Annotated in this window: 203 protein-coding genes, 1 tRNA gene, 2 pseudogenes and 1 riboswitch (2 of these 207 only partly in view); of the genes and pseudogenes, 82 read left to right on the top strand and 124 right to left on the bottom strand. The window is 66.6% G+C overall.

Features of this window, described 5'->3' with window-relative positions:
• From BBJ41_RS32120 to BBJ41_RS32100, 5 genes are all read left to right on the top strand, one after another.
• Positions 1-517, top strand: partial view of a LysR family transcriptional regulator gene (locus BBJ41_RS32120; RefSeq protein ID WP_069750162.1) — the 3' portion only. 341 nt of this gene lie to the left of the window's left edge; the window shows 517 of its 858 coding nt (coding positions 342-858); its start codon lies beyond the left edge, outside the window; it ends in the stop codon at positions 515-517.
• Between the two features lie 41 nt (positions 518-558).
• Positions 559-1,482: a DMT family transporter gene (locus tag BBJ41_RS32115; protein ID WP_069750161.1), complete on the top strand. Its 924-nt coding sequence runs from the start codon at positions 559-561 to the stop codon at positions 1,480-1,482.
• Between the two features lie 67 nt (positions 1,483-1,549).
• Positions 1,550-2,329, top strand: coding sequence for a sensor histidine kinase (locus tag BBJ41_RS32110; protein WP_069750160.1), 780 nt, complete (start codon positions 1,550-1,552; stop codon positions 2,327-2,329).
• Positions 2,330-2,405: 76 nt separating this feature from the next.
• Positions 2,406-3,749, top strand: a complete 1,344-nt coding sequence (locus BBJ41_RS32105; protein ID WP_069750159.1) for a hemolysin family protein — start codon at positions 2,406-2,408, stop codon at positions 3,747-3,749.
• A 28-nt stretch (positions 3,750-3,777) separates the two neighbouring features.
• Entirely contained in the window at positions 3,778-4,362 is a 585-nt protein-coding gene (locus tag BBJ41_RS32100; protein ID WP_069750158.1) for a thiamine phosphate synthase, read from the top strand.
• Between the two features lie 79 nt (positions 4,363-4,441).
• On the opposite strand, the gene BBJ41_RS32095 is transcribed toward BBJ41_RS32100, so the two are convergent.
• Positions 4,442-6,094 carry a DUF3459 domain-containing protein gene (locus BBJ41_RS32095; RefSeq protein ID WP_069750476.1) on the bottom strand — a complete coding sequence of 551 codons (1,653 nt, stop codon included), beginning with the start codon at positions 6,092-6,094 and terminating at the stop codon, positions 4,442-4,444.
• Positions 6,095-6,394: 300 nt separating this feature from the next.
• Between BBJ41_RS32095 and BBJ41_RS32090 the strand changes: the two genes are divergently transcribed.
• Both BBJ41_RS32090 and BBJ41_RS32085 read left to right on the top strand, forming a co-directional pair.
• On the top strand, positions 6,395-7,102 hold the full coding sequence (locus BBJ41_RS32090; protein WP_069750157.1) for a class I SAM-dependent methyltransferase: 708 nt from the start codon (positions 6,395-6,397) through the stop codon (positions 7,100-7,102).
• Between the two features lie 86 nt (positions 7,103-7,188).
• On the top strand, positions 7,189-7,854 hold the full coding sequence (locus tag BBJ41_RS32085; protein ID WP_069750156.1) for a glutathione S-transferase: 666 nt from the start codon (positions 7,189-7,191) through the stop codon (positions 7,852-7,854).
• A 6-nt stretch (positions 7,855-7,860) separates the two neighbouring features.
• Here BBJ41_RS32085 and BBJ41_RS32080 read toward each other — a convergent pair whose 3' ends face one another.
• A complete protein-coding gene (locus BBJ41_RS32080) occupies positions 7,861-8,514 on the bottom strand; it encodes a DUF1345 domain-containing protein (protein WP_069750155.1) in 654 nt (217 codons plus the stop codon).
• Between the two features lie 137 nt (positions 8,515-8,651).
• Here BBJ41_RS32080 and BBJ41_RS32075 point away from each other — a divergent pair, with 137 nt between their 5' ends.
• Positions 8,652-9,383, top strand: coding sequence for a metallophosphoesterase (locus BBJ41_RS32075; protein ID WP_069750154.1), 732 nt, complete (start codon positions 8,652-8,654; stop codon positions 9,381-9,383).
• 64 nt (positions 9,384-9,447) lie between these two features.
• On the opposite strand, the gene BBJ41_RS32070 is transcribed toward BBJ41_RS32075, so the two are convergent.
• Both BBJ41_RS32070 and BBJ41_RS32065 read right to left on the bottom strand, forming a co-directional pair.
• Positions 9,448-10,143, bottom strand: coding sequence for an RES family NAD+ phosphorylase (locus BBJ41_RS32070; RefSeq protein WP_156814916.1), 696 nt, complete (start codon positions 10,141-10,143; stop codon positions 9,448-9,450).
• Positions 10,144-10,145: 2 nt separating this feature from the next.
• The gene (locus BBJ41_RS32065; protein WP_069750152.1) at positions 10,146-10,565 is read right to left on the bottom strand and encodes an MbcA/ParS/Xre antitoxin family protein; all 420 of its coding nucleotides are present in this window, start codon (positions 10,563-10,565) and stop codon (positions 10,146-10,148) included.
• Between the two features lie 233 nt (positions 10,566-10,798).
• On the opposite strand from BBJ41_RS32065, the gene BBJ41_RS32060 reads away from it, so the two are divergent.
• Both BBJ41_RS32060 and BBJ41_RS32055 read left to right on the top strand, forming a co-directional pair.
• Entirely contained in the window at positions 10,799-11,581 is a 783-nt protein-coding gene (locus BBJ41_RS32060) for an ABC transporter substrate-binding protein (protein WP_069750151.1), read from the top strand.
• A gap of 1,115 nt (positions 11,582-12,696) precedes the next feature.
• A complete protein-coding gene (locus BBJ41_RS32055; RefSeq protein WP_069750150.1) occupies positions 12,697-13,083 on the top strand; it encodes a GtrA family protein in 387 nt (128 codons plus the stop codon).
• A 25-nt stretch (positions 13,084-13,108) separates the two neighbouring features.
• On the opposite strand, the gene BBJ41_RS32050 is transcribed toward BBJ41_RS32055, so the two are convergent.
• Positions 13,109-14,590 (bottom strand): sigma-54 dependent transcriptional regulator, encoded by a 1,482-nt coding sequence (locus BBJ41_RS32050; RefSeq protein WP_069750149.1) that lies wholly within the window; start codon positions 14,588-14,590, stop codon positions 13,109-13,111.
• A gap of 450 nt (positions 14,591-15,040) precedes the next feature.
• Positions 15,041-15,958: a metal-dependent hydrolase gene (locus tag BBJ41_RS32045; protein ID WP_069750475.1), complete on the bottom strand. Its 918-nt coding sequence runs from the start codon at positions 15,956-15,958 to the stop codon at positions 15,041-15,043.
• 581 nt (positions 15,959-16,539) lie between these two features.
• Between BBJ41_RS32045 and BBJ41_RS32040 the strand changes: the two genes are divergently transcribed.
• From BBJ41_RS32040 to BBJ41_RS32030, 3 genes are all read left to right on the top strand, one after another.
• Entirely contained in the window at positions 16,540-16,881 is a 342-nt protein-coding gene (locus tag BBJ41_RS32040) for an FKBP-type peptidyl-prolyl cis-trans isomerase (RefSeq protein ID WP_006479474.1), read from the top strand.
• A gap of 26 nt (positions 16,882-16,907) precedes the next feature.
• Entirely contained in the window at positions 16,908-17,681 is a 774-nt protein-coding gene (locus BBJ41_RS32035; RefSeq protein ID WP_069750148.1) for a helix-turn-helix transcriptional regulator, read from the top strand.
• A 216-nt stretch (positions 17,682-17,897) separates the two neighbouring features.
• A complete protein-coding gene (locus tag BBJ41_RS32030) occupies positions 17,898-19,337 on the top strand; it encodes an MFS transporter (protein ID WP_069750147.1) in 1,440 nt (479 codons plus the stop codon).
• Between the two features lie 10 nt (positions 19,338-19,347).
• Here BBJ41_RS32030 and BBJ41_RS32025 read toward each other — a convergent pair whose 3' ends face one another.
• Both BBJ41_RS32025 and BBJ41_RS32020 read right to left on the bottom strand, forming a co-directional pair.
• Positions 19,348-20,283, bottom strand: a complete 936-nt coding sequence (locus BBJ41_RS32025) for a hypothetical protein (RefSeq protein ID WP_069750146.1) — start codon at positions 20,281-20,283, stop codon at positions 19,348-19,350.
• Between the two features lie 68 nt (positions 20,284-20,351).
• Complete coding sequence (locus BBJ41_RS32020; protein WP_156814915.1) at positions 20,352-20,822, bottom strand: winged helix-turn-helix transcriptional regulator; 471 nt, start codon at positions 20,820-20,822, stop codon at positions 20,352-20,354.
• Between the two features lie 153 nt (positions 20,823-20,975).
• Here BBJ41_RS32020 and BBJ41_RS32015 point away from each other — a divergent pair, with 153 nt between their 5' ends.
• Complete coding sequence (locus BBJ41_RS32015) at positions 20,976-22,229, top strand: MFS transporter (protein WP_069750144.1); 1,254 nt, start codon at positions 20,976-20,978, stop codon at positions 22,227-22,229.
• Between the two features lie 116 nt (positions 22,230-22,345).
• On the opposite strand, the gene BBJ41_RS32010 is transcribed toward BBJ41_RS32015, so the two are convergent.
• The 10 genes from BBJ41_RS32010 to BBJ41_RS31965 form a co-directional block, all read right to left on the bottom strand.
• A complete protein-coding gene (locus tag BBJ41_RS32010) occupies positions 22,346-23,512 on the bottom strand; it encodes a glycosyltransferase family 4 protein (protein ID WP_069750474.1) in 1,167 nt (388 codons plus the stop codon).
• Positions 23,512-24,696 carry a glycosyltransferase family 4 protein gene (locus BBJ41_RS32005; RefSeq protein WP_069750143.1) on the bottom strand — a complete coding sequence of 395 codons (1,185 nt, stop codon included), beginning with the start codon at positions 24,694-24,696 and terminating at the stop codon, positions 23,512-23,514. Before BBJ41_RS32005 ends, BBJ41_RS32010 begins: the two co-directional genes overlap by 1 nt.
• On the bottom strand, positions 24,693-26,159 hold the full coding sequence (locus BBJ41_RS32000; protein WP_069750142.1) for an O-antigen ligase family protein: 1,467 nt from the start codon (positions 26,157-26,159) through the stop codon (positions 24,693-24,695). Before BBJ41_RS32000 ends, BBJ41_RS32005 begins: the two co-directional genes overlap by 4 nt.
• 10 nt (positions 26,160-26,169) lie before the next feature.
• Positions 26,170-27,306, bottom strand: coding sequence for a glycosyltransferase family 4 protein (locus BBJ41_RS31995; protein ID WP_069750141.1), 1,137 nt, complete (start codon positions 27,304-27,306; stop codon positions 26,170-26,172).
• A 50-nt stretch (positions 27,307-27,356) separates the two neighbouring features.
• Positions 27,357-28,307 (bottom strand): glycosyltransferase family 2 protein, encoded by a 951-nt coding sequence (locus tag BBJ41_RS31990; RefSeq protein ID WP_156814914.1) that lies wholly within the window; start codon positions 28,305-28,307, stop codon positions 27,357-27,359.
• 22 nt (positions 28,308-28,329) lie between these two features.
• Positions 28,330-30,555, bottom strand: a complete 2,226-nt coding sequence (locus BBJ41_RS31985; RefSeq protein ID WP_069750140.1) for a polysaccharide biosynthesis tyrosine autokinase — start codon at positions 30,553-30,555, stop codon at positions 28,330-28,332.
• 50 nt (positions 30,556-30,605) lie between these two features.
• Positions 30,606-31,784, bottom strand: a complete 1,179-nt coding sequence (locus BBJ41_RS31980; RefSeq protein WP_069750139.1) for a polysaccharide biosynthesis/export family protein — start codon at positions 31,782-31,784, stop codon at positions 30,606-30,608.
• Entirely contained in the window at positions 31,778-32,221 is a 444-nt protein-coding gene (locus BBJ41_RS31975; RefSeq protein WP_069750138.1) for a low molecular weight protein-tyrosine-phosphatase, read from the bottom strand. The genes BBJ41_RS31980 and BBJ41_RS31975 overlap by 7 nt, the downstream gene beginning before the upstream one ends.
• 30 nt (positions 32,222-32,251) lie before the next feature.
• The gene (locus BBJ41_RS31970) at positions 32,252-33,664 is read right to left on the bottom strand and encodes a UDP-glucose dehydrogenase family protein (protein ID WP_069750137.1); all 1,413 of its coding nucleotides are present in this window, start codon (positions 33,662-33,664) and stop codon (positions 32,252-32,254) included.
• 66 nt (positions 33,665-33,730) lie between these two features.
• A complete protein-coding gene (locus tag BBJ41_RS31965; RefSeq protein WP_069750473.1) occupies positions 33,731-35,104 on the bottom strand; it encodes an undecaprenyl-phosphate glucose phosphotransferase in 1,374 nt (457 codons plus the stop codon).
• Between the two features lie 428 nt (positions 35,105-35,532).
• Here BBJ41_RS31965 and BBJ41_RS31960 point away from each other — a divergent pair, with 428 nt between their 5' ends.
• Complete coding sequence (locus tag BBJ41_RS31960) at positions 35,533-37,059, top strand: mannose-1-phosphate guanylyltransferase/mannose-6-phosphate isomerase (protein ID WP_069750136.1); 1,527 nt, start codon at positions 35,533-35,535, stop codon at positions 37,057-37,059.
• Between the two features lie 124 nt (positions 37,060-37,183).
• Here the strand turns inward: BBJ41_RS31960 and BBJ41_RS31955 are convergent, their stop codons facing one another.
• The 10 genes from BBJ41_RS31955 to BBJ41_RS31905 all read right to left on the bottom strand — a co-directional run bounded on the left by BBJ41_RS31955 (position 37,184) and on the right by BBJ41_RS31905 (position 50,119).
• Positions 37,184-38,125, bottom strand: coding sequence for a transposase (locus BBJ41_RS31955; RefSeq protein WP_069750135.1), 942 nt, complete (start codon positions 38,123-38,125; stop codon positions 37,184-37,186).
• A gap of 737 nt (positions 38,126-38,862) precedes the next feature.
• Positions 38,863-39,444 (bottom strand): DUF3501 family protein, encoded by a 582-nt coding sequence (locus tag BBJ41_RS31950; RefSeq protein WP_069750134.1) that lies wholly within the window; start codon positions 39,442-39,444, stop codon positions 38,863-38,865.
• Between the two features lie 31 nt (positions 39,445-39,475).
• Positions 39,476-40,813, bottom strand: coding sequence for a heterodisulfide reductase-related iron-sulfur binding cluster (locus BBJ41_RS31945; protein WP_069750472.1), 1,338 nt, complete (start codon positions 40,811-40,813; stop codon positions 39,476-39,478).
• A gap of 106 nt (positions 40,814-40,919) precedes the next feature.
• Positions 40,920-41,342, bottom strand: a complete 423-nt coding sequence (locus BBJ41_RS31940; protein ID WP_048250182.1) for a rubrerythrin family protein — start codon at positions 41,340-41,342, stop codon at positions 40,920-40,922.
• Between the two features lie 438 nt (positions 41,343-41,780).
• Entirely contained in the window at positions 41,781-45,062 is a 3,282-nt protein-coding gene (locus BBJ41_RS31930) for a filamentous hemagglutinin N-terminal domain-containing protein (protein ID WP_167362229.1), read from the bottom strand.
• Between the two features lie 128 nt (positions 45,063-45,190).
• Positions 45,191-46,888: a ShlB/FhaC/HecB family hemolysin secretion/activation protein gene (locus tag BBJ41_RS31925; protein ID WP_069750131.1), complete on the bottom strand. Its 1,698-nt coding sequence runs from the start codon at positions 46,886-46,888 to the stop codon at positions 45,191-45,193.
• A gap of 610 nt (positions 46,889-47,498) precedes the next feature.
• Positions 47,499-48,767: an RNA polymerase sigma factor gene (locus BBJ41_RS31920; RefSeq protein WP_069750130.1), complete on the bottom strand. Its 1,269-nt coding sequence runs from the start codon at positions 48,765-48,767 to the stop codon at positions 47,499-47,501.
• A complete protein-coding gene (locus BBJ41_RS31915) occupies positions 48,764-49,180 on the bottom strand; it encodes a VOC family protein (RefSeq protein WP_069750129.1) in 417 nt (138 codons plus the stop codon). Before BBJ41_RS31915 ends, BBJ41_RS31920 begins: the two co-directional genes overlap by 4 nt.
• A 38-nt stretch (positions 49,181-49,218) precedes the next feature.
• Positions 49,219-49,641 (bottom strand): YciI family protein, encoded by a 423-nt coding sequence (locus tag BBJ41_RS31910; RefSeq protein WP_069750128.1) that lies wholly within the window; start codon positions 49,639-49,641, stop codon positions 49,219-49,221.
• Between the two features lie 124 nt (positions 49,642-49,765).
• Entirely contained in the window at positions 49,766-50,119 is a 354-nt protein-coding gene (locus tag BBJ41_RS31905) for a YciI family protein (protein WP_069750127.1), read from the bottom strand.
• A 212-nt stretch (positions 50,120-50,331) separates the two neighbouring features.
• Between BBJ41_RS31905 and BBJ41_RS31900 the strand changes: the two genes are divergently transcribed.
• From BBJ41_RS31900 to BBJ41_RS31885, 4 genes are all read left to right on the top strand, one after another.
• On the top strand, positions 50,332-52,179 hold the full coding sequence (locus BBJ41_RS31900; protein ID WP_069750126.1) for an ExeM/NucH family extracellular endonuclease: 1,848 nt from the start codon (positions 50,332-50,334) through the stop codon (positions 52,177-52,179).
• Positions 52,180-52,463: 284 nt separating this feature from the next.
• Positions 52,464-52,850, top strand: a complete 387-nt coding sequence (locus BBJ41_RS31895) for an ElaB/YgaM/YqjD family protein (RefSeq protein WP_069750125.1) — start codon at positions 52,464-52,466, stop codon at positions 52,848-52,850.
• A 64-nt stretch (positions 52,851-52,914) separates the two neighbouring features.
• Positions 52,915-53,499: a BPSL1445 family SYLF domain-containing lipoprotein gene (locus BBJ41_RS31890; RefSeq protein WP_069750124.1), complete on the top strand. Its 585-nt coding sequence runs from the start codon at positions 52,915-52,917 to the stop codon at positions 53,497-53,499.
• A gap of 250 nt (positions 53,500-53,749) precedes the next feature.
• Complete coding sequence (locus BBJ41_RS31885; protein ID WP_069750123.1) at positions 53,750-54,805, top strand: AI-2E family transporter; 1,056 nt, start codon at positions 53,750-53,752, stop codon at positions 54,803-54,805.
• Between the two features lie 52 nt (positions 54,806-54,857).
• On the opposite strand, the gene BBJ41_RS31880 is transcribed toward BBJ41_RS31885, so the two are convergent.
• The 6 genes from BBJ41_RS31880 to BBJ41_RS31855 all read right to left on the bottom strand — a co-directional run bounded on the left by BBJ41_RS31880 (position 54,858) and on the right by BBJ41_RS31855 (position 60,892).
• On the bottom strand, positions 54,858-55,373 hold the full coding sequence (locus tag BBJ41_RS31880) for a thioesterase (protein WP_069750122.1): 516 nt from the start codon (positions 55,371-55,373) through the stop codon (positions 54,858-54,860).
• Positions 55,374-55,580: 207 nt separating this feature from the next.
• Complete coding sequence (locus tag BBJ41_RS31875; RefSeq protein WP_069750121.1) at positions 55,581-56,597, bottom strand: NADP-dependent oxidoreductase; 1,017 nt, start codon at positions 56,595-56,597, stop codon at positions 55,581-55,583.
• A 39-nt stretch (positions 56,598-56,636) separates the two neighbouring features.
• A complete protein-coding gene (locus BBJ41_RS31870) occupies positions 56,637-57,425 on the bottom strand; it encodes an SDR family oxidoreductase (RefSeq protein ID WP_069750120.1) in 789 nt (262 codons plus the stop codon).
• Positions 57,426-57,890: 465 nt separating this feature from the next.
• Positions 57,891-58,481 carry a phosphatase PAP2 family protein gene (locus BBJ41_RS31865; protein ID WP_069750119.1) on the bottom strand — a complete coding sequence of 197 codons (591 nt, stop codon included), beginning with the start codon at positions 58,479-58,481 and terminating at the stop codon, positions 57,891-57,893.
• Positions 58,482-58,562: 81 nt separating this feature from the next.
• The gene (locus BBJ41_RS31860) at positions 58,563-59,879 is read right to left on the bottom strand and encodes an Nramp family divalent metal transporter (protein ID WP_069750118.1); all 1,317 of its coding nucleotides are present in this window, start codon (positions 59,877-59,879) and stop codon (positions 58,563-58,565) included.
• A complete protein-coding gene (locus tag BBJ41_RS31855; protein ID WP_069750117.1) occupies positions 59,828-60,892 on the bottom strand; it encodes a helix-turn-helix domain-containing protein in 1,065 nt (354 codons plus the stop codon). Before BBJ41_RS31855 ends, BBJ41_RS31860 begins: the two co-directional genes overlap by 52 nt.
• A gap of 483 nt (positions 60,893-61,375) precedes the next feature.
• On the opposite strand from BBJ41_RS31855, the gene BBJ41_RS31850 reads away from it, so the two are divergent.
• On the top strand, positions 61,376-62,299 hold the full coding sequence (locus tag BBJ41_RS31850) for a LysR family transcriptional regulator (protein WP_069750116.1): 924 nt from the start codon (positions 61,376-61,378) through the stop codon (positions 62,297-62,299).
• A gap of 96 nt (positions 62,300-62,395) precedes the next feature.
• Positions 62,396-62,797: an OsmC family protein gene (locus tag BBJ41_RS31845; protein ID WP_069750115.1), complete on the top strand. Its 402-nt coding sequence runs from the start codon at positions 62,396-62,398 to the stop codon at positions 62,795-62,797.
• A 94-nt stretch (positions 62,798-62,891) separates the two neighbouring features.
• Here BBJ41_RS31845 and BBJ41_RS31840 read toward each other — a convergent pair whose 3' ends face one another.
• A complete protein-coding gene (locus BBJ41_RS31840; protein WP_069750114.1) occupies positions 62,892-63,773 on the bottom strand; it encodes a Dyp-type peroxidase in 882 nt (293 codons plus the stop codon).
• 525 nt (positions 63,774-64,298) lie between these two features.
• On the opposite strand from BBJ41_RS31840, the gene BBJ41_RS31835 reads away from it, so the two are divergent.
• Together BBJ41_RS31835 and BBJ41_RS31830 are read left to right on the top strand one after the other, a co-directional pair.
• The gene (locus tag BBJ41_RS31835) at positions 64,299-66,161 is read left to right on the top strand and encodes an ABC transporter ATP-binding protein (protein ID WP_069750113.1); all 1,863 of its coding nucleotides are present in this window, start codon (positions 64,299-64,301) and stop codon (positions 66,159-66,161) included.
• Between the two features lie 211 nt (positions 66,162-66,372).
• Positions 66,373-67,086: a riboflavin synthase gene (locus BBJ41_RS31830; protein ID WP_069750112.1), complete on the top strand. Its 714-nt coding sequence runs from the start codon at positions 66,373-66,375 to the stop codon at positions 67,084-67,086.
• Between the two features lie 17 nt (positions 67,087-67,103).
• Here BBJ41_RS31830 and BBJ41_RS31825 read toward each other — a convergent pair whose 3' ends face one another.
• From BBJ41_RS31825 to BBJ41_RS31765, 13 genes are all read right to left on the bottom strand, one after another.
• Positions 67,104-67,688: a hypothetical protein gene (locus BBJ41_RS31825; protein ID WP_069750111.1), complete on the bottom strand. Its 585-nt coding sequence runs from the start codon at positions 67,686-67,688 to the stop codon at positions 67,104-67,106.
• A gap of 57 nt (positions 67,689-67,745) precedes the next feature.
• Entirely contained in the window at positions 67,746-68,717 is a 972-nt protein-coding gene (locus tag BBJ41_RS31820) for a phosphatase PAP2 family protein (RefSeq protein ID WP_083282036.1), read from the bottom strand.
• 239 nt (positions 68,718-68,956) lie between these two features.
• The gene (locus BBJ41_RS31815) at positions 68,957-70,198 is read right to left on the bottom strand and encodes a voltage-gated chloride channel family protein (protein ID WP_069750110.1); all 1,242 of its coding nucleotides are present in this window, start codon (positions 70,196-70,198) and stop codon (positions 68,957-68,959) included.
• 78 nt (positions 70,199-70,276) lie between these two features.
• Positions 70,277-70,380, bottom strand: a riboswitch (Fluoride riboswitch).
• An 84-nt stretch (positions 70,381-70,464) separates the two neighbouring features.
• A complete protein-coding gene (gene cheB, locus BBJ41_RS31810) occupies positions 70,465-71,484 on the bottom strand; it encodes a chemotaxis response regulator protein-glutamate methylesterase (protein ID WP_069750109.1) in 1,020 nt (339 codons plus the stop codon).
• The gene (locus BBJ41_RS31805; protein ID WP_069750108.1) at positions 71,481-73,784 is read right to left on the bottom strand and encodes a hybrid sensor histidine kinase/response regulator; all 2,304 of its coding nucleotides are present in this window, start codon (positions 73,782-73,784) and stop codon (positions 71,481-71,483) included. Before BBJ41_RS31805 ends, cheB begins: the two co-directional genes overlap by 4 nt.
• Positions 73,781-74,488: a chemotaxis protein CheW gene (locus BBJ41_RS31800; protein ID WP_069750107.1), complete on the bottom strand. Its 708-nt coding sequence runs from the start codon at positions 74,486-74,488 to the stop codon at positions 73,781-73,783. The genes BBJ41_RS31805 and BBJ41_RS31800 overlap by 4 nt, the downstream gene beginning before the upstream one ends.
• A 57-nt stretch (positions 74,489-74,545) precedes the next feature.
• Positions 74,546-75,940, bottom strand: a complete 1,395-nt coding sequence (locus tag BBJ41_RS31795) for a CheR family methyltransferase (RefSeq protein ID WP_069750106.1) — start codon at positions 75,938-75,940, stop codon at positions 74,546-74,548.
• Positions 75,937-76,404: a chemotaxis protein CheW gene (locus BBJ41_RS31790; protein ID WP_418222323.1), complete on the bottom strand. Its 468-nt coding sequence runs from the start codon at positions 76,402-76,404 to the stop codon at positions 75,937-75,939. The genes BBJ41_RS31795 and BBJ41_RS31790 overlap by 4 nt, the downstream gene beginning before the upstream one ends.
• 41 nt (positions 76,405-76,445) lie before the next feature.
• The gene (locus tag BBJ41_RS31785; RefSeq protein WP_069750104.1) at positions 76,446-78,122 is read right to left on the bottom strand and encodes a methyl-accepting chemotaxis protein; all 1,677 of its coding nucleotides are present in this window, start codon (positions 78,120-78,122) and stop codon (positions 76,446-76,448) included.
• Positions 78,123-78,245: 123 nt separating this feature from the next.
• Positions 78,246-79,379 carry a hybrid sensor histidine kinase/response regulator gene (locus tag BBJ41_RS31780; RefSeq protein WP_069750103.1) on the bottom strand — a complete coding sequence of 378 codons (1,134 nt, stop codon included), beginning with the start codon at positions 79,377-79,379 and terminating at the stop codon, positions 78,246-78,248.
• A 440-nt stretch (positions 79,380-79,819) separates the two neighbouring features.
• Complete coding sequence (locus BBJ41_RS31775) at positions 79,820-81,403, bottom strand: Na+/H+ antiporter (RefSeq protein WP_069750102.1); 1,584 nt, start codon at positions 81,401-81,403, stop codon at positions 79,820-79,822.
• Between the two features lie 222 nt (positions 81,404-81,625).
• Complete coding sequence (locus tag BBJ41_RS31770) at positions 81,626-83,059, bottom strand: aldehyde dehydrogenase family protein (protein WP_069750101.1); 1,434 nt, start codon at positions 83,057-83,059, stop codon at positions 81,626-81,628.
• A gap of 29 nt (positions 83,060-83,088) precedes the next feature.
• Positions 83,089-84,729: an acetolactate synthase large subunit gene (locus BBJ41_RS31765; RefSeq protein ID WP_069750100.1), complete on the bottom strand. Its 1,641-nt coding sequence runs from the start codon at positions 84,727-84,729 to the stop codon at positions 83,089-83,091.
• A 383-nt stretch (positions 84,730-85,112) separates the two neighbouring features.
• On the opposite strand from BBJ41_RS31765, the gene BBJ41_RS31760 reads away from it, so the two are divergent.
• Positions 85,113-85,430: a type II toxin-antitoxin system RelE/ParE family toxin gene (locus BBJ41_RS31760; protein ID WP_069750099.1), complete on the top strand. Its 318-nt coding sequence runs from the start codon at positions 85,113-85,115 to the stop codon at positions 85,428-85,430.
• A 3-nt stretch (positions 85,431-85,433) separates the two neighbouring features.
• The gene (locus tag BBJ41_RS31755; protein WP_039344756.1) at positions 85,434-85,733 is read left to right on the top strand and encodes an addiction module antidote protein; all 300 of its coding nucleotides are present in this window, start codon (positions 85,434-85,436) and stop codon (positions 85,731-85,733) included.
• 48 nt (positions 85,734-85,781) lie between these two features.
• On the opposite strand, the gene BBJ41_RS31750 is transcribed toward BBJ41_RS31755, so the two are convergent.
• A complete protein-coding gene (locus BBJ41_RS31750) occupies positions 85,782-87,065 on the bottom strand; it encodes a DUF445 domain-containing protein (protein WP_069750098.1) in 1,284 nt (427 codons plus the stop codon).
• Between the two features lie 329 nt (positions 87,066-87,394).
• Here BBJ41_RS31750 and BBJ41_RS31745 point away from each other — a divergent pair, with 329 nt between their 5' ends.
• The 6 genes from BBJ41_RS31745 (at position 87,395) to BBJ41_RS31720 (ending at position 94,058) form a co-directional block, all read left to right on the top strand.
• Positions 87,395-88,135 carry an IclR family transcriptional regulator gene (locus BBJ41_RS31745; protein WP_069750097.1) on the top strand — a complete coding sequence of 247 codons (741 nt, stop codon included), beginning with the start codon at positions 87,395-87,397 and terminating at the stop codon, positions 88,133-88,135.
• Between the two features lie 80 nt (positions 88,136-88,215).
• Positions 88,216-89,823 carry an OPT/YSL family transporter gene (locus BBJ41_RS31740; protein WP_122171969.1) on the top strand — a complete coding sequence of 536 codons (1,608 nt, stop codon included), beginning with the start codon at positions 88,216-88,218 and terminating at the stop codon, positions 89,821-89,823.
• A gap of 24 nt (positions 89,824-89,847) precedes the next feature.
• Complete coding sequence (locus tag BBJ41_RS31735) at positions 89,848-91,032, top strand: aminotransferase class V-fold PLP-dependent enzyme (RefSeq protein ID WP_069750096.1); 1,185 nt, start codon at positions 89,848-89,850, stop codon at positions 91,030-91,032.
• Positions 91,033-91,063: 31 nt separating this feature from the next.
• Entirely contained in the window at positions 91,064-91,819 is a 756-nt protein-coding gene (gene pepE, locus BBJ41_RS31730) for a dipeptidase PepE (protein WP_069750095.1), read from the top strand.
• A gap of 54 nt (positions 91,820-91,873) precedes the next feature.
• A complete protein-coding gene (locus BBJ41_RS31725) occupies positions 91,874-93,019 on the top strand; it encodes a porin (RefSeq protein WP_069750094.1) in 1,146 nt (381 codons plus the stop codon).
• A gap of 79 nt (positions 93,020-93,098) precedes the next feature.
• Positions 93,099-94,058 (top strand): DUF1177 domain-containing protein, encoded by a 960-nt coding sequence (locus BBJ41_RS31720; protein ID WP_069750093.1) that lies wholly within the window; start codon positions 93,099-93,101, stop codon positions 94,056-94,058.
• Positions 94,059-94,109: 51 nt separating this feature from the next.
• Here BBJ41_RS31720 and andAa read toward each other — a convergent pair whose 3' ends face one another.
• The 4 genes from andAa to andAc are packed head-to-tail and all read right to left on the bottom strand — an operon-like array spanning position 94,110 to position 97,426.
• Complete coding sequence (gene andAa / locus BBJ41_RS31715; RefSeq protein WP_069750092.1) at positions 94,110-95,330, bottom strand: anthranilate 1,2-dioxygenase system ferredoxin--NAD(+) reductase; 1,221 nt, start codon at positions 95,328-95,330, stop codon at positions 94,110-94,112.
• A complete protein-coding gene (gene andAb / locus BBJ41_RS31710; RefSeq protein WP_006479527.1) occupies positions 95,320-95,646 on the bottom strand; it encodes an anthranilate 1,2-dioxygenase ferredoxin subunit AndAb in 327 nt (108 codons plus the stop codon). The genes andAa and andAb overlap by 11 nt, the downstream gene beginning before the upstream one ends.
• A gap of 17 nt (positions 95,647-95,663) precedes the next feature.
• Complete coding sequence (gene andAd, locus BBJ41_RS31705) at positions 95,664-96,140, bottom strand: anthranilate 1,2-dioxygenase small subunit AndAd (protein WP_069750091.1); 477 nt, start codon at positions 96,138-96,140, stop codon at positions 95,664-95,666.
• Between the two features lie 14 nt (positions 96,141-96,154).
• Positions 96,155-97,426: an anthranilate 1,2-dioxygenase large subunit AndAc gene (gene andAc / locus BBJ41_RS31700; RefSeq protein WP_069750469.1), complete on the bottom strand. Its 1,272-nt coding sequence runs from the start codon at positions 97,424-97,426 to the stop codon at positions 96,155-96,157.
• A gap of 211 nt (positions 97,427-97,637) precedes the next feature.
• Between andAc and andR the strand changes: the two genes are divergently transcribed.
• Positions 97,638-98,597 carry an anthranilate 1,2-dioxygenase regulatory protein AndR gene (gene andR, locus BBJ41_RS31695; protein WP_069750090.1) on the top strand — a complete coding sequence of 320 codons (960 nt, stop codon included), beginning with the start codon at positions 97,638-97,640 and terminating at the stop codon, positions 98,595-98,597.
• A 126-nt stretch (positions 98,598-98,723) separates the two neighbouring features.
• On the opposite strand, the gene BBJ41_RS31690 is transcribed toward andR, so the two are convergent.
• Positions 98,724-99,614 carry a LysR family transcriptional regulator gene (locus BBJ41_RS31690; RefSeq protein ID WP_069750089.1) on the bottom strand — a complete coding sequence of 297 codons (891 nt, stop codon included), beginning with the start codon at positions 99,612-99,614 and terminating at the stop codon, positions 98,724-98,726.
• Positions 99,615-99,705: 91 nt separating this feature from the next.
• Here BBJ41_RS31690 and BBJ41_RS31685 point away from each other — a divergent pair, with 91 nt between their 5' ends.
• From BBJ41_RS31685 to catC, 3 genes are read left to right on the top strand one after another with little or no spacing between them, the layout of a single operon-like run.
• A complete protein-coding gene (locus BBJ41_RS31685) occupies positions 99,706-100,839 on the top strand; it encodes a muconate/chloromuconate family cycloisomerase (protein WP_069750088.1) in 1,134 nt (377 codons plus the stop codon).
• A gap of 32 nt (positions 100,840-100,871) precedes the next feature.
• Positions 100,872-101,774: a catechol 1,2-dioxygenase gene (gene catA / locus BBJ41_RS31680; RefSeq protein WP_069750087.1), complete on the top strand. Its 903-nt coding sequence runs from the start codon at positions 100,872-100,874 to the stop codon at positions 101,772-101,774.
• Between the two features lie 43 nt (positions 101,775-101,817).
• Positions 101,818-102,108: a muconolactone Delta-isomerase gene (gene catC / locus BBJ41_RS31675; protein ID WP_034185107.1), complete on the top strand. Its 291-nt coding sequence runs from the start codon at positions 101,818-101,820 to the stop codon at positions 102,106-102,108.
• Between the two features lie 137 nt (positions 102,109-102,245).
• On the opposite strand, the gene BBJ41_RS31670 is transcribed toward catC, so the two are convergent.
• Positions 102,246-103,025, bottom strand: a complete 780-nt coding sequence (locus tag BBJ41_RS31670; RefSeq protein ID WP_069750086.1) for an NAD(P)H-dependent oxidoreductase — start codon at positions 103,023-103,025, stop codon at positions 102,246-102,248.
• Between the two features lie 86 nt (positions 103,026-103,111).
• On the opposite strand from BBJ41_RS31670, the gene BBJ41_RS31665 reads away from it, so the two are divergent.
• Both BBJ41_RS31665 and BBJ41_RS31660 read left to right on the top strand, forming a co-directional pair.
• Positions 103,112-104,005 carry a LysR family transcriptional regulator gene (locus BBJ41_RS31665; protein WP_069750085.1) on the top strand — a complete coding sequence of 298 codons (894 nt, stop codon included), beginning with the start codon at positions 103,112-103,114 and terminating at the stop codon, positions 104,003-104,005.
• 189 nt (positions 104,006-104,194) lie between these two features.
• Positions 104,195-104,605, top strand: coding sequence for a DUF2471 family protein (locus BBJ41_RS31660; RefSeq protein WP_069750084.1), 411 nt, complete (start codon positions 104,195-104,197; stop codon positions 104,603-104,605).
• Positions 104,606-104,714: 109 nt separating this feature from the next.
• Here the strand turns inward: BBJ41_RS31660 and BBJ41_RS31655 are convergent, their stop codons facing one another.
• Positions 104,715-106,748, bottom strand: coding sequence for an NADPH-dependent 2,4-dienoyl-CoA reductase (locus BBJ41_RS31655; RefSeq protein WP_069750083.1), 2,034 nt, complete (start codon positions 106,746-106,748; stop codon positions 104,715-104,717).
• Positions 106,749-106,823: 75 nt separating this feature from the next.
• On the opposite strand from BBJ41_RS31655, the gene BBJ41_RS31650 reads away from it, so the two are divergent.
• The 3 genes from BBJ41_RS31650 to BBJ41_RS31640 all read left to right on the top strand — a co-directional run bounded on the left by BBJ41_RS31650 (position 106,824) and on the right by BBJ41_RS31640 (position 109,148).
• A complete protein-coding gene (locus BBJ41_RS31650) occupies positions 106,824-107,906 on the top strand; it encodes an AraC family transcriptional regulator (RefSeq protein ID WP_069750082.1) in 1,083 nt (360 codons plus the stop codon).
• A 97-nt stretch (positions 107,907-108,003) separates the two neighbouring features.
• Complete coding sequence (locus BBJ41_RS31645; RefSeq protein ID WP_069750081.1) at positions 108,004-108,549, top strand: hypothetical protein; 546 nt, start codon at positions 108,004-108,006, stop codon at positions 108,547-108,549.
• On the top strand, positions 108,546-109,148 hold the full coding sequence (locus BBJ41_RS31640; protein WP_069750080.1) for a hypothetical protein: 603 nt from the start codon (positions 108,546-108,548) through the stop codon (positions 109,146-109,148). Before BBJ41_RS31645 ends, BBJ41_RS31640 begins: the two co-directional genes overlap by 4 nt.
• Positions 109,149-109,167: 19 nt before the next feature.
• Here the strand turns inward: BBJ41_RS31640 and BBJ41_RS31635 are convergent, their stop codons facing one another.
• From BBJ41_RS31635 to BBJ41_RS31625, 3 genes are all read right to left on the bottom strand, one after another.
• Positions 109,168-109,617, bottom strand: a complete 450-nt coding sequence (locus BBJ41_RS31635) for an aconitase X swivel domain-containing protein (protein WP_069750079.1) — start codon at positions 109,615-109,617, stop codon at positions 109,168-109,170.
• A complete protein-coding gene (locus BBJ41_RS31630) occupies positions 109,610-110,857 on the bottom strand; it encodes an aconitase X (protein WP_069750078.1) in 1,248 nt (415 codons plus the stop codon). The genes BBJ41_RS31635 and BBJ41_RS31630 overlap by 8 nt, the downstream gene beginning before the upstream one ends.
• A 204-nt stretch (positions 110,858-111,061) precedes the next feature.
• Entirely contained in the window at positions 111,062-111,490 is a 429-nt protein-coding gene (locus tag BBJ41_RS31625) for a MarR family winged helix-turn-helix transcriptional regulator (RefSeq protein ID WP_069750077.1), read from the bottom strand.
• A 113-nt stretch (positions 111,491-111,603) separates the two neighbouring features.
• Here BBJ41_RS31625 and BBJ41_RS31620 point away from each other — a divergent pair, with 113 nt between their 5' ends.
• The 5 genes from BBJ41_RS31620 (at position 111,604) to BBJ41_RS31600 (ending at position 117,264) form a co-directional block, all read left to right on the top strand.
• Entirely contained in the window at positions 111,604-112,524 is a 921-nt protein-coding gene (locus BBJ41_RS31620; protein ID WP_069750076.1) for a LysR family transcriptional regulator, read from the top strand.
• A gap of 108 nt (positions 112,525-112,632) precedes the next feature.
• Positions 112,633-113,064 (top strand): MarR family winged helix-turn-helix transcriptional regulator, encoded by a 432-nt coding sequence (locus BBJ41_RS31615; RefSeq protein ID WP_069750075.1) that lies wholly within the window; start codon positions 112,633-112,635, stop codon positions 113,062-113,064.
• A 64-nt stretch (positions 113,065-113,128) separates the two neighbouring features.
• Positions 113,129-114,220: an HlyD family secretion protein gene (locus BBJ41_RS31610; protein WP_069750074.1), complete on the top strand. Its 1,092-nt coding sequence runs from the start codon at positions 113,129-113,131 to the stop codon at positions 114,218-114,220.
• Positions 114,221-114,233: 13 nt separating this feature from the next.
• On the top strand, positions 114,234-115,808 hold the full coding sequence (locus BBJ41_RS31605; RefSeq protein WP_069750073.1) for a DHA2 family efflux MFS transporter permease subunit: 1,575 nt from the start codon (positions 114,234-114,236) through the stop codon (positions 115,806-115,808).
• Between the two features lie 19 nt (positions 115,809-115,827).
• Positions 115,828-117,264: an efflux transporter outer membrane subunit gene (locus BBJ41_RS31600; RefSeq protein WP_069750072.1), complete on the top strand. Its 1,437-nt coding sequence runs from the start codon at positions 115,828-115,830 to the stop codon at positions 117,262-117,264.
• Positions 117,265-117,400: 136 nt separating this feature from the next.
• Here the strand turns inward: BBJ41_RS31600 and BBJ41_RS31595 are convergent, their stop codons facing one another.
• Entirely contained in the window at positions 117,401-117,811 is a 411-nt protein-coding gene (locus BBJ41_RS31595; RefSeq protein WP_069750071.1) for a TIGR02594 family protein, read from the bottom strand.
• Between the two features lie 194 nt (positions 117,812-118,005).
• On the opposite strand from BBJ41_RS31595, the gene BBJ41_RS31590 reads away from it, so the two are divergent.
• Positions 118,006-118,536, top strand: a complete 531-nt coding sequence (locus BBJ41_RS31590) for a carboxymuconolactone decarboxylase family protein (RefSeq protein ID WP_197680900.1) — start codon at positions 118,006-118,008, stop codon at positions 118,534-118,536.
• On the opposite strand, the gene BBJ41_RS31585 is transcribed toward BBJ41_RS31590, so the two are convergent.
• Entirely contained in the window at positions 118,487-119,389 is a 903-nt protein-coding gene (locus tag BBJ41_RS31585) for a LysR family transcriptional regulator (RefSeq protein WP_069750070.1), read from the bottom strand. The genes BBJ41_RS31590 and BBJ41_RS31585 overlap by 50 nt on opposite strands.
• 182 nt (positions 119,390-119,571) lie before the next feature.
• On the opposite strand from BBJ41_RS31585, the gene BBJ41_RS31580 reads away from it, so the two are divergent.
• The 3 genes and pseudogenes from BBJ41_RS31580 (at position 119,572) to BBJ41_RS31570 (ending at position 123,176) form a co-directional block, all read left to right on the top strand.
• Positions 119,572-120,483, top strand: coding sequence for a LysR substrate-binding domain-containing protein (locus tag BBJ41_RS31580; RefSeq protein ID WP_069750069.1), 912 nt, complete (start codon positions 119,572-119,574; stop codon positions 120,481-120,483).
• A gap of 123 nt (positions 120,484-120,606) precedes the next feature.
• Positions 120,607-121,923, top strand: a complete 1,317-nt coding sequence (locus BBJ41_RS31575) for an MFS transporter (RefSeq protein ID WP_069750068.1) — start codon at positions 120,607-120,609, stop codon at positions 121,921-121,923.
• A gap of 12 nt (positions 121,924-121,935) precedes the next feature.
• Positions 121,936-123,176: pseudogene (locus BBJ41_RS31570) on the top strand (metal-dependent hydrolase family protein).
• Between the two features lie 245 nt (positions 123,177-123,421).
• On the opposite strand, the gene BBJ41_RS31565 reads toward BBJ41_RS31570, so the two are convergent.
• The gene (locus BBJ41_RS31565; protein ID WP_069750467.1) at positions 123,422-123,718 is read right to left on the bottom strand and encodes a hypothetical protein; all 297 of its coding nucleotides are present in this window, start codon (positions 123,716-123,718) and stop codon (positions 123,422-123,424) included.
• Between the two features lie 633 nt (positions 123,719-124,351).
• On the opposite strand from BBJ41_RS31565, the gene BBJ41_RS31560 reads away from it, so the two are divergent.
• Positions 124,352-126,451 (top strand): ATP-dependent nuclease, encoded by a 2,100-nt coding sequence (locus tag BBJ41_RS31560; protein ID WP_069750067.1) that lies wholly within the window; start codon positions 124,352-124,354, stop codon positions 126,449-126,451.
• Between the two features lie 83 nt (positions 126,452-126,534).
• Here the strand turns inward: BBJ41_RS31560 and BBJ41_RS31555 are convergent.
• Positions 126,535-127,652 (bottom strand): IS3 family transposase gene (locus BBJ41_RS31555; protein ID WP_370512851.1). Its coding sequence is split into 2 segments (ribosomal slippage): positions 126,535-127,394 and positions 127,394-127,652, totalling 1,119 coding nucleotides; the frame shifts between segments, so codons are not numbered across the junction.
• Positions 127,653-127,717: 65 nt separating this feature from the next.
• Positions 127,718-129,139 (bottom strand): hypothetical protein, encoded by a 1,422-nt coding sequence (locus BBJ41_RS40810; RefSeq protein WP_156814913.1) that lies wholly within the window; start codon positions 129,137-129,139, stop codon positions 127,718-127,720.
• A 203-nt stretch (positions 129,140-129,342) separates the two neighbouring features.
• Between BBJ41_RS40810 and BBJ41_RS39840 the strand changes: the two genes are divergently transcribed.
• Positions 129,343-130,160 (top strand): IS5-like element IS402 family transposase gene (locus BBJ41_RS39840; RefSeq protein ID WP_085954470.1). Its coding sequence is split into 2 segments (ribosomal slippage): positions 129,343-129,691 and positions 129,691-130,160, totalling 819 coding nucleotides; the frame shifts between segments, so codons are not numbered across the junction.
• On the opposite strand, the gene BBJ41_RS31540 is transcribed toward BBJ41_RS39840, so the two are convergent.
• The 8 genes from BBJ41_RS31540 to BBJ41_RS31505 form a co-directional block, all read right to left on the bottom strand.
• Complete coding sequence (locus tag BBJ41_RS31540; RefSeq protein ID WP_069750065.1) at positions 130,099-130,755, bottom strand: ATP-binding protein; 657 nt, start codon at positions 130,753-130,755, stop codon at positions 130,099-130,101. The genes BBJ41_RS39840 and BBJ41_RS31540 overlap by 62 nt on opposite strands.
• Positions 130,756-132,282: a metallophosphoesterase family protein gene (locus BBJ41_RS39835; protein WP_083282032.1), complete on the bottom strand. Its 1,527-nt coding sequence runs from the start codon at positions 132,280-132,282 to the stop codon at positions 130,756-130,758.
• Positions 132,283-133,063: 781 nt separating this feature from the next.
• Entirely contained in the window at positions 133,064-133,852 is a 789-nt protein-coding gene (locus tag BBJ41_RS31530; protein ID WP_069750063.1) for a hypothetical protein, read from the bottom strand.
• A gap of 103 nt (positions 133,853-133,955) precedes the next feature.
• A complete protein-coding gene (locus BBJ41_RS31525; RefSeq protein WP_069750062.1) occupies positions 133,956-135,818 on the bottom strand; it encodes a methyl-accepting chemotaxis protein in 1,863 nt (620 codons plus the stop codon).
• A 158-nt stretch (positions 135,819-135,976) separates the two neighbouring features.
• The gene (locus BBJ41_RS31520; protein WP_069750061.1) at positions 135,977-136,642 is read right to left on the bottom strand and encodes an OmpA/MotB family protein; all 666 of its coding nucleotides are present in this window, start codon (positions 136,640-136,642) and stop codon (positions 135,977-135,979) included.
• Between the two features lie 48 nt (positions 136,643-136,690).
• A complete protein-coding gene (locus tag BBJ41_RS31515) occupies positions 136,691-137,455 on the bottom strand; it encodes a flagellar motor protein (protein WP_069750060.1) in 765 nt (254 codons plus the stop codon).
• 16 nt (positions 137,456-137,471) lie between these two features.
• Positions 137,472-138,716: a Crp/Fnr family transcriptional regulator gene (locus tag BBJ41_RS31510; protein ID WP_069750466.1), complete on the bottom strand. Its 1,245-nt coding sequence runs from the start codon at positions 138,714-138,716 to the stop codon at positions 137,472-137,474.
• 223 nt (positions 138,717-138,939) lie between these two features.
• Complete coding sequence (locus tag BBJ41_RS31505; protein WP_069750059.1) at positions 138,940-139,602, bottom strand: glutathione S-transferase family protein; 663 nt, start codon at positions 139,600-139,602, stop codon at positions 138,940-138,942.
• Between the two features lie 289 nt (positions 139,603-139,891).
• On the opposite strand from BBJ41_RS31505, the gene BBJ41_RS31495 reads away from it, so the two are divergent.
• Positions 139,892-141,250 (top strand): polyhydroxyalkanoate depolymerase, encoded by a 1,359-nt coding sequence (locus BBJ41_RS31495; RefSeq protein WP_069750057.1) that lies wholly within the window; start codon positions 139,892-139,894, stop codon positions 141,248-141,250.
• Between the two features lie 126 nt (positions 141,251-141,376).
• Here the strand turns inward: BBJ41_RS31495 and BBJ41_RS31490 are convergent, their stop codons facing one another.
• From BBJ41_RS31490 to BBJ41_RS31460, 8 genes are all read right to left on the bottom strand, one after another.
• A complete protein-coding gene (locus BBJ41_RS31490; protein ID WP_069750056.1) occupies positions 141,377-141,847 on the bottom strand; it encodes a DUF3761 domain-containing protein in 471 nt (156 codons plus the stop codon).
• A gap of 65 nt (positions 141,848-141,912) precedes the next feature.
• On the bottom strand, positions 141,913-142,050 hold the full coding sequence (locus BBJ41_RS41320; protein ID WP_163012998.1) for an HHHH-motif protein: 138 nt from the start codon (positions 142,048-142,050) through the stop codon (positions 141,913-141,915).
• Between the two features lie 323 nt (positions 142,051-142,373).
• On the bottom strand, positions 142,374-142,808 hold the full coding sequence (locus BBJ41_RS31485) for a cupin domain-containing protein (RefSeq protein WP_069750055.1): 435 nt from the start codon (positions 142,806-142,808) through the stop codon (positions 142,374-142,376).
• A gap of 83 nt (positions 142,809-142,891) precedes the next feature.
• A complete protein-coding gene (locus BBJ41_RS31480) occupies positions 142,892-143,887 on the bottom strand; it encodes an ABC transporter permease (RefSeq protein ID WP_069750054.1) in 996 nt (331 codons plus the stop codon).
• A gap of 1 nt (position 143,888) precedes the next feature.
• Positions 143,889-144,866: an ABC transporter permease gene (locus BBJ41_RS31475; protein ID WP_083282031.1), complete on the bottom strand. Its 978-nt coding sequence runs from the start codon at positions 144,864-144,866 to the stop codon at positions 143,889-143,891.
• Between the two features lie 33 nt (positions 144,867-144,899).
• Complete coding sequence (locus tag BBJ41_RS31470; RefSeq protein WP_083282030.1) at positions 144,900-146,465, bottom strand: sugar ABC transporter ATP-binding protein; 1,566 nt, start codon at positions 146,463-146,465, stop codon at positions 144,900-144,902.
• Positions 146,466-146,505: 40 nt separating this feature from the next.
• Entirely contained in the window at positions 146,506-147,534 is a 1,029-nt protein-coding gene (locus BBJ41_RS31465; protein WP_083282072.1) for an ABC transporter substrate-binding protein, read from the bottom strand.
• A gap of 126 nt (positions 147,535-147,660) precedes the next feature.
• A complete protein-coding gene (locus BBJ41_RS31460; protein ID WP_069750052.1) occupies positions 147,661-148,590 on the bottom strand; it encodes an aldose 1-epimerase in 930 nt (309 codons plus the stop codon).
• 304 nt (positions 148,591-148,894) lie between these two features.
• Between BBJ41_RS31460 and BBJ41_RS31455 the strand changes: the two genes are divergently transcribed.
• Positions 148,895-149,938 carry a LacI family DNA-binding transcriptional regulator gene (locus BBJ41_RS31455; RefSeq protein ID WP_069750051.1) on the top strand — a complete coding sequence of 348 codons (1,044 nt, stop codon included), beginning with the start codon at positions 148,895-148,897 and terminating at the stop codon, positions 149,936-149,938.
• 411 nt (positions 149,939-150,349) lie between these two features.
• The gene (locus BBJ41_RS31450; RefSeq protein WP_069750050.1) at positions 150,350-152,668 is read left to right on the top strand and encodes a PA14 domain-containing protein; all 2,319 of its coding nucleotides are present in this window, start codon (positions 150,350-150,352) and stop codon (positions 152,666-152,668) included.
• A gap of 69 nt (positions 152,669-152,737) precedes the next feature.
• Here BBJ41_RS31450 and BBJ41_RS31445 read toward each other — a convergent pair whose 3' ends face one another.
• The 9 genes from BBJ41_RS31445 to kdpA form a co-directional block, all read right to left on the bottom strand.
• Positions 152,738-153,505 (bottom strand): ABC transporter ATP-binding protein, encoded by a 768-nt coding sequence (locus BBJ41_RS31445; RefSeq protein WP_069750049.1) that lies wholly within the window; start codon positions 153,503-153,505, stop codon positions 152,738-152,740.
• Positions 153,506-153,538: 33 nt separating this feature from the next.
• Entirely contained in the window at positions 153,539-154,252 is a 714-nt protein-coding gene (locus tag BBJ41_RS31440) for an ABC transporter permease (protein WP_069750048.1), read from the bottom strand.
• On the bottom strand, positions 154,249-154,938 hold the full coding sequence (locus BBJ41_RS31435) for an ABC transporter permease (protein WP_069750047.1): 690 nt from the start codon (positions 154,936-154,938) through the stop codon (positions 154,249-154,251). Before BBJ41_RS31435 ends, BBJ41_RS31440 begins: the two co-directional genes overlap by 4 nt.
• A 175-nt stretch (positions 154,939-155,113) precedes the next feature.
• Positions 155,114-155,887 carry an ABC transporter substrate-binding protein gene (locus tag BBJ41_RS31430; RefSeq protein ID WP_069750046.1) on the bottom strand — a complete coding sequence of 258 codons (774 nt, stop codon included), beginning with the start codon at positions 155,885-155,887 and terminating at the stop codon, positions 155,114-155,116.
• A 281-nt stretch (positions 155,888-156,168) separates the two neighbouring features.
• Positions 156,169-156,891, bottom strand: coding sequence for a response regulator (locus BBJ41_RS31425; RefSeq protein WP_069750045.1), 723 nt, complete (start codon positions 156,889-156,891; stop codon positions 156,169-156,171).
• Positions 156,888-158,567 (bottom strand): DUF4118 domain-containing protein, encoded by a 1,680-nt coding sequence (locus BBJ41_RS31420; protein ID WP_069750463.1) that lies wholly within the window; start codon positions 158,565-158,567, stop codon positions 156,888-156,890. Before BBJ41_RS31420 ends, BBJ41_RS31425 begins: the two co-directional genes overlap by 4 nt.
• 80 nt (positions 158,568-158,647) lie before the next feature.
• Positions 158,648-160,732, bottom strand: a complete 2,085-nt coding sequence (gene kdpB, locus BBJ41_RS31415) for a potassium-transporting ATPase subunit KdpB (RefSeq protein ID WP_083282029.1) — start codon at positions 160,730-160,732, stop codon at positions 158,648-158,650.
• Positions 160,733-160,755: 23 nt separating this feature from the next.
• Positions 160,756-161,454 carry a K(+)-transporting ATPase subunit C gene (gene kdpC / locus BBJ41_RS31410; protein WP_175972509.1) on the bottom strand — a complete coding sequence of 233 codons (699 nt, stop codon included), beginning with the start codon at positions 161,452-161,454 and terminating at the stop codon, positions 160,756-160,758.
• A 10-nt stretch (positions 161,455-161,464) separates the two neighbouring features.
• Positions 161,465-163,168 carry a potassium-transporting ATPase subunit KdpA gene (kdpA, locus tag BBJ41_RS31405; protein WP_069750044.1) on the bottom strand — a complete coding sequence of 568 codons (1,704 nt, stop codon included), beginning with the start codon at positions 163,166-163,168 and terminating at the stop codon, positions 161,465-161,467.
• Here kdpA and BBJ41_RS40805 point away from each other — a divergent pair.
• Entirely contained in the window at positions 163,167-163,337 is a 171-nt protein-coding gene (locus BBJ41_RS40805; protein WP_156814912.1) for a hypothetical protein, read from the top strand. The two genes, kdpA and BBJ41_RS40805, sit on opposite strands and share 2 nt — an antisense overlap.
• Here the strand turns inward: BBJ41_RS40805 and kdpF are convergent.
• Entirely contained in the window at positions 163,307-163,387 is an 81-nt protein-coding gene (kdpF, locus tag BBJ41_RS42145) for a K(+)-transporting ATPase subunit F (RefSeq protein ID WP_063623159.1), read from the bottom strand. The two genes, BBJ41_RS40805 and kdpF, sit on opposite strands and share 31 nt — an antisense overlap.
• A 334-nt stretch (positions 163,388-163,721) precedes the next feature.
• Here kdpF and BBJ41_RS31395 point away from each other — a divergent pair, with 334 nt between their 5' ends.
• The 3 genes from BBJ41_RS31395 (at position 163,722) to hutC (ending at position 166,214) form a co-directional block, all read left to right on the top strand.
• Positions 163,722-164,036: a hypothetical protein gene (locus BBJ41_RS31395; protein WP_083282028.1), complete on the top strand. Its 315-nt coding sequence runs from the start codon at positions 163,722-163,724 to the stop codon at positions 164,034-164,036.
• A 172-nt stretch (positions 164,037-164,208) separates the two neighbouring features.
• Complete coding sequence (locus BBJ41_RS31390) at positions 164,209-165,336, top strand: porin (RefSeq protein ID WP_069750042.1); 1,128 nt, start codon at positions 164,209-164,211, stop codon at positions 165,334-165,336.
• A 182-nt stretch (positions 165,337-165,518) separates the two neighbouring features.
• Positions 165,519-166,214 carry a histidine utilization repressor gene (hutC, locus tag BBJ41_RS31385; RefSeq protein ID WP_069750460.1) on the top strand — a complete coding sequence of 232 codons (696 nt, stop codon included), beginning with the start codon at positions 165,519-165,521 and terminating at the stop codon, positions 166,212-166,214.
• Positions 166,215-166,223: 9 nt separating this feature from the next.
• On the opposite strand, the gene BBJ41_RS31380 is transcribed toward hutC, so the two are convergent.
• Positions 166,224-167,465, bottom strand: a complete 1,242-nt coding sequence (locus tag BBJ41_RS31380; RefSeq protein ID WP_069750041.1) for a glycosyltransferase — start codon at positions 167,463-167,465, stop codon at positions 166,224-166,226.
• Between the two features lie 98 nt (positions 167,466-167,563).
• Between BBJ41_RS31380 and BBJ41_RS31375 the strand changes: the two genes are divergently transcribed.
• Both BBJ41_RS31375 and BBJ41_RS31370 read left to right on the top strand, forming a co-directional pair.
• Complete coding sequence (locus tag BBJ41_RS31375) at positions 167,564-168,184, top strand: TetR/AcrR family transcriptional regulator (protein WP_069750040.1); 621 nt, start codon at positions 167,564-167,566, stop codon at positions 168,182-168,184.
• 216 nt (positions 168,185-168,400) lie between these two features.
• A complete protein-coding gene (locus BBJ41_RS31370; protein ID WP_069750459.1) occupies positions 168,401-168,754 on the top strand; it encodes a hypothetical protein in 354 nt (117 codons plus the stop codon).
• Positions 168,755-168,793: 39 nt separating this feature from the next.
• On the opposite strand, the gene BBJ41_RS31365 is transcribed toward BBJ41_RS31370, so the two are convergent.
• From BBJ41_RS31365 to BBJ41_RS31350, 4 genes are all read right to left on the bottom strand, one after another.
• Entirely contained in the window at positions 168,794-169,600 is an 807-nt protein-coding gene (locus tag BBJ41_RS31365; protein ID WP_069750039.1) for an alpha/beta fold hydrolase, read from the bottom strand.
• A gap of 109 nt (positions 169,601-169,709) precedes the next feature.
• Positions 169,710-170,627 (bottom strand): LysR family transcriptional regulator, encoded by a 918-nt coding sequence (locus tag BBJ41_RS31360; RefSeq protein ID WP_069750038.1) that lies wholly within the window; start codon positions 170,625-170,627, stop codon positions 169,710-169,712.
• A gap of 168 nt (positions 170,628-170,795) precedes the next feature.
• Positions 170,796-171,041 (bottom strand): DUF3717 domain-containing protein, encoded by a 246-nt coding sequence (locus tag BBJ41_RS31355; RefSeq protein WP_069750037.1) that lies wholly within the window; start codon positions 171,039-171,041, stop codon positions 170,796-170,798.
• Between the two features lie 262 nt (positions 171,042-171,303).
• Entirely contained in the window at positions 171,304-172,839 is a 1,536-nt protein-coding gene (locus tag BBJ41_RS31350) for an amino acid permease (RefSeq protein WP_069750036.1), read from the bottom strand.
• A gap of 586 nt (positions 172,840-173,425) precedes the next feature.
• On the opposite strand from BBJ41_RS31350, the gene BBJ41_RS31345 reads away from it, so the two are divergent.
• From BBJ41_RS31345 to BBJ41_RS31325, 5 genes are all read left to right on the top strand, one after another.
• Positions 173,426-174,958, top strand: a complete 1,533-nt coding sequence (locus BBJ41_RS31345; protein WP_069750035.1) for a sensor domain-containing diguanylate cyclase — start codon at positions 173,426-173,428, stop codon at positions 174,956-174,958.
• Positions 174,959-175,202: 244 nt separating this feature from the next.
• The gene (locus tag BBJ41_RS31340; protein WP_069750034.1) at positions 175,203-176,273 is read left to right on the top strand and encodes an FUSC family protein; all 1,071 of its coding nucleotides are present in this window, start codon (positions 175,203-175,205) and stop codon (positions 176,271-176,273) included.
• Positions 176,274-176,602: 329 nt separating this feature from the next.
• Positions 176,603-177,937 (top strand): argininosuccinate synthase, encoded by a 1,335-nt coding sequence (gene argG / locus BBJ41_RS31335; protein WP_011355992.1) that lies wholly within the window; start codon positions 176,603-176,605, stop codon positions 177,935-177,937.
• Positions 177,938-178,133: 196 nt separating this feature from the next.
• Entirely contained in the window at positions 178,134-178,631 is a 498-nt protein-coding gene (locus tag BBJ41_RS31330; protein WP_069750033.1) for a shikimate kinase, read from the top strand.
• Between the two features lie 336 nt (positions 178,632-178,967).
• Positions 178,968-179,762 (top strand): polysaccharide lyase family 7 protein, encoded by a 795-nt coding sequence (locus tag BBJ41_RS31325; RefSeq protein ID WP_083282027.1) that lies wholly within the window; start codon positions 178,968-178,970, stop codon positions 179,760-179,762.
• Positions 179,763-179,845: 83 nt separating this feature from the next.
• Here BBJ41_RS31325 and BBJ41_RS31320 read toward each other — a convergent pair whose 3' ends face one another.
• Together BBJ41_RS31320 and BBJ41_RS31315 are read right to left on the bottom strand one after the other, a co-directional pair.
• Positions 179,846-181,156 carry an MFS transporter gene (locus tag BBJ41_RS31320; RefSeq protein WP_069750032.1) on the bottom strand — a complete coding sequence of 437 codons (1,311 nt, stop codon included), beginning with the start codon at positions 181,154-181,156 and terminating at the stop codon, positions 179,846-179,848.
• 190 nt (positions 181,157-181,346) lie between these two features.
• Positions 181,347-182,429 (bottom strand): tartrate dehydrogenase, encoded by a 1,083-nt coding sequence (locus BBJ41_RS31315; RefSeq protein ID WP_069750031.1) that lies wholly within the window; start codon positions 182,427-182,429, stop codon positions 181,347-181,349.
• 108 nt (positions 182,430-182,537) lie between these two features.
• Between BBJ41_RS31315 and BBJ41_RS31310 the strand changes: the two genes are divergently transcribed.
• Positions 182,538-183,458, top strand: coding sequence for a LysR substrate-binding domain-containing protein (locus tag BBJ41_RS31310; protein WP_069750030.1), 921 nt, complete (start codon positions 182,538-182,540; stop codon positions 183,456-183,458).
• A 309-nt stretch (positions 183,459-183,767) separates the two neighbouring features.
• Here the strand turns inward: BBJ41_RS31310 and BBJ41_RS31305 are convergent, their stop codons facing one another.
• The 3 genes from BBJ41_RS31305 to BBJ41_RS31295 form a co-directional block, all read right to left on the bottom strand.
• Positions 183,768-184,760 (bottom strand): LysR family transcriptional regulator, encoded by a 993-nt coding sequence (locus BBJ41_RS31305; RefSeq protein WP_069750029.1) that lies wholly within the window; start codon positions 184,758-184,760, stop codon positions 183,768-183,770.
• 94 nt (positions 184,761-184,854) lie between these two features.
• Positions 184,855-185,274 carry an ATP--cob(I)alamin adenosyltransferase gene (locus BBJ41_RS31300; RefSeq protein WP_069750028.1) on the bottom strand — a complete coding sequence of 140 codons (420 nt, stop codon included), beginning with the start codon at positions 185,272-185,274 and terminating at the stop codon, positions 184,855-184,857.
• Between the two features lie 107 nt (positions 185,275-185,381).
• Entirely contained in the window at positions 185,382-186,182 is an 801-nt protein-coding gene (locus BBJ41_RS31295) for an AraC family transcriptional regulator (protein ID WP_069750027.1), read from the bottom strand.
• 180 nt (positions 186,183-186,362) lie between these two features.
• Between BBJ41_RS31295 and BBJ41_RS31290 the strand changes: the two genes are divergently transcribed.
• Positions 186,363-186,989 (top strand): LysE family translocator, encoded by a 627-nt coding sequence (locus BBJ41_RS31290; RefSeq protein WP_069750026.1) that lies wholly within the window; start codon positions 186,363-186,365, stop codon positions 186,987-186,989.
• Between the two features lie 49 nt (positions 186,990-187,038).
• Here BBJ41_RS31290 and BBJ41_RS31285 read toward each other — a convergent pair whose 3' ends face one another.
• From BBJ41_RS31285 to BBJ41_RS31270, 4 genes are all read right to left on the bottom strand, one after another.
• Positions 187,039-187,728, bottom strand: coding sequence for a DUF2848 domain-containing protein (locus BBJ41_RS31285; protein ID WP_069750025.1), 690 nt, complete (start codon positions 187,726-187,728; stop codon positions 187,039-187,041).
• Between the two features lie 70 nt (positions 187,729-187,798).
• Entirely contained in the window at positions 187,799-188,185 is a 387-nt protein-coding gene (locus BBJ41_RS31280) for a hypothetical protein (protein ID WP_048022440.1), read from the bottom strand.
• A 45-nt stretch (positions 188,186-188,230) separates the two neighbouring features.
• Positions 188,231-189,709, bottom strand: coding sequence for a 4-hydroxyphenylacetate 3-hydroxylase family protein (locus BBJ41_RS31275; protein ID WP_069750024.1), 1,479 nt, complete (start codon positions 189,707-189,709; stop codon positions 188,231-188,233).
• A 36-nt stretch (positions 189,710-189,745) separates the two neighbouring features.
• A complete protein-coding gene (locus tag BBJ41_RS31270) occupies positions 189,746-190,273 on the bottom strand; it encodes a flavin reductase family protein (RefSeq protein WP_069750023.1) in 528 nt (175 codons plus the stop codon).
• A gap of 274 nt (positions 190,274-190,547) precedes the next feature.
• On the opposite strand from BBJ41_RS31270, the gene BBJ41_RS31265 reads away from it, so the two are divergent.
• Positions 190,548-191,759 (top strand): IscS subfamily cysteine desulfurase, encoded by a 1,212-nt coding sequence (locus tag BBJ41_RS31265; RefSeq protein WP_069750022.1) that lies wholly within the window; start codon positions 190,548-190,550, stop codon positions 191,757-191,759.
• A gap of 25 nt (positions 191,760-191,784) precedes the next feature.
• Here BBJ41_RS31265 and BBJ41_RS31260 read toward each other — a convergent pair whose 3' ends face one another.
• A complete protein-coding gene (locus BBJ41_RS31260) occupies positions 191,785-192,327 on the bottom strand; it encodes a MarR family winged helix-turn-helix transcriptional regulator (RefSeq protein ID WP_069750457.1) in 543 nt (180 codons plus the stop codon).
• Positions 192,328-192,455: 128 nt separating this feature from the next.
• On the opposite strand from BBJ41_RS31260, the gene BBJ41_RS31255 reads away from it, so the two are divergent.
• Positions 192,456-193,046, top strand: a complete 591-nt coding sequence (locus tag BBJ41_RS31255; protein ID WP_069750021.1) for a nuclear transport factor 2 family protein — start codon at positions 192,456-192,458, stop codon at positions 193,044-193,046.
• A 25-nt stretch (positions 193,047-193,071) separates the two neighbouring features.
• Here the strand turns inward: BBJ41_RS31255 and BBJ41_RS31250 are convergent, their stop codons facing one another.
• Both BBJ41_RS31250 and rtcR read right to left on the bottom strand, forming a co-directional pair.
• A complete protein-coding gene (locus BBJ41_RS31250) occupies positions 193,072-193,590 on the bottom strand; it encodes an SUKH-3 domain-containing protein (protein ID WP_069750020.1) in 519 nt (172 codons plus the stop codon).
• Positions 193,591-193,634: 44 nt separating this feature from the next.
• On the bottom strand, positions 193,635-195,254 hold the full coding sequence (rtcR, locus tag BBJ41_RS31245; protein ID WP_069750019.1) for an RNA repair transcriptional activator RtcR: 1,620 nt from the start codon (positions 195,252-195,254) through the stop codon (positions 193,635-193,637).
• 339 nt (positions 195,255-195,593) lie between these two features.
• Between rtcR and BBJ41_RS31240 the strand changes: the two genes are divergently transcribed.
• From BBJ41_RS31240 to BBJ41_RS31220, 5 genes are all read left to right on the top strand, one after another.
• Positions 195,594-195,665: transfer RNA gene (locus BBJ41_RS31240), tRNA-Phe, on the top strand.
• A gap of 258 nt (positions 195,666-195,923) precedes the next feature.
• Positions 195,924-197,063: a slipin family protein gene (locus BBJ41_RS31235; protein WP_069750456.1), complete on the top strand. Its 1,140-nt coding sequence runs from the start codon at positions 195,924-195,926 to the stop codon at positions 197,061-197,063.
• A gap of 62 nt (positions 197,064-197,125) precedes the next feature.
• Positions 197,126-198,349 (top strand): RtcB family protein, encoded by a 1,224-nt coding sequence (locus BBJ41_RS31230; RefSeq protein ID WP_069750018.1) that lies wholly within the window; start codon positions 197,126-197,128, stop codon positions 198,347-198,349.
• Between the two features lie 52 nt (positions 198,350-198,401).
• Entirely contained in the window at positions 198,402-199,217 is an 816-nt protein-coding gene (locus tag BBJ41_RS31225; protein ID WP_069750017.1) for a nucleotidyltransferase domain-containing protein, read from the top strand.
• A gap of 259 nt (positions 199,218-199,476) precedes the next feature.
• On the top strand, positions 199,477-200,625 hold the full coding sequence (locus tag BBJ41_RS31220; protein WP_069750016.1) for a DUF1176 domain-containing protein: 1,149 nt from the start codon (positions 199,477-199,479) through the stop codon (positions 200,623-200,625).
• A 9-nt stretch (positions 200,626-200,634) separates the two neighbouring features.
• Here BBJ41_RS31220 and BBJ41_RS31215 read toward each other — a convergent pair whose 3' ends face one another.
• Positions 200,635-201,303 (bottom strand): O-methyltransferase, encoded by a 669-nt coding sequence (locus BBJ41_RS31215; protein ID WP_069750015.1) that lies wholly within the window; start codon positions 201,301-201,303, stop codon positions 200,635-200,637.
• 149 nt (positions 201,304-201,452) lie between these two features.
• Between BBJ41_RS31215 and BBJ41_RS31210 the strand changes: the two genes are divergently transcribed.
• Positions 201,453-202,748, top strand: a complete 1,296-nt coding sequence (locus BBJ41_RS31210) for an O-acetylhomoserine aminocarboxypropyltransferase/cysteine synthase family protein (RefSeq protein ID WP_069750014.1) — start codon at positions 201,453-201,455, stop codon at positions 202,746-202,748.
• A 181-nt stretch (positions 202,749-202,929) separates the two neighbouring features.
• Positions 202,930-203,655 carry a ZIP family metal transporter gene (locus BBJ41_RS31205; protein WP_069750013.1) on the top strand — a complete coding sequence of 242 codons (726 nt, stop codon included), beginning with the start codon at positions 202,930-202,932 and terminating at the stop codon, positions 203,653-203,655.
• A 22-nt stretch (positions 203,656-203,677) separates the two neighbouring features.
• On the opposite strand, the gene BBJ41_RS31200 is transcribed toward BBJ41_RS31205, so the two are convergent.
• Together BBJ41_RS31200 and BBJ41_RS31195 are read right to left on the bottom strand one after the other, a co-directional pair.
• Positions 203,678-204,181: a hypothetical protein gene (locus BBJ41_RS31200; protein WP_069750012.1), complete on the bottom strand. Its 504-nt coding sequence runs from the start codon at positions 204,179-204,181 to the stop codon at positions 203,678-203,680.
• 65 nt (positions 204,182-204,246) lie between these two features.
• Complete coding sequence (locus BBJ41_RS31195; protein ID WP_069750011.1) at positions 204,247-204,522, bottom strand: DUF4148 domain-containing protein; 276 nt, start codon at positions 204,520-204,522, stop codon at positions 204,247-204,249.
• Between the two features lie 283 nt (positions 204,523-204,805).
• Between BBJ41_RS31195 and BBJ41_RS31190 the strand changes: the two genes are divergently transcribed.
• Positions 204,806-205,966, top strand: a complete 1,161-nt coding sequence (locus BBJ41_RS31190) for a porin (protein WP_069750010.1) — start codon at positions 204,806-204,808, stop codon at positions 205,964-205,966.
• 380 nt (positions 205,967-206,346) lie between these two features.
• On the opposite strand, the gene BBJ41_RS31185 is transcribed toward BBJ41_RS31190, so the two are convergent.
• Positions 206,347-206,748 carry a hypothetical protein gene (locus BBJ41_RS31185; RefSeq protein WP_069750009.1) on the bottom strand — a complete coding sequence of 134 codons (402 nt, stop codon included), beginning with the start codon at positions 206,746-206,748 and terminating at the stop codon, positions 206,347-206,349.
• A 491-nt stretch (positions 206,749-207,239) separates the two neighbouring features.
• Between BBJ41_RS31185 and BBJ41_RS31180 the strand changes: the two genes are divergently transcribed.
• Complete coding sequence (locus BBJ41_RS31180; protein WP_069750008.1) at positions 207,240-208,163, top strand: recombination-associated protein RdgC; 924 nt, start codon at positions 207,240-207,242, stop codon at positions 208,161-208,163.
• A gap of 163 nt (positions 208,164-208,326) precedes the next feature.
• On the opposite strand, the gene BBJ41_RS31175 is transcribed toward BBJ41_RS31180, so the two are convergent.
• Positions 208,327-208,716: a hypothetical protein gene (locus tag BBJ41_RS31175; protein ID WP_156814911.1), complete on the bottom strand. Its 390-nt coding sequence runs from the start codon at positions 208,714-208,716 to the stop codon at positions 208,327-208,329.
• A 146-nt stretch (positions 208,717-208,862) separates the two neighbouring features.
• Positions 208,863-209,321, bottom strand: a complete 459-nt coding sequence (locus BBJ41_RS31170) for a hypothetical protein (protein WP_236872094.1) — start codon at positions 209,319-209,321, stop codon at positions 208,863-208,865.
• A gap of 108 nt (positions 209,322-209,429) precedes the next feature.
• On the opposite strand from BBJ41_RS31170, the gene BBJ41_RS31165 reads away from it, so the two are divergent.
• Positions 209,430-209,714 carry a DUF4148 domain-containing protein gene (locus BBJ41_RS31165; protein WP_069750005.1) on the top strand — a complete coding sequence of 95 codons (285 nt, stop codon included), beginning with the start codon at positions 209,430-209,432 and terminating at the stop codon, positions 209,712-209,714.
• Positions 209,715-209,796: 82 nt separating this feature from the next.
• Here BBJ41_RS31165 and BBJ41_RS31160 read toward each other — a convergent pair whose 3' ends face one another.
• From BBJ41_RS31160 to BBJ41_RS31140, 5 genes are read right to left on the bottom strand one after another with little or no spacing between them, the layout of a single operon-like run.
• The gene (locus BBJ41_RS31160; protein WP_069750004.1) at positions 209,797-211,221 is read right to left on the bottom strand and encodes a heavy metal sensor histidine kinase; all 1,425 of its coding nucleotides are present in this window, start codon (positions 211,219-211,221) and stop codon (positions 209,797-209,799) included.
• Complete coding sequence (irlR, locus tag BBJ41_RS31155) at positions 211,218-211,901, bottom strand: heavy metal response regulator transcription factor IrlR (RefSeq protein ID WP_069750003.1); 684 nt, start codon at positions 211,899-211,901, stop codon at positions 211,218-211,220. Before irlR ends, BBJ41_RS31160 begins: the two co-directional genes overlap by 4 nt.
• Positions 211,901-215,113: an efflux RND transporter permease subunit gene (locus BBJ41_RS31150; protein WP_069750002.1), complete on the bottom strand. Its 3,213-nt coding sequence runs from the start codon at positions 215,111-215,113 to the stop codon at positions 211,901-211,903. The genes irlR and BBJ41_RS31150 overlap by 1 nt, the downstream gene beginning before the upstream one ends.
• A 44-nt stretch (positions 215,114-215,157) precedes the next feature.
• Positions 215,158-216,627, bottom strand: a complete 1,470-nt coding sequence (locus BBJ41_RS31145; RefSeq protein WP_069750001.1) for an efflux RND transporter periplasmic adaptor subunit — start codon at positions 216,625-216,627, stop codon at positions 215,158-215,160.
• A 26-nt stretch (positions 216,628-216,653) separates the two neighbouring features.
• Complete coding sequence (locus BBJ41_RS31140; RefSeq protein WP_069750000.1) at positions 216,654-217,955, bottom strand: TolC family protein; 1,302 nt, start codon at positions 217,953-217,955, stop codon at positions 216,654-216,656.
• A 477-nt stretch (positions 217,956-218,432) separates the two neighbouring features.
• Here BBJ41_RS31140 and BBJ41_RS39825 point away from each other — a divergent pair, with 477 nt between their 5' ends.
• Both BBJ41_RS39825 and BBJ41_RS39820 read left to right on the top strand, forming a co-directional pair.
• Positions 218,433-219,149 carry a M35 family metalloendopeptidase gene (locus tag BBJ41_RS39825; protein WP_083282026.1) on the top strand — a complete coding sequence of 239 codons (717 nt, stop codon included), beginning with the start codon at positions 218,433-218,435 and terminating at the stop codon, positions 219,147-219,149.
• A gap of 15 nt (positions 219,150-219,164) precedes the next feature.
• Positions 219,165-219,614 carry an OmpA family protein gene (locus tag BBJ41_RS39820; RefSeq protein ID WP_083282025.1) on the top strand — a complete coding sequence of 150 codons (450 nt, stop codon included), beginning with the start codon at positions 219,165-219,167 and terminating at the stop codon, positions 219,612-219,614.
• 163 nt (positions 219,615-219,777) lie between these two features.
• On the opposite strand, the gene BBJ41_RS31135 is transcribed toward BBJ41_RS39820, so the two are convergent.
• From BBJ41_RS31135 to BBJ41_RS31110, 6 genes and pseudogenes are all read right to left on the bottom strand, one after another.
• The gene (locus BBJ41_RS31135) at positions 219,778-220,968 is read right to left on the bottom strand and encodes a phosphotransferase enzyme family protein (protein ID WP_069749999.1); all 1,191 of its coding nucleotides are present in this window, start codon (positions 220,966-220,968) and stop codon (positions 219,778-219,780) included.
• 24 nt (positions 220,969-220,992) lie between these two features.
• Positions 220,993-221,625, bottom strand: a complete 633-nt coding sequence (gene pnuC / locus BBJ41_RS31130) for a nicotinamide riboside transporter PnuC (protein WP_069749998.1) — start codon at positions 221,623-221,625, stop codon at positions 220,993-220,995.
• 59 nt (positions 221,626-221,684) lie between these two features.
• Positions 221,685-223,913 (bottom strand): TonB-dependent siderophore receptor, encoded by a 2,229-nt coding sequence (locus tag BBJ41_RS31125; RefSeq protein WP_069749997.1) that lies wholly within the window; start codon positions 223,911-223,913, stop codon positions 221,685-221,687.
• Between the two features lie 600 nt (positions 223,914-224,513).
• Positions 224,514-224,717 (bottom strand): DUF2970 domain-containing protein, encoded by a 204-nt coding sequence (locus BBJ41_RS31120; RefSeq protein ID WP_046549365.1) that lies wholly within the window; start codon positions 224,715-224,717, stop codon positions 224,514-224,516.
• Between the two features lie 123 nt (positions 224,718-224,840).
• A pseudogene (locus BBJ41_RS31115) lies at positions 224,841-227,071 on the bottom strand (pyridoxamine 5'-phosphate oxidase family protein).
• A 34-nt stretch (positions 227,072-227,105) separates the two neighbouring features.
• Complete coding sequence (locus BBJ41_RS31110) at positions 227,106-227,765, bottom strand: glutathione S-transferase family protein (protein WP_069749996.1); 660 nt, start codon at positions 227,763-227,765, stop codon at positions 227,106-227,108.
• 126 nt (positions 227,766-227,891) lie between these two features.
• On the opposite strand from BBJ41_RS31110, the gene BBJ41_RS31105 reads away from it, so the two are divergent.
• Positions 227,892-228,205: the 5' portion of a LysR family transcriptional regulator gene (locus BBJ41_RS31105; protein WP_069749995.1), read on the top strand. The gene runs 628 nt beyond the window's last position; only the first 314 of its 942 coding nucleotides appear in the window; it begins with the start codon at positions 227,892-227,894; the stop codon falls past the right edge of the window.

Here is a 228,205-nt window from a genome sequence, read left to right as displayed (position 1 = left end):
GCAGGACCCGGGGCTGTCGCTGGAAATGCATCTCGGAACGTCGGCGAACCTGCTCGCGCAATACGACGAACGCCGGCTCGACGCGGCGATCGTGCGCCACGAACCCGGCGAGGACCCGCCGCGCGACGACGGCACGCTGCTGTTCGCCGAACCGCTGACGTGGCTCGCGGCGCCGGACTGGGCGCCGCGCGCGGGTGAACCGCTGCCGCTCGCGGTGCTGGCCGGCCCGTGCGGCGTGCGGGCCGCCGCGCTGCGCGCGCTCGACCATGCGGGGCTGCCGTGGCGCGAGCGCTTCACGGGCGGCGGCGTCGCGGCGGTCACGGCGGCGGCTGCCGCCGGGCTCGCCGTGTGTCCGCTGGCCCGGCGCGTCGCGCCGCGCACGCTGGTCGACGTCGGCGCGAAATTCGGGCTGCCGCCGCTGCCGCAGTCGCAGGTCGTGCTGTACTCGCGCGTGCGCGACGCGCGTGCGGCCGCCGCGCTGCGCAGGTTTGCCGACAGCCTTGCAATCTCGGCGTAAACTAACGGGTTCCGCCGCCCGCAATCTCCTGAAGAATTCCGATGAAGCCCGAAGCCCGCAAGCACCTCCGCGCCAACCTGTTGATGCTCGCCGCCGCCGCGATCTGGGGCTCGGCTTTCGTCGCGCAGCGACTGAGCCTCGACGTGATCGGGCCGTTCCTGTTCACGGGGCTGCGCTTCCTGCTCGGCGCGCTCGTGCTGGTGCCGCTGCTGATGCTCAACACGGCGTCGCGCGCGCAACTCGCGGCGATCCGCCGCGAGCCGGCGCTGCTGCTGCCGGGCCTCGCGCTCGGCGGGCTGCTCGCCGTGTCGATCTCGCTGCAGCAGTTCGGCCTGCAGTACACGCGGGTCGCCAACGCGGGCTTCATCAGCTCGCTGTACGTCGTGATCGTGCCGCTGATGGGCGTGTTCGCGCGCCACCGGATCGGCGCGGGCACGTGGTTCGGCGCACTGCTCGCGGCGATCGGCCTGTATTTCCTCAGCATCGACGAGCACTTCTCGGTGCTCTACGGCGACTGGTTCCAGCTCGCGGGCGCCGTCATCATCGCCGCGCACGTGATGGCCGTCGGTCATCTCGCGAAACGCCACGATCCGCTCGTGCTCGCGTTCATGCAGTTCGTCGTATGCGGCATTGCATGCCTGGCGGTCGGCCTCGCCGTCGAGCCGGTCAGCGTCGCGATTCTGCGCGGTGCGCTGCCGACGCTGCTGTACGGCGGGCTGCTGTCGGTCGGCGTCGGCTATACGCTGCAGGTCGTCGCGCAACGCGACGCGGCGCCCGCGCACGCGGCCGTGATCTTCAGCATGGAAGGCGTGTTCGCGGCGATCGCAGGCTGGGGCGCGCTCGGCGAAACGCTGACGCTGCGCGCGCTCTTCGGCTGCGCGCTGATGCTGGCCGGCCTGCTCGCGTGCCAGTTGCTGCCGAACCGCGAAGCGCCGAAAAAGGACGAGGACGCGCTCCCGGCGTGACACGCACGGTCCCTATAATGGCGGTTCGCGTGCTTGCCACGCCAACCGCTTCCGACAGGCCTGCTCCGTGACGTCCACTACCGTCGATCCCGCCGCCGACCTGCTGCGCGAACGCGCAGCGCACTACGCCAGCCAGGCGGCGCTGTTCCTGCGCGACCAGGCACTCTCCACCGCGTCGCACGACCTGCGCAGCCCGCTGAATGCCATGCACAGCTGGGCGTACGTGCTCGAGCGCCAGCTCGCCAATGCCGACCCGAACCTGCAGCGCGCGCTTGCGGGCATCCGCACCGGGATCGACCAGCAGGTTGCGCTGATCGACGACGTGCTCGACGCGCCGCGCGCGCAAACGCGCACGCTCGCGATCACGCCGCAGCCGTTCGCGCTGCGCCCGCTGCTCGACGACACGATCGCGCTCGTCCGTTTCGCGCTCGCCGACGCACGGCAGGTCGCGCTCGACGCGACGCTGCCGGACGGCGAGCCGTCGCTGTCCGCCGACCGCGAACGCATCGCGCAGGCACTCTGGACGATGCTGACGACCGCCGTCGAGGCCAGCGCCGCCGGCAGCACAGTGACGTTCGCGTGCTCGCGCGAAGGCGCGCAGTTCGTCGCGCGCACCGCATGCACCGTGAGCGCCGGCGCGCTCGCCGATCCTGCGCTGGCTCACGCATTCGAACCGTTCGCGCGACGCGAAATGCTGCGCGAGCGCGACGCGAAGCGGATCGCGTGGACGCTTGCGCTCTGCCAACGCGTCGCGCTCGCGCACGGCGGCACGTTCTCGCATTCCGCGTTCGCCGACGGCGCGACCGCCACCCTCACGCTCGCCATCCCCGCCGAGGCGCCGGTGTAAGCAATCGGCCACGCGACACATTACATTTCCCTTTCCGGCCCTATACTGATGGGCCTGTCATAACCGGAGTTTTTCTTTGTTACAGATCTTCGCGCTCATCGGCGCGTTGTTCCTGGTGGCCCTGAACGGGTTTTTCGTCGCGGCCGAATTCGGCCTCGTCAAGCTACGCGCCACGCGCGTCAAGACACTCGCCCGCAAGCACGGCCTGCGCGGTCGCATCCTCGGCATCGTGCACGGCCGGCTCGACGCGTATCTTTCCGCGTGCCAGCTCGGCATCACGCTCGCGTCGCTCGGCCTCGGCTGGGTCGGCGAACCGGCATTCGCCGAACTGATCGGCCCGCTGCTCGACCTGATCGGCGTGCAATCCGAACGCCTCGTGCACCTGATCTCGCTCGTGTTCGCGTTCTCGCTGATCTCGTTCCTGCACATCGTCGTCGGCGAGCTCGCGCCGAAATCGATGGCGATCCGCCAGTCCGAGAAGGTCGGCCTGTGGGTCGCGCTGCCGCTGTACGCGTTCTACTGGGCGATGTACCCGGCAATCTGGCTGCTCAACAACAGCGCCAATGCGGTGCTGCGGCTCGCGGGGCTGTCGGCCGACCACGGCGGCGACGCGCACTACTCGACCGACGAGCTGAAGCTGATCCTGCGCAGCCGCCGCAGCACGGCCGGCAACGCCGCGCAGCCGGCGCGCGGCACGTACAGCAACGACGAGTGGAACACGCTCGCGCATTCGCTCGATTTCTCGTCGATGACCGTGTCGGACCTGATGCGGCCGGCCCATGAAATGATCGGCCTGCGTCGCGACCTGCCGCTGCCGGACAACATGGAAATCGTCGCGCGCCACCGTTTCAGCCGCTATCCGCTGTTCGAGGACGCGTCGCGCGAACAGGTGAGCGGGCTGATCCACCTGAAGGACCTGCTGCTCGCGCGTCACGCGGGCGCCGCGCTCGAGGATCTCTCCGACTACGTGCGCCCCGTGCAGTACGTGAAGCCCGACACGCCGGCGCTCGACCTGTTCCGCCGCTTCCGCAAGGGCGCGCCGCACTTCGCGCTGGTCGGCAACAAGGGCGAGAAGCCGATCGGCTTCCTGACGCTCGACAACCTGCTCGGCGCGCTGGTCGGCCAGATCCACGACGAGTTCCGTCAGGGCGACGCCGACTGGAGCCGCCTCGACGACGGCACGCTGATGGGCAAGGGCAGCCTGCCCGTCGTGTCGCTCGAACAGGCGCTCGGCATCGACATCGACGAAGGCCGCGCGGAATCGGTCGGCGGCCTCGTGATCCAGGCGCTGAGCGACCTGCCGACCGAAGGGCAGCGCGTGTCGTTCGACCGCTTCGACGTCGTCGTGAAGAAGATGAACGGGCCGCGCATCGTGCTCGTGCGCGTCTATCCGAAGATCACGAAGGAAGCCGACGAATGACGGCCGCCCGTTCGCGCCGCCGCACGCGATGAACGCAACGCTGCCGCGCTGCTGCGTGATCACGCCGGAGCCGGCATCCGCGTCGGCGGCCGATTGCGATGCATTTCTCGAGCGGCTGTCGGCCGTGCTCGCGCGCGGCGAAACGCTCGTGCAGCTGCGCGTGAAATCGCTGGATGCGGCCGCGTTCGCGCGGCTCGCCGCCGCCGCGCTCGCGCGCTGCGATGCGGCGGGCGCGCACCTGATGCTCAACGGCCCGATCGATGCAGCCGGCGTGATGCGGCTCGACGGCGCGGGCTGGCATCTCGACGGCACCGCGTTGCGCGCCGCCGCGCAACGGCCGTTGCCGGCCGGACGATGGGTGTCCGCCGCATGTCATACAGGCGACGACCTGCTGCTGGCCGCACGTACCGGCGCGGATTTCGTCACGCTGTCGCCGGTGTTGCCGACGCTCAGCCATCCCGGTGCGCCAACGCTCGGCTGGACACGGTTCGACGCGCTCGCCGCACAGGCCGCGATGCCCGTCTATGCGCTTGGCGGAATGACGCACGCACATCTCGACGACGCGCGCCGCCACGGCGCGTACGGCATCGCGGGCATTCGCGGGTTCTGGTAGCTCGGGAAGTTGCGGCAGCCCAGCCGGGCGCGAATACGCCCGGCCATTCGGACCATTACGCTTTCACACCGTCGCGCTTTTACGCGTTCAGGTTCGCACGCCCGCCACGCCACGAGCCGTCGTCGATGCGACGCGCATCGTGGGTGAGTGCGTACCGGTTGACGTCGCCCGTCAGCCACGCGACGAGCGAATACGACGGCAACTCCCCTTCATCGACCCGGTCGCGCGCACGCGCCGGCGTCTCGAACACGACCTGCCCTCTCGGCGCGTCGAACGGCACCGCGTCGGGCGACAGGTTCAATGCGATCGTCAGCGTCTCGTCGTCGGCAAGCCGCCATGACGCGAGCAGCGCGTCGGCATCGCCGTCGCCGTCCGCCTTCAGCGCATGCGCGTCCTGCGGCCGGCAATCGGACAGCCGCGGCGCGATCAGCTTCGCGCGCACCGCAAGCGCCGACTGCACGAAATGCGCGCGATCGGCGTCGCACGCCGTTTCATCGAAAATCAGCGGAATCTGCGGCGTGAGCAGCGACAACGCGAGCGCGGCCAGGCCGGCCTCGTTCCCGCGCTCGCCCTGGCCGCTGTCGCGCCATGCGCCATCGGACAGCACGAGCGACGTCAACGACAGCCCGCTGTCCGCGGCCATCCCTTCACTCGACGCGCCCGGCTGGAATGCCGTGCCGGCGGCGGTCAGCGCGCGCGCGAGCGTATGGATCGACTGGTGCGTGGAAATGCCTTCGTGGTGCGACGTATCGCGCCCCGTCAGACGGTGTAGCGCACGTTCGCCGCAACCGTTCCATTGCGCATCGAAATGGGTATCGGCAAGATGCGCCGGATGCCGTTCGCTGCCGAGCACGAGATGGATGAGCCGGTCGGCCGGCACGGCCGCGCGCACGCGGTCCGCGATCTCGCGCAACCACGACACGCCGATCCGGTCGGCCTCGCGCAGGCGCAGCCCGTCGCAACGATATTCATCGATCCAGTACAGCGCGTTGTCGCAGAAGAAATCGCAGACTTCCGGATGATCGAGCGCAAGCGGCGCCGCCTGCAGCGGATCGTCGCGCGTATGGAAGAACGGCTCCGCGTAATGGCGCAGCGCGTCGGTGCCGCTGCCGAAGCGCGCATAGTCGAGTTCGAGCAGCACCGCCAGACCGTAGCCGTGCGCCTCGTCGATCAGCGCCTTCAGCGCATCGGGGCCGCCCTCGGCCGCGAGCGGCGCGAACGGCAGGCTGTCATGCGGCGAGGCGAGCAATTCCAGCGCGGTCACGCCGAGGCGCGCGAGTTGCGGCAGGCGGCGGCGCACGCCGTCGAAGCCGCCCACCGCGTGCGGGCGGATCGCGTAAAGCGCGATGTCCTCCCACACACGCCCGCGCCAGAACGTGTTGCGCCACGTGAATGCGCGCGGATCGACGACCTCGCTCGGGCCATGGAGCCCTTCGGGTTGCGAGCGCGATGCGGGATCGGGAATCGATACGGCGTCGTCGAGACGATAGCGATAGCGCGCACCCGCGCCGCAATCGGCGAAGACTTCGAACCAGTTCGGGCCGGCGGCCGTCATCGGGACGAGCGTCGGGCCAGCGCCGGTATCGAGTTCGAGCTGGACCTGCGTGCTACCCGGCGCCCACACGCGAAAATGCGTGCGCGGCGTCGTGCACGACGCGCCACAGGGTTGCGCGCCGAACGGCAAACAATGAACGTAGTGCTGCGCATACGGATCGTGCGGGCAATCGGACATCATGCGCTCCTCGTGCGTGCCGAGCGGCATGGCCGCGCCAGCGGCGCGGCGCATCGGAGCCCGGCATGCGACGGCCAGGCGGGGGAGAGAAACGAGTATGCGCCGGATTCGCCATCCCGATGTGTCTGGATGGACATTTTTAAATGCGAATCGCCCCTCGGAAAAATACTGCCTGCGTGTGCCGATACGGGTAGTTCGCATACCGGAATGACGGCTCGCCTTGTTGCGTCGGACGCACCCGCTTACGCTCTGCGCCATGTTCGCGGACATGTCGTCCGCGCCCGACCCGAGGAACCCGCCATGTCGCTTCCCGCCAGCGCCGCGAAATTCGATCCGGCACGCGCACACGAATACGCCGAGCAATCCCGCATCGCGCTCGCCGGCTACGATGCCTGTCACGAACTCGCCGCGTGCATGCTCGCGTCGGCGATCGGCGCATCCGATGCACGGATTCTCGTCGCGGGCGCAGGCGGCACGGGGCAGGAAATCTGCGTATCGGCGGCGCTCGAGCCGGGCTGGCGGCTCACGGCCGTCGACCCGTCCGCGCCGATGCTCGCGCTCGCGCGCTCGAACGTGGAAGCCGCGGGCGTCGGCCCGCGCACGACGTTCGTCGAGGATGGCGTCGACACGCTGCCCGACACGCCGGCCTTCGACGGCGCAACGCTGATCGGCGTGCTGCATCACGTGCCGGGCGACGATGCGAAGGCGGCGCTGTTGCGCGCGATCGCGCGGCGCCTGAAGCCGGGCGCGCCGCTCGTGATCGCCGGCAACCATCGCCGCTACGCGGACCACCCTCGCCTGCTCGACGCGTGGCAGCAGCGCTGGCGCATGAAGGGTGCCACGCCCGACGCCGTGCGCGTGCAACTCGCGAAGATCCTGCAGGGCGCCGATCCGCCCGCGTCGGAGGAAGCCGTGTTCGACCTGCTGAACGACGCGGGCTTCGACGCGCCGCTGCGCTTTTTCGCAAGCCTGTTCTGGGGCGCGTGGATCGCCGTGCGGCGCGCATGACGGCTGGAAGCGGCGGGCAACGCGATTCGCGTGAACGCCGCGCGCGCTAGGTATGATGTCGTTCCCGCCCCCCTTCCGGCCTCGACATGCTCACCGTCCATCACCTGAACAACTCGCGCTCGCAGCGCGTGCTCTGGCTGCTTGAAGAACTGGATGTGCCGTACGAGATCGTGCGCTACGACCGCGACCCGAAGACGATGCTCGCGCCGCCCGCGCTGCGCGCGATCCATCCGCTCGGCAAGTCGCCCATCATCACCGACGACGGCCGCACGTTCGCCGAATCGGGCGCGATCATCGAGTACCTGGTCGAACGCTACGGCAACGGGCGCCTCGCGCCGGCGCCCGGCACGCCCGAGCGGCACGACTACACGTACTGGCTCCACTACGCGGAAGGCTCGGCGATGCCGCCGCTGCTGCTCAAGCTCGTCGCGCTGCGGATCGCGAATGCGCCGATGCCGTTCTTCGCGCGACCGATCGCGCGCAAGATCGCCGGGACGCTGCAGTCGAGTTTCGTCGATCCGCAGATCGCGCTGCATCTGGGCTACATCGACGACACGTTGAGCCGCACCGGCTGGTTCGTCGGCGACCACTTCAGCGCGGCCGACATCCAGATGAGCTTTCCGCTCGAAGCCGCAACCTCACGCGGCGGCGCGCGGCATCCCTCGATCGCGCGCTTTCTCGATGCGATCCACGCACGGCCCGCGTACCGGCGTGCGCTGGAACGCGGCGGCCCGTACGACCTGCTCAAGTAGGCCGCGTCAACTCAGCAGGCCCGCCGCGACGTTGATCGACAGCCCGAGCACGGCCATGTTGAAGTAGAACGACAGGATCGACTGCGCGAGCACCGAGCGCCGCGCGGAGCGGTTCGCCAGCGACACGTCGGCCGTCTGCGACGCGACTGCGAGCGTGAACGCGAAATACAGGAAATCCCAGTAATCGGGTTCGGGGTGCTGGTCCGGAAAGCGCAGCGCGCGGTCGCTGCTCGGCGAGCCGTAATAGAGCCGCGCGTAGTGCAGCGTGAAGATCGTCGGGATCAGGAACCACGCGCCGAACAGCGTCGCGCCCGTCACCGCGTAGTGGCCGAGCCCCGCGCGAAACCCGACGCCCTTGGCCGTCGCCAGTTCGATCGCGATCGCGGCCACGCTCGCGACCGTCGCGAGGCAGACGACCGTCAGCACGGTCGTCGCGTTCTCGTCCTCGCGGATCGCGATTTCGCGCACCTTGTGATGGTGCGCGGTGACCATGCGCACCCACATCAGCGCGAGATACAACCAGATCGCACAATCCCAGCCGATCAGCGCACGCACGGTCGGACGCAGCGGAAACGGCAGCAGCACCGCGCACAGCAAGCCCGCGACGAACGCCGCGACCATGCGCGGCCGGTTGCGTAATACCTGCGGATAAAACGTCATCGTGTGATTCCGAAAGCGGATGGAAAGGGTTCGGACGGCGCACGCGAGAGCCCGCTGCGCCGCACCGGCGGGTACCGCCCCGATTATCGCCATTCCATCGTGACGTGGCGATGGTCACGAGCGCCTAAGATATCGGGATGACTGCCCCCGCCTCCCTCTGCCGCCATCCCGCGAACACGGCCGGCCGCGACTTCGTCGTCGGCGACCTGCACGGCTGCGTGGACGTGTTGCGCGCGCTGCTGCACGACATCCGCTTCGATCCGGCCCGCGACCGCCTGTTCTCGGTCGGCGATCTGGTCGACCGCGGCCCCGCATCCGAAACGACGCTCGACCTGCTCGACCGCCCGTGGTGCCACGTCGTGCGCGGCAATCACGAGGAAGTGATGAGCCTCGTGTCGCGCGGCAAGCTGCCGCCCGACGCGTGGCGCGGCATCGGCGGCGACTGGGGCGCCGACCTGCCGCCGGAACGGCTGCACGCGCATGCGGCGCGCGTCGACACGCTGCCGCTGGTGCGCGTGATCGGCGACGGCCCCGGGCGCTTCAACGTGCTGCATGCGGAATTCTTCGGCTCGGACGCCGACCTCGACACCGGCAGCTATTCGCACGAGGTGCGCGAGCGGCTGATCTGGGGCCGCGACCTCGTCCAGGGTCTCGCCGATCCCGCGCGGCAGGCCGGGCTGTCGCTGACCTGCACCGGGCACACACCCGTGCGCACGCCGCAGCGGATCGGCGCGCAGTGGTTCATCGACACGGGCGCGTTCGCGCCGTCCGGGCGACTCACGCTCGCCGAGCCGCGCACGGGCTGCACGTGGTCGATGACGCAGGCGGAAGCGCGCGAACGCCACGCCAGCGACTGGCCGCTGCCCTAGTGCCTGTTCACGCGAATAACCGGCTTGCGCCGGTTCGCCGCCGGCAACGGCGCGTACGCGAACGCTAGCCGACCTGGTTCAGTTCGAACACCGCATCGACGGCCGAGCCGTTCCAGTTGTATTCGAGATAAGCCGCGTGATGGCAGTCGCGCAGCAGCGCGGTGCGGAACGCCGCCAGGCATTCGCCGCGCGGGTCACGCACCGACGGATAAACGATCCCCGCGCCGCCCGCGTTGCGCACCGCGCGGCCGAACGCCTGCCCGGCACCGTAATCGAGCGGATGCAGCAACGCGGGATCGCGCTGCTGCCACGTGCGCACGTCGGCCACCTCGCCCTGCGCGAACACCGTGTAGAGCCGCATCTGCTGGCGCATCGGCGGCTCCTTCGTCGCGGCCATGAACAGCGCGCTGTGATAGCGCGTTTCGGCGATCGCCGTGTCACGCGAGCGAGCGCAATAGAACACGCCGTAGCTGCCGTCGGAAAAGCGGCTGCCTTGCGGATTCAGGTGCGTGAACGCGGCCATGATCGGCCCCCAGCCCAGCCCGTAGCGGCGCTCCGCGGGCGGCACGAGGTCGAGCGCGCCGACTTCGTTGCGGATCCGGTCGTTGGTCAGCGACTCGAGTGCATAGAGCGCATCGAAATCGTCCGCCGACGCGACGCGGTCGAATAGGTTGATCGCCGGAAAACGGGTGGGAATGACACGGTAGGCAGGCGCCCAGTCGACCGTGGTCGTGGGCCATTGTTTTGATTCGATCGGCATCGTCACGCCCAGCCACCTCGCATCGCGTCGAGATATTGGCGGACCGCGACCAGATCGCCGACGTTGCCGGCCAGCATCCGGTCGAGCGCGCGCTTGCCGCCGAACGGTGCCGCGTCGTTGGGCCGCTTGACCCAGGCGTCGGCCGCCGCCGGCTGCGGCAGCAGGATCTGCAGCGCCTTGTAGATGCCGAGCAGCAGCGATAGCCGCTCGAGCGTGTCGCGCGGCAGGCGCGCCGTTTCCGGCGCGGCCTTCCACTTGAAGAACGTCGAACGGCCGGGCGACCCGAGCAGCACGATCTGCTCGTCGATCGTCAGTGCCCAGTCGCGCGCGATGTTGAAAAACGCGCGCAGGCCGGCCGCCGACATCTGCGCGACCGAAGCCTGCGGAGGGGCGGAATGCGAATCGTAGGCGGGCTGTGACATGATCGTTAGTCTCGAAATGAATCTACTAACAAGATTAGTCCATTTTCGCATTTTTGCAAGAGTCGACACCCGCCAGCCGGCCAGTCCTTCCGACGAAACGATATTTTTTGTCCATCCTGGACTCTGATTTTATTTTCTGCGTTAATGGCCATGCGGACACCGCGTTCAGACGCGGTTCGTATCCGCGCAACCGTGTCGCACAGAACCGGAAGCACCCCGCCAAGGAACGCACCATGAAGAGACTGATTGCCGCTGTTTCGATCGCCCTGCTCGCGGTATCCGCAGGCCCCGCCGTCGCGAAGGACTGGACCACGATCCGCTTCGGCACCGATGCCAGCTACGCGCCGTTCGAGTCGAAGGCGCCCGACGGCAAGCTCGTCGGTTTCGACATCGACCTCGGCAACGAGATCTGCGCGCGCCTGAAGGCGAAGTGCGTGTGGCTCGAGAACGATTTCGACGGGATGATTCCGGCGCTGAAGGCGAAGAAGTTCGATGCCGTGCTGTCGTCGATGTCGATCACGCCGCAGCGCGCTCAGCAGATCGGCTTCACGACGAAGATCTACAACCAGCCGACGCGGCTCGTCGTGAAGAAGGGGTCGCCGCTGCTGCCGACGGCCGAATCGCTGAAGGGCAAGTCGATCGGCGTCGAGCAGGGCACGACGCAGGAAACGTACGCGAAGGCGTACTGGGGCAAGCAAGGCGCGAACGTCGTGTCGTACCAGAACCAGGACGGCGTGTACGCGGACCTGACCTCGGGCCGCCTCGACGCGGCGCTCCAGGACGAAGTGCAGGCCGCGATCGGTTTCCTGAAATCACCGCGCGGCGCGAACTACGCGTTCGTCGGGCCCGAGCTCGTCGACGAGAAGGTGCTCGGCATCGGCGCCGGCATCGGGCTGCGCAAGGAAGACACCGACCTGAAGGCGAAGATCGACCAGGCGATCCTCGACATGGTCAAGGACGGCACCTACAAGCGGCTCGCGTCGAAGTACTTCGACTTCGACATCTACGGCAGTTGAAACGGCGTCGCGCGCGTACGGGCGCAACACCCGTCGCGCGCGTCCGACCGCCCCTCCCCTGACCGCAGGACGGCAACGGCATTGCGCCGTTTGCCATCGCATCGGCTTCATCATCCGTCGCACGCGCGGCACGACGCTTCACACACCGTTCGGATTGCAGACCGATCGTTCTCGCGAACGACCGGCAACGCGAACGGTTGCCGCGCGACTTCGGTCATTCAGTCAATACGCGAAGATCGGGCGTCGAGGTACCGGCGCCCGCGTGCACATGCCCTTGCGGATCGGGTTGGCGTGCAGGAAAGTGCCGACCCGGCGCGGATGACCGGCAACCAGCCGGATCCGCCTCGCGCCGGGGGCGGAGAGATGGCCTGTCGAGGCATGCCGGCCGGCTGCAAGTGCGACGTCCGATCGGCGATGCCCCGGATCACTGCGATCGCGGCCTGCTTGCCGCGGCGTGTGGTGATCGATCATTTTTCTACCCCGTTTTCAGTCTGTGTGCTTGTTCCGGCAACCGGACAACGCCGGCGCCCCGACGATCAGGCGACGACGCTCCGTGCTCGCCGGAACGCGGCTGCTGCGCCGCGCTCCGCCGCCGCATCCCCGCGGACTGCGTCCTGGCCGGTACCGACAGGGTTCGCTGCCGGACCGAAAGGACCTCGCGTCGTCGACTTTCGCACGCCCTCATTCGCAAGGAGCGGGCCAGCTTCGCGCAAGCCCGTCCGGACAAGGGCCTGGCCGCTTCGACTGACGGCCGGAACGGGTGCAGAACGCCGGACGTTGCGAAACTGATACGTGCGGCACGTGACGTGCTTCGGGCGCGCGGCGGCGGAGCCTTGCCGGACAAGACTGAACAATGGAGCGCGGAATTTTTACCGACGGGCACCCGGCCGTTCGGCCCGGTTTGACGCGCGAATTCGCGGGGTTCGCGGGGCGAAATGTTTCATGCGCTTTACATGCTGGCGGGCACGCGCGGGCCGCAGGTCGTCCGCTTGCCGAATCGGCGATCGCCAGACCGCCGGGCCATCGCCCCGCCCGATCCGGCAGCCGATCGCACGGCTATACTGCGCAACCGACGCGCACCGCGCGACACCCCATTGCCCGCCCGACCGCCGCCGATGATCCGCACCCTCTATGCCGCCGAACGCGCCAGACTGATCCGCTTCGGCGTATCGGGCCTCTGCTCGACCGGCCTGCATGCGCTGATCGCGGCCGCGATGTTCGCGCTGTTCGACGCGACGCCCGTGATCGCGAACGCGGCCGCGTTCGTGTGCTCGACCGCGTTCTCGTATCTCGCCAACACGCTGTGGAGTTTTTCGTCGCGCGCGACCTGGGGCAATTTCGCGCGCTTTCTCGCGGTCGCGATGGCCGGCCTCGTCGTCACGATGCTGCTCGCGCATGGCACCGAGACACTCGGGCTCGCGCGCGCATGGAGCGTCGTCGCGGTCGTGCTGTGCGTGCCACCCGTCACGTTCGTGCTGCACCGGCTCTGGACCTATCGCTGAACCGGTTCAGCACGTCGCACGCGGCTCAGCCGACCCGCTGATGCCCCGCGTCGCCGGACGGCGCGCCGTCGTGCCCGCCGTTGTCGCCGTTCCCGCCGTTGTTGTCGTGATCGTTGAGCCCGTGCTCGATCATCATCCGGTACAGCGTCACGCGCGAGATGCCGAGTTCGGCAGCGGCCTTGTTGATCCGGTGATCGTTGCGCAGCAGCGCGTTCTCGATCGCGGTGCGCTCGGCGAGCGCCCTCGCCTGTTCGAGCGTCACGGGTTCGGTCTCGCCCGGCGTCTCGAGCCCGAGATCGTGCGGCGTCAACAGCCGGCTCTCCGCCATCACGATCGCGCGCCGCACGCGGTTGATCAGTTCACGCACGTTGCCGGGCCATTCGTAGCGCCGCATCGCATCGAGCGCGGCCGACGTGAAGCCGCTGATCTTGCGGCCGCTGTCGGCCTTGTATTTCTGCAGCACGTAGTGCGCGAGGATGTCGATGTCCTTGCCGCGCGCGCGCAGCGGCGGCTCGTGGATGCGCAGCACGCACAGGCGGTGATAGAGATCCGCGCGGAAGCGCCCGGTCTCGACCGCGCCGTCGAGATCCACGTGCGTCGCCGAGATGATCCGCACGTCAACGGAGATCGATTCCTGCCCGCCGAGCCGCTCGATCTTCCCTTCCTGCAGGAAGCGCAGCAGGCTCGCCTGGCTTTCGACCGGCATGTCGCCGATTTCGTCGAGGAACAGCGTGCCGCCGTTCGCCGACTCGATCCGGCCCGCGCGCCGCTGGTTCGCGCCGGTGAACGCACCGCGCTCGTAGCCGAACAGTTCCGACTGCAGCAGGTGATGCGGAATCGCGCCGCAGTTGATTGCGACGAACGGCCCCTTGCCGCGGACGGAACGCTCGTGAATCGCGAGCGCCGTCAGTTCCTTGCCGGTGCCCGACTCGCCCGAGATGAACACGCTGGCGTCGGTCTTCGCGACCTTGCGGATCGTGCTGAACAACTGCTGCATCGCCTCGCAGTTGCCGATCATCCCGTGCTCGCCGATCGACGCCGCATACGCGGCGCCGTCGACGCGATCGAGCGCGGCCATCCCGCGCGCATGGCCGAGCACGTGCGAAATCCATTCGTAGGGTAGCGGCAGCGTCACGTAATCGAAACAGTAGCTGCGGATCAGCTCGCGCACGGCGGGCGTGATCGTGATGCCGGCCTGCGCGATGGAAATCCAGCCGATCGCCGGCTGGCTCAGGCACGCCTTCAGCGCCGGATAGTCGCGCGACGTGAACCCCGTGAAATCGACCAGGCCGGCCGCGACGCTCACGCCCGACGTCATGTTCTGCGCGGCGCCGGCCGTTTTCGAGACCGCGATCTCCCAGCCGAGCCCGCGCAGTTGCGCCAGCAGCGGTTCGTCGGGCGAACGCATGATCACGAACAGCTTGCGCCCGGCCTCGGGAGCGGTGACGGACACGTGCGCCGTCTCGGGCGCCGCCTGCCCGTTTGCGTCGGGTGACCTTGCAACCATCGTTGTTCCCCGCTTGGCGTTGGTATCGTGCGCCGGCTCGCCGCCGTGTACGACGACCGAGATCGAACCGACATATTGGCCGCATTTCCGTCCGAATAAAATCCCCCTGCGCATGAATCGCGCCGGGACGGACACTGTCATGAACGGTATATCGATACCGCGGCCCTGCGGCTAGATGGGTGTTATCCCGGTGGCATGCACGGCGCGAAGCCGGAACGGATGCGCGCGCTGCGCGCAAAGCCGCGCCGGTGCTGGCGCGCAGTGCGCGGGTGCGCTCCGGCGCACGCCAAACCCGCTCGCAGAAAAGCGCCTGCGCGGCCGTTCGGCCGGACAGACGCATGCCCGCGCAACCGGTTCCGGTTGACTTCGGTCAATCGTCGGATAAACCCGACTGATGCTCGAACGCAACGGGTTCGATCCGGCCCCGCGCGTCGCCGCGCGGCGGTTACGTCATCGGCCCGACGCGAGCGGCGCCAGCGCGTTCGCGCGGCCCCGGCCGGCCGACGTGCCGCCGGATTCGCCATAGGCGGCGACGAGCGCGTCGACCCGCGCGAGATGGTGGCGGTTGTCGTGATCCCACGGATGGAAGCCCGGCCGGAAAAAGCTCAGCCATTCGCCCATGATGCGCGGGAACAGCCCGCGGCGCGGCCCGTACAGGAACGCGATCATCCGCAGCATGCCGCGCACGTGATGCCTGGCATCGCGATCGCGCCACAGCAGCGTCACATGCATCAGGAACACGGTCGGCCAGAACGTCAGCGTGGTCAGCAGGTACACGCCGATGCGGATCAGGTAGCGACGCAGCCCCGGTTTCATCGCGGCGTTCCATACGTCGAACGACACGGCCTTGTGCTCGGTTTCCTCGAGCGCGTGCCATACCCACATCTGGCGATAACCTTCGACCGAACCTTCGAGGCGCGTCGGGTCGCGCAGGATCCAGTCGGCGAGCATCGCCGTGTAGTGCTCCGCCGCGACCGTATGCGCGAGCTGCACCGAATGCGGCAGCTTGCGCTTCATGTAGCCGAGCACCGCCCACACGCGCTTGTCGAGCTTGCGAGCGGGCAAGCGGTTCGCCTGCATCAGCTCGTTGTATTCGACGTGCTCGCGCGTGTGCATCGCTTCCTGGCCGATGAAGCCGAGGACCTGCTGCTTCAGCACGGGATCGTCGATCCGGTCGCGGTAATTGCGCACCGAATCCATGAAGAAGCGCTCGCCGGCCGGGAACAGCAGCGACAGCGCGTTGAAGAAATGGGTGACGTGCGACCCGAGGCCATGCCAGTCCTTCGCGCGTTCGACCGGCAGGTCGAAACGCAGGTCGCGGCGCACCGGCATGATCTCGGCTGCGGTGGCGGAAGCGGCTGACTTCATGTTCATCTTTCTCCTTGTTCCGGCACGGCCCGGCGCGTCATCCGACGCCGCCGGCGCAGGCCCGGGCGGCGCGTCGCGCACCGCCAAAATCTTGACATCGACAGCTGTAAAGATAGGCCGCGCGCGTCGGCGCGCGCAAGCCGCGCGGTAGATGCGCGCTTCCAAACAGGGCATGGTCGGAAAGGCGGAAAAAACGGCGCTCGAACGTCGCCCGGAGCGGTCATGATTCGAACGCCGGTGACGGCTCGCGAACGATGCGCGACGGTCGGCGCCGTGCTTTTCGACCGGCGCGAAAGTCCCGCACGACAAGCGTTTCACGGAATCCGGCGGTGGCGCGCGGCAAGCGGCAAACCGCGTCGGCGGCATCGATTCATACGCGCGGCGCACTCGCATGGTGCAACCCCGGTTGCGCGGCCCGAGAAAAATTCAAACGCGCGTTCCATTCGCGTTTTCGGCAATCACGCGCGCGACATCCCGCAGGCGTCCCCGATACCCGTGCCGGCGGGTGAAAGCCACGTGCGACGGCCCGCTGCGCGCTCGCCTACAATAGCGGTTTTACCCAACCTCTTTCAGGAGAAGTCATGTCTGTCATCACGACCGAGTCGGGCCTCAAATACGAAGACCTGACCGAAGGCACCGGCGCTGAAGCGCAAGCCGGCAAGACCGTCAGCGTCCACTACACGGGCTGGCTGACCGACGGTCAGAAATTCGATTCGAGCAAGGACCGCAACGACCCGTTCGCGTTCGTGCTCGGCGGCGGCATGGTCATCAAGGGCTGGGACGAAGGCGTGCAGGGCATGAAGGTCGGCGGCGTGCGTCGCCTGACGATCCCGCCGCAACTCGGCTACGGCCCGCGCGGCGCAGGCGGCGTGATTCCGCCGAACGCGACGCTCGTGTTCGAAGTCGAACTGCTCGACGTCTGACGACACCGCCGGCCGGTTTCCTTCCGATGGAACGCATCGCCTCCCCCGCCATCGCGCTGCGCCGCTACGACACGTGCGAAGCGTCGGACGTGCACGACTTCCACCAGGTCGTGCTCGGCGTCGATGGCGCGATGGTGATGGCGGTGGACGGGATCGGCCAGCGCATCGACCGGCACGCGGCCTGGCTGATTCCGGCCGGCGCGCGCCATGATTACGCGGGCCTCGGCGACAACCGCCAGCTCGTGATCGACCTTCCCGCCGCGTCGCTCGCGGTGCCGCAGCGGTTGTTCGACCGTGCACGCGCGGTGGACATCGATCCGGCGCTGACGTCGCTCGTCGCGCAGGTCGCGGCGGCGGCCGCGCAACTCGATGCGCCGGCCGGCGACGCGCTGCAGGCCGCCGCGCATCGTTTCCAGTGGCAGGCCGCCGCGCGCCTGTGCGGCGCGCTGCTCGACGACGCCGGCATCGCCGCGCCCGAGTCGGGCCTCGATTTCGCGCGTATCGACCGCTGGCTGCGCGCGCGGCTCGCCGAGCCGCTGCGCATCGCCGATCTCGCCGCGCACTGCGGCTACGGGATGCGCCGGTTTCATCAACTGTTCGTCGACGCGTTCGGCGAAACACCGCATCGCTACCTGCAGCGGCTGCGGCTCGACGCCGCCGTCGTGCTGCTCGCCGACGGCCGGCATCCGCTCGTCGATATCGCGGGTATGGTCGGTTTCGCGGATCAAAGCACGTTCACGCACGCGTTTACGAAGCGCTTCGGCATCGCGCCGGGCCGCTGGCGCGGCGAGCGGCATTGAACGAGGCCGTCTGCGTGAACACACGCCAACGCGCATAGCCGCGCGGTTCGGATAAACGCGCCGATCCGGTCGCAGCATTCATTCTTCCCGCTTCTTTCCTGCTTCTTTCCCGCTACTTTCCCGCACGCAGCCCGACCGCCTCGCATCGCATCGCGCGTATCGACGCTTCACGTCCCGCTGAAACATCGCCCATCCATCGCGCCCTACGATGGGTGCATGGATACGACCACACCCTCCTCCGCCTTCCCGCCCGCGCTCACCCGCGTCGTCGCGACCGTGAGCATCGGTTTTGTCGTCACGCAACTCGACGTGACGATCGTCAACATCGCGCTCGCGCATCTCGCCGGCGACCTGCATCTGCCGGTCGCCGGCCTGCAGTGGGTCGTCGATGCGTACACGCTCGCGTTCGCAGTGCTGATGCTGTCGGGCGGCGCGCTCGGCGACCGTTTCGGCGCGCGCCGGCTGTACGTCGCGGGCCTCGTGCTGTTCGCGCTCGCATCGCTCGCGTGCGGCGCCGCCGTCTCGCCCGCGATGCTGATCGCGGCCCGCGCGCTGCAGGGCGTCGGCGCCGCCGCGATGCTGCCGAATTCGCTCGCACTGCTCAACGACTCTTGCCGGCATGACCCGCACCTGCGCGCACGCGCCGTCGGCGGGTGGACGGCCGCCGGGTCGATCTCGATCGCGGCCGGCCCGGTCGTCGGCGGGCTGCTGATCGCCGCCTGGGGCTGGCGCGGCATCTTCCTCGTCAACCTGCCGCTGTGCGCGGCGGGGCTCGCAGCCGCGTTGGCGTGGGTGCCCGCGCGCCGCGAGGCGGCCGCACCGCCCCGCCCCGCTCGTGCGCTCGACCTGCGCGGCCAGCTCATCGCGATCGCGATGCTGACCGCGCTGACCGGCGCGGTGATCGAATGGCGCCCGCTCGGTTTCGCGCATCCGGTCGTCGCGGGCGGTTTCGCGCTGGCGGCGCTGGCCGCGCTCGCATTCGTCGCGGTGGAATCGCGCACGGCCACGCCGATGCTGCCGCTGTCGCTGTTCCGCCATCGCACCTTCAGCGCGGCCGTGTTGTTCGGGATCTGCGTGAATCTCACGTACTACGGCACCGTGTTCGTGCTCGCGCTTTACCTGCAGCGCGCACGCGGCGAATCAGCGTTGCAGGCTGGCCTCGCGTTCCTGCCGCTGACCGGCGGCTTCCTGCTGTCGAATCTCGCGAGCGGCCGGGTCGTCGCGCGTCACGGCCCGCGCGCGCCGATGCTGGCGGGCGCGCTCGTCGCCGCACTCGGCTACGGATCGCTGCACTTCGTCGATGCGTCGACGCCGCTGGCCGTCCTGCTCGTGCCGTTCCTGCTGATTCCGTCGGGAATGGGGTTCGCGGTGCCGGCGATGACGACCGCCGTGCTCGCGTCGGTCGCGCCCGAGCGGGCCGGCATCGCGTCGGCCGTGCTGAATACCGCGCGGCAGGCAGGCGGCGCAATGGGCGTCGCCGCGTTCGGCGCACTCGCCGGTGGCGGCGGTGCGTCGCAGGTCGTCAGCGGGCTGCGGATCGAAACGGCCGTGTCGGTCGCGCTGCTGGCCGCGGCCGCACTGCTCGCGACGCTCGTCCGGCCCGATGCGCATCGCGGCGCATCGGCCACCCGTCAGGCGGTGCGGACCGCCGAATGAGCCGGCTCGCTCACGCTTCGCCGGGGTCGCGCTGAATCAGGTGGCGCCACGGAAATACGTTGCGCTTGAAATGACTCACGTAGCCGCCGGTGCCGGCCTGGATCACCATGAATTGAAGCCGCGGATGCAGTGCATGCAGCGCTTCGAGTTCCGCCAGATCGAGACAGGTATTTCTCAGGGTCAGCGTGTGGAGCCGTTGTCCGGCGCGGCTCTTCAGCAAGCGCTCGTAAGCTTCGAACGACGTCACGCTGCCGGCTTCGCGCTCGCGCTTCCAGGTGGAGTGCAACGCCGTCGATTCGGAGAAATCGAGCGAACCGAGCGACGCCAGGTTGTCGCTGCCGGCCAGGTGATCGATGAACTGCTGCGTGTCGTATCCGCCGCCGATGCGCAGCCGGCTCAGATGGGGAAACGGTGTTTCGAAGAAATGCGCGTCCGGCGCATTCGGCACCGTCAGCTCGGCGAGAAACGGCGCCTTCGCGACGAAACGGGCAATCTCGCCGCCCTCCTGCATGATCAGGTCGCGGCGCACGATCATCGACATGTTGTGATCGGCCGGCTCGGTCGGCCTGACGTACAGCGAACGCAGCATCGGGAAACGCGCATCCGAATCGAGCAGCAGGCCGAAATCCCATTCGCGCGTGCCGTTCGCCCCTTCGTCGGGGCCGCTGAACGCCAGATCGGTCACGACGCCGGCGACATCCGGTTCGGCAAGACATTGCAGCGTCCACTCGAGCGGCTCCTCCCACGCGGCGCCGAAGTACCGCACATGCAGCCCGGCCCGCATCGGCGCGACGCTCACGTGGTTGAAATCCGTCAACCACAGCGGTTCCGCCGGATCCGTGTGGTCGCGCCCGTCCTCGGCGCCTTCGCGCTCGTTGTACGCGTGAAGGCGGCGCTGCAGGTCGAGAAGACGCCGATAACCGGCAGAATCCAGCGGATGGGACATGGCGATGCGGCTCCGAGCGACGACGATCGCGCCAGTCTAGCCGACGGCGCGGCCGCCGCGCATGACGCTCACCGTCGCGTCGCGCCCGCTTCGTCGCCGATCTTCCTCACGACCGTCTCGGCCGCTTTTACGGGCCGGCCGTCGTCGTGCCGCAGCGCGAGCTTGCGGATCGCGCGCCCCGTGCTGCGGTCGACCAGCACCGAATGCGGCTCGCCGCGCGCGAACAGGTTCGCCTCGCCCCACTGCCGCAGCATCACGATGACCGGAAACAACCCTTCGCCCTTTTTGGTCAGCGCGTACTCCTGATACGCGGTGCCGTCCGACGCCGGCACGACGTCGAACACGCCCGCGTCCACCAGCATCCTGAGCCGGTCGGACAGGATGTTGCTCGCAACGCCGAGGCTCGCGCGAAAATCGCCGAACCGGCGCACGCCGTCGAACGCATCGCGCACGATCAGCAGCGCCCAGCGATCGCCGACGATATCGGTCGCCCGCGCCACCGGGCACGGCGAATCCGCAAGACTTTTCTGCCTGGCCATATTCCTCTCCGCAGTCGAGCCGGCCGCCTTCATGGCAGCGCCGCCCATCCGTGCGCGAGCCCGTCGCCCGCCGCACAACAGGTTGCATTTTAAAACTACTTTTCCTACACTCACACCAGTTTCAAATTGCAACTACTTTGTGCGAGGAAACCCATGGAGTCTTCCTGTCATTCCGGCGCCGTTGCGTCGAACGGGCCGACCGCGTCGAATACGCAGACGCATGCGGCACATCCAGCCGGCGACGGCCGCCTGTCTTCCGCACGCGTCGCGCTGCTGGCCGTCTGCTGCGCCGCGAGCGTCGCGAACGTCTACTACGCGCAGCCGCTGCTCGACTCGATTGCGCGGGATTTCGGCGTGTCGCAGGCGGCCGTCGGCGGCGTCATCACCGCCACGCAGCTCGGCTGCGCGCTCGCGCTGCTGTTCGTCGTGCCGCTCGGCGACCTGCTGAACCGCAAGCGCCTGATCGCCGTGCAGCTTCTGCTGCTGACGGCGGCCTGCATCGGCGTGGCCGCATCGTCGACGCGCATCGCGCTGCTGGCGGGGATGGTCGCGGTCGGCCTGCTCGGCACTGCAATGACGCAAGGACTGATCGCGTGCTCGGCTGCGCTCGCGGGCGCCGGCGAGCGTGGGCGCGTGGTGGGCGCCGCACAGGGCGGCGTCGTGATCGGGCTGCTGGCCGCGCGTTCGCTGGCCGGCGTCGTCACCGACATCGCCGGCTGGCGCGCCGTCTATCTCGTCTCGGGCGTACTCGCGATCGCAATGCTCGTCGTGCTGTCGCGGCTGTTGCCCGATACGGCCGAACCGCGCGAACGCATCGGCTACGCGGCGCTGCTGCGATCGATGGCGGCACTGCTGCGCAACGAACGCGTGCTGCGCGTGCGCGGCGCGATCGCGCTGCTGATGTTCGCGGCATTCAGCATCTTCTGGAGTGCGCTCGTGCTGCCGCTGAGCGCGCCGCCGCATTCGATGTCGCATACGCAGATCGGCGCGTTCGGCCTCGTCGGCGCACTGGGCGCGGCGGCGGCCACGCGTGCGGGCCGGCTCGCGGATCGCGGGCGCGGCGAAGCGACGACCGGCGCCGCGCTCGCGCTGCTCGCGTGCTCGTGGCTGCCGCTTGCGTTCGGCAATACGTCGATCGCGCTGCTGATCGTCGGCATCGTGTTGCTCGACGTCGGCGGGCAGGCCGTCCACGTCGTCAACCAGAGCATGATTCTCGGCGCGCGACCCGACGCGCACGCGCGCCTCGTCGGCTGCTACATGCTGTTCTACTCGGCCGGCAGCGGGCTCGGCGCGATTGCGTCGACGATGATGTATGCGCGCGCCGGATGGACGGGCGTCTGCGCGCTAGGCGCGGTCGTGAGCCTTGCTGCCCTCGGCGTATGGGCCGCGACGCTCAGGCGCGCGTGACGCGCCCGGGCGGGGAAAATCGGATGGGGAAACCCGGCTACCCGCTTCGGGCAGCCGGCGCGCGAACCGGCCACGCACGACACCGGTTCGGCGCGCGCAATGCGCGCCGCTGGGGCTCAGCCCGCGATCTGGATCGCCTCTTCGTACACATCGGCGACGCGCCGCGCGATCACCGCGTTGTCGAAATGATCGCGCGCGTAACGCTTGCACGCGGCTTCGTCGGGCAACGCGATCGCGCCCGACAGCGCGGCGCCGAGCCCTTCCGCGATCGCGTCCGCGCCGGTCGACGGCAGCACGAGATCGTCCGACAACCCGGCGACCGCCTCCGGCAACCCGCCGACCGGCGTGACCAGCACCGGCGTGCCGGATGCGAGCGATTCCACGGTAATCAGCCCGAAGCCTTCGAGCGCGACCGTCGGCACGACGCTGACCGTCGCCGCGCGGTACAGCGCCGCGAGATGATGGTCGGGCACGAAACCGAGCAGCTTCACGTTGTCCTGCAGCCCCGCCGCATCGATGCGCTGCTGCAGTTCCTCGGCGATCTTGCCCTTGCCGGCGATCAGCAACAGCACGTCCGGGTGACGATGCTTGAGAAGACCGATCGCGTCGATCAGGTCCTCGAGCCCCATGCGCCGCACGAGCCGGCGCACGGCCAGCACGATCGGCCGGTCCTGCGGCAGTTGCAGCTTGTGCCGCGCCTCGGCGGGCGTGAGCGGCGTATCGAACTGCGCGGTGTCGACGCAGCCGGGAATCACGCGCACGCGCGACGGGTCGATCCCGTAGCGGTTCGTCAGGATCTGGCCGAACGCCTGCGACAGCACGATCAGCCGCGACGAGCGCGTATAGACGGCCTGTTCGAGATAGCGCTTCGCGCGCTGCCCGAGCGACGCGGCGCCCTCGACCTGGCTTTCGTCGGCCCACGGCCCCTGGAAGTGCGACACCTGCGGAATCCCGCGCGTCACGTCGAGGCCCGGGAACGTGTACAGCGCGAAGTGCGACGAGATCACGTCCGGCCGCTCGCTGCGGATCTCCTCGCGCAGCGCGCGCCGCGCGGCGAGCATCCGGCGCGCGAGCGGCTCCGACGCGGGACCGAAGCCCTGGATCGCGCCGCCCGTGTCGTCGGCGACCTTCGGCGAGCCCGCGACGAGCCCGCGCACCTCGACGCCCGCGCCCGGCAGCGCACCGACGAGCGAGTAGTACATCCGGTCGAGGCCGCCCGCGCGTTCGGGGAACCAGTGCATGCCGATCTGCAACGATTTGATCGGCCGGGAAGATTGGGACATCACGTTTGCTCCTGCGTGACTGCATGCTCGACCCGCTCGAAAGCGGACGGCTGCGGGGGTTGGCCGATGCGCCGGTAGAGCGCGATGTACTGGGCGCCCATATGCGCCCAGCCGAAACGGGTCATCAGTTCGCGGGCCGCGTCGCCCATCGCGCGACAGGTGTCGCGCGATGCCGCGAGCGAGCCGATCGCCTGCGCGAGCGCGGCCGGATCGTCCGGGTCCTCCAGCACGATCCCGCACTCGCGCGTGATGATCTCCGCGCCGCCGGCCGTGCGCGCGGTGACCACCGGCAGCCCGGCCGCCATCGCCTCCAGCAGAGACAGGCTCATCGCTTCGTAGCGCGACGGGAACACATACGCGTCGACCGAGCGCATCAGCGTCGGCATGTTTTTCACCAGGCCGAGGAAATGCACGCGCGCATCGATGCCGAGCGCGCGCGCCTCTTCCGGATACGGGCTGCCGGGCAGATACCCGGCCACCGCCAGATGAACGTTGGCCGGCAGCTTCGTCAGCGCCTTCAGCACCGTGCCGAGGTTCTTGCGCGGCGTGCGCAGGTCGCCGACGAACAGCAGCAGGAACGCATCGTCCGGCAGCTTGAACGCCGCGCGGTCGGCCTGCGCGCCCGCGAACGCGCTGGCGTCGACGCCGTTGTAGATCACGCTGATCTTGCGGCTGTCGATGCCGAGCGCGGCGATCTCGTCGGCCACCTTCTGCGAGACGGCCGTGATCGCGCGCGAACGCCGGTACGCCCAGCGTTCGAGCACGGTGTTCACGCGCGTATAAATGTATTGATAGGCGGACCACAGCCCTTTCGCGAGCCCAAACGGATAGTACGGGCTCCTGAACCAGCCGCCGTGCACGAAGTGCGCGGTGTTCACGTCGGCCTTGATCCACGAGATGAAGCCGTTCACGTGCAGCACGTCGTACTCGTCGCGGTGCGTGCGCAGCCACCACGCGCTCTTCAGCGCGAACACCTGCTGCTTGACGAGATTCGACGGCCAGAAGCGCCCGACCTTCACGGGCACCCAGCGCACGCGCGGGTCGGCCAGCAGCTCGGGCGCGACGTGCGACGCAACCAGCGTGACTTCGTAGTGCTCGGCCAGCGCCGCGCGCGCGATTTCGTAATTGACGCGGCCCTGCCCGTCGTTATGTCGCACGACATGCGTGACGATCGCGATTCTCAATGGTCGCCTCCCCGTGAATGCGCGGCGCCCAGCAGGCGTTGCGCCTTCTGCCAGTGCGCCGCGGAAAGTATCGAAAAAATGGCCGTGAACATCAGCAGGCCGCCCGTGCCGATCAGCGAGTTCGTGAACACGAGCATCGCGAACGTCGACAGGCACAGGCTCAGGCACGCGCCGACGAACTTGTCCTTGCGCAGCCTGAACGCCGCGCGCAACGTGCGGCCGAACAGCATCACGACGCCGGCGAGGTACAGCAGCGTGCCGGGCCAGCCGAGCACGAACGGCACGTTCATCACGCCGCTGTCGAAGCTGCCGTACTTGCCGAGCTCGCCGCTGTCGCTCGACAGCTTCGTCGACGCGCCCGTCGCGCCCATCCCTTCGCCGGCGACGTCGGTGAACGCCGTCTGCGCGAAGGTCGCGTAGAACTTGTTGCGGTCGTCGTAGCTGCGGTCGTCCTTCAGGTTCGTGATCGACTGCAAGCGCGCGCCGAGACGGTCGGCGACCGGCCCGACGGTCAGCAGCGGCACGCACAGGCCGACCAGCACGACGCCGCTGATCAGAATGCGCATCCGCACGCGGTTGTTCGACTGCGCGAGCTGGATCGCGAGCGCGATCACCCAGCCGCCCCACGTCGAGCGCACGAGACACAGCGCGAACGACACGAAGCCGGCCGCCCCGGCGAACCAGCGGATCTTCTGCGGCGCCGCGAGCACGAACACCAGCGCGCCCATCATCGCGAACGCGAACGGCCCCGACGAGTTCATCGTGCTGAACACGCGCACGCCGTACGGCACCGGCTCGCCCTGCGAACCCATGTCCGAGCCGATCATCCACAGCACGTCCCACTGCGGCATCACGAAGTACTGCACGACGCCGTACAGGCCCATCACGAGCATGCCCCACATGAAGGTGGACAGCAGCACGTCGCGGTACTCGGGATAGTCGCGCGCGTTGACCATGATGTGAAAACCGATCAGCACCGGGTACACCCAGTTCGCGAGATCGTAGGTCGCGGCCATCACGCCGCTCGACACGATCCCGACGAGGTACGCGTACGTGAGCCCGAACAGCATCAGCAGAATCGGAATCCCGCGCCGCTGCGCGAGCACGCGGTAATGCCGGATCAGCCCGAGGCCGGCGATCATCGTCACCGCGAGCGGCGCGACCTGGATCAGGCTCGTCGGCGTGAACGCGCCTTTCGACCAGTCGGCCAGACGCCGCACTTCCGGGCTCAGGAACCACACCCACCACATGAAGCCGACATAACGCGCCGGGCTCTTGAAATACAGCCAGATGCCGACCGCGATGGCCAGCACCGGAAACGCGAGCGTCAGCACCTTGCCCTGGTGAATGGCGATCAGCGCGGCCGTGAAAGTCCACAGCCCGGCCTGCCCGACCCAGTGTTTCGGTTCGGGCAACCAGCTGCGGCTGCGCGACGGGGCGCGTTCGGCGGCAATCGTACTCATCGATCCGCACTCACCGCGACGACGGACGCGAATCCGCGAGCGGCATCGAAAGGCCCGCGGCCGCCGGCGTCCGGCGCCGGCGTAGCATGTCGCGCGTGATCCGCACGTGCTGCTCGGCAAACGCCTGCGTGGTCAGGTCGCGCTCGCGCAGGCACGCGGTGGCAGCCCGCGCGCAATCGAGCGCCGCTGCCGGATCGGCAACGAAACGATCGGCGGCCTGGCGCATCGCCTGCGCATCGAACGCCGGCACGTAGGCGGCCGTATCGTGCGGAAAGTAGTCGCTGAGGCCGCCGACGTCGGACACGATCATCGGCTTGCCGACCGCCGCCGCCTCGAGCATCACGGTGATGCCCGACGCGTGGAAGTTCGGCCGCAGCGGCACGACGATCACGTCGGCCCATGCATACAGCTCGTGCTGCTTTGCAAGCCCCGACGCCGAACCGATCTTCACGTTCGGCGCATGCCATTCGCGCGGCACGCGGCGGCGCGTCGCGAGCCGCACGTCGTAGCGCGCGTCGCCGCCGAACGCGGCGAGGAACGTGCGCCAATCGCGATCGCGATCGTTGCCGATCGCCGCGATCCGCAGCGGCCGGTTCGGCCGCCATTGTTGCGGCTCGGTGATCGGAAAGTCCTGCGTGTTCAGCCCGTAGTAGACGAATTCGGCGTCGCGCCCGAGATAACGGCGGCACAGCTCGGCGTTGTCGCGCGCGAGCGTGGTCAGCGCGTCGGCGCGCGCGAGCAGCTTGCGGTACAGCCAGCGGCGCGGGCCGCCGAAACTGCCCCACTTGTCGAACAGCCACACGCTCTGCGCGAGCAGCAGCGGGCGCCTGCCCTGCGCGCCAGCGAGCTTCAGGATCAGCGACGCGGCGAGATGCTCCTGCTCGGTGTGCGTCCAGATCACGTCGGTGTTCAGCAGCGCGGCGCGGTTGCGCCATGCATGCACGACGTCGAAACCGAGCGCCGCCTTCAGCGCGCGGCGCGCGAGGCTCGCGACGCGGCTCTCGCCGCCGTCCTGCGAATAGGACAGCCGGAATTCGTCGGATTCGGCATGGTGATAGCCGTACAGGCAGCCGATGTTCTCGCCTTTCCGGTAGGTGCGCGGATCTGCGCCGTAAAACAGGTGAACGTGAACTTGGGTCGGGGTCATTCGTGCCCTCCGGGATGACCGCGCGCGAGGCGCGCAGCCCGTTCAAGACGTCACCGGCGGCATCGCCGCGCGGTGGGGGCAAGGTTCGCGCGGCGGGCATCGCGTGCGCCGCGCCGCACCGCGCGCCAGTGCTCGCGGGTCCGGTCTCGCTTCGCCGTATGCAGCGACAGCAGCACGTGCGCGACGCCCGGGTAGACGCGCGTGCCGACCAGCGTCCACCACCACCAGGCGATCTCGCGCCGCACCGGCGGCAGATGTTCGCGCAGGATCAGATGCAGGTTGTACGCGCCGTTGCTGATCGCATTCAGCGACGCGGCATCGCGCCGGTCGTCGTCGAAGCGTTCGGCCGGAAAATGATCGACCGCGATCGCCGGGTCGTAGACGAGCTTCCAGCCCTCGCGCTGCACATGCATGCTGAATCCCATGTCGTTGTGCACCTGCGCGCCGGCGCCGCGCAGCCGCGTGTCGAAGCGCAGCCGTTCGATCGCGGCGCGCCGGTAGCTCATGTTCGCGCCTTTCAGCATGTCGACTTCGCGTGCGCCGCCGACGCCGAGGTGATGATTGCCGACGATCTTGCCGGACAGCGTGAGCTGGCCGACCAGCTCGCGCGACTCGTCGAGCACGCGGCCCTTCTCGTGGACCCAGTCGCGCCCGCCCACCGCGCCGACGCGCGGATCGGCCAGGAACGCCGACTCGACGCGCGCGAGCCAGTCGGGATGCGGCGCCGCATCGTCGTCGGTGATCGCGACGATGTCGCCGTGCGCGGAGTCGAGCCCCTTGTTCAGCGCGGCGACCTGCCCCGGCACGTCGACCGGCACGATGCGCAGCGGCAGCGCGCCGCCGACCGCCGGATCGGCGAGCCGTTCGTGCGTGGCGTCGTCCTCCGGGCGCGCGACGACGATCACCTCGTCGGGCAGCCGATGCTGCCGCTGCAACGCCAGCAGGCAGCGCGCGAGGTCGGCGGGACGCCGGTAGGTCGGAACGAGCACGGAAATTTTCATCGTTGGTTCTCCTGTCGGCCGCTCAGGCGCTCAGGTATTCATGCACGGCCGCATAACCGCGGCCGTAGCCGCGCGCCTTCGGCGGCACGCCGTTGAAGATCCCGCCTTCCAGATCGACGCCCGCGGTGCGCAGGCGCTTGATCGCGTCGGCGATCTCGCCTTCGGTATGCATGCCCGAGCGCAGCACCAGGAACGTGGCACCGGCCATGCGGCCGATGATCGTCGCGTCGGTCACCGCCAGCACCGGCGGCGAATCGATCAGCACGATGTCGTAGCGCTTGCCGAGCCCTTCGAGGTATTGCGGCAGGCGCGTCGACATCAGCAGCTCCGACGGATTCGGCGGGCGCGTGCCGGCCGAGATGAACGACAGGCCCTGCACCGGCGTCTCGCGGATCGCGTCCTCGAGCGCCGACTGGTCGCTCAGCAGCTCGGACAAACCCGGCTGCAACGTGAGGCCGAAGTAGCGGTCGAGCAGGCCGCGGCGCATGTCGGCGTCGATCAGCAGCACGCGCTTGCCCGAATGCGCGAGCAGCACCGCGAGGTTGACCGTCAGGAAGCTCTTGCCGATGCCCGGCGTCGGGCCGGTCAGCACGATCACGCGGTTCTTCGCGTCCATCATCGCGAACTGCATCGCGGTGCGCAGGCTGCGCAGGCTCTCGACGCTCAGATCCTTCGGACGCAGGCTCGCGAGGATCGGCCGCGCACGGCCGCCGCTCTTCTCGGCCATTGCGTCGAGCTTCACCTGTTCGGCGCTTTGCGGCACCAGCCCGTACAGCGGCAGGTTGAACGCGCGCTCGATGCGATCCGGGTCCTCGATGCCCTGGAACATGTTGCGGCGCAGGAACACGACGCCCGTGCCGAGGATCAGCCCGAGGAACACCGCGGCCGACAGGATCAGCACCTTCTTCGGCTTGACCGGATCGCCCGGGCGCAGCGCCGAATCGACGAGGTGGATGTTGCCGCCCGTGCCGGCCTTCTGCACCGACAGCTCCTGCACGCGGTTCAGCAGCAGCACGTAGATGTCCTCCGCGACCTTCGCGTCGCGCTGGAGCTGGACGGCCTTCACTTCGGTCGCCGGCAGGCTGCGGAAGCGGTTCGCGTACTTGTCCTTCTCGCTTTGCAGCTCCGCGAGCTGTTGCTTCGCGGCGATCACCATCGGATGCGAATCGGTGAAGCGCTGCGCGAGCGACGCGAGCTGCAGGCGCTGCGCGGCGATCTGCTGCTCGTACTGCACGCTGCCTTCGAGATAGACCTTCGCCTCGTCGCTCGCGTTGATCGAGCCCGACGTGCGCTGGTACTGCGTCAGCGCGGCTTCCGCGCGTTCGAGGTCGGATTTCAGGCGCGGCTCCTCGCCCTTCAGGAAGTCGAGCATCTTGGTCGCTTCGGCCTGCTTCGCGACCACGTGCTGGTTCAGGTACGACTGCGCGAGCGCGTTCGCGATCGCGGCGGTCTGGTCCGGGTCCTTGCCTTCGAGCGAGATCTGCACGACGCCCGTCTGCTTGCCCTGCTCGGTCACCTGGATGCCGGCCTGGAAGCCGCTGATCGCGTCGAGATCGTTGTAGCGAACCACCGTGAACTGCGTGCCCGGGCGCGCGACGAGCTTCTTCACGAGCAGCGTCACGCCGCCGCCCTGCGCGGTTTCGCCGACGCTGCCGGACAGCAGGCGGCCGCCGTTCACGTCGGACAGCGCATAGGTGTCGTTCGGGCCGGCCGTCAGCGTCAGCTTCTTGCCTTCGAGCGCGGGCACGACGCTGATCGAATCGACGTCGGCCACTTCACCGCCCCATGCATACGACTTCAGGCCGAGCCACGGCCGGGCCGGCATGCCCGGCGTCGCGACGCGCGCGGCAAGGCTGCCGATTACCGGCAGCGTCTTCGGCACGACCGAGAAGTTCAGCTTGAACTGCTCGACGACCGGCGACACGACGCCGCGGCTCTTGATGATTTCGATTTCCGCATCGGTCTGCGCCTGCTGCGGACCGGTGTTGATCGTCGCGCCGGTCTGCGTCTGCGTGAGCGCCTGCGACGTGTTGTCGTTGCTCTCGACCCGCACGTGCACGTCGGCCTGGTACACCGGCTTCGCGATATAGCAGTAGAGGCCGGCGAGCGCGACGACCGTCACCGCGATGCCGAGCAGCAGCCAGATGTCGTCCATGATGACCTGGAGCAACTGGCCGAGGACGACGTCCTCTTCCTCGGTTTTCACGGACAGATCCGCGTAGGAGTGTTTCGCTTGCGTGTTCACCATTCGTTCCCGCTTGAGTGGTGCCGGGGCGGAGGCGCCGCCCCGGCGGGCTATCAGCGCGTGATTTGCTTCATGTAGAAAATCGTCTGGATCGTCGGCAGCACCTGCTGCAGCACCCGGTTGAACTGCACCGAGGCAGCCGTGCTGACGTAGACGACGTCGAGCGGCTGAAGCGGGAAGCGGCTCGACAGCATCAGCGCATCGGGCTGCGTCATGTCGAGGCGGAACACTTCGGGCTTCGTCGGGTTGTCGCGCATGCCGCGCATCACGTAGATCTTGCGCGGGTTCGCATCGGTGTCGAGAATGCCGCCGCCCGCCGTCAGCGCGTCGGCGATCGTCAGCTTGCCCTTGAGCATCGGCACCGTAACCGGCGTCTTGACCTCGCCCATGATGAACACGCGGCTGTCGCTGCGGTCCGGCACGTTGACGATGTCGCCCTGCTGCAGCATCACGTTCTGCCTCACGTCGCCACGATCGAGCACGCCGTTCGCGTCGAGCGTGTAGAGCTTGCCGTCGCGCGTCAGACGCACGCGCTGCAGGTCGGCGTCGGTGGTCGAGCCGCCCGAGCGCGAGATCGCGTCGACCAGCGTCAGCGGCACGTCGCTCATCGCGAGCGGGCCCGGCGTCTTCACCTCGCCCGTCACCTGCACCTTCTGGCTGCGGTACGACAGCACGCGCACGTCGAGCTGCGGATTCTTCACGTAGCGTGCAAGACGCGTGGCCAGCTCGTCACGGGTCTGCGCGATCGTCTTGCCGGCCACGTGGATACGGCCGACGAACGGGAAGAAGATCGTGCCGTCCGCCGCCACCGTCTGGCCGTAAGGATCGGCCTGGCCGGGCAGCGACGACGAATAGGGTTGCTGCAGCGCGCCCGCGATCGTCTGCGTGGTGTTGCCGCCGCTCGAGAACGACTGGCCCTGCGGCGTCGTCAGCTCGGGGTGGTCCCAGACCGTGACGCCGAGGATGTCCTGCGGGCCGACGCGGTACACGTACTGCGACGGATCGGTATACCGTGCCGGCGGCAGCGGATGGTCGACCTGCGCCTTCTGCAGCTGGTCCATCACCACTTTGGCGTCGATGTAATGAACCGGATAGGTTTCGGCGGCTTCCTGCCGGCCTTCGTCCTTCAGGTTCGACGAGTCGAGGTAGTTGCCGGGTGCGGTTGCGCAGGCTGACAGGAAAGTCGTCAGCGCGACGGCAAGCGCCACCGGGCGCATCGGGCGTTTCAGCATAGTTTCTGTAGCCATCCTTGAACCAGGCGTTCGATCAGTGAGTAGCTCTCGCGGTAATCCGCCTCGGGGCCGCCGTGCGGGTCGGCAATCTCGGCCCCTTCCCACTTGCCGAGCAGGTGGACCTTGCCGCGCGCGAACGGATCGACCGATTCGACGGCCGTGATCTGCCGGCGCTCGCTGACGAGAATCAGGTCGGCGTCGCGCACGAACCGGCGCGACAGCCGCCGCGAGCGGTGGGTCGTCGCATCGACGCCGCGCTCGGCGAGCAACTGCCGCATCACCGGATCGATGCCGTCGCCGTCGTTCGCATGAACGCCGGCCGAGTGGAACGTCGGGCGCGGGCCGCCGCGCGACGCGGCGTGCGACTTGAACAGCATTTCCGCCGCCGGGCTGCGGCAGACGTTCGCGTGGCAGACGATCAGGATGTTCCGGAACATGGCGTCTCGTAACAGGTGACGGGAATCGGGTTACGCGCTCGCGCGCGCAGCGCCCGGCACGCGGGCGGCGACGGCCTGGCGCGAGCCCGGCCGTCCGATCGGGTGGTATTCGATGCCCTGCTCGCTCATCGCCTCCGGCTCGTACAGGTTGCGGCCGTCGAAGATCACCGGCGACTTCCACAGGCGGCCGAGCGCGACGAAGTCGGGGCTCTTGAACGCCTTCCATTCGGTGACGATCACGAGCGCGTCGGCATCGCGCGCGGCCTGCGCTTCGTCGTCGACGAAGGTCAGGCGCTCGAGCCAGCTCGGGTGATCGGCGAGATCGAGCGCGATCACGCGGCGCGCCTCCTGCTGCGCGACCGGGTCGTACGCCGCGATGCGCGCGCCGCGCGACAGCAGCTCGGCGATCAGCTCGCGGCTCGGCGCTTCGCGCATGTCGTCGGTATTCGGCTTGAATGCGAGGCCCCAGATCGCGAACGTGCGGCCCGTCAGGTCCTCGCCGAAGCGCGCGACGATCTTGTCGGCGAGCACGCGCTTTTGCGTCGCGTTGACCGACGACACCGCTTTCAGGATCTGCAGCGCCTGCCCGTGCTCGTCGGCCGTGCGGATCAGCGCCTCGACGTCCTTCGGGAAGCACGAGCCGCCGTAGCCGCAGCCGGCATACAGGAAGTGATAGCCGATGCGCGGATCGGAGCCGATCCCGCGGCGCACGGCCTCGATGTCCGCACCGAAGCGGTCGGCGAGGTTCGCCAGCTCGTTCATGAACGAGATGCGGGTCGCGAGCATCGCGTTCGCCGCGTATTTCGTGAATTCGGCCGAACGCACGTCCATGTACAGCGTGCGTTCGTGGTTGCGGTTGAACGGCGCGTACAGCTTCTTCATCAGCTCGCGCGCGCGCTCGCCCGGCACGTCGTCGTCGCAGCCGATCACGATGCGGTCCGGCCGCGTGAAATCGTCGACCGCCGCGCCTTCCTTCAGGAATTCCGGATTCGACACGACCGAGAACATCTGGTCGCCGCCGCGCTTCGCGAGCTCCCCGGCGACCGCCGCGCGCACGCGCTCGGCCGTGCCGACCGGCACCGTCGACTTGTCGACGATCACCTTGAAGCCTGTCATGTAGCGGCCGATGTTGCGCGCCGCCGCGAGCACGTATTGCAGGTCGGCCGAACCGTCCTCGTCGGGCGGCGTGCCGACCGCGATGAACTGCACGTCACCGTGCGCGACCGCGGCCTCGACGTCGGTCGAGAAGCGCAGGCGGCCGGCCGAACGGTTGCGCGCGATGACTTCCTTGAGGCCCGGCTCGTGGATCGGCACGCCGCCGTTGTTCAGGATGTCGATCTTCGCCTGGTCGACGTCGAGACAGAACACGTCGTGCCCGATGTCGGCGAGACAGGCGCCGGTGACAAGACCTACGTAACCGCTGCCGATGATAGTCAGATTCATGATGTGTCGGACCTCGTGACCAATGATTCGAAATTCGTAAAACCGGAATGCCTGCGCGGCGCGACGTCAGTACGCGTTGCTGCCGGTGAAGCCTTTCCAGAGCGTCAGCGCGACGATCTTGATGTCGAGCCAGAACGACCAGTTCTGCATGTAGTACAGATCGAGCTTCACGCGTCCCATCATCTTCTCGATCTGGTCGGTCTCGCCGCGAAAGCCGTTGATCTGCGCCCACCCGGTGATGCCCGGCTTGATCCGGTAGCGGAACATGTAGCCCTTGACCAGATCCTTGTAGATGTCGTCGTGCGCGAGCGCATGCGGGCGCGGGCCGACGACCGACGTCTCGCCCTTCAGCACGTTGATGAACTGCGGCAGCTCGTCGAGGCTCGTGCGGCGCAGGAACCGCCCGACCGGCGTCACGCGCGTGTCGTGCTTGGTCGCCTGCGTGACCTGCCCGGCCACTTCCTGATGCACCTTCATCGAGCGGAACTTGTAGATCTCGAACTCGTGCCCGTCGATGCCCTTGCGCTTCTGGCGGAAGAACACCGGCCCGCGCGACGTCAGCTTGATCAGGCCGGCGATCAGCACCATCACCGGCGCGAGCATCGCGAGCGCCGCCAGCGCGAACAGCCGGTCGAACACGAACTTCGGCAGGATCCGCACGTCGGTGATCGGCGACGCCGCGAGGTTGATCGCCGGCACGCCGAGCACCTCGACCACTTCCTGGTTGAAGAACGACAGGCTGCGCACATCCGGAATGAAGCGGATGTTCACGAAGTCATGACGGAACACCGTGACGATCTGGTACATCCGGCGCTCCTCCGAGATCGGCAGCGTGAGCCACAGCTCGCGGATCGCGCGGCTGCGCACGAGCCACACGAGCGATTCGAACTGCCGCTCGATGCGCACGTCGTCGAGCGCCACGTCGCCGGCCGCCGCATCTTCGTCGTACACGCACACCGGGTTGAAGCCCGCTTCGGGCCGCGCCCGCATCTGCGCGATCAGCCGCCGCGCCGCCGGCGTGCCGCCGACGATCGCCACCGCCTTCAGGTTGTAGCCGCCGCGGCGCAAGCGCCGCAGCACTGCGTGCACGCACGCCTTCGATCCCGCCAGCAGCGTCGTCGTCGCGACGGCCCAGTAGCCGAGCCACAACCGCGACAGGTCGCCCGACTGATGAAAACTGAAACTCATCAGGATGCCCGCGAGCTCGACCGCGAGCCACGCGAACGCGACGCGCCCCATCAGCCCGACGAGACGCTTGCCGCGCCACGACTGGTAGATGCCGACCGCGGGAAAGAACACGACGACGAGCAGGCAGTCGAACAGCACCGTCGTACGCTGCAGGTCGTTGAGCCAGATACTGCCGCCGTGCAACGCGGCGGCGATCAGCGCCCCCGTCACGACCATCGCGATATCGATGACTCTCGCCAGCACGCTCAACATGTCTGCTTCCTCTTTGAACAGGCGTTTGCCGAACAGCTCCTCGTGCGGCCCATGCCGCACCTTCGATTCAAACGTTGCATGACGCTATTGAACCGGCAAGAAAATCGCGCCTCAAGCGCACAAGTATTTCGAAAAATAATCGGAAATTCTTGCCGCGATCTTTTTGAATTAAATCGGCACGTTTTCCCGAATCGTTCATGATCCGGGAAATTTTCGGAATCTTTACGATTTACGCTCACCCTTTGCGGGCGGTCATGTCCGGCTGATTCATCGATTTATTTTTTACTTTTTTATTGGCATCCGATGCGATCGGGGAAAATTTTCCCGGGTGATCAAATGGCGAATATCAGGTAATTGGTCCGGTTTTATTGTCGATTTACTTCATGCTACAACGACAGGCACTGACTTCAACCGTGGAGAGTGTCACCATGAATGCTCCGGCCGTGACAGCCGAAACGCGCCCTTCTTCTTCCGCCGCAACCGCCGTCGGCGCGCGCGTCGCCGTGCAGCCGGTGATTCTTGCCGGCGGTTCCGGCACGCGTCTGTGGCCGATGTCGCGCGAACGTTTTCCGAAACAGCTGATCGGCCTGCTCGGCGATCATTCGCTGCTGCAGTCGACCGCGCTGCGCCTCGACGGCCTCGCGGCCAGCCATCCGCTGAATGATGACGTGCTGATCGTGTGCGGCGAGGATCACCGCTTCACGACCGCCGAACAGCTGCGCCTGACGACCAAGCCCGCCACGATCATGCTCGAGCCGCTCGGCCGCGACACCGCGCCCGCGCTGACGCTCGCCGCGCTGCGCCTCGTCGCCGGCGGTAACGATGCCGTGATGACCGTGATGCCGGCCGACCATGCCGTCGCCGACCTGCCGCGCTTTCACGCGGCCGTCGCGGCCGGCGTGCACTGCGCGGCGCAAGGCAAGATCGCGACGATGGGCATCGTGCCGAAGCACGCGGAAACCGGCTACGGCTACATCCGCGTCGGCGCGCCGCTCGGCGACGCCGCGACCGGCAGCCTCGACGTGCGCCGCCTCGACCGTTTCGTCGAAAAACCGCATCTCGAACTCGCGCAGCAGTACGTCGCATCCGGCGAATACTGGTGGAACAGCGGCATCTTCATCGTCCGCGCGTCGGTGTGGCTGAAGGCGATCCGCCATCTCGAACCCGCGATCCACGCAGCCTGCGAACAGGCCGTCGCACAGGGCAAGGCCGATGGCGATTTCTTCCGCGTCGATCGCGATGCGTTCGCCGCGTCGCCGTCGAACTCGATCGACTACGCGGTGATGGAGCCGCTCGCGAGCCTGCCGCAACTGTGCGAAAGCGTCGTCGTGCCGCTCGATGCGGGCTGGTCGGACGTCGGCTCGTGGGACGCGATCTGGCAGATCCTGCCGAAGGACGATGCCGAGAACGTCGGGCGCGGCAACGTGCTGTTCGAAGATGCCGGATCGACCTTCGCGCATTCCGAAAGCCGGCTCGTCGCCTGCGTGGGCACGCAGAACCTCGTCGTCGTCGAAACGCCCGACGCCGTGCTCGTCGCCGACAAGTCGCGCGTGCAGGACGTGAAGAAGATCGTCGGGCGCATCAAGGCGCAACGCGGCGCGGAAGCGACCGATCACCGCAAGGTGCATCGTCCGTGGGGCCATTACGACTCGGTCGACACGGGCGAGCGCTTCCAGGTGAAACGCATCGTCGTGAAGCCCGGTGCGCGACTGTCGCTGCAGATGCACCACCATCGCGCCGAACACTGGATCGTCGTGCGCGGCACCGCGCGCATCACGCGCGGCGACGAAACCTTCCTGCTGTCCGAAAACGAATCGACGTATATCCCGCTCGGCGTCTCGCATCGCCTGGAGAACCCGGGCAAGATGCCGCTCGAGCTGATCGAAGTGCAGTCGGGCGCCTATCTCGGCGAGGACGACATCGTTCGCTTCGACGACACCTACGGCCGGCAATGACGCAACAAGCACCGGGAGCGCCGCTTCGACAGCGGCGCTCCCGGGTGCGGCAAGCATGGAGAGACGAGGCTTGCGCGCGGGCGTCGTGGCACACGACGGCCCGCGCATCGCGCCGCGGCGGCGCTCAACCTACGCGGTAGGCGTATTCGCGGCGCTCCGACTGCACCGGATCGTTGCGGCTTTCGGACAACGCGCCCGCGTGACGCTCGGCGATGAAGCGCTTGATGTCCGACTCCGCACGCGCCAGCGCAGACAGGCCGGCCAGCACCTCGCTTTGCGGCGCGCGCGCCGGCTCGTCGCTCGCGCCGTGGCGATCGATCCACTGGCGCGCCCAGTCGAGCGCGAACTGCTCCGCTTCCTCCGCATCGGTGAAGCGCGGACCGATGAGGCCCGAGCGCTCGACGCGCCGGTCATCCTGCGAGATCTCGGCCCACGCGCGATACATCAGGTTCTGCACGGGCTGTGCGATGCCGGAAATCGTATAGCCGCGATACTCGTCGACCTGCGGTTCGGCCGCGGCGAAGCTCGCCGACGACGCGCGCGCATGACGCAACTCCGCCGCCGGCGTACCGGGCACCACGAACGACGCACGGGCCGGATCGGCCACTTCGTCGTCCGGCATCGCGCTCAGCGACGCACCTTCGCCCTCCCAAACGTTTGCCTGCGCGACCGGCAATTGCCACGACTCGGGGTTTTGCCAGAACACGCCGCGCAAACGATCGTTGTCGGGCACGGGCTCCGCGCGACGGGCGGGCACGACCGGCACCGGCGGCGGCGGAATATACGCGAACGTGCGCCCGCTGAACTGGGTCAGCACGTCGATCATCTGCAGCAGCGTGCCGCTCGCGAGCCACTCCTCGTAGCGACGACGGCACGTCGGCCCGGACGGATAACGACCGGGCAGCTTGGACCAGGCTTCACCGGTCGTCAGGATCCAGAGCACCGCGTTGGCGACGACGCGCGGTTCGGCTCGTGGACGCCCACGACGATTCAGCCGGATGGGTTCATCGGCGATCAGCGTTGAAAGACGAAACCACTCTTCATCGTTAAGCTCATCGAAGAACATAGTAGATCTCTCCACGCAGCCAGGCCGGGCTGCGATTGGCGGCGCCGTCGCGACACATCGCGTCGCGGGGCGGCCAGGTTGCACATTATGGTTATCCGGTGTTGTGCACGCCGGTCCGGCACCGCACTTTCACGGTGCCGGCATTCCCGGCAATGGCGCACAAATCACGGTCTCACTCCAATGTGGGAATTTTTGTGCACGAAGCATACCATCCTCAGGGTTTATCTCAATATGACAATGACTTAATGTTACGCACTGAAACAACCCGCCATGGATGGGTAATCAATTTACGCTTGAATTTTTTTGCGAGATCTTTATGCCGGCCGCTGCAAAGGCCCGTCTGGCGGGGCTCCGCAGGGTATGAAGAATGCCCGCTGGCTGGGCTTCCCGAGCTGTTCCGACCCTTGCCGGCAAAAATCCCGGGAATCGCTGCATAAAATCGGTAAATCAGGGAAAAATTGGTAACAAGATATTCACGAATCGGTAAATCATTCAATATCCATTGAATTGAATTATCCCCATGCACAATCTTTTTATTGTTTCTCCGCGAGTGATGAAAACACGGTGACGCGGAATGCACATTGTTTCCCCGCATGCAAGCGCGCGACGTCTGGTGACGTCTGTTACATCTTCGCGGCGACCGGGCGAGCAGGCACGATGCGACGCATGCGGAAAGCCTGCTTCGGGTCGGAACGGAGAAAAGCGGCATGCGGCGCGCGGGACGCGCCGCGGTCGCGTCAGCGCAGATCGCCGGCCAGCGATGTGCTCACGTCTGCCACCACGCGCTGCGGCGGCATCGTGTAGGCCGGGTGATCGCAACCGATCGACAGCGCCGCCCCGCCCTTGAGCGCCGCGCGCATCGGCGCGTCGAGTTCGAAGCGCACGAAGTGCACGGCCGACGTCTTCTCGGCGGTGTCGCGCTCGAGATCCTCGTCGGCGATCGCGTAGACGTTCGCGTGCCCGTCGACCTGCAGATACACGCGATCCTCGACGCCGATCAGCCGTGCAAGCGCCGCGCGCCGCTCGACTTCGTGCTCGTACTCGATCTGCAGCGTCGCCTTCAGGTTGGTGCCGTCGGGCACGAGCGGCAGATACGCTTCCAGCTCGCCTTCGATACCGGCCTCGTCGAAGATCTTCTCGATGTGCAGCATCTCCTGGATCTGATAGCGGATCGTCGTTTCGTCCTCGAACAGGAAGCGCAGGTGGTTGCCGAGCGCCACCGCGCGGCGGCGCTTGTACGCGACGAGCCGCGCGTGTTCGGTCCTGCGGATCTTCGCGTACGCTTCGAGCGTCAGCAGGGAGTCGCGGGTCAGCGTCATGGGATGTCCTCGTGAATCGGCCGGCATCGGCTCAAATACCGTATGCGCGGCGCAGCAGCGTGAGCGGATGCGCGAGCGGCGCGGCCGGCAACCCCTTCTCGTCGATGCCCTGCACGATGTGATGGCCGGCCAGCGCGCAGTCCGACGATACGAAATCGGGCTGCGGCTCGGCCATCGCCTTGAACACGGGCGTGCCGATCCGCATCGCGTCCGCATGGAATTCCTTCTTCACGCCGAACGTGCCCGCGTGGCCCGAACAGCGCTCGACGACGTTTACGCGCGTGTCCGGCACGAGCGACAGCGCGTCGGCCGTCTTGCGGCCGATGTTCTGCACGCGCGCATGGCACGGCACGTGATACGACACGGTGCCGAGGCCGGTCTTGAAATCGGTCTTCAGCAGCCCGTCGCGATGCCGCGCGATCACGTATTCGAACGGGTCCCAGAAGGCATCGGCCACCGCGCGCACGGCCGCGTCGCCCGGGAACATCAGCGGCAGCTCGCTCTTGTACATCAGCACGCAGCTCGGAATCGCGCCGATCAGCGCGTAGCCGTCGCGCGCATACCGTTCGAGCACGGGCATGTTCACGTCTTTCTTCGCCGCGACACCGGCGAGGTTGCCCTGCTCGAGCAGCGGCATCCCGCAGCAGGCTTCGCGCGTGACGAGCTCGTACGGAATGTCGTTGTGCGCAAGGATCGCGAGCAAGTCGTGGCCGATGCCGGGCTCGTTGAAATTCACGTAGCACGTCGCGTAGATCGCGACCTTGCCGGGCGTGCGCTCGCCATCGCGCACGGGCGGCTGGTCCGAGCGCTTCGCGGTGCGCCGGAACTTGCGCGGCGCGAATTCCGGCAGCCACGCCTTGCGATCGACGCCGAGCGCCGCTTCGAGCGCATGGCGCGCGGGCGGCGTGCGGTTCACCGCGTTCATCGTCTGCGTGACGATCGGGATGCCCGCGAAATGGCCGAGCGCATCGGTGTTCGACAGCACCTTGTCGCGCAGCGCGACTTCGCCGCGTTTGTAGCGCGCAGCCTTGCCGCGCAGCATCAGGTGCGGAAAGTCGACGTTCCATGCATGCGGCGGCACGTACGGGCATTTCGTCATGTAGCAGAGGTCGCACAGATAACACTGGTCGACGACCTTGCCGAATGCGTCCTTCGGCACTTCCTCGATATCGCCCATCGGCGTATCGTCGACGAGATCGAACAGCGCGGGAAACGCGCCGCACAGCGACACGCAGCGCCGGCATCCGGCACAGATGTCGAACACGCGCGTCATTTCCGCATCGATCGCGGCCTGGTCGTAGAACGCGTCGGACTGCCAGTCGAGCGGATGCCGGGTCGGGGCTTCGAGACTGCCTTCCTTGTGGGGCATGGGGCGCTCCAGCGTGGCGCGCATGCGCGCGAGCACGCCGCCCGCTCGATGCGGGCAGCGATGAACGAGAGGACGGCCGCTTGCGGGCCGCCGGGCCGGCGGCCCGTCAGTCGACGAGGCTGTCCAGCGCCTTCGTATAACGGTTCGCGTGGCTGCGTTCGGCCTTCGCGAGCGTCTCGAACCAGTTCGCGATTTCGTCGAAACCTTCGTCGCGCGCCGTCTTCGCCATGCCCGGATACATGTCGGTGTATTCGTGCGTTTCGCCGGCGATCGCCGCTTCGAGATTCAGCCGCGACGAACCGAACGGCAAGCCCGTGGCCGGATCGCCGACTGCTTCCAGATATTCGAGATGGCCGTGCGCATGGCCGGTTTCGCCTTCGGCGGTCGAACGGAACAGCGCGGCGACGTCGTTCTGGCCTTCGACGTCAGCCTTCGAAGCGAAATACAGATAGCGCCGATTCGCCTGCGATTCGCCCGCGAATGCGGCTTTCAGGTTCTCTTCGGTTTTGCTGCCCTTGAGTTGAGCCATTTGCGCCTCCGTTCGAGTCGGCGCGGCCGCGTGTCGAGCCGGGCCGATGAAGTATGTGGGGAACGATGCGTTTGCCGAGGCGAACACGTCGTGCTCTCCAATCTAGGCGCTCGTGTTCGCATCCCCCAATAGGCTTTTTCAATCCGTGCGATAGCGAATGCCCGACGCCGGCCGCACCGGTTGCTGCAAGCGCGTGCGCAGCGATGTCGCTTGCCCGAATGGATGTGCCGGGAAACGTCGCGCGGGCGGATCGATCGCCGAGGAAGCGGAAGTGAACGAATGCAGATGCGACGCGGCACTTCGACGTCGCAGGCGAAGCCCGAAGTGCCGCAGAAATGCATCGCGCCGGGGCGATACGGCCGTGCCCCGGCGCGATGCCACCATCAGGCCGCCCCTGCGAGGGGCGACCGACGGAGCCCGTCTAACGAAGTCGACGGATTACGGGCGCGCCATGTAGCGGACGACCCGGCCCGGACCCGACACGCGGCCCATGCTGAACACGTTGCCGTAGCTGCTCGTGACACCGGACGGCCCGTTGTACAGGCTGCCCATCGTGAACACCGACTCGCCGCCGTGCAGCACGCCGTTGTTGGACACGTTCCCCATGACGAAGAGCGAGTTCACGGCGCGCAGCGCACCCAGGTTGACCAGATTGCCCACGACCTTGACGTCGGCGCCTTCGGTCGTACCGCTGTTGGTCGCATTGCCCATCACGAAAAGCGACTTCGACGCGCTCAGCGCGCCCGCGTTGGACAGGTTGCCCATGACCGTGACGTCGCCGCTCTCGGTCGTACCGTCGTTGGTCGCATTGCCCATCACGAAGAGCGACTTCGACGCATGCAGCGCGCCCGTGTTGGTCAGCTCGCCCATGACCTTGACGGCGGCGCCTTCGGTCGTACCGTTGTTGGTCGCATTGCTCGCCACGAAAAGCGAATCCGACGCACGCAGCGCGCCCGCGTTGGTCAGGTTGCCCATGACCTTGACTTCGGCGCCCTCGAGCGTGCCGTCGTTCGTCACATTCCCGATCGCGGTGATACGGTTGTCCGCGCGCAGCGTGCCGGTGTTGGTCGCCGTACCCAGGACCTTCACGTTGCGCCCGCTGACGACACTGTCGACCCCGTTGTTGCTCAGGTGCCCCAAGATGTCGAGCGCACCGATGCTGCTCAGCGAGCCGGCATTGGTCACATTGCCCGCGATCCGGACGCTGCGGCCCCGCACGGTGCCGTCGTTGCGGAGGGTGCCGGACACGTCGACGGCGTCGCCACGGACCGTGCCGTGATTGTCGAGCGCGCCCGAGACGGATACCGCTCCGGCCTGCAGTTGCCCGCCCGACTCGATCGTCGCCGTGCCGCTCGACACGATCGATGCGGTGCCTGCCGACGCGTCCACCATGCCGGCGATCTTCACGCCGGTTTTGGCCGACGCACCGACCAGCGAGATCTCGTTCGCTTGCAGGCTGCCTGCTCCGGACACGTCGATCGCCACGTCCGGCGTCTCGCCGGCCGTCGGCCACGCGGTCGTTTGCAGCTTCGACTTTTCGATCGACGCCGTTCCTTGCTGCGCGACCGCGACCAGCTTCTTCGCCTGCACCGCCCCATCGACCTTCAGGGTGCGCGACACGAGATCGAGTTGATTCGCGCCACGCGCGTCGAGACCCGCGCCGTCGATCGTGATGCCGCCGTCGTCGGTGTGGAAGCGCGCGACATTGCCGAACAGGTCGAAACCGGTCGTGCCCGCGACGAGCGACACGCGGTTCGCGTTGACGAAACTCGCACCATTCACGCTGATCCCGTTCGGGTTCGCGACGATCACGCGCGCATTCTGCCCTGCGACTTCCGTCGTGCCTGCCAGCACCGATGCGTTGCCGCCCGTCACCTGGTTCAGGATCACCCGCGCCGACCGGCCGCCGAGTCGCCCGTTGCCGGCGATGCTGCCCGCCAGCCGCGTGTTCGTGCGGTCCACGCTGTTGTTCAGCACGAGGCCGTTCGCGCCGACGTTGTAGTCGAGGAAGCGGTTGAGCGAAATGCCGGCGAAATTCGGTGCGTTGATGTCGACGAGCGGGGTGCCGTTCAATGCGACGTCAATACCGGGGCGATTGTTCGTGGAGGGGTCCGCGACGAGTTTCGGGTTCGTTTCGGTAACCGGCGGCTCCGTTTCTGCGACCGGGTGTTCGGGTTCAACCGGCGGCTTCGTTTCGGCGACCGGCGGTTCCGGATCGACCGGCGGCTTCGTTTCAGCAACCGGCGGTTCCGGGTCGACCGGCGGCTTCGTTTCAGCGACCGGCGGTTCCGGATCGACCGGCGGCTTCGTTTCAGCAACCGGCGGTTCCGGGTCAACCGGCGGCTTCGTTTCAGCAACCGGCGGTTCCGGATCAACCGGCGGCTTCGTTTCAGCAACCGGCGGTTCCGGGTCGACCGGCGGCTTCGTTTCAGCAACCGGCGGTTCCGGATCGACCGGCGGCTTCGTTTCAGCAACCGGCGGTTCCGGGTCGACCGGCGGCTTCGTCATGTTTTCAGAGATCGTCCCGGAGCCGGTGATCTGCCCTGTCACCGTTACCTTGCCGTTAGCGCCTACGATACCCGGCGCGTCCTGATGAAGGTTACCTGCGATCTGAACACCGCTACCGCCGTAAATCGACCCGGTGTTGCTCACATCGGCCGTGACATCCAGCTTGCCGTCCGCGTGCAGGGTGCCCGTGTTCGCCACGGCCTTGAGCAACGTCAGCTTGCCGCCGGTGATCGTGCCCGCATTCTCCAGCGTGTTGGTCGCGGTCAATTCGCCGGCCGCCGACATGTGGCCGTTCGCTGCGACCCGGATCTTGCCGTCCGACAGCAACTCGAGCTTGCCGGTCAGCGCTTCGACCTTGCCGGCAACGTTCACGCCAACACCCGCGGACGCGCCGCGCATCAGAATCGAGTCGGCGTGCATGCTGCCGAGCTTCGATACGTCGATCGCGACATCGACCGCGTCGCTATCCAACGATGGCATGAACATCGGCAGGTTGGGCTGCTCGATCAGCGCCCGCCCCTTTTGCCCGACGGCGACCAGGCGCTTCGCCTGCACGGCCGCATTCACCTCGAGCGTGCGTGCGACGAGGTCCAGCTGGTCCTGACCGCGCGCGTCGATGCCATCACCATCGATCGTGATGCGTCCGTTGTCGGTTCGGAACAACTGGATGCTGCCGTTTTGATCGAACTCCACCGTTCCCGCGACAACCGATGCACGGTTCGCGTTGATGAAGCTCGCGCCGTTCACGCTGATCCCGTTCGGGTTCGCGACGATCACCCGCGCTTTTTGCCCTGCGACTTCCGTCGCACCTGCCAGCACCGACGCGTTGCCGCCTGTCACCTGGTTCAGGATCACCTGCGCCGAACGGCCGCCGAGTTGCGCGTTGCCGTCGATGGCGCCCGCCAGTTGCGTGTTCGTGCGCCCGACGCTGTTGTTCAGCACGAGACCGTTCGCGCCAACGTTGTAGTCGAGAAAGCGGTTGATCGAAACGCCGGCGGCATTCGCTGCGTTGATGTCGACGATCGGCGTGCCGTTCGATGCGACGCCGAGACCGGGGCGGTTGGCCGCGGAAGGGTCAGCGACGAGCGCCGGTTGCGCGGACGCGGTCTGCACCGCAAGGATCGGCATCGCGACCGTCAGCGCCGCAGCGAGTGCGGTGCGCGCGAACGGCGTGGCCGCGCGCGGGCGCGGGAATTGTTGTTGATGTTTCATGGTCATTTCGGTTTCCGGAAAATGAATGAGGCGGCGTGGCACAGGCCGCGCCGATGACGAACGAGCGTGCGTGCTTACATGGCGACTCCCTCCGTGACGTACGGCGGGCGCGGGCGCGCCCGCAACGATCAGAAACGCGCAAAGAGCGATACGTCGACCGTAGGTCGCGCGGTGTGCAGCGCGCCGGGCTTGCGTAGCGGCACGCCGAGCGCGATGTCGTAGCCGAGCATCCGGTAGCCGCCGCGCACGCCGAGCGCGGCGCCGAGCAGCGTGCGCCCGTCCCGGCCCGCGCCTTCGCGCGAACCCGCGCCCGTCACCACGCCGGCATCGAGCGCGGCATAGGCCTCGTGCGCGCCGAACACCGGCGTCGCCAGTTCGTTGCGCCAGAACCAGCCGCTATCGCCGGCGAGCGTCTGATTGCCGTCGAAGCCGCGCACCGTGTAGCGGCCGCCGATCTGCAGGTATTCGGTCGATGGCAGCGCGCCGGGCGCGTACTGAAGCTGGAGCGATCCGCGATAGCCGAACGCACGCGTGCCGATCCGGAACGGCGCATCGGCGCCGAGCGACGCGCTGTACACGCGATAGCGTCCGTCCCATTCCGGCTGGCCGTTGACGCGCCCGGGAAAGGCGCTCAGGCCGGCGAGGCTCGCGCGCATGCCGATGCTCGCGTCGACCGTCGCACGCGCGAGCTTCTCGCGATGCGATGCGCCCACTTCGTAGCTGACGATGTCGTGGCGGAACACGTCGAGCTCGACCGGGCCGAACCACGAACGGTCCTCGCGCCGTGCAAGCCTGAAGCGCAGCGTCGTCTTGCCATGACCGGAGCGATACGGCACGTAGCTCACGCCGGCTTCGTAGCGGCGGGTCCGCTGGCCGAGCGGCGGCATGACCTCGCCGGGCAGCTCGGGCACGAGCGCCTGCCGGCTCGTCCACTCGCTGATGCCGAGCGAAAACGACGCATAACCGACCGGCACGTTCCATGCGGCGCTTTTCGCTTGCGAGCCGAGCGCCTTGTTGCCCAGTGCGGCGTCGGTGTTGTAGGTGACGATCAGTTGGTCATAGAGCCGCAGCGGCGAATCGATCGCGACGATCGCGCCGAGCTGGTTGCGGCCGGTCGCATCGAGCCCACCGTTGTCGGCGGTCGCGATGAAGCGAACGCGGCGCGCATCGTCCGGATGCCGGACGACGATGTCGGTATCGCCAAGCGACGCGCCGGGAACCAGATCGAACGCGGTGGCCGACTGACCGGGCAAGCGGCGCACGTTCTCGAGCGCCTGGTCGAGATCACGCACGTTCAGCAATGCGTGTGCACCGCGCGGAAACAGGATGGGCGCCCAGCCGATCCGGCCACTCGCATCGTTGATGGCACCGATGCGGCCGGGCAGCAATTCGATGATCAGACGGCCGGTCGACAGATCCTGCGACGGAATGCTCACGAGCGACGTGATATAGCCGCGCGCGACGAGACGCTTTCCGACCCATTCGCGCAGCAGGCTCAAGCCTTTCTGTCCGATGCATGCGTGTTCGAGCGGGATCGCATCGCGCAACCACGGGAATGCGTCGGCGCCGCGCCACTCGATTTCATGAATGTCGAAACACGGCGTTTCCTCGGGAAAGCGCAACGTGTCGGAATCGCTTGACGACTTAGCGGACAGCACGTCCGGCTGGTCGAGCATCTGTTGCTTCAGCTCGTCGAGTTGCTGGGCCTGATGGCGCTGCGCACTCTGCGGCTGCGCGCCGGCCTGCGGTGTCTGCGCGGCTGCCGCAACGGCGAATGCCAGCAGGTTCGCGGCGCTCAGCAAGCGCCCTGCACTCACCGTCCGCATGATGAAACCCGGGAATCGACCGGTGTGATCGAATCGCACCAGCCCGGGTGGGGATTCGCGTGATCCCCCTGATGCGCGTGACCGCCGAATGGAGCCACGCACTGCATATTGGCAAACGGAATCCGTTCGCCATCGCTTTTGTTAATTATCCTTAACACTTAAACCCCGCCCATCTCGCGACACGTCAAGCAATCGCGGATTATGCGGAGTCGAATTATCGAATTTCAATTGAAACTATCGTCTTGAAATTAAATTCATACTTGTCTCATTCTTTTTAACCGGAAACTTCGGACATTTCATGCAATCGAGTCAATGGCGGCCGACTTCGGCGAGGCATGTCGGCGCTTACGCGCTGTGGCGTTGCAACGCTTCGCGCGGCAACGCCAGCACACCGCACGACGGCCCCATCGACTGCTTGCAGACACGTGACCGAGCGGCAGCGTGCAATAAGCGATGATCGACGCGATAAATATCGCGATCGTCGGAATATATTCGAATCGTGGATTATTGCGAGTTTTACGTTGAATATTGCTTGACGAATTGCGCGCCGTCGCCGTCATCGATGCCGGCCCGGCCAATAAACCCGTTGCGCAACGGCGCGCACGCCGTTTCACGCATCCGTCGCGCGTTTGAGCAGCAATTCACGCTCGCGCGCATTGCGGGTCAACTCCGCCGCGCGACGGAACTCGGCCTTCGCCTCGTCGGCGCGGCCGAGCTTCGCGAGCAGGTCGCCGCGCACGCTCGGTAGCCAGTGATAACGCGCGAGCGCAGGATCGTCGCGCAACGCGTCGACGAGTTCGAGCGCCGCGGCGGGCCCGAACGCCATCCCGACGGCCACCGCGCGATTCAGCTCGACGACGGGCGACGGCGCGACTTCGGCGAGCGCGTCGTACAACGCGACGATCTGCGCCCAGTCCGTATCCGACGCCTGCCGGGCACGTGCATGGCAAGCCGCCAGCGCGGCCTGCAGCGCGTACGGCCCGCGCACGCCGCCGAGCTTCGTCGCGCGCTCGAGCGCCGCCAGGCCGCGCCGGATCAGCAACGGATCCCAGCGGCTGCGGTCCTGGTCGAGCAGCAGCACCGGCCGGCCCTGCGCGTCGGTACGCGCGTGCATGCGCGACGCCTGCAATTCCATCAACGCGACGAGCCCGAGGACTTCACTCTCGTCCGGCGCAAGCCCGGCAAGCACGCGCCCGAGCCGCAGCGCCTCGTCGCACAGCGCCGGGCGCATCCAGTCGTCGCCCGCGGTCGCCGCATGGCCTTCGTTGAATACGAGATAAATCACTTCGAGCACCGACGCGAGCCGCGCGGGCCGCGCATCGGCAGCCGGCACCTCGAACGGCACGCGTGCCGCCGAGAGCGTGCGCTTCGCGCGCACGATCCGCTGCGCAATCGTCGGTTCCGGCGTCAGGAACGCACGCGCGATCTCGCCCGTCGTCAGCCCGCCGAGCAGCCGCAGCGTCAGCGCGACGCGCGCGTCGGTCGACAGCACCGGATGACACGACGTGAAGATCAGCCGCAGCAGGTCGTCGCCGATATCGTCGTCGCGCGCATCGGCGAGCGCATCCGCGATGTCCGGAACGACATGCGCTTCGAGCGCATCCATTTCGTGACCGAGCTGGTCGCGCTTCGCCGCATGCAGCGATTCCTGCCGGACCCGATCGAGCGCGCGACGCTTCACGGCCGTCATCAGCCAGGCGGCCGGGTTGTCGGGCACGCCGTCGACGGGCCAGTGCTCGAGCGCGGCGACGAGCGTGTCCTGCGCCAGCTCCTCGGCCACGCCGACGTCGCGCACCACGCGCGCGGCGCGCGCGATGATTTTCGGCGCCTCGATCCGCCAGACCGCTTCGATCGCACGATGAGTCGCCTCATGCGTCACGACGCCTGCCCCTGCGCGGACGCGTCCTGCTCCACGTACATCAGCTCCCACGCATGGCCGTCCGGATCGCTGAACCCGTGACCGTACATGCCCGGATACTCCAGCGGCGGACGCGGCGTGGTCCCGCCGGCCGCACGCGCCTTCGCGACGGTGTCGTCGACTTCGGCACGGCTTTCGCACGACAGGCACGACAACACCTGCACGTGCGTCGCCGGGTCGACGATCGTCTTGTCGGTAAAGGTCTGGAAAAACGGCCGCACGAGCAGCATCGCGAAAATCGTCTCGCTGATGCGGAGGCAGGCGGCCTGATCGTTCGTATAGGCCGGCACGACTTCGAAACCGAGCGCCTGGTAGAACGTCTTCGAGCGCGGCAGGTCGGCCACGGGCAGGTTGATGAAAACCATCTTGTGCATGACGTGTACTCCGGGTGAGGTTGGATTCAGGCTGGGATTCAAACAGCGTTGCTACGGCCGACGTGCAGCTCGCGGAACCGCTCGACCGCGTCGCTCGGCGTGAGATCGTCGAGCTCGAACAGCGGCCGCACCTCGATCTCGCAATCCATCTCGGCGCCGAACGGCGCGGGGAAACGGCGCGTCCACTCGAGCGCCTCGTCGCGCGAACGCACCTGGATCAGCGTATAGCCGGCGATCAGTTCCTTCGTTTCGGCGAACGGGCCGTCCACCACCGTGCCCTTGCCGCCCGTGTAGCGCACGCGCCAGCCGCGCGCGCTCGGCCTCAGCCCGTTCGCGTCGAGCAGCACGCCGGCCCGGGCCAGTTCCTCGTGGTAGACGGTCATGGCCTCGACCAGCCGGTTGTCCGGCAACGCGTCGGATTCGCTGACGGCGTTCGCCCGGATCATGATCATGAATCGCATCGTTCACTCCTTGTCTCGATGGAAGGAGGCGCCCGTTCATCGGCGCCTTATCCGGACGACGGGCGAGAGACGGCCGAATCGACGCGCGCCGCGACGAATCAGGGTAAATACCGAGTCGCGACAGTCACAGGAAGCACGGGCCGACCGCGCGCACCTCGACCGTGCACCACTGGGCGGCCGGGCACTGGCGCGCGATCTCGATCGCTTCCTCGCGCGTGTCGACGTCGACGAGGAAGAAGCCGCCGACCATCTCCTTGGCTTCCGCGAACGGGCCGTCGAGCAGGCGCGTCTCGCCGTCGCGCACCTGCACGCGCGTGCCGCGCTCGGAGCGCTCCAGCGACTCGACGCCGCGCAGCACGCCGCGCGCCTTCAGCGACTCGGCGAAATCGACCATCCGTGCGTAAAGCGCCTGGCCTTCGTCGAGCGTGCGCTCGGCGCGCTGGTCGGTCGGTTCGACAATCAACAGCATGTAAGACATGGACTTCTCCTGTGGAGGCGGGGCGGCAATGCTCACTGCGTGATCGGCGTGCGGCATGCAGCGCCCGGTGCGAAAGCGTAACAGCCGCGGCGCGGCTTGCCTGCATCGTTGGCCATCCGGTACTGGCCGAACGGCCATTTCGACCGCTGCCCGGCATTTTGCCGTCAAGATGCTTTCCCGAACTCCCGGATTTTCTTCCAGCGAACCGTCCCATGTCACGCCTGCTTGCACCGCTCATCGTTGCGCTGTCGCTCGACCTTTCGGGCCAGCCGGCCTCGGCCGCGCTGCCGGTCAGCGCCGGCTGCGGCGGCGCGACGATGCCGATTGCCGACATCCGCGGCACCGGCGGCCCGTCGCCGCTCGCCGGGCAAACGACATCGATCGAAGCCGTCGTCACCGCGGCATTCGGCGGCGCCGGCGGCCTGGGCGGCTTCTTCGTCCAGCAGGCCGATGCGCGGCGGCGGCACCGGCCCGGCGTCCCGGAAGGCCTGTTCGTGTATGCGCCGAACGCGCGCGCGAGCGCCGGCGATCTCGTTCATCTCACGGGCAGGATCGACGAGAAATATGGCCGGACGCAGTTCGTGCCGTCGGGCCGCATTGCCGTCTGCGCACGCGGACAGACGGTCACGCCGGCGACGCTCATGCTGCCGGTCGACACGCCGGCCGTGCTGGCCGCGCACGAAGGCATGCTGGTGCGCCTGCCGCAAACGCTGACGGTCTGCGATACGCATGAACTCGGCCGCTACGGCAGCGTCGTCCTCAGCAACGGCCGGCTGCGCGTTCCGACCCACGTCGCCCCGCCGGCCGAAGCCGCCGCACACGCGGAGGTCAACGCGCGCAACCGGATCGTGCTCGACGACGGCTCGAGCCGCGTCGATCCCGCGACCGTCCGCTATCCGCCGCCCGCGCTGAGCGCCGCCAACACGCTGCGCGCGGGTTACACGGTGCGCGGCGTCGAAGGCGTGCTGGAGCTGCGTTATGGCGCGTGGCGGCTGCAACCCGCGGCCGGCCCGGGCCCGGTGTTCGACGCCTCTGCGAACCCGCGTGCCGGCGCGCCGGCCCGGCATGCCGACGCCGACGCGCGCATCGTGTCGTTCAACGTATTCAACTATTTCAACGGCGACGGACGTGGCGGCGGATTCGACGCGCCGGCCAACCGCGGCGCGAAAACGCCCGCGATATTCGCGCGGCAGGAAGCGAAGATCGTCGCGGCCTTGCGCGCGCTGCGCGCCGACGTGATCGGGCTGATGGAAATCGCGAACAACGGCTATGGCGACGCAAGCGCCGTGCAGCGTCTCGCCGCGCAACTCGGCGACGGCTGGCACGCGGTCGACCCCGGCACCGCGCGGCTCGGCCACGACGCAATCGCGGTCGCGCTGCTGTACGACAGCCGCACGATCGAGCCGGTCGGGCGCGCCGCCACGGTCGCGCTCGGCGGCCGGCACCGCCCGCCGCTCGCGCAGACATTCCGGCGCATTGGCGGCACGCGTACGTTCACGGTCGCGGTCAATCACCTGAAATCGAAGAACTGCCCGAACGCGACCGGCGCCGATCTCGACCAGTCAGATGGCCAGGGCTGCTGGAATGCGGCGCGCACGCGGGCAGCGACGCGCATCGCCGACTGGCTCGCCGCGTCGCCGACGGGCATCGCGGCCGACGGCGTGCTGCTGATCGGCGACCTGAACAGCTATGCGAAGGAAAATCCGGTCCGCGCACTCGAATCACGCGGCTACGCGAACCTGGTTGCCCACTTCGCCGGCGATGCTGCGTACAGCTACGTATTTCGCGGCGAAGCCGGCAACCTCGATCATGCGCTCGCCACCCCCGCGCTCGCCGCGCGCGTGAAGGCCGTGCACCTCTGGCACATCAACGCCGACGAACCGGTTGCACTGCAACCCGTGCCCGATTACAAAACACCCGCGCATCGATCGTCTTATTACGCACCCGACGCATACCGCTCGTCGGACCACGATCCCGTCATCATCGACGTCGCGCTTGGCGATGGCGGCCCCGGGACGGCCGCGGGCACGAACCCTGCTCGTCGACAACGCGTCGACTAGTGCATTTGCATCAACACAAGGCCTGCAACGGCACTATTTACCTGATGCCCCTGCCGACGCCATATTTACCGGACTTTCACTTCGTACCGCCATCAGGCTCGCCGTTTCGCCTTATTGCGAAATTTTTTCAATCGCTGCGCCGCCCCGCGCGGCGGGGCTTCCCGGCGATCCTGCCGACGAATTGAAAATTTGTCTCGAAACTCAATTGGGTCAAGTGAATCACATCAGTTGCTGGGATTCGTCTTATCTTCAAATTTGCCTGGAATCGAAGGAGGATAAACACCATGGCGCTTACCGACTCGATCGAACACAAGCTGGACCGCGGCCTGTCCGACATCCGTCGCACCGGCCGCCGCGTGGGACGCACGACACGCTCGGCCGCGCGCGACCTGCACGCCGACGTGACCGACGATCTGCGCGGGCTGGTCGACGAACTCGAAGACCTGCTGAAAAACGATGGCGACGGCGATATCGCCGCGCTGCGCAAGCGCGTGCAGTCCCGGCTCGATGAAGCGCGCAGTGCGCTCGACCATGCATCGGGCAGCGCGGCCGCCCGGCTGCGCGATTCGGCCGAACGCGTGTCGCAGGCCGTGCACGACAACCCGTGGCAGACCGCCGGCGTCGTCGCGGGCCTCGCATTCGTTGCGGGCCTGCTCCTTGCCCGCCGTTGAACAGGGCCGGCCGCCCCGCTGCCCGCCCCGTCCGTCCTCAATCAGACAACGAAGGAGAACCGCCATGCAGAAGTCCCTCGCCATGAAAGCCGCCGCCGCCGTGATGCTCGGCAGCCTTGCGCTCGCCGGCTGCACGACCACGCCCGACAAACCCGAGAACGCGTCGACGAGCGCGTCGAAGCGCCAGTCGATCGACGCCAGCGTGAACGCGACGCTGTCGCGCCTCTATTCGACGGTGCCGGGCTCGCGTGAGCTCGTCGGGAAATCGCGCGGCGTGCTCGTGTTCCCGAACGTGCTGCAGGCCGGCTTCATCGTCGGCGGCCAGTCCGGCAACGGCGCGCTGCGCGTCGGCGGCAGCACCGTCGGCTACTACAACACGTCGTCGCTGTCGGTCGGCCTGCAGGCCGGCGCGCAGTCGAAGGCAATCGTGTTCCTGTTCATGACGCAGGATGCGCTCGACTCGTTCCGCAAGTCCGACGGCTGGGCCGCCGGCGCCGACGCATCGGTCGCGGTCGTGAAGGTCGGCGCGAACGGTGCGGTCGACACCACCACGGCCACCGCGCCGGTGGAGGTGCTGGTGCTGACCAACGCGGGCCTGATGGGCGACCTGTCGGTAAACGGCACGAAGGTCACGAAGCTCAATATCTGACGATGCGCCGCACGGCACCACGCCGTGCCCGCGTCCCGGCAGCGCCGCGGCCCCGGCCGCGGCGTTTTCGCATGTGTCGCACGCAGCGGCTATGATGGCGGCACCTTTGCGGGCATACTCCCGATGGGCCGCCCGTGCGGCGGGTCGCCCCGCACCGCGTTTCACCGCGAACCGTGACGTTCGCGAGCCGATCGCGCCCGGGGCAACGAGATTCAATCAAACCAAGCATCAATCTGCGCGAATGCCACCCATGGATAGCGGACACCACGATCACCAAAAATTCTTCTATTTCCTGCTGTTCGCGGTCACCGTCGGCATGTGCGGGATTCTCGCGCCGTTCTCCGGGGCCGTGTTCTGGGGCACCATTCTCGCGATCCTGTTCCAGCCCGTGCAGCGCTGGCTCGCCGCGCGTTTCGGCAAGCGGCGCAACCTGGCCGCGCTCGTGACGATGACGCTGATCATCCTGATCGTGATTCTGCCGCTCGTGTTCGTCGCCGGCACGCTCGTACAGGAAATCGCTTACGTCTATCAGGAAATCAAGACCGCGCAGCCGAACTATTCGCAGTACTTCCAGGACATCATCCACGCGCTGCCGACCTCGATCCAGCGCCTGCTCGCGAAATACGGGCTGACCAACATCCCCGGCATCCAGAAGAAACTGACCGACGGCGCCGCGCAGATCAGCCAGTTCGCCGCGGCCCAGGCGTTCAGCATCGGCCAGAACACGTTCCAGTTCATCGTCAGCTTCGGTGTGATGCTGTACATGGTGTTCTTCCTGCTGCGCGACGGCGGCGAGATCGGCCGCCGCGTGCGCCGCGCGCTGCCGCTCGACGAGGAGCACAAGAACCTGCTGCTCGCGAAGTTCACGACGGTCGTGCGCGCAACCGTGAAAGGCAACATCGCGGTCGCGCTCGTACAGGGCGCGCTCGGCGGGCTGATCTTCTGGATCCTCGGCATCCAGGGTGTCGTGCTGTGGGGTGCGCTGATGGCGTTCCTGTCGCTGCTGCCCGCGATCGGCGCGAGCCTCGTGTGGGTGCCCGCGGCGCTCTACTTCCTGGCGGTCGGCGAAATCTGGAAATGCGTGATTCTCGTCGCGTTCTGCGTCGGCGTGATTGGCCTCGTCGACAACCTGCTGCGCCCGATCCTCGTCGGCAAGGATACGAAGATGCCCGACTGGGTCGTGCTGATCTCGACGCTCGGCGGCATGGCGCTGTTCGGCATCAACGGCTTCGTGATCGGGCCGCTGGTCGCCGCGCTGTTCATGGCGAGCTGGGACATCTACGCGCGCTCCGAACAGGGCGAATGACGCGCCGCGCGGCCGCGCGCCGCGCATCCATCCGCGTGCGGAAACCCTTCCGTCACGGGTGACGAATGCGGATCACGACGGGCGCTGCGGCGCCCGTCGCTTCATCCGCCGCAACGGTCATCTCACCGCCATGCGGACCCACGCGATGAGCACGGCCCGGCACCAGCGGCACGGTTCGCTCGTCATAGGCATCGCGCCACGTTGCGCGCACGCCCGAACCGGCATCGTTCACCGCGAACGGCGTACCGTCTGGCCCGACCAGCGCGACATGCGCGCCCGGCAAACGCCGGCCATGCGCATCGAACCGGAGCGTCGCCACTGCGTCGCCCGCTACCTCCCGACCATCGACGCCCACACCCGACGGCGCGTCGAACGTCACGTCATAGAGATCGACGAGCGCGCCGGTGAAGTGCACCATGCCGTCCCGCGCCGCCTGCCCGGCCGCCATCGCATTCGACATCGCACACACGATGCCGAGACCGATCATCATCGTCCGCACGACGCCGATATGGCGCATCATTCGATCGCCCATCGCTGCCGATGCTGCCCGCTTCGTGTTGTTCCGCATGCTCCCTCCCCTCGCCGTGTGACCAGAAAAAAAGGCGGCGTGACGCGTCTGTCACGCCGCCTTTTTGCTGGCAATCACTTTACGGAGAGGGGCCGGGACAATATATGGGACAAGTCCTAAACTGGGCGCCGACTGATCGTACTCACTGCGTTCGACGACGCATCGCGGCAACCCGCGACCGGCGTCGCACGCCACGCCGCAAGCCGGTCACGCGTCCGGATCGACGCGCAGCACGAGCTTGCCGCGATGGTCGCCGTCGAACAGGCGATTCAGCACGTCGGGCGCGTTTTCGAGTCCGTCGGCCACGGTCTCCTCGGCCTTGAGGCGACCGTCGCGCAACCAGCCCGAAAGCGTCTGCACGGCTTCGCGGCTCTTGCGGTAATCGAGGATCAGGAAGCCGCGCATCGTCAGCCGCTTCGAGATCAGCACGCCGACATCGTCGGCCGCACGCCCGCTGTTGTAGTTCGAGATCACGCCACACAGCGCGACGCGCCCGCCGATCACCATCCGCGACAGCACCGCGCGCATCACCTCGCCGCCGACGTTCTCGAAGTTCACGTGCACGCCGTCCGGCGTCGCCGCCTTCAGCTGCTGACGGAAATCGTCGGCCTTGTAGTCGACGGCCGCGTCGAAGCCGAGCGTCTCGGTCAGGTAGCGGCACTTGTCGGCACCGCCCGCGATGCCGACCACGCGCGCGCCGTGGATCTTGCCGATCTGCCCGGCGATCGAGCCGACCGACCCGGCCGCCGCCGACACGACGAGCGTTTCGCCGGGTTGCACCGGCGCGATGTCGGTCAGCCCGTAATACGCGGTCAGCCCGCTCATCCCGCACGCACCGAGCAGCGTCGGCAGCGGCAGGCCCGACTGCGCGGGCAGCTTCACGAGTTGCGCGGCCTGGTCGGCCGTCACGACCGCGTAGTCCTGCCAGCCGACGAGCCCCTGCACGAGATCGCCTTGCGCGAACCCCGCATGGCGCGACGCAACCACGCGGCCGATGCCGAGCGCGCGCATCACCTCGCCGATCGCGACGGGCGGCAGGTACTGCGGCACGTCGCTCATCCACACGCGGTTGGTCGGGTCCATCGACAGGTACAACACGCGCACGAGCACCTCGCCGTCCGCGAGCGCCGGCAACGGCGTCTCGACGAGCGAAAAGTGTTCGCGGCCGACGCGCCCTTCGGGGCGCGTCTTCAGCAGCAGTTGGCGATTGACGGGTGTCGACACGATGTTCTCCTCCGGTTGTTCTGTTTTACGGGATGCGCGTCAGACCGCGCACATGCCGCCGTCGATCACGAGCTCGGCGGCCGTGACGAAGCGGCTCTCGTCGGATGCGAGATAGACGGCCGCATGCGCGACGTCGTCCGGATCGCCGAGGCGGCGCAGCGGAATGCCGCGTGCGAGCTTGCGCGTCGCGTCGCGCTCGCCGAGCGTCTGGAACAGCGGCTCGACGATCCCCGTGCGGATGAACGCCGGGTGAATCGAATTGCAACGCACGTCGAGCTCGCGGCGCGCGCAGTCGATCGCGACCGACTTCGTCAGCGACGCGACCGCCGCTTTCGACGCGTTGTACGCGGTGAAATCCGGTTCGACCTTGAACGCGGCCACCGACGAGATGTTGATGATCGACGCGGGATGGCTCTCGGCCAGATACGACAGCGCGTGCTTGCAGCCGAGCACGATGCTCTCGACGTTGATCGCCATCACGCGCCGCCATTCGTCCAGCTCGATTTGCGCGGGCGAGCCGATCGAGCCGACCCCTGCGTTGTTGACGAGCACCGACAGCCCGCCCATCGCATCGTTCGCCTGCGCGAGCAGCGCCTGCCAGCGCGCTTCGTCGCGCACGTCCTGTGTCGCGGCGAACGCGACCGGCGCCGCGTGGCCTGCGTTGAGCTCCTGCGCGAACGCATCGAGCACCGCCGCGTCGGCGATATCGGTCACGAACACGCGCGCACCCTGCTCGACCATCCGGCGCGCGATCGCGTGGCCGAGGCCGCCCGCGGCGCCCGTGATGTATGCGCACTTGCCGGCGAGGCGCGAAGAAACGGCTGTCATGTGACCTGCTCCTATCGTGAGTCGTCGTCGCGGAACGCTGCCGCGACGGGTTTTCCGTGCATCGCGCGACCGGCGCGCGCCGGTCGACGGCGCCTCGCCACGACGAGGCGCCCCACGGTTTCCGCGAGTATATCGAGATAAGCACCACGCGCGCCGGACCAGCCGGGCAAGCGGATTCCGGTCGAACGACAGGCAGCGTACGCGAATGCCGCCAATCGATGAAATGAATATTCGTTATGCCAAGTCATAGATTCAATTCATGACATTCGCACGCGTGCGCCCATGCGCAAGCCGGCGCGACCGATCCTGCGGGCTGGCCGGTTCGTCGACTCGGGGGAATGGCGAGTGATGCGTTCCGCGACGGGCGGGAAAGCGGTCGGGAAGAGGAATCGGGAACCGCCGGGCGCGTGCCAGCGGCGGCATCGTGGCGATGCGGCGGCGCCGGAACGCCGCACCCGGCAAACGTCAGAAGCCGTCGCCCGACGGCGCGCGCACGAACGCGCAGAGCTGCGGCGAATGCGTGTCGATCATCTGCTGGAACGGCGCGCGGTGCCCGTACGCGATGCCCGACACGAGAAGCAGGCAGACGGCCGCGACGCGCGGCGAGAACGCACGCATGCGCGCGCCGCCGTAGCCGCGCAGGAACAGCAGCGCGACCAGCGCGCCGAGCATCCAGCCGACGACCACTTCGGGAATCGTGTGCGAGTGATCGAACACGCGCGCGACGGCCGTGACCGCGCCGACCGCCAGCCCGACCGCGATACCGGGCGCCTTGCCGCCACGGAACGCCTGCCACAGCATCGACAGCGCGACCGTCCACACGGACGTCGACAGCATCGTATGGCCGCTGATCACGCGGAAATCGAATTGGGGAATCTCGATGCCGCACCCGGCATACAGGATCTTCGTGGCGCCGACGAGGCCCATGCCGGCGGCCAGCAGCACGGCCCAGCGCACGGCGAGGCGCCAGTCGGTCAACGCCAGCCACGCCGCGCACGTCAGCGCGATCGGCAAGGTCAGCGCGGCATCGCCGATGTTGCTGATTTCACTCCACATAACGGACTTCGGACGACGATCGAAAGGCCGCAGTTTACCGCATGCGCGCGCGGTGCCTGTATCAGCCTGTGACAGGCTGTATCAGCCCGCGACACCGGTAATCAGCAGCAGGTTCGTGCCGGTGATGACGACGAACAGCGCCCACGCGGCAACCTGCATCCCGCGGCCGATCGTGTGCTCGCCCATCGTGTTGCGATCGCTGACCGAGCGGATCAGCGGCCACATCGCGAACGGCAGCTGCAGGCTCAGCAGCACCTGGCTCCACACGAGCAACTGCCCGACCGACCCGTCGCCGAGCCACAGCACGCCGATCAGCGCGGGCACGAGCGCGAGCCCGCGCGTAATCAGCCGGCGCTGGTAGCACGGGATCTTCGTGTGCAGGAAGCCGTCCATGATGACCTGGCCGGCGATCGTGCCGGTCAGCGTCGAGCTTTGTCCGGACGCGAGCAGCGCGATGCCGAACAGCAGCGCGGCCGCGCCGCCGGCGATCGGCGTAATCAGCTTGTAGGCCTGCTCGATGTCGGTCACGTTGTGCTGGCCCGTGGCATGGAACGCCGCGCCCGCGACGATCAGGATCGCCGCATTGACCAGCATCGCGACGAACAGCGACACGCAGGTATCGATGCGCACGAGCGCGAGCGTGTCGCGGACCACGCCGCGCGCACCGCCGACGACATGTCGCGTCTGCACGACCGACGAGTGCAGATACAGGTTGTGCGGCATGATCGTCGCGCCGACGATGCCGAGCGCGAGCACGATCGCGTCCTTGCGGTCGTGGCCCGGATCGCCGGGCACGAGCCCACCGACCACCGCGTGCCAGTCGGGCGGCGTGATCGCGACCTGTGCGACGAAACAGAACGCCATCGTCGCGATCAGCCCGAGCACGATCGCCTCGATCTGCCGGAACCCCTTGCCCTGCAAGCCGAGCACGATCACCGTGTCGAGCGCGGTCAGCACGATCCCCCACGCGAGCGGTACGCCGAGCAGCAGCTTGAACGCGAGCGCGCAACCGAGGACTTCCGCGATGTCGCACGCGATGATCGACACTTCGGCGGTCACCCACTGCACGACGCGGCCGAACCGGCCGTAGCGGTCGTAGCTGGCCTGCGCGAGATCCTTGCCCGCGACGAGGCCGAGCCGCGCCGCGAGCATCTGCAGGAAGATCGCCGCGAGGCTCGAGAATGCGACGACCCACAGCAGCGAATAGCCGAACTGCGAGCCGGCCTGGATGTCGGTCGCCCAGTTGCCGGGGTCCATGTAGCCGATCGCGACGAGCAGGCCGGGGCCGAAGAAGCGCTTGAGCTTCTGCCAGCGCGGCGCGCCGGCGTCGATCGTGATGCTGCCCTTTACTTCCGACGGACAGAAAGGGGCGGTGGCGGTAGTGGGGAGGAAGGGCATGGAAACCGGGGATCGAGATCGCGACAGGACGATTTTACGGGTATCCGTCCCGTTTTCTCGCGCGCGGCAACGCACGCGTCGCAACTCATCCCGTCGCTGTCGCAAAGCACGGCCGCGGCCCCCTCGTCCGCTTCCGGCGACGCGGCGCCGTGGGTGAGGATCTTTTCCCGCTCGGCGACGCGGAATTCGGTCGGCGACATCAGCAGGCGCTGGCGGAACAGCTTCGCGAGCCGCTCGCCGCTGCCGAAGCCCGTGCGGCGCGCGACCTTGTCGGCCGGCAGCGTCGTGTGGATCAGCATGTGGCATGCGCGCTCGAGCCGCACGTGCTGCACGAACTCGGTCGGCGTCACGCCGATTTCCTTCTTGAAGCGCCGCAGGAAATTACGCTCGCTCATCGCGGCGGCCTGCGCGGCGTTCGCAATCGAGATGCGGTTCACGCTCTGCGCGCGCAGCCGCTGCGCCGACATGCGGATCGACGGGCTCGCGCTCAGTTCGCGAAACGCCCACATCGACTGCGCATAACGCTGCTCGATCGGCCGCAGCATGTTGCTGGCGATCTCCTGCGCGGCGCTGTCGCCGAGATCGACGCGGAACATGTCGAGCGCGGCCGCGAACACGTCGGTCTCGCCGGCCTGCAGCTCGACCGCCGCGGCAGCACGGCGCCCGACGCCGCCGGGCCGCACGTGGATCGCCGCCGACGGCCGCTGCGTGGCCGCGAGCGCGGGCAGGTCCATCGCGTCGAAGATCCAGCGCGCGTGCTCGCGAATGTCGGTCAGGCGCCGCTGCAATGCGTCGTTCCAGTTGACGGCCGCGCGTTCGCCGTGAAGATGAAAGAATGCGAGCGCGCGACGGCCGTGCTCGTCGCCGAGCGGATCGGCAGCGATTCTCACGCCGGACGACGACTGCAACAGCCCCCCGCTTTCGGATACGTACTTCAACTGGTAATCCGCATTGAACGCATGCAGGCGATTCGCCAGATTGAAAGCCTCGCCGAGACGCGCGGCCTGGGCCAACGAAAACCCCGTACTCAAATAGATAACGACCCACCTCTGATCTGCTGCATTCACTGACCAAGCCCCCGACTCGTTTCGACTTCTTCTAATACCGTCGAACTGTCAGGCTTATATTTGGTTTGAATGCGTGCGACAGGACGGCTATCCCGAAATATGAAGCGACGGCATCTTAGCCGAACGGGTAGCGCCTTTGGCGCGAAATGGCCGACGTGGACAGCATGATGGCGGATTACTACAGGCTGTCACATGCCGATACCATGCCGGCACAGAATCACGCCGCTCGATGCCGCCGATTATTGCTGCCGTCATGCACAACGATGCACGTCGTATTGCGCTGCGCATCGAACGAAGCCGCGTTCGCTTGCCGGTTCGAATAGCATCGACACGCGTCGAACGCGCTCGATCGTCGTACACGACATCCGCGCATCCGTTGCCTGCGCATCCTTTAGAATCGATCCACCCTTCACCTCGCCGACCGCGCCCGTGCCCGCCGATCACCGTCTCGACCTGAACCTGTTTCGCGTGCTCGACGCCGTCTACGTGCATGGCGGCATCGGCGCGGCCGCCCGTGCGCTGCATCTCACGCAGCCGGCCGTCACCCACGCGCTCAACCGGCTGCGCGCGCATTTCGACGATCCATTGTTCGTACGCCAGGGCAACCGCGTCGTGCCGACCGAGCGCACGCGTTCGATCATCGCGGACGTACAGTTGCACCTGAGCGGCCTGCAAGGCACCGCGCGCAGCCCGTCCGCATTCGATGCCGCGACGCTCGACCTGAGCATCACGGTGAGCATTCGCGACGCGCTCGAATCGATCGCGCTGCCGCAGATCGTCGCCGCGTTCGCTGACGAAGCGCCGGGCCTGCGGCTCGTAAGCCGCCGCGTCGCGGTGCCCGACATCGAGCGCGAACTCGCATCGGGCAATCTCGATCTCGCCGTCGATCGTCGCGTGCAGACGGGCCCGCGCATTGCGACCGAACACCTGCTCGACGATTCGCTCGTCGTCGCGCTGCGCCGCGATCATCCGCTCGCGGGCGACCCGCTGCGGCGCGCCGACTATTTCGCGGCACGGCATATCTCGGTGTCGTCACTCGGCGAACGGCAATCGCTCGACGTGCTGCTCGGCAACGACGGCCGCTTCCGCGATATCCGGCTCACCTGCCAGCATTATTTCGCCGCCTGCCAGATCGCCGCGACCGGCGACCTGCTCGTCACGCTGCCGCACACCTATGCGCTGCGGATGGCCGCGCTGCTGCCGATCGTCGTGCGGCCGCTGCCGCTGCGCCTCAAGCCGTTTCCGCTCCTCGCGTACTGGCACGAATCGCGCGATGCCGATCGCGCGCATCATTGGGTGCGCGAACGGATCGCCGCGATCGTGCGCAGCAGCGCCGGCGTCGCCGACGCATAACGCATGCAGCGCCCGCCGTGGCGATCGAAACGGTATGCTGACGGCTTCGCGCCGCGACGCGGCGCGCGCCTTCTTCCCGCCTACCGGAGACTTGCCATGTCGCTCATCCATGCCGCCGCCGTCCTCGATGCCGACGCACCCGACTACGTCGTCCGGTTGCAAGCCGGCACGCACGCGCTGACCGGCGACGAAGCGCCGCGCGAAGGCGGCCAGGATCGCGGGCCGGCGCCGTACGAGTTCGTGCTGGCCGGCCTCGCGCAATGCACGGCCGCAACGCTTCGCATGTACATGCAGCGCAAGTCGTGGCCGGCTGCGCGCATCGACGTGCGCACCGAGCTGCATGCCGATCGCGAAGGCACGCAGTACGTGCGCCGCGTCGTGACGCTCGACGGCCCGCTCGACGACGCGCAACGCCAGCGCCTCGCGGAGATCTGCGAGAAAACGCCGGTGACGCAGTTCATCAAGCGCGGCACGCGGATCGAGACGACGCTGAACTGACGTATCGTCCAGCCGCACGGTCGTCGGCTGAAAAGCAAAACGGGCGGGCCGCGCACGATGCGCAGCCCGCCCGTTCTTCGATAAGGTCCGGCGCTTACAGTCCGAGCGCGGACAGATCCAGCTTGCCGCCCTTCATCGGCGGGCACCAGAAATACGCGCCCGTCAGCGGCCGCGTGAAACGGAACAGCCCGTCGACGATCCCGTCGTCCGCGCCGCTCATCCGGCGCATCTGCACGTCGAACGCACGGAACGAGCAGCCGAACGCAACGAAATAAAGACCGGCACGGCGCGCGTCCGACCACGGCGACGAACGGCGCAGCATGAACGCCTCCGGCTCGAAGCTTTCCTGCGCGGTGCGCTTCACGTGCGCGAACTCGGGTGCGTCGTCGAGTTCCTCGTTGTCCGAACGGCGGCGCCCGATGATGTTGTCCATGTCGCCCGACGGAATGCGTTCCATCTGGTCGAAATCGTGCAGCCATTGCTGGACCGCGACGAAGCTCGAACCGTCGAGCCCCGCGCCCTGCCCCGTCACAATCGCCGCCGCGACCGCATCATCGCCGGTCGGGTTCTCGGTGCCGTCCTCGTAGCCGGACAGGTCGCGATCGTTCGAATAGCGGAAGCCGTCGACGGCATCCTGCAGCGCGAACGCCGGCGCCAGCGCGCGCTCGATCGCCCGCGCGCGCAGCACGATCTCGCCGCGATCGTCGGCACGCAGCCAGACCCATACGTCGGCCGGCGTCGCCGGCAGCGTGCGGTCCTTCACCGCGAATGCCGGGTAATCGGTCAAGCCCGGAACCGGGCGCCCGAAGTGCGCCGCGAGCGCGTGCCCGAAACCGACGACCGTGTCGCGTCCGTCGACGATCTCGCGCAGCGCGGCCAGCGCCGCCGCCACATTGCCGTCATTCGAAATCGTGAAAGTGAGGTATCGGGCCGCCGTGTCGATCGGGGTCAGGATGCCTTGCTGAACGTCGCTCATCGTTTCCTCAGGAATGTATCGTGGTGAATCTGCGAGGGCCGCTTCGCAGGCCGCCCATCGTGTGCCGGGACACGCCTGCCGGCGCGCGCCGGGCACGCCAGAGTGTAATCGATGCGCCCGCCGGGCCGTGCGCCGCCGCGCCGCGGCAGGCCCGCGAAAGAAGGGCCAAAACCCAGAATACTAACCGTATCGACGCCGCAACGCCGCATTCGTCAGACGTTGCAGCGCGCCGGACACTGCTGATAGAATCTTTACACGTCTTTTCGGCGTCCTTTCAACCGTTCACTTCAGGGGAGGTGCAGATGTTCCGAATGCCAGCAACCTTCCCGAACGTGGTCCCACGGCGCAGCTGATCCGGCCCGCCGTCCGCGCAGGCTCCCGAGTTTTCCGCTAACCCGTCAGCCGCGCTTTTTCCCGACAGCCCGTCTCGTTCCGCCCGCGTTTTTCGTCGCGGCTCCGGCTGTTGCGTTTTCGACGTTCTCCGAACCGGAAAGTCCCGTCGCGCGACGCGCCGGGCAACGATACATGACCAGAAAAACCACCCAGTTGGGCGGCCACGCATTCAAGGCCGTCTTCGGCTTCACCATCCGCTACTGGCGCAAGCAGCCGGCACGCATCGCCACGGTCGCGACCTTCGCGCTGCTCGCCGCGCTCGCCGACGTGCTCACGCCGCTGTTCGCCGGCCGCCTCGTCGACGCGCTGTCGACCGGCCTGACCGACCGCGCCGCCGCATGGCACGCGGCCGTCGCCGCATTCGGCACGCTCGCCGCGCTCGGCATCGGCGCGACGGTGCTGCGGCAAGGCGTCTACCTGAACATCATCACGCTCACGCTGAAGATGATGAGCGAGATCGCCGCCGCGTCGTTCCATCGCGTGCAGCGCTTCTCGACCGACTGGCACGCGAACAGCTTCGCGGGCTCGACCGTGCGCAAGATCACGCGCGGCATCTGGGCGCTCGACCTGCTGAACGACACCGTGCTGATCGCGCTGCTGCCGTCGGTCACGATGCTGGTCGGCGCAACCGTGCTGCTCGGCACGCACTGGCCCGTGATGGGGCTCGTCGTCGGCGCGGGATCGCTGCTGTATATCGCGGTGACGGTCGCCGTGTCGCTCGGCATCGTCGCGCCGGCCGCACGGCTCGGCAACCTGTGGGATACGCGCATGGGCGGCGCGCTCGCGGACGCCGTGAGCTGCAACGCGGTCGTCAAGGCGTTCGGCGCGGAAACGCGAGAAGAAACGCGGCTCTCGCGCGTGATCGGCAAGTGGCGCCAGCGCACGCGCCGCACGTGGGTGCGCGGCACGTTCAACGGCGGGCTGCAGGGTGCGATGCTCGTGGCGATGCAGGCCGCGATGATCGGCGTCGCGCTGCGGCTGTGGGCGAACGACGAAGCGAGCGTCGGCGACATCGCGTTCGCGCTGACGATGTTCTTCATGCTGCAGGGTTACCTGCGCGACGTCGGCATGCACATCCGCAACCTGCAGCGCTCGGTCAACGACATGGAAGAGCTCGTCGCGCTCGAACGTCAGCCGCTCGGCATCGACGATCGGCCCGACGCGCCGGCCATCCGGATCGGCCAGGGCGAAATCCGCTTCGAGCACGTGACGTTCCGCTACGGCAACCATCCGGTGCCGCTGTACGACGATTTCTCGATGCGTATCGCGCCGGGCGAGCGCGTGGGCCTCGTCGGTCACTCGGGTTCGGGCAAGACGACGTTCATCAAGCTGATCCAGCGCCTGTACGACGTGTCGGGCGGCCGCATCACGATCGACGGCCAGGACATCGCTCGCGTGCGGCAGGATTCGCTGCGCAGCCAGATCGCGATCGTGCAGCAGGAGCCCGTGCTGTTCCACCGGACGCTCGCGGAGAACATCGCGTATGCGCGCCCCGATGCGAGCCGCGCGGACATCGAGCGCGCCGCGCGTCTCGCCAGCGCACACGACTTCATCGTCGCGCTGCCGGACGGTTATGACACGCTCGTCGGCGAACGCGGGATCAAGCTGTCGGGCGGCGAGCGCCAGCGCGTCGCGATCGCGCGCGCGTTCCTCGCCGATGCGCCGATCCTGATCCTCGACGAAGCGACGTCGAGCCTCGACAGCGAGAGCGAGCTGCTGATCCAGCAGGCGATGGAGCGGCTGATGGTGGGCCGCACGACGCTTGTGGTCGCGCACCGGCTGTCGACCGTGCGCGCGCTCGACCGGCTGCTCGTGCTCGATCGCGGCAAGGTGATCGAGGAAGGCAGCCACGACGCGCTGATCCGCATCGACGGCGGCATCTACCGCCGGCTGTTCGAGCGGCAGGCGCTGGAGCTCGCGAAGGGGCTTGCCGATTCGCCGCAGCGCACGGCGGACGACGCCGCCGGCCCGCTGGGCGAGCCGGCCGAGGCTTGACGCCGGGCGAACGCGACCTGGCCCCGGCGGCGGGAAGGCCGACCGCCGGGCCAGGTCGGCACACTGAGATCCGGATCGCGGCCGTGCCATGGGCACGGCCTTTTTTGTGTCCCCGAATATTGCCGGCCTTCCCCGAGCCGCGCGCGGCGGCACGGCCTTCTCCGGGATCACTTATCATGTCGGCCAGGAAATTTGCGACGAGGGATCGATCATGTTTACAGGAATTGTCCAGGGCGTTGGCGTCATCAAGGCCACCAAGGATCACGGGGAGCTGAGAACCTTCAGCATCGAATTCCCCGAGCGCTTCACCGACGACATCGAGATCGGTGCGAGCGTCTCGGTCGACGGCGTGTGCCTCACGGTGACGACCATCCATTCGCCGACGCTGATCGACTTCGACGTGATGCTGCCGAGCCTGAAGATCACCACGCTGGCCGACCTGGCAACCGGCTCGCGGATCAACGTCGAGCGGGCCGCGAAGGACGGCGCGGAAATCGGCGGGCATCCGCTGTCCGGCCATGTCGACTTCCCGGGGACCATCCTGCACATCGCGACGTCCGAGCACAACCGGATGATCCGCATCGGCGTGCCGGCCGAGTTCAAGCGATACGTGTTTGCGAAGGGCTATATCGCGATCAACGGCTGCAGCCTGACCGTGTCGGACGTCAATCGCGAAGAAGGCTGGTTCGAGATCTGGCTGATTCCCGAAACGCGGCGCGCAACCACGTTCGATGCGAAGGGCGTCAACGACAAGGTCAATATCGAGATCGAGCGAAGCACGCAGGTCGTCGTCGATACGATCCGGGAATCGGTCAAGGAAACGCTCGGCGAACTGACCGGCATCGTCACGACGCTGCTGGCCGAAAAAGGCGTCGATATCGAGGAACTGCTGGCCCGCAATGTCGCGCGACTGCCGAAGAAGTAACAACGAATGCCGGTCGGCTAGGTGATCCGCTGGATCACCGAGTACCGGCTGCCGTCGGAAAACACCTCGACCCACGGTTCCGATTCCTCGAACGTCCAGAGTACGAGATCGAGGCCGGCCAGGTCGTCCCAGTCGTCGTCGGGCCAGGGAACGTGCCACCCGCCCGCGACGGCGACCACGCCGGTCGTGTAGAGCGGGCATTGCCTCATCCATTCGCGCGCATAGTCGTGCACCTCGACGCCCTTGAAGTTATCGTTGAATCCCCAGTCGCGTTGCCACCCGTGTGCGCTCAGGTAGGCGTCGATCGCGGCCGAGCCGAAGCGGAACACCGCTTCGATCGGCGGCAGCGAGGTCGCGTCGGAGCGGCACAGCGGGCGTTCGGAAGGAACGGGTTGCGCGGAAGTCTCCACGCGGCCTGACGCGCCATGCTCGTCGAGATACACGTTCAGCCAGGTGCCATCGCGCTCGACGGACACGCACAACGCGCCCGCGTCGATACCGTGCCAGTATCCGGTGACGGGTGCTCCGTCATCCGCGAAACGGTATTGACGGCAGGGCCTGACAAGGCGATGCGCTTCGGTCAGGAAGTCGTCGAGTGTCATCGAATGTCTGTCGCCCGGTTTTCGGCACCTTGTGTACGAAGAACGTATTCCGTCATGTCAGGAATGCGTCAATCCCTTGCGTCCATCCCGAACGCCCGGGTTCGGCGCCGCGACACCCGGCGCACGCCCGCCAGCAAACCAGATTCGGACAACATAGATCACCAGTACACCGATGACCAACCCCGACAACACATCGGACAGGTAATGCCCGCCCTGCGTCGGCGTCGAAACGATCATCAGCGCATTCAGTGCAATCCCGATCGGGAACACAAACCGGACATGGCGCAGCGAATAGGCAAAGCTCAACGCAAGCATGACGTGCAGCGACGGGAAGGAAATGAGCCCCTGGGCCGATGCGAATATCACTTCCCGGGCTGCTCCGCTTCGCAACCGCGCAAAGTCGGATACGGTCGAAACGGTACCGGGGTCTTGAATATTGAAATGCAGGAACGCGCTCTCGGCCGGAAGAAAGACAGAGATCAGAATCGACACGATGACCGCGACGATGAATTGCACAACGAACTCGGCGTAGTCCTGCGAGTTCGAAGTAATCGCAAGAATGACGGGGATGGCGAGGAGTTGCGCATCGCCGGACACATACGCGAGCCCAAGGACGGCCTGCATCCAGTGATGCATCGTCACCCAGCGATAAATTTCCAGCCAGTGAAATCCGAGCGCGGCGTCAACCGCCACCAGGGCGTCGCCCACGAGCGGGAAGTTGGTCGTGACGCACAGGTATTGAAAGACCAGCGCGACATGCGTGAACACGGCCAGAACCGCGATCCATTGAAGTGAATGCGCGACATTTTCATAGAACGCCTTTCTGGCGGGCACCTTGTACGGTATGCGCGAAATCAGCCAGAACGCCAGGGCAACAGCAAAGACAACGGAAAGCATTCGCGCACTTTGCACCAGGCTGCCCTTTTCGATTCGAAAATCGACGTGGTACGCCCAGATCAGGTCGACGAGTATCAGCAGGATGGTCACCAACCACGCGGCCAAGTAAATTTTCCGGCTATTTTTCGACATGTGTCATTCTCATTTTTCTGTGTCGATCCCGCCGGGACGAGCCAATACCGGCAGATGGTCCAATGCATTTTCTGGCGATGCGTGCGGGATTGTCGGCGATCCAGGTGATCGTGTCGAACCCCTCAACCCGACCGAACACCAACGACACCCGCCGTATTTCCCGCCCATTCGCGGCGAACCCATTTTACGGAGTCGCTTTCCGCCGCGCCATCCCCCGGCTCCAATGCGCGCGCCCCGCCTCACTCCACCTCAGCCTGCGCCCCCTTCCCCACCGCCACGCGCTGCGCGCGATAAATCCCCGCATGCCCTGAAAACAGATACGCGACGACACACGCGACGATCGCATACACGCCGATATCCGCGCCGAACAGCTCGATCGCCATGATCGTCGACGCGATCGGCGTATTGGCCGCGCCCGCGAACACCGCGACGAAGCCGAGCCCCGCGAGCACGGGCACCGGCAGCGCCAGCACCTGGCCGAGCGCGTTGCCGAGCGTCGCGCCGATGTAGAACAGCGGCGTCACTTCACCGCCCTTGAACCCCGATGCGAGCGTGACGACGGTGAACGCGAACTTGCCCGCGAAATCGTAGAGCGGCAGCGGGCCGTGAAACGCGGCCTCGATCGTCGGGATGCCAAGACCGAGATACTGCGGCACATTCAGCACGGTGGCGGCCGCGGCGACCAGCAGGCCGCCGAGCACCGGCTGCAGCGGCGCGTAGCGGACCACACGCCGGAACCACGCGGTCAGCGCATGCGTCGCATACGCGAACAGCCGCCCGACGACGCCGAACGCGATGCCCGCGACGACCGTCACGGCCAGCCCCGTCGCCGACACGGCCGGCACGAACGGAATCGCGTAAGCCGTGTGATGCACGCCCCACGCGCGGCACACGACGTCCGCGACGATCGCCGATGCGACGCAGGTCAGCAGCGCGTCGTACCGCACACGCCCGATCGCGAGCACCTCGAGCCCGAACACTGCGCCCGCGAGCGGTGTGCCGAACACCGACGCGAAACCGGCCGCGATGCCGCCCATCAGCAGCACGCGCCGATGCTCGCGATCGAGGCGGAACACGTGCGTGATGCGATCGGCGAGCGCGCCGCCCATCTGCACGGCCGTGCCCTCGCGGCCGGCCGAGCCGCCGAACAGGTGCGTGACGACGGTCGCGACGAGCACGAGCGGCGCCATCCGCTTCGGCACGAGCGCCTTCGGATCGTGAATCTCGTCGATCAGCAGGTTGTTGCCGCGCGCGACGGACTGGCCGAAACGATGGTAGATCCAGCCGGTCGCGAACCCGGTGGCCGGCAGCCCCCACAGCAGCCACGGATGCGACACGCGCGTGCCGGTCGCCCAGTCGAGCGCAATCAGGAACAGCGCGGAAGCCGTGCCGGCCAGCGCGCCGAGCAGGGCCGAGAGCGCGAGCCAGCGGCACACGTAGCGCACGGTCGCGAGAAGATCGGCAGAAGTGGTGAAAAACATGATTTCCAGATTCGACAGAACATCAAAACCTGGGCGGCAGAATACCGCATGGACGGCCTGCGACCTCCTGAAACCCAGGAACACGCAGGCATCATCAGCCGGGCAAACCGGCGGTTGAGGGCCGCACCGCGCGCAACGCGCCGGGAACGACCGCAGGGAGGCATGCCATCTCCGCAGGCCGCAATTGTACGCGACGCCGCGCATCGCCCGCAATGCGGCCGCCGGCATACCGGAATCGGACTGCGCCGCGCCCCCCCTGCGCGCCGTCAATCGCGCAGCGGGCGCGTGATGCGCGAAATCAGTTGGGGCGCGATCCGTTCGAGCGGCAGGATCGCCGATGCCGCGCCGATCGCCGCGGCCGCCTTCGGCATCCCGTAGACGGCGCTGGTCGCCTCGTCCTGCGCGATCGTATAGCAGCCTTTCGCGCGCATCGCCTTCAGGCCGAGCGCGCCGTCGCGCCCCATTCCCGTCAGCAGCACGCCGAGCGCGTCGCCCTGCCAGCCGTCGGCGACGCTGTTGAAGAACACGTCGATCGACGGCCGGTATGGCGTCTCGACCGGATGCCGCGTATAGCCGAGCACGCCGCGCGGCGACAGATACAGATGATCGTTGGTCGCCGCGAGCAGCACCTCTCCCGCCTGCGGCGTGCTGCCCTGCCGCGCGACCCGCACCGGCAGGCGCGTATAGCCGTCGAGCCACTCGGCCATCCCGAGCGCGAACGCCTGGTCGACGTGCTGGACGATCACGATCGCCGCCGGGAAATCGGCCGGCAATGCACGCAGCAGCGCGGTGAGCGCGGTCGGCCCGCCCGCCGACGCGCCGATCGCGACGAGCGTCGGCTGGCCGCGCGCGGGCGTCGGCCCCGGCGGCACGAGCGCCGCGGTGCGGCTTTCGAGCAGCCGGCCGATCTGGTCGATCTTCGCGAGCAGCGCCTGCGGCGACGCGTCGGTCGACAGCCCGAGCGCGAGCGTCGGCGTATCGACCGCATCGAGCGCACCGGCGCCCATCGCCTCGTAGACCGACGACGTATTCGCGCTGACGCTGGCCGTCACGACCAGGATCGCGCACGGCGCGCGCGCCATGATCTGGCGCGTGGCGGCCACACCGTCGACCTTCGGCATCACGAGATCCATCAGCACGAGATCCGGCGGATGCGCGATGCAGAAATCCACCGCCTCGTCGCCGTCGGTCGCGACCCACAGCACGCGGTGATCCGCGCGCAGCGCGAGCACGCGGCGCAGCGCCTCCACGGCCAGCGGCAGATCGTTGACGATGCCGATGTTCATCCGCGCGCGTCCCCGATCAGGTCGTGCACGGCGTCGAGCAGCGCCTCGTCGTGGAAGCTGCTCTTCGCGAGGTAATAGTCGGCGCCGGCGTCGAGCCCGCGGCGGCGATCCTCGTCGCGATCCTTGTACGACACGATCATCACCGGCACGCGCTTGAGCGTCGGATCGCCCTTGATCAGCGTGACGAGTTCGATCCCGTCCATGCGCGGCATATCGACGTCGGTGACGACGAGATCGAACGTATCGCTGCGCACCGCGTTCCAGCCTTCCATGCCGTCGACCGCGACGGTCACGTCGTAACCGCGCTTCTCCAGCAGCTTGCGTTCGAGCTCGCGCACCGTCAGCGAATCGTCGACGACGAGCACGCGGCGGCGCCGGTCGGCGAGCGCAAGCTGCGGGTCGCGTGTGAGTCGTGCGAGTTGGCCGCCGCGCACGAGCTTGTCGACCGAGCGGATCAGGTCCTCGACGTCGACGATCAGCACCGGGTCGCCGTTCTCGAGCAGCGCGCCGGCCGCGATGTTCTGGATCTTGTGCAGGCGGCTGTCGAGCGGCTGCACGACGAGCATCCGCTCGCCGAGGAAGCGGTCCACCGCGACGCCGTACAGCTCGGGCTCGGCACCGACCACCACGACCGCCGTGCTCGCGCGCGCCGCATCGGGTTCACCCGCGTCGAGCAGCTGGTGCGCGGCGACGAGGCCCGCACGCCGGCCGTCGAACGGAAAATGCGGCTGCCCTTCGAGCACGTCGATGTCGTCGTGCGAAAGCTCGAGCGTGCGGCGCACGTGCGCGAGCGGGAACGCATACGGCTCGCCGCCGACTTCGACGAGCAGGCTGCGGATCACCGACAGCGTGAGCGGCAACTGCAGCACGAAGCGCATGCCCGCGCCCGGCTCGTTGAAGATCCGCACCGCGCCGCGCACGCCGCGCACCATCTCCTGCACCGCGTCGAGGCCGACGCCGCGCCCCGACACGTCGGTCACCGCATCGCGCATCGAGAAGCCCGGCAGCAGCAGGAATTCGAGCAGTTCGGGATCGGACAGCCGCGCGGCCGTTTCGTCGTCGGTCAGCCGCTGGCGCACGACGGCCGCGCGCAGCGCGTCCATGTCGACGCCCGGCCCGTCGTCGATCACGCTGACCAGCAGCGAGCCGGCGCTGTGACGCGCCTCCAGCGTCACGCTCGCCTCAGACAACTTGCCGCGCGCGCGGCGCGCCTCGGGCGACTCGACGCCGTGGTCGATCGCGTTGCGCAGCAGGTGGCCGAGCGGCGCGTCGAGCAGGTCGAGGATGTCGCGATCGACCTGCGTGCCCTCGCCGACGATCGAGAAGCGCACCTGCTTGCCGAGCGAGCGCGCGAGATCGCGGACGATGCGCGGATACGCGCGCGTCGCGTCGCCGAACGGCCGCATCCGGCATTGCAGCGCCTCGTCGTACAGCTGTTCGGCGATATGCGTGCTGCGCCGCTCGAAGCGGTCGAATTCGTCCATGCGCTCGGCGAGCGAGCGCTGCAGGTCGTTGAGCATGTGCCGCACTTCGTTCATCGACGCGAGCATGCCCGCGTCGAGATCGTCAGCGAACTGTTCGTACATCAGATCGAGCGAGCGCGCGGCGTCGCGCTGCGCACGCTTCACGCGCAGCATCGATTCGGCGAACGGCTTGAGCCAGCGCGATTCGACCAGCGATTCGCCGGACAGGCTCAGCAAGCGGTTCAGCGTATCGGCGCGCACGCGGCGCATCGCGCCGGCGCCGGCCGCGCGGCCGGCCTGGACCGGATCGGGAATCGCGCCCGACACGGCGAGCGGAGGCACCGCCGCGCCGGCGCCGACGGGCTCGTTCGCGGCGCCGTCGTGGTCGCGATACGGCACGACCGACGCCGGCGGCGGCGCGACGGCCGATGCCTGCATCGTCTGCGCACCGTCGGCGCCCGTCAGCGCCAGCGCGAACGCGTCGATCTCGACCGATGAAACGGGTTGCGCCTGCGGATCGGCGACGCGCACCAGCAGGTCGACGCCGGCGAGCAGCACGTCGACGTGCGTGGCCGTCAGCGCGATCGTCCCGGCCTGCGCGGCGACGAAGCACTCTTCCATCCGCCCCGCGATGTCGACGCCGAGCGGCACGCCGACGATGCGCGCGGCGCCCTTCAACGAATGCGCGGCGCGCATGCACGCCTCGAGCGCGACGGAATCGGGCTCGCCCGATTCGAGCGCGAGCAGCCGCTCGGACAGCGCCTGGGTCTGCGTGCGCGTCTCCTCCCGATACAGCTCGAGCAGCGACAGGTGGCTCAGGTCGTCATCGCCGCTCATCGCATGCTCCGTGTCACGGCGTCGAACAGGCGATCGTCGTCGAGCAGGCCCACCGACTTGCCGCGCCACGACAACACGCCGCGCGACAGGCCGGCGCTCGCGCGCCCGACCGTCGCCGGCACCGGCACCCAGTCGGATGCGCCGAAGCGCAGCACGCCCTCGACTTCGTCGACCGGAAACACGACCGGGTCGCCCTGATGCGCGGCGACCAGCAGCCGCGTGAAACGGCCGTCGCCGCTGTCGTTGCCACCCTTGCCCGCGTCGAGGCCGAGCAGCGCGCCGATCGAGATCGCGATGCGCAGCGTGCCGCGGATGTTGACCACGCCGCGCACGGCCGAATTACGGCGATGCGGCAGCGAATGGATCGGGCGCGTGCCGGCGATCTCGCGCAGCACGCCGATCGGCAGCGCAAGCCATTCGTCGGCTACGCGAAACGCCAGCGCCGCATGGTGCGCATCGCCGTCGTCGTCGCGCGCCCGCGTCGCGCCGAAGGCGCTCATCCGGCGCGTGGCGTCGGCCATCTCGGCTTCGCCGAGCGGACGCTCGAGCAGCTTCGCGGCGTGATACGCGTAGACCGGGCAGTTCAGGCAGCGCAGGCAGTCGGCCAGCCGTTCGCACGAGCGGTCGCCGCGCGTGCCGATCCGGTTCCAGCAATCGTCGACGTCGATCGTCGTGTCGTCAGTGGCAGCGGCGTCGCGGTTCATTGATTCCTCTGGTCATCGCGGTGTCGGTCCCGAACCCGCATTCGTATTAGCCCCGTGTCAGCCGGCCGAGCGCCGCGCGCGCTCGAGCAGCCATTGCGCGCCGGCGCGATCGCCGCCGACGTCGAGCAGCGTCGCGAGATGCGTCAGCGCCTCGTGATGCGTCGGCCGCAAGTACAGCGCCTTCCGGTAGAACTCGCCCGCTTCCGCGACACGCCCGCGCGCATCCGCGATCAGTCCGTTCAGGTAGAACGCATCGGCATGCGGCCCGACGCGCGCCGAGAACTGCGCGAGCACGCGCTCGGCTTCGTCGAACGCGCCTGCGTTCGCGAGCGCCTGCGCATCCTCGAGCGTCGGCGCGACTGCTTCGGCAACCGGTGCGGCCGGCGCGAGCGCGTCGGCTGTCGCCGCGACCGCCAGGTCGGCCCGCGCGTCGAACGCGGCCGTGCGCACGACCGGCGGCGGCGGCGCGAATGACGGCAGCCCGTTACCGAGCCACACCGGCGGCGTGACGGCCAGCACCGAGCGCGTCGCCGCGAGCGGCGCGACGGTGAAGCGCTCCGCACGGCGGTACGGCGCGACCGGCCGCGCCGCGACGGCATCGACGGCCGCAGCGGCAGGCTCGCGATGGAACGCGAACGCCAGCGGCACACGTGCCGAGCGCATCCCGTGCCGCATCGCGACGCCCGTCTCGGCCGGCCCGACGAACAGCATGCCGTCGTCGGCGAGCCGCTCGTCGAGCGAACGTATCACGCGATCCTGCGCGTCGCGGTCGAAGTAGATCAATACGTTGCGGCAGAACACGAAATCGTAGCGAATGCCGGTATCCGCGACCGGTTCGATGAGGTTCGCGTGACGGAACTGCACGCATGCGCGCACGCGCTCGTCGAGCAGCCAGCTGTCGCTGGCCGGCGTGAAATGCCGCGCACGAAACTCCGTCGCGGTGCCGCGAAACGCGTTGCGCCCGTAACTGCCGCGTCGCGCCTGCTCGATCGCGCGCGCGCTGAGGTCGATCGCGTCGATCGTGAAGCTGGCCGGCTCGAGCCCCGCGTCGAGCAGCGCCATCGCGGCCGAATACGGCTCCTCGCCCGTCGAGCACGGTGCGCTCAGCACGCGGATCACGCGGCCCGGCGTCGCGGCGAGCCGTTCGGCCGCGAGCCGCGCGAGCGTCGCGAAGGCCTCGCGGTCACGGAAGAACCACGTCTCCGGCACGACGAACAGCTCGATCAGCGCGCGCCGCTCGTCGGCCGACGCGTTGAGCTGCTGCCAGTACGCGTCGAGCGCTTCCTGCGTCACGGGCGGGCGCGCCGCCGACGGCAGGCGTTCGCCGTCCGCCTGCAGCGCATGCACGCGCTCCGTCAGCGCACGGTTCATGAAATCGTTGCCGAGCGAATCGGGGTCGATGCCGGTCTCGCGCACCAGCCAGCCGCGAAATCGCGAATCGGACTCTTTCATGCGGACTCCCCCTCGTGGCCCGGCAGGCCGTCGAACAGATACAGGCGCGCAACGTCATCGATCAGGTCGGACACCGACACCTGCTGCACGACGCCGTCGGGCGTATTCGCGACGAGCCCGAGCCAGCGCGTGCGCGCGGTCGAGATGCCGCTCGCGCGGAACGCCGCGCGATCGATACGCATCGTCTGCGTCGCGCGTTCGACGACCAGGCCGATCACGCGCTCGTCGTCGGTGTGGCCGGCGCGGTAGCGAACCATCACGAGCCGCGTCGAGCGCAGCGCATGCGCGCGCCGCCCGAGCGCCAGCATCGGCACGTCGATCACCGGCACCGGCTCGCCGCCGCGCATCAGCAGCCCGGCGATCCATTCGGGCGCGCCGGGCACGGCCTTCGTGATCGCGAGCGGCAACACTTCCTCGATGCTGGCCGCGTCGAGCGCATAACGCTCGCCGTCGAGCTCGAACATCAGGAACAGCGCGTGCGCGCCGCTCTGTGCGTCGACGCGCGTCACGCGTCGACCTTGAAGCGCGACACGCTGGTGCGCAACTGATTCGCGACCAGCGTGAGGTCGTCGATCGCCTGCGACGACTGGCGCAGCGACTCGGCCGTCTGCTGCGCGGCCTCCGACAGTTGCGACAGCGCCTGCGTGATCTGCTCGGCGCCGTTCGCCTGCGTCTGCATCCCTTCGTTGACCATCTGGAAGCGCGGCGCGAGCGTCTGCACTTCGGCGATGATCTGCGACAGCTGCCCGCCGACCTGCTGCACGTCGAGCATGCCGCGACGCACTTCCTCGGAGAACTTGTCCATCCCCATCACGCCGGCCGACACGGCCGACTGGATTTCCTTCACCGTCTGCTCGATGTCGTAGGTCGCCACGGCCGTCTGGTCGGCAAGGCGGCGGATCTCGGTCGCGACGACCGCGAAACCGCGGCCGTACTCGCCGGCCTTCTCGGCCTCGATCGCCGCGTTCAGCGACAGCAGGTTGGTCTGGTCGGCCACCTTGGTGATCGTCGCGACGACCTGGTTGATGTTCAGCGCCTTCTCGTTGAGGATCGCGAGCTTCGCGTTCACCGAGCCGGCCGCGTCCATCACGCTGCGCATCGTCTCGCCCATCCGCGTGAGGCCGCTCTGGCTCACGCCCGCGAGCGTCGCCGACTGCTCGGCCACGCCGGCCACCTCGTTCATCGTGCGCAGCAGGTCGCGCGACGTCGCGAAGATCTCGCGCGAGGTCGCGCCGATCTCGGTCGTCGTCGCCGCGGTTTCGTTCGCGGTCGCCTGCTGCTCGCGCGACGTCGCCGCGATCTCGGCGACCGACGTCGTCACCTGCAGCGACGACTGCTGCGCGCGCGAGACGAGCTCGGTCAGCTCGTCGGCCATCCGGTTGAAGCCCGTCTCGAGCGTGCCGAATTCGTCGCGGCGGCGCAGGTCGAGACGGCGCGTCAGGTTGCCGGTGCGCATCACGTCATGTACCTCGACGAGCCGCGCCATCGGCTTGGTGACCGAGCTGAACAGCCCGTAGCCGAGCCCGAGCGCGGACAGCAGTACGATCGCCAGCGCCGCGGCGAGCACGACCTCGGTGTCCTGCACGGATTCGCGGATCAGCTTCGCCGACTGCTCGGCGAACTTGCGGTTTTCCTGCACCAGGATGTTTGCGTTGCGCACGACCTCGGTCCACGCGGGCAGCGCTTTCGCATACGCGGCGACCGCGTCGCTGTGCGACGTGCGGCTCTGCTGCACCGCGTCGTTCAGCAGCGGCAGGTAGCGGTCGTACGCGCCGCGGAAGGTCGCGAAGCGTTGCCGGTCGTCGTCGCGGAACGTCGTGGCCTGGTAGTCGACCGACAGCGCGTCGATTTCCTTCACCGCGTCGCTGATCTTCGCGAGGTCGCGGCGCACGTTTTCGGGGTCGGTTTCGACGAAGATCGCCTGCTGCAGCAGCGTGAACGATTCGTTGACCGAACCGCGCAGCGACGACGCGAGGTACACGCCGGGCAGCGAGTCGCGCTCGATGCTGACGGCTTCGCTGTTGATGGCGCGCAGTCGCTCGTACGACACGCCGGCTGTCACCAGCATCAGCACGAACAGCACGCCGAAGCTGAGCAGGATGCGATTGCCGAGCGTCAGCCGGGCAGCGCCGATCGTCGGATGCAGGCTTTCATTGGTCGCGCGGGGCGTCACGGTGGCCATGTTCGTTATGGGCTTTCTAAAATCAGCGTTGAAAAAATCCGCGCCCGCCTGCGCGCCGGACGGCGCGCCACGAGCGCATCGGGGTCTGCGGACGGCGCGGCGCCGGCAGGCCGCGCCGCTCAATCACCGCTCCGCTTGCGCCGGCAGCCGAAGCGCGACCATGAAGCCGCGCGCCGTATTGCGCATCAGGATCTGGCCGCGATGCCGCGCCGCCGTCTCGCGGACGAACGCGAGCCCGAGGCCGAAGCCGCTGCGCGCCGCGCCATGCGCGGATTCGAGCTGCACGAACGACTCGGTCGCGGCCGTGCGCTGCTCGGGCGCGATGCCGGCGCCGGTATCCTCGACACCGATCAGCCATGCGCCGTCCTCGCCGCTCAGCGTGCAGTGCACGTCCGTGCCGGCCGGGCCGTACTTCAGCCCGTTGTCGATCAGGTTCGCGACCGCGCGCGTCAGCATCATGCGGTCGCCCTTCGTCACGCACTCGGTGTCGGGCACGTGCGCGACGACCCGGCTGCCGAGCCCGGCCGCCTTCTCCCACAGCTGGTCGGCTGCATCGAGCACGATCTCGTTGAGGCTCACGACCTCGTGCGCGCGCCGCTCGGACTGCGCGCGGGTCAGGTGGATGAAGCCGTCGGCGAGCGCGAGCGCGCGCCGCGCATGGCCGGCGATGCGCTCCATGATCGCCGGCATGTCGCCATGTTCGGCCCGGTAGACGTCGAGCAGCGCAAGGATCGACGTCTGCGGCGAACGCATGTCATGCGAGAGGAAATCGAGCGCCTCGTCACGCTGCCGCGACATCAGGTACGAATTCGAGTGATAGCGGATGCGCGCGGTCAGCTCCATCGCGTCGGGGAGCTTCACCAGATAGTCGTTCGCGCCGGCGATGAACGCCTCGCGCTTGACGATCGGCTCCTCCTTCGCGGACAGCACGATGATCGGCACGCGCGCGGTGCCGGCGTCCGCGCGCCAGGCGCGCACGAGATCGAGGCCGTCGATCTCCGGCATCACGAGATCCTGCAGGATGACCGTCGGCTTCACGTCGCGCGCAACCGCCATCGCCCGGTGCGCGTCGGTGCACACGTGCAGGTTGATATCGTGCTCGCTGCGCAGCGCGCGGCGGATCACCTCGCCGACGAACGGTTGATCGTCGACGAGAAGGACCGATAACCCCGATTCAAGACAATCCGAGGCATTTTCACCGCTCGATTCTTTCATAAATACAGTTTCAAACGCCGAAACTCCAATCGATTCTTTCATAGGAGTTGTTTATCCGACTTGGACACTATCTTATATTGGCAGTTGATAAACCCGCCTGACTCCGCCGATTTGGCCTGTCGGCATTGCTTTACGGGGCTCTGGGCGCCGATTTCTCCCCCGTCGGCCGCCACATTACCTCCGCATTCTTTCTCTCAATAAACATAACCGGCTGATTCTAAATGAAAATAGAACACAGCATCTATCTCCTTCCGGTTTAGTTTTGCCAAATATGCAGAAATAACCGATTCAGATAAATCAGATCATTTCCGGATTCGAAACACGATAACGTTTGCGTGGTCGGCGCCATGAGGCTTGCATGCGCTGCAAGGCTGGTGGTCGATCGTAATCGGGGCCGGATTGAAAGAGGGCGCATCGGCGAGTCGGCGGACAAAAAAACGGGCCGGCAGAAGCCGGCCCGCGTGAGCGCGATGCGTGGCCGCCTATCCGCGCGCGTGCTGCGCGGACACTTCCTGCAGGTCGAGGTCGCGTTCGAGCATGTGCAGCATCTCGTCGTGGATGTGGCCCGAACGATGCAGGCGCAACAATTCCGCGCGCCCGGCGCGGATCGCGGCCAGCACGACGTCGTAGTGCGCGATGCGCACTTCCGCCGGATACTCGGGCTCGTCCTTCGCCCGCTCGGTCAGTTCCGCCCGATACGTGTATTGCTCGAGCAGGCGCGGATGAATCACGACCCCGTTCTCGTCGCGCACGAGCGGCTGGATCGCCGCGAGTTGCGCGGCCTCGACGTACGCCCACGTCTGCGGCTCGCTCAGGTGATGCGCGGCGCGCTCCTCGTGCTGCGGCAGGCGCAGCAGCCGGATCAGCGGCCCGATCGTCGTGCCTTGCAGCAGCACGGTGACGAGGATCACCGCGAACGACGCGACCAGGATCACGTCGCGGCCGGGCAGCGCCTCGGGCAGCGACAGCGCGATCGCCAGCGTCACGACGCCGCGCATCCCGGCCCAGCTCATGATCGTCGCGGCCTTCCAGTCCGGCGCATCGCCGCGCCGCGCGATGCCGCGCACCGGCCACTTCAGCCCCTCGACCGCGTAGATCCACACGAAGCGCGACACGATCACCGCCGCCAGCACCGCGAGCACGGGCGGCACCATCGTGCCGAGCACCTGTTCGAAACCGCCGAGCCGGTGGATCGCGCCGCGCAGCGACAGCCCGATCAGCACGAACACCATCGCTTCGAGCAGGAACACGATGACCTGCCAGAACGCGGTGCCGCGCGTGCGCACGGCCGCCGAGAACACTTCGTGCTGGTGCCAGCCGACGATCATGCCGGCCGTCACGGTCGCGATCACGCCGGACACTTCGAGCATTTCGCCCGCGATGTACGCGATCCAGCCGACGATCACCGCAACGGTGATCACGAGATAGTCGTCGTCGAGCTGCTTCAGGAACCACACGACGAGCTTGCCGACCACGAACCCGACGACGACACCGCCGAGCCCGAGCTCCGCGAAGCGCACGACCGCATGCTCGAGGCTGAACGCGCCCGTGAGCGCGGCCGCGACCGCGAAACGGAACAGCACGAGGCCGGCCGCATCGTTCAGCAGGCTCTCGCCTTCGAGCAGCACCATCAGCCGGCGCGGCAGCGCGACGCGTTCGAGCACGGCCTTCGCGGCGACCGCGTCGGGCGGCGACACGATCGCGCCGAGCGCGAAGCACGCGGCCCACGGCAGCGACGGCGCCACCCAGTGCACGGCGAAGCCGACCGCGAACGTCGTGAACACGACCGCGCCGACTGCCAGCAGCAGGATGCCGCCGACGTTGCGCTTGAACTCCTCCCATACCGAGAAGTACGCGCCGTCCATCAGCAGCGGCGGCAGGAATACCAGCAGCACCAGTTCGGGGTCGAGATTGATCGGCGGCAGGCCCGGGATGAACGCAATTCCGATGCCGCCGATCAGCAGCGCCGCCGCGGGCGGCAAACGCAGCCGCTTGGCGATGCATTCGAGCGCGACGATCGCCAGAAATGACAACAGAACCAGCTTGAATGCCGAGACGGGAGACATGAATCGACCTCGTGAAGAATGAATTCGCGCGTTCCGGCGTCGTACTCCGGTCGGCAGTTTGGCGCGATTACATCACGAGGCGAGGCTCGCAGTCGAGTGCGTTCGGGAAGCCCGCCACACGGCGTGCGGCTCGCTGCGCGCAGCACCATGAAAAACGGCACGCGGGCCGGCACGATCGCCCGCCCGCGTGCCGTCGCGGCACTGCGCTGTCCCGTGCGTGCGCTACCGGCGCCGCACGACCATCAGCCGCGGTTCGGTCATGTCCTCGATCGCGTAGCGAATCCCTTCGCGGCCGAGGCCCGAATCCTTCACGCCGCCGTACGGCATGTTGTCGACGCGGAACGACGGCACGTCGTTGATCACGACGCCGCCGACCTCCAGCTCGTCCCACGCGCGCTGCGCATGCGCGAGCGAATCCGTGAACACGCCGGCCTGCAGCCCGAAGTCGCTGTCGTTCACGCGCGCGAGCGCATCGTCGAACCGGTCGAACTTCTCGAGGATCGCGACGGGCCCGAACGCCTCCTTCCGGTACAGGTCCTGCTCATGCCCGACGTTTTCCAGCAGCGTCGCCTCGAACATCGCGCCGTCGACCTTGCCGCCCGCGACGACCTTCGCGCCCGCCGCGACGGCCGCATCCATCCAGCCCGACAGCCGGCGCGATTCGGATTCGGAGATCATCGGGCCGACGAACGTCGTCGGATCCTTCGGATCGCCCATCTTCAGCGAGCGCGTCTTCGCGATCAGCTTCTCGCGCAGCGCGTCGTAAAGATCGGCATGCACGAGGATCCGCTGCACGCCGATGCAGCTCTGGCCCGACTGGTAATACGCGCCGAACGCGAGACGCTCGACCACGTAGTCGAGCTGGTCGCGCTGGTCCGCATCGACGATCGCCGCCGCGTTGCCGCCGAGTTCCAGCACGACTTTCTTCTTGCCGGCCTTCTCCTTCAGCGCCCAGCCGACGGCCGGCGAACCCGTGAACGACAGCAGCCTGAAACGCTCGTCGGTCGTGAACAGGTCGGCGCCGTCGCGATGCGCGGGCAGCACCGAGAACGCGCCCTTCGGCAGGTCGGTTTCCGCAAGCACCTCGCCGATGATCAGCGCGCCGATCGGCGTGCGGCTCGCGGGCTTCAGCACGAACGGGCAACCGGCCGCGAGCGCCGGCGCGACCTTGTGCGCGGCAAGGTTCAGCGGGAAGTTGAACGGCGAGATGAACGAACACGGGCCGATCGGCACGCGCTTCACATAGCCCGTGTAGCCCTGCGCGCGTGCGGAGATTTCGAGGTTGATGATCTCGCCGTCGATGCGCACCGATTCCTCGGCTGCGACGCGGAACGTGTCGATCAGCCGCGTCACTTCGCCCTTCGAATCGTTGATCGGCTTGCCGGCCTCGATGCACAGCGCCTCGGCCAGCTCGTCGAAGCGCTCGCGAAAGCGCGCGACGCAATGATCGAGCACGGCCTGCCGCTTGTAGGCCGGCATCTCGCGCATCGGCTTCGCGGCATCGACTGCCGCGCCGATCGCCGCATCGATCGCCTTCGCGTCGGCCAGCGCGACGCGCGTCGCGACCTTGCCGCTGAACTTGTCCGTCACGTCCAGATCGGTGTTCGCGTAGACGGCTTCGTTGGCGAGGTAGTACGGATAGGTTTCCTTCAACATGGAACGACTCCTTCCTGTGAACGGGGAATTCAGAGTTGCGCCGACAGGCGCTTGATCTCGCGGTTCAGCACGCGCTCGTTGTCCGAGTAGTCGATCGGCACGTCGATCACGTGCACGCCCGGCGACGAGAAGCACTCGCGCAGCAGCGGTTCGAGATCGTCGGCCGACTCGACGCGATGCCCGTGCGCGCCGTAGCTTTGCGCATACGACACGAAATCGGGGTTCTGCAATGTCATCGCGTAATCGGGGAAATTCATGTTCTCCTGCTTCCAGCGGATCATCCCGAACGCGTCGTCGCGCAGGATCATCACGACGATGTCGAGCTTGAGCCGCACGGCCGTTTCGAGCTCCTGCGAATTCATCATGAAGCCGCCGTCGCCGCACACGGCGATCACCTTGCGCTGCGGATGCACGATCTTCGTCGCGATCGCCGACGGCAGGCCCGCGCCCATCGACGCGAGCGCATTGTCGAGCAACAGCGAGTTCGGCTCGTGCGCGCGCCAGTAGCGCGCGAACCAGATCTTGTACATCCCGTTGTCGAGGCACACGATCCCGTCGATCGGCAACGCGTTGTACAGGTCGTTGACGATGCGCACCGGATACATCGGGAAGCGCGGATCGTGCTGGCCCTTCTCCAGATGCGCGTCGAAATGCTCCTTGATCATCGCGAAACGCGCGAAATCCCAATGCGGCTGCGGGGCAATCGCCTCTTTCATCTGCCATACCGCGTTCGCGATGTCGCCGACCACCTCGATCTGCGGGAAATAGACGGGATCGACCTGCGCGCCGAGGAAGTTCACGTGGATCACGGTCTTGTCGTCCGCGCGCATGAAGAACGGCGGCTTCTCGATCACGTCGTGCCCGACGTTGATGATGCAGTCCGCATGCTCGATCGCGCGGTGCACGAAGTCGCCGTCGGACAGCGTCGCGTTGCCGAGCCACAGCGGATGCGACTCGTCGATCACGCCCTTGCCCATTTGCGTCGTGAAGAACGGGATGCCCGTCTTGTCGACGAATTCGCCGAGGATCTTGCGCGTCGTCTTGCGGTTGCCGCCCGCGCCGATCATCAGCAGCGGATGGCGCGCGGCCTGGATCGCATCGACCGCGTGCGCGACGGCCTTCTCCTCGGCGATCGGCCGCCGGCTGTAGCTGCGCGGAATCGGCTTGCCGTCGCCCTCCTCGTGCGCGATGTCTTCCGGCAGTTCGAGGTGCGCGGCGCCCGGGCGCTCTTCCTCCGCGCGGCGAAACGCCTCGCGCACGGCCGACGGGATGTTGCCGATCGACACGATCTGCCGCGTGAACTTCGTGAGCGGCTGCATCATGTCGACCACGTCGACGATCTGGAAGTGGCCCTGCTTGCTGGATTTGATCGGCTTCTGCCCGGTGATCATCAGCATCGGCATCCCGCCGAGCTGCGCATACGCGGCGGCCGTCACGAAGTTCGTGGCACCGGGCCCGAGCGTCGCGAGACACACGCCGGTGCGGCCCGTCAGGCGGCCATAGGTGGCGGCCATGAACCCGGCCGCCTGCTCGTGCCGGGTCAGCACGAGCTTGATTTTCGATCGCCGCAGCGATTCGAGCAGATCGAGGTTTTCTTCGCCTGGAATGCCGAACACGTACTCGACGCCTTCGGCTTCCAGCGCCTTCACGAACAGATCCGATGCTTTCATGGGGGACTCTCGGTTGATGCCGCCTGCCCGGCCTACGGACGCGCGACGTACATGACGCGCGCCGGCCTACGGCACGCGGACGCTTTACCTACTGGACACAAACCACGGCACTGCCCGCCGCGCGAACATGACGCGCAGCGGTGCCCCCGGAATACCGGGGGACGAACGGATCCGCCCGCACGCAGCGAGCGCGCACGGGCGGCAAAGACGTTTTTGATTGTAGACGGATTCGCACCATTCCGACGTTGACCGGCAGCCGGCCTCGCGTGCGGCACATCCATCGGCCTGATGGCCATCAAGCCGACAAACGGCGCATGCGGCCTTATGGTGAAGACCATGCACACCACTCAAGACTGTGAACCATGGTTGACACACCGCTATCGATGACATACAGTGCTCCAACATTCAGCATCCGAACCACCGACGTGTTCGACGCATGGTTCGCCGCGCTGCCCGATCGCATCGCGAAGCGTCGTATCCAGGCGCGCATCGACCGTCTGTCGATGGGCAATCCGGGCGACTGGAAATCCGCCGGCGCGCCGGTCGTCGAGATGCGGATCGACCACGGCCCCGGCTATCGCGTCTATTACGTGCGGCGCGGCACGATCTGGGTGATCCTGCTCTGCGGCGGCGACAAGTCCACGCAGCAAGCTGACATACGCGCCGCGCACGCGATGCTCGGGCATCTCGATATGGAGTGATCGATGGACAAGATCAGCACCCGGCCGTGGGATTCGGCCGACCACCTGAAGACCGAAGACGACATGGCCGACTACTTCGAAGCGTGCCTGCAGGAAGCCGGCGACGATCCGGCCTTCATCGCGCACGCGCTCGGCGTGATCGCACGCGCACGCGGCATGTCGCAGGTCGCGCGCGACGCGGGCCTGTCGCGCGAAGGGCTGTACAAGGCGCTGTCGCACGACGGCAACCCGAGCTTCGGCACGATCCTGAAGGTCATCAAGGCGCTCGGCCTGCAACTGCACGGCTCGAAAGCGCACGCATGATGCGCGGGCATGCGGCAGCGCACCTTCTGCGCGATGCCCGCGGCCGCGTCAAAGCCACCCGGCCGCCCAGCGCGGCACCAGCGACACCAGGTACAAACCCAGCCCGATCAGCCCGCCGACCAGCGTGCCGTTGATGCGGATGTACTGCAGATCCTTGCCGATGTTCAGCTCGATCTGCCGCGACATCTCGCGTGCATCCCAGTTGCGCACCGTGTCGCGGATGTGACGCATCAGGAAATCGGCGAAATCCGGCGCCATCTCGTGCACAGCCTTCTCGACGTGTTCGTTCAGCGACGCGCGCAGCGCCGGGCTCTCCGCGAGCCGCGCGCCGAGCCAGCCGCCGAGCATCGCGGCCTGCCGGTGCAGCGTCGAATCGGTGCGCGCGAGATCGGCCTTTAGCCACGCACGCAACTGGTCCCACAAGTCGCGCGCGTAGTCGTTGAACGCATCGCCGTCGCGGATATAGCGCTTGATCTCCTCGCCCTTCTCAATGAACGCGGGATCGTGCTTCAGCCGCTCGGTGAGCCGCGCGACCGTCCGGTCGAAGCGCTGCCGCAACTCGTGCTCGGGGTCGGCCGCCACGCCTTCCAGCACGCGGCTCACCGCGCTTGCGAGCATCCGCGCGCCGTTCTCGCCGAACCACTGCGTCGGCATGATCTTCTCGACCTTCGGGTACTGCGTCTTCAGCCATTCGACGATGAAGCCCGCGATCACCTCGCGGTTCTCCTCCTTGTCGAGCACGTCGACCACCTGTTCGATCGCGTCGTCGAGCAGCGCCTGGTGGCGGCCGTCCTTGGTCAGCGTGTCGAGAATCGCACCGGCCGATTGCGACAGGTCGACCCGATCGATCACCGCGCGAAACGCGTCGTGGACGAACGACTGGATCCGCGCGTCGTCGGTCATGTCGAGCGCGAAGCTCATCAGCTTCGTCACGTAGCCGCCCAGCGCGTCGGTGTTCGCCGGCTTGCCGAGCCACGCGCCGAGTTTCTGCGCGGGATCGTGCTGGCGGATCTGCGCGGCGAGCGCGTCGGGGCCGAGGAACTTCTCGCGGACGAACACCGCGAGGTTGTCGGCGATCTTGTCCTTGTTCTTCGGAATGATCTCGGTATGGCGCGACACGAACGGGATCGGCACGCGCCGGAACAGCGCGACGACCGCGAACCAGTCGGCGAGCGCGCCGACCATCGCGGCCTCGGCCACGGCCTTGACGCCGTCGACCCACGGGCCGCGCGGCAGCAGGATCGTCGTGACGAACACCGCGACCGCGGCGAGCAGCAGCCACAGCGCGCGGCGCTTGCTTCGTTTCAGTTCGAGGGCTTTGTCTGGGGTCATGGGCAACCGGCGATGCAGGCAATGCCGCCAATATGCACCGAGTCGGCGGCCGCTACCAAATGCCCGGCCCTTTTTAACGGCCTGCCCGTGGCGGCAATCGGCTGATCGACCGGACCGTTCCCGCCCCGCTTTTCCGCCAGGACCCGGCCCGTCTCCGCGCTGGCTGCAATCCTCCCCGAGCGCCGCCACGACACGTCGAATCGCCCGCTCAGCCGCGCCGGGCGGGCTGTCTCTCAATTTCGTGTTTACCCGGATAGCACGACGTCGTCGCGTCCGCTCAGACTGTATTCACATTTCGAGACAACGTCTCTTATATAGAGACAACCATCATGCTCAAGACACTCAGCAGCGCACTGCAACTGATGCAGTACTTCACCGCCCGGCAGGCCGTATGGGGCGTCCGCGAACTCGCGAAGGAAAGCGGCGTGCATCACGCGATCGTCCATCGCGTGCTCGCGACGTTCGCGGCCGAGGGCTATCTCGTGCAGGACGATGCGGGCCGCTACGCGCTCGGGCTGCGCTGGTTCGAGATGGGCGAGATCGTGCGGCGTTCGCTGTCGCCGTCGCAAATCGTCGAGCCCGCGCTGCACCGGCTCGCACAGCAAAGCGGCGAAACCGTGTTCCTGTCGCTGCTCGACGGCTACGAAGGGCTGTGCCTGGACATCGCGCACGGCGACCAGCAGTTGCGCTTCTCGATCGAGGAAGGTCAGCGTTTCGCGCTGCATGCGGGCGCGCACGGCAAGGCAATGCTCGCGTTCCAGCCCGATTCGATGCGCGACGAAGTCTTCGCGCGAGCGGCGAAGGCCGGCCAGACGGTCGACCGCGCGGCCATCGAAGCGCGCCTCGACGTGATCCGCGAGAACGGCTGGGCCTACACGCGCGAAGAAGCCGCCACCGGCGTCGCGGGCCTCGCGGTGCCGCTCACCGCGAAGGGCAGCCGCTCGGTCGCCGGGTCGCTCGCGATCTCGGGGCCGATGCAGCGCCTCGACGAATCGGCCATCCCGCGCCTGCTCGATGCGCTGAACGACGCGCGCCGCAAGATCGAAAGCGTGCTCAGCCTGATGCGCTGAGCATCGCCACGACCGCCCCAGCCATCGCCGTACCGCCCCGACACACCAGAACAAGCTACAGGCATCAAGAGGAGATACCCATGAACACCCTGCAAGACGCGCCGGCCGGCGACCCCGCCGCGCCCGCCGCCCCGCGCGTCCGTTTCGCCGAACCCGTGCTGCTGATCGTGTCGGTCGTGCTGTCCGTGCTCGGCGCGATCATCGGCATGCAGCTGATCGTGTCGCTCGGCATCTCGGCGAACACGTCGATCATCGGCGCGCTGATCGCGATCGTGTTTTCGCGCATCCCGCTCGAACTCGCGCGGCGCTTTCGCGTGCTCGAACGCCAGAACCTCGTGCAGACGGCCATTTCGTCGGCCACGTTCGGCGCGGCGAACTCGCTGATGATCCCGATCGGCGTGCCGTACGCGATGGGCATGCCCGAACTCGCGACGCCGATGCTGATCGGCGCGCTCGCCGCGATGCTCGTCGACGGCACGATGCTGTACCTGCTGTTCGGCAGCCGGATCTTCCCGGCGACGGGCAGCTGGCCGTCGGGCGTCGCGACCGCCGAAGCGATCTGGGCCGGCGACCGCGGCGGGCGCAAGGCCGCGTTCCTCGGGATCGGCGTCGCGGTCGGCGTGGCCGGCGCGTGGCTCGGCATTCCGATGTCCGCGTTCGGCGCGGCGTTCCTCGGCAACCTGGCCGCGCTGACGATGTTCGGCCTCGGCCTGCTGATCCGCGGCTACTCGGTCGCGCTGACGGGCGTCGACATCGCGAAGGCCTACATCCCGCACGGCGTGATGATCGGCGCGGGCATCGTCGCGATGCTGCAGGTGTCGTCCGAGATCCGACGCGCACGACGCGCGCCGGTCGACGAAGCCGGCACCGGCGACGTGTCGCCGCTTCGCGCGGGCCGCATCCTCGGCCTCGGCTACGTCGTCTACATGCTGATCGCGCTCGTGATCGTCGGCTGCACCGGCGGCTTCTCCGAGATGTCGACCGGCATGCTGATCGTGTTCGTGCTGTATGCGGCGTTCTCGGCGTACATCCACGAGCTGATCGTCGGCATCGCGGCGATGCACTCGGGCTGGTTCCCGGCCTTCGCGGTCGCGCTGATCACGCTGACGATCGGCATCCTGATCGGCTTCCCCGCGCCCGCGCTCGCGGTGCTGGTCGGCTTCTCCGCCGCGACCGGCCCGGCGTTCGCCGACATGGGCTACGACCTCAAAACCGGCTTCCTGCTGCGCGGTTCGGGCCAGGACCCGGCGCTCGAAATGGCCGGCCGCCGCCAGCAGTTCCTCGCGGCGACGCTCGGGTTCGTCGTCGCGGGCATCGTGGTCGTGCTGTTCCACCACGGCTTCTTCAGCCGCGACATGCTGCCGCCGGTCGATCGCGTCTATGCCGCGTCGATCAAGGCCGGTTCGTCGTGGGACATCGCGCGCGACCTCGCGATCTGGGCCGTGCCCGGCGCGCTGCTGCAGTGGCTCGGCGGCGCGAAGCGGCAGCTCGGCGTGCTGCTGTCGACCGGCATGCTGCTCACGTCGCCGCTCGCGGGCTTCGCGGTGCTGTTCGGCCTCGCGATCCGCTTCATCCTGCTGCGCACGCGCGGCGAACGCGACATCGCCGAGATGAGCGCGTTCGCGGGCGGCGTGATCGCGGGCGATGCGCTCTTCAGCTTCACGCGCTCGCTCATCAAGCTCAAGTAATCCGTTTCACCGACAGGACTTCAGATGGACATCACTGCAATCCGCGCCGATACGCCGCTGACCGCATCGACGATCTACCTCGATACGGCCGCCGCGTCGCTGCCGCCCGAGCCCGTGCTCGATATCGTCAACGACTATCTGCGCGACACCGGCCGCGTCGGCATCTACCTGCCCGCGTTCCGCAAGGCCACCTATGCGCGCGTCGATGCCGTGCGCACGCAGCTCGCTGCGTTCCTCGGCGCGCAGGCCGACGAAATCGCGTTCACGAAGAACGCGACCGAGGCGATCTCGATCGTCGCGCAGGGGTTGCGCTGGCAGCCGGGCGACGAAGTGCTCGTCGCCGATACCGAAATGCTCAGCAACCTGCTGCCATGGAAGCGGCTCGAAACGACACACGGCATCGTCGTGAAGATGATCGCCGCGAACGAGGAAGGATTGCTGTCGCCGGACGCGTTCGCGCAGGCGATCACACCGCGCACGCGCCTGCTCACGTTCTCGCACGTGCCGAACTCGTCGGGCGCGCTGCAGGACGCCGCCGCATTGTGCGCGGTTGCCCGTGCAAACGGTGTGCTGTCGCTCGTCAACGCGTCGCAGAGCGTCGGCATGGTCGAGACCGACGTGTGCGCGCTCGGCTGCGATTTCCTCGCCGGTTGCGGACGCAAGGCGCTGCGCGCCACCGAAGGCTCGGGCTTCCTTTATGTTCGGCGCGAGCACATCGATGCGCTCGAACCAGTGCTCGCGGGCTGGTGGAACGGCGCATACGACCGCACGACCGGCGCGCTGTCGTTCGTCGCCGGCGCGAAGCGCTTCGAAGCCGGCTGCCCGATCGTGCCGGCGATCCTCGGCCTCGGCGCCGCGCTCGACTATGCGCAGCGCATCGGCGTCGCGCAGATCGAGGCACGCGTGCGCGACCTGACCGCCTACGCGGTCGAGCGCTTCGCGACGCTGCCGGGCTTCGAGCTGTACGGCCCGCGCGATGCGTCACGCCGCATCGGCATCGTGCCGTTCAACCTGCGCGGCATCGATCCCGCGACGATCGTCGCGGCGCTCGAAACGCAGCACTGCATCATCGAAGCCGGCAACTTCATGGCCGACGCGATCCTCGCGCGCTACGGCGTCGCGACGATGGCGCGCGTGTCGCTGCACTACTTCAACACCCGCGAAGAAATCGACCGTGTCGCCGAGCTGATCCGCGCGGCGGCCCGCTGACCCCTCCCCGACTACCGATACAGGAGCCACCATGACCCAACGCTTTCTGCTGATGAGCAGCTCCCGCAAGGACGCGCTCGGCTATCTCGAACACGCGACCGAACAGATCCACGCGCTGTTCCGCCACGAAGCGCGCAAGATCGTCTTCGTCCCGTATGCCGGCGTGTCGTTCAGCTTCGACACCTACGAAGGCATCGTGAAGCCGGTGTTCGAGAAACTGGGCTACGCGCTCGAATCGCTGCATCACAGCGCCGATCCGCGCAAGACGATCGAGAACGCCAACGCGATCGCAGTCGGCGGCGGCAACACGTTCGCGCTGCTCAAGCGCATGTACGACGCGAACATCGTCGATGCGATCCGCGCGCGCGTGCATGCGGGCGTGCCGTATGTCGGCTGGAGCGCGGGCAGCAACGTCGCGTGCCCGACGATCCGCACGACCAACGACATGCCGATCGTGCAGCCGCAGACGCTGCGCGCGCTCGGTCTCGTGCCGTTCCAGATCAACCCGCACTTCATCAGCGGCAAGCCGGTCGGCCACAACGGCGAGAGCCGCGAGGAACGCCTCGGCGAATTCCTCGACATCAACGCGCCCGAGCAGGTATTCGCGCTGCCCGAAGGGTCGGCGCTGCTGTCCGACGGCACGACGGGCACCGTGCTCGGCGAGCGCGGCGCGCTGCATTTCGCGAGCAAGACCGACGTGCGCACGCTCGCGGAAAACGCGACCTTCCCGCTCGCATCGATCACGGGCCCGGCCGGCATCGACCAGTGGCTGGCTTTCCGGCAATAAGCGCCGGGCGCGACTTTTAAAAAAACAGTTCCATACAGGTTAGGAGACCTTTTCATGAAGAAGCAGCTTGCCGGACTCGCGCTGTTGGCCGGCGCGACAGGCGTCGCGCACGCACAGTCCACCGTGACGCTGTACGGCGTCATCGACGTCGCGATCGGGTATCAGACGCACACCAACCCGTCCGGCGATCGCACGATCGGCCTGCAGCAAGGCAACGAGGGTTTCCTGTCCGGCAGCCGCTTCGGACTGAAAGGCAATGAAGCGCTCGGCGACGGCTGGAAAGCCGGCTTCACGCTGGAAAACGGCTTTCTCGCGAACAACGGCAAGCTCGACCAGCAGGGTCAGTTGTTCGGCCGGCAAGCATTCGTGAAGCTCGGTCACGAGCGTTGGGGCGAGCTCGCGCTCGGCCGGCAGTACACGACCGGCAACACGATGCTGTACTACGTCGATCCACTGGGCGTGGGCGCCGCGCCGACCAATTCATGGCAGGTCTACCTCGTCGGTCAGCGCTACGACAACGCGGTCAGCTACACCGGCACCTACGGGCCGATGCAGGTGATCGCCGAGTATGCGTTCGGCGGGATCGCGGGCGACACGCGCGCACGCTCGTCGATGTCGCTCGGGCTCAAGTACGAATCGGGCCCGGTCACGGTGATCGGCGACGCGCAGCAGACGCGCGACACGCAAAGCCGCCGCGCGCGGATCTACCTCGCCGGCGCGAAGGCCGCGATCGGCAGCGTGAACGTGTTCGCGAACTACCTGCACAGCGATCGCGACGCCGGCTTCGATTCGTCGAACGGCGGCACCGACACGGCGTCGATCACGAGCATGGCGTCCGGCTCGCCGACCGCCGCCGTCACGATCAACTCGGTGTTCGACTCGCATCGCCGCGACGACTTCTTCACGGTCGGTGCGAGCTGGCGCGCGACGCCCGTGTGGAACTTCGTCGTCGCGGGGATGTACAACCGCACGCTCGCCGACGGCTTCAACGGCGCGCGCAGCACCGTGTACGGCGTCGCCGACTACAGCCTCAGCAAGCGCACCGACGTGTACGTCGCGACCTCCTACGAATGGACACGCGGCGGCTGGTCGGGCCTGTTCGGCAACACGACGACCAATGCGGCCGCCGCGCACGGCACCGCACTCAACGGCCGCAACGAGCAGCTTTCCGTGCTGCTCGGCCTGCGGCACTTCTTCTGATCCACCGCGCATTCGACCGATGCGGCCCGCGGCGCGGCGCACGACCGCCGCATCGGCAACCTGAATCAAGAGGCATTCGATGGCACTGAAACAGACCCTCGTCATTTTCGACGCGCTCGACGGCGCGACCGTCAACGGGCAGCACATCGCCGCGCTGTTCGCGCCCTATGCAACACACGGCGTGACGGTCGAGGTCACCACGGTCAACAACGAACCGCCGGAAGACACGACGAAGACCACCGATTTCATCCGGATCGTGATCCCCGGCACGCGCGGCAAGACGGCCGGCGGCGATGCGCGCACGCTCGGCATCGTCGGCCGCAACGGCGCGATCGGCGCGCGGCCCGCGAAGTTCGGGATGGTGTCGGACGCAGATGGCCCGATCGGCTCGCTCGCGGCTGCGCTGAAACTCGCGCAGATGAAGGCGAACGGCGACGTGCTGCCCGGCGACGTGGTCGTCACGACGCACCTGTCGACCGACGTGTCGATGAGCGAGAACAACGGCGTGCCGTTCATGGGGATGCCGGTTTCGTCGGCGACGATGAACCGCTACGAAGTGACGCCCGACATGGACGCGATCCTGTCGCTCGATGCGTCGAAGGGCAACCGGATCGTCAAGCAGCGCGGCTTTGCGCTGTCGCCGACCGCAATGCAGGGTTACATCCTGCGGATGGCGCCCGATCTCGTTTCGATCATGGAATCGACGACCGGCATGCCGGCCGTCACGTTCCCGATCTCGCTGCAGGACATCACGCCGTACGACAACGGGCTGTCGCACTTCAACAGCATCATGCAGCCGCACGTCGGCACCGATAAGCCCGTCGTCGGCGTTGCGATCACTGCACGCGCCGTCGTCGGCGGCAGCGATTCGAGCGCGAGCCACGAAGTCGATCTCGCCGAAGCCGTACGCTTCTCGGTCGAAGTCGCGAAGCGCTTCACGGCCGGCGCGTGCGAGTTCTACGACGCGAACGAATGGCGCAAGATCCGCAACGTGTATCCGGACCTGAGCGTGTTCCAGGGCTACGGCAAGGCCGCATAACGACGCCGGACGCCGCGCGGCCGGACGATCGGCCGCGCGGCGCTTTCGGCGTTACAGGAAGGCTTTCAGGTTCACCGCCGGATCGGCAAGCTTCACCGGATCGGGCACGGCCCCCGCCGCGATCAGCCGGCGCGATGCGCCGATGTCGCGCCCCAGGTTCGCCGCGGCCACCGCGACGATCCTGCCGTCGTCGCCCAGCCCGAACACGGTGAACGGCCCGCTCGCCGGATCGCCGCGCACGACGATCGTGCGTTCGCTGCCGAACAGCCCGAGCATCTGCAGGTTGCAGTCGTACTGATCGGACCACAGCCACGGCAGCTCGGCATAAGCGTCGTCCGCGCCGAGCATGTTCGCGGCCGCGACGGCCGGCTGGTTTTCGGCAACCTGCCACGATTCGATCCGCACATGACGCCCGAGCAGCGGATTGAAATGCATCGTCACCTCGCCCGCCGCGAAGATCGCGGGATCGGCCGTGCGGCAGCCCGCGTCGACGCGTATCCCGTTGTCGACATCGAGCCCGGCCGCCTGCGCCAGCTCGACATTCGGCACCACGCCGATGCCGACCACGACGATGTCGGCCTGCACGTCGCCGCGATCGGTCTCGACGATCGCCCCGCCCGCCGGCCCACGACGGATCGCGCGCGGCAGCGTCGCCATCTGAAAGACCACGCCGCGCGCGTCGTGCAATTCACGCGCATACGCGCCGACGACTTCCGGCAACGCACGCTGCAGCAAGCGCGGCGCCGGGTCGATCACCGTCACGTCGCAACCGAGCTGGCGCGCCGCGGCCGCCACTTCAAGGCCGATGAAGCCGCCGCCAAGCACCGCTACGCGGCGGCCCGGCACCAGTTGCGCGCGCAACGCACGCGCATCGGCCACCGTGCGCACGTAATGCGGCTCGATACCTTCGTCGATCGCGCCGCCGAACGTGCGCACCCGCGAACCCGTCGCGAGCACGAGTCGCGCATAAGGCAGCGCAGCGCCGTCGTCGAGCCGCACGCGCTGCGCATTGCGCTCGATCGCGTCGACACGCGTGCCGAGCCGCAGCTCGATGCGCTGCGCGTCGTACCACACCGCATCGCGCACGAACGCACGCTGTTCGCCGCCGTCGGTCAGCAGCGCATCCTTCGACAACGCGGGCCGGTCGTACGGCAGCTCGCGCTCCGCGCCGATCATCACGATGCGCGCATCGGCATCGCGCTCGCGCAGCGCTTCGGCCGTGCGCCGCGCCGCATGGCCCGCGCCGACGATCACGAACGGGTCAGCCGACATTGACTTCCACCTGCCCGTCGACGATCCGGATCGGATAGGTCCGCACCGGCTCGGTGATCGGCGCGCATTTCGGCGCGCCGGTACGGATGTCGATCAGCCCCTGGTGCAGCGGGCATTCGACGCAGCCGTCCTCCACATAGCCTTCGGACAGCCGCGCGTGGCCGTGCGTACAGAGGTCGTGCATCGCGAACAGCTCGTCGCCGATCCGGAACACGGCGATCGGCTTCTGGCCGGCGACGCGCGCCGCCGGTTCGTCTTCGGAGAATTCGTCGAATGCGCCGAGCGGATGCCACTCGGCCAGCGTTGCTTCGGTCATGTCGTTTCCTTGCTTCGTCAGATCGGGGTCGCGAGCAGCGTCTGCACGCGCGACGTGTCGTAAATCACGCGCTTGGTCTTGTAGCGCAGCCCGTCGGGCGTGCGCACGACCGTGTCGTAATACTTGCCGGCCTGGTACACGTTCGATTCGCCGTTGCTGCGCGTCTGCACCACGACGTAGTTGCTCTCGGTGTCGATCTCGCCGTCGCGTTCGGCGACGATCGTCAGGCCCGACGTCATGTGCCGGTACGTGTGCTCCTCGAAGATGTTCGCGTGCCGCAGCGACACCACGCGGTCGCGCAGCATCCGCTGGTTCGTGCAGTGGACGATCCCGACCGGCAAGCCGAGATCCGCGTTCTCCTTCGGCACGATCTCGTACGTGCAATCCTCGGTGAACATTTCCGGCCAGTGTTCGAGCCGGTTGTTGTCGAGGTGCCCGATATAGCGGTTCTGGAGCATGTAAATCTCGAACCACGTCTTCATGTCTTCCGTCATTTCGCGCTCCTGCCTCAATAGCCCATCAGTTTCTGGTAGCCGACCCAGAACTTGCGGATCAGGCTTTCGGTGATCACCGTGTCCTGCTGGTCCGGATTGCCGCGCGACATCTCGATCACCGACGTCGCGTCGCCGTCGCGCACCGTGCCGCGCTGCACGAGCTCGGTCGCCTCGGTGTCTTCCATCGAGATATAGCCGGCCGGCCCGACGAGGTTCGCCTGCTTGATGCGCAGCGCGCGCAGCTCGGGCGTGTCGTCCGCGTAACCGAAGAAGTGGAAGATCAGCTCGAAGTTGTCGGGGCCTTTCGGCAGGATCTGCCGCGCGACCAGCGTGTTGTGGATCTGCTGGATCACGAGCTGCGGGAAGATCGGCTGGATATGGTTCGTGCAGTCCTCGTCGTATTCCGACACGAGATCGAGGATCGATTCGTCTTCGAGATGAAAGCCCTCGTCGAACGAACGGATGTTCTGCTGCTTGTACGCGGCCGACGTGTCGTCGCCCGTCTTCGTCACCGTGATGATGCTGTGCAGCCCGTGGTTCGCGTCCGGAATCGAGCGCGCCTTCATCCCGACGCGGAAGATGTTGAAGGTCGTGTGGAACAGGTGCAGCATGCTCGCGTGATACGGGTCCTTCACGTTCTCCATGTACAGCTTCCAGTTCGACTTCGAATACTGGCGCGTACAGCCGAGATACTCGATCGGCTTGTGGAAGATCCGGTCGATCCACGGGCGCATCTGCTCGCCGAGATAGTCGGGCAGCGGCATCACGTCGTCGCTGAAGGTCGCGAACACGAGCCCGCGATAGCTGTCGACGCGCAGCTTGCGCAGCCCGTGCTGCTTCGGGTCGAAGTCGGCCGGCATCCCGGTCATCCCCTTCTGGCCGCGCCGGAACGGCACGCCGAGCAGGTTGCCCGCGTTGTCGAAGCTCCACTGGTGATAGACGCAGGTATGCGAGCTCGCGTTGCCGCGCGACTTGCGGCACACCTGCGCGCCGCGGTGCGCGCAACGGTTCACCCACGCGGAAAGCGTGCCGTCCTCGGCGCGCGTGACGACCACCGGCGTGTCGCCGACGAACGTGCTCTTGAAGTCGCCGGCGTTCGGAATTTCCGCTTCCAGCGCGACGAAGTTCCACGTCGGCCCGCGGAAGATGCGTTCCTGCTCGCGCTCGTAGACGGCTTGCGAGCTGAACACCTTGTACGGCACGCGCGAGCCGTCGTCGTGCGGAAAGGTCACGTCGGACGCGTCGTTGCGTGCGGCGAACATGACGGGCGATTCTGTCTGCTCCATGTCGGACTCCTTGTTGATCCGTTGCATTAACAAGATGGAGTCCATTTTTGAAAGGCTAATATTCGCCGTCTATCCGGAAAGTGCGATTGCGGCGGCGCAGTATCCACTTTCGGCGGATTTCTGAGCTAGCATGGCTGCACACACGACGCCGCGTCCGGTCGCGCCCCATTCCCCGGATCGAAGCGCGGCGTCCCCAACGAGGCTGATGCCCATGTCCCCAACGTCGTTCGAGCCGCTCGCGCTGCGCGCGCACCGGCTGTTCGAATCCCGCGATCTCGACGAGACGCGCGAGCGAATCTCGCGCGTGATGCAGCCGCACGCGCTGCTGCCGAGCGGCCGCGTGCGCGGCGCGTCGCATATGGATTTCGTCCGGCTCGGCGGCCTCGGGATCGGCGCGATCGCGTTCGGCGACGCAATGCGCGTGCAGGTCGACGCGGTCGACGGCTACTACCTGCTGATGTTCTGCCTGTCCGGCCAGGCCGAGGTCCGCGTAATGGGCCGGCAGCTCGGCGTCGACGGCCAGACGGGCGTGCTGTGTGCGCCCGGCGAACGTTTCGACGCGGTGCTGTCGGCCGACTGCGAGCAATTCGTGCTGCGCATCGACGCGGCGACCGTCGGCTCGCTGGCCGGCGATCCGCGCGCGACGCTCGACCCCGTGCTGCACATCAGCGACGCCGCGCTCGCCGCGTGGCGCCAGCAGCTGATGCTCGTCGCGCGTTCGCCCGAACTGCTCGAACGCGCGAACGCAAGCCCGCGCGTCGCGTCGCAGCTCGAGCACCTGCTGATCGACCTGCTGATCGAAGGCCACCCGCCGTCGTTGCTGCGCGCGTCGCACCGCGACCCGGCGCCCGGCTTCGTGCGGCGCGCGCAGGAGTTCGTGAGCGCGCACTACGCGCAGCCGCTGCAACTCGCCGATATCGTCCGCGCCGCCGACGTGCCGGAGCGCACGCTGCGCGACGCGTTCGTGCAGTTTCGCGGGATGAGCCCGATGCAATACCTGCGCGCGACGCGGCTCGACCATGCGCGCGAACTGCTGCGCGGCACGGCGTCGCACCAGCGGATCGCCGATGTCGCGCTCGATTGCGGGTTTACCCACCTGGGACGATTCGCGATCGCGTATCGGGAAAAGTTCGGGGAGTCGCCGTCGGAGACCCTCGAAGGGAAACGGTAAGCCCATCGAGGTATCGCCTCCGCCGGACTTGCCCGCCGGCCAGGGCACGGCGTCGACGCATTCCGCCACTCGGGCGGTCATACTGAAATTGACAGTCGGTTACAGATCCGGCGAAACAGGCGCCGCTCACGCGGTCGGCGCGAACATCTCCCGCGCGATCGCGCAGAACGCGGCCGTCGCGGCACTTTCGCCGTGCAGCCGGCGGCTCATGATGATCGGCGACGTCGCTGCCGGCTCCGGCAGCCGCCGGTAGACGACGCCCTTCACACGCACGCCCTCCACGCTCTCCGGCACCAGCGACACGCCGACCTGCGCGGCGACCAGCCCGAGCGCCGTCTGCAGCTCGCGCACCTCATGGACGGCCGCCGGCACCAGCGCGCCATCGCGCAGCGCGGACAGTTGCTGATCCGCGAAGCTCGGCCGCGGCGTGCTCGGATACACGATCATCGTTTCGTTCGCGATATCGGCGAGCGTCAGCGGCCGGCCGGGATCGGCGAGCGGATGCCCGACCGGCAGCGCCGCGATCAGCTTTTCCTCGATCAGCGCCTCGCGCACGAGCTGGTCGTCGTCGAAACGCAGCCGGCCGAACCCCACGTCGATCCGCCCACCCTTCAACGCGCCGAGCTGTTCGAGCGTGAACATTTCGATCAGCGACAGCTCGACGCCCGGCTGTGCCTCGCGGAACGCGCGGATCACGTCCGGCAGCGCGCCGTACAGCGTCGACGGCACGAAGCCGATCACGATCCGCTCCGACAGTTGCGCGAGCCGCCGGGTCAGCGGGCCGAGCTCGTCGGCCTGGTCGACCAGGCGCTTCGCCTGCGCATAGAACACGCGCCCCGCATCCGTCAGCTTCAGCGGCCGCGCGCCACGCTCGAACAGCGGCAACCCGATTTCGTCCTCGATCGCCTGGAGCTGGCGGCTCAGCGGCGGCTGCGTCATGTGCAGCCGCTCGGCCGCCCGCGTGATGTTCATTTCCTCGGCGACGGCGATGAAGTAGCGGAGCTGACGCAATTCCATTTCATGCCTCAAAGGTATGGAAGTAGTCGGAAAGAGTGTTGGACGACGCCGGGCGGGAATTCCTACCATGTGCACCAACAGGAGGAATCGCATGATAGCAACTGCCGCCACCATCGAGCGCATCGAGACGCTGCTCGTCGATGTGCCCACGATCAGGCCCCACAAATTGTCGGTCGCGACGATGAATTGCCAGACCCTCGTGCTGGTCCGTGTTCGATGCACGGACGGTATCGAAGGCGTCGGCGAAGCGACGACCATCGGCGGCCTCGCGTATGGCGAGGAGAGCCCCGAAAGCATCAAGGTCAACATCGACACCTATTTCGCGCCGCTGCTGCAAGGCATGGATGCAACGCGTCCGGGCGCCGCAATGGCGCGGGCGCGCAAGCTGTTCCAGGGCAACCGTTTTGCCAAGTGCGCGATCGAAACCGCTCTGTTCGACGCGCAGGCGCGCCGTCTCGGCGTGCCGTTGTCCGAGCTGTTCGGCGGCCGCAGGACCGACGCGGTGGATGTCGCCTGGACGCTCGCGAGCGGCGACACGCAACGCGACATCGCGGAAGCCGAGGCGATGCTCGACGCGCGCCGTCACCGCGCGTTCAAGCTGAAGATCGGCTCGAACGCGGTCGCCGACGATGTCGCGCACGTCGTCGCGATCAAACGCGCGCTCGGCGATCGCGGCGACGTGCGCGTCGACGTGAACCAGGCGTGGACCGAAACCGACGCGATCTGGGCCGGCGCGCGGCTCGCGGAAGCTGGCGTGAGCCTCGTCGAGCAGCCGATCGCCGCGACCAACCGCGCGGGGCTGAAACGCCTCACGCAGCTCGCGCAGGTACCGATCATGGCCGATGAAGCGCTGCACGGCCCGGTCGATGCGTTCGCGCTCGCGCAGGATCGCTCAGCCGACGTGTTCGCGGTGAAGATCGCCCAATCGGGCGGCCTGCAGGGCGCGGCGAGCGTCGCGTCGATCGCGGCGGCGGCCGGCATCGAACTGTACGGCGGCACGATGCTCGAGGGCGCGGCCGGCACGATGGCATCCGCGCAACTGTTCAGCACGTTCGATTCGCTGAAATGGGGCACGGAGCTGTTCGGCCCGCTGCTGCTCACAGAGGAAATCCTCGTCGAGCCGCTGCGTTACCAGGATTTCAAGCTGCATCTGCCGGCAACGCCCGGCCTCGGCATCACCTTCGACTGGGCACGCATCGAACGGATGCGACGCGACGCCCGCTGATCCCCACACGACAACCGAAACCGGAGACACAGATGAACAAGCAAGCCATCGACGCACTGCTGAAGACCTTCGACGATGCCGCCGAGAAACCCGGCAACCCGCGCGTGCGCGCGATCGTCAACCGGATCGTGAAGGACATCTGCTACACGATCGAGGACTTCGACGTGCAGCCGAGCGAGTTCTGGACGGCGCTGAACTACCTGAACGAAGCCGGCCGCGAATTCGGGCTGATCGCCGCGGGCCTCGGCCTCGAGCGCTTCCTCGACGTACGGATGGACGAGGCCGAGGAAAAGGCCGGCATCCAGGGCGGCACGCCGCGCACGATCGAGGGCCCGCTGTACGTCGCGGGCGCGCCGGAATCGGCCGGCCACGCGCGCCTCGACGACGGCACCGATCCGGGCCAGACGCTCATCATGCGCGGCCAGGTGCTCGGCAGCGACGGCGCACCGATCGCGAACGCGCTCGTCGAGGTATGGCACGCGAATCATCTGGGCAACTACTCGTACTTCGATCAATCGCAGCCCGCGTTCAATCTGCGCCGCTCGATCCGCACCGATGCCGAAGGCCGCTACAGCTTCCGCAGCGTGCTGCCGGTCGGCTACAGCGTGCCGCCGGGCAGCAAGACCGAGCAACTGCTCGACCAGCTCGGCCGCCACGGCCATCGCCCGGCACACATCCACTTCTTCGTTTCCGCGGACGGATATCGTAAGCTGACGACGCAGATCAACATCGAAGGCGATCCGCATCTGTGGGACGACTTCGCATTCGCGACGCGCGAAGGGCTGATCCCGGCCGTCAGGCAGGCCGAAGGCGCGGAAGGCAAGCCGTATGGCGTCGACGGGCAGTTCGCGCTGATCGACTTCGATTTCTCGCTGCTCAAGGAAAAGCAGGACGTGCCGGCGAGCGAAGTCGAGCGGGCCCGCGCGCAAGCCTGAGCGGCCTTCCCGTTCGACGAACCGATAACGCAAGGAGTGCAGAATGCTGTTTCATGTGGAAATGACCGTCCGTCTGCCGGCGGACATGGATCCGGTCAAGGCGGCGACGCTGAAGGCGGAAGAAAAGGCGATGTGCCAGCGGTTGATGAACGAAGGGATCTGGCGGCATCTGTGGCGGATCGCGGGGCGGTATGCGAACGTCAGTATTTTCGATGTCGAGAGCGTGCAGCAGTTGCATGACCTGCTGAGTCAGTTGCCGTTGTTCCCGTATATGGAGCTCGAGGTGCGGGCGCTGTGCCGGCATCCTTCGTCGGTGCGGGAAGACGATCGGTAAGTAATGCGAATCGCGGTCGTCATCGAACAGCCGCGAGCAAAACGACACGGGCGGCAGGCGATTTTTCGCAGGCCGCCCGTGTTGCTTGGCATTCGCCGGTTGCCGGTGTTGCCGCGCTTCGCGATGCGCGGCACGCGTCATGCAACCAGATGCGCCGCAAACCCCGCCTTCTCCGGCGCAATCCCCGCCTTCAGCGTCAGCGCCGGAATCTCGTAATCGCCCGCATTCTGCCGCCGGAACGGAATCGGCTGCGTGGTCCACAGATCATCGAGACGCTTGCCGAGCGCCGCACGTGTTTCATCGAAGCGCGCGTCGTTCATCTTTCCCGTCCGGTAGATCACGAACGGCGGCAGCACGTCGAAGCCGGGGTAATACAGAATGCCGTGCTGGATCGGGAACAGCACGTCGTCGATCGGCCCGTTGATGCCGCGCGCACTGTAGTGCGACTCCCACCCGCCTGCCGTAACGACCACCATCGCCCGCTTACCTGCAAACGAACCTTCGCCATAGCGGCTGCCCCAGTGCGTATCGGAATGCTCGCCGACCCCGTACGCAAACCCGTACGCATACACGCGCTCCACCCAGCCCTTCATGATCGCCGGCATCGAGAACCACCACAGCGGAAACTGCAGGATCACCGCGTCGGCCCACTTCAGCTTGTCCTGCTCGCGCGCGATGTCTTCGCTCTGCGTGCCCGCCGCGAACGCACGCTTCGAATCGAGCGACGGATCGAAACGTGCGTCGGGTTCGCGGTCCGTCACGTCGTTTTCATCGAGCACGGGCTTCCAGTTCATCGCATACAGGTCGGTCACCTGCACCGCATGGCCGCCCGCTTCGAGATGCTCGACGGCGAAGTCGCGCAGTGCGCCGTTCAGCGAACGCGGCTCGGGATGGGCATAAACGATCAGCACATTCATTTTCGGTACTCCGTGAATTGAATGACTGCAGGATGCCGGCGCCAGCGGTATATTTGAAATGAATTTCTGAAATTCCAGGTATAGCGATGAACAATTTCAGGCGACTAGATCTGAACCTGCTCGTGACGCTGGACGTGCTGCTCGCCGAGCACAACGTCACACGCGCCGCCGAAAAGCTGAACATGTCGCAGCCGTCGGTCAGCGTGCAATTGCAGAAGCTGCGCGACGTGTTCGGCGATCCGCTGCTGCTGCCGGGGCCGCGCGGGATGCGACCGACCGCGCGCGCGGAAGCGCTGCGCGAGCCGCTGCGGGAGGCGCTCGAAGCCGTCGAGCGCGCCGTGCTCCGCGCCACGCCTTTCGATCCCGCAACCGCGACGAACACGTGGCGCGTGGCCGCAACCGACTACGGCGAATCGACGATCATGCTGCCCGCGTTGAATACGCTGCGCTCGGCCGCGCCCGGTACGCGGCTCGCCGTCGTCGAACTCGTGCCGCCGCGCATCGAACAGGATGCGGAGCGAAACGGCATCGACCTCGCGTTCCATACGACCGAGGGCTCGCCGGAAGGGATGCGGCGTCTGCCGCTGTTCGTCGAACGCTACGTGCTGGTCGGCCGCGCGGGGCACCCGAAGCTGAAACGGCGGCCGACGCTCGCGCAGTTCTGCACGCTCGAGCATGTGATCGTGTCACCCGACGGCGGCGGTTTCTTCGGTGTGACGGACGACGCGCTCGCGCAAGCCGGCGTCACACGCCGCGTCGTGCTGTCGGTCCCGCATTTCCTGTTCGTGATGTCGGTGGTCGCCAGCACCGATCTCGTCGCGATGCTGCCCGAGCGGCTCGCGCGCGACACGCCGGCGCTGCGGGTCGTCGACGCGCCCGTCGACGTGCCCGGCTACGAAATGTCGATGCTGTGGCACGAGCGCGTACATCGCGATCCGGCGCACCGCTGGCTGCGCGAAACCATCGCGGCATCGGTGTAGGCGGCACGCGACCGACGCATTCGACGCAAACCGGCGTCTGCCGCTTTCCCGACGCCGCCGCTCCCCGCCCGCAAGATTTTTCATCCGGAGCTTGAAACCGCCCCGAACACTGTATATATTTACAGTACTTTTGCACCATTTGACCCGAATTCCGTCACCCAATGACGGACGGACTTTTGTGAGGCGACCATGTTCCAGTCATCCGCATTCGATCCCGAGCAACCTGGCTTCAATCCCCTTCACTTCGAGCGCGCCGCGCAGCGGGCGGTCGTCGATCTACAGCGTGTCGTCGGCGGTCCCGCGCAGCGGGCGCTTGGCCTGCGGCGGCGCAGCCATCCGGCCGCGGTCCGTACGATGAGCTGGGAGGCGCTGTTGAACGTCGAAGAGCTGGCTTTCTCGAATACCGGCTTCCTGAACCGCAACGACCCGACCGTCGTCGATGCGTTCATCCGGCTGCGCGACAGCCGGCTCGTCGCGGCGGACACCGAGGAAGCCGTCGACTGGAAACGCGACGACGACGACCTCCCCGCCGTCTACCTGATCGTCAAGGCGATGCTCGAAGCGGAAGAAACCGAGACGCAACGCGCCGAGATGGAGTGACGGTAACCGGCGCGGCACTCCGGTCGCGCCGCGCCCGCGCTGGCGCCGATTTCCGATACGGCGTGTGCGATCGTGGCCACGCGCCGCCGCATCATCGGGCGGCCGTCGATCAAAGCCGCGCCGCGAGGCGCGCGCCCTGATCGATCGCGCGCTTCGCGTCGAGTTCGGCGGCCAGTTCCGCGCCGCCGATCAGGTGCACCGAGCGTCCGGCCGCCTGCAACGGCGCGAGCAGCGCGCGCTGCGGCTCCTGCCCCGTGCAGAGCACGATCGTGTCGGCTTCGATCAGTTCATGATCGGTGCGCTGCTCGCCGTACGACACGTGCAACCCGCGCGCATCGATCAGCTCGTAGTTCACGCCGCCGATCATCTTCACCTGCTTCATCTTCAGCGTCGCGCGGTGAATCCAGCCGGTCGTCTTGCCGAGCCCCTTGCCGAGCGGCGCGGCCTTGCGCTGCAGCAGCGTCACTTCACGCGCGGGCGCCGCAACCTGTGCACGCGTCACGCCGCCGCGCGTCGCGGCCGGGTCGGTCACGCCCCATTCGGCCTTCCACTCTTCCAGATCGAGCGCCGGCGATTCGCCGTCCTGCACCAGGTATTCGGCAACGTCGAAGCCGATCCCGCCCGCGCCGACCACCGCGACACGCCGGCCGACCGGCAGCTTGCCCGCGAGCACATCGATATAGCTGAGCACGTTCGGCCCGTCCTGCCCGGGGATCTTCGGGTCGCGCGGCGCGACGCCGGTCGCGAGCACGATCTCGTCGTAACCGCCCGCGATCAGGTCGCTCGCGTCGACGCGGCGGTTCAGGTGCAGGTTCACGCCGGTCAGTTCGACCTGACGGCCGAAGTAGCGCAGCGCTTCATGAAACTCTTCCTTGCCCGGAACCTGCTTCGCCATGTTGAACTGGCCGCCGATCTCGGACGCGCCGTCGAACAGGTCGACATGATGGCCACGCTGCGCCAGCACGGTCGAGCATGCGAGCCCGGCCGGCCCCGCGCCGACCACGGCGATGCGCTTCGGCTGCGGCGCGGGTGCGTATTTCAGTTCCGTCTCGTGGCACGCGCGCGGATTCAGCAGGCACGACGCGATCTTGTTCTTGAACGCGTGGTCGAGGCACGCCTGATTGCAGCCGATGCAGGTGTTGATCTCGTCGGCACGGCCCTGCGCGGCCTTGACGACGAACTCCGCATCGGCGAGCAGCGGGCGCGCCATCGACACCATGTCCGCGCAGCCGTCCGCGAGAATCTGCTCGGCCACTTCGGGCCGGTTGATCCGGTTGGTCGTCACGAGCGGGATGCCGACCTCGCCCTTCATCTTCTTCGTCACCCATGCGAACGCGCCGCGCGGCACCGACGTCGCGATCGTCGGCACGCGCGCCTCGTGCCAGCCGATCCCCGTGTTGATGATCGTCGCGCCCGCGCGCTCGGCAGCCTTCGCGAGCTGCACGGTCTCGCTCCAGTCGCTGCCGTCGGGAATCAGGTCGAGCATCGACAACCGGTAGATCAGGATGAAATCGCGGCCGACCGCTTCGCGCGTGCGCTCGATGATCTCGATCGGCAGCCGGATGCGGTTCTCGTACGAACCGCCCCACTGATCGGTGCGCTTGTTCGTATGCATCGAGATGAACTGGTTGATCAGGTAACCCTCGGAACCCATGATCTCGACGCCGTCGTAACCGGCTTCGCGCGCGAGCTGCGCGCAGCGGACGAACGCGCGAATCTGCCGCTCGACGCCGCGCGCGCTCAGCTCGTGCGGCGCGAACGGCGAAATCGGCGACTTGATCTTCGACGGCGCCACCGCGAACGGGTGGTAGCCGTAGCGGCCCGTATGCAGGATCTGCAGCGCGATCTTGCCGTCCTCCGCATGCACGGCTTCAGTGATCTCGCGGTGCCGCCGCGCGGCGCCCGACGTCATCAGCGTGCCGCCGAACGGCTTGGTCCAGCCGGCCACGTTCGGCGCGAAGCCGCCCGTCACGATCAGGCCGACGCCGCCGCGCGCGCGTTCGGCGAAATATTCGGCGAGCCGCGGCAGCGTCTTGCGGCTGTCCTCGAGGCCCGTGTGCATCGAGCCCATCAGCACGCGGTTCTTCAGCGTCGTGAAGCCGAGATCGAGCGGCGCGAGCAGGTGGGGAAAGGTTGTCGTCATGATGAGCCTGCCAATAAGCGATGCCTGCCATCGTAGGCGCGCGCCGCCTTGAACGTGAGGGGGCAAACAGCCATAATGCTTGTCATTTCCGGCCAAAACGACATGACTCCCCCGCCTCGCAAAGACCAGCTCGGGCTGCGCCGGCCGACGATTCCGGTCGCCTATACGCGCCTGCTGCTGCAGGCGCTGGCCGCGCGCGGCGTCGACCTGGCCGCCGTGCGCGCCGGCACGGGCCTGCGTGACGCCGTGTTGGCCGAACCGGACGCGCGCGTCGCGCCGTCGCAGTGGGGCCGGCTCGTGTTGAATGCGATCGAGATCGGCGGCGATCCGGGCATCGGGCTCGCGTTCGGGCTGCTGCTGAAGCCGACCGTGCACGGCTTCCTCGGCTATGCGACGCTGACCGCGCGGGACATCCGCGAAGCGCTGTCCGTCACGCAGCGCTACTTCCGGATGCGCAACCGCCAGTATCGTCTGACCAGCGCGGAGGACGAGCACGGCGCGACGCTCGAACTGCACGGCGTGCAGGCCAGCCCCATCTTGCAGCATCACGTGATGTTCGAATTCGTGCTGACCGGGCTCGCGCAGAACATCTCGCAGTGGGCCGGGCGCGCGTCGCCGCCGATCGGGCTGCGGTTCGCGTGGCCGGAGCCCGCCTATTTCGCGCGTTATCGGGATCAGTTGCCGCCGGTCGAATTCGATTGCGCGGCGAACGCGCTGTGGATCGCGCGCGACGTGCTCGACTGGCCGCTGCCGCTCGCCGACGAAGTCGCGCACCGGCAGGCGCTCGTGCAGGTCGAGCGCGAGTATGCGCAGGTGCGTCAGGAGGAAGGCGATCTGGTCGAGCGCGTGCGGGCCGAGCTCGCGAAAACGGCCGGCGTCTATCCAGGCCCCGACACGCTCGCCGACGCGCTGCTCGTGTCGACGCGCACGCTGCGACGCCGGCTGGAGGAAGCCGGTTCGAGCTATCGGCACCTGCTCGACGAAGCACGGTTTCGCGATGCGAAGCAATTGCTCGCCGCATCGGATCTCGACCTGAAAACGATCGCCGAACGGCTGCAGTTCACCGACCCGGCAAATTTCACGCGCGCGTTCCGGCGCTGGGCCGGGCAGACGCCGAGCGCGTATCGGGAAGCGGCCGGGCGCGCGGCGCGCGAGTGATGCGCGGGCGCCGGCGGCACGACGTGCCTGCCCGGGATTTCATCGGTATGATCAATGCCACGCCAAAGCGGCGCCGATCGGCGCACTCCCCCGCCCCATGCCCAATCACACCACCCTGATCGAGTCGACGATCGATCGTATCGATACGAACCTCGTCCGTATCGCGACCGATATCGAGAAGGTGCCGCTTTATCGCCTGACGATGCAGGGCGCCTGCTATTTCATCGCCGCCGACGATATCGACGCAGAAGCGTTCAAGCAGATCGATCGGTTGAAACCCGGGATGGCGGTGCACGCATGCACCTTCGACGATCGAGGGCGCCGTCGAATCGCATGGATCAGAAGCAACGATCTCGCGATCGCGCCTTACGATGCGCTCAAACAAAAGGACCGCAACCTGTCGCTGCTCGCGTGGGCGTCGATCATCCTCATGCTGAGCCTGCTGATCGGTGCAGCGGCATTCAAATCGGCCTGGGCGTTCGTCACCGCACTGGCGGTGGTCGCGAGCATCATCAGCCTGCTGGGCACGCTGCTCGCGATCGCTGGCCTGTCCGATCTGATGTTCCAGCCTCAACGGCGCGAAGCCCAGGAAAAATGGCAATACGAGCCTGCCAGTTTCACGGCGCAACGGAGCAACGCATGACCGATCGTTCGATGCAGATTGCGTCCGGCTGCGTGACGTCCATCAGCCAGAAGACGATCAATACGAAGGTCTGGAGCAACAACCTGGGCATGACCACGCAAAGCATCGAGGAAATCGCGCTGCAGCTCGATACGCTCGACGCCCCCCTCACGCTCAGAACGGACGGCACGCGGAACCTGTTCATCGTCGCGGGCGACCGGCTGAGCGTCGCCTATACCGAATGCCGGGATCGCCCGGCCATCTACGGCATCCGCAACGTGACAGACGGTTCGCTTTATCTGGTTCGCCCCGCGAAGGTCGCCGGGGCCCGAACCGATGTGTTCGTGACGCTGTTCCTGCTGGTCACCATGGTGTTCGTCGCCGGCATCATGTCCGCGGTGTCGCGCCGCACGGACGGGATGCTCGACATGTTCGCGTGGTTCGGCGCAGGCGCGATCGGCCTCTTCGTGCTGAGCACGATCCTGCGTATCGTGTTCGGCGTGATCGTGTGGCCCGAGATCCGGCGGCTCGCGCAGCCGGGCGGCAAACGCGAGATGAATGCCGCCAGCCGTGCGCTGTCGATCGCGCCCGGCGATACGCGGCACATCCGCTTCATCTGATCGAACCGCGCGCGATGCGTCAGCGATCGACGTAGATCCGCGCGCCGCCGTCCCCGTCGCCCGCGTCGATCCGCACGTCGCCCGTGGCGGCGACGATCGCGTCGTAGACGTCATCGGTCACGCACACGACCGGCACCGCGATCGCATACAGCTCGGCCGCGACGATCGCGCCGATCGAGATGATCAGGTCGCGCTCCTTCAGCACGATCCCGACCGGCCCCGTGCCGTTGCGTACGGCTTCCGCGAGCACGCTGCTGCTCGAGCTCGACCCCTTCGCGTGCGGCATCACCATCACCTTGCCGGCGAGACTCGCGCCGGCCTGCGGATGCCCGCGATCGACGATCTTTCCCGCGCCCGAGTCGTAGCCGCCCCAGAAGCTGAGCGGCTTGTCGAGCACGAACGCGCGCGCACACACGCTGCCCGGCACGAGCGTGTCGCCCGTCAGTTGCTTGCCCGTCGCCTCAGTCATCGAATCGCACCTTTCCTTCGTACGCCGATCGCACGCATTCGCGCATGCTGCCGTACGCCACCGTGACACCGATGTTCGCGGGCGCATACGATGCCCACTTCCCCGAATTGGTCATCACCAGCCCCGACAACTGCTTCATCACGGGCGTGATGTACGTGCAGGTATCGACGACGATCTGGATGCCGCGCGCGGCGAATTTGCTCGCGAGGCCGGCTTCATCGAGTTCCCACAGGATGAACCGGCTCGTGTTCACGTAGAAATCGCACGCCGGCTTGCCGTCGAATGCGTCGAGCAGCGCGTCGAGCGTGCGGAATTCGGCCAGCGAGAAATGCGGCGTGCCGAGCGCCACCGCGACGAGTGCGTCGCCGGCCGCGCCGTGGTTCAGCGTGCGGCGAATCTCGTCGAGATCGGCCATCGCGACATCGACCGTGCGCTGCGCCGCGCGTCCGTGCAATGCGGCATCGAGCGTCGGCGCTTCGGGCGTCACGCCGACCGCATGGAACAGCGCAACGGCCCCGCTCGATGCGGCGGCCGCGCCGAGCGCCTTGAGCTCGTCTTCGGTGGTGTCCGCCGGCAGCCCGACGATCGCCGGCACGACCGCGCCCGCGATCTTGCCAACCAGCAAACCCAGTGCCGCGAAATAGATGTCGCGCGACGGCAGGCGGCTGAAATCCGGCGCGTTGAACACGATCCGCGCGGCGCGGTTCGCTTCGACGTGCAGCCCCGCATATGGCGCGCGCCCGGTGATCGCGGCGGCCAGATCGAGAAAATCGCCGTACCGGCTCGTGCGCGCGCCGAGCACCGAGTTCGCGAACACGATCGCATTGGATTCGGCCCACGCAATCTGTTCGCCTTTCGCGGGACGGCTCTTCAACTGGTACGGCGCGCACGTGAAGCTCGATTCGCAGCCGAGTTGCAGATGCGCGTCCATCAGGCGCTGCGCGTCGCGCTGGATCGTGCGGTCGCCGTGGTACAGCTCGGGATGGATCAGGTCGAGCGACCCGACGTTCAGCGTGGTCGGCACCGCGACCTTCGCGCCGGTATCGACGAAGTACTCGACGAAATCGAGACTGGTCTGCCCGTGATAAAGACAGCCGTCGATATGCGCGGACGTAATGTCGATCAAATGCGGCGCGGACATCACTTGCGCCGTACGCGCGACGATCCGCATCGCGCGCGCGACGCCCTCGCCGAAATCTCCCCGCAACATCGCGCCGTCGCGGTCGCTCAACTGCAGCATCGATTGCTCCTCATGACTCGTTCCGGCGGCGCCGGCCCGTGAAATCCGTCAGAGGACTCTACAACTGGAAATAAAAACTGTCCAGATCGCCATCAATCCGGGTGATTTACAGACCAATTTCCGATCCGGATTGAACCGCGTCCAGCGCTTCGACCCGCTTCAAGCAATCGATGGCTCGAATTCCGCGCCAGTTTGGCCGCCCGCCTAGCGCTGCGCCGTCAAGCTGAACAGCTCGTCGCGCAGCGCCTTCGCGCGCCCCTGGCCGAACTGCGTCTCGAATTCGTCCTGTGCGGCCTGCCACGCGATTTTCGCCTGTGCATAGGTGTGCTCGCCGAGCTTCGTGAGGCTCAGCGCATGCGCGCGCGCATCGTGTTCGGACGCGGCCGTCGCGACGAAACCGTCGCGTTGCAGCGGCTTCAGCGCGCGCAGCAGCGTCGTGCGGTCCATCACGAGCGTCTCGGCGAGTTCGCTCATCAGCAGGCCGGGCCGGTGCGCCAGGTTCGCCATGATCGAAAACTGCGCTGGCGTGACGCCGACCGTGGCCAGATGGCGCTCGTACAGTTGCGTGACGAATCGTGCTGCCTGACGCAGCGCGAGGCAATTGCACGCTTGGGCAATCGGGTTGTCGTTCATGCTCCGGAATTTATATGTGCATATGCATAAAGTCAATGTACACTCCGCCGTAACGAGGCCGGCGGGCCGGCCGGGCGCTTCCGGCGCCCCGTCATCGCGTCAAGGAGACGGACATGGACTACATCGACAAGCTGCGGATTTTCCGGTCGGTGGTGGAGATGCGCAGCTTCACGCGCGCCGCCGACATGCACGGCCTCGCGCGGCCCGTCGTGTCGCGTGCGGTCGCGGATCTGGAAGCGCGCTTCGGCAGCCGGCTGCTGCACCGGACCACGCGCCAGGTGTCGCTGACCGAAACGGCCGAGCGCATCTACGAGCGCTGCGCGGCCGTGCTGGACGAGCTCGACGCGCTCGAAGTGCAAGCGCAGGCGCAGACGCGCGAGCCCGAAGGCCTGCTGCGCCTCGTCGCGCACACGACGGCCGCCCTCAACCGGCTCGTGCCGCTGATCGCCGGCTTCAAGTCCGCGCATCCGAAAGTGCGCCTCGACGTCACGCTGACCGAACGCCCGGTCGATCTCGTCGGCGAAGGCTACGACATCGGCATCGTCGTGCCGTACATGCTGACGAGCGAATCGACCGTCGTGCGGCTGGTCGAGCGCATTCCGGTCGTGATCGTCGCGACGCCCGCGTATCTGAGCGCACATACGCGCCCCGAGACGCCGGCCGACCTCGCCGATCATCCGTTCGTGCCGATATCGCCGTCGCTGCGCCGGCCCGCGCTGTCGTTCCGCGTCGACGGCAACACGCTGACCGTGCCGTTTCGCTTCGACATCTCGTCGAACAGCCCCGTTTTCAACCGCGAAATGGTGATGCACGACTTCGGCATCGGCGTCGTGCCGAGAACGCTCGTCGAAGCCGAACTCGCATCGGGCGCGCTCGTGCAGTTGCTGGAAGGCGCCGATCTCGTCGACGCGTTCGTCGAGATCAAGCTCGCGTACGCGAACCGCGCGCTGCTGCCCGCCAAGGTCAAGGCGTTCATCGACTACACGGCCGCCTATTGCGACCGCGAAGGCTGGATCGTGCCGGCGGCGGCCTGATCCGGCAGCCCATCTGCACCAATCTGCCGCCGATTGGTACAGCCGCGACACCAGTTTGATCCATCCCCGGCCATCGCTTCACCCTGCCCCGCGCCCTAACATGTGCACATGCACAAGACCACGCTCACCGATGACGATTGCTTCGCGGTCCGCCAGGCCGCCCGCCGGATCTCGCAGTTCTACGAGCGTTACCTGTCGCGGGCGGGCGTCACGCCGTCGCAGTACAGCATTCTCGCGCTGCTGCGCGACCGGCCGCACCAGACGATGGCGGCGCTGTCGTCCGTGCTGGTGATCGAGCGCACCGCGCTGCTGCGCGCGCTCAAGCCGCTCGTCGGCGCGGCGCTGGTGACGGGCCGGATCGAGCCGCCATGCCGCCGCCAGACGTTCGCGCTGACCGCGGACGGCGAAACGAAGATCGCCGACGCGCATGTGCACTGGCTCGCCGCCCAGGAAGCGTTCGAACGGCGATTCGGACCAACGCAGGCGGCCCGCTTGAGAGACGAACTGTTCCGGATCACGCACAACCTGCCGGAACGCTAGCCCCTTCCCCGATCGACGATGCGTCGCCGATCGTCTCAATAAGTGCATATACATAGGTGAATTGATGGAAACGACCCAAACCGCTGCTTCCCGTGAAGCGGCCACAACCGACCGGCCCGCGAAGCAGCAACGCCGCGTGCCGTGGATGCGCATCGCGGTGGGCGCCGTCGTCGTCGTCGTGGTCGCCGCCGCGCTCGACTGGCTGTTCGTGCTGCGCGTCCAGGAAAGCACCGACGACGCGTACGTCGGCGGCGACGTGACGGTGCTCGCGCCGAAGGTCAACGGCTTCGTCGACCGGATTCTCGTCACCGACAACCAGCGCGTGAAAGCCGGCGACGTGCTCGTGCAACTCGATGCGCGCGACTACGATGCGAAGCTCGCGCAGGCCAGCGCCGAAGTCGACAGTGCGCGCTCCGCCGTGGCCGAACTGGAAGCGAAGCAGCAACTGCAATACGCGGTGATCGGCCAGCACGCGGCGGACAAGAACGCCTCGTCGGCCGAACTGACGCGTGCCGCGTCGGACCGCGTGCGCTACCGCGAGCTCGTGAAATCGGACGCGGTGTCGAACCAGATCGTCGAGCGCGCAGACGCCGACTATTCGAAGGCCGGCGCGGCCGTCGACCGCAGCGACGCCGCGCTGCTCGCGGCGAAGCGGCAGCTCGACGTGCTCGGCGCGCAGCTCGCCGATGCGCGCGCCCGCGTGAACACCGCGCTTGCCGCGCAGCGCGTCGCCGCGCTCAACGTCGAATACACGACGATCCGCTCGCCGGTCGACGGTTATGTCGGCAATCGTACCGGCCGCGTCGGCATGCTCGCGAACGTCGGCGTGCCGCTGCTGACGGTCGTGCCCGCGTCGGGGCTGTGGATCGACGCGAACTTCAAGGAGGACCAGCTGCGCAAGATGCGCGCGGGCGATCGCGTCGACGTGTCGCTCGACGCGTCGAGCACGCGCCTGCACGGCCGCGTCGACAGCGTCGCGCCCGCGACCGGCGCGACCTTCAGCGTGCTGCCGCCGGAGAACGCGACCGGCAACTTCACGAAGATCGTCCAGCGCGTGCCCGTGCGCGTGCATCTCGATCCGCAGCCGGGCCTCGAGCACGTGCTGCGCCCCGGCCTGTCCGCGGTCGTGACCGTGCACACCGATCACGCGAACTGAGCGGGAGCCGACGATGACTACCGCGTTTTCCGGCGACCCCGCGTCGCAACCGACCCGGCAGCGCGTATTCGCGTTCGCACTGATGTGCGTCGGCTTCTTCATGGCGACGCTCGACATCCAGATCGTCGCGTCGTCGCTGCGCGACATCGGCGGCGGGCTGTCCGCGAGCCAGGACGAGCTGTCGTGGGTGCAGACGGCCTACCTGATCGCCGAGATCATCGTGATCCCGATGTCGGGCTGGCTGTCGAAGGTGATGTCGACGCGCTGGCTGTTCGTCGCGTCGGCCGTCGGCTTCACGATCACGAGCATGCTGTGCGGGCTCGCGTGGGACATCAACTCGATGATCCTGTTCCGCGGGCTGCAGGGCGCGCTCGGCGCCGCGATGATCCCGACCGTGTTCACCACCGCGTTCGTGCTGTTCCCCGGCAAGCAGCGGTTGATCGCGTCGACCACCATCGGCGCGCTCGCGTCGCTCGCGCCGGCGATCGGCCCGGTGATCGGCGGCTGGATCACCGACCAATGGTCGTGGCACTGGCTGTTCTACCTGAACCTCGTGCCCGGCATCGCCGTGGCCGCGCTCGTGCCGCGCTACGTGCACATCGACGAACCCGATCCCGGCCTCATCAAGCGCGGCGACTATCTCGGCATCGTGCTGATGTCCGGCTTCCTCGGCTGCCTCGAATACGTGCTGGAGGAAGGCCCGCGCAAGAACTGGTTCGGCGACGACGCGATCGTCATCTGCGCGTGGGTGTCCGGCATCTGCGGCTTCCTGTTCATCGTGCATGCGCTGACCGCCGAAGACCCGATCGTCGACCTGCGCGCGCTCGCCGTGCGCAACTTCGGGATCGGCAGCCTGCTGTCGTTCGTGACCGGCATCGGGATTTTCGTGACCGTGTTCCTGACGCCGCTGTTTCTTTCCCAGGTGCGCGCGTTCAGCTCGCTGCAGATCGGCATCGCGCTGCTGTCGGTCGGCGCGTTCCAGTTGCTCGCGCTCTGCGCGTATGCGTTCGCCGCACGCTACTTCAGCATGCGCGCGCTGCTCGTGTTCGGGCTGATCTGCTTCGGCCTCGGCTGCTACCTGTACACGCCGATCACGCACGACTGGGGCTGGCAGGAGCTGCTGTTGCCGCAGGCGCTGCGCGGCATCGGCCAGCAATTCAGCGTGCCGCCGATCGTGACGATGGCGCTCGGCTCGCTGCCGCAGTCGCGGCTGAAATCGGCGAGCGGCCTGTTCAACCTGATGCGCAATCTCGGCGGTGCGATCGGCATCGCGGTGAGCGCGACGATGCTCAACGACCGGCTGAACTTCCACTACCTGCGCCTGAACGAACACGTGAGCGCCGGCGAGCCGCAAGTCGCATCGCTGCTCGACCATCAGGCCGCGTACTGGGCGTCCGTCGCCGGCAATACGCTGAATACCGCGCAGGCCGGGCTCGCGAACCTGCATCGCCTGATCTACCGCGAAGCGCTGACGCTCACCTATGCGGATGCGTACTACGCGCTGTCGCTGTGCTTCGTCGTCGCGCTGATCGCCGTCGTGTTTTCCAAACCCATCACCCTGAACGCGCCGCCGCCGGACGCGCACTGACGCTGAGGTCATCATCATCATGAAAAAGCTACTCGTTGCGCTGGCCGTCAGTGCATTCGCCGCCGGCTGTGCCGTGCAGCCCGCGCAGCATCCGGCACTGCACGATTCGGTTCAAACGCTCGCACCGGCCGCATGGGATGCCGACGTGCCGCGCGCGGACATCGACGCCGCCGCCTGGTGGGCGCAATTCCACGATCCCGTGCTCGACCGGCTGATCGCGGCCGTGCTCGACGGCAACCTCGATCTGCAGGCCGCCGCCGAACGCGTGAAGCAGGCGCAGGCGCTGACCGTGCAGAAGCGCGCGGTGCTGCTGCCCGAACTCGACGCGACCGCGCACGCGGCCGACGCACGCCAGAACACGCCGCCGCCGCTCGGTTACGTGCGGCAGGCCGGTGCCGGGCTCGCGCTGAGCTGGTCGCCCGACGTGTTCGGCGGTGAACGGCTCGACCTGCTCGCCGCGCAGGCCGAATTGGTCGGGCAGAAACATGCGGAAGACGCGATGCGGCTCGCGCTCGCGGCCGATGCGGCATCCGCGTATGTCGACCTGCGCTGGGCGCAGCAGGAACTGAAGATCCTGCAGGACAACGCGAAGATCCGGCAGCACGCGCTCGAACTCACGCGCAAGCGGCAGGCGTTCGGGCTGTCGACGGAACTCGACGTCACGCGTGCGCAGAACCAGCTCGATGCGCTCGAAGCGCGGATTCCGCCGACGCAGGCGCAGATCGCGCATCAGCTCAATCTGATCGCCGTGTATTCGGGGCGCACACCTGAATCCGTCGATCGGCTCGTGCTCGCGCAGGCGGGCGAGATTCCCGCGCCGCCGGTTGGTGCGCCGGGGACGTTGCCTTCGCAGGCGTTGTTGCGGCGGCCCGACGTGCTGACCGCTTATGCGCAGGTCGAAAGGCGCGCGGCGCAAGTGGGGGTCGCGAAAGCCGAGCGGTATCCGAAATTTTCGCTGAACCTGACGGACGGGATTCTCGCGGCGTCGTATCTCGGGTTGCCGACGTTGACCGACAACCTGTTCAGCGCGGCATTGAGCGCGACGAGCCCGATCTTCAACGCGGGACGCATCACGGCCGATATCGCGCAAAGCGAAAGCCGGATGCGCGAATCGGAACTCGGGTTACGGCAGACGATGCTGCAGGCGCTGCGTGAAGTCGAGGATGCGCGCGCGAATCTCGTCAGCGCCGATGAAGCGACGCGCAGGCTCGACAGCGCGCTTACCGCGTCGGACAAGGCGCTCGGGTTGGCGAACCAGCTTTATAAAGGCGGCGCGACGGATTTTCTGGATGTGCTGTCGGCGCAGGAGGTGTATCTGCGGGATTCGGATTCGCTCAATCAGGTCAAGCGCGAGCATGCGCTGGCGGCGGTGGCGCTTTATCGGTCGCTTGGGGGCGGGTGGAGCAGGAATGAGGCGGCGGGTGGGCCGGAGGTGGAGACTGTCGCAAAGAACTAGGTGGGATGGCGATACGGCGCCGGCTTCAACGTTTGCCGGCGCCCCGCTCGTCAGCCGCACGATCCCGGACATTTGACCGACGACAACGCAATCAAAACGCGGCGTTCGTCGTTTCGTGTGCGCCGTGGCGGCGCGGTTATCGGGCGTCGGGCCAGCGGTAGCCGATCACTTCGTTCAGCGGGTATGCCAGCTCGCGCACTTCTTCCAGTTGATTGCCGCCGAACAGATGCACGTGCTCGTCGTCGTGACGCAGGTAGAACCCGACGTGCCCTTTCCAGCTCGCGGGATCGTCGCGCGTGAGGATCGCGATGCAGCCGTAGACCGGGCGCTCGAGCGGCCTGCCCCATTCGAGCCACGAACGCGCGAGCGCGGAGCCCGTGCCGCGAATGCCGGCGTGCGTCATGCACCAGTTGACGAATGACGAGCACCAGGAAATCTTGTCGTCGTAGCCGACCAGGTTCGTCTGGTCGTTGTATTCGACGATGCGCGGGTTGATGCTGCCGGCCGGATGGCGGCGGATGCCGAGTTCGGCCAGCGCGATGGCCATCCACGGCGGGTGGCCGGCCGCCGGTTTGCTCTCAGGGTTCGATCGGGTCACGTCGTGCTCGGGCGAGTGTGATTTTCGGTCGATCTTCGCACGAATGCGGCGCAGCGACGAGTGCCCCCGTCGAACTGCCGCGAATCGCCGGCCGCGGCCGCCCGCATTCCACACTCCCGGTGGGAAATGAACCGACCGAACCGGTGTTTTTCAATGCGGGCCGTCCCGCCACACTGCGTCTGTCCGCCGGCATTTCGGCCCTTCACGACGAGGTCAACGATGACGCAGCCCCTTCTCCCCGCGACGATACCTATGCCCGCGGTCTCGCCTTGTTCGAGCGCCTGCACGGCGCGCACAGCGGCAAGGATCTCGCCGAATCGCGCGAAACCCTCTGCCCGGACTTCCTGACGATGACGATGCAGTGGGCGTTCGCCGGCGTGCTCGACCGGCCCGGGCTCGACCTGGCAACGCGCGAACTGGTCGTGATCGCCAGTTGCGTGACGCTCGGGTACGCGTTGCCGCAATTGCGCGCGCACGTCGAGGCCGCGCTGGTCGCGGGTGCGACGCGAGAGCAGATCGTCGAGACGATCCTGCAGACGTTGTTCTACGCAGGCGGCGCCGCCGTGAACAACGCACTGGGCGTCGTGGCGGAAGTTTTTGCCGCGTCGCCTGACGCCAACGGGCTCAAGGCTTCGACGCCGGAACCGCAAAATGCGCCAGCGCGAACCCGATGAACGCGCGGAGCTTGGCCGGCGCACCGGTATCGCGCGCGTAGAGCAGGTAGAAATCGCGACCGTGCGACGTGTATTCGGCCAACAGGAGACGCAGCCGGCCGGCGTCGAGATCGGCCTTGACCAGGCCGAGCGGCTGCAGGATCACGCCGCCGCCGGCCAGCGCAGCCTCGCGTAGCGCGGGGCCGCTGTCGACCCGCAACCGGTAGGCGACGGGGACTTCGATCGGCCCGTCGGGTCCGTCGAATCGCCACGGATGGCGCGGCCCCCATCGTGTATGGCCCAGGCAATCGTGATTCAGCAGATCCGGCGGCGCGGCGGGTATCCCGCGCCGCGCGAGATAATCCGGCGCCGCGCAGACGACCATCCGGTAATACGACTGCAACGGCCGCGCGACGAGCGACGAATCGGCCAGCGGCCCGATGCGGAACGCGAGGTCGATACCGTCGCCGACCGGATCGACCGCCGCGTCCGTCAGCACGAGTTCGATATCGACACGCGGATACTGCGCGAGGAAAGCGGCGACGGCCGGCGCGAGCTGCGTGACGCCGAACGAGATCGGCGCCGCGATACGCAGTTGGCCGGCCGGATCGCCGCCGAGCGCCGACGCCGCATCGTCGGCCGTCTCGACCCGGTCGAGGATGTCGCGGCAACGCTCCAGATACAGCGCGCCCGCCTCGGTCAGGTGATGACGCCGTGTGGTGCGGTGAAGCAGCTTCACACCGAGACGCGCTTCGAGCGCGTTCAGATGCTTGCCGACCATGCTCGGCGACAAACCGAGCCGCTCGGCCGCCGTGGTCAGACTGCCGGTGCTGACGATCTCGACGAACACAGACATGCTTTCGAAGCGGTCCATGGGTTTGGCGGGATGGAAAGAGAAGGGACAAGCGTTCGGCCGGCGCAATCGCAGTCGCAGCCGCGCTCGCGTTGCGCTCAATCTTCGCACGAATACGGTGGCCGGCCGCGCCCTTCCCGCCTTGTGATTTCCTTTCGATCCGCCCGTATCATGTCGGCAGCATCCTCGACTCCCTGCCCGCCATGCGCATCACGCCTCTGCCGCCCCTTCAGTGCCTCGTCGCGTTCGAAGCCGCCGTGCGACACGCGAGCTTCACGAAAGCCGCCGCCGAACTGCATCTCACCCAAAGCGCAATCAGCCGCCAGATCCAGCAGCTCGAGGAATTCCTCGGCCGCTCGCTGTTCGTTCGCGAACACCGTTCGCTGCGGCTGACGATCGCCGGCGAGCAATACGCGGCGCAGGTCCACCACCTGCTCACGCAATGCGCGGAAGCCACGCACGACGTGATGAAGCCGTACGGCGACCTCGAACTGACGATCGCATGCTCGTCCGGCGTCGCGCTGCTGTGGCTCACGCCGCGGCTGCCGGACTTTCGCACCGCATATCCGAACATCAAGCTGCGCCTGATCGTGCGCGACGGGCTTGCGTCGATGTCGCCGGCGGAATTCGACGTCGGCGTCTACTACGTGCGCCAGCAAGCACCGGCCGAATACACCGCGCGCCGGCTGTTCGACGAGGAAGTCTTTCCCGTCTGCGCGCCCGGCTATCTCGCCGGCCGCACGCTCGACGCGGCCGATCTCGCGAACGAAACGCTGTTGCGCCTCGAGGATGGGCAGCGCCAATGGATGTCGTGGTCCGAGTGGTTCGACATGAACGACGTCGACCGGCAGAAGGCGCAGCCGCAGAACATCACGATCAACTCCTATCCGCAGATCGTGCAGATGACGATTCTCGGCCAGGGCGTGTCGCTCGGCTGGCGCTACATGATCGACGCATGCATCGAAGCCGGCCTGCTCGTGCGCGTGACGGAAGCGTCCGCGAGCCACGGCGGCGGCTATTACGTGATCTCGCCCAACGACCGCGCGCAGAACCAGGCCGCCCGCCTGTTCACGCGCTGGCTGTTCGAACAGGCGGAGAAGCAGACCGCGCCCTGAGCGCGACGCATGCGTGCAGCGCATGCGTGCATGCGAATCTTTCGTTTCAGAAAAAATTCCGGCTGTCCTTAGCATGGGATTCACGCGGGGCAGCCGTCCCGTCTTCTGACAAAGGAAGAGACCATGCAAGGAACGCTTTCCCCGCGCGCCGCGCCTGCCGTCGATGCGGCGGCGCAGCAACGCCGTCGCGCCATCGTCGCGACCGTGATCGGCAACGGTCTCGAATGGTTCGACTTCACCGTCTACAGCTTCTTCGCGGTCATCATCGCTAAGCTGTTCTTTCCGACCGGCAACGAACTCACTTCCGTGCTGCTCACCGTCGCGACGTTCGGCGTCGGTTTCTTCATGCGGCCGGTGGGCGGCATCGTGCTCGGCGTCTATGCCGACAAGGTCGGGCGCAAGGCCGCGCTGTCGCTCACCATTCTGCTGATGGCTGCCGGCACGGCGCTCATCGGGATCGCGCCGACCTACGAACAGGCCGGCATCGCCGCGCCTCTGCTGATCGTCGTCGCGCGGCTGCTGCAAGGCTTCTCGGCCGGCGGCGAAATGGGCGGCGCCACCGCGTTCCTCACCGAATACGCGCCGCCGGAGAAGCGCGCGTATTACTCGAGCTGGATCCAGTCGAGCATCGGCTTCGCAGTGCTGCTCGGCGCCGCGACCGGCACGTTCGTCACGACGTCGCTCGACACACAGGCGCTGCATAGCTGGGGCTGGCGGCTGCCGTTCCTGCTCGGGATCATCGTCGGGCCGGTTGGCTACTTCATCCGCAGCCATATCGACGAGACGCCCGCGTTCAGCGCCGTCGAATCGCAGGCGAAGGAAAGCTCGCCGCTGAAGGAAGTGCTGTCCACCTACCCGCGCGAAACGTTCGCGAGTTTTTCGATGGTCATCCTGTGGACCGTCTGCACCTACGTGCTGCTGTTCTACATGCCGACCTATTCCGTACGCACGCTGCATCTGCCGCAATCGACCGGCTTCGCGGCCGGCATGGTCGGCGGGCTGATGATCATGTGCTGCTCGCCGATCGTCGGCCGGCTCGCCGACGTGTGGGGACGGCGCGTGTTCCTGTCCGGCTCGGCGCTCGCGATCCTCGTGCTCACGTGGCCGATGTTCGCGTGGATCAACCATGCGCCCGGGTTCACGTCGCTGATCGTGTTTCAGGCCGTGTTCGGCGTGCTGATCGCGACCTATACGGGGCCCATCCTCGCGGCGTTCGCGGAGCTGTTCCCGACCAAGGTGCTGTCGACCGGGCTTTCCGTTGCGTACAACTTCGCGGTGACGATCTTCGGCGGGTTCGCGCCGTTCCTGATCACGTGGCTCATCGCCCGCACGGGCAGCAACATGGCGCCCGCCTTCTACGTGATCCTCGCGGCGGCCGTCAGCTTCGTCGGAACGCGTTTCGTGAAGGATGCGAAGCTCGCTGCCTCCATGACTCGATAAGGATATTTCTCCATGACCATTACCGTGCTTCAAGGCGGCAACGTCCTCGACCTCGAACGAGGCGTGTTGCTCGAACATCATCATGTCGTGATCGAAGGCGAGCGGATCGTCGAAGTCACCGATCGGCCGGTGGATTTGCCGAATGCGCAGGTGATCGATGTGCGTGGCAAGACCGTGATGCCGGGGTTCATCGATTGCCATGTGCATGTGCTGGCTTCGAATGCGAATCTCGGGGCGAATGCAACGCAGCCGAATATTCTCGCGGCGATTCGGTCGTTGCCGATTCTCGATGCGATGTTGTCGCGTGGGTTTACCAGCGTGCGGGATGCGGGTGGCGCGGATTGGGCGTTGATGCAGGCGGTCGAGACGGGGCTGGTTTCAGGGCCGAGGATTTTTCCGTCGGGGAAAGCGTTGTCGCAGACCGGCGGGCACGGGGATTTTCGGCCTCGGGGGATTTGCTGGAGCCCTGCTCTTGCTGTTTCAGGACGGGGGCGATTGCGCGGGTGGTGGATGGGGTTGAAGGGGTAAGGCTCGCCGTGCGTGAGGAGATTCAGAAAGGCGCGACGCAGATCAAGATCATGGCTTCAGGTGGGGTTGCTTCGCCGACCGATCCGATTGCGAACACGCAGTATTCGGAGGATGAGATTCGGGCGATCGTTGATGAGGCTGAAGCCGCGAATACTTATGTGATGGCGCATGCGTATACGGGGCGGGCGATTGCGCGGGCTGTGCGATGTGGCGTGAGGACGATCGAGCACGGGAATCTTGTGGACGAGGCGGCGGCGAAGCTTATGCATGAGCATGGGGCGTTTGTGGTGCCTACGCTTGTGACTTATGACGCACTTGCCAAACATGGCGCGGAGTTCGGGATGCCGGCTGACTCCGTTGCGAAGGTGGCTTCCGTGCAGCAGAAGGGACGAGAATCGCTGGAGATTTATTCGAAGGCCGGTGTGAAGATGGGGTTCGGGTCGGATCTGCTTGGGGAAATGCACACGTTTCAGTCCGGCGAGTTTCGGATTCGGGCGGAAGTGCTCGGGAATCTGGAAGCGCTCAGGTCAGCGACGACTGTGGCGGCGGAGATCGTCAACATGGCTGGGCAACTGGGGGTTGTTGCCGCTGGTGCGATCGCCGATATGGCCGTGCTCGATGGAAACCCGCTCGATGATATCGGCGTCGTTTCGGGTGAAGGTGAGCAGGTTGCGTTTGTGCTTCAGCGTGGGAAGGTCGTGAAAGCGCGGGACGGTGGGCGTTGAGGCGTCGTTCGCGAATTCTTGCGGACATTCGGGCCGTCGGTTGAATCCGGATGCCTTCGAGTGAAGCGAATCCGTTCGATCGCTTTGGCACACGCGATGCGATCGTGACAATTGTTGAAGGTGGCTGTCGGTGCGAATCGCAACATTCGCGGCGATGGCCAGGGCGATAACGCCCCGGCGGTCAGTCGCGTTCGTGCAAAACCTGGAGTCAGTTCGCGCGCGCCGCATCAAGCGGCGCTTGAGCTTTAAGCAAACGGGTCTTGCCGGTCCTCGTCATGGTACGGCTGCTCTCGCAGCGCAAGCTGGCTGTGGTCTGGCGTGATCGTTATTTGCCGCGTGTCGTAGTTCACGCTGAGGTAGACACGGTCGCCCGGTTGGAATCCAAAGATCTTGAAGTCGATATCAATGGCCTGCATCCATGGCAGATACGGCCAGCCACGCTTGGGAAGGTCCGGGTAGTTGCGGAGGACCAACTCAAACATCTTCTTCATATCTACCGGTTTGTTCTTCTTGCGACGTGACTTAATATTGGCGTCAGCCATTTCCGACTCCTGTGACGAGTTGGTTGTGGTCAGCGGGTCGTATGGGTTGCAGCCCATACGGCCCGCGCTTTTTGTTGCCTTGGATTTCCCCTCTTATTTCTCCCCTTCGCTGTGTCTTGTTGGGCAAGACGATTTCTTTCGACCATCGGGGCGAAGGGTGCTGCGGACTACTCCGATGGGCGAGAAGCAAGGCTTCATGACCAGTGTAGTCGCGCTGGCATCTCAGAAATGGGGAATTGAGGGGGACTGGCTGTTAGGTATAGGGGCGCGCGTGATATGGGCTCATGTTGCAGGTCAGTAATTTGGCGATCCTTGTGCCCTTCTAATCTCAAAAACTGGCGGACCGATCTGTAATTCTCCACGGATCCACGACTCGAATACAATGTGTCAATAACGATTTATCTTATTGCGCCAACCAATCGAATAATGGCACACTGCTAGTCAATACAATAAACCGGGGATCACATCTTGATTACCACCCAATACGGCACATTTGCCACACGCATGATGACCATCCTTCGATCAAGGTAGTCTCTGCTCATCCAACTGGTTGCCACCTTAATTTCATCGATAGTGAACGATAGATCGCAGCATGGGCGATTTTTGTCGATTTACGTGTTTAAAGGTTGATTTATGAAGATCAGCGGCATCGCCATACGAAATTTTAGGCGACTCGAGGATGTTAAAATTGACATCGAAGAGCGCGAAACAATCTTTGTTGGACCAAACAATAGCGGCAAGACGTCTGCCACTGCAATATTTCGCTGCTTCCTCGGGGGACGTGATTTCAAGATACACGATTTCTCGGTTGCACGGATGATCGATTTTGATGCATTTATCACCACCGGAGATGCAGAGCGACTTCCTAAAATTAGTCTTGATCTATGGTTCTCCATAGATCCGGAAAGCATCGCCTTCGGTAGGGTTTTCACGCTGCTTCCCAAGCTATCGGATTTCACCCGAGTCGGTATCCGACTGTCCTATGAAATCGCAGACGTAAAGAAACTGCGCGAGAGTTATGATGCCGCCTATCCAAAACAGAAGGATGGGACACGTGTCAAGGCGCTATCGCAATATCTGGCTCTCGAAGGGAATCTTGGACGCCACTGCACGACCCGCTATTTTTCGCTTGACGAGCAATCTGAGACTGGAGCTCCGCCTGAGATCATGGCCGACGAACTTGACTCAGAGGAAGGCAAGCGGCTTCTAAAGCATCTTATAAAGGTAGAATTCGTCGACGCTCAGCGCAACATCAACGACGACGACAGTAGCCGAAGCAACCGGCTGTCATCCGCGTTTTCGGCCTTTTACCGAAAGAATCTCGAACAGGCTGGCCCCGCAGCCGATGCGCACAGTGTGATCGACGAAAACAACAAACAACTGACCGATCACTACGCAAAACAATTTGAACCGCTGATTAGTCTTATCAAGCGCCTCGGAGTCCCGTCAATTAATGATCGTGAACTGCGAATCGTCTCATCCCTTAGTCCGGAAACCGCATTGCGCGGAAGCACGGAGTTGCTCTACGTCGACCCGAACCGACAGCATGAGCTTCCCGAGCTATACAATGGCCTCGGCTTCAAAAACCTCATCTACATGGCCATTCAAGCTAGGCATTTTCATTCTCAATGGGTGATGACCGTCGAGAATAGACCGCTTACCTTGCTGATCTTCATCGAGGAGCCCGAAGTTCACCTCCACGCACAAGTCCAACAGACCTTTATCTCCAATATTTGGCAAGTAATCAACCAGTCTGCCGAGGCATCGGGCGAGCCCGATCTTGTGCCGCAGCTAGTCGTCACCACCCACTCCTCGCACATCATGGAGGCAGTGGATTTCGAAAAGGTTCGCTATTTTCGGCGCAGCCATACCAAAGGAGAGACCGCCGCGATCGGGATCCGAAACGCGTCCGAAGTCAGCAGTCTTCGTGCGTTCCAACCTGAAGCAGAAACGATCGATGGTAAGCTCGTGTCCCCCTCAGAGTCGCTGGCTTTCCTTAAACGCTATCTACGTTTGACCCACTGCGATTTGTTCTTTGCCGATGCGACTGTTCTTGTCGAGGGCGCTGTCGAAAAACTGCTTATGCCCGCTATGATCGAAAGTGCCGCAACGCGGCTGCGGACCACATATCTCACGGTTCTGGAGGTGGGTGGTGCCTACGGCCACCGCTTCGAGGGCCTGCTTAGCTTTCTTCGAATCCCTTATCTCGTCATCACCGATCTCGATTCAGTTACGCCCACAGGCTATCCGAGCGCCTGCCGGGCAGATGTTGCCGGTGCACGGACTTCCAACGCATCCCTCAAGAAATTCTGTGATCAAACAACCATAGCTGGCCTGATGGCTTTGACCCAACGCGATAAACGGCATGTCGGAAAGGACCGTTGCATCGCGTTCCAGACGGATGTCCTAGTGACCGACGGCTCAGTCACGCAGACGCTTCGCCCGCGCACCTTGGAGGAGGCAATTGTCTACGAGAATTTTGGGCTGTTCCGTTCCGGCAGGCTCTCGATCGGCATTCCCATTCCTGCCACTCTCAACGACGCTTATCAGGACGTCTATGATCGAATCCGCTCGGACAGCTTCAAGAAGACCGACTTTGCCATGGACATATTGGCGTACGCCGAGGAATGGACTGTACCTAGCTATATTGCTGAAGGTTTGCATTGGCTCGAATCACGCCTGTGCCCGCCGGACACCGGCAGCAGCGGCTACCCTGGAGATGACATAGCATGAGCGCCTGGGTTGAAAGCGCAGCGGATGCGCTCGTCCTGACCTGCCCCTTCGATAGGGCCACGGAGCTTCTAGTAAAGTCCTGTTCAAACATGCTCCTGCAAGACAGGAGCGCCTACTGGTGCCGGATGCTTCGCCGCGAATTCGGCCGGCGACTGGTAGTTCAATGCGCTGTGCGGCCGTGCCTCGTTGTAGTCCCGGCGCCATGCCGACACCACGGCCCGGGCGTGGGCGAGCGTCGTGAACCAGTGCTCGTTCAGACACTCGTCACGAAACTTGCCATTGAACGACTCGATGTACGCATTCTGCGTCGGCTTGCCCGCCTGAATCAATTTCAACGTCACGCCGTTGGCGTAGGCCCACTGGTCCAGCGCGCGGCTCGTGAATTCGGGTCCCTGGTCCGTGCGCAACGCTTTCGGGTAGCCCCTGAAGCGCGCCACCCGGTCCAGCACGCGCGTCACATACCGACCCGAGATGCCGTGGTCCACCACGATCTCGACCGCTTCCTTGGTGAAGTCGTCGACAATGGTCAGGCACTTCAGGCGACGCCCGTTGGACAATGCGTCCATCACGAAATCGAGGGACCACACCTCGTTCGGCGTACTCGGCAAAGCCAGCTGCTCGCGCTCGACCATCACGCCGTGGCGCCGTCGCCGGCGCCGCACGGCCAGTCCGGCCTCGCGATACAGCCGGTGCACGCGCTTGTGGTTTACGTGCCTTCCTTCGCGCGCCAGCAGCGCGTGTAGCCGCCGATAGCCGAAACGCCGCCTCTGGTGCCCCAGCTCGATGAGGCGCGCCTTGAGCGCCTCATTCTCGTGGTCCGGCTGCGCTTCATAATGCAGCACGCTGCGCGAAAGCCCGACAAGCCGGCAGGCACGGCGCTCGGAGACATTGACCTTCTGCCGAATCGCCGCGACCGCCTCGCGCCTGGCCTGCGGGCTCAGGGCTTTCCCTTCACGACCACCTTCAGGGCTTCCATATCGAGCATCGCCTCGGCCAGCAGCTTCTTCAGCCTCGCGTTCTCGGCTTCCAGCTCCTTGAGCCGACGGGCTTCCGACACCTCCATGCCGCCGAACTTCGCGCGCCACGTGTAGAACGAGGCGTCACTGAACCCATGCTTCCTGCACAGCTCCTTCACCGGCAGGCCCGCCTCCGCTTCCTTCAGGAAGCCGATGATCTGTTCTTCCGAAAAGCGCTTCTTCATGTCCGTCTTCCTCTCCGAAAACGGACTTTACTAGATTCCGACTGGCCCGGTTTACGGGGAGCAGGTCACAGGTTTTCGGAGGAGTGCGACAAGCCGAACAGATAGACGATTCGCCTTCCCGCCCAGGCAACTTGTGTTGAATGAGGGAAGGTGAAGAACTCTCGCTCAAGCTGGAACAGTCTGTCAGAGAGTGCGAGGAATACGCGATGATTGTTGAGCTGCAGAATTTCCCTCTCGGTCGTTAGCAGCCGTTCTCTGAGTTCAGTGTCTGTTCGAAGTATTGGAGAACCGGACTCGGGTGCCGAGATGATGCGAACGACCTGAGGTTCGACCTTTGCGTTGACCACGTCATTCAGAGCGTTCTCGACCGTGCCGACGGTGTCACTGCTGACACGTTGTGTATGACCGGCGCTGACGCGTGTTGCGGCGTTGAGTACCTCTATGAACTGCACATGACCCGCAAGATATTCGGCCAAGAGCGGCTCGAGTTCTCCCTTGTCATCGACTTCCAGTCGATAGAGTTCACGCCTCCTTGCGAGAGTCTTTTGCAAGGCATCAAGCCCAGCTCTTTGAGACGATGGAACGAATTCTTTGATGCGTTCGTAAACGTGCACCCGCACAAAGTCCCTTGTCATGCCCTCCGCCACTTCCGGCGTTGATGCTATGACCTGGATGACGGCTTGAACCGCGCTCCAAGTCCTCGATATCTTGAGCGTCAGTTTCTCAGCTGTCATTTCGGTCAGCATCGGCACACCGTGACTGAGCTTGACCCACTTGAGATCGATGTCGTCAATTAGATAGTCGACCCTCAGAACCCTCGCTATTGCCAGCATGAGAGTCACTTCGTCGAACGACAAGTCTCTAGGATCGTAAGTCTCGACAATGCTGACCACGTTCGGTACCTCCGGCAATCGAAGGACGTCTCTCAGATAGCGTTGCTGAATTTCCCGACGAGGATTCGTCTGACTTACGCGGATCAACGGAGAGTCCTCGCTGGCGAAGGTGTTGATTTGATCACTATCAGTCCCGGTGTACCAGTGAAGCTCGACTCCTGGATGGTCGTCTCGAAGCTTTCCCAACTCCATCCGCTGATCCCCTGGGCTTAGTTGAATGCTCACACGTCCCGCCCAATCGATCCGCCCGATCTGGATGAGGTGTTGCTGAAACGCTTGGAGGGTGTCAGCCAGATCAGTGTCCTTTAGTGCTTCCGTGAGAGCGGATTCAATCGGAGAAATAAGTTGAGTCGCTTCTTGGATTGACTCGCGAGTAAGAGCCTCGCGCCCCGCGGTCGGCAGAAGGAAGGGCAGATCAGCAAAGCCGCCCAGCTGATAGTGAGTCGGGAGCGGAATTGGTGCGAGACCGAATCTCGATCGGAGCCCCATCACCTGACCGGCCCCGTTCCTAAGCCACGCTCCACCAGGACTCGCCTCTCCGTCGATCATTAGCTTGTCGATAACGACTGCCACCTGATTGCCATCAACCAGCACGCACGCCTCGAAAGCAAACCGTCCTGTGTTCAGTTGCTTTGTGTCGAGGGCTCTCCAATTCGCTCCGATGCCCGCAGCAGATCTGACGTCTTGTTGGCTAAGCAATTCCCCGTTTAGAGACGGTTTCAAAAAGGCCCCGTGGGGCTGTTAACTTTCGCGGTGAGCTGTTAACCTCAGGCATCGGAACAACCGAGACTGAGGAGATGGCCAAGCCGATCATCGACGATGAATTGTGGACACTGATCGAGCCGTTACTGCCGCCACCCAAGCCGCGGCGCGAGAAGAACCCGGGCCGCCTGCCTGTTTCGAATCGCGCCGCGCTGACCGGCATCCTGTTCGTTCTCAAGACCGGACTACGCTGGCGCGACCTGCCGGCCGAGATGGGATGCGGCTCGGGCGTGACATGTTGGCGCCGGCTGCGCGATTGGCAAGCAGCCGGTGTCTGGGATCGCTTGCACGAGCTACTGCTCGCAAAGCTGCGCGCAGCGGACCAGATCGACTTCTCACGAGCCGCCGTCGATTCATCATCGATTCGCGCCGTTGGGGCAGGCCAAAAACTGGGCCAAACCCCACCGATCGCGCGCGACCCGGTTCCAAGCACCACATCGTCACCGACGCCAACGGTACGCCGCTCGCCGCGATCCTGACCGGCGCGAACGTCAACGACGTCACGCAATTGCTGCCGCTGATCGACGCGATTCCGCCGATCCGCGGATTGCGTGGCCACCCATTGCAGCGGCCGCGTGTGGTCTACGCGGATCGCGGTTACGACTCCGAGCGACATCGGCGCGCGTTGCGCGATCGCGGTATCGAGCCAGTGATCGCCAAGCGCCGTACCGAACATGGCAGCGGCCTTGGCAAATATCGCTGGGTCGTCGAACGCACGCATGCCTGGCTGCATCACTTCCGTCGTCTCCGTATTCGTTTCGAGCGCCGTGCAGACATTCACGGCGCGTTCCTCAAACTCGGTTGCTGTCTGATCTGCTGGAATACCCTTCGGCGGGCCGATCAGTCTTTATGAAACCGTCTCTTAGCAATACGGGAACCGTGAGGAACCGAACGAACGGCGCTAGGTAGTTCCGCAAAGCCTGGACGTTGATAGGTGACGTCGGGCTGATTTGTGCGGTGAGCTTCGTCCCAACTTCGATGGACGAATCAAGATTTTCCAGCGAGATGCAATCCTGACCGATGGACAGCTGACTCTTGAGGGCGAAGGTACGGATGCCTGTGGCCTGATCCATCGCACGAGTATCGATCTGCAAACGATCACAGACACCGAAGTTGGCCATTGCACCGATGCCAAATGTTCCGATGACACCTGCTGCGCGAGCGGCATCATTGTTCTTCCCTGAAGATCCAGCGCGCCAGAAGTTCTCTCGTAGAACTTTTTCGGTCATACCGATGCCTTGGTCCGAGATCTCGATCTGGTCGGGCCGTGCTGTGATAACGATCTGATACTCGGAAGGAGATTTTTGCTCTCGGTTTGCACGCATGAGAACAGCGTCGTACGCGTTCTGCACGTTCTCTCGCGCCATCGCGTAGGGAGAATCGTAGATCTGCTTGGAAAGAATCTCCAAAACACGGGACGTATCGACTTGGAATGCAATTTGTGTCATTTAGCGGCCTCCTCCCAGTCGTGCGCGGGCTTGATCAACGCTTTGTCGAACAGCGGCATCTTGATTCATGGTGACGGTTTCAGATTCGATCAGCGCACGCAGCTGTGGTCGATGGCCAAGCTGATATTGCGCTTCCATCAATGCAATGAGTTCAGCGTTCGACTGCGGAGGGCTGCAAAGCCGCTCAATGTCTTCCCACTTGTCGAGTTCAAGGAGCGCCTCTACGGCGACTCGGCGGGCGAGGGGGTTCGATAGATATGGCAGAACGATTTCAATCGCAGGCTGAGCCTTGCCGCCCCTTAACAACCGGACTGCTTCACTCGCCGCTTCAAGCGCGAGCTTTTCGTTGACCGCTACCTGCGCTGCCTGACCGGACTCGTCACCGCCGTTTTGGACAGGCGGCACATCCATGAGAACTGGACGCCTCGCATTTGGTGAAATCTTCAACTCGAAAGACATCGATGAACCTCCGAACTCCGGAACGTTCGCTGGCCCCCAAACAGGCGAGCTGAAATTAGAGTTTTTCATGTCTCGAACGTGCAGCGAGCATTGGCCCGTTGCCGTGTCGACACAGACAAGGTTATAGGCCCGCATCCGGCCCGATGGGAGTGTACGAGGACCTCCGCATAACGTTCCTGCGCTGATCACCGCAATTGCTTTCTCGTTGTCAGCAGTGAAGCGGTGCTCGATGAACTGAGGTCGATGCTGATGGCCGTGAAAACCCAGCGCGAAGCCTCCGTCCATCAGGCTCTGCAAAAATTCAGCCTCGACATAGTCTGAATCTTTCGGGCCTCCGGCGAGGTTGTGATGCCACACGGCGATCGAAATACGTCCAAGCCGCACTAAGTCTGCGACATCGCGAGTCGCGCCGGCAATGCAATCAGGGTGGATCCTGCCGCACCGATTGAAAAGGCCGTTGTCGCAGCAGCTGGACAGTCCCGCTACGACAACACCCAGCTCAGGGAAGTCGTGCAACGAGAGTTGTTGAGACGGTTCAAGCGAAAACCTGCGGCGACCCTCGTAGAACGAGTCGTAAAATATAGCGAAGGGCTTCAGTCGTTCCGCATATTCATTCCGATCCGAAATCCTACGAAGAGAAAAGTCAGCCCAGACCCACCTCCAAAGCGACTCATCTTCTCCAAGTTGCCTCGCAATCAGTTTGCGTCGGACTCCGTCTGTCGGAATGTCCTCCGGAACTGTGCTTCTAAGAACATGAGGGTGGCTGATGTCGTGGTTGCCCGGCACTATGACGATGCGATCCCGGTTGCCCGAGAAGAATAAATCGGAGAGGTCAACTAGAAAGCTATACGCCTCGTCATACTGAGCCCTCAACGCCGCATCGCTACTCGAATCGTCCTTTGTTACACCGTAGACGATGTCGCCGCTGACGATTGCGATATCTGGTTGGGGCAGACCTTCGGCGATGTAGCGCTCCCGATCAAGGCGAAGGGATTCGAGAAGTGAGCGGGTGGTGAGCCCACTGCCAGAGTCACGATGGAGATCGGAGATATGTAGAAAGGTAACCATGCCTAGTCTACTGCCCAAAAATAAGTTGCCCACGTGGGCCACAGTAGAGTATCAAGTCCTGCGCGTCAGTACGGCGTGGCGTAGGGTCAAATGCGGTCTTGATGCTCGCTCGCAGCCCAAAAATGGCGTCGCGTTGACTGGCGCTCGAGGCTACCACATGTCTGACATTTGTGTCTCGGTAACCCGAGGCTAGAAGTCACGTCACGATTACCGGGCGCGGGACCCTGCTCCAGGGATTTGTAACGCAGGATACCGATTTCCGTTGCTTGGCTTGAGCCCGCCGAGGTTCTCCCAAGCCCAACGCTGCTGCCCCACCCCATGTTTCGTGGCACCGATCCCTTCAGGCATCCAACGTTTGGCGGAGAGTTCTCACCGCAGACCGTCTGCTTTTGGTTTACTCCCCGATTCGCGAACGCGCCGCAGTTGGCCGCTGCATAGCGACAACTGCCGTCGAAGCATGCTCCGACGACCGACTGCAATCAGCTGCCTATAACGGTCATCGCTTGATGCGCGTGTGATGGCTGCTCATGGCCGAACTGAGTCAGACGATCTGACGCTGTCTGTTTGGTCTAGTCCAGCCTTATACACGTGAATTGTCGAGTGATGAACTTCGATACAAGCTTCCGCATGTTCTGTTCCGAATACAGCAACAGGATCCAACTTGCAGCGCTCGCAGATGAACTTTCCGTGCAGACGCCGAAACTGTGCTTTCTTGGCTTTTGCGAGACCGGTGGACCGCTCTCGCCTGAGATGCGATACAAGTTTTCGATCGCCTTACGTCTTATTGAATAACGTCATCCACCATTTCTTGCACTTCGAACATAAGCCTCGAATAACCGCTCTGCCCGGTAAGGTGCTTCGCGAAACACGCCTGCCGCTGCTCCTCGGCCACCCGCCCTGCGCGACAGTCGACAAAACCCGAGATCGTCACCACCTTCCAGAGGATATAAACCCGCTGCCCCAGTCCGACAAAGACAGCCAACGTATTCGGCCCCTCCGGCACCCCATCCTGGCTTTCCCCGAGCAGCAACGCCTTCACCACAGCATCCGCCGGCTTCCGTTTCACCGGCAACTCAGCGAACCGAAACGCAGCAGCGTCATCACTGAACACATCGGTATAGAACGTCTCGTTATCGAAGATAACGGCAACATCGTCCGTCGGCTTAAGCCCCGTATCCGCCGTCTTCACCCAAGCCTTCAAAAACGGCACCGTTGTAACAAGAAGACTCACCTTCCCGTCATCAGATTTGAGGAACAGCCCATCAGGCCCGGGCATCATCCCGTCATCGGCGATAACGCTCTGAACGTTACTCCCGACCTTCCCGGAAAACCCCCTCGCCTTGACCGCCCCGACAAGCTTTACCAGCTTCGCATTCAACTCGGCGGTGTATTTCTTGTCCAGATCCGCCCGATCTTCCATCCGAGCGGTATTAACTGCCTCGGCAGCCTTCTTCCGATCCGCGAGATAGGAATCAGTCGGCGACGTAACGACTTTCGCCCCGACCACAGCGACCAAAGCGAGAAGCACAACCGCCCCCACCCCGGCTTTCAGTTTGGAAATGCTTTTCATTCTCCAATGCCCCCCGAAACCGTGTCGAAATGCAAAAACGGCTGCCGTGACCCCACGGCAGCCGTTCCTCAGAAACGCCTCATTCTAAAACGCAACGCAGACTTTACTCATCCACCTTAAAAGCCGACACCAGCTTGGTCAATTCCGCCGCCTGCTGCTTCAAACTCGCCGCTGCCGCCGCGCTTTCCTCGACCAAAGCCGCATTCTGCTGCGTCATCTGATCCAGCGACTGCACCGCATCCCCGATCTGATCGATCCCGGCACTCTGCTCCAGACTAGCCTCGGCAATCTCGCTCATCATCGCGCTCACACCCTGCACCTGCGAAACGACGTCGCTCATCACCCTCCCCGCCTCGCTGACCAGCCGCGACCCGGTATTCACCGTCCCCGCGCTATGCTCGATCAGCGCCTTGATCTCCTTCGCCGCCTGCGCACTCCGCTGCGCCAGATTCCGCACCTCCGAAGCCACCACCGCAAACCCGCGCCCCTGCTCCCCGGCCCGCGCCGCCTCCACCGCAGCATTCAACGCCAGAATATTCGTCTGAAACGAAATACTGTCGATCATCACGATGATTTCGGAAATCCGCTGTGACGCGTCGCTGATCTCCTCCATCGTGCTCACAACCTCTCCCACCACCTGCCCGCCGCGCGCCGCCGTATCCGACGCACCATTAATCATCTTCGCGGCCGTCGTCGCCGTCTCGGTGTTGTTGCGCACCACAGCCGTGATCTCTTCCATCGACGAAGCCGTCCGCTCCAGGTTGCTCGACTGCCCTTCGGTACGTTCGCTCAGATCCGCGTTCCCCGAAGCAATCTGCGCCGAGCCAGTCGCGATCGACGCGGAAGCCGCGCGAATCCTGTGAACGAGCGTCGACAGCGACGACACGAACCGGTTGAACGCATCCGACAACTGCCCGATCTCGTCCTCGCTCTCGACCGTCATGCGGCGCGTCAGGTCGCCCTGGCCGCTGGCGATCTGCGACAGCAGCGTCGCCGCGCGCCGGATCGGCGCGGCAATCGCGCGCCCGACCAGCCAGATCACGATCAGCGCGACACCGAGGCCAACCACCGCCGCGACCAGCGCCGCGCTGCGGATCGCGCGCGTCACGGGCCCGAGCAGCTCCGCCTCCGGCACCTCGACGACGACATACGCATTCAGCTCCGGAATGAACGACGTCGCGATGAACCGCGCGCCGCCGTCGCCGTTGTAGCTCAGGTACGCATACGGCTTGCCGGCCAGCAGCGTCGACGACGCATCGCCCGGCAGCCCCGGCTGGTCCTTCAGGAAATGCTTGCCGTCGATCAGCGCGGTATCCCGATGCATCATGATCGCGCCGTCGGGACGCACGAGAAAGGCGAACCCGGTCTCGCCGATCCGGTAAGCGGCGATGCCCTTCGCGAGCGCATCGACGGACAGGCTCATGCAGGCCGCGCCGATCGGCACGCCGTCGAGTTCCACGCGGCTGTTGATGAACATCATGTAGCCGCCGAGCGTGACCTCGCGATCCATGTTCACGTCGAACGCCTTGCCGGAGGACAGGAAGCCGGTCAGCCACTGATCCTTGTCGGTCACCTTCCGCTGCAGGCCGGCTTCGTTGTAGTAGTTGCCGCTCTTCACCGACACCCACTGCACGGACGCCGCCTTCTGCTCGTCCTTCACGTTCTTCGCGAGCTGGATCCAATTGCGCGTGCCGGCGTCGGGTTCGCCGTCGGCTTCCCATTGCAGCAGGAACGCATCGCGCGCGAGAATGCGCGACGCGGCGATCGGGCCGGCCATCTGCCGCTGCACGTCGGCGCGAATGCCGTTCACGGCGGTCGGCAACTCTTCGCGGACGACGCGATCGCGCACCGCGTTGCCGATCAGACGGATGCTCAGGCCGCTCGAAATCGCGACGAACACGAGCAGGCAACTCGTCATGCTGAGAATCAGCTTGTTCTGTATGGAAAGCTTGCGCCAGAGATGCATGGGGAACCCTCGATAACCGCTCGGTCTGAGCCAGCTTGGGTTATCGGCATGCGGGCGCGGAAGCACATCGCTGATTTCAGATACCAATCATGCGAGATTCGTTATGTTGTTGACAGGCGGGCATATGCGGGCGCCCATACCGGCGGGATCGGTGCAAATCAGTATGCGACGAAGATCGTGACACGCCGGTTTCGCGCGCGCGCGGCGGCATCGTCGCCTGCCACGAGCGGCTGCGTATCGGCCCGGCCGATCGCCGCGAGCCGATGCGGCGCGACGCCGCGCTCGGTCAGGTAACGCACGACACTCCCCGCGCGCGCCGACGAAAGCTCCCAGTTCGATTCGTACTTCGCATTCGCGATCGGCACGCTGTCGGTGTGCCCTTCGACGAGAATGTCGCCGGTCACGTGCGCGCTCAGCGCCTGTGCGATCTGGTTCAGCACGGGGGCCGAGTCGGGCAGCAAGCGCGCATCGCCGACATTGAACAGGATCTTCGCGTCGATGCCGATCTCAACGCCATGCGGCGCTTTGACGAGCGAGATTCGTCCGTTCGCCTTCAACGAATCGAGCAACGCGACCCACGGCGGCATGCGATCGGACGCGACGGCAGTCGCGCCTGAAGCGCCAACTGCGTGTCGCGAGAGCGTCTGGTAGCGCGCGTCGAGCGCGTTGTATTTCGCGAGCTGCAGCACGTACAGCGCGAGAAACAGCACCATCAGCGTCGTGATGAGATCCGCGTACGAGATCAGCCAGCGGCCCGACTGCGCGCCTTCGGCTTCGTCGTCGTCGCGATCGGCAGCGGATGCGCCGTCAGTTCGAGCGGTCATGCAGAGAACCCGGGGGCGTCGTAAGGCAAAGGCAAAGGCGCACACGCATCACGCAAGCGACTCCGCCGCGCGCCCGCGCACGTCGCCGGTCAGGCGCGTTTCGATCGTATGCGGCGACTCCTTGCGCGAAATCGCGAGCAATCCGTCGAGATACAGCTTGCGGAACCGCAGCTCGCTGTCGATCTGCGCGCGCAGCTTGCCGTACAGCGGCAGGAACACGAGGTTCGCGAACGCCAGCCCGTACAGTGTCGCGATGAACGCGACCGCGATGCCCGGCCCGAGCTGCGCCGGTTCGAGAATGTGGCTCGTCACCTGCACGAGCCCGAGCACCGAGCCGAGAATGCCGAACGTCGGCGCATAACCGCCGGCCTGCTGCCACACGCGCGCGGCGGCCAGGCGGCTGCGCTCGTAGGCATCGAGTTCGCGCTGCAGGGCGTCCTCGAGCACGGCGGTCGACACGCCGTTCGCGAGCAGTTCGAGCCCGCGTCGCGCGAACGGATGGATACCGCTCACGTCCATCGATTCGAACACGAGCAGCCCGTCGAGCTTCGCGCGGTCGCCCCATTCGAGCAGGTCGGACAGGTTCTTGCGATCGACCTCGCGCGCCCGCACGAACGCGAGCCGCAACTGCTTCACCGCGTCGAAGAAGCGCGCCGAGGTGTTCTGGATCATCACCGCGCCGAGCGTGCCGCCGAGCACGATGACGAGCGCCTCGAACTGGAACAGCATCGTGAAATGCCCGCCTTCGAGCGCGAAACCGAACACGATCGCCGCGCCGCCGAGCACCACGCCGGCCAGGGTCAACAGATCCATACGCCGCCTCCTCGTGTCACGCATCCGTTGCCGACGGGACTGACGCAGCGCCCGTTACGGGCGCCTTGGCCGCACGAACGGCATCCAGCACGCGCCGCTCGATGTCCTCGATCTCGACCGGATCGAGCTTGAGCTCGCGGCGCATCACCCACGACACCTCGTTGCGCCGCGCCTCGGTCATCACGGAAAACAGCTTGTCGGCCACCGCGCGATCGTCGAGGTTCGCGATCAGCTTCGCGAGATCGTACGTATCGAATGCGCTGATGACGTCGAACAGCGTGCGCTGGTCGACCCACACGAGATCCGCCAGCGCCTGCACGTCGCCGCCGCGGCGCGCGTTGCGCCGCGAGAAGTACGCGACGCCCTTTTGCTCGACGTAACTGAGCACCTTCGATTTGCGGAACGCGAACACTTCCTCGGCAATCTCGCCGTGCGACAGCTTGTTGAGCAGCAGCGTCTTCTCGACGCCGATCAACGATTCGAGATCGGCCAGCTCGATCAGCTCGAGTTCGCTGTTGATCGACAGGTCGAGATCGTGATCGGCAACCTGTTGCGCGCGATCGATCACGCGCGCGGCGTCGAACGTCACGACCTGGCGCGCATCCGACGAAGCCGCGTAGTCGCTCGCACTACCCGCAAGGTCGGCCTGCGCGGCTTCGATCGTGACGAGGTTGAGCTTCTCCATGCGTCGCAGCATCGCGAGCACGTGCGGCCGCGAATGGCCGGCAATCGCGCGGCATTTGCGGATCACTTCCGCGAGCGGCACCGACACCTCCGATGCATGCGCCTGCATCGGCCGGCGCGCCCACGCGTCGCCGGCGTCGCGCGCATCGGCGCCGGCCATCAGCGCGAGCACGTGCGCATACGACAGCACGCCCGGCATGAAGTCGGCATGCGTGTAGGTCGCGAGCTGGTCGTCCTTGCGCTTCACGCGCCGAATCATCGTTCGCACGATATGGCGCAGCAACGCCGACACGCGCTCGATTTCCTCGTCGAGCATGCCGGCCGGCACGACCGTGAGCTGACAGAATGAAAGCGCCTTCGCGGTATGCGCGCGCGGCTCGGCGGCGAGCAACGCCGATTCGCCGAAGAACTCGCCGCGGCCGAGCGTCGCGACGATCACGCGCTTGTCCTCGCATCGCGTGGACAGCTCGACCTTGCCGTCGGTAATCAGAAAGATGACGGGCTCCCCCGCGAAACCCTCGGAGTAAATGATTTCTCCGGGCGCCGCCGTACGCGTCCACGATTGCTGACGATTCAAGTCGATTCCCCTGCTGCGCTGAATGTTGCGGACTGCGCGCCGCATGTCGAAAGCATGCGGTCACGAGTCATCCCCGTGACCCGTTTACGTCATCGGGCTCAACATCCTTTAGGGCATTCGCACTCGTTTCGAACCGAAATCAAGGTGAAACGTTTGCGGGTCACGCGGCCGCATCGAAAGTTCGTTTCGATGCATGCGCATGTAGTGAAATTGAAAGCACGCGTCAAAACTCCATGTCGAGTTCGTCGATGTCTTCGTGCTCGGCTTTCGCCGCGTCGATCCACTCGGCGACGAACGGATGCGCGAGCACGCGCATGCAGTATTCGGCGATATCCGGTTCGAGCTTCACGTCGTAGGTGAGAAAACGCGTGACGACCGGCGCATACATCGCGTCGGCGATGCCGATCTCCGCACCGAACAGCCAGGGGCCGCCGTATTGCGCGAGGCACTCGCGCCAGATCGTCACGATCCGCTCGATGTCGTGCTGCGCGCGCGACCAGATCCTGAAGCCGGGGAAATGCGCGCGCAGGTTCATCGGCAACGCGGAGCGCAACGCGCTGAAGCCGGAATGCATCTCGCCGCAGATCGACCGGCAATGCGCGCGCGCGTGCCTGTCCCTGGGCAACAATCCCGCGTCGGGCCGGATCTCGTTCAGGTATTCGGCGATCGCGAGCGTATCCCACACGCGGTTGCCGTCATGCGTGAGGCACGGCACGAGAATCGACGGCGACAGCAACAGCAATTCGGCGCGTGACGCGGCGTCGATCGGCACGCTCACGGCCTCGAACGCGAGCCCGCTCAGTTTCGCGAGCAGCCAGCCGCGCATCGACCACGACGAGTAATTGCGGCTGCTGATGGTCAGCGTCGTCTGTCCGGTGGATTCCATGTCGCTCCCCTGCTGGATGCCGTTCGTGCCCCTGCACCGAAATCGGACGCCGCGTCGCGTCATCCGCACCACGCTCGTGCGGCGCATTCGCCGGAATGGCGCAGCGCTGCACGATGTCGCGGCACGAACCACACGCGAGACCGGCTTCGCAACGCATCGCGTCGGGCTGCCGGTCGTCGCGTGCCGCCTGCGCCGCCGCGTTCCCGAACCGCGTGCAACGCGCGTGCCAGCCGCATGCTGGCACACGGCTTGCCTCGTTCAATGCAACGCGGCGCAATGAGCGACGGTCATGAACCTGCTTGCCTATCCGTTTTACCAATGGTCTGCGGAATGCCTTCGCCCGGCGCGCGCATGGGCCGCGACCGCACGCGCGACGATGTCGCTCTGGCCGCCGTCCACCGCCACGCCAACCGGCCGCATGCTCGACGCGCTGTGCGAACTGCTCGAATGCTGTGCGTTCTCGCATCGGCGCCCGCCGTTCGGCATCGCGTCGATCGTCGTCGAAGGGGAAACGGTGCCGATCGTCGAGGAAGCCGCGGCGGCGACGCCGTTCGCCACGCTGCTGCATTTCCGCAAGGCGCGGCCGGTCGCGCGCCAGCCGCGCGTGCTGATCGTCGCGCCGATGTCCGGGCATTTCGCGACGCTGTTGCGCGGCACGGTGCACACGATGCTCGCCGACCACGACGTGTACATCACCGACTGGCACAACCCGCGCGACATCCCGCTGACGGCCGGCCGCTTCGGTTTCGACGAATACGTGACGCACGTGATCGATTTCATTCGCCACATCGGCCCGGACGCGCACGTGCTCGCGATCTGTCAGCCGACGGTCGCCGCGCTCGCGGCGGTCGCGCTGATGGCGGCCGGCGGCGATCCCGCGCAACCCGCGAGCCTGACGCTGATGGCCGGCCCGATCGACTGCCGCGTGAACCCGACGAAGGTCAACGCGCTCGCGACGAGCCAGCCGATCGAATGGTTCGCGAAAAACCTGATCAGCGTCGTGCCGGCAGGTTTCGTCGGCGCGCAGCGGTGCGTATATCCGGGGTTCGTGCAGGTCGGCGCGTTCATGTCGATGAACCCCGACCGGCATGCGGCGTCGTTCGCCGACCTGTATTACGAGCGCGCGAAAGGCGACCCCGCGAAAGCCGACACGTTGCGGCACTTCTACGACGAATACTTCGCGACGGCCGACCTCACCGCGGAGTTCTATCTGGAGACGGTCGAGAAGGTTTTCCAGCAATACGCGCTCGCGCGCGGCGAGCTGACGGTCGGCGACAGGCTCGTCGAACCGGCTGCGATCCACCGCACCGCGCTGCTGACGATCGAAGGTGAGAAGGACGATATCTGCGCGGTCGGCCAGACGGTCGCCGCGCAGGAACTGTGTTCGGGGTTGCCGCCGTATCTGAAGACCCACCACGTGCAGACGGGCGCGGGCCATTACGGCGTGTTCAACGGCAGCCGCTGGGAAACGCAGATCTATCCGATCGTGCGCGCGACGATCCACGACAACGAGCCGTACGACCGCACCGTGGATGCGCAAGGCAACGCGAACGGCACGCACTATGTGACGCTGCGCGCGCTGCTCGATGCACGCGCAACCGGGCACGACGCGGCGGCCACGACGCCGCCATCGCATCACGCCCACTGAGCCCGCGCTGCGACGCAAGCGCCGGCGTTGCAAATGAATCGCCCCGCCATGATGGCGGGGCGAGATTGACGACAGATGGCCTTCAGGCGGCGAGCGCGCGATTGAACCCGCGCGCCCGGCCCGGCATTACGAGCAGGCCTTGCCGTGCGACGCGTGGTAGCCCTTCGCCTTCGCGTCGGCTTCCGACATGTAGCTGCCGTGCTTGGTCTTGCCGTAGTACTTGTCGGTCGAGCAGTGATAGACCTTCGTGCTGTCGTTCGCCCACACCTTGCCCGGGCCGCCGCCCGGCGCCGCAGCGGCGGTCGTCGCCGGTGCGCTCTTCGCGGGCGCGGCGCCCGACGCGGCGGCAGCGGAAGCCGCCGTCGCCGGCGCCATCGCGGCCGGCGCGCTGGCTGCCGCCGCCGACGACGCGCCGTACCAGGTCTTCACGCCCTTATGGCCCGCACATGCGCCCTTCTTCGATGCGCCCGAGTAGAACGAACCGTCCTTGCACAGACCGGTCGTGCCGGCCGGCGCGCTGGCCGGAACCTGCGCGAATGCACCGATCGACAGTCCCATGCCGGCGACCAGCGCGGCGATCAACATCGTCTTTTTCATCTTCCTCTCCTGATTGGCCTGAATGGCGAAAGCGTCCCGGGCCTACGCCGGGAATGTCGCGTTGATTAGTGCACCCAGCGGCACACGCGGTGGTGGTGGTGATCGAAGTGGCACACGCGGTGCGAGTGAGCTTCGGCAAGCGTCGGCGCAAGAACGGCGCAGGCGACGGCCGCGGCGGTCAGGATCTTGGCGATGCGGGTCATGACATTCTCCTGGGTAGGACAACCGGTGATCCGGCTGGTACCTCCTTAACGCCGGCCGCCGACGTGCCGTGCACCGCGCTTGCCCGCAATTGACGATCTTTGACAGCGCGTAACAATCCGTCACGCGAAGCTGACAAAACACCCTTTCAGGCTTTCGAATCTTTCACTTCTGAAACCCTTCGGAATTCGAATGAACCGGCCAGGAATGGAAACCGGTCGTTGTTACCGGCGCCGGCAGAAGCCATCACACACGACCAAAGAAAAACCGCCCGAAGGCGGTCTGTCGCAAGCATGCGCGCGAGGCGCGCCGGGACGTCGGGCAGCTACGCCCCCGCGTCGCCCCACGGCGTCGGCATGGGCACCGCGCACGGCCCTTCGACATCGATCGACTTGAAATCGGCCGGCCCGACGATCTCCAGGTACTCCATGTCCGGCGAGTAGTCGAACAGGTAGTGGACGATCCCCGGCGCCTGATGCACGCAATCGCCGGCGGACACCAGCGTTTCCTGCTCGCCGTACATGAAGCGCGCCCAGCCCTTCAGCATGATGACGATATGGAAGTCGGCCTCGTGACGGTGCCAGCCGGTGCCCGCGGCCGGTGCATGATTCGCCCTGACGAGCTGCGCGACGACCTTGCCGTTGGTCGCGGCGGCGATGCCGAGATCGCGGTACAGGAAGAAGTCACGCAGGCCTTCGCCTTGATAGGCGGTGTCCTGCGGCTTCACGTGGGAAAAACGGGTGGTGGTCGGCGTGCTCATCGCGATGTTCCCTCATCGAAAGGATCACGCGTGACAAGCATTTAGCGTTCCAGTTTGCAGCGGCGCGCCGCAGCCTCCGTCGTTTATCGCTTGCGCCGCTTGCCGGTCAGCAGCGTCTGCGCGATCACCGCGAGCAGCAGGAACGCGCCGCTCGCGAGATTCTGATAGTACGGGCTCAGCGTTCCGACCTGGTTGATCACGTTCTCGATCACGCCAAGCAACAGCACGCCCGCGAGCGGGCCGAACAAGGTGCCGACGCCGCCGGTCAGCAGCACGCCGCCGATCACGGCCGCCGCGATCGACTGCAACTCGTAGCTGTTGCCCGCGCCCGGCAGCCCCGAATCGAGCCGCGATGCGAGCAGCGCGCCGGCCAGCCCGGCCAACGCGCCGCTCAATCCGTACGTGACGATCTTGAGCCCTTCGACGTTCACGCCGAGCATGCGCGCGGCCTCCTCGTTGCCGCCGATCGCGAACACGCCCGCGCCGTAGCGCGTGTGATTCAGCACGAACGCGGCGACGAGATACGCGACGACGACGATCCACACGAGATTGCCGACGCCGAACAGCGAACCGTTCGCGATCGTCGCGAAGAAACCGGGGTTGGCGATCAGCATGTCCTGGCTCGCGAGCACGAGCGACAGCCCTTTCAACCCGAGCAGCGCGGCCAGCGTGACTATGAAAGGCGCCATCCGCGCACGCGCGATCAACCAGCCATTCGCGAGCCCGACGACCAGCCCCGCGCACACGGGCGCGGCCAGCGCGGCGCCCCATCCGTAAGGCGCCGCATACGCGGCGATCACGGTGCCGAGCCCGACCAGCGAGCCAACCGACAGGTCGAACCCGCCGAGGATGATCACGAAGCTCTGCCCGATCGTGATCAGCGCGACGAATGCCGCGGCCGCGACGATATCGAGCAGGTTCGGCGCGCTCAGGAAATGCGGGAACACGCGGCCGGCGATCAGGCAGACGAGCACGAGGATCGCGATCGCGCCGCGCGCCTGCACGAGGCGGACGAACTGCGCGCGGCGGGCGCGGCTCGCGTCGGGCGCGGTGTGCGTGGAAATCGGCGTGCTCGACATGTCAGGCTCCCGAGCGCTGCAGGTACAGCGCGCCGAGAATGAACGCGGCCTTCAGGATCTGCGCATAGGTGTAGCTGATGTTGTTCATGATGAAGCTGGCATCGAGCAGTTGCAGCAGCAGCACGCCGAACACGGTGCCGACGATCGACACGCGCCCGCCGGACAGCGGCGTGCCGCCGATCACCGACGCGGCGATCGCGTCGAGTTCGAAGTTCACGCCCACGTAGTTCGGATCGCCCGCGCCGAGCCGCGCGGTCGCGAACAGGCCGGCGAGCCCGGCCAGCGCGCCGCTCGCCGCATAGACCGCGAGCAGCGTGCGCCGCACCGGCACGCCCGCGAGATGCGCGGCATCGCGGCTCGCGCCGACGAGGATCGTATAGCGCCCGAAGGTCGTATTGCGCACGACGAAGAACACGATCGCCGCACATACCAGCGCGATCAGCATCACGACCGGCAGCCCCGCGAGCGTGCCGATGCCGATGAAATCGAACGCGTCGGATGGCGGCAGGCTCACGCGCGAGCCGCCGAGCAGCGCTTGCGCGAGCCCGCGCGCGGCGACGAGCAGCGCAAGCCCGGAGATCAGCGGATCGATGCCGAGCCGCGCGACGAGCCCGCCGTTGAAGAGGCCGACCGCCAGCCCGATCGCGATCGCCGCGGCAAACGCAGCGCCCGTTCCATGCGGCAGACACACGGCGATCATCGCGCTCGACAGCGCCATCACCGAGCCGACCGACAGGTCGATCCCGCGCGTCGCGATCGCGAGGTTCTGCCCGAGCGCGATCAGCACGATCGGCGCGGCCTGGAACAGCAGGCTGCGCGCGGCGAGCGGATTCGAGAAACCCGGTGTGACGACCAGGTTGAACACGGCGAGCGCGATGAACGCGAGATACACGCTGTGGTCGCGCGCCTGCGCGAAAAGCGAGCGGCGCGACGTGCGGCGCGCATCGTCGGGTCCGCTCATCAGGTTGGCTAGATTCACGCTTTCCTCATCCTCGTGTCGATGTCCGGCGCGCTACGCCTGGTTCGCGAGCAGCGCGGTCACGTCGTCGGGGCTCGCGCCGCGCGTCGCCAGCTCGCCGCTCGTCGCGCCTTCATGCAGGATCACGAGCCGGTCGGCCAGCTCGAGCAGTTCTTCCATCTCCGACGACGTCGCGACCACCGCGAGCCCCGCGTCGGCGAGCCGTTTGACGAGATCGTGCACTTCCGCCTTCGCGCCGACGTCGATGCCGCGCGTCGGATCGTCGAGCAGCAGCACCGACGGCTCGGTGGACAGGCAGCGCGCGATCAGCGCCTTCTGCTGGTTGCCGCCGGACAGCGTCGAGATCGGCGCGCCAGCGTGCGACGTCTTGATGCCCAGCTCGCGGATGTAGCGCTCGACGAGCGCCTCCTGCTTGCGCACGGAAATGAAGCCGAACCGCGCGATGCGCGGCAGCACGCAGACGACGATGTTCTCGCGCACCGACAGCTTCGAGAAAATGCCTTCCGAGCGGCGGTCTTCGGACAGGAACGCGAGCCCTGCGCGAATCGCTTTCGCCGGGTCCGCACCGTCGAGCGCGCGGCCGCCGACGCGCACCGCGCCGCCGTCCGGCTGCTGCGCGCCGAACACGGCCTTGAACGTTTCGGTGCGGCCCGCGCCGAGCAGGCCCGCGAGCCCGACGATTTCCTTCGGCGCGACGCGGAACGACACGTCGCGCAAGCGCGTGCCCCAGCGCAAACCGTCGACGGCGAGCGCCGGCGTCTGCGTCGTATCGGCAGCGGCGGCCTCCGCCTGTTCGCGCGGGCCGTGCGCGCCGACCTCGCGGCCGAGCATCGCCGATATCAGCGCCATGCGCGGCAGCCGGTCGGGCGTATCGCTGCGCACCACCGCGCCGTCGCGCAGCACCGTGAGCCGGTCGCACATCCGGTAGCACTCGGACAGCCGGTGGCTCACCAGCACGATCGCGATGCCCGCCGCGCGCAACTGGCCGACGACGCCGAACAGCACTTCCACTTCCGCGCCGCTCAACGCGGACGTCGGCTCGTCGAGGATCAGCACGCGCGCACCGAGCGACACGCCGCGCGCGATCGACACCATCTGCTGCTGGCCGAGCCCGAGCGCGCCGACCTTGTCCGCCGGATCGACCGAAAGCCCATAGCGCTCGACGATCTCGCGCGTGCGCGCCAGCATCTCGCGCCGGTCGATCCACGGGCCGAAACGGCGCGGCTCGTGACCGAGGAAGATGTTCTCGGCCACGCTGCGTTCGGGGATCAGGTTGATTTCCTGGTAGACCGCGCAAATGCCCGCGCGCTGCGCGGCACGCGGGCTGTCGAACGACACGGGCGCGCCGTCGACGCGGATCTCGCCCGAATCGGGCTGGTGAAAGCCGGTGAGGATCTTGATCAGCGTCGACTTGCCGGCGCCGTTCTCGCCCATCAGCCCGTGCACCTCGCCCGCGCGCAGCGTCAGCGACACGCCGGCGAGCGCGCGCACGACGCCGAACGTCTTGCCGACGCCGCGCGTGTCGAGCACGACCGGCTTGCTGTCGGCACCATCCGCGCCATCGGTCGCTGCGGGTCCGGCGGGAAACCTTGCGTCCATCGCGCGCCTCGCGTTCGCGTTTTCGCGGTTGCCGGTCAGGTCAGTAGACGAGGTTCGCTTCGAGCGAATGCTTCGCGTTGGCCTTGTCGTACAGCGCGTCGTCCATGATCTGCTTCTGCGCGACCGGCTTGCCGGCGAACCACGCTTCGAGCGACTTGAACGCGAGCGGGCCGAAGCGCGGATTCGTCTCGACGCTGGCAGCCGCCGACCCGTTCGCGATCGCGGTGACGAAGTCCTTGGTGCCGTCGATCGACACGACCGTCACGCCGCGCTGCTTGCCGGCCTGCCGCAATGCAGTCATCGCACCGAGCGCCATCGTGTCGGCCTGCGCGTAGACGGCATTCACGTCGGGATGCGCGAGCAGCACCTGCTCCATCACCTTCTGCGCTTCGGTGGCCGACCAGTTCGCCGTTTGCGATGCGACGATCTTCATGTTCGGGAATTTCTTCAGGCCGTCGGCGAAGCCGTCGGTGCGCTGGCTCTCGACGGTGTTGCCGTAGCCGCCCTGGATCTCGGCGATCGTCGCGCGGCCGCCCGTCGCATCGGCGAGCGCCTGCGCGGCGCGTTGCCCTTGCCGGAAGAAGTCGGAACCGAGGAACGTGATGAAATCCTGGCACGGCGTGCCGGCCGTCTGCCGGTCGATCGTCACGACCGGAATGCCCTTCGCGCGCGCCTGAGCAAGCGCGGGCTGCAGGCCGGTCGAATCGTTCGGCGCGACGATCAGCGCCTGCGCGCCCTGGTTGATCATGCTTTCGATATCGGCGACCTGCTTTGCCTGGTTCGCGTTCGCATTCGTATACAGCAGCCGCTTGACGCCGGCCGCCTTCGCCGCCGCGCGCACCGACGCGGTTTCGGTCGCGCGGAACGGGTTCTGCTCGTTCTCCGACTGCGAGAAGCCGACCACGAGATCGGTCAGCTTCACACTGCCCGGCTTCGGATTCGTGCAGGTCTGCGCGGAGCTGGACCCGACCTTCTGCGCGTTGTCCTGCGCATGCGCGATCGCGACGCAGCCCAGCGTCACCCCCATCGTCACCACGATACGTTGCAGCTTTCCACGGCTCGGCATCATCGTCTCCACATGTTGTGTTCGGCCCGCACTCGCGTGACGCACGTTCGGCGTCGGCCTCACGAACTAATATTATTACTCGATATTATCACCTGCCCGACTCGGGATAATCCCGTACCGCCGAACCCGTCAGGCGGGGCCCGGCGTCCAGCGCAACGTCGCCTGCAGCGACTCGCCCGGCGCGAGCACGCAGCCGCCGACGAGCGACGCGGGTTCTTTCGCATTGAAGCTGTCCGTCGTGTTGGTGACGGGCTCGACGCACAGCAGGTCGGCGCCGGCGGGCGCGAACACGACGAGCTGGTCGAACGGCTGCTCGGCTTGCAGCACGACCTGCCGCCCGCGCTCCGGCCAGATCACCGCGGCCTCGCGCGCCCAGCCGACGAAATTGTTGTCGAGATCGAACGCATCGACCGGCATGCCGTTGCGTAGCGCGTCGACGGCTGGATGAGCGCCGACGCGAATCGGCAGCACGTCCGCATCGGCGTGCCACATTGCGTCGACGCGCGCCCTCACGACGGTGTGCGGCGTTCTCACGTAATACGGGTGATGGCCCATGCCGAACGGCATCGGCGACGCGCCGAGGTTGCGCGCAAAGAGTGTGATCGACAGCGCATTGCCGTCGAGCCGGATCGCCTGGCGCGCCTCGTAGTGGAACGGCCAGTCGCCCGTGCGGCCAGGGTCGGGGCGATGCTCGAAATGCAGGTCGAGCTGCGTCTCGCCGAGCCGTTCGACCTGCCACGGGCGCCGCCAGCCGTGGCCGTGCAGCGCGTGACGATGCGCATCGTCCGGGCCGGACAAGTCGATCGTGCGACCGTCGAAGTCGAACTTCGCGTCGCGGATGCGGTTGCAGTACGGAAACAGCGGGAAGCTCGCCATGCCGAGCGGATCGCCGCTCGCGAGCGCCGCGCCGGTGGCCGGCCGGAACCAGTGCAGCGGGCCGTCGGGCGCAACTTCGTAGTACGCGGCGATCGATCCGCCGGCCAGCGGCGCGACGCACACGCGGGTCGCGCCACTGGCGAGTTCGATCAGGTCGGCGTTGCGGGGGGTTCCCATCGGCATCGATCATCCCGGGACGAAGCTGACGATCCCGCCGGCCATCCGTGCAGCGCCCGGCCGCGGGCATGTGCGGCAAAGCATGGCACGACGCGGCGCGCGTGGTCAATAATATTTGTTGATATTATTATCCGAGACATCGGCACCATGACGGAGCCCGCGTAATGCTTGATTGCCGGCCCGATTGGCCGATGTTACCGTCGGGTCAGATTGATCCGACCCGCTGTTTATTGCCCACTTTATTTGTTCATCCTGCCGAGGCCGGACCGCGCTCCCTACCGTGAAACGCTCTACTCAACGTCGCCCCACGATGACCGACATCGCCAAGCTTGCCGGCGTGTCGCAATCCACCGTCTCCCTCGTGCTGAACAACGCGGCGGGCACGAAATTCTCGGACGCCACGCGCGAAAAGGTGCTGAAGGTCGCGCACGAGCTCGGCTACCGTTTCCTGCCGCGCGAAGTGACGATGACGCACGGCGGCGAGCGCGACCTGATCGTCTATCTCGCCGACGAAATCTCGACGAGCCCGCACCCGGTCGTCAACATCGACGGCGCGCGCGACGCGGCCTACGCGAACGGCAAGATCCTCGCGGTGTACTCGACGCACGGCAACGTCGACATCGAGCGCCAGGTGCTCGACTCGGTGCTCGCGATGCCGAACCTGCTCGGCGTGGTCTATGCGACCGTCTATACGCGCAAGGTCACGCTGCCGTCCGAGCTGCTGCGCGTGCCGGCCGTGCTGCTCAACTGCTATACGGCCGAAAGCGGGCTGTCGTCGATCGTGCCGGCCGAAGTCGCGGGCGGGCATGCGGCCACCGAATATCTGCTGCGCGCGGGCCACCGGCGCATCGGCTACATCAACGGCGAACCGTGGCAGGACGCCGCGAAGGACCGCCTGAAGGGTTATCGCACCGCGCTCGCAACGGCCGACATCCCGTTCGCGCCGGAACTCGTGCGCGACGGCGACTGGGGCTCCGACACCGGCTTCGAGCAGACGCTGTCGCTGCTGCGCGAGCCGCACCCGCCCACCGCGATCTTCTGCGCGAACGACCTGATGGCGCTCGGCGCGATCGAGGCCGTCAAGCATCTCGGGCTGCGCGTGCCCGACGACATCTCGGTGCTCGGCTACGACGACCAGGAAATCGCGCGACACACGCACCCGCCGCTGTCGACGATCGTGCTGCCGAACTACGAGCTCGGCCGCTGGGCGGTCGAGATCCTGCTGCAGGAGGAGCAGAACCGCGCGGTCGGGATGCCGGTGCGCCGGCGCGCGATCAAGCTCGACGGGCCGCTGGTCGAGCGCGGATCGGTGCGGACGGTCGAGACGACGGCCGCGCAATCGGCGAGCGCCTGAATACGTAGCAGCCGAGGCCCCCTCCTTCCTGAACACCGAGCGGCACGTTCGCCGCTCGCGCGATTTTCCATGCGGACGCCGCGCCGCTTGCCATCCCATCCCTGCCATCGATCGCCCCGCATCGCCTGCCCGCGTATTCTTCAGGGTAAACACCATCGCTAAATTATTAGTAATAATTTCAAAGCATTTCTATACTTGCCTCGGCGTCGGGCAGAACCCCGAGCCGCGACACGGCAGCACGACGAGACGGTGACCGGAAGCGAATGCGCGCGTACCCGCCGCGCTGCCCGCTCCGCGACCGTCCGCACATCACACACGCCTACCGTTCCGCGACGCATCCCGTCCGGACACACGCTTCATCCGCATCGAGTCACCAGTCGTCCGCTTCTCCCCATTCATCCGGAGTCCAGAATGACTATCACGTCTCGTCTCAAGCCCGCCGCGCTGGCGGTCGTCGTGCTGCTCGCGTCATGCGGCGGCGATGATTCTTCCGCGCCGTCGGCTTCCGCGCTCGCCGCGCGCGCGTCCGTCGGCGCCGCATCGAGCGACAGCGCCGCCGCCAATGCCGCCGCTTCCACCGACATCATGAACATCGCGCACGGCGGCCCGTCTCATTTCCCGAACCAGCCCGTCACGCTCGGCTTGCCCGGGCCGACGCCCGCGCTGCGCATCTCCGCGCGCGGCGTCCCGCCCTACGCGCCGCCGGCGCCGCCCGTGGCCACCGACACGCAAACGCTGACGCTCGCCGATTTCGACACCTACGGCCCGGCATGGACGAGCGGCGGCGGGAACACGATCCGGATCGACGGCACGAGCACGGACGGCGCGAAGCTCGTCACGAACGCGCAGCATCCGGCGTACGGTCACGCGTCCTATGAAGCGGACGTCACCATCGGCGCGCCCGCGCCGGGCGCGACCACCGCGAACGCGGGTTTCATCGTGCACGTGACGAATCCGACCGTCGGCACCGACGCGCTAACCGGCTACTACATCGGGCTCGACGCGGTGCGGCACGTGGTGCAGGTCGGCCGCGAACAGAACAACTGGACGGACTTCATCGACTACCCGGCGCCCGCGGTCGTCGCGGGCAGCACGCATCACCTGAAGGCGGTCACGCGCAACAACGCGATCGACGTGTATCTCGACGGCGCGCAGGTGATCAGCATCAACGACGCGACGAGCGGCCTGACGACCGCGCTGCGCGCGGGTGCGTTCGGCCTGCGCCGCTTCGGCGCGAGCGTCGCGTTCGCGAACGTGACCGTGAGCCGCTACCCGGACGTCGCGCCGAAAACGTGGGACTTCTCGCGCGTGGTCGGCGCCGTGTACAACCCGTGGAATGCCGTCAACGCGATCGATTTCTGGGAGAACTACGATCCGGCGACCGTCGACCGCGAGCTCGACTACGCGCAGACGTACGGCATGAACACGATCACCGTGTACCTGCATTATCTGAACTGGGTCAACGATCGCGACGCGTTCCTCGCGAAGTTCGACAGCCTGCTCGACATCGCCGCGCGCCACGGCCTCAAGGTCGCGCCGATCTTCTACGACGATTGCTGGCACGTCGATCCGGCCTACGGCCCGCAGGCCGCGCCGATCTTCGGCGTGCACAACAGCCGCTGGGTGCAGTCGCCCGGGCAGTCGGTCGAGCAGCAGTACCTGCAGCCGATCGCAGCGGGCGCTTCAACCACGTACAAGCAGGACCTGCAGCGCTACATCGCCGATTTCGTGTCCGCGCACCGCAACGACCCGCGCATCCTGTACTGGGAACCGATGAACGAGCCCGGTTGCAGCGGCAACGGCGCACTGCAGCCGACGCGCGCGCTGATGATGAACGACGCGCGCATCGCGATCCTGAATGCCGGCGCGACGCAGCCGATCAATTCGCCGAACGTGCAGGAACCCGAAGGCGACTACTTCTCGGACTTCCATGCGTTCCATCCGTACGCGATCAACGCGACGACGCCCGACTACTCGCTGCCGCCGAGCCTGCTCGACAGCCTGAACTCCGAAACCCTGCAGCGCGGCTGGCCGGGCGGCCAGGCGGGACAGACGATGGCCGGCATCGCGAGCACCTACGGCGGCAAGACGGGCTTCCTCGTGTGGGAACTGATGATCGGCCGCACGAACACGCGCTTCCACTGGGGGCAGACGGCATCCGCTCCGGCGACCGTCGAACCGGCGACGCCGTTCCAGGGCACGCTCTACCCCGACGGCCATCCGTGGAGCACGGCCGAGGTTCAGGCGCTCGCGAGCGCATTCAGCTCGCGGCTGCGCGTGTTCAATGCGACGTACTACAACGACACGACGTTCACGACGCCGGTGTTCTCGTCGATCACGCCGCTGGTCGACTTCGACCTGAACACCGAGCGCGGCACCGACTCGCCCGATGCGTCGAAGGGGATGAATACGACGAACTATGCGATCCGCTGGACCGGCGCGCTCGATATTCCGAAGGCCGACAACTACACGTTCAGTGTGACGAGCGACAACGTCGCGCGCGTGTGGATCGACGGCCGCAAGGTGATCGACAAGGCGCAGCCGGGGCTCGCGACCGCGAAGGGCCGCATCCACCTGTCGCAGAAGCGCGGCGTGCCGATCCGCGTCGAGTACGTGCATGCGAGCGGGCCGGCCAGCATGCATCTGCAATGGTCGAGCCCGAGTGCGAGCCGCGAGAATCTCGTGCGGCTCGCGCAGCGGCCGTTGACGGACGCGCTCGCGCAACAATAAGCGTGCTTCAAAACGCGCGGCCCCCGCGACGCCGTTGCAGCGTCACGGGGGCCGCGCCATACCGCCGGCTTACTTCAACCGCCCCGACAGGAACTGACCGAGCCGCTCGCTCTTCGGATTCACGAGAATCTCCTGCGGATCGCCTTCCTCCTCGATCTTGCCCTGATGCAGGAAGATCACGTGGTTCGACACGTTGCGCGCGAAGCCCATCTCGTGCGTGACGACGACCATCGTGCGCCCTTCTTCGGCGAGCTTCTGCATCACCTTCAGCACTTCGCCGACGAGCTCCGGATCGAGCGCCGACGTCGGCTCGTCGAACAGCATCACTTCAGGCTCCATCGCGAGCGCGCGCGCGATCGCGACACGCTGCTGCTGGCCGCCGGAAAGATGCGACGGATACATGCCCTCGACGCGCGGCGCGAGACCGACCTTCTCCAGATACTTGCGCGCCCGCGCGATCGCTTCTTCCTTGCCGATCCCGAGCACGGCCATCGGCGCCTCGATCACGTTCTCGAGCACCGTCATGTGCGCCCACAGGTTGAAGTGCTGGAACACCATCGACAGCTTCGTGCGCATCCGCTGAAGCTGCTTCTGGTCGGCGACGCGCAGCGAACCATTGCGGTCGCGCGTGGTCTGGATCGGCTCGCTGCCGATCGTGATCTGCCCCGAGCACGGCTGCTCGAGGAAGTTGATGCAGCGCAGGAACGTGCTCTTGCCGGAGCCGCTCGAGCCGATGATGCTGATCACGTCGCCGGCCTTCGCCTTCATCGACACGCCCTTCAACACCTCGTTGTCGCCGAACTTCTTGTGCAGGTTGTCAACGGTGAGCTTGTACATGCTTGGTCCTTCCTTGCGAATCTTGCGAATGCGTTAATGGCCGCGCGGGGCGAGGTACGCGAGCCAGCGCGTCTCGAGCTTGCGGAACGCCCAGATGAGCGCGAACACGACGACGGCGTACAGCACGGCCGCGATGCCGTAGGCCTGGAACGACATGTAGGTTGCCGAATTGACGTCGCGCGTGACCTTCAGGATGTCGGGCACGGTCGCGGTGAACGCGAGCGTCGTCGCGTGCAGCATCAGGATCACTTCGTTGCTGTAGCTCGGCAGCGAGCGGCGCAGCGCGGACGGCAGGATGATCCGCGTATAGAGCTTGAAGCGCGACATCCCGTAGGCTTGCCCGGCCTCGATCTCGCCGGCCGACGTCGACTTGATCGCGCCCGCGAAAATCTCCGTCGCATACGCGCATTCGTTCAGCACGAACGCGAGCAGCGTGCAGTTCATCGCGTTGCGGAAGAACGTATCGAGCAGCACGTGGTTGTGCACGACCTGCAGGCTGTAGATGCCCGTGTAGCACATCAGCAACTGCACGTAGAGCGGCGTGCCGCGGAACACGTACGTATAGAGCCACACCGGGCCCGAGATCCAGCGATTCGACGAGGCGCGCGCGATCGCGAGCGGCACGGCCAGCGCGAAGCCGAGGGCGATCGACACGACCAGCAGCCACAGCGTGATCGCGAGGCCGCTGAAGCGGTAGCCGTCGGTGTAGAGGTAGCTTTGCCAGTACTGGCTGACGAGTTCGATCACAGTGCGAGCCTCCGGACGCCGACGGAATAACGCTTCTCGAGGTGATGCAGCACGACGTTGGACACCGTCGTGATCGCGAGGTAGATCGCGCCCGCCGCCAGCGTGAAGAAGAAGAAATCGAGCGTGCTCTTGCCCGCATCCTGCGACGCCTTCACGACGTCGGCGAGGCCGATGATCGACACGAGCGCGGTGGCTTTCACGAGCACCTGCCAGTTGTTGCCGATGCCGGGCAGCGCGAAACGCATCATCTGCGGGAACAGGATGCGGCGGAACACGCGCCAGCCGCTCATCCCGTACGCGAAGCCCGCTTCGAGCTGGCCGCGCGGCACCGACAGGAACGCACCACGGAACGTCTCGGTGAAGTACGCGCCGTAGATGAAGCCGAGCGTGATGACGCCCGCCACGAACGGATCGATGTCGATCTGATCCCAGCCGAGCATGTCGGTCACGTCGTTCAGCAGGATCTGGATCCCGTAGAACAACAGCAGCATCAGCACGAGGTCGGGCACCGCGCGGATCAGCGTCGTATAGAACGTGCCGATCGACTTGAGCACACGGTTCGTCGACAGCTTCGCGCTCGCACCGACGAGGCCCAGCACGAGCGAGGCGGCGAGCGACAGCACCGCGAGCTTCACGGTCTCGACCGTGCCGGCCCACAGAAGCGGGCCAAATCCTTGGAAGATCATATGAGGGATCCAGAACGAGGTGGCTGGATTGTCAATAGCCATTACCTGCACATCAAACGATATCTACGCACTACGTGATGCGACCTGCTCATCAAGCCAGGCGCATCACGCCAGGCGGGCGGCACCCGGTAACCGACGCGGCGCGCACCGTAGCCGATGCGCGCCGCATGGACGGTCAGCCGCCGTAGACGTCGAACGCGAAGTACTTTTTCTCGAGCTTCTTGTACGTGCCGTCCTTGATGATGTCGGCGATCGCGTGGTCGATCTTCGCCTTCAGGTCGGCGTCGTCCTTGCGCAGGCCGATGCCCGCGCCGTTGCCGAGCGTCTTCGGATCGTCGATGTCGCCGCCGGCGAACTGGAAGTTCGCGCCGCGCGGCGTCTTCAGGAAGCCGATGTCGGCCTGCACCGCGTCCTGCAGCGCCGCGTCGAGGCGGCCGGACATCAGGTCCTGGTACACGCCGTCCTGGTTCTGGTAAGGCACGACCTGCACGCCCTTCGGCGCCCAGTAGGCCTTCGCGTAGGTTTCCTGGATGGTGCCCTGCTCGACGCCCACCGATTTGCCCTTCAGCGATTCGGCCGTCGGCTGCAGGTTCACGCCCTTCTTCGTGACGAGGCGCGTCGGCGTATTGAACAGCTTGTCGGAGAACGCGATCTGCTCGGCGCGTGCCGGCGTCATCGACATCGACGACAGCACGCCGTCGAACTTCTTCGCCTTCAGCGCCGGGATCATCCCGTCGAAGTCGTTCTCGATCCACACGCATTTCGCCTTCAGGCGGGCGCAGATCTCGTTGCCGAGATCGACGTCGAAGCCGACGACCTTGCCGCTTGCGTCCTTCGATTCGAACGGCGGGTAGCTGGCGTCGACGCCGAACCGGATCGTCGACCAATCCTTGGCGTGCGCACCGACCGCGATGCAGGCCAGGGCAATACCGAGCGCGAGTTTCTTCATGGTGTTCCTGTCAGAGGCGAACTGGGCAGGGGTTCCGCCGGGCAACCCCGTCGTGAACCCTTCCAACCCGGAAATCGCCCCTCTGGGCGACGCTCCAAGTTGTACATACAACTTTGCCTTTCCAGGTGCCATGCCAGCAATACGTGTTTATCTCTAATTGTCGGCGGATTCTGGTCGTGAGCCTGAATTTCCTTTAATTTCAATTAATTATTGATTACGCGACGCTGAATTTTGGCTTTCTCGATGCGTACGCCGGCCGGTAAACGGCGCACCGGACCTGTCTATACTCCGTGCGGGCCGCTGACCGCTTCCAGACCGACCAGCCGGTATCCGAACTGCAGTTCCGTCAGCAGATGCCGGGGCCGCGCCGGCACCGGTTCGAGCTTCTGCCGCAGGTTCGTCATGTACACGCGCACGTAATGCGCGCGATCAGCATCGTGGATGCCCCAGACCTCGGCCAGCAGTTGCCGCGCGGCAACCACGCCGCCGCGCGCGCGGATCAGCGCGGCGAGCAGCCGGAATTCGAGGCGCGTCAGGTGCACCGGCTCGCCGCCGCGCACGACTTCATGCCGGCCGAGATCGACCGTCACGTCGCCGAACCGCACGATCGACGACGCCTGCCCGTCGGCCGACACGAACGCCGCGCGCCGCAACTGCGCGCGCGCCCGCGCGAGCAGTTCGGGCACGCCGAACGGCTTCGGGAGGTAATCGTCCGCGCCCGCGTCGAGCGCCGCGACCTTTTCCACTTCCTGCTGCCGCGCCGACAGCACGATCACCGGCACCGTCGACCATTCGCGCAATTCGCGGATGAACGCCTTGCCGTCGTCGTCCGGCAGCCCGAGATCGACGATCACGAGATCGGGCTTGCTGCTCGACGCGTACATGCGCGCCTCGCGGGCCGTCGACGCCTCGCAGGTATCGAGCCCCTCCTGTTCCAGCGCCATCCGGACGAAACGCCGGATGTCCGCTTCGTCCTCGACGATCAGTACGCGCGATTTGATCATGTGCGGCTCTCGTGTTCGATGTCGGGCGGCGCCCCCATGGGCAGGCGGATCTCGAACCGCGCGCCGTGCGGATCGAGCGGCACCGCGCGGATCGATCCGCCGTGTGCGTTGACAATGCTGCGGCACAGCGCGAGCCCGAGCCCCACGCCGCTGATCGACGACTCCTTGCGCTCGCGCTCGAACGGCTCGAACAGCGGCTCGGTGTTGCGCGCGACGAAGCCGGGCCCGTCGTCCTCGACGAACACGTACAGCGTCTCGCCGAACACGCGCGCGCGCACCGCGACAGCCGCATCCGCGCCCGCGTACTTCGCGGCGTTGTCGAGCAGGTTCATCAGCACGCGCTCGATCAGCAGCGCATCGACGTCGATCAGCGGCAGATCGGCCGGCAAATCGGCGCTCACGTCGCGGCCGGCCAGCACGCCGGCCGAATGCGCGAGCGCGCTGCCGACGATCTCGTCGAGCATGTGCCACTCGCGATTGAGCCGCACGCCTTCGCTCTGCATGCGCGCGAGGTCGAGCAGGTTCACGACGAGCCCGTGCAGCGCCTCGGCCTGGTTGCGGATGCCGCGCGCGAGCGCCGCCGGCTGTCCGTTGGCCAGACGTTCGGGCCGCTCCAGCGTTTCGGCGAGCCCTCGGATCGCGGTGAGCGGCGTCTTCAGGTCGTGCGACACGGCGGACAACAGCGCATTGCGCAACCGCTCGCCTTCGATGCGGACCAGCGTGTGCTGCGCGACGCCAACGTAATGCACACGTTCGAGCGCCATCGCGATCGACGAGCACAGCGCGTCGATCAGGCGCCGATCGTCGGGGTCGGTGGGCACCGGTTGCGCGTCGCCGAACAGCACGAGCACGCCGCGCACGCGCATCGGCGCCTTCAATGGCAGGTACTGCGCGGCCGCGCGATCGAACGACGCCATCCCACACCCGGCGCCGCGCGCATGCTCGTAGGCCCAGCGCGCGATCGGCGCTTCGACGAACCCGGTGAGTTGCGCCGGCATCAGCCGGTCGTTTTCATCGGGCAGCACGAGCGCGACGCGCACGCCGAGCAGCGGCGCGATCGTGCCGGTGCAGATCGCCGCGATCTGCGCGGTTTCGACCGCAGCCGACAGATCGTGCGCGACGCGCGCGAGCGCCGCCGAGCGTTTCTCGTTCGCGCGTGCCGCGCGCGCCTCCGCACGCAGGCGCGCCGCGAGTTGGCCGATCGCGAGCGCGACGGCCAGCATCAGCGCGAACGTGAACACGTACTGCGTATCGGACACCGCGAACGACAGCCGCGGCTCGACGAAGAAGAAGTCGAAGCAGCCGACGCACACGAACGCGGCCCACGCGCCGGCCAGCCGGCCGAGCCGCAGCGCGATCAGCACGACGGTCATCAGGAACAGCATCACGACGTTCGACAGGTCGAACACGCGCAGCAGCGCGCTTGCCGCGAGCGTCGCCAGCGCGCAGACGAGCGTGGCCAGCAGCAGCGGCACCGCGTACCGCGACACCCACACGTGCGCATGCGGGCGCGCTTCGCGCACGGCCAGCGCCGGCCGCGTGTCGGGCCCGGCGCCCGCGATGCGCTCGGCGATGCCCGCGCACGCGCGCAGCACGACCCGCCAGCGGTCGCGGCTCGACACGGTTTCCGGCGGCACCCTCGTCCGTCGGGTCGCTTCGTTCACGTTCACATCCATGATCGCTTCCGGCAAATGAAACGCCGAACGGCCCCGCGCACGCCGCAAGGGCATGCGCGGGGCCGCAACGGCGCGTTCGGTCAGATAAACGGCGTCAGCAGCATGTCGATCAGCTTGATGCCGATGAACGGCGCGACGATCCCGCCCACTCCGTAGATCAGCAGATTGCGCCACAGCAACTTCTCGGCCGGCTCAGCGCGATACTTCACGCCCTTCAGCGCGAGCGGGATCAGCGCGACGATGATCAGCGCATTGAAGATCACCGCCGACAGGATCGCCGACGTCGGGCTGTGCAAGCCCATCACGTTCAACGCGCCGAGCGCCGGATACGTCGCGACGAACGCGGCCGGGATGATCGCGAAATACTTCGCGAGATCGTTCGCGACGCTGAACGTCGTCAGCGCGCCGCGCGTCATGATCATCTGCTTGCCGACCTCGACCACCTGCATCAGCTTCGTCGGGTTGCTGTCGAGGTCGACCATGTTGGCCGCCTCCTTCGCCGCCTGCGTGCCGCTGTGCATCGCGACGGCCACGTCGGCCTGCGCCAGCGCCGGCGCGTCGTTGGTGCCGTCGCCCGTCATCGCGACGAGATGGCCCTTCGCCTGGTGTTCGCGGATCAGCCGCAGCTTGTCTTCCGGCGTCGCTTCGGCCAGGTAATCGTCGACGCCGGCTTCCGCCGCGATCGCCGCTGCGGTGAGCCGGTTGTCGCCGGTGATCATCACGGTCTTCACGCCGACCTTGCGCAGCTCGGCGAAACGCGCGGCGATCCCGTGCTTGACGATGTCCTTCAGCTCGATCGCGCCGAGCACGCGGAAGCCGTCGGCGACGACGAGCGGCGTGCCGCCGCGCCGCGCGATGTCGTTGACGGCCGTCTCGACCGCCTGCGGAAACGCGCCGCCGAGCGCATCGACATGCGCGCGGATCGCGGACGCCGCGCCCTTGCGCACCTGGCGCGCGCCGATGTCGATACCGCTCATCCGCGTGCGCGCGCTGAACGGCACGGCGATGCTGCCGTCAATCGCCGTGGCCTCCAGCGAGAAGCGCTGCTTCGCGAGCGCAACGATCGAGCGCCCCTCGGGCGTCTCGTCGGCCAGCGACGACAGTTGCGCGGCCTCGGCCAGCACGCGCTCGTCCACGCCGGGCGCCGGCCGGAACTGCACGGCCTCGCGATTGCCAAGCGTGATCGTGCCGGTCTTGTCGAGCAGCAGCACGTCGACGTCGCCGGCCGCCTCGATCGCGCGGCCCGACGTCGCGAGCACGTTCGCGCGCATCATGCGGCTCATCCCCGCGATGCCGATCGCCGACAGCAGCGCGCCGATCGTCGTCGGGATCAGGCAGACGAGCAGCGCGATCAGCACGGTCAGGCTCACGGCCGTGCCCGACGCATTCAGCAGCACGCTGAACTGCGAGAACGGCAGCAGCGTCACGCATACGAGCAGGAAGATGATCGTCAGCGCGACGAGCAGGATCGTCAGTGCAACTTCGTTCGGCGTCTTGCCGCGCTTCGCGCCTTCGACCATCGCGATCATCCGGTCGAGGAACGCTTCGCCCGGTTGCGCGGTGATCCGCACGATGATCCAGTCGGACAGCACGCGCGTGCCGCCCGTCACCGACGAGAAATCGCCGCCCGACTCGCGGATCACCGGCGCGGATTCGCCGGTGATCGCCGATTCGTCGACCGACGCGACGCCGTCGATCACTTCGCCGTCGGCGGGAATTGTGTCGCCGGCCTCGACGAGCACGATGCTGCCCGCGGCGAGCTCGTCGCTCGGCACGCGAAAGCTCGTGCTGCCGTACTGCTTCGGCTCGTCGAGCACCTTCGCATACACGCGCTTGCGCGCCGCCCGCAGCGCGTCGGCCTGCGCCTTGCCGCGCCCTTCCGCGAGCGCCTCGGCCGCGTTCGCGAACAGCACCGTGAACCACAGCCAGCACGCGACCGCGAAGATGAAGCCGGCCGGCGCGTCGCCGGTACTGGTGAGCGCCTGCAGCCACAGCGCGGTCGTGACGATGCTGCCGAGATACACGACGAACATCACGGGGTTCTTCAACTGCACCCGCGGCGCGAGCTTGCGGAACGCCTCGCGCAGCACGGCCGTCCAGCGCATCGGCGGCACGCCGCCGAGCGGCACGGCCGCCGGGTTGATCGGGGTTTCGATATGGGACATGAGTGACTCCGGGGTTCCTGCCGTTACCGCGCGCCGGCCGCGTGGCCGAATGCGCGGTCGAGCGCGAGATTCAGTTCGAGCACGCGCTCGCGCGGCTCGCCGAGCACGCCGAGCTGGCGCGGCGCGGCGATGCGCTCGACGAGCGCCGCGACCTGCTTCGCGTCCAGGCCGCGCGCCTGCGCAACCCGCGCCACCTGCAGCCGCGCGTTCGCGACCGAGATCTCGGGATCGAGCCCCGACGCGGACGCGGTGACGGCATCCGCCGGCACCGGCATGCCGTCGGCGAGCCCGTTTTCCTGCCGGTACGCGCGCACGCGCTGCGCGATGTCCGCGAGCAGCTTCTTGCTGGTCGCGCCCTGGTTGCTCGCGCCGCTGCCGGCCGCGTTGTACGGCTGGTCGACCGTCTTCGACGAATCGGCCGGATCGGCGCCGACCGTCGCGCTCGGACGCGCATGGAAGTAACCGGCGCGCGTGAACTGCTGCCCGATCACCGCCGAGCCGATCGTCGCGCCGTCACGCTGGACGAGACTGCCGCGCGCCTGCGACGGGAACAACACGTTCGCGACGCCCGTGGTGAGCAGCGGATACGCGAGGCCGGTGACGAGCATGAACAGCACCGACGATGCGATCACCGGCCGCACGAGGCCGCGCGTCGCCGCGCCGAACGAAGAACCGGTGGCCGGCGCGGCGACGGCCGCTGCCTGGCGATTGCCTTGAATCATGATGTTTCCCTCAGAACAGTTGGCCGCCCGACATCAGCAGGTGCTCGACGATCGGGCCGAGCGCGAGCGCGGGCAGGAACGTCAGACCGCCGACGACGAGGATCACGAAGATCAGCAGGCCGGCGAACAGGCCGGTCGACGTCGACAGCGTGCCCGCGCTTTCCGGCACGCTCTTCTTCGCGGCGAGGCTGCCCGCGACCGCGAGCATCGGCAGCAGCGTCAGGTAGCGGCCGATCAGCATCGCGAAGCCGATCGTCGTGTTGAAGAACGGCGTGTTCGCGTTCAGGCCCGCGAACGCGGAGCCGTTGTTGGCCGTGCCCGACGTGTACGCGTACAGCACTTCGCTGAAGCCGTGCGGCCCCAGGTTCGCGAGACTGTCCATCGTTGAGTGCAGCAGCGCGGCCAGCGCAGTGAAGCCGAGGATGCTGAACGGATGCGCGAGCACCGCGAGCATCACGAGCTTCATCTCGCGCGCCTCGATCTTCTTGCCGAGAAACTCCGGCGTGCGCCCGATCATCATCCCGACGAGGAACACCGTGAGGATCGCGAACGTGAACAGGTTGATCAGCCCGACGCCGTCGCCGCCGAACACGTTGTTCAGCATCATCTGCGCGATCGGCACGAGGCCGCCGAGCGGCGTCAGCGAATCGTGCATCGCGTCGACCGAACCGGTGGTCGCGGCCGTCGTGACGGTCGCGAACAGGCTCGTCTGCGCGATGCCGAAACGCATCTCCTTGCCTTCCATGTTGCCGCCCGGCTGCGCGGCGCTCATCTGCTGATCGACGCCGAGCCCGGTGAGCAGCGGATTGCCGTGCTGCTCGGCCTGATAGATCACCGCGAGGAAGCCGACGAACATCACGACGAACGCGCCGAGGATCACCCAGCCCTGGCGGCGCCGGCCGATCATCGTGCCGAGCGTGTAGGTCAGCGCGGACGGAATCAGCAGCATCGACAGCATGTGCAGCGTGTTGGTGAGCGGCGTCGGGTTCTCGAACGGATGCGCGGCGTTCATGCTGAAGAAGCCGCCGCCGTTCGTGCCGATATGCTTGATCGATTCGAGGCTCGCGACCGGCCCCATCACGATCTGCTGGCGCGCGCCTTCGAGCGTGGTCGCCCACGCGTCGGACGCGAGCGTCTGCGGCATGCCCTGCCATACGTAGACCAGCGCCATCACGAAGCTGAGCGGCAGCAGCACGCGATAGGTCACGCGCGTGAAGTCGACCCAGTAGTTGCCGATGTCGGCCGCGCTCTTGCGGCTCAGCCCGCGGATGAAACCGCCCGCGGCCGCCACGCCGGTTGCCGCGCTGACCACCATCAGGAACGTGATGACGGCCATTTGCGAGAAGTTCGACAGGCTGCTCTCGCCCGCATACGCCTGCCAGTTCGTGTTGGTGATGAACGACGCGGCCGTGTTGAACGCGAGATCGGGCGTTTGCGCGGCGCGCTGCAGCGCATCGAACGGCAGCGTGTCCTGGATGCGCAGCAGCAGGTAACCGAGCAGCATCATCCCGGCGTTGCTCAATAGCAGCACCATGCCGTAGCGCTGCCACGACATCGCTTCGTCGGGATTCACGCCGAGCAGCGCATAGGTGCGGCGTTCGACCCACGCGTGGCGCGGGCTCGTAAAGGCGTGCGCGAGCCATTTCCCGACGACGGGCACCAGCGCCAGCATGATCGCGAGAACGATCGCGAATTGAATGAGATTGTTGAACATGTCGATGCTCGCTCAGATTCGGTCGAGGCCGGTGATGAAACCGGCCGTCAATGCGAAAAATGCGAGCGTGAACAGGATGAAAAGCAGATCGCTCATGACATTCACCGATAGTGTCGAATTCCTGTTGAACCGCGCCGGTCAATACCGCTCGGGCTTGATCAACGCATGAAACAGATAGATAAAGAGCGCGAGCGATAACGCGCCGGTGATCCACAACATGGCTTTCCCCTTTTGTTCGTATGCGCGGAATATCCGCCCGTTCGTCGGCGTACCGGGCCCTGCCGTGTCGGCGCAGGCCCGGATGACGCCCCCATGCTCATCTGGCGAATGGGATGCGACAGTGTAGAAATCCGCATATCAAAGCGGTGTTCAATTTCCTGACGGGGAATAAAAATGCTGTAAAGACGAAAGCGGCGGCCGGCGTTTTTATGGGTTCTTTTCAGGGTCGGTGCGAGTCTATACACCGTATCGTCACGGCGATTTCTAGAATGGGCGCCATGTTCAAGACGAGATCTCCGCGGTGCGGAGCACGATGCGACCCGGGGATGAACGCATGAAACCGACCAGAACCGAATCCGCCGCTTCACGCGATCTGCCGCCCGTTCGTGCGCGGCGCAGGTGCCCCGCGGACGACCTCGTGCTGCTGTCGATCCGCGTCGAATCGGACAATCTCGCGGTCGTGCGCCGTCTGCTGCATCAGGCCGTCGGCGGTGCGCTCAATTTCTACACGGCCGCGATCGACAGCCGCACCGGGCGCGCGTGCATCGAGCTCGAAGTCGCGCGCTCGCAGGCGTCGCCGGCGATCCTGTCGATCCTCCGCCTGCTGCCGGCCGCCGAATTCGGCACGATCCGCCTGTTGCAGCACTAGCCGGCGGTCGCCGTCGTCTTGCGTGATACGTGTCACGCGGCTCCCCTTTCATCGATTCGAACGCGCGTATCCGGCGCGAACACGCGGTTCTTCACGAGCCGTGCGTTCGTCGCCGGCGCGCGCGGCGGATCGTCGTTCCCGTCGTGACGGGCCTTTCCAGGAAGCACACTCAATGAAAAAAGCAGTCGTCGGTACCGTCTCTCTCGCCTTCTTCAGCATCGCCGCGCATGCGCAAAGCAGCGTCACGCTCTACGGGATGCTGGATGCCGGTATCGCCTATACGAACAACCAGTCGGGTAAAAGCGTGTGGCAACAAGGCAGCGGCCTGCTGTCGAATACGGTCTTCGGCCTCAGCGGCAACGAGGATCTCGGCGGCGGCCTGCATGCGCTGTTCCGCCTCGAAAGCGGCTTCAACCTGAACAACGGCACGCAGTCGTACCGCGACACGATGTTCGGCCGCCGCGCCTACGTCGGCCTGCAAAGCGACCAATACGGCGCGCTGACGCTCGGCCGGCAATACGATTCCGTGGTCGACTATCTCGGCCCGCTCGCGATGGCGAACAACGGCGACGGCAACAACCTCGCATCGCATCCGTTCGACAACGACAACATCGACGATTCGTTCTACATCGACAACGCGGTGAAATACACGAGTCCGACGCTCGCCGGCTGGCAGTTCGGCGGCCTGTACGGGTTCAGCAACGCGGCCGGCGGATTCTCGAACAACCGCGCATATAGCGCAGGCGCCTCGTATGCGAACGGGCCGGTCAGCCTCGGCGCCGCCTATCTGCAACTCAATCGCGGCGGGCTGACGAACGGCGGTGCGCTGTCGACGAACGATGCGCCGAATTTTCCGGCGGTGCGCCAGCGCGTGCTGGGCGCCGGCGGCAACTATGCGTTCGACCGGCTGACGGTCGGCGCGCTGTGGACGCATTCGATGTTCGACGACACGGCCGCCTCGTCGCTGCCCGGCGCGCTGAACGCGCTGCGTTTCGACAACTACGAAGTCAACGCACGTTATGCGTTGACGCCGGCGGTGTCGCTCGCGGGCGCCTATACGTTCACCGAAGGCCGCTATGACGACGCGGCCGGCAGCCACCGGCCGAAGTGGCACCAGGTGACGCTGATGGCCGACTACGCGCTGAGCAAGCGCACCGACGTGTACGCGGAAACCGTGTACCAGCACCAGTTCGGCGTGCCGTCGGGTGCGACGCTCGGGTTCGCTAACGTCACGGGGCTCGCGGCTTCGTCGACGAACACGCAGGTGGTCGCGACGGTCGGCATCCGGCATCGCTTCTGAGCGCGCGCGACGCGCCGCAGGCCGGCCGCTCTGTGCAATCCCGCATGGACGCGGGCCGGCCGAACAGGGATCATTCAGGAAATCCGGGCATGCGCGCCCGCGAAACCGGTACACTCGGCGCCGGGCGCGCACCGGATCGGCATTCGGCGGCGGGCCGCCGCCGACTCTGGAATCGTGATCCCATGACCACACCGATCTATCAGGAAATCAAGGACTTCATCCTCGCGCGCATTCACGCCGGCGAATGGGCCGAAGGCGACCAGGTGCCGTCGGAGAACGAGCTGGCGCGCGAATTCAACGTCGCGCGGATGACCGTCAACCGCGCGCTGCGCGAGCTGACCGCCGAGCAGGTGCTCACGCGCACGCGCGGCTCCGGCACGTACGTCGCATCGCCGAAATACGAATCGACGCTCGTCGCGATCCGCAGCATCTCGGACGAAGTCGCCGCGCGCGGCCACGGCTATCGCGCGCAGGTGCTGCAGGTCGGCGCGGCCGTCGCCGACGCGAAACTCGCCGACGAGCTGCAGCTCGACACCGGCAGCCCGATCTTCCATTCGCGCGTGCTGCACTTCGAGAACGACACGCCCGTGCAGCTCGAGGAGCGCTGGGTCAATCCGGCTTGCGCGCCCGAATATGCGTTGCAGGACTTCACGACGACCACGCCGAACCAGTACCTGACGCGCGTCGCACCGCTGCAGCGCGTCGAATACCGGATCGAGGCCGCGATGCCCGATACCGAAACACGCCGCCATCTGACGATGGACGATCGCGAGCCGTGCCTGCTGCTGCATCGGCGCACGTGGTCGCAGGGAATGGTCGCGTCGGTGGCCAACCTGTGGCACCCGGGCAGCCGCTACCGGTTCACCGGACATTTCTGACGCGCGGCTTCACCTCGGGCCGGGCCGCGCCCATCGCTCGATCGCACTGACCGCCAGCGTCAAACCGTCCTCCTGCGCGATGCGCGCGCCGAGTGCCGTGGCGCGCGCCTTCGTGTCGCCGCGCTCGGCGAACGCGATCGCCCGCGCAAGCGCGGCAGCGTCGACGCGCCGCCCTGCCACCGGCACATCCGTCACGCCAAGCTTCCGTAGACGGTCCGCCCAGAAGAACTGATCGCCCGCGAACGGCACGACGACCGACGCAATGCCGGCCCGCGCGGCCGAATGCGTGGTGCCCGACCCGCCGTGGTGGATCGCCATCGACGTGCGCGGGAACAGCCAGTCGTGCGGCGTGTCGCCGATCGCGCACACGTTCGCCGGCAGCCGCGACCCATCGATACCGCTCCAGCCCGGATAAAACAGCGCGCGCCGCCCGGCGAGCGCATGCACCAGCGCGTCGGCCATCGCGGCGCGATCGAAGCCGGCCATGCTGCCGAAACCGATATATACCGGCGGATCGCCCGAATCGAGAAAGGCCGACAGTTCGGCAGGCGGCGTCCATGCGCGCGCATCGACACGCCACTGGCCGCATGCCTGCACATTCGACGGCCAGTCCGTCGGGCCGGACAGCAGCGCCGGCGACACGCCGTACAGCATCGGATGATCGGTCCACACCCGCTTGCGCGGCGGCAACCCGCACACGCTTGCGCGCGCCGCGTTCGTCGCCTTCCTGAAGGCCTGCCACAGCAGCGCGTTGACGAACCGGTGGCTCGCGCGGTTCAGCCAGCGCGGCAGCTTGCCCGGCGGCAGAAACGGCGACGCGAATTCGGCGGTCGGCGTGATCGGGATCATGCCCGTGCCGATCGCCGGCACGCCGCGATACTCGGCGACCGACAGCCCGACGAACGATGCAAGCCCCGACACGAGGATCGCGTCGCACCCGGCCGATGCATCCGCCACTTCCCGCATCCATGCCGGCGTGTTCGCATTCGCGATCGCCGCGAGCGCCTTCGACGTATCGTTGAAGCCGCCGCGCCCGCGCACCGCATCCGACAAGGCGCCGTCCGGCGCAATCGCCCGGCGGATATCGCCCGACAACGGCGTCGCCGGCACGCCGAGCGCGTCGGCCGCGCCCAGCGTCGCCGCATCGGCCAGCAGCCGGACGTCGTGGCCGGCGTCCATCAGCGCGCGGCCGAGCGCCGCGAGCGGACGCGTGTCGCCTTCGGTGCCGTAAGTGGCGATGACGAGCTTCATGGGTAGCTCCTCGTTCCCTTCGACGGGAACCGGTGGATTCGTAAAATTGCACGTCGTATACTAATGTAATTCGTGCACTTTCATTCAATGCCGCCACCATGCCGATTCTGACCGACGATCCGGGCCGCCGCGCGCGCAAGCGCATCCAGATGCTTGCGCATCTCGCCGCCACCGGCGCACGCCTGTTCGATGCGCACGGCTACGAAGCCGTCACGATGGAGCAGATCGCGGCGCAAGCCGATGTCGCGAAGCGCACGCTTTACAACCACTTCCCGACGAAAGAGGCCGTACTCGCGCACTGGCTCGAAGGCGAGCTCGCACGTGATCTCGCGCATCTGCAGCGCGACGTCGCGCGGCGCAAGCGCTTCGCATCGCGCATCGGTTGCGTGCTCGACGCGTCGGCCGCGTGGTGCGAGCAGCATCCGGTGTATCTGCTCGCGTATCTGCGGCATCGCTTCCTGAGCATCGGCGCGGTCGAACCGGAGGGCGGCGGGGAGAATGGCGGCGATATCGCACGGGTGTGGCAGCAACTGATCGCTGCAGGGCAACAATCCGGCGAACTGAATACAACGCTGCGGGCCGATCAGCTCGCCACGTGGTTCCATCACCTGTATCTCGCGGCGATGCTGCGCTGGCTGACCGTGCCGGGGCTGTCGCTGAAACGCGAGTTCCAGTCGGTTGCAAAGCTGTTTATCGAAGGCGCCGAAGCGAAGCACTGAGCGCTCGCGCGCCGCATTCGGTACGTTCGGCACGACGAGCGCGTCGTGCGGCACGCATGCGTTTTCGCAACGAATGCACGTGGCGCATGCCAAATTTCCCGCGCAGCAGTATGCTGATGTCGTACGGTTGCGCACGGTGCATCGGGAAAACCCGCCGTTCGCACGTTGCCGCGCCGCCGTGCGACCGCAATCATGCGTTGCAAGGAGGGATTCGTGATGGCCACCACGCATCAGCATTTCCACCTCGAACTACGGCACGCCACTGCGCCGACCTATTTCATCAGCTACCTGTTCCCCGCCTTGCTGTTCGTATACGAACTGCTGCGCGTCGGCCAGTGGATCCGCGATCACGGGATGCAATTCGCCGTGTTCAAGCAGATGGGCTACGAGTATCTGCTGATGCTGCTGTTCGTCGGGCTGCAGATCGTCGTCGAGGCGATCTTCCTGCTCGGCGCCGCGATGCGCCGCGACAACCGCGACTTCGAGCACCGGCTGCCGAACGTAATCCTCGGCATCGGCTGCTCGATCGCGATACTGGCGATCGATCTCGCGATCCAGCTGGCGTTCTGACGGCCGGCGGGCTGAAACCCCGCCGGTTGCCGGGGGCGCTCAAGCGCCCGCGTCGCGCAGAAAAGCCGCGACGGCCGACAGCACGTCGTCCGTGCGCTCGCGGTGCGGCATGTGCCCGCATCTGGCGAGCAACAGGAACGACGACGGCCCCGCGACGCGCGCAGCGATGCGCTTCGGATGCACGTCGGAACCATATTCGTCGTCTTCGCCGTGAATCGCGAGCGTCGCGCATTGCACGCGCGGCAATTCGCTTTCGAGATTCCAGTCGCGAAACGCCGGCGACAGCCACGTGTCGACCCACGCGCGCAGCACCCATTCGGCCTTGTCGCCGTGATAGCGTGCGAGCCGGTCGATCTGCCCCGGTTCGCCGAACTGCTCCCCGGCCTCGCGAATGCCGGCCAGCGTGCGATCCTCGACGAACGCCTGCGCGGCGACCGTCACGAGCGCGCGGCAACGATCCGGATGCGCGACGGCGCAGCCGACCGCCATCCCGCCGCCGACGCTGTGCCCGAATGCAACGAACGTATCGACGCCGAGTTGTTCGAGCACCGCATCGAACGCGTGATCGGCCTCGTCGCGCACGAACGTCGTGCCGAGTGCGCCCGGATGGCGATCGGAACGGCCGAAGCCGAGGCGGTCGTACGCGATCACGTCGCGCTGCGTGGCGCGCGCGAGTTGCTCGGGAAAGTCGCGCCACAGGTCGACGCAACCGAGCGAATCGTGCAGCAGCACGATCGGCTCATCCGCGCTCACGGCGCCTTGCGCCGGATGCACGCGCCAGCGTTTCGCGAAGAGACGCCCTTGCGGCGTCTCGACGATTGTCTCCTCGGTCACGATATCGGTCATGTGTCTGTCGCCTGCATGAAAGCGGCCGCACGTCGGCGGCCGCATGTAATCGTTGCATGTTGGCCCGCGGCCACGCCGCGCGTCAAGCAAGCCCCCACCGCCCGCGCGCTCATTCGGGCTGCGGCGGCAGGTACTCCATCTGCGACTCGTCGTACAGCCGGTAGATCAGTGCCTGCATCGCGCGGATGTCCTCCGATTCGTCGAGCATCCGCATGCTCATGATGATCGGCGACACGAGGTTCGGATCGTCAAGCGGCTTGTAGCTGATGTCGTCGCGCTTCAGGCCGTACACGCTGTGCGGCACGACCGACACGCCCTCGCCCATCGCGACGAGGCCGAGCGCAATCTGCAGCTCGCGCGTCTCGTAGATCCGGCGCGGCTGCAGCGCGCGATCGTGGAAAGCCGCGAGCACCTGGTCCGCATAACTCGGGCGCGGCGCCTTCGGGAAGATGATCAGCGTATCGTTCACGAGATCGTGCAGCGACAGCACGGGCTTCGCGCCGTCGAGCGGGTGGCCGACCGGCAGCGCGACGATCATCCGTTCTTCGCGCAGCACAACGCGCCGCACGCTCGGATCTTCATGGCGGATGCGCCCGAACCCGACGTCGATGCGCCCTTCCTTCAGCGCCTTGATCTGGTCCATCGTCGACATCTCGTGCAGGCTCAGCTCGACCGCCGGATATTCGCTGCGAAAGCGCCGGATGATCTTCGGCAGCATCCCGTACAGCGTCGAGCCGACGAAGCCGACCGACATGCTGCGCTCGATCTTGCCGACCCGCTTCGTCATCGATTCGAGCTCGGTCGTCTGCGCGAGCAACTGCACCGCGTGCGAATAGAAGAAGCGCCCGGCGTCGGTAAGTTTCAGCGGCCGCGCATTGCGCTCGAACAGCGGCACGCCGAGCGCCTCCTCGAGCTGCTGGATCTGCCGGCTCAGCGGCGGCTGCGCGATATGCAGCCGCTCGGCCGCCCGCGTGAAATTCCGCTCCTCGGCGACCGCGACGAAGTAACGGAGGTGTCTCAACTCCATGTTCGAACCCTCCCGGACAGGGACCCGGCGCCCAACCCCGGCCGGATCATGTCATGACGATACCGCAGGCGGCGCATGCCGCCACGCGCCGCGCAAAGCAAAACGGGAAGCCCGCGAGCTTCCCGTCGTTTCATCGATGCCGCTCGGCGGCAGCGTCGCGACCGCGCGTCATACCTCGGTCGCGTAGAGCGCGTCGCGCTGCGCGTGGCTCAGCGAGTCGAGCGGCACGTCCGGCAACTTGTAGCAGATCATCGTGCCGTACAGCTCGGCGAGGCAATTGCTGCCGGCATCGAGCGCGTAGCCGTCCTCGCCGTCCGGAGCCGGCGGGTACACTTCGCGCCACGCGTTGATCGCGGCTTCGATTCGCACGATGGAAACGGGTCCGGCCTTCCGCTCGGCGGGTGATGCGCTCATGGATTCCTCTGGGTTGCGCGCTCCGCGGGCCTTGCCGGCCCGGATGGAACGATGAAAACGCCGAGCGCCGCCGGCCGCCGCTTGCCGCGCGCGCCGGATGCCGATCCGCGCTGCGCCTGTCGCGCCGGCCGGGCCGTGGCCCGGTAGGGTCGGGCAATATAACCGGCTTTGACCCCGTGCAGACAAAAGCCGGGCAAAAAAAACGGGAAGCGCCAGGCTTCCCGTTTCATCGCACGTCGCGCGGCCGCGAGCCGCGCGCGCATCAGCCCGCGGTTTCGCGGTTCGCCACCGACTGCGCCTGCGCGCCGCGGTTCGCGGCGATCCACGGCGCGATCTCCATGTCTTCGTAGCGCACGAAACGGCTCTTTTTCAGGAACCTGAAGCTGAGCCACACGACGAGGAACAGCGGAATGCCGACATAGGTCGCGGTCACGCCGGCCCAGTCGATCTTGTTCGCGAGGAACGCCTGATAGTCCTGCCCGAGCGCGATCACGAGGCACAGCACGAACGCGAACAGCGGGCCGAACGGGAACCACTTCGACTGGTACGGCAGCTGGTCGAGCGAATAACCCTGCTTCACGTAGCCCTTGCGGAACCGGTAGTGGCTGACCGCGATGCCGAGCCACGCGATGAAGCCGGTCATGCCCGACGTGTTCAGCAGCCACAGGTAGACCGTCTTGTCGCCGTACAGCGACGTGAAGAAGCACAGCGCGCCGACCGCCGTGGTCGCGTACAGCGCGTTGCGCGGCACGCCACCCGCCGACAGCTTCGCGAAGATCTTCGGCGCGCGTCCTTCGGTCGCGAGGTTGTAGAGCATCCGCGTCGACGCGTACATGCCCGAGTTGCCGGCCGACAGCACGGCCGTCAGGATCACCGCGTTCATCACGCCGGCCGCGAAAGCGAGGCCTGCGTGGCGGAACACGAGCGTGAACGGGCTCACGCCGATGTCGGTCACGTCCGTCTTCAGCAGGTTCGGGTCAGTGTACGGAATCAGCACGCCGATCACGAAGATCGCGAACACGTAGAACAGCAGGATGCGCCAGAACACCTGACGCACCGCGCGCGGGATCGTCGTGCGCGGGTTTTCCGATTCGCCGGCCGCGACGCCGATCAGCTCGGTGCCCTGGAACGAGAAGCCCGCGATCATCGCCACGCCCATCAATGCCGGCAGGCCGCCCGCGAACGGCGCGTCGCCGATCGTCAGGTTGCCCCAGCCGTTGCTCGGCGCGCCCTTCAGAATGCCGAAGATCATCAGCAGGCCGACGCCGATGAACGCGACCACGGTGACGACCTTGATCAGCGCGAACCAGTATTCGGCCTCGCCAAAGCCGCGCACGGTAAGCGCGTTGAGCAGGAACATCACGCCGAGGAATGCCGCGCTCCACCACACGCCAGGCACGTCCGGAAACCAGTAATGCATCACGAGCTGCGCGGCGACGAGTTCCACCGCGATCGTCACGGCCCAGTTGTACCAGTAGTTCCAGCCGAGCGCGAAGCCGAAGCCTTCGTCCACGTATTTCGCGCCGTAGGTCGCGAACGAGCCCGACACGGGCATGAACGCGGCCATTTCGCCGAGGCTCGTCATCAGGAAGTACACCATCAGGCCGATCAGCATGTACGCGACCATCGCGCCGCCGGGGCCGGCCTGCGAGATCGACGCGCCGGACGCGACGAACAGGCCCGTGCCGATCGAGCCGCCGATGGCGATCATCGTCAGGTGGCGCGCCTTCAGCGCGCGATGAAGCTTGGGTGGGTTCGCGGACGAACCGGGTTGGTCGGAATTCGGAGTTGCGGACATAAACGAGACGAACGTTGAGCGGGCCGGCATCCGTAGCCGGCGCATGCGTAATCGGAGCGCGGGGCGCGTCCTGCGATGCATTCGCGATGCGGCCCCGATACGCGTTGCGCGGCGGGCGCCTGCGGCGAAGCGCGGATTCTACCTGATTCGCCATGGGGGCAGCTCACGCGGGCATGCCCCGCTGCCGTGCGGAGATTTCGCAGAATCAAGGAGTTGGCTGCACCGGACACAGCGCGGCCGGCCGTCGGCGCAAAACCACGTCATATCCGGGGTTATCCGTTCGTCCGGCTGCCGCATGCGTGGCTCATCCTGTCTGAATCGGCCAATTACCGTTCCGACATGAAAAATCGACCGATCGTCGCGTCATTATTCAGACAATACTTCTGATACCGGTAATTGATTCAAATCAAATGGCCCGCGCGCAATCCGGTAATGATGCGTAATATTTTCGAATCGCCGTTCTCGCATGCATGTTTTGCATGCGCACGCGAGGCCCGGGAATTCGCGAGATAATGCGGCTTAATTCGAAATAATCAGCGCGCGGAACCGTCGACACACGAATATCCGCCGCCCGCCAGCCCCGAGGATGAAGTCATTCCCGCTGCCCGCCACGCTGCGCCGCCATACCGCGTCGATCGTGGCCCGCATTCTGTCGCCCCGCGGCGTACTCGTTGCGGGCATCGTCCTGCTGATGTTCAGTTGGGGACTTTCCACGTCGCTTTTAATCGAGGCGCGGCGCGACGCACATGACCATGCGGTCGAAAATGCACGCAACCTGATGCTGCTGATCGAGCGCGATATCGCACGCAATATCGAACTCTACGATTTGTCACTGCAGAACGTCGTAGACGGCATCGCCGATCCCGAACTGATGACCCTGCCGCCGCGCCAGCGCCACCGGCTGCTGTTCGACCGAGCGGCCACCGGCGCGTATCTCGGCTCCATATTCGTGATGGACGAGCACGGCAACATCGTGATCGACTCCGGCGCCTCGCCGTCGCGCAACGGCAATTTCGCCGACCGCGACTATTTCGCCGCGCAGCGCGACCGGCTCGTCCAGGGGCTGTACATCAGCCGGCCGTATGCGTCCCGGCTGCGCGGCGGCGCGCTGACGATCGCGCTCAGCCGCCGGATCACGCGGCCGGACGGCTCGTTCGGCGGCATCGTCGTCGGCACGCTCAGCATCGACTACTTCCGCGCGCTGCTCGACGGCCTCGCGGTCGGCAAGCACGGCAGCGCAGCCATCGCCGAAATCAACGGCATGCTCGTCAGCCGCCTGCCCTACGACGCGCGCGTCGTCGGCCTCGACCTGCGCGATTCGCCGCTGTTCGTCGCGGCGCTGCGCAGCCGCGAAGGCGTGCTGGCAGGCACCGGCAGCATCGACGGCGTGCGGCGCATCTATGTCTACAAGCAGCTTGCCGGCCTGCCGCTGATCGTCGACGTCGCGCCGGCCGAGGTCGACGTCTACGCGTCGTGGCATCACCGCGCGGTCTGGACCGTCGTGCTGATGTGCCTGTTTACCGGCTTCATCGCGTGGGGCTCGCTCGCGCTGTCGCGCGAGCTGAAGCGCCGGCAGATCGCCGAATCGAAGCTGTACCGGCTCGCGCGCACCGATTCGCTGACCGGCCTCGACAACCGCGGCACGTTCGACTCGGTGCTCGCGAAGGAAGCGCAGCGCGCGGCGCGCAGCGGCCGCCCGCTGTCCGTGTTGTTCGTCGACGTCGATCACTTCAAGGCGTTCAACGACTACTACGGCCACCCGGCCGGCGACGATGTGCTGCGCCGCGTCGCGCAATCCGCATCGCGCTGCCTGCGCCGCGACGGCGATCACGTCGCGCGCTACGGCGGCGAGGAATTCGTCGTCACGCTGCCCGACACCGATGCGCAAGGCGCGGCGACCGTCGCCGAAGGGATCCGGCGCGCGATCGCGGGGCTCGGCATCGAGCACGTGAAAAGCCCGTACGGGCGCGTCACGGCGAGCATCGGCACGGCAACCACCGCCGATGGCCGCATGAACGCCGCGACCCTGCTGCGGCGCGCCGACGAGGCGCTTTACCGCGCGAAGGCCGGCGGCCGCAACCGCGTGCTGGACGCACAGCCGAGCGCGGCCGACGTGTGACGCTTGGTGCTTGGTGCTTGGTGCTTGGTGCTTGGTGCTTGGTGCTTGGCGCTTGGCGCTTGGCGCTTGGCGCTTGGCGCGGCGCAGTGTGACGTGACGTGACCTGAAGCGGCAGCATTCCCGGCCGGACAGCCGCGCCGTGGACAGCCCGCGCGCGTTCGGCTAGCGTTATGTCTGCTGCGCATGCGGCGCGGCGCCGGCCCGCGCGGGCCGCCGTGCGCGTTCCGGCCACTCCAGCTCCGCCATGACCGCCCCGCTCCCTATCCGGCTGCCGCCGTTCCTGCGCAACGCACTGCGCCCGCTGCTCGACCCGTACCGCCGCTACCGGCACGCGAAGCTGATCCATGCGGCGCGCGTCGCGCTCGCGATCCTCGTGTCGATCGCGCTGTCCACCGGCCTGCGCGTGCCGCACGGCGAATGGTCGACGATCACCGTGCTGATCGTCGTCGGCGGGCTGCAGCATCACGGCAACATCCGCAAGAAGGCGGCCGAGCGCGCGCTCGGCACGTCGATCGGCGCGCTCGCGGGGCTCGGGCTGATCCTGCTGTATTCCGTCGTGCACGCGCCGCTCGCGATCTACCTGCTGATGGCGCTCGCGTGCGGCTTCTGCGCGTATCACGCGATCGGCAAGGCCGGCTACATCGCGCTGCTGTCGGCGATCACGATGGTGATCGTCGCCGGGCACGGCGACAACGAGATCGTCGACGGCCTGTGGCGCGCGGTAAACGTGCTGACCGGCATCGCGATCGCGCTGGCGTTCTCGTTCGCGCTGCCGCTCTATGCGACCTACTCGTGGCGCTACAAGCTCGCCGACGCGCTGCGCGCGTGCGCGGCCGTGCATGCACGGCTCGCGGGCGACCGTCACGTGAGCGACGACGCGCACCTGAAGGAAATGGCCGCGCTGAGCGCGCTGCTCGTGCAGTTGCGTTCGCTGATGCCGTCGGTGTCGAAGGAATGCGAGACGTCGATGACGCAGCTCGAGGCGATCCAGCGCAGCCTGCGCCTGTGCATCGGCTACCTGGAGATCCTGTCGAGCGCGGTGCCGGCCCGCGACGACGTGGCGGCCCGCGAATACATGCGCGTCGACATGAAGGCCGTGAACCGGCGTATCCGCGACACGCTCGTCGGCGCGAGCCGCGCGCTCAAGTTCGGCACGCCGGGCCGGCTCGCGCCGCGCCGCCGGCCGGCCGACCCGCCGCACGACGCGCCGCCGCCGCAGTTGTCGGGGTACGTGTCGATCACGGCCAAGCTGGCCGGCGAAGTCGATCAGTTGCGCGAGAAGCTGCTCGATACCGCGCGGTCGTGGAATATCTGAGGCTCGCGGGATTTCACGCTTCTCGCGCCAATCTTTCAAATAACTTTCGTCGCAACAGGCCGGCATCCCGGCGGTAGCGGCCCCGCTCTCCGGCCGATCCGGCCCTGGAAACAGGATCCGCGACAGCGCTCGTCGGCCCCCGTTTCGACCGCCGTCCAGCACCGATTCGCGCTGCGTTCTCCGCCTGGTTAACCGCCCTTCAGCCCCGCCGCAACAGGCCGGACGACGGTTCCGCGCGAAAATCAGCCCTTGCCCCAACCTCCCGGACAGCCGATACTCGCATATTCCGCGAAATACGATCCCACCGGACCCAATCCACGGTAATTCCTATGAGCACGATTCTCGAAAGCCTCCCGACCGGCCAGAAGGTCGGTATCGCCTTCTCCGGCGGCCTGGACACCAGCGCCGCGCTGCACTGGATGAAACTGAAGGGCGCCGTCCCGTACGCATACACGGCGAACCTCGGCCAACCCGACGAAGACGATTACGACGCGATCCCGAAGCGTGCGATCGAATACGGCGCAGCAGGCGCCCGCCTGATCGACTGCCGCGCGCAGCTCGTCGCCGAAGGCATCGCCGCGCTGCAAAGCGGCGCGTTCCACATCACGACCGCCGGCGTCACGTACTTCAACACGACGCCGATCGGCCGCGCCGTGACGGGCACGATGCTCGTCGCCGCGATGAAGGAAGACGGCGTCAACATCTGGGGCGACGGCAGCACGTACAAGGGCAACGACATCGAGCGCTTCTACCGCTACGGCCTGCTCGTGAACCCGGATCTGAAGATCTACAAGCCGTGGCTCGACCAGACGTTCATCGACGAGCTCGGCGGCCGCGCTGAAATGTCCGAGTTCATGAACCAGGCAGGCTTCGCGTACAAGATGTCGGCCGAAAAGGCCTACTCGACCGATTCGAACCTGCTCGGCGCGACGCACGAAGCGAAGGATCTCGAAAGCCTCGAAAGCGGCATCAAGATCGTGAACCCGATCATGGGCGTCGCGTTCTGGCGCGACGACGTGAAGATCGCCGCGGAAGAAGTGACGGTGCGCTTCGAAGCCGGCCAGCCGGTCGCGCTGAATGGCGTCGAGTTCAGCGATCCGGTCGAGCTGCTGCTGGAAGCGAACCGCATCGGCGGCCGTCACGGCCTCGGCATGAGCGACCAGATCGAGAACCGGATCATCGAGGCGAAGAGCCGCGGCATCTACGAAGCCCCGGGCCTCGCGCTGCTGTACATCGCGTACGAGCGTCTCGTCACCGGCATCCACAACGAAGACACGATCGAGCAGTACCGCGAGAACGGCCGCCGCCTCGGCCGCCTGCTGTACCAGGGCCGCTGGTTCGACCCGCAAGCGATCATGCTGCGCGAAACGGCCCAGCGCTGGGTCGCGCGCGCGATCACCGGCGAAGTGAAGATCGAACTGCGCCGCGGCAACGACTACTCGATCCTGAGCACGAAGTCGCCGAACCTCACGTACCAGCCGGAACGCCTGTCGATGGAGAAGGTGGCGTCGACGTTCTCGCCGCGCGACCGGATCGGCCAGCTGACGATGCGCAACCTCGACATCACCGATACGCGCGACAAGCTGCGCGTGTATTCGCAAGTCGGCCTGCTGACGCCGGGCGAAACTTCGGCGCTGCCGCAGATCAAGGGCGACGACAAGTAAGTCGCGTCGCTCGACGCCGTGCCGCATCGCTGAATGCGGCACGGCCGGGCAGGCCGCACGCGCGGCCTGCCTCTCTCCTTCCCCCCGCCCGTTTCGTTTTCCCCGCAATCGCACCACGTCGCATGACGCGCCGACGGCACTGCAACGCCGCACCGATCATGGCAAGCTGCGAGTCGTCCGGTTCCTGCACGCCCTCATGATTCCACTCACCGTCATCCACCTGAACGGCCCGATCAACAGCGGCAAGACGACGATCGGTCTTGCGCTCGCGCGCGTGCTGGCCGATGCGCGCTTCATCGACGGCGACGATCACGATGCGCCCGACGACGCCCCGTTCGACGTGCAGTGGGCAATCGCGCTGGAGCGGCTCGTCACGCAGATCACCGATGCGCGCGAGCGTCATCTCGTCATCGCCTATCCGATCGGCGAAGCGGAATTCGCGCGGCTGCGCGCCGCCTGCGATGCACGCAATGCGCGGCTGTTCGTCGCGACGCTCGCGCCGCCCGAACACGTCGCGGCATCCGATCGCGGCTCGCGCGCACTTACGGACTGGGAGCGCAGCCGGATCGCCGAGATGTATCGCGAAGGTTATGCGTCGCGGCCGTTCAGCCAGATGGTGATCGATACGTCCGACGCGACGCCCGACGCATGCGCGGCACGCATCGCGCGGCACGTCGCGGCGACGGAGTCGTAACGCACACGCCGGCCTCGAGCCGATACGAGATCCGGCGCGCCACGACACGGCAACGGATCGCGGCATCGTCTTGCTCGATAAGGAAAACGTTTACTCTTTGATCCCTTCTTGCTAGCATCATTTCCGGTCGGTCGACGCATCAACCCGGAAAGCCGATCGAAAGCATCAAAAATCCCGCATCTAAGACGCAATTTTCCAGCCGTCGAAACATACCTGCTTTCTGTATTTTGGAGTGCTTTCTGCGGGCACACGATTGCCTTCCGGTAATCGTTGCCAAAAAAAGAAAACGTTATCCACAACGTGGCGCCCAGCCACGGACCATCAGAGAGAGACACCATGAAGAACACGATCATCCCGTGCGTCGTCGCCGTTCTGTCCGCTGCCTTCCTGTCCGCCTGCGGTGGTGACGACCCGGCCAGCCCGGCCGCCGTCGCCAACCAGCAGGCCACGGCGATGGCGCTCAGTCCGTCCAGCCCGCCCGGCTCGAACTTCAACCTCGCGCCGTTCACACTGCAACTGCCGACCGGCTCGTCGGGCAACGTCGACACGGTGAGCGGTTCGTCGCTCGCGGGCGGCTACGTGAACCCGACGTATTTCTATACGGACAGCGGCGACGGCTCGATGGTGATGATGGACCCGACGCAGGGCTGGACGACGTCCGGCTCGCTGCATCCGCGCACGGAACTGCGCGAGAACGCGATCTGGCCGACGTCCGGCACCAACCGGCTGAATGCGACGGTAGCCGTCACGCAAGTGCCCGGACACACGACGATCGGCCAGATCTTCCAGGGCAGCGGCCCGAGCAAGCCGCTGTGCGAGCTGCAGTTCACGTCGGGCGGCGTCGTGCAACTGCTGCTCGAAAGCACCAACCAGGGCGGCAAGTCGACGACCACGCCGATCACGACGGTCGGCGTCGGCAAGAAGTTCAGCTATACGCTGGGCCTGAGCGGCACGACGATCACCGTCACCGCGAACGGCACGACCAAGACTTTCACGATGGATTCGAGCTTCGACGGCGAGCACTTCTACTTCAAGGCCGGCGACTACGACCAGACGGCCGTGTCCGGCACGCCGCTGACGACGCCCGGCACCGTCGTGAAGTTCTATGCGCTGACGCTGACGCACAGCTGATCGCACGTGGCCGTGCAATGAAGCACTGCGCCGGGCAAGCACGCGATGCGCGCCTGCCCGGCGTGTCGGCATGAACGCCGGGCCTACGGGTGATGCCGTACGCCCGTCACCGCTTCGTCGCTCGCCCCCTTGCGGCTCAACATCAGCGTGACGACCGCCGACACCGCGAGCGTCCCGGCCACCACGTAGAGCCCCGCCGCATACCCGCCCGTCACGTGCTTCAGCCAGCCGATCGCGAACGGCCCGACGAATCCGCCGAGATTGCCGATCGAGTTGATCATCGCGATCCCCGCCGCCGCGCCGGCGCCGGACAGGAACGCGCTCGGCATCGCCCACAGCGGCGCCTTCGCGGCGCTGATCCCGATGTTGACGACGACCAGCGCGAGCACGGTCAGCAGCGCGGTGCTCGCCTGCCCCGCGAACACGAAGCCGATGCAGGCGAGCACGCACGGAATCACGACGTGCCACGTGCGCTCGCCGGTGCGATCCGAATGCCGCGCCCACGCGATCATCGCGACGACGGCGGCGATGCTCGGGATGCCGGTCAGCAAGCCCGTCTGCAACGCGGTGAAGCCGAACTGCTTGACCATCAGCGGCGCCCACAGGCCGAGCGTGTACAACCCCGCCGACGTGCCGAAGTAGATCAGCGCGAGCGCCAGCACGCGCGGGTCGCGCAGCGCCTGCCACGCGCCGGCCGTGTGCCCGGCATGCGTGTGCCGCGCGTCGGCTTCGGTTTTCAGCTTCGCGATCAGCCAGTCGCGCTCGTCGGGCCCCAGCCACGCGGCCTTCGACGGCGAATCGGTCAGGCACTTCAGCACGACGAAACCGAGCACGACCGCCGGCAGCGCTTCGACGACGTACAGCATCTGCCAGTCGGCAAGACCGAACATCGGCGGCATCTGCATGATCGCGCCCGACAGCGGCGAGCCGATCGCGGTCGAGATCGGCGCGGCCGCCATGAACCACGCGGCCGCCACCGCGCGCTGCTTCGCGGGAAACCACAGGCTCAGGTACAGGATGATGCCGGGGAAGAACCCGGCTTCGGCCATGCCGAGCAGGAAGCGCAGCACATAGAAGCTCGTCGGCCCGGCCGCGAACGCGGACACCGCCGACACGATGCCCCACGTAATCATCACGCGCGCGATCCAGATGCGCGCGCCGACGCGGTGCAGGATCAGGTTGGACGGCACTTCGAACAGGAAGTAGCCGATGAAGAACAGGCCGCCGCCGAACCCGAACGCGGTCGGCGACAGGCCGATCGCCTTGTTCATCGTCATCGCGGCGAAGCCGACGTTGACGCGATCGAGAAAGCTGACGAAGTAAAGCAGCATCACGAACGGAATGATGCGCCACATCAGTTTCCGCGCGACGCGGGTTTCCAGATCCGTTTGCATGTGTCTCCTCCTTCGAGGTCGAGCCGTGCTCTGTCTGTGAATGCTCGCCGGCGCCGCCACGAAGCGGCCGGCCGGCGCCCGGCTCGCGTCGGATGCGCGAGTCGCGGGCAGGAAATTCCGGTGTGACGAAGCGGGTTGCGCGCACGCGCCGCCGCTACGTCGCGGCGTGCTTGTGCATCGCTGCGGCGAGTCAGGCCGCGACCGCCGCGTTCGCGACGCGCTCGCAGACGGCCGCCGTCACCTGCGCGGTCGTCGCGCTGCCGCCGAGATCGCGCGTGTGCAGCGACGGGTCGGCCGTGACGGCCTCGATCGCCTGCATCACGCGCGCGGCGGCGTCCGTTTCGCCGAGATGCTCGAGCAGCATCACGACCGACCAGAACGTACCGACCGGATTCGCGAGCCCCTTGCCCATGATGTCGAACGCGGAGCCGTGGATCGGCTCGAACATCGACGGATAACGGCGCTCGGGATCGATGTTGCCGGTCGGCGCGATGCCGAGGCTGCCGGCGAGCGCGGCGGCGAGATCGCTGAGGATGTCCGCGTGCAGGTTGGTCGCGACGATCGTGTCGAGCGACGCCGGGCGGTTAACCATGCGCGCGGTCGCCGCGTCGACGAGTTCCTTGTCCCACGTCACGTCGGGGAATTCCTGCGCGATCTGCTTCGCGATCTCGTCCCACATCACCATCGCGTGCCGCTGCGCGTTGCTTTTCGTGATGACGGTCAGCAGCTTGCGCGGACGCGACTGCGCGAGCCGGAACGCAAAGCGCATGATGCGTTCGACGCCGGCGCGCGTGAGGATCGACACGTCGGTCGCGGCCTCGATCGGATGGCCCTGATGCACACGGCCGCCGACGCCCGCGTATTCGCCCTCGGAGTTCTCGCGGACGATGACCCAGTTCAGGTCGTCCGGCCCGCAACGCTTCAGCGGCGCGTCGATGCCGGGCAGGATGCGCGTCGGGCGCACGTTCGCGTACTGGTCGAAGCCCTGGCAGATCTTCAGGCGCAGCCCCCACAGCGTCACGTGGTCGGGCACGTCGGGGTCGCCCGCCGAGCCGAACAGGATCGCGTCCTTGCCGCGCAGCGCGTCGAGCCCGTCGGCCGGCATCATCGCGCCATGCTGGCGGTAGTAATCGGCGCCCCAGTCGAAATCCTCGAACTCGAACGCAAAGCGGTCGCTGCCGCGGGCCAGCGCTTCCAGCACCTGCTTGGCCGCAGGCACCACTTCCTTGCCGATGCCGTCGCCGGGAATCGTTGCGATACGGTAGGTCTTCATGCTGACTTCCTCGATTGATCGTGAGCGTGAGCGCACTTTACCGAACCGGGAGTGTAGAAACCTGGGCTATACTCAAAGCATCTTTAACTTTAATTCACGAATCCCGTCATGACGGATACCGTCCAGCCGGCCGATCTCGGCTTCTTCTCGACGCTGGCCGCGTCGGGCAGCCTGAGCGCGGCCGCGCGCGAACTAGGGTTGACCGCGGCGGCCGTCAGCAAGCGGCTCACGCAGATGGAGCGGCGCGCGGGCGTGACGCTCGTCAACCGCACGACGCGGCGGATGATGCTGACGCCCGAAGGCGACGTGTATCTCGACTACGCGCGCCGGATCCTCGATCAGATGGACGAGCTGGGCGAACTGCTCGGCAGCGCGAAGCAGCGCCCGAAGGGGCTGCTGCGCGTGAACGCGACACTCGGTTTCGGGCGCAGCCACGTCGGCCCCGCGATCTCGCGCTTCGTCGCGCGTTATCCGGAGGTGTCCGTGCAACTGCAGCTGTCGGTGATGCCGCCGCCGCTCACCGACGATGCGTTCGACGTATGCATCCGCTTCGGCGAGCCGCCCGACACGCGCGTCGTCGCGCGGCGGCTCGCGCCAAACCGCCGGCTGCTGTGCGCTGCGCCCGCGTATCTCGCGCAGCACGGGACGCCCGGCACGCCGCACGACCTGACGCGGCACAACTGCATCGGCATCCGCCAGGGCGACGAGGGCTACGGCGTGTGGCGGCTGACGAGCGGCCGCGGCGCGGCGCGCAACACGGAAGCCGTGCGGATCAACGGCAACCTGACGACGAACGACGGCGAGATCGCCGTGAAGTGGGCGCTCGACGGGCACGGCATCCTGATGCGCGCGGAATGGGATCTGCGCGACTATCTCGCCGACGGCCGCCTCGTCGTCGTGCTGCCCGACCATGAAACGCCGAGCGCGGATATTTATGCGGTGTACGCGCAGCGGCATCAGATGTCCGCGCGGATTCGCGCGTTCGTCGATTTTCTGGCGGACGAGTTGGGGCGGTTACGGGCGGTGTAGGGAAAACAGTACGGATCGCGCAAGCCACCGTCTCCGCGTGCGTCCGGCACGGACAACGCGCGGCGGCGGAATCGCTCCACACTTGACCACGCTTCGCTCCGGATACGCGCGGGCTGGTCCCGGCCAGGCTGGTATCGAAAAGCAAATATCCTGGTGATACACGGCAAACAATCGCCAGAATATTTACATCGCGAGGCACCGGATTTCGCTTTGCGACGCGGCTCGCACTGCCTGCCCGCGAGCAGGAGCACATGGCCGACGCGTTCCATCTCGCGAACGATTGATTGCCCTGCGTTCAGCGCGCCTCGTTCACGCCATCGCCACCTGACTGCCCTCGCGATCATTCATCTCGACGGCTTCCGGCACCGGCGGTCGCACCATCGCCCCCGCCGCGACCACGCCCTCCCGGTCCTGCGCGAACCGCTCCGCCATCCAGTCGACGAACGCCCTCACGCCCGGCGACACATGCGGACGCTTCACGTAGACGGCCGACACGGCAATCGCACCGGGCCGCCATTGCGGCAGCACTTCGCGCAACAGCCCCGCGTCGATCAGCGGCTGCGCGGCGACGCGCGGCGGCTGGATCAGCCCGAGGCCGTGCACGCCGCACGCGAGGTACGCGTGTTCGTCGTCCACGCTGACGATGCCGTCGAGCCGCGCCTTGCGCACCGCGCCGTCCGCGACGAATTCGAGTTCGGCCGTGCGCTGGCCGGTAACGGACGCGCCGCCGACCGCGCGATGCGCGCCGAGATCATCGGGCGTGCGCGGGACGCCGTGGCGGCCGAGATATGCGGGGCTCGCGCACGTCACGCGCTCGAGCGCGCCCAGCCGGCGCGCGACGAGCGACGAATCGGGCAGCTCGCCCAGCCGGATGCCGCAGTCGACCGCATCGCCGACCATGTCGGCCGCGCGCCCGGACACGCCGAGCATCAGCACGAGATCGGGATGGCGCGCATGAAACTCGCCGAGCGCCGGCAGCACGATCGCACCCGCGACCGATCCCGGCACTTCGACGCGCAGCGGCCCGCTCGGATTCAGCGCGGCGCCGCGAATGCTGGCTTCGAGCTCGTCGACGTCCGCCGTGATGCGCAGGCAGCGCCGGTAATACGCGTCGCCTTCCGGCGTCGCACGCAGCGCGCGCGTCGTGCGCACCAGCAGCGGCATGCCGAGCGCCGCTTCGAGCTCCTGCACGGTCCGCGTCGCGGTCGCGCGCGAAATGCCGAGCGCCTGCGCCGCGCGCGTAAAGCTGTTCATTTCGACGATGCGCGCGAAGATGCGCATCGCACGGATCGGATTGTCCACCGAGCCCCCTGCGTGGTTGCAGCATGCCGCGGCGCGCCTTCGCGCGCCGTGCCTGCGTGTCGAGGAAAGCCGCGCCGCCGGCGCGGCGGCCGGGTCAGCCGTTCACGGCCACAGCGCCGCGCGCCGGCTCGTCGAGCAGCCGCTGCGCCAGCGCGAGCGCGTCGTCGCGGGTCGCCGCCGCGTTCAGCGGATAGCCCCAGACCTTCTCGAACGCGCCCGAAAATGCGTCGAGCGCCGCGCGCCGTTGCGTATCGGGCTCGATCGCGATCATCGCGGGAATCCACTCGCGCGACTGCGCGCGGTTGGCCTTGCTCCATTTCGCGAGCTGCTTGCGCAGCTCGTGATCGTCGGCGCCGCGATCGTCGCCGGACGGCGCGTCGTCGGTCAGAAGAACGAAGCGTTCGCGGCGCGCCAGCAGCGCGTCGAGTTCGGCAAGCAAGCGGGCGGGATCGGTGTGCGGCAAACGGGCGTAACGCAACCAGACAAACGGGAATTCAGTCGTGATGATCTGCATGTCGACCTCCAGATGAGAACGATTCTCATTTTATGGATCGAGGCCAACTGCGTCATTTCGCATCCCGGCCAACCGCTTTTTCAATCCGGCCAAACGCACGCGCGCGCTCAGCGTTGCCGGTCGGTCAGGAATTGCGTCGGCGACTTGCCGGTCGCCTTGCGGAACATCGTCACGAAGCTGCTCGCGCTCTCGTAGCCGAGATCGATCGCGATCTGGTGCACGCGGCGGCCGGTCGTCAGCATCCGCAGCGACAGCGCGACGTGCAGCCGCCGGCGCCAGTCGCCGAGGCTCATCCCGAGCTCCTTCGTCGCGAGCCGCGTCAGGCTGCGCTCGCTGACGCCCGCGTACCGCGCGAGTTCGGGCAGCGGCGACTTGTCGGCCGGATCGTCGAGCAGGTGGTCGATCAGCTTGCGCAACCGGCGATCGGCCGGCATCGGCAGGTACAGATCCTCGACCGGCGCCGCGACGAGTTCGTCGAGCAGCGTCGCCATCAGCCGCCCTTGCGGCCCGTCGACGTCGTACAGGTTCGGGAAACTCGCCGCCTTCAGCAGCAGCTCGCGCAACAGCGGCGACACCGACAGCGTGCAGCAGCGGGCGGGCAGGTCGAGCGCCGCATCGGGTTCGACCAGCACTCCGTAGAAGGTCGCGTCGGCCGAGCCGCGCGCCGCATGCGGGACGCCGCCGGGAATCCACACCGTGCATTGCGGCGGTGCGCTCCATACGCCGCCGTCGATCTCGCAATAGATGACGCCGCTGCGCGTATAGAGCAGTTGCGCCTGGCGATGGCTGTGCCGCTCCAGCCGCCGCTCGGGCTCGACGACCGAGCCGCCGAACACGACGAGCGGACGCGGCACGTGATAGACGTCGGCGTCCGCGGCGGGATCGGTGACCGGTGGGAAGTTGTGCATGGCGCGGTAGGCGGTAACGGAAGCAGGACGCCGTGCCCGCGCGTCCTTTGGTGCTTATACCAGAAAGGCGCCGGTGCGACCGGGCGGCCGGCGCCGCACCCGGGCGGCGTCTGCGGCCGCGCGCCGAACCGAATACAATGCCCCGATCCCCCGCCGCTGCGCCCACCTGCCGGAGCCGCCATGTTCGACCTGACCACGCTGACCACCTTCACCGCCGTCGTCCTCGGCCTGTTCCTGATTCCCGGCCCCGCCGTGCTGCTCGTGCTGAGCCGCACCGTGCAGGGCGGCCGCAAGACCGGCATCCTGACCGGCCTCGGCGTCGCGAGCGGCGACTTCGTGCACACGCTGTTCGCGGCCGTCGGGCTGTCGGCGCTGCTGATGACGTCGGCGCTCGCGTTCACCGTCGTGAAGCTGGTCGGTGCCGCGTACCTGCTCTATCTCGGCGTGCGCGCGCTGCTGGACAAGCCGTCCGATCCGTCGTTGCCGAAAGTGTCGCCGGTCACGCCGCTCACGGCGTACCTGCAGGCGATTCCCGCCGAAGTGCTGAATCCGAAGACCGCGCTGTTCTTCCTCGCGTTCATGCCGCAGTTCGTGCATCCGGAGCGCGGCTCGACGTTCGTGCAGTTCGCGGTGCTCGGGCTGATCTTCGTCGTGCTCAGCTCGCTCTACACGACGCTGATCGCGTGCTCGATCCGCCCGCTCGGCCGCATCGTGAAGCGGCTCACGTGGCTCACGCGCTGGCAGGGCAAGATCATCGGCTCGATCTTCATCGCGCTCGGGCTGCGCGTGGCCGTGCAGCAGCGCTGACGCGTGCAACGGGCGCGGAGATCATCGCGATCTGCCGCGCCTGAGTGCATCAGCCCGCGACGGGCAGCGTATCGACCGCATACGCATGGCGGATCGTGCGACCCAGCACCGGATCTTCCAGCTCGACCTCGAAGCGCTCGGCCGGCCGGATACCGCCGATCGCCGCGAGCGTGCCGCACAGCATCGCGGTGCCGTCGACGAAGCGGCCGTCGTGGCGCGCGAACTGCGCGAGCAGATCGTCCGGCGCGCGCATCGCGGTCACCTTGCCTTCCTGATACAACACGCGCTCGCCGCCGATCGTCGCATACGCGCGCAGCACGAGCTGATCCCAGTGGCCGGCCACGTCGTCGAACTTCCACAGCGTGTTCGCGCACGGCTTGCCGCACATCTGCTTCGACACGGTGATCCCGTAAGTCTCGACTTCGCGGTCGGTGTGGTCCGACGCGATGCCGACGAAGGTCTCGCCGCCGTCGCGCACCAGCACGAATTCCGCTTCGCCGCTGCTCTGCCCGCCCGACACCTGGATCGCAGGCGACGGATCGAGGCGATCGGCCGCAACGCGATAGAACACGGGCGTCGCCGCCGGGCGCTTCACGCCGAGTTCCTCCAGCTCGCGGATGTGCTTCTCCATGGCGACCGTGTCGCGGCCGGTCCAGCCCGCGATCACGAGCGTGTCGATCGCGATCGCGCGCTCGGTGCGGCCGTCGCGACCGTCGATCGCGAACGTGATGGTTTTCATCGAATGCTCCTCGTGGCAGGCAGCGCGCGATGTGCGGCGCTGCCCGCGATATGTCGTGAAGGGGCCGGGCTCAGGCCGGGTCGTAGTAGTGGATCTCGAGCAGCACGCAGCCGCCGTTCGACTTGAACGGGCCGTGCCACGCGCCGGGCGGACGCACCGCATACGTGTAGCCCTTGAACGGCGTGCCGCCGTTGCCGTGCTCGTCGTTGCCGACGGTCAGGTCGCCTTCGACCAGAAACACCTCTTCCCAGTAGTCGTGCACGAACGGCTTCTTCGTGTGCAGCCCGGCCGGCAGGCGCAGCAATCGCGTGCGGCTGCCGCGCTTGCGCTCGGTGTCGAGCGCGCCGGACAGGATCAGTTCCTGCGCGCCGGATGCCGGGTCATAGCCTTCCGGCAGTTGCCAGTCGCGCTGCATGTCCAGCGTATGGAATTCGTCGTGAAGCTTGTTGATGGCCATCTGTCTCTCCTGGTTGCGATAGCGGGTGAAGTCGGGCGCGGCGTATCACGCGGCGCGCGGCGTCGACAGTTCCTGATTCAGCGAATAGCTGCCGAGCATCGAATCGACCAGATGCGATGCGCGCTGCCAGTCGTACGTGCGGTACGCATGGCCTTTCGTGACGAACGACGCGCCGGCGTAGAACAGCTCGTACTGGTTGTGGCGCGATGCGAACTCGGAGCCGACCGCGTCCCATGCGAGCTTGAAGAACTTCACGCGCTCCTCCGACGAACACACCGGCGACTTCTGCGTCTTCTCGATGATGCGCAGCAGGTCGGGGTTCTCGAAATCGCGCACGCTGGACGGCAGCATGATCATTCCGCCGCCGGCAAGCTCGCGCAGCGTGTTGAGCACCTTCGAATAAAGCTGCTGCGTGACGACCTGCGAGCCGTACAGCATGTTGCGATCCGGCACGTAGAAGCCGTTGACGATCGTGCCCTTCGCTTCCATCCCGTAGACCCACGCCTCGACCATCGACGCTTCGGCTGCGAGCTGACCCAGCGTCTCGCGCACCTGCGGGAACGCGTTCGTGCCGTTGACTTCCGAGATCTTCAGGCCGAGCCCGACGAGGAAGCGCAGCTTCGTCATCAGGCGCACCTGGCATTGATAGTTCTGGTACACGTGCGCAGGCGTCGCATGGAACTGCTTTGCGCACATCGCCGTGTTGCCGGCGACGAAGATCCGCTCCCACGGCACCTTCACGTCGTCGAAATACAGCACCGCGTCGTTCTCGTCGAAGCGGCTCGACAGCGGGTTGTCGAACACCGACGTCGCGTTCGCCTCATACGACTTGCGCGACATGATCTTCATGCCCTTCGCGTTCATCGGCACCGCGAACGACAGCGCATACATCTCGTCGCCTTCGCGCAACGGCTGAATACAGCTGCAGAACACCTCGTTCGCCATGATCCCGCTCGTCGCGAGCATCTTCGCGCCGCGCACCGTGATGCCTTCGGCATCCTGATCGACGATGCCGACCGCGAGGTACTTGTCTTCCTGCTCGTGCGCGGCCTTCGACTGGTTCGCCTGCGGATTCACGATCACGTAGGTCAGGAACAAATCGTTGTCGCGCGCATAGCGGAAGTAGTCGCGCAACGCACCCGCGCGGGCCGGATCGTATTGCTCGAACACGTCGGCGCCCATATACATGCCGGCCAGGCACGACGCGACGTGGTCGGGCGAGCGGCCCATGAAGCCGTAATGCAGCTCCGACCATGCTTCCAGCGCGGCACGGCGCTCGACGAGTTCGTCGTAGGACGTCGGCAATTGCCAGATCCGGCTGACGCGGTTGCCCGAATCGGGCGACACGAACGTCATCTTCTCCACGTTCTCGTCACGCGCCTGGTAGTCGTACAGGCTCGCGTAGCTGCGGATCGAATTGCGGAATGCCGCGTGCGCGGTCACGTCGCCGACCGGCTGGCCGTCGAGATAGACTTGCCGCCCGTCACGCAGCGACGCGATGTGCTGAGTCCCGTTCTTGATCATGATGTCCTCCTGGGTGGAATGAATCGTGGGTTGCGTTCATGCGGACGGCGCGTGCACGCCGTCGAGCGTGCGGTAGCGGCCGCCGAAGAAGATCAGCGGACGCCCTTCCGAGCGCGCGCGGTGCCGCGTCACGCGGCCGACGAAGATCACGTGGTCGCCGCCGTCGTATTGCGCATAGGGTTCGCATTCGAACGTCGCGAGCGCGTCCGGCAGCAGTACCGCGCCGTCGTCGTCCGTCGCGCCGGTGCGCCAGCCCCACTTGTCGCCGTTCGCCTTTGCGAAGCAGTTCGACAGGTGCTGCTGCGTCTCGTCGAGCACGTTGACCGCGTAGCCGCCCGCACCGGCCAGGTCGCCGAGGCTCAGGCTGCGGCGGTCGACCGAGAACAGGATCAGCGGCGGGTCCAGCGACACCGAATTGAACGACGCGACCGTGATGCCCACCGGCATCCCCTGCTTCCGCGGTGCGGTAATCACCGCGACGCCCGTCGCAAACATCGACAGCGCGGTGCGAAAGCGCCGCTGCTCGTCGGCGCCCGCAACGGTTCCGGCCTGGTTTTCGCTCATCTCGTCCTCCTTGGGTTGCGTCTCCGGTTCCGCTGCGGAATCCGGCCCAACAAAGCACCGTTATTTAGCTTTGTTATTTAGCTTTTATTAAATGTAAACACAAAGTCCGGTTCAAGCTGTCGTAAACCCTGATCTTGAAAGCTTTGTTTAAAAGACAACCATACTGGCGGGATGGATGTTGCGTGACGCTCGCGAATGTCCACGTACACTGCGACCACCGTATTCCCCGGGCTTTCGCGCACCGCGAGAGACACCGCTTTCCGGAGCCTTTTCGATGCAATCCCGTCCGATCTACATGGACTACAGCGCGACGACGCCCGTCGATCCGCGCGTGGTCGACAAAATGGTGCCGTTCCTGCATGAGCAATTCGGCAACCCTGCTTCGCGCAGCCACGCGTACGGCTGGGAGGCCGAGCAGGCCGTGGAGGAAGCGCGCGCGCACGTCGCCGCGCTGCTCGGCGCCGATCCGCGCGAGATCGTGTGGACCTCCGGCGCGACCGAAGGCAACAACCTCGCGATCAAGGGCGCCGCGCACTTCTATCAAGGCAAGGGCAAGCACCTCGTCACGGTGAAGACCGAGCACAAGGCCGTGCTCGATACCTGCCGCGAACTCGAACGCCAGGGCTTCGACGTCACGTATCTCGACGTGCGGGAAGACGGCCTGCTCGATCTCGACGCGGTGCGGCAGGCGCTGCGCGCCGACACGATTCTCGTGTCGGTGATGCTGGCGAACAACGAGACGGGCGTGATCCAGCCGGTGGCCGAGATCGGCGCGCTGTGCCGCGCGCGCGGCATCGTGTTTCACTGCGATGCGGTGCAGGCGGCCGGCAAGATTCCGGTCGACGTGAACGCGTTGAATGTCGACCTGCTGACGGTGACCGCGCACAAGGTCTACGGCCCGAAGGGGATCGGCGCGCTGTACGTGCGCCGCAAGCCGCGCGTGCGCATCGAAGCGCAGATGCACGGCGGCGGCCATGAACGCGGGATGCGCTCGGGTACGCTGCCGACGCACCAGATCGTCGGGATGGGCGAAGCGTTCAGGCTCGCGAAGGAAGAGATGGAGGAAGAAAGCCGCCGCGTTGGCGCGTTGCGCGACCGGCTGCTGGCCGGCCTGTCGACGCTCGACGAGGTTTACGTGAACGGCGACCTTACGCGCCGGATTCCGCACAACCTGAACGTCAGCTTCAATTTCGTCGAAGGCGAATCGCTGATCATGGGGATCAAGGGCGTCGCTGTGTCGTCAGGCTCCGCGTGCACGTCGGCGTCGCTGGAGCCGTCGTACGTGCTGCGCGCGCTCGGCCGCAGCGACGAGCTCGCGCACAGCTCGATCCGCTTCACGCTCGGCCGGTTCACGACCGAGGCCGAAGTCGACAGCGTGATCGCGCAGGTGCGCGACACGGTCGGCAAGCTGCGCGAGCTGAGCCCGCTGTGGGACATGCATCTGGAAGGGGTCGACCTGAATACGATCGAGTGGGCCGCGCACTGAGCGTGGCCGAGGCGGCCGAAGCGCGTCAGCCTTTTTCCTGGCGCGCGATCATGTGTGCGAGATCGAGCGTCGCGCGATCGCCGTTGGTGACGAGGCGGTCGATCACCGAGCACAGCGCCTTGAATTCGGTTTTCGTCACGCCTTCGAACAGCACGTTGTTGATGCGCTGCTGCGTTTCGGCGAGCGCTTTCAGCAGCTTGGAGCCGGCCGTCGTGACCGTGAGCCGCATCTTGCGCTTGTCGTCGGGGTCCGAACGCTTGTCGATCAGGCCCAGCTTCTTCAGCTTGCCGGTCTCGATCGTGACGAATGCGCCGCTCAGGTGCAGGTGATCGGCGAGGCGGTTGACGGTCACGACGTCGTCATGCGACAGATGCGCGACCGATACGAGCAGCGAATACTGGATGCCGGTGAGGCCGACCAGCGAGCCGAAGCCGTCACGCACCGACAGCAGCCGGGCCGCGAACGGCAGCAGCCCGTTGATCAGGTGCCGGAATTCCGTGTCCGTGCCGTCGATCAGGCAGGCCGGGTTGGTAATGGTCAGAACGAACTCCTCTTGCTGCTTGGCCATGACGTCGACGCTCCGTGCAGTCATGCGAATTTAGCTTTGAAACGAAATTATACGGCAAAGGCACATGCGCCCCCGGCTGCGCCGGCGTGTCGTATATGACCCGATCACCCGATACAGGAGGCTCACCCGTGCCCTTCCCGCTCGATCCCGCGCAGGTTCGCGCGCTGCTCGAATGCTATCTGCGCGCCAAGGACCTGAACCGGCCCGCGCTGATCGCCGACTGCTTCGCGGCCGATGCCGAGCTGAGCTTCTCGCTCGCGAACGACGATATCGATTTCCCGCCGCGCGTAACGGGCGCGGCGGCCATTGCGAGCACGCTCGTCGAGGAATTCGGCGAGCGGTTCGAGCGATGCCGCACCTATTACGTCTGCGTAGAACCGGCCGTCGATGAGCACGGTATCAGTGCGATGCCGTGGCTCGTCGTGATGCGACAGAAGGACAGCGGCGCACTGCGGATCGGCCACGGCACGTACCGCTGGCAGTTCGCACCCGATAGCGTGGGCGTCACGCGGATCGCCGCGCTGCACATTCATATCACGCGGATGGATACGATCGACGATCCGGACGCAACGAAGCTCGATGCGCTGCATGCGGCGTTCGGATATCCGTGGCTGCCGGCGCGCGCGTTTGCGCGCGGGCTGGCGGATGTCGCGGCCGAGCAGCCGGGCTGGGCATTCCTGGCGCCGTTCCGGCAGGCGGCGGCATCGGCGGCCGATTGAAACACGACCGGAACACGTCGCTGCATTACGTGCGGGCCAGGAGTCGATCGACCGTCATCACGCGCGGATCGTCGATCGTCAGAACCTCGCCGTAATAAGCGATCGTTGCCCGGTCGTCGAGCAACAGCGGAATCGAGACGCGCCCGAGCAGCGTGCGTTCGACCGCTTCGCCAAACGTGAATCCGCACAGATACACGCCGTCGACCACACAATTGGTCGAGAACACACGGCCCTGCGCATCGACGTAAAACTCGGCGTACCCGAGATCGTCTTCGGCGAAACCGATCATCGTCGTCCCGAGCGCCTGCTCCCACGCGTCGATCTGGCGATCCTTGCGCGCCAGCGCATGAAATGCGAGCCCCATTCGCGCACAGGTTTGTCCACTGGAATCGGGCAGATCCGCGCCCACGATCAGCCCGCCGAATTCGCGCAGGATGGCGTCCCCTGGATGTTCGCCATCACCGGACGACGAACGGCGACCGTTATCGCCACGCCAACCGGCATCGACGAACAGCGATTTGACCGACGAAGGAATCACGACCACAACCACCCTCCTGAAGTTTTAGCGCACGATACCGTACTCGCCCGTCACCGCACCGCATCGAGCACGCCCCTCACCCCGTCCCAATCCAGCCCGAACCGCGCGAGATACTTGCGCAGCCGGTCCGCATCGTTTGGCTGCTTCTTGCTCTGCCGCGATACCGCGAACAGCGCGCGCCCGGCTTCCGACAGGCTCGCCGACACGCGGCATACGTCGAGCACGCGTTCGAGCTGCGCGCGATCGAACAGGTCGAGTTCCGCCGCGCGCTCGCCGAACACCGCGTCGACGCACGCGTCCGACGCACCCGCACCGCCCGGCAACGACCACGTGCGCGTCAGCCGGTCGACTTCCTGTTCGGCCAGCTCTTCAGTAATCCGGCCCGCATCGGCGAGCGTCGCCATCCGCGTGACCGATGCCGACAGCTCGCGGAAATTGCCGGCCCACGCGGCGCGCGGCGACGCCGCGAACGCAAGATAGCGCCGCTTCGCCTCGACGTTGAAGCGCACCTGCTCGCCCTGCTCGCGACCGAAACGGTCGAGTTCGAATTCGAGGTTCGGCTCGATGTCCTCGCGGCGTTCGGCCAGCCCCGGCAGTTCGTAGGTCCACAGGTTGATCCGCGCGTAGAGATCCTCGCGGAACGTGCCGGCCGCCACCATCTGCCGCAGGTCGCGGTGCGTGCCCGCGATCAGTTCGAAATCGCTGGCCACCTCGACGTCCGCGCCGACCGGCAGGAAACGCTTTTCTTCGATCGCCTTCAGCAGCATCGCCTGCTCGTCGAGCCCGAGTTCGCCGATCTCGTCGAGAAACAACAGGCCGCCGTCCGCCGCGCGCAACAACCCGGCACGCGCCGCCTGCGCACCCGTGAACGCGCCCTTCACGTGACCGAACAGCGTCGACATCGCCGCGTCGCCGCGCAGCGTCGCGCAGTTGATCTCGATGAACGGCCCGGCGAGCCGATGGCGGCCGCGCTTCAGCTCGTACACGCGTTTCGCGAGAAACGACTTGCCGGCGCCCGTCGGCCCGACCAGCAGCATCGGCGCGCGCGAGCGCACGGCCACGCGCTCGAGTTGCTCGATCAGCGCATTGAAGCGCGCATTGCGCGTCGCGATGCCGGCCTTCAGGAACGACACAGTTTCGTCGCGCTCGCGCGTGAAGCGCTTCGCGATCCGGTTGTAGCGCGACAGGTCCAGGTCGATCACCGACACCGTGCCCGGCCCGCTCGGCCCCTCGTCGGTCCGCTGCGGCGGCCCCGTCTGCACGAGACGCGCGGGCAGGTAGCGCGCTTCCGCCAGCAGGAACCAGCAGATCTGCGCGACGTGCGTGCCGGTCGTGATGTGGATCAGGTAATCCTCGTGTTCGAGGTCGAACGGATACGCGCGCGCGTAGTCGTGCAGCGTTGCGTAGACCTCCTCGAAATCCCACGGATCGTGGATCGTGACCGGCGTGAGCCGCACGTCGACATGCGGCGACAGGTGCGCGAGATCGTCGCGCACCTGATTGGCGAGACGCGTGTAGCTCGCGGGATGCAGCAGTTCGAGCCGGTCGATCGTCAGCTCCGGCTGCACACACAGCGAAATCGTCGGGCGCCATCTGCTGTAACGGCGCGGCGCGCGGCCGCCCTGGTCGAGCACGGTGCCGAGAAAACCGATGGCTACGGTCTTGCGCATTTTTTATCTCATGGGATAAGAAGCGATCCGATTGTATCGGATTTTCATGATGACCCGGCACGCACCGGGCACGCGGAAATCAACACGCCACAAACAATTCCCCTTTACTTTCAATGAATTGAGAAATTCTTCGAGTGCAACCACGCCCGCTGGCATGCTCCTCGCTAAATAGAAAGCGCCGGATGTCCCGCTGGCCCGCGAGCCAGGGTTCACAAAGCCCTGCTGGTGCGCCGCCGCCGAACCTCGTTCGTCGCGGCAGCGCATGCCGCCATGGACAGATGAAGGCAAAAGGGGCGCGCGAGGCATGCCACGTCCGGGTTCGAATCCCGGGGCGCCCACTGTTCGGTAGCTCAACAGGTAGAGCAGCCGGCGAAAGCCGGTGTGTGGCGGGTTCGAATCCCGTCCGAACGCTGTCCGCAAGGACAGCATCGTCATAAAAGCAGTACCCGCCGGTGCGGGCCGACAGGCCCGCCGCGCGTCGGACCGGTTGCGGTGCCGCGCGATCGGCCGGACGGCCGCACGGCCCGCGCGAATGCGCACGACGACGCGATGCAGGATGCGTCGCCGTGTGCGTCGACGCCGGGCCGGCGCGCCGCCCGCCCGGTTGCGCCGCGCCACGATCCGCACGATGCGCGTCACCCGGCGGTCATCGAAGAAAAGGACAAGAATATGTGGAAGCGTCATGTAGTGAAAAAGAACGAACGCGCGCTGCTGATGAGCGAGGGCGATTTCGTGAAGGTGCTGGAACCGGGCGTGTTCAAGGCCTTCGATCCGTTCAAGCGCCTGTCGGTGCAGACCGCGCGCCTCGACGCGCCGCTCGCCGACGCCGCGCTGGCCGACTATCTGCGCCACGATGCGCAGGACGTGCTCGAGCAGCACTTCGTCGCGATGGATCTCGCCGACGACGAAGCGGGCCTGCGCTATGAGGACGACGTGCTCGTCGAGATCCTGGCGCCGGGTACGCGCCGGCTGTACTGGCACGGCCTGACCGCGCACCGTCTCGAACGCGTCGATCTCGCGGAGAACAGCATGCTGCCGGCCGCGCTCGTGAAGCGCATCGCGCAACCGGCGCTGCGTGCGCGCGGCGTGGCGGGCCTGACGGGCGTGCTGGTGGCACAGGTGCCGGCGTACCACGTCGGCGTGCTGAAGATCGACGGCAAGATCGAGCGGCTGCTGGACGCGGGCGTGTCGGCGTTCTGGCGCTTCAACCGCGACGTTGCGGTCGAACTCGTCGACCTGCGCGTGCAGGCGATCGAAGTCGGCGGACAGGAAATCCTGACGCGCGACAAGGTCGCACTGCGGTTGAACCTGTCGGCGACGTGGTGCTATGCGGACGTGCTGCATGCGTTCGGCCAGTTGCAGAAGCCGGTCGAGCACCTGTATCGCGAGCTGCAGTTCGCACTGCGGTCGGCGGTCGGCACGCGCTCGCTCGACGAGCTGCTGGAGGACAAGCAGTCGCTCGACGAGGTCGTGATCGCGCAGGTGCGTGCACGCCTCGACAATTCGGGCGTGGACGTGCGCAGCGTCGGCGTGAAGGATATCGTGCTGCCGGGCGACATGAAGACGATCCTCGCGCAGGTGGTCGAGGCGGAAAAATCCGCGCAGGCGAACGTGATCCGCCGCCGTGAGGAAACCGCGGCCACGCGTTCGCTGCTGAACACCGCGAAGGTGATGGAAGAAAACCCGACCGCGCTGCGGCTCAAGGAGCTGGAAACGCTCGAGCGCGTCGCGGAACGGATCGACCGCATCTCCGTGTTCGGCGGTCTCGACCAGGTGCTGAACGGACTCGTCAGCATCAAGGGCGCCTGACGGGCGCAACGGCGCGGCACAGGTGTGCCGCGCCGTATGAATGAAGGAATCAGGTGAAGCAAATGAGTGACATGGATTATCAGGTGATGGAACTGGCGAACGGCAAGCCGGTGAAGATGTGGACGCAAGGCGTGGCCGTCGAGGACGAAGCGCGCGCGCAACTGCGCAACACCGCGCAGATGCCGTTCATCTTCAGCCACGTCGCGGTGATGCCGGACGTTCACCTCGGCAAGGGCTCGACGATCGGCAGCGTGATCCCGACGAAGGGCGCGATCATCCCGGCCGCGGTCGGCGTCGACATCGGCTGCGGGATGATGGCCGCGCGCACGACGCTGACGGCGTCCGATCTGCCGGATTCGCTCGCGGGGCTGCGCAGCGCGATCGAACGCGCGGTGCCGCACGGCCGCGCGCCGGGCCGCCGCGATCCGGGCGCATGGGGCGACCGCACGCCGGCCGCCGTAACCGAATCGTGGAAGTCGCTGCTGCCGGGTTTCCAGCGGATCGTCGACAAGTATCCGAAGCTGGAAAAGACGAACCACTATGCGCATCTCGGCACGCTCGGCACCGGCAACCACTTCATCGAAGTGTGCGTCGACGAAGCGGACCACGTGTGGTTCATGCTGCACAGCGGCTCGCGCGGCGTCGGTAATGCGATCGGCAGCCTGTTCATCGAACTCGCGCAGGCCGACATGCGTCAGCACATCGCAAACCTGCCGGATCGCAACCTCGCGTATTTCACCGAGGGCAGCCGGCACTTCGACGATTACGTCGAAGCGGTCGGCTGGGCGCAGGACTACGCGCGGCGCAACCGGCAAGCCATGATGGACGCGGTGATCGGCGCAGCGCGCGGCGTGATCGGCAAGCCGTTCACGGTCGACGAACACGCGGTGAACTGCCACCACAACTACGTGCAGCGCGAACGCCACTTCGGTGAAGACGTGCTCGTCACGCGCAAGGGCGCGGTGTCCGCGCAGAAGGGGCAGCTCGGGATCATTCCGGGCTCGATGGGCGCGAAGAGCTTCATCGTGCGCGGGCTCGGCAACCCGGAAAGCTTCTGTTCGTGCAGCCACGGCGCGGGCCGGACGATGAGCCGTACCGAAGCGAAGCGCCGCTTCACGGCCGACGACCAGGTGAAGGCAACGCAGGGCGTCGAATGCCGGAAGGACGCGGGCGTCGTCGACGAAATCCCGATGGCCTACAAGGACATCGACGCGGTGATGGCGGCCCAGCGCAGCCTCGTCGAAGTGGTGCATACGCTGCGCCAGGTGGTGTGCGTGAAAGGATAGCGCGGTGCGCGGCCGAAGGCCGGCGGCCGCGCACAACGAAAAGGAAACAACCATGAAAACGGACAAGGCAATGACGACCGTGCGCAGCGCGCATCCGGTCGACCCGGCCGTGCGGGCGCGCGTGATGGCGGAGCTCTCGGAAGTCGAGCGCCGCCACGACGTGAGCGTGCTGTTCGCATGCGAATCGGGCAGCCGCGGCTGGGGCTTCGCATCTCCGGACAGCGATTACGACGTGCGCTTCGTGTATGCGCATCGGCGCGACTGGTACCTGAGCGTCGAACCGCAACGCGACGTGATCGAGCGGCCGCTCGACGACGAGCTCGACGTGAGCGGCTGGGAGCTTCGCAAGGCGCTGCAACTGCTGCGCCGCTCGAACCCGACGCTGCTCGAATGGCTCGACTCGCCCGTCGTGTATCGCGAGGACGCACGCTGGGCGCCGCGGCTCAGGTCGCTGGCGTCGGCGTTCTTCTCGCCGGTGCGCGGACGTCATCACTACCTCGCGATGGCGAAGAAAAACTTTCGCGGCTACCTCCAGGGCGACACGGTGCGTTACAAGAAGTACCTGTACGTGCTGCGGCCTCTGCTGGCGGTGCGCTGGATCGACGCGGGCCTCGGCATGCCGCCGATGCGTTTCGCGGATCTCGTCGAAGGCACCGTGCACGAGCCGTCGGTGCGCGCGGAACTCGACGCGCTGCTCGCGCTGAAGATGAGCGCGAACGAAAGCGAATACGGGCCGCGGCGGCCCGCGATCCACGCGCTCGTCGAGACGATGCTCGCCGACGCCGAACACGATCGCGAATACAAGCGGCCGTGGGGCGACGTGGCCATGCTCGACGCGTTCCTGCGCGACGTGGTCGACAGTCGATGAAAAGCGAACGGCGCGATGCTGGCAGGCATCGCGCCGTTCGCGCGTCGACACGGGTCACGCGGCATTGCCGGGCAGCAACGCGCGTGCCCGCCCACTACGCGCCATCGCATGAATCCCGACCCGTTGCGGCGGTATACTCGATGCCATTCCGCAAAGCGTGTCGCACGATGCGCCGCTGCATTCGATCCGCCCGCTTGCTGACGATGCACTTGCAGTACGCCGTCTTCAGCCCGCCCATTCTCAGTCGATACGAACCGTCATGTTTCGTCATCTCTCAATCGCTGTCGCCGCCACCCTGATCGTCACCCCGCTCTCCGCCCACGCGCGCGAACCCGCGCAACGGCAGGTCGTGCGCGACTTCAAGAACTGGTCGGTCGTTTGCGACAACACGAAGCGCTGCGTCGCCGAAGGCGGCAACAACGACATCGACGACGCGCGCACCAGCATCATCATCCGACTGGCGCGCGACGCCGGCCCGGGTGCGCAACCATCGCTGGAGATCTTCGCATCGGCGCCGCTGGACCTGCACACCGCGCGCGCGGACGGCCAGCCGTTCGACGCCGCGCCGGCCCAATGGCACGCAAGCGCTGGCAAGACCGACAACGAGGTCTATCCGTTCCGCATCCGCACCAGCGATCCGGCGACGATCGATGCATGGCTGACCACGTCACGTAATGCGCAAATGCTGAGCTTCGGCGATCCCGCCGCCGCACCGACACCGCGCGTTTCATTGTCGGGACTGAATGCCGCGCTGCTGCTGATCGACGACACGCAGGGCCGCATCGGCACGGTCACCGCGCTGTTGCGCAAGGGCGGTCGGCCCGCCTCGTCGGTGCCTGCCGCACCGGCGCTGCCGCCTGCGCCCGTTCCGGCACAGCCCGTGGCCGGCCTGACGGCTGCCGAACAACGCCCGATCGTCGACGCGGTGTTCGACAAGTTCGCCGGCAGCGTGAAGCGTTGCGCGGCCGACGCCGACGATGAAATGTCCATGAGCGATCGCCGCAAGGCCGCGACGGCAATCGCGATCTCCACTGACGACGCGATCGTGTCGATCCCTTGCCAGACGAGCAGCGCGTACAACCACACCGACCTCTGGTACCGCGCGCACCGCGCCGCGCCGTACGCGCCGACGCCGATGGACTTCGGCGAAAACGCGAGCGCGGGCCTCGATCCCGCGTCGTTCGCCAACGAGCTGACCCAGGCGATCTACGATCCCGCCAGCGCGACCCTGTGGAGCCTGGTCAGGCTGCGCAGCGCCGCCGATTGCGGATCGAGCGCGTCGTGGGTGTTCGACGGCAAGCGCTTCGTGCTGAACGACGTCGCGATGAACGGCACCTGCAACGGGTTGTTTCCGGACCTGTGGCCACGCCTGTACCGCACGGCCGGCGCGGCGGACACCCCGCGCTGACGCGTCACGTCATTCGCCGACGATCGAGATCGAGAATCCGTCCCAGCCCTTCTGCCCGACCGTCTGCACGGCGGTGGTGACGAGGTTCGGCTCGGCCACGAGACGCGCGAACCCTTCCCGCACACCGACCACGTCGGGCTCGTGGTTGTCCGGATCGGCCACGCGCCCGCGACGCACGACGTTGTCGACGACGATCACCGTGCCGGGCCGCGACAGCTTCAGCGCCGCGTCGAGATAGACGGCGTTGTTGTCCTTGTCCGCATCGATGAAGATGAAATCGAACGGCGCCTCGCCCGCGTCGACGAGCCGCGCGAGGCTGTCCTTCGCGCTGCCGACGATCACCGATACGACTTCCGCGAACCCCGCGCGCGCGATATTCCGCGTCGCGACCTTCGCATGCTCGGGGCTCAGTTCGAGCGTCACGAGCGCGCCGCCCGGCGGCAACGCGCGCGCAAGCCAGATCGTGCTGTAGCCGCCGAGCGTGCCGACCTCGAGGATGCGCCGCGCGCCGCGGATCGTCGCGAGCAGTTGCAGCAGCTTGCCCTGGTTCGGCGCGACGTTGATCGCGGGCAGCCCGGCCGCGTCGCTCGCCGCCAGCGCGGCGTCGAGCGCGTCGTCGGACGGCACGAGCGTCGCCGAGAAATACGCATCCACCTGGTTCCACTGATCCTGATCCATCGCGCACCCCTTGTCTGCGGAAAAAGGCATTCTATGCGCCGCATGACCATAAGCAACAAACCAATCGTTCTAAGGACAGCAGCGCGCGTGCTCCTATAATCGCCGGACGGCCGGACCCTTCGACCTTCACAACAACATACGGAGCACCCATGACCGATCAGGCTTCTTCGAACTGGCGCCTCGAAACCATCGCCGTGCACGGCGGTTATCGTCCCGACCCGACCACGCGCGCGGTCGCCGTACCGATCTACCAGACCGTTGCGTACGCATTCGACGACACGCAGCACGGCGCCGACCTGTTCGACCTGAAGGTCCAGGGCAACATCTACACGCGGATCATGAACCCGACGACGGACGTGCTCGAGCAGCGGATCGCCGCGCTCGAGGGCGGCATCGGCGCGCTCGCGCTCGCATCGGGCCAGTCGGCCGTCACGTACGCGATCCAGACGATCGCCGAAGCCGGCGACAACATCGTGTCCGCCAGCTCGCTTTACGGCGGCACCTACAACCTGTTCGCGCACACGCTGCCGCAATACGGGATCACGACGCGCTTCGCCGATCCGCGCGACCCCGCCTCGTTCGCGCCGCTGATCGACGCGCGCACGAAGGCGATCTTCGCGGAATCGGTCGGCAATCCGCTCGGCAACGTCACCGACATCGCCGCGCTCGCGGAGGTCGCGCATCGCCACGGCATCCCGCTGATCGTCGACAACACGGTGCCGTCGCCGTACCTGCTGCGCCCGTTCGAGCACGGCGCGGACATCGTCGTGCATTCGCTGACGAAGTATCTCGGCGGGCACGGCACGAGCCTTGGCGGCGCGATCGTCGATTCGGGCAAGTTCCCGTGGGCCGAGCATGCGGACCGCTTCAAGCGGCTCAACGAGCCGGACGTCAGCTATCACGGCGTCGTCTATACGGAAGCGTTCGGGCCGGCCGCCTATATCGGCCGCGCGCGCGTGGTGCCGCTGCGCAACATGGGCGCGGCGATCTCGCCATTCAACGCGTTCCAGATCCTACAGGGCATCGAGACGCTCGCGCTGCGCGTCGAGCGGATCAGCGACAACGCGCTGAAGATCGCGCAGCATCTCGCACGCCACGAGCACGTCGAGTGGGTCAACTATGCGGGCCTGCCCGATCACCCCGACCATCCGCTCGTCGCGCGCTACCTGTCGGGCCGCGCGCCGGGCATCCTGACGTTCGGCGTGAAGGGCGGCCGCGACGGCGGCGCGAAGTTCCAGGACGCGCTAAAGCTGTTTACACGGCTCGTCAACATCGGCGACACGAAGTCGCTCGCGACGCACCCGGCATCGACGACGCACCGGCAACTGTCGCCGGCCGAACTCGCGAAGGCCGGCGTGAAGGAAGAAACGGTGCGGCTGTCGATCGGCATCGAACATATCGACGACCTGCTCGCCGATCTCGATCAGGCGCTCGCGCAGCTCTGACCGGAACGGGCGCGTGCCGGCCCGCCGGCGCGCGCCCCGCATCAAATGCCTTGACCTTGAAGCGGCTTCAAGGTGTTCAATCCCCGGTTGATGCCGGGCGACGCCCCGCGCGAACGAACCGTGCAACGCACCGGGCGCCAGCCGGCAAGCCCGCTGCGGCGCGTCCACTGCCCGAGGCCCCATGACACCGACCGCGAAACTCGCGCTGCTCACGTTACCGCCCGTGCTGGCGGCCTGTTTCGGCGCCCTCGCCGCCGCCTGGCGCGCGCCCGGCCCGAAAACGTCGAGCGTCATCCAGCATTTCACCGGCGGCATCGTGTTCGCGGCGGCCGCGCTCGAACTGCTGCCGCAGGACCGCGCGCATGCGCTGTTTCCGGTGGTCGTCGGGTTCGTGCTCGGCATTGCGCTGATGCTCGCGATCCGCGCGCTGTCGGGCGCGATCGAGACGCGCTTCGAGGAAGCGCGATTGCCGTTCAGCCTGATCATCGTCACCGCGATCGACCTCGTCGTCGACGGCCTCGTGCTCGGCATCGCGTTTTCCGCGAGCGACGAAAGCGGCATCATCCTGACCGTCGCGCTGACGCTCGAAGTGCTGTTCCTCGCGCTGTCGGTCAGCGCGGCGCTCGCGGCCGCAGGCGTGGGCCGCATGCTGTCGATCGTCGTGCCGGTCGCACTCGCGGCGCTGCTGAGTATCGCCGCCGTGGCCGGCAATGCGGCATTCGCAGGGTTGCCGGCGAATATCTACGCGGCGCTGCTCGGGCTCGGGACGGTCGCATTGCTGTACCTCGTGACGGAAGAGCTGCTGGTCGAAGCACACGAAGTGCCCGAAACGCCGTTCGCGACGGCCGCGTTCTTCATCGGCTTCATCGTGTTCTTCCTGATCGAAGGATCGGTGAAGGCCGGGTAAGCCGCGCGCGACGGCGCGCCGGCTACCACGTCGTCGCGCCCGCCGGATACGTGTCGACGATGCGCGTGCCGTTGACGGGCGTGACGCCCTCGTTGCGCAGCGCGGCCCACAGGTCGATCGCATGCTCGCGCGACTTGCGGCTGCCGTCGTCGGTCAGCACGTTCAGCGCGATCACGTCGTCGCCCGTCGTCAACTGCAGTTGCTCCTTCAGCTTGCGCGACTGATGCGATGCGGTACGGATGTCGTTCAGCAGGATCCGCTGCGCGCGAACGTTCGACTCGCCCGCCGCGTCGGCCGGCACGAACGTCAGCCGGCCGTTGTCGACCTCGCATTGCCCGCGCGCAAACGTCGCGCTCCATTGGCCGGCCGGCACGGCCGCGAACTCGCAACGCATCCGTTCGTTCACGCGGCGGCCGACGTCATGTTCCGGCGCATGCGACAACGCACGCTCCGGCCAGCCGGCCGCCAACGCGGCCGTCGACATCAGGCACGCGGCAAGCACGATTCCTCTCGCGATATTGCGCATCGCATTCTCCTGTTCGTCTGTGGATGCAGCCGAAGGCATCGCCGCCTTCGGTCGCGCATGAACGCTCAACGCACCGCGAAGCGGCTGTCGTGTGCATCGATCATCGGCACCTTCTCGCCGCGATGCACGGTCGCGCGGTGGATTTCCTGATTGCGCGCGACGGTGGCCGGGCTCGCCGGATAGTCGTGATTCGGGCTCGGGATCACGCCGTCGTGCCGTGCACGCACCAGTTCCTGGCGCACTTCCTGACGGGTCTTGGCCTGCGCGGCCACGGTCTGCGAAAACGTTGCGATCGACAGCGCGGCAACGGCGATGACGATCATCGGTCGCGGCATGTTCATGTTGTGTGCTCCTTGCTGTGAATCCGTGACAGGAGCCTTCACTTTGATCCCGCGGCGGTGCGGAATCGTGAGCGCTGCATGACGGTTTCGTCACGGCCTGCGCATACGCTTGCGCATTCATGACGCAGCGATGACATCTTTCTCATTTGTCCCTCACCTTCACGATCCGAATGCTTTCCAGAATCGCCAGCGCGTTCGCGATATTCCGCGCCCGCCGGCACAAGGCGCGGCGCCGGAATCGAGCGATGCACGGATCGATCCTCCAGAACTTCAGGGACACACCATGAAAACTCCAGTTCGGCTCGTCATGATGTCGGGTACGCTGCTCGCGACCGCCCATGCGGCCCACGCATCGGAAGTCACGCTCTACGGCCTGTTCGACACATCGCTGACCTACGTGTGGAACGCCAATGCGGACGGCAAGAATCTCGTCGGCCTCGGCAACGGCAATCTGCTCGGCAACCGCTTCGGGGTGAAAGGCTCAGAGGATCTGGGCGGCGGGCTGAAAGCGATCTTCACGCTGGAGAACGGCTTCAACCCGAACACCGGTGCGCTCGGGCAAGGCAACCGGATGTTCGGCCGCCAGGCGTTCGTCGGCCTCGAAAGCGCGCGCTGGGGCTCGCTGACGATCGGCCGCCAGTACGACGCGCTCGCGGATGTCGCGTGGCCGATCACCGGCGATTTCTACTTCGGCAGCGTCTATGCGACACCCGGCGACGTCGACAACTACGACACGTCGTCGCGCACCGACAACGCGGTGAAGTACACGTCGCCCGTGATCGCCGGGTTCCAGTTCGTCGGCATGTATGCGCTCGGCGGCGTGGCCGGCAAGAGCGGCGCCGGGCAAACCTGGTCGGCGGGCCTCGCGTACAACAACGGCCCGGTCGACGTGGCGGGCGGCTACTACTATGCAGCCAACCACGCGCCACTCGCCAACGGCATCCGGACCGGCTGGAGCGGCACCTCGGACGGAACGTTCGACGGATCACTGGTGAACGGCGGCTACATCTCGGCGAAATCGATCGGCATCGCGCGCGGCGCGTTGCGCTACAGCTTCGCGCCGTTTGCGGTCGGCATCGACTACAGCAACGCGCAATACAAGGCCGACGCGATGTCGGCGTTTCGCAGCACGCAGAAATACGACACCGCGCGCGGTTTCTTCAACTATCAGGCGACGCCGAGCCTGCTCGTCGGCGTCGGCTACAGCTACACGCGCGCACGCGGCGATACGAGCGCGACCTATCATCAGGTATCGGCAGGCGCCGATTACGTGCTGTCGAAGCGCACCGATCTTTATGCGGTCGGGGCATGGCAACGCGCGAACGGGGAACAACGCACGCTCGACGGAGGGACGCAAACGGCACAGGCGTCGATCGGTTCTTATGGTTACGGCGGCACGCGCACGCAAGGGATCGTCAATCTCGGGTTGCGTCACCGTTTCTGATCGCGACGGCGGCCTGCTCGCGCGGGCGCACGTGACGGAAATTTCATGTTCCGATCAGGTTCGCGATGCGTTGCGCCGCTACGATCCAGAGCGTGACGGGCGATGCCCGTCGCAATCCACGCAAGCGGGTCGCTGCCGCACGACACGACCCCGCTTTCAGCCCGGACACGTTGAGTGCCGGGCTTTTTTTTGGGTGCTTCGTCGGTGTCCGGGTATTTCAGTGCGATCGGCGGGGCTCACCCGGTATCGCGTTCGATAGTCACCGAGATGCGTTCTTTCGAATCGTTGAGTATCTGCTCCAGACGGGAAGAGTCAAGTTCATTACCCCGGGAGCGGATTGCTACGTTCAGCCCGGCGAGTTCGGAAAGTCAGCGGATGAGCTATCCGAACACCCGAGCCCATGCGGCCCGAAGCCGTCGCGCGCGGTCTTCGAATAGATATGAGGCAGCCAGCGTCAAGCCCCCTGAAATCGCACCCGTCACGATGTGCTCGATATAGGGAATACGGTAGTGACTCGTGTGCGAGTAGGCGTCGCCCAACGTTGTCAGGACGCCAACGATCAACGCATTGCCGTATCGATGCGCGTAGAGTTTCGCTGCAGGCGTGAAAGTCAAAAGTACGGCCAGGAGGCCGGTAAGCAGACCTGTATGAAATGCAATGGTCCAGTGGGCAAGGCTCATGATATTGCCCCAGCTCCCCGGCATGCAGGTCATGCACGCGCTGGTCGGCTGCCAGAAACGCTGGATAAACAGTCTGACGCGGTGCTTCCACTCGGTTGACATGATGTATTCCCATCCATGCCGTCGTCACGGCCGACGCGACCATACGTATCGTTGAGGCAGTTTCCCCACCCTTTGACAAGCTTGCCGCCCTCGTCACGAACGGGTTGGCTGTGCATCGTAGCGGCCGGGCAATAACCTGGACATCGGGAAATACTACCGCACGATTGGACGGCCGCTGTTCCGGCCGAGACCGGAATTCCGCGCTTGCATCTATCGGTGCGGCCCGCTCGTGACGGGCATCGATCGCCGCGCTTCCGCGCGAAGTCGACGTCCGGCATCGACACGCTCCTGGGCGACCGGAATCCCGACTGCTGCGCGAATCGTGTCGGCCGAAACGGGCTCCGTTCGGCGGGGCGATTCCATGGCCGCGATGTCGCTCGTCCTGGCATCGGTACGACAATTACCGACGACCCAGGCTCCGGCGCCGAACGTCTCTTCCTGACCGGGAAGCGTCACGGTCATATAGAATGGTGCGCTTTGCCCGTCCTCCTATGTGGTTCAAGAACCTTCAGCTTCATCGTCTTCCGGCACCTTGGGCCGTTACCCCCGATCAGATGGAAGCATGGCTGGCGCCCCACGCGTTTCAGCCGGGCAGCAGCATCGAGATGCAGCGTTTCGGATGGGCGTCGCCGCGTGACGACGGCTCGCTCGTGTATTCGATCAACCGGCAGATGCTGCTGGTGTTTCGCGCCGAAAAGAAGCTGCTCCCGGCGTCGGTCGTCAACCAGGTGACCAAGGCCCGGGCGCTTGAAATCGAGGAGCAGCAGGGCTTCAAGGTGGGGCGAAAACAACTGCGCGAACTCAAGGAGCAGGTCACCGACGAACTGCTGCCGCGCGCGTTCACCATTCGCCGCGATACCCGCGTGTGGATCGATACGGTGAACGGCTGGCTCGTCATCGATGCGGCTGCACAGGCGCTTGCCGACGACATTCGTGGCCTGCTCGTCAAATCGATCAATCAATTGCCGCTCGCCGGCGTTCAGGTGGCGCTTTCGCCGGTCGCCGCGATGACGGACTGGCTGCTGTCCGACGAGGCGCCGGGCGGATTCACCGTGGACCAGGACGCCGAGTTGCGCTCGAACGGCGAAGGCGGCGCCACGGTGCGATACGTCGGCCACGCGCTGGAAGCGAACGACATGCGCCGGCACATCGAGGCCGGCAAACAATGCATGCGCCTCGCGATGACCTGGGATAACCGAATCTCCTTCGTGCTGACACCGTCGCTGACGATCAAGCGTGTCACGCCGCTCGACGTGATCAAGGAGGCGGCAGATCCCACCGCGCAGAACGACGATGAACGCTTCGACTCGGATGTCACGCTGATGACGGGTGAATTGGGGCGGATGTTGACCAGTCTTGTCGATATTCTCGGTGGCGATCAGCGCGACTCGATTCCTCAGGCGGCAGCAGCCTGAAGCCCGTCGACCGTCCGGGATCATCGCCCCGCGACGGCGGGGCTTCGCGCTGACTCGATATGTCGAGGAAGACCGTCGCCGCCATGGCGGCGGGTCGCGGCTGGGCGCTTACGACCCGAACGGGACGTTCGACCAGTCCGCAAACCGCCAGTCGATTCCTACGTTACGCGTTACGGGGCTGGATTACGAAGTCAAACAAGTCGTTCGCTCTGGGTCCACGAATCAGCGCCTCACCCGTGTGCTTGACCAACTCGAAGGTTCTGATACGCCCGCCTCCCACCCATACGATGACATCCACGGCGGAGCCGTCTGTGTCAAGGTAGCTGGCCCCGACTGGCGTATAGCTATAAAGCCGGTCCTCATGAAAAAGTGGCGCGTCGCTTGAAACATGTAGATCAAAGTCGCTTGCATCGTCATTGATTGGTTCGATCAGACATCCTTCGATTTGCGCGACGAATTCTTCTGCGCCCAACGGGGCACGCCGCATCAACTCGATGAGTACTTCTTTTTCATCTTGAGTGAGAGGCCTGGGCGAACGGCGCGGAGAGTTCATGGTGTATGCCGATCCGATCAACTTGGATGGACAATTGTTGTCGATTTCGGATCATGTGTCGACTCACGGCTCATGACCGCACACAAACAAACGACATCGCGCGCCCCCGCAAACCCGCGATGCGCTTTTTCCCGGCTACACGACGCTCAAGGTGTGGCATTGCGCTTCGGAAACAGGCACGGATGCGTCTTCACATACAGGTTCGGATTGCCGCAACGATGCCCGGCATAGTCGATCTGCTCGCCCGGCATCAGATCGGCCGCCACGGGCTTGGCCGCCGGTTGCCGTGCGGCGGCAGCGCCGGAATCGGAGCGCGTCGACGCGCAACCGGCGAGGAACGGAATGAACAGGATGGCGATCAACGCCGAACGAAGGACGGTACGATTCACTTTGCGGGCCGGAATGAAAGTCTGATCGGAGCCGCCCGCTTTCAATACTGCCGGAGCGAACGGTACGAAAGTCGACGGAAGAATCGACCATCGATAGCATTCCTGCCGATCGACTCTCCGCTGACCGACTTCATGTTCCGCTCCGCGCTGATCGCGCCCATGACGCGAACATGATGATTTCGTCATGTCGATCGCGACCGGACGATCCGCCGCCATTCCACGCAATCTGACGCATTTTTCATCTGCCGATCACGATGACGCACGGCCGCGTTCGCATACTGGGTCCATGGTTCGCCACCCGGCGACCCGATCCAGGAGAACTCGATGAAAACGGCAAAACTCGCAGCACTGTTCGTCACCGCCACGCTGTCGCTCGGCATGGCCACGCAGGCCGCGTTCGCACAGACGCAGCCCCAGGGCAAGACCCGCACGCAGGTCGTCAACGAACTGAAGCAGGCACAGCACGACGGCGTCGTACCGACCGGCAAGACGCAGTACCCGCCGAGCGGCGAGCTCGTCGCGCGCAACAAGGAACTGCACGGGATCTCGGTGCACGGCGGCGAGAAGGCGCCGCAGGCCGACAACCACGACAACCTGGCGACACGTTGATGCCGCTTGGTCGCACGATCGCGGGCAACGTGCCGCGCGCAAACGCCTCACGGCGAACGCGCGGGCGTGCCCGCCCGCGATGTCAGGTGCTGATGGCGGCCGGCCGTTTCGGTTCGGCCGGCCGTCGCGGAAAGCGCAGCCAGAACGTCGTGCGCCGGCCGGGATCGCTGTCGACGCCGCATTCGCCGCCGTGGTTGTCCATGATCGACCGGACGATCGCGAGGCCGAGCCCCGTGCCCGATGCCGAATTGTGCCGCGACGGATCGACGCGATAGAAGCGCTCGAAAATCCGCCCGATGTGCTCCGCACCGATGCCGGGCCCCGTGTCCGACACGGCGATCGTCGTCGCGCCGCCCTGCTCCACGCAGTCGATCGTCACCACGCTGCCGCGCGGCGCGTAGGCGAGCGCATTGGACAACAGGTTGCTCAACGCACGCTGGTACAGCGTGAGATCCGCATCGACCCACGCGTGGCCGTCGACCTTCACCGACACGCCCGCATCTTCCGCCAGCGGCTCGTAGTAGCCGGCCACGCGCCCGGCCTCCTCCGCCGCATTCAAACGCCGCACGTCGATCGACGTGCCGGCCTGTTCCGAGCGCGCGAGAAACAGCATGTCCTCGATCATCCGCGACAGCCGCTGATACTCGTCGATGCTCGACTCGATCACGTTGCGATATTCGTCCGCGCTGCGCGGCTGCGACAGCACGACCTGTGCCGCCGCCTGCAGGTTCGTGAGCGGCGTGCGCATATCGTGCGCGAGATTCGACGAGAACTGGCTCAACCGCGTGAACGATTCGCTCAGGCGCGCGAGCATGCCGTTGAACGCATGCTCCAGCTCCTTCAGTTCACCTGACGTATCGAGTTCCGGCAGCGGATGCGCGAGCCGGCTCGACGACATCTGCTCGGCGCGCGCCGCGAAACGCCGCAGCGGGCTCAAGCCCAGCGCCGCGATGCCATACGCGATCGCGGCCGCGAGCACCACGCCGAACACCTCGATCACGACGATCGTATAGGCGTGCGTGCGCAGCAGCAGCACGTCGGCGCTGCGGTCGTACTGCACCGCGACGCGCACGACGGGCGCGCCCGCGCCGGCGAGCGGCACGGTCGTCACGAGGTACTGATGACGCGCGCGGGGCGGCGCGACGCCGACGGGCACGCGCCCCGCGTCCATCGACAGCAGCGGCGCGTAGAGACGGAATCCGGGCGTGCCGACGAGGCGCATGCCCGCCGCATCGTAGATCGCGAGATCCATGTTCGGATGGCCATGCAACTGGTCGATCCAGATATCGGTGTTGCGCGCGACGTCGGCCGTCGAGCGCGCGTCGGCCAGGTGCGCGCCCAGCGCGGCGGAAATGCCGGCCATCTGCTCGGCCGCCGTCGTTTCGACACGGTTGCTCAGCGCTTCGTAGAGCGCGAAGCCGCTCGACGCGAGGATCACCGACGTCGACAGGATGATCAGCGCGGTCAGGCGTCCGCGCAGCGTGCGCGGCAGCAGGCGCGCGATCATGCGCTCGCGCCGCCGCGCGCTTCGAGCACGTAGCCCATCCCGCGCACGGTGTGGATCAGCTTCGGTTCGTATGCGTCGTCGATCTTCGAGCGCAGCCGCCGGATCGCCGAATCGACGACGTTCGTGTCGCTGTTGAAGTTCATGTCCCACACCTGCGATGCGATCGTCGCGCGCGGCAGGATCTCGCCCTCGCGACGCATCAGCAGCCACAGCAGCGCGAATTCCTTGGCGGTCAGCAGGATCGTGTCGCCCTGCCGCGTGGCCTTGCGGCGCGTCAGGTCGAGTTCGAGATCGGCCACGCGCAGCGTGTTCGAATCGCGCGGCTGGCCGCGCCGCAGGATCGACTTGATGCGCGCGGTCAGCTCGACGAAATCGAACGGTTTCGCGAGATAGTCGTCGGCGCCGAGTTCGAGCCCCTTCACGCGATCGCCGACGTCGTCGCGCGCGGTGAGGAACAGCACGGGCGTCGACTTGCTGCGCCGCAGGTTCTGCAGCAGCGTCCAGCCGTCCTGCCCGGGCAGCATCACGTCGAGCACGAGCAGGTCGTATTCCTCGGTCTCGGCCTGGTGCTGGCCCGTGATGCCGTCCTCGACCCAGTCGACGACGTAGCCGGCCTCGGTCAGGCCCTTGCGCAGATACGCGCCCGTCTTCGGTTCATCTTCGACAATCAGAATTCGCATCACGCATTACCCTTGAGGAAACCCAGCCGGCGCAGCAGCCCGGCACCGAACCCGCCGCGGAACGCGGCGCGCCACGATACCGAGTGGCTGACGCGGTACAGCACGGGCAGCACCAGCAGCGTCAGCGCCGTGGACGACAGGATACCGCCGATCACGACCGTCGCGAGCGGCCGCTGCACCTCGGCGCCGGTGCCGGTCGCGAACGCCATCGGCAGGAACCCCAGCGACGCGACGAGCGCGGTCATCAGCACGGGCCGCAGCCGGGTGAGCGCACCGTCGTGCACGGCGGCGTCCAGCGGCACCCCTTCGTCGCGCAGGTTGCGGATAAACGAGATCATCACGAGGCCGTTGAGCACCGCGACGCCGGACAACGCAATGAAGCCGACCGCCGCGGTGATCGACAGCGGAATCCCGCGCAGCCACAGCGACACGACGCCGCCGCTCAATGCGAACGGAATACCGGTGAACACGAGCAACCCGTCCTTCACGTTGTTGAACATCACGAACAGCAGCACGAACACCATGAACAATGCGAGCGGCACGACGAGCTTCAAGCGCTCGCTCGCGCTTTGCAACTGCTCGAACTGCCCGCCCCACGACACCCAGTAGCCGGCCGGCACGCGCACGTCCTGCTGCAATTGCTCGCGCGCATCGGCGACGAACGAGCCGACGTCGCGGCCGCGCACGTTCGCGCTGACGACGACTCGCCGCTTGCCGTCCTCGCGGCTGATCTGGTTCGGCCCCGGCGCGACCTCGATCGTCGCGAGCTCCGCGAGCGGCACGTACGGCGCCGCCGCGCGCGGCCCGCTGGCGCCGGCCGCCGGCGCAGGCAGCGCGATCGGCAGCCGCTTGATCGCCTCGATGTCCGTGCGCAGTTCGTCGGGCAGCCGCACGACGATGTCGAAGCGGCGGTCGCCCTGGAACAGCGTACCGGCCTTCTGCCCGCCGACGGCCGCGGCCACCGTGTCCTGCAGGTCGGCCACGCTCACGCCGTAGCGCGCGAGCTTGTCGCGATCGAGGTTGACGGTCAGCACGGGCAGGCCCGTCGTCTGCTCGACCTTCACCTCCGATGCGCCCGGCACCTTCTGCAGCGCGGCGGCGATCTGCTCGCCGGTCTGGTTCAGCACGGCCATGTCGTCGCCGAAGACCTTCACCGCGACGTCGCTGCGTACGCCCGAAATCAGTTCGTTGAAGCGCAGCTGGATCGGTTGCGAGAACTCGTATGCGTTGCCCGGCAGCTCGGCGAGCGCTTCCTCGATCTCGCGCACGAGCGTGTCGCGCGGCTTCTTCGGGTTGGGCCATTGATCGGCCGGCTTCAGCATGATGTAGCCGTCCGACAGGTTCGGCGGCATCGGGTCGGCCGCGATCTCGGCCGTGCCGGTGCGGGCGAACACGCGCTCGATTTCGGGGAAGCGCGCCTTCAGCGTCTTCTCGATCGACTTCTGCATCTCGACCGATTGCGACAGGCTCGTGCCGGGAATCCGCAGCGCGGAAACGGCCAGGTCGCCTTCGTTGAGGCTCGGGATGAATTCGCTGCCGAGCCGCGTGGCAAGCCCGAGCGTGACCAGCACGATCGCGCCCGCGCCGATCATCACGCGCGCCGGGCGCGTCATGAACGCGGCGAACACCGGTTCGTACGCGCGCCGCGCCCAGCCCATCAGCCGGTTCTCCTTCTCCTCGACACGCTCGCCGATGAACAGCGCGACCGCCGCCGGAATGAACGTGACGGTCAGCACCATCGCGGCCGCGAGCGCCATCACGACGGTGATCGCCATCGGATGGAACATCTTGCCTTCGACGCCGGTCAGCGCAAAGATCGGCAGGTACACGACCATGATGATCAGTTGCCCGAAGATCAGCGCGCGGCGCGCTTCCTGCGACGCGCCGAACACTTCGGCGAAACGCTCGTCGCGCGTCAGCGGCCGGCCGGCGGTGGCCTGCGCGTGCGCGAGCCGTCTCACGCAGTTCTCGACGATCACCACCGCGCCGTCGACGATGATCCCGAAGTCGAGCGCGCCGAGGCTCATCAGGTTCGCGCTCACCTTCGCGTTGACCATGCCGGTAAACGTCATCAGCATCGACAGCGGAATCACGAGCGCGGTGATCAGCGCCGCGCGGATGTTGCCGAGGAACAGGAACAGCACCGCGATCACGAGGATCGCGCCTTCGAGCAGGTTCTTCTTCACCGTCGCGACGGCTTTCTCGACGAGCACGGTGCGGTCGTACACGGGAATCGCCTTCACGCCGGCGGGCAGCGTGCGATTCACGTCCTCCATCTTCGCGGCGACGGCCTTCGCGACCGTCCGGCTGTTCTCGCCCATCAGCATGAACACGGTGCCGAGCACGACTTCCTCGCCGTTCGACGTCGCCGCGCCCGTGCGCAGCTCGCGGCCGATGTCGACGATCCCGACGTCCTTCATTCTGACCGGCACGCCGCCGACGTTGGTCAGCACGATGTTCGCGATGTCGTCGACGGTGCGCGCCTGGCCCGGCACGCGCACGAGATACTGCTCGCCGCGCTTTTCGATGTAGCCAGCGCCGACGTTGTCGTTGTTGCGTTCGAGCGCACGCACGACGTCGGCGAGCGTCAGCCCGTACGACATCAGCTTCGCCGGGTTCGGCGCGACGCGGTATTCCTTCACGTAGCCGCCGATCGAGTTGACCTCGGTCACGCCGCGCACGTTCCGGAGCTGCGGCCGGACGACCCAGTCCTGCAGCTCGCGCAGGTCGGCTGCCGTATAGCGCGTGCCGTCCGGCTTGCGCGCGGCCGCGTCGGCCTCGACGGTCCACAGGTAGATCTCGCCCAGGCCCGTCGACGTCGGCCCCATCGCGGGTGCGATGCCGGGCGGCAGCTTGTCCTTCGCTTCCTGGATGCGCTCGTTGACGAGCTGCCGCGCGAAGTAGATGTCGGTGCCGTCCTTGAAGATCACCGTGACCTGCGACAGCCCGTAGCGCGAGATCGAGCGCGTCTGCTCCAGGCCGGGCAGCCCGGCCATCACGGTCTCGACCGGATAGGTGATCCGCTGCTCGGCCTCCAGCGGCGAATAACCGGGCGCGGCCGTGTTGATCTGGACCTGCACGTTCGTGATGTCGGGCACGGCGTCGATCGGCAGCTTCTGGTAGCTGAAGACGCCGATCGCGGCCACGGCCGCGATCGCCAGCATCACGAGCCAGCGGTGCGCAATCGCAAAGCGGATCAGGCGCTCAAACATGTCGGGATTCCTCGAAACGGGGGGCGGCCATACGCGCGTGACGCTCATTCATGTTCCGCGCTCCCCTTGCCGAGTTCGGCCTTCAGCACGAAGCTGTTCGACGCCGCGTATTCCTGGCCTGCCTTCAGCCCCTTCAGCACTTCGGTCGCGCGTTCGTCGCGCCGCCCCGTCTCGACGGCCTGCGCGACGAATCCCTTCGGCGAGCGCACGAATACCGACGGCGCGCCGTCGACGTCCTGCAGCGCATCGCTCGCGACCGCGAGCGGCACGCCCTGCTTGCCCGCGTCGACCGACACGTTCACGAACATCCCGGGCCGCCATACGCCGTCCGGGTTCGGCAGCGCGACACGCGCCGGTGCGGTGCGCGTCTGTTCGCCGAGCAGCGAACCGACATACGCGATCGGGCCGCTCGAACGCGACTCGAACGCGGTCGCGCTGACGGTCGCCTCGCGGCCGACGCGCACGTCGTTCAGCCGCTGCGCCGGCACGGCCATCTCGGCCCACACCGTCGACAGGTCGGAGATCACGAACATGCTCGCGTCGGCGGCGATCGCTTCGCCGGGCGTCGCATGCTTCTCGACGATCGTGCCCGCGAACGGCGCGCGCAGCTCATAGCGGTTCAGCGAGCCCGCGCCCACTGGCGCGTTCAGCGCGGCCAGCTTCTGCCGCGCGTTCTGCACCGCGATCTCGGCCTCGCGCAACTGCACCTGCGCCTGCTGATAATCCTGCTCGGCCGAGATGCGCTCCTTCCACAGCGTCCGTTCGCGCTCGTAGGTCGCACGCGCCCCCGACAGCCGGCGCTCGGCCGTCAGCAGTTCGCTGCGCCGGTCGGCCAGATCGGTGCTCGCGATCACGGCAAGCACCTGCCCCTTCGCGATGTTCTGCCCGAGCGACACCGACACCTGCTCGACGATGCCCGCCACGCGCGGCACCACGTGCGCGGTGCGATCCTCGTTGAACTTGATCTCGCCCGGCAACTGGAACGGCGTCGCGATCTGCGCGGGGCCGGCCTTCGCGAGCGCGATCTTCGAGGTCTGCAACTGCGCGTCGGTCAGCGCGATCGCGCCGTCGGCGCGCGCGAACGGGAACGATGCCGCATCGTTGCCCGCCTTGACGTCGATCGTCGCATCGAACACGTGCGGTTTCGCGATCGGCTGCGCGGACACGAATTTCTGGCCGGCCGCGTCGAAACGCATCGGTTCGTGCGTGCGGTCGTAGCGGACCAGCGTGCCGGACACGGTCACGCCCTTGTCGGCCGGCTTGCCGTCGACGAACGGATAGACGACGAGCCGCGCGTCGCCGGGCTTTTCCGTCATCACGATCTCGACGGACAGCCTGCCGCGCTTGACCACGACGCCGCCTCGCGCACCCGCGCCATCGGCCGGCTGTGCCGCTTCGGCGCTCGATGGTGCGGACGCGCCGCTTCCGCCCCGCGTGACGGCGAGCGCGCCGAGCACGATCCCGGCGCCGCCGAGCACGGCCGCCGCAATGATGAAGATTCTGCTGCGTGACATGTTGATCCTTCAGGTAAGAGGGGCGCTTATTGCGCGACGGCCGCGAGCGGCGTGCCGACGAGCCGGCCGATGTCGGCGCGCGCCGTATGCGCGCCCGCGAGCGCACGCACGTATTGCGACTGCCCCTGGAACAGCGTGCGCTGCGCGTCGAGCACGTCGAGGAAGCTGAACTTCCCGAGTTCGTAGCCGCGCGACATCGCGTCGAGCGCGAGGCGCGCGGCCGGCAGGATGTCGGCCTTCAGCCGCTGCGCTTCCTGCGCGGCGGCCTCGAAATTCGCGTATGCCTGCGTGAGCTCCAGCCGCAGGCGCGTGCGTTCGCGATCGAGATCGGCGTTCGCGCGCTCGGCCTTGTGCGTCGCCTCGAGCAGCGCGCCCTTGTTCGTGTTGAACAGCGGGATCGGAATCGACACGCCGACCACGGCCTGGTTGTCCGGCACGCCGCCCGTGGTCACGCGCTTCACGCCGGCGCTGATCGTCACGTCGGGAATGCGTCGCGCGCGTTCGAGCGACACCGCCGCGTTCGAGCGCAGCATTTCCGCGCGCGCGATCCGCGCGAGCGGCGCATCGTCGAGCTGTGCGGTCAGCGCAGGCAGCGGCTCGACCGGCGGCACGGCTTCCAGGTCGCCGAGCACCGCGAGCCGGTCGCCGCGCACTTCGCCCATCACCGTGTTCAGCTTTTCGCGTGCGACCTCGACGCGGCCGCGCGCGGTCACGACTTCGATCTGCACGCCGGCCGCCGCCACCTGCGCCTTCGTCGCCTCGACCGGCGACACCTTGCCGGCCTGCGCGCGGCGGCCCGCGAGATCCGCGGAGCGCGCGGCGATCGCGGCCGATTCCTCGGTGACCTGGAGCTGACGCTGCGCGGCGAGCAACCCGTAGAACGCGGCGATCACGTCGGCGCGCACGACCGCGCCCTGCTCGTCGAGCGACGCATTGGCCGCCTCGCGGCCATACGACGCGACGTCGAGCCGCGCGCTGCGCTTGCCGCCCAGTTCGATGGTCTGGTTGATCAGCGCGGTCGACGTGCGCTCGGCGCGGCGAAAGCCTTCCTGCAGGAACGACACTTCGGGATTGGGGCGTGCGCCGGCCTGCATCAGCGCGCCGGCCGACGCATCGACGTCCGCGCGCGCGCCGCGCAGCGCCGGATTGTTCCGGGCTGCGACCGCGAGCGCATCGGGCAGCGTCAGCGATGCGGAAGGTAGCGCTTCAGATGGCGGCACGGCGCTGCCGGACGCGGCCATGGCCGGCCCCGGCGACAGCGACGGCTGCGCATGAGCCGTCGCGGCCATCGCGAAGACGACGGCCACGGCGAGATTGAGCTTGAGCATGTTCGGTTCTGCGGTAACGGTTTGCGACCGATGCTACGGACCGGCCGCAGTGCGAACATGAGGCGAAGATGACATTTCCGTCATCTTCGGTGCGTTGTACTCGCCCAACCAGCGTGCGTATCTGCCCAGATGGCCATCTGTACGCGGCGTCCGAGGGGTCGCGTGCGATCCAGCGAAGCCATCAAAGTTTGCCAGACCGATCGCATTACTTTCGATCATTCAATTCGTTTACCTAAAAATCAAAAGACCTCTTTGCATTCCGAAATTTCGAACTAATTCTATAGACACGTTCATTTGAAAAGACGATTGTTCGAGGTTCCGGAAACACGAACATAACCATGCCGCTCCATGACTATTGAAGCGCAACGGATACCGCACAGATCTTCACCTGCAACACTGATAGTGTCGAGCAAACGCGAAGCTTCGTTACGAATGCAACAACACTCTTGAAAATCTACACAACGGGACCTTGAAGCCATGAATAATTTTTCTGACAACAACCAATACAATTTTGATGTTGACGAAGACAAAGATTGGTTTCTCGTTCACTCCGGAGCAGTCACCAACACAAATCCGGGATCAACGGTTGACGTTTACATCAACACAACACCCATTTGCCCCAACATGACCAATAAAGAATTCAGAATTATCGTAGCGCGGCTGCTTAAATGGTCCATCATCCTTGTTGAACGAAGGATTGCCGATCTGAATCGGTATGACAAGACCATCAAGGATAGAATGACCTATTGGTTCAATCGATGCGATGAGAATACACGGCGATATCTTATCAACGGCTTCTCACGACATCTCTCCGTACTGAAGACGCTAACACCACACAACTTCGTCCGAACCGATCCGAACCTCGACCGAATGTTAGGCTGCGTCCCGAACATGAGTGACATCGATAACGAGGCCGCTCACGTTTGCGGACCTAATACGGAGCGAAAACTTATAAGTATCGCCATGAAATTCTGCACCGGCTTGCGCGACCAGAATATGTTCGGAGATTCCAGGCTGTCTACGCTCATTCACGAAGTAACACATTTCATTGACACCTTCGGCAGCAGCGACCCTCGTTACGGGATTGATCCCACAGCAGCCGCATGGGCAAGGGCCAATCCTGACCTGGCATTGAGAAATGCGGATACACTCACCGGATTCGTGATCTACGGCGAAAGCTTATTTGCAGACTAAGGAGCCGAAATCAACATGAGAATTTTTATCACAACACTCGCCACCGCGATTTCAGGATTATTATTTTTTTCTGCGGACGCCACTGCGGAATGTCAGGCATCACAAAATCTTCCATCACAACAATTGTTCGTGCCATTTTCACTCAACAGTCACGAGGTCACCGAATCCGAGAAAATACGAATTGAACGATGGGTATCAGAAATCAATTCCAAGCACCCGATTCAGAACTGGATCTACATAATTGGCAGTGCGTCCAAAAATGAAACCGCTCCTGCTCAGCTCGCAACAAAACGTGCTTCCGAAGTGACAAAGACCGTCATTGATGATGGTTTGATAAGCGCACCATTTCAGATAAAAACGCAAATTTATCCGATCAACAGCGCAACCGAATCAACGTCCGCAACCCGTGAAGTCACCGTGCAAGTGAGTCCCGGCTGTCTCGACAACTGCTGTACTGACCACTGACATGAGAGTTGGCTCATTTATCGCCGCTGCGTTTGCGGTGAGCTCAGCGCTTCCGGCACTCGCGTGCGACAGCCCATCGAATCTATCCAGGTAAGATTTCGATAACGATTCGAGCGACATATCAATCGCCGAACCGGTGAAGCTGCCAGGGTATCCTCAAGAATCAAACGCCCCCTTGCTTCGCGCGCCGGCGCTGCACGAGCCAGTCGAGCAATTGCTGCCCGTCGCGTTCGCCGAACCAGCGAGCGTGACCGATCAGGTAACCGTCGTACGCGATGTCGACGATTGCCGGTGCATCGATGATGCAACCGAAATAAGCCACTTCCGACAGCGCAAATTCCGTATGCACGATCGGCAGCAGCGCAACCAGCGCCGCATACGCTTCGTCACCCAGCGGTTCGAGCGACTCATACCCGTCGAGCAGCGCGTCGATCTGTGCGTACTCGACGCGGCGCGCATCGGCCGGCGCCATCCAGTCGACCGTATTGCGTTCGATCGCGAGCGCGAGATCCATCACCGCGCAAGTGCGATCCGACAGCCCGAAATCGAGCACGGTGCGCACCTGCGCGCCGGAGCCCGCCTCGGTCCACAACAGGTTCGACGCGTGCCAGTCGCCGTGCGTCCACAGCGGCGGCAGCGCGGGCAGCAGCGGCACGAGGCGCGCGTGATACGGGCCGATTGCGTCGGCCACGTCGCCGCGCCAGTCGCGCGCGCCGAGCGCGCGCACGAGTAGCGGCTGCGCCTCGACCCAGCGTTCGAGCGCGCCCGCCAGATCGTCGGACGACAGCACGCGAAAGCTCGACAGCAGCGTGCGCACGGGCCGCGCCGGCTCATCGTAGCCGGCCGACGCACGATGCAGTTCGGCCAGCGCGCGGCCGGCCGCGTAAGCGTGCGACGCATGCGAGAACGGCTGCCACGACATCACGCCGCGATACGGGTCGACACCGGGCGCGAGCACATGCACCTCGTAGGTCCATTCGCCGGAGGCGAAGGCGGTCGCACCGTCGCGATCCGCGAGCACGTCGACCACCGGCATGCCGCGTTCGCGCAGGTGCGCGATGAAGCGATGCTCTTCCTCGAGCCCCGCGACGTCGCGCAGGCTCGCGTGGTGACGCTTGACGAACAGCCCGCGCCCGTCCGCCATCCGCACGAGCACGGCCGCCGCGAACTGTCGCGGGCTGTGCCACGTCAGCCGCTCCGGCTCGCCCGCGCCATCGATGCGTGCGAGCACCGCGGCCACCTCGTCGTGCGTCATCAGCGGCCAGTCGCGTTCGGCCTGCTCGCCGTCGACACCGAATTGCGGCGGCGCGACGTCACGCGACAGGGCGCCGTCCGGCTCAAGTGGGAATGACATGAACGACCTTACTCCGTAAAAGAATCAGCGCGCGCCGTCGCCCGGCACGAGCGCGGGGCTGCCCGCCGCGCGCAGCATCGCGGCCGTCCTGCTCCAGTCGCGCCAGCCGACGACCGCGAGCCCGATGAACAGCGCATAGAGGCCGGCCGTCAGATACAGCTCCTTGAACACGAACATCCCGACGTACACGACGTTCACGACGATCCACAGCCCCCACGATGCGATGTAGCGCCGCGCGGTCCAGTATTGCGCGACGAGGCTGAACGCGGTCAGCGACGCGTCGACGAACGGCAGCGCCGCATCGGTCCAGCGCGCCATCATCCCGCCGAGCAGCGCGCTGCCGACCACGGCCGCGATCAGGTCGGGCAGCATCTGCCGCGGCCGCACGCCCGTGACGGGTGCAACGTCACCCGCCGGCGCCGCACTGCCGCCCGCCTCGCTCGCGCGCTGCGCGAGCCAGCGCTGCCAGCCGTACACCTGCAGCACGGCGAACGCGCCCTGCAGCAGCATGTCGGAATACAGCTTCGCGTCGAAGAAGATCCAGCCGTACAGCGCCACCGATGCGAGCCCGACCGGCCAGCACAGCATGCGCCGCTTCGCGGTCAACCAGATCGCGAGCGCGCTGACGATCACGCCGGCGATTTCGAGTGGGGACATCGTCTGTGCTCTCCAGGGTAGCTGCCGGGGCCGCGTATCACGCGGCCGGTTCCGGACGGTCAGAAATCATAGGTCAACGACACGCGCGCGGTGCGCGGCGCGCCCGGGAACAGGTACGCATCGCCCTGCTGCTCGCCCGCGTCGCGCCAGTAGAACTTGTTGAACAGGTTGTCCACCGATACGTGCAATACCGTGCGATGGCCGCCGATCTTCGTCGTATAGCGCGCGCCGAGGTTGAACACGAACCACGACGGCACGCGTGCGGTGCCTTCCTCGTTCGCGTTGCGGGCGGCACTGTATTCGACGCCACCGAGCAGGTTCAGGCCCGCGACGTGCGGCACCGCGTAGTCCGCGTACAGCGACGCGCGCAGCGCGGGCACGTTGATGATCTGGTGCCCTTCGTAGGCCGGCGAGCCCGAATCGTACGCGCGGGCGCGAATCGCCGCGGCGCTGGCCGTCAGCGACAGCCGCTCGGTCACGCGCCCGGCCGCGCCGAGCTCGATCCCCTGGTGCCGCTGCGTGCCGCGCTGCACGAACGTGTAGCTCGTGCCCGACGCGTCCGGGTCCGCGAACTGGAACGGCTTGCTGATCGAGAACACGGCGGCCGTGAGGCTCAGCCGGTCGAGCCAGTCGTATTTCGCGCCGACTTCGATCTGGTGCGACTCGACCGGCGGCAGGAACGCATACGCGTTGGACGCACGCACCGGCGCCTGGTCGCCGAGCGACAGCGCCTTGCTGTACGACGCGTACAACGACAGCACGTTCACCGGCTTGTAGACGAGCGCGACCTGCGGCAGGAACACCGAACGGTCGGTGCGCGTGTCCGCGCCGTCGAGGCTCGACCAGCTGCGCTGGCGCAGCAGCACTTCCTTGCCGCCCGCGAGCACCTGCCAGTGCTCGCCGATGCTGATGCGGTCGAGCCCGAACACGCCGTACTGCCACGCGTCGAGGCGCGGGTACGACGGCCCGGGCGAATTCGGCGACGGCGAGAAGGTCACGTCGGGCCCGTAGACGTTCTCGCTACCCACGTAGTCGTACACGGCGTCGGCCATGCTCACGACGCGCCGCTGCACGCTCACGCCGAGCGTCAGCTCGTGCCGCAGCGGCCCCGTCGCGAACTTGCCCGTCGTGACCGCGCGCAGGTCGTCGTTGCGCCGGTATTCGCCGGGGCTGCGAAAGTCGTAGACGTCGTAGTCGCCGTTCGCGCCGAAGAAGAACGGCGACGTCGTGCCGGCCGCGCAGCTCGGCGCATACGAACAGCCGTACGCGAACGCGCTGTTGTCGTCGATCATCGTGCGGCTGCGGCCTGCGGCGATGTATGCCTTCCAGTCGTCGTTGAACTGGTAGTCGAAGCGCGCGTTCAGGTTCAGCGCGTCGGTCGTCACCGGCTTCGCCCACGGCTGCGTGCCGAGCGCCTTCGACGTCGTGTTGACGGACGGCACGACGGTGCCGCCAAGCAGTTGGTAGCCGGGCGCGGAACGCTGGATCCACTGCTGGAATTCGGCATTGAGCTGCAGGCTCGCGCGCGGGCTGATGTCCCAGTCGGCCGCGATCGATCCGAACGTGCGCCGCCCGTTCGTGCCGTCGATATACGAGTGCATGTTCTCCTTCGCGGCATTGATCCGGAAGCCGAACTGATTGTCGGGGCCGAAGCGGCGGCCGAGATCGACGGCCGCCGACGTCGAGCCGCGGCTGTCGACGCCGGCCGTCACGCTCGCGACGTTCGCGGAGCGCTTCGTCACGAAGTTGATCACGCCGCCCGGCGCGACGACGCCGCTGTCGATGCCGGCAAGCCCCTTCAGGATCTCGACGCGCTCCTTGTTCTCGAGCGGCACGTTCTGCTCGCCGGACACCGTCAGCCCGTCAATCCGGATCGCGCTCGCGAGATCGACCGGAAAGCCGCGGATCGCGAAGCCTTCGTAATAGCCGACCGGCGCGTAGTCGTTGACGACCGACGCGTCGTTGCGCACCACGTCGCTCAGGCGCTTCGCCTGCTGGTCGTCGAGCTGCGCGCGCGTGACGACGCTCACGGACGCCGGCGTGTCGCGCAGCGGCGTGTCGTCCAGCCCCGCGACCGACGCCTCGCGCGCGCGATACGTGTTGCCGCGCGCGCCGCTCACCGTGATCGCCGGCAGCGTCGCGCTCCCAGCCGCATCGGCATCCGCCGCCGGCGCGTCGCCCTGGGCCGCGGCGGCCTGCGCCGCGAAAAGCGTGATGCCGAGACCGACGCCAAGCCGGACCTTCGCGCGCCGCCGTGCGGGCAGCGCTGTTGTTCTATTCACCGTCATTGTTCTGGATGGAAAACTTGCCACTCGGCTCTGTCGAACCCCGTTACGAAGCTGCGAAGCGCGAACCCGCACACGCGTCCGTCATTGGCTGCCGGACGCGCACATCGACGCGATATTCATCAGACGAATCGAGCGATACGGCGCACATGCGGGCCGATCGGTCGGGAATACGCAGGATGGGACATCGGATTCTGGAGACGCGCCGGGAACCGACGCAGCCGCCGATCCGTCGATCGGGTGCCTGTCGGGCGGCCGGCTGCATCGCGCGGTCTTGTCATGCGGGGGACGCTTCGAACGCCCCGGTGCGGGCGGCAGGCATGTGCGCCGGCCGTTCGTCGGAACGGCGGCATGCCCGTCGCGCGCGTGATCGCGGCGTGGCGCGCATTTTACCCCGGGCGGGGCCGCAGGCCGGGGAATCGGGCGGAACGGGGAGCGGGGAGCGGGAAGGAAGAAGATTCAGGCGACACGGCGGCGGCGGCGATGCAACTGCGCTTCACGTCGGGTGCCGCGACATCGACGATCGGCGCAGTCGCGCGCTTCACGTCGATGCCGCAGGAAACCGGAGCGGGCGTGACGACCCGCTCGCGGCTCACCGGTTCGTCAGAACCCCTGCATCGTCACGGTCGGATCGACGACCAGATGCACGACGCCGTAGATCACGGCCCCGACCAGCACCGCGAGGATGATCGCGACGAACGGCAACAGCGTGAAGTTGACGTTCGCGAGATCGGCTGCGTGCGCCTTGCTGTTGCGCACGCCGAAGAAGCTCCACAGGACCAGCTTGATCATGCCGAGCAGTTTCATGATGTTTGCTCCTTTCTCTCTATCGGTTGACGCTATCGTCGATCCGACAGGCATCCGGAAAAAGAAGCAGTTGCGAGCGATTTCTGCGCAGCACGCGATCTGCGGCGGCATGTCGCACGCGCGTCAGCGGTCGAGCACGAGCGGCTCCGTGGCCCCTGGCGCGGGCCGCGCGACGCACAGCAGCGCGCAGCCGGGTTCGACCGGCGCCTCGGGCGTTTGCTCGTAATCGACCGCGCCGGACAGCACGCGCGTCGCGCACGTGCCGCACGACCCGGAGCGGCATTCGGACGGCACGTCGACGCGCTGCCCTTCCGCGAATTCGAGCAGCGTGCCGTCGGCCTGTGTCCATGCGGCTTCGCGCCCCGTGCGCCGGAACACGACGGGCACGCTCGCCACCGCCGGCGTTCCTGCCGCGCGGGACGTGCTGCGCGTGACGCTCGACGGCCCGAACGCCTCGAAACGGATGCGCTCGTCCGGCACGTTCAGCGCGCGCAATCCTTCATACAGGTCGCGCATGAATGCCGATGGCCCGCACAGGTAGAAGTCGTAGTCGTCGAACGGCAGGACTCGCTTCAGTTGCGCGATGTCGATACGGCCCGCGCGCGCCGCTGTGTCGCCGTCGGGGCGGCTGTCGAACCAGTGAAGCGACAGCCGTGCATCGGCGGCCGCGGTGCGCGTCAGCTCCGCCGCGAACGGCCGGTCGGCCGCTTCACGCGCGCCATGTACGAACACCACGCGGCGCGACGGTGCGGCATCGGTCAACGCGTGGCGCAGCATCGCGATCATCGGCGTGATGCCGATGCCGGCCGACACGAGTACGGCCGGGCGCGGGCTCGAGAGATCGAACGCGAAGCGCCCGCGCGGCATCTGCGCGTCGAGCGTCATGCCCGCCTGCGCGTGATCGTGCAGCCATGCCGATACGCGCCCTTCGCGCTTCACCGTGATCCGGTAATGCGTGCCGCCAGGCGCATCGGACAGCGTGTAGCTGCGCACCGACGGCGTGTCGGTGCCCGGCAGCGCAACGCGCAGGGTCAGATGCTGCCCGGCTTCGTAGGCCGGCAACGCGCCGCCGTCCGCCGGTTCGAAATGGAACGAGCGGATCGCGCGCGCCTCGTCGACGATCTTCGCGATGCGCAGCGGCCGCCACGCGGTTGCGGTTGCGGTTGCGGTTGCGGTTGCGGTTGCGGTTGCGGTTGCGGTTGCGGTTGCGGTTGCGTTGCGGTTGCGGTTGCGGTTGCGGTTGCGGTTGCGGTTGCGGTTGCGGTTGCGGTTGCGGTTGCGGTTGCCGGTTCGGTCGCCGGTTCGGTTGCCAATGCAGATGCAGTTGCCGGCGCAGACATAGTCGCAGACTGCACCGTCGCCGCGCCTCCCCCCGCTTCCATGTGCGCGAACTGCTGCGCGCGCTCGACCGTCGACCACCGGAACGGCAGCACCGCACGCACGCGCCGCACTTCGCGCACATGGAAGCGCACGACGCGCTGCGCGCCGTCGAACGACGCGACGAGCGGCCCGTCCCACACGATCTCCGCACGCGCGGCGACATACAGCAGGTCGCCGCTGTCGAAATCGACGAACAGCAGCCCCGCGCGCGGATCGTGCTGCAGGTTGCCCAGCGTATTGAAGAAGCGGTTGCCGCTGAAATCCGGTGTCGTCAGCGTGTGCGCGTCGTCCACGCGCACGAAGCCCGGCATTCCGCCGCGATGCGACACGTCCGCGCCGCGCGCGGCGCCCGCATCCGTCGACGTGTTCGCGCTCGCGACGAAAAACGTATCGGCCTGCGCGAGCAGCGCGCGATCCGCATCGTTCAACCGGTCCGACATGTCGGGCTCGACATGCGTATCGCCGTCGCGCGCAACGAACGTCGGCTTGCGACCCTGAATGTACTTCGCGCAGTTGCCGAAGCTCTGCTCGACCGCGATCGTCAGCGCATCGCCGTCGACCGCGCGCACGATGCCGTTCACGCGATTGCGCCGCCGCGTATCGAATTCGATCCCGAGCCCGCCGAGCGGCGCGCCCGGCCGCCACGCGCCGTCCAGCGGATCGCCCGGCAGCGCGCGCGCCGCGATGCGCAGCGTGCGCGCGTCGGGCGACGCGACGAACCCCGGAGCGCCGGCCCGCAGCGTCGCCCACGGCTGGCCGTGCGCATCGACGCCGCCGAGCACGAAGAACGGCAGTTGCGCGAAAAACGTCCGGTGCTGGTCGGGCATGAAACGCCGGATTCCGCGCCGGCCGGCCGCGCCCGCCGCCTCCGTGACGCCCGCGCGCTGCTGAACGGCCAGCTCGCCCGCGTGGAACGGTGCGGTATCGAGTTCCCAGCCCGGTACGACGGCGGTCGGTGCAATCGGTGCGTTCATCGCGTTCTCCGTGAACAGGCGGCTTCGGCTGGCGTTACGCGGCGAGCAGCCCCGCGCGCGTCGCCGGCATGCCGACGAAACCCGGCAGCGCCTCGACGCGCGCGAGCCATGCGCGCAGGTGCGGATACGGTTCGAGCGACACGCCGCCTTCCGGCGCATGCGCGATGTACGTGTACGCGGCGATATCCGCGATCGTCGGCTGAGCGCCGGCCGCAAACGCCTTGCCGACCAGTTCGCGGTCGATCACGTCGAGCACCTTGTCGGCCGTGCGCTTGGCCGCGTCCGGGTCGAGCGGCGCGCCGAACACGGTCACGAGCCGCGCGGCAGCGGGCCCCGACGCGATCGGGCCGGCCGCGTACGACAGCCAGCGCTGCACGGCCGCGGCGCCGACCGGGTCGTCGGGCAGCCAGTGCGCGTCGCCGTAGCGCTTCGCGAGATACACGAGAATCGCGTTCGAATCGGCGAGCACGGTGCCGCCGTCGTCGATCACGGGCACCTGCCCGAACGGATTGAGCGCAAGGAAGGCCGGTTCGCGCTGCTCGCCGGACGCGAGGTCGACGTCGACGGTCTCGAACGGCAGGCCGAGCAGCGACAGGAACAGCCGGACGCGATGGGCGTGCCCCGACAGCAGGAACGAATAGACGCGAATCGGTGCGTCGGGCTTGGCGGACGCTGGCTTGCTGGCGGCAGACATGGAAATACTCCGGAATCTCGCGCCGCCGGGAGTCGGCGACGAACGGCTCCAGCGTAGCGCTCGCCGTTCGCGGCCAGAAGACGGATAATCGCTGAAACATTATCCTCTTTCATAGGACAATCGACGATGGCCGATCTGCGCGACGTGAACCTGAACCGGCTGGCGATCTTCGTCGCGGTGGTCGATGCCGGCTCGCTGACGGCCGCGGCCGAGCGGCTCGGCCTCGCGAAGACGGTCGTCAGCACGCACATGCAGCGCCTCGAATCCGAGGTCGGCGCGAACCTGCTCGTGCGCACGACGCGGCGGCTAAGCGTGACCGACGCGGGGCGCACGTTCTACGATGCGTGCCGCGCGATCGTGCGCGCCACCGAAAACGCGCTCGACGCGGTGTCGTCCGATGCGGGGCCACTGCGCGGCACGCTGCGCGTGAGCGTGCCGAT

This window comes from Burkholderia stabilis (genome assembly GCF_001742165.1).
Lineage (GTDB): Bacteria > Pseudomonadota > Gammaproteobacteria > Burkholderiales > Burkholderiaceae > Burkholderia > Burkholderia stabilis.
The sequence above is the reverse complement of the archived record's forward strand: the minus strand, read 5'-3'. Positions and strand labels throughout refer to the sequence as shown.

Bases quoted from the DNA above. Each gene is read 5' to 3' on its own strand.
- BBJ41_RS31585 (WP_069750070.1), bottom strand. From the start codon at position 119,389: ATGGACCGCTTCGAAAGCATGTCTGTGTTCGTCGAGATCGTCAGCACC.
- BBJ41_RS31390 (WP_069750042.1), top strand. From the start codon at position 164,209: ATGAAAAAAGCAGTCGTCGGTACCGTCTCTCTCGCCTTCTTCAGCATC.
- BBJ41_RS32050 (WP_069750149.1), bottom strand. From the start codon at position 14,590: ATGGTTGCAAGGTCACCCGACGCAAACGGGCAGGCGGCGCCCGAGACG.
- BBJ41_RS31375 (WP_069750040.1), top strand. From the start codon at position 167,564: ATGCCGATTCTGACCGACGATCCGGGCCGCCGCGCGCGCAAGCGCATC.
- BBJ41_RS31285 (WP_069750025.1), bottom strand. From the start codon at position 187,728: ATGAAAACCATCACGTTCGCGATCGACGGTCGCGACGGCCGCACCGAG.
- BBJ41_RS31150 (WP_069750002.1), bottom strand. From the start codon at position 215,113: ATGTTTGAGCGCCTGATCCGCTTTGCGATTGCGCACCGCTGGCTCGTG.
- BBJ41_RS31815 (WP_069750110.1), bottom strand. From the start codon at position 70,198: ATGTTTTTCACCACTTCTGCCGATCTTCTCGCGACCGTGCGCTACGTG.
- BBJ41_RS31295 (WP_069750027.1), bottom strand. From the start codon at position 186,182: ATGCACAACTTCCCACCGGTCACCGATCCCGCCGCGGACGCCGACGTC.
- BBJ41_RS31225 (WP_069750017.1), top strand. From the start codon at position 198,402: ATGAAAACGGACAAGGCAATGACGACCGTGCGCAGCGCGCATCCGGTC.
- BBJ41_RS31970 (WP_069750137.1), bottom strand. From the start codon at position 33,664: ATGAATCTGACTATCATCGGCAGCGGTTACGTAGGTCTTGTCACCGGC.
- BBJ41_RS39820 (WP_083282025.1), top strand. From the start codon at position 219,165: ATGAGAATTTTTATCACAACACTCGCCACCGCGATTTCAGGATTATTA.
- BBJ41_RS31665 (WP_069750085.1), top strand. From the start codon at position 103,112: ATGAACAATTTCAGGCGACTAGATCTGAACCTGCTCGTGACGCTGGAC.
- BBJ41_RS31995 (WP_069750141.1), bottom strand. From the start codon at position 27,306: ATGACCCCGACCCAAGTTCACGTTCACCTGTTTTACGGCGCAGATCCG.
- BBJ41_RS31985 (WP_069750140.1), bottom strand. From the start codon at position 30,555: ATGGTGAACACGCAAGCGAAACACTCCTACGCGGATCTGTCCGTGAAA.
- BBJ41_RS32090 (WP_069750157.1), top strand. From the start codon at position 6,395: ATGTCGCTTCCCGCCAGCGCCGCGAAATTCGATCCGGCACGCGCACAC.
- BBJ41_RS31800 (WP_069750107.1), bottom strand. From the start codon at position 74,488: ATGAACCGCGACGCCGCTGCCACTGACGACACGACGATCGACGTCGAC.
- rtcR (WP_069750019.1), bottom strand. From the start codon at position 195,254: ATGCGCAAGACCGTAGCCATCGGTTTTCTCGGCACCGTGCTCGACCAG.
- BBJ41_RS31765 (WP_069750100.1), bottom strand. From the start codon at position 84,729: ATGAAAGCATCGGATCTGTTCGTGAAGGCGCTGGAAGCCGAAGGCGTC.
- BBJ41_RS31960 (WP_069750136.1), top strand. From the start codon at position 35,533: ATGAATGCTCCGGCCGTGACAGCCGAAACGCGCCCTTCTTCTTCCGCC.
- BBJ41_RS31975 (WP_069750138.1), bottom strand. From the start codon at position 32,221: ATGTTCCGGAACATCCTGATCGTCTGCCACGCGAACGTCTGCCGCAGC.
- BBJ41_RS31910 (WP_069750128.1), bottom strand. From the start codon at position 49,641: ATGCGATTCATGATCATGATCCGGGCGAACGCCGTCAGCGAATCCGAC.
- BBJ41_RS31495 (WP_069750057.1), top strand. From the start codon at position 139,892: ATGAACCTGCTTGCCTATCCGTTTTACCAATGGTCTGCGGAATGCCTT.
- BBJ41_RS31165 (WP_069750005.1), top strand. From the start codon at position 209,430: ATGAAAACGGCAAAACTCGCAGCACTGTTCGTCACCGCCACGCTGTCG.
- BBJ41_RS31770 (WP_069750101.1), bottom strand. From the start codon at position 83,059: ATGTTGAAGGAAACCTATCCGTACTACCTCGCCAACGAAGCCGTCTAC.
- BBJ41_RS31465 (WP_083282072.1), bottom strand. From the start codon at position 147,534: ATGATGCCGAGCCGTGGAAAGCTGCAACGTATCGTGGTGACGATGGGG.
- BBJ41_RS31725 (WP_069750094.1), top strand. From the start codon at position 91,874: ATGAAGAAGCAGCTTGCCGGACTCGCGCTGTTGGCCGGCGCGACAGGC.
- andR (WP_069750090.1), top strand. From the start codon at position 97,638: ATGTCCCCAACGTCGTTCGAGCCGCTCGCGCTGCGCGCGCACCGGCTG.
- BBJ41_RS32045 (WP_069750475.1), bottom strand. From the start codon at position 15,958: ATGAAGTCAGCCGCTTCCGCCACCGCAGCCGAGATCATGCCGGTGCGC.
- BBJ41_RS32100 (WP_069750158.1), top strand. From the start codon at position 3,778: ATGAACGCAACGCTGCCGCGCTGCTGCGTGATCACGCCGGAGCCGGCA.
- kdpF (WP_063623159.1), bottom strand. From the start codon at position 163,387: ATGTTGTGGATCACCGGCGCGTTATCGCTCGCGCTCTTTATCTATCTG.
- BBJ41_RS31135 (WP_069749999.1), bottom strand. From the start codon at position 220,968: ATGTCATTCCCACTTGAGCCGGACGGCGCCCTGTCGCGTGACGTCGCG.
- BBJ41_RS31845 (WP_069750115.1), top strand. From the start codon at position 62,396: ATGTCGCTCATCCATGCCGCCGCCGTCCTCGATGCCGACGCACCCGAC.
- BBJ41_RS31625 (WP_069750077.1), bottom strand. From the start codon at position 111,490: ATGAACGACAACCCGATTGCCCAAGCGTGCAATTGCCTCGCGCTGCGT.
- BBJ41_RS31840 (WP_069750114.1), bottom strand. From the start codon at position 63,773: ATGAGCGACGTTCAGCAAGGCATCCTGACCCCGATCGACACGGCGGCC.
- BBJ41_RS31690 (WP_069750089.1), bottom strand. From the start codon at position 99,614: ATGGAATTGCGTCAGCTCCGCTACTTCATCGCCGTCGCCGAGGAAATG.
- pepE (WP_069750095.1), top strand. From the start codon at position 91,064: ATGACCCAACGCTTTCTGCTGATGAGCAGCTCCCGCAAGGACGCGCTC.
- BBJ41_RS31345 (WP_069750035.1), top strand. From the start codon at position 173,426: ATGAAGTCATTCCCGCTGCCCGCCACGCTGCGCCGCCATACCGCGTCG.
- BBJ41_RS31835 (WP_069750113.1), top strand. From the start codon at position 64,299: ATGACCAGAAAAACCACCCAGTTGGGCGGCCACGCATTCAAGGCCGTC.
- BBJ41_RS31480 (WP_069750054.1), bottom strand. From the start codon at position 143,887: ATGTCGAGCACGCCGATTTCCACGCACACCGCGCCCGACGCGAGCCGC.
- BBJ41_RS31260 (WP_069750457.1), bottom strand. From the start codon at position 192,327: ATGGCCAAGCAGCAAGAGGAGTTCGTTCTGACCATTACCAACCCGGCC.
- catC (WP_034185107.1), top strand. From the start codon at position 101,818: ATGCTGTTTCATGTGGAAATGACCGTCCGTCTGCCGGCGGACATGGAT.
- BBJ41_RS32035 (WP_069750148.1), top strand. From the start codon at position 16,908: ATGGAACGCATCGCCTCCCCCGCCATCGCGCTGCGCCGCTACGACACG.
- BBJ41_RS31350 (WP_069750036.1), bottom strand. From the start codon at position 172,839: ATGTCCGCAACTCCGAATTCCGACCAACCCGGTTCGTCCGCGAACCCA.
- kdpA (WP_069750044.1), bottom strand. From the start codon at position 163,168: ATGTTCAACAATCTCATTCAATTCGCGATCGTTCTCGCGATCATGCTG.
- andAa (WP_069750092.1), bottom strand. From the start codon at position 95,330: ATGTCGGCTGACCCGTTCGTGATCGTCGGCGCGGGCCATGCGGCGCGG.
- BBJ41_RS31860 (WP_069750118.1), bottom strand. From the start codon at position 59,879: ATGCCCTTCCTCCCCACTACCGCCACCGCCCCTTTCTGTCCGTCGGAA.
- BBJ41_RS31880 (WP_069750122.1), bottom strand. From the start codon at position 55,373: ATGCGGAACAACACGAAGCGGGCAGCATCGGCAGCGATGGGCGATCGA.
- BBJ41_RS31310 (WP_069750030.1), top strand. From the start codon at position 182,538: ATGACGGATACCGTCCAGCCGGCCGATCTCGGCTTCTTCTCGACGCTG.
- BBJ41_RS39835 (WP_083282032.1), bottom strand. From the start codon at position 132,282: ATGGTTACCTTTCTACATATCTCCGATCTCCATCGTGACTCTGGCAGT.
- BBJ41_RS31780 (WP_069750103.1), bottom strand. From the start codon at position 79,379: ATGAAAGAATCGATTGGAGTTTCGGCGTTTGAAACTGTATTTATGAAA.
- BBJ41_RS31820 (WP_083282036.1), bottom strand. From the start codon at position 68,717: ATGTCGAAAAATAGCCGGAAAATTTACTTGGCCGCGTGGTTGGTGACC.
- BBJ41_RS31740 (WP_122171969.1), top strand. From the start codon at position 88,216: ATGAACACCCTGCAAGACGCGCCGGCCGGCGACCCCGCCGCGCCCGCC.
- BBJ41_RS31315 (WP_069750031.1), bottom strand. From the start codon at position 182,429: ATGAAGACCTACCGTATCGCAACGATTCCCGGCGACGGCATCGGCAAG.
- BBJ41_RS40805 (WP_156814912.1), top strand. From the start codon at position 163,167: ATGTCGATGCTCGCTCAGATTCGGTCGAGGCCGGTGATGAAACCGGCC.
- BBJ41_RS31300 (WP_069750028.1), bottom strand. From the start codon at position 185,274: ATGCAGATCATCACGACTGAATTCCCGTTTGTCTGGTTGCGTTACGCC.
- BBJ41_RS31865 (WP_069750119.1), bottom strand. From the start codon at position 58,481: ATGTGGAGTGAAATCAGCAACATCGGCGATGCCGCGCTGACCTTGCCG.
- BBJ41_RS31630 (WP_069750078.1), bottom strand. From the start codon at position 110,857: ATGCTGCAGTTGAGCGACCGCGACGGCGCGATGTTGCGGGGAGATTTC.
- BBJ41_RS31905 (WP_069750127.1), bottom strand. From the start codon at position 50,119: ATGTCTTACATGCTGTTGATTGTCGAACCGACCGACCAGCGCGCCGAG.
- BBJ41_RS31420 (WP_069750463.1), bottom strand. From the start codon at position 158,567: ATGGATGTGAACGTGAACGAAGCGACCCGACGGACGAGGGTGCCGCCG.
- BBJ41_RS31655 (WP_069750083.1), bottom strand. From the start codon at position 106,748: ATGACGACAACCTTTCCCCACCTGCTCGCGCCGCTCGATCTCGGCTTC.
- BBJ41_RS31485 (WP_069750055.1), bottom strand. From the start codon at position 142,808: ATGAGCACGCCGACCACCACCCGTTTTTCCCACGTGAAGCCGCAGGAC.
- BBJ41_RS31540 (WP_069750065.1), bottom strand. From the start codon at position 130,755: ATGACACAAATTGCATTCCAAGTCGATACGTCCCGTGTTTTGGAGATT.
- BBJ41_RS31620 (WP_069750076.1), top strand. From the start codon at position 111,604: ATGGACTACATCGACAAGCTGCGGATTTTCCGGTCGGTGGTGGAGATG.
- BBJ41_RS31120 (WP_046549365.1), bottom strand. From the start codon at position 224,717: ATGAAACTGCTCGGCATGATCAAGCTGGTCCTGTGGAGCTTCTTCGGC.
- BBJ41_RS31270 (WP_069750023.1), bottom strand. From the start codon at position 190,273: ATGAGCGAAAACCAGGCCGGAACCGTTGCGGGCGCCGACGAGCAGCGG.
- BBJ41_RS31450 (WP_069750050.1), top strand. From the start codon at position 150,350: ATGACTATCACGTCTCGTCTCAAGCCCGCCGCGCTGGCGGTCGTCGTG.
- BBJ41_RS31190 (WP_069750010.1), top strand. From the start codon at position 204,806: ATGAAAACTCCAGTTCGGCTCGTCATGATGTCGGGTACGCTGCTCGCG.
- BBJ41_RS31645 (WP_069750081.1), top strand. From the start codon at position 108,004: ATGCCCAATCACACCACCCTGATCGAGTCGACGATCGATCGTATCGAT.
- BBJ41_RS31805 (WP_069750108.1), bottom strand. From the start codon at position 73,784: ATGAGCGGCGATGACGACCTGAGCCACCTGTCGCTGCTCGAGCTGTAT.
- BBJ41_RS31940 (WP_048250182.1), bottom strand. From the start codon at position 41,342: ATGGCTCAACTCAAGGGCAGCAAAACCGAAGAGAACCTGAAAGCCGCA.
- BBJ41_RS31825 (WP_069750111.1), bottom strand. From the start codon at position 67,688: ATGACACTCGACGACTTCCTGACCGAAGCGCATCGCCTTGTCAGGCCC.
- BBJ41_RS31230 (WP_069750018.1), top strand. From the start codon at position 197,126: ATGAGTGACATGGATTATCAGGTGATGGAACTGGCGAACGGCAAGCCG.
- BBJ41_RS31560 (WP_069750067.1), top strand. From the start codon at position 124,352: ATGAAGATCAGCGGCATCGCCATACGAAATTTTAGGCGACTCGAGGAT.
- BBJ41_RS31210 (WP_069750014.1), top strand. From the start codon at position 201,453: ATGACCGATCAGGCTTCTTCGAACTGGCGCCTCGAAACCATCGCCGTG.
- BBJ41_RS31885 (WP_069750123.1), top strand. From the start codon at position 53,750: ATGGATAGCGGACACCACGATCACCAAAAATTCTTCTATTTCCTGCTG.
- BBJ41_RS31175 (WP_156814911.1), bottom strand. From the start codon at position 208,716: ATGAACTCTCCGCGCCGTTCGCCCAGGCCTCTCACTCAAGATGAAAAA.
- BBJ41_RS31365 (WP_069750039.1), bottom strand. From the start codon at position 169,600: ATGACCGATATCGTGACCGAGGAGACAATCGTCGAGACGCCGCAAGGG.
- BBJ41_RS39825 (WP_083282026.1), top strand. From the start codon at position 218,433: ATGAATAATTTTTCTGACAACAACCAATACAATTTTGATGTTGACGAA.
- BBJ41_RS31110 (WP_069749996.1), bottom strand. From the start codon at position 227,765: ATGTCTGCCGCCAGCAAGCCAGCGTCCGCCAAGCCCGACGCACCGATT.
- BBJ41_RS31755 (WP_039344756.1), top strand. From the start codon at position 85,434: ATGGACAAGATCAGCACCCGGCCGTGGGATTCGGCCGACCACCTGAAG.
- BBJ41_RS31965 (WP_069750473.1), bottom strand. From the start codon at position 35,104: ATGTTGAGCGTGCTGGCGAGAGTCATCGATATCGCGATGGTCGTGACG.
- BBJ41_RS31445 (WP_069750049.1), bottom strand. From the start codon at position 153,505: ATGTACAAGCTCACCGTTGACAACCTGCACAAGAAGTTCGGCGACAAC.
- BBJ41_RS32030 (WP_069750147.1), top strand. From the start codon at position 17,898: ATGGATACGACCACACCCTCCTCCGCCTTCCCGCCCGCGCTCACCCGC.
- pnuC (WP_069749998.1), bottom strand. From the start codon at position 221,625: ATGTCCCCACTCGAAATCGCCGGCGTGATCGTCAGCGCGCTCGCGATC.
- BBJ41_RS31395 (WP_083282028.1), top strand. From the start codon at position 163,722: ATGAAACCGACCAGAACCGAATCCGCCGCTTCACGCGATCTGCCGCCC.
- BBJ41_RS31505 (WP_069750059.1), bottom strand. From the start codon at position 139,602: ATGGAATCCACCGGACAGACGACGCTGACCATCAGCAGCCGCAATTAC.
- BBJ41_RS31945 (WP_069750472.1), bottom strand. From the start codon at position 40,813: ATGCCCCACAAGGAAGGCAGTCTCGAAGCCCCGACCCGGCATCCGCTC.
- BBJ41_RS31380 (WP_069750041.1), bottom strand. From the start codon at position 167,465: ATGAAGCTCGTCATCGCCACTTACGGCACCGAAGGCGACACGCGTCCG.
- BBJ41_RS31830 (WP_069750112.1), top strand. From the start codon at position 66,373: ATGTTTACAGGAATTGTCCAGGGCGTTGGCGTCATCAAGGCCACCAAG.
- BBJ41_RS31930 (WP_167362229.1), bottom strand. From the start codon at position 45,062: ATGAAACATCAACAACAATTCCCGCGCCCGCGCGCGGCCACGCCGTTC.
- BBJ41_RS31185 (WP_069750009.1), bottom strand. From the start codon at position 206,748: ATGTCAACCGAGTGGAAGCACCGCGTCAGACTGTTTATCCAGCGTTTC.
- BBJ41_RS31460 (WP_069750052.1), bottom strand. From the start codon at position 148,590: ATGCCGATGGGAACCCCCCGCAACGCCGACCTGATCGAACTCGCCAGT.
- BBJ41_RS31470 (WP_083282030.1), bottom strand. From the start codon at position 146,465: ATGGACGCAAGGTTTCCCGCCGGACCCGCAGCGACCGATGGCGCGGAT.
- BBJ41_RS31290 (WP_069750026.1), top strand. From the start codon at position 186,363: ATGTTCGACCTGACCACGCTGACCACCTTCACCGCCGTCGTCCTCGGC.
- BBJ41_RS31520 (WP_069750061.1), bottom strand. From the start codon at position 136,642: ATGACCGCTCGAACTGACGGCGCATCCGCTGCCGATCGCGACGACGAC.
- BBJ41_RS31205 (WP_069750013.1), top strand. From the start codon at position 202,930: ATGACACCGACCGCGAAACTCGCGCTGCTCACGTTACCGCCCGTGCTG.
- BBJ41_RS31140 (WP_069750000.1), bottom strand. From the start codon at position 217,955: ATGCTCAAGCTCAATCTCGCCGTGGCCGTCGTCTTCGCGATGGCCGCG.
- BBJ41_RS31435 (WP_069750047.1), bottom strand. From the start codon at position 154,938: ATGATCTTCCAAGGATTTGGCCCGCTTCTGTGGGCCGGCACGGTCGAG.
- irlR (WP_069750003.1), bottom strand. From the start codon at position 211,901: ATGCGAATTCTGATTGTCGAAGATGAACCGAAGACGGGCGCGTATCTG.
- BBJ41_RS31320 (WP_069750032.1), bottom strand. From the start codon at position 181,156: ATGCAAACGGATCTGGAAACCCGCGTCGCGCGGAAACTGATGTGGCGC.
- BBJ41_RS31900 (WP_069750126.1), top strand. From the start codon at position 50,332: ATGTCACGCCTGCTTGCACCGCTCATCGTTGCGCTGTCGCTCGACCTT.
- BBJ41_RS32055 (WP_069750150.1), top strand. From the start codon at position 12,697: ATGATCCGCACCCTCTATGCCGCCGAACGCGCCAGACTGATCCGCTTC.
- BBJ41_RS31955 (WP_069750135.1), bottom strand. From the start codon at position 38,125: ATGTTCTTCGATGAGCTTAACGATGAAGAGTGGTTTCGTCTTTCAACG.
- BBJ41_RS31340 (WP_069750034.1), top strand. From the start codon at position 175,203: ATGACCGCCCCGCTCCCTATCCGGCTGCCGCCGTTCCTGCGCAACGCA.
- BBJ41_RS32025 (WP_069750146.1), bottom strand. From the start codon at position 20,283: ATGTCCCATCCGCTGGATTCTGCCGGTTATCGGCGTCTTCTCGACCTG.
- BBJ41_RS31870 (WP_069750120.1), bottom strand. From the start codon at position 57,425: ATGACAGCCGTTTCTTCGCGCCTCGCCGGCAAGTGCGCATACATCACG.
- BBJ41_RS31280 (WP_048022440.1), bottom strand. From the start codon at position 188,185: ATGGCCATCAACAAGCTTCACGACGAATTCCATACGCTGGACATGCAG.
- BBJ41_RS31790 (WP_418222323.1), bottom strand. From the start codon at position 76,404: ATGTTCGAGCTCGACGGCGAGCGTTATGCGCTCGACGCGGCCAGCATC.
- BBJ41_RS31595 (WP_069750071.1), bottom strand. From the start codon at position 117,811: ATGGCCATCGCGCTGGCCGAACTCGGCATCCGCCGCCATCCGGCCGGC.
- BBJ41_RS32015 (WP_069750144.1), top strand. From the start codon at position 20,976: ATGGAGTCTTCCTGTCATTCCGGCGCCGTTGCGTCGAACGGGCCGACC.
- BBJ41_RS31775 (WP_069750102.1), bottom strand. From the start codon at position 81,403: ATGTCTCCCGTCTCGGCATTCAAGCTGGTTCTGTTGTCATTTCTGGCG.
- BBJ41_RS31455 (WP_069750051.1), top strand. From the start codon at position 148,895: ATGACCGACATCGCCAAGCTTGCCGGCGTGTCGCAATCCACCGTCTCC.
- kdpB (WP_083282029.1), bottom strand. From the start codon at position 160,732: ATGTCCCATATCGAAACCCCGATCAACCCGGCGGCCGTGCCGCTCGGC.
- BBJ41_RS31275 (WP_069750024.1), bottom strand. From the start codon at position 189,709: ATGATCAAGAACGGGACTCAGCACATCGCGTCGCTGCGTGACGGGCGG.
- BBJ41_RS31990 (WP_156814914.1), bottom strand. From the start codon at position 28,307: ATGAAAATTTCCGTGCTCGTTCCGACCTACCGGCGTCCCGCCGACCTC.
- andAb (WP_006479527.1), bottom strand. From the start codon at position 95,646: ATGACCGAAGCAACGCTGGCCGAGTGGCATCCGCTCGGCGCATTCGAC.
- BBJ41_RS31515 (WP_069750060.1), bottom strand. From the start codon at position 137,455: ATGGATCTGTTGACCCTGGCCGGCGTGGTGCTCGGCGGCGCGGCGATC.
- BBJ41_RS31795 (WP_069750106.1), bottom strand. From the start codon at position 75,940: ATGAAAGAGTCCGATTCGCGATTTCGCGGCTGGCTGGTGCGCGAGACC.
- BBJ41_RS31565 (WP_069750467.1), bottom strand. From the start codon at position 123,718: ATGGCTGACGCCAATATTAAGTCACGTCGCAAGAAGAACAAACCGGTA.
- BBJ41_RS31195 (WP_069750011.1), bottom strand. From the start codon at position 204,522: ATGAACATGCCGCGACCGATGATCGTCATCGCCGTTGCCGCGCTGTCG.
- BBJ41_RS31685 (WP_069750088.1), top strand. From the start codon at position 99,706: ATGATAGCAACTGCCGCCACCATCGAGCGCATCGAGACGCTGCTCGTC.
- BBJ41_RS31980 (WP_069750139.1), bottom strand. From the start codon at position 31,784: ATGCTGAAACGCCCGATGCGCCCGGTGGCGCTTGCCGTCGCGCTGACG.
- BBJ41_RS32065 (WP_069750152.1), bottom strand. From the start codon at position 10,565: ATGTCACAGCCCGCCTACGATTCGCATTCCGCCCCTCCGCAGGCTTCG.
- BBJ41_RS31650 (WP_069750082.1), top strand. From the start codon at position 106,824: ATGCTTGTCATTTCCGGCCAAAACGACATGACTCCCCCGCCTCGCAAA.
- BBJ41_RS31660 (WP_069750084.1), top strand. From the start codon at position 104,195: ATGTTCCAGTCATCCGCATTCGATCCCGAGCAACCTGGCTTCAATCCC.
- BBJ41_RS31785 (WP_069750104.1), bottom strand. From the start codon at position 78,122: ATGGCCACCGTGACGCCCCGCGCGACCAATGAAAGCCTGCATCCGACG.
- BBJ41_RS32020 (WP_156814915.1), bottom strand. From the start codon at position 20,822: ATGGCCAGGCAGAAAAGTCTTGCGGATTCGCCGTGCCCGGTGGCGCGG.
- BBJ41_RS31325 (WP_083282027.1), top strand. From the start codon at position 178,968: ATGAAGAACACGATCATCCCGTGCGTCGTCGCCGTTCTGTCCGCTGCC.
- BBJ41_RS31265 (WP_069750022.1), top strand. From the start codon at position 190,548: ATGCAATCCCGTCCGATCTACATGGACTACAGCGCGACGACGCCCGTC.
- catA (WP_069750087.1), top strand. From the start codon at position 100,872: ATGAACAAGCAAGCCATCGACGCACTGCTGAAGACCTTCGACGATGCC.
- BBJ41_RS32085 (WP_069750156.1), top strand. From the start codon at position 7,189: ATGCTCACCGTCCATCACCTGAACAACTCGCGCTCGCAGCGCGTGCTC.
- BBJ41_RS31735 (WP_069750096.1), top strand. From the start codon at position 89,848: ATGGACATCACTGCAATCCGCGCCGATACGCCGCTGACCGCATCGACG.
- BBJ41_RS31530 (WP_069750063.1), bottom strand. From the start codon at position 133,852: ATGAAAAGCATTTCCAAACTGAAAGCCGGGGTGGGGGCGGTTGTGCTT.
- BBJ41_RS31670 (WP_069750086.1), bottom strand. From the start codon at position 103,025: ATGAATGTGCTGATCGTTTATGCCCATCCCGAGCCGCGTTCGCTGAAC.
- BBJ41_RS31525 (WP_069750062.1), bottom strand. From the start codon at position 135,818: ATGCATCTCTGGCGCAAGCTTTCCATACAGAACAAGCTGATTCTCAGC.
- BBJ41_RS31580 (WP_069750069.1), top strand. From the start codon at position 119,572: ATGCGCATCACGCCTCTGCCGCCCCTTCAGTGCCTCGTCGCGTTCGAA.
- BBJ41_RS31330 (WP_069750033.1), top strand. From the start codon at position 178,134: ATGATTCCACTCACCGTCATCCACCTGAACGGCCCGATCAACAGCGGC.
- BBJ41_RS31600 (WP_069750072.1), top strand. From the start codon at position 115,828: ATGAAAAAGCTACTCGTTGCGCTGGCCGTCAGTGCATTCGCCGCCGGC.
- BBJ41_RS41320 (WP_163012998.1), bottom strand. From the start codon at position 142,050: ATGACCCGCATCGCCAAGATCCTGACCGCCGCGGCCGTCGCCTGCGCC.
- BBJ41_RS31160 (WP_069750004.1), bottom strand. From the start codon at position 211,221: ATGATCGCGCGCCTGCTGCCGCGCACGCTGCGCGGACGCCTGACCGCG.
- BBJ41_RS32000 (WP_069750142.1), bottom strand. From the start codon at position 26,159: ATGAGTACGATTGCCGCCGAACGCGCCCCGTCGCGCAGCCGCAGCTGG.
- BBJ41_RS32070 (WP_156814916.1), bottom strand. From the start codon at position 10,143: ATGCCGATCGAATCAAAACAATGGCCCACGACCACGGTCGACTGGGCG.
- andAd (WP_069750091.1), bottom strand. From the start codon at position 96,140: ATGACGGAAGACATGAAGACGTGGTTCGAGATTTACATGCTCCAGAAC.
- BBJ41_RS31235 (WP_069750456.1), top strand. From the start codon at position 195,924: ATGTGGAAGCGTCATGTAGTGAAAAAGAACGAACGCGCGCTGCTGATG.
- BBJ41_RS32095 (WP_069750476.1), bottom strand. From the start codon at position 6,094: ATGTCCGATTGCCCGCACGATCCGTATGCGCAGCACTACGTTCATTGT.
- BBJ41_RS31895 (WP_069750125.1), top strand. From the start codon at position 52,464: ATGGCGCTTACCGACTCGATCGAACACAAGCTGGACCGCGGCCTGTCC.
- BBJ41_RS31615 (WP_069750075.1), top strand. From the start codon at position 112,633: ATGCACAAGACCACGCTCACCGATGACGATTGCTTCGCGGTCCGCCAG.
- BBJ41_RS31360 (WP_069750038.1), bottom strand. From the start codon at position 170,627: ATGGAGTTGAGACACCTCCGTTACTTCGTCGCGGTCGCCGAGGAGCGG.
- BBJ41_RS31145 (WP_069750001.1), bottom strand. From the start codon at position 216,627: ATGTCACGCAGCAGAATCTTCATCATTGCGGCGGCCGTGCTCGGCGGC.
- BBJ41_RS31605 (WP_069750073.1), top strand. From the start codon at position 114,234: ATGACTACCGCGTTTTCCGGCGACCCCGCGTCGCAACCGACCCGGCAG.
- cheB (WP_069750109.1), bottom strand. From the start codon at position 71,484: ATGAACATCGGCATCGTCAACGATCTGCCGCTGGCCGTGGAGGCGCTG.
- BBJ41_RS32080 (WP_069750155.1), bottom strand. From the start codon at position 8,514: ATGACGTTTTATCCGCAGGTATTACGCAACCGGCCGCGCATGGTCGCG.
- BBJ41_RS31635 (WP_069750079.1), bottom strand. From the start codon at position 109,617: ATGACTGAGGCGACGGGCAAGCAACTGACGGGCGACACGCTCGTGCCG.
- BBJ41_RS31220 (WP_069750016.1), top strand. From the start codon at position 199,477: ATGTTTCGTCATCTCTCAATCGCTGTCGCCGCCACCCTGATCGTCACC.
- BBJ41_RS31425 (WP_069750045.1), bottom strand. From the start codon at position 156,891: ATGATCAAATCGCGCGTACTGATCGTCGAGGACGAAGCGGACATCCGG.
- BBJ41_RS31915 (WP_069750129.1), bottom strand. From the start codon at position 49,180: ATGCACAAGATGGTTTTCATCAACCTGCCCGTGGCCGACCTGCCGCGC.
- BBJ41_RS31200 (WP_069750012.1), bottom strand. From the start codon at position 204,181: ATGCGCAATATCGCGAGAGGAATCGTGCTTGCCGCGTGCCTGATGTCG.
- BBJ41_RS31640 (WP_069750080.1), top strand. From the start codon at position 108,546: ATGACCGATCGTTCGATGCAGATTGCGTCCGGCTGCGTGACGTCCATC.
- BBJ41_RS31125 (WP_069749997.1), bottom strand. From the start codon at position 223,913: ATGACGGTGAATAGAACAACAGCGCTGCCCGCACGGCGGCGCGCGAAG.
- BBJ41_RS31370 (WP_069750459.1), top strand. From the start codon at position 168,401: ATGGCCACCACGCATCAGCATTTCCACCTCGAACTACGGCACGCCACT.
- BBJ41_RS32115 (WP_069750161.1), top strand. From the start codon at position 559: ATGAAGCCCGAAGCCCGCAAGCACCTCCGCGCCAACCTGTTGATGCTC.
- BBJ41_RS32040 (WP_006479474.1), top strand. From the start codon at position 16,540: ATGTCTGTCATCACGACCGAGTCGGGCCTCAAATACGAAGACCTGACC.
- argG (WP_011355992.1), top strand. From the start codon at position 176,603: ATGAGCACGATTCTCGAAAGCCTCCCGACCGGCCAGAAGGTCGGTATC.
- BBJ41_RS31355 (WP_069750037.1), bottom strand. From the start codon at position 171,041: ATGAGCGCATCACCCGCCGAGCGGAAGGCCGGACCCGTTTCCATCGTG.
- BBJ41_RS32010 (WP_069750474.1), bottom strand. From the start codon at position 23,512: ATGTCCCAATCTTCCCGGCCGATCAAATCGTTGCAGATCGGCATGCAC.
- BBJ41_RS31720 (WP_069750093.1), top strand. From the start codon at position 93,099: ATGGCACTGAAACAGACCCTCGTCATTTTCGACGCGCTCGACGGCGCG.
- BBJ41_RS31430 (WP_069750046.1), bottom strand. From the start codon at position 155,887: ATGAAGAAACTCGCGCTCGGTATTGCCCTGGCCTGCATCGCGGTCGGT.
- BBJ41_RS31610 (WP_069750074.1), top strand. From the start codon at position 113,129: ATGGAAACGACCCAAACCGCTGCTTCCCGTGAAGCGGCCACAACCGAC.
- BBJ41_RS31215 (WP_069750015.1), bottom strand. From the start codon at position 201,303: ATGGATCAGGATCAGTGGAACCAGGTGGATGCGTATTTCTCGGCGACG.
- BBJ41_RS32075 (WP_069750154.1), top strand. From the start codon at position 8,652: ATGACTGCCCCCGCCTCCCTCTGCCGCCATCCCGCGAACACGGCCGGC.
- andAc (WP_069750469.1), bottom strand. From the start codon at position 97,426: ATGGAGCAGACAGAATCGCCCGTCATGTTCGCCGCACGCAACGACGCG.
- BBJ41_RS32060 (WP_069750151.1), top strand. From the start codon at position 10,799: ATGAAGAGACTGATTGCCGCTGTTTCGATCGCCCTGCTCGCGGTATCC.
- kdpC (WP_175972509.1), bottom strand. From the start codon at position 161,454: ATGATTCAAGGCAATCGCCAGGCAGCGGCCGTCGCCGCGCCGGCCACC.
- hutC (WP_069750460.1), top strand. From the start codon at position 165,519: ATGACCACACCGATCTATCAGGAAATCAAGGACTTCATCCTCGCGCGC.
- BBJ41_RS31490 (WP_069750056.1), bottom strand. From the start codon at position 141,847: ATGAAAAAGACGATGTTGATCGCCGCGCTGGTCGCCGGCATGGGACTG.
- BBJ41_RS31950 (WP_069750134.1), bottom strand. From the start codon at position 39,444: ATGACGCTGACCCGCGACTCCCTGCTGACGCTCGAAGCGTACGCGAAG.
- BBJ41_RS31170 (WP_236872094.1), bottom strand. From the start codon at position 209,321: ATGGCGGCGGATCGTCCGGTCGCGATCGACATGACGAAATCATCATGT.
- BBJ41_RS31925 (WP_069750131.1), bottom strand. From the start codon at position 46,888: ATGCGGACGGTGAGTGCAGGGCGCTTGCTGAGCGCCGCGAACCTGCTG.
- BBJ41_RS31745 (WP_069750097.1), top strand. From the start codon at position 87,395: ATGCTCAAGACACTCAGCAGCGCACTGCAACTGATGCAGTACTTCACC.
- BBJ41_RS31760 (WP_069750099.1), top strand. From the start codon at position 85,113: ATGACATACAGTGCTCCAACATTCAGCATCCGAACCACCGACGTGTTC.
- BBJ41_RS31750 (WP_069750098.1), bottom strand. From the start codon at position 87,065: ATGACCCCAGACAAAGCCCTCGAACTGAAACGAAGCAAGCGCCGCGCG.
- BBJ41_RS31575 (WP_069750068.1), top strand. From the start codon at position 120,607: ATGCAAGGAACGCTTTCCCCGCGCGCCGCGCCTGCCGTCGATGCGGCG.
- BBJ41_RS31890 (WP_069750124.1), top strand. From the start codon at position 52,915: ATGCAGAAGTCCCTCGCCATGAAAGCCGCCGCCGCCGTGATGCTCGGC.
- BBJ41_RS31180 (WP_069750008.1), top strand. From the start codon at position 207,240: ATGTGGTTCAAGAACCTTCAGCTTCATCGTCTTCCGGCACCTTGGGCC.